General features: G+C 57.1%; 213 protein-coding genes and 4 tRNA genes (1 of these 217 only partly in view). 106 read left to right on the forward strand and 111 right to left on the reverse strand.

Features of this window, described 5'->3' with window-relative positions; translation table 11 throughout:
• The gene (gene dprA, locus HZ995_RS00005) at window positions 1-1,125 is read left to right on the forward strand and encodes a DNA-processing protein DprA (protein WP_209356657.1); all 1,125 of its coding nucleotides are present in this window, start codon (window positions 1-3) and stop codon (window positions 1,123-1,125) included.
• Between the two features lie 136 nt (window positions 1,126-1,261).
• A complete protein-coding gene (gene topA / locus HZ995_RS00010) occupies window positions 1,262-3,904 on the forward strand; it encodes a type I DNA topoisomerase (protein ID WP_209356658.1) in 2,643 nt (880 codons plus the stop codon).
• 34 nt (window positions 3,905-3,938) lie between these two features.
• Here topA and HZ995_RS00015 read toward each other — a convergent pair whose 3' ends face one another.
• Window positions 3,939-4,307: a DUF6768 family protein gene (locus tag HZ995_RS00015; RefSeq protein WP_209356659.1), complete on the reverse strand. Its 369-nt coding sequence runs from the start codon at window positions 4,305-4,307 to the stop codon at window positions 3,939-3,941.
• Window positions 4,300-4,845 (reverse strand): RNA polymerase sigma factor, encoded by a 546-nt coding sequence (locus tag HZ995_RS00020; RefSeq protein WP_209356660.1) that lies wholly within the window; start codon window positions 4,843-4,845, stop codon window positions 4,300-4,302. The genes HZ995_RS00015 and HZ995_RS00020 overlap by 8 nt, the downstream gene beginning before the upstream one ends.
• Window positions 4,846-5,023: 178 nt before the next feature.
• Between HZ995_RS00020 and HZ995_RS00025 the strand changes: the two genes are divergently transcribed.
• The 6 genes from HZ995_RS00025 (at window position 5,024) to aat (ending at window position 9,801) form a co-directional block, all read left to right on the forward strand.
• A complete protein-coding gene (locus tag HZ995_RS00025) occupies window positions 5,024-5,746 on the forward strand; it encodes a CoA transferase subunit A (RefSeq protein WP_209356661.1) in 723 nt (240 codons plus the stop codon).
• Complete coding sequence (locus tag HZ995_RS00030; RefSeq protein ID WP_209356662.1) at window positions 5,746-6,375, forward strand: CoA transferase subunit B; 630 nt, start codon at window positions 5,746-5,748, stop codon at window positions 6,373-6,375. Before HZ995_RS00025 ends, HZ995_RS00030 begins: the two co-directional genes overlap by 1 nt.
• A gap of 202 nt (window positions 6,376-6,577) precedes the next feature.
• Window positions 6,578-7,114: a LuxR family transcriptional regulator gene (locus HZ995_RS00035; RefSeq protein WP_209358101.1), complete on the forward strand. Its 537-nt coding sequence runs from the start codon at window positions 6,578-6,580 to the stop codon at window positions 7,112-7,114.
• 166 nt (window positions 7,115-7,280) lie between these two features.
• Entirely contained in the window at window positions 7,281-7,787 is a 507-nt protein-coding gene (accB, locus tag HZ995_RS00040) for an acetyl-CoA carboxylase biotin carboxyl carrier protein (protein WP_209356663.1), read from the forward strand.
• A gap of 10 nt (window positions 7,788-7,797) precedes the next feature.
• A complete protein-coding gene (gene accC / locus HZ995_RS00045; RefSeq protein WP_209356664.1) occupies window positions 7,798-9,147 on the forward strand; it encodes an acetyl-CoA carboxylase biotin carboxylase subunit in 1,350 nt (449 codons plus the stop codon).
• Between the two features lie 9 nt (window positions 9,148-9,156).
• On the forward strand, window positions 9,157-9,801 hold the full coding sequence (gene aat, locus HZ995_RS00050) for a leucyl/phenylalanyl-tRNA--protein transferase (protein ID WP_209356665.1): 645 nt from the start codon (window positions 9,157-9,159) through the stop codon (window positions 9,799-9,801).
• Here aat and HZ995_RS00055 read toward each other — a convergent pair.
• Genes HZ995_RS00055 through HZ995_RS00065 form a run of 3 tightly spaced genes read right to left on the reverse strand, consistent with a single transcriptional unit; the run spans window position 9,747 to window position 11,125 of the window.
• Window positions 9,747-10,283, reverse strand: coding sequence for a DUF2155 domain-containing protein (locus tag HZ995_RS00055; RefSeq protein ID WP_209356666.1), 537 nt, complete (start codon window positions 10,281-10,283; stop codon window positions 9,747-9,749). The genes aat and HZ995_RS00055 overlap by 55 nt on opposite strands.
• Window positions 10,280-10,732: an outer membrane lipid asymmetry maintenance protein MlaD gene (gene mlaD / locus HZ995_RS00060; protein ID WP_209356667.1), complete on the reverse strand. Its 453-nt coding sequence runs from the start codon at window positions 10,730-10,732 to the stop codon at window positions 10,280-10,282. Before mlaD ends, HZ995_RS00055 begins: the two co-directional genes overlap by 4 nt.
• A 9-nt stretch (window positions 10,733-10,741) precedes the next feature.
• Window positions 10,742-11,125, reverse strand: a complete 384-nt coding sequence (locus HZ995_RS00065) for an NADH:ubiquinone oxidoreductase subunit NDUFA12 (protein ID WP_209356668.1) — start codon at window positions 11,123-11,125, stop codon at window positions 10,742-10,744.
• 216 nt (window positions 11,126-11,341) lie between these two features.
• Here HZ995_RS00065 and nadA point away from each other — a divergent pair, with 216 nt between their 5' ends.
• The 3 genes from nadA to nadC are packed head-to-tail and all read left to right on the forward strand — an operon-like array spanning window position 11,342 to window position 14,842.
• Complete coding sequence (gene nadA, locus HZ995_RS00070) at window positions 11,342-12,418, forward strand: quinolinate synthase NadA (protein WP_209356669.1); 1,077 nt, start codon at window positions 11,342-11,344, stop codon at window positions 12,416-12,418.
• Between the two features lie 7 nt (window positions 12,419-12,425).
• Window positions 12,426-13,997 (forward strand): L-aspartate oxidase, encoded by a 1,572-nt coding sequence (locus tag HZ995_RS00075; RefSeq protein WP_209356670.1) that lies wholly within the window; start codon window positions 12,426-12,428, stop codon window positions 13,995-13,997.
• Window positions 13,994-14,842 carry a carboxylating nicotinate-nucleotide diphosphorylase gene (gene nadC, locus HZ995_RS00080; RefSeq protein ID WP_209356671.1) on the forward strand — a complete coding sequence of 283 codons (849 nt, stop codon included), beginning with the start codon at window positions 13,994-13,996 and terminating at the stop codon, window positions 14,840-14,842. Before HZ995_RS00075 ends, nadC begins: the two co-directional genes overlap by 4 nt.
• A 37-nt stretch (window positions 14,843-14,879) precedes the next feature.
• Here the strand turns inward: nadC and nusB are convergent, their stop codons facing one another.
• The 4 genes from nusB to HZ995_RS00100 form a co-directional block, all read right to left on the reverse strand.
• Entirely contained in the window at window positions 14,880-15,353 is a 474-nt protein-coding gene (gene nusB / locus HZ995_RS00085) for a transcription antitermination factor NusB (protein WP_209356672.1), read from the reverse strand.
• Window positions 15,350-15,901 carry a 6,7-dimethyl-8-ribityllumazine synthase gene (locus HZ995_RS00090; protein ID WP_209356673.1) on the reverse strand — a complete coding sequence of 184 codons (552 nt, stop codon included), beginning with the start codon at window positions 15,899-15,901 and terminating at the stop codon, window positions 15,350-15,352. The genes nusB and HZ995_RS00090 overlap by 4 nt, the downstream gene beginning before the upstream one ends.
• Window positions 15,902-15,904: 3 nt before the next feature.
• Entirely contained in the window at window positions 15,905-17,023 is a 1,119-nt protein-coding gene (ribB, locus tag HZ995_RS00095) for a 3,4-dihydroxy-2-butanone-4-phosphate synthase (protein ID WP_209356674.1), read from the reverse strand.
• Between the two features lie 140 nt (window positions 17,024-17,163).
• Window positions 17,164-17,751, reverse strand: coding sequence for a riboflavin synthase (locus HZ995_RS00100; protein ID WP_209356675.1), 588 nt, complete (start codon window positions 17,749-17,751; stop codon window positions 17,164-17,166).
• A gap of 142 nt (window positions 17,752-17,893) precedes the next feature.
• Here HZ995_RS00100 and HZ995_RS00105 point away from each other — a divergent pair, with 142 nt between their 5' ends.
• From HZ995_RS00105 to HZ995_RS00115, 3 genes are all read left to right on the forward strand, one after another.
• A complete protein-coding gene (locus HZ995_RS00105; protein ID WP_209356676.1) occupies window positions 17,894-19,183 on the forward strand; it encodes a capsule biosynthesis protein in 1,290 nt (429 codons plus the stop codon).
• Window positions 19,184-19,278: 95 nt separating this feature from the next.
• Window positions 19,279-20,412 carry a polysaccharide biosynthesis/export family protein gene (locus HZ995_RS00110; RefSeq protein ID WP_209356677.1) on the forward strand — a complete coding sequence of 378 codons (1,134 nt, stop codon included), beginning with the start codon at window positions 19,279-19,281 and terminating at the stop codon, window positions 20,410-20,412.
• Between the two features lie 17 nt (window positions 20,413-20,429).
• Window positions 20,430-22,409: a capsular polysaccharide biosynthesis protein gene (locus HZ995_RS00115; RefSeq protein ID WP_209356678.1), complete on the forward strand. Its 1,980-nt coding sequence runs from the start codon at window positions 20,430-20,432 to the stop codon at window positions 22,407-22,409.
• Here the strand turns inward: HZ995_RS00115 and ribD are convergent.
• From ribD to HZ995_RS00130, 3 genes are all read right to left on the reverse strand, one after another.
• Window positions 22,406-23,476, reverse strand: a complete 1,071-nt coding sequence (gene ribD / locus HZ995_RS00120; RefSeq protein WP_209356679.1) for a bifunctional diaminohydroxyphosphoribosylaminopyrimidine deaminase/5-amino-6-(5-phosphoribosylamino)uracil reductase RibD — start codon at window positions 23,474-23,476, stop codon at window positions 22,406-22,408. The two genes, HZ995_RS00115 and ribD, sit on opposite strands and share 4 nt — an antisense overlap.
• A 20-nt stretch (window positions 23,477-23,496) precedes the next feature.
• Window positions 23,497-23,964 carry a transcriptional regulator NrdR gene (gene nrdR, locus HZ995_RS00125; protein WP_209356680.1) on the reverse strand — a complete coding sequence of 156 codons (468 nt, stop codon included), beginning with the start codon at window positions 23,962-23,964 and terminating at the stop codon, window positions 23,497-23,499.
• Between the two features lie 124 nt (window positions 23,965-24,088).
• Window positions 24,089-24,502 (reverse strand): secondary thiamine-phosphate synthase enzyme YjbQ, encoded by a 414-nt coding sequence (locus HZ995_RS00130; RefSeq protein WP_209356681.1) that lies wholly within the window; start codon window positions 24,500-24,502, stop codon window positions 24,089-24,091.
• A 127-nt stretch (window positions 24,503-24,629) separates the two neighbouring features.
• Here HZ995_RS00130 and HZ995_RS00135 point away from each other — a divergent pair, with 127 nt between their 5' ends.
• Complete coding sequence (locus tag HZ995_RS00135; RefSeq protein WP_209356682.1) at window positions 24,630-25,343, forward strand: family 16 glycosylhydrolase; 714 nt, start codon at window positions 24,630-24,632, stop codon at window positions 25,341-25,343.
• Here HZ995_RS00135 and HZ995_RS00140 read toward each other — a convergent pair.
• From HZ995_RS00140 to HZ995_RS00165, 6 genes are all read right to left on the reverse strand, one after another.
• Window positions 25,340-25,873, reverse strand: coding sequence for an SRPBCC family protein (locus HZ995_RS00140; protein ID WP_209356683.1), 534 nt, complete (start codon window positions 25,871-25,873; stop codon window positions 25,340-25,342). The two genes, HZ995_RS00135 and HZ995_RS00140, sit on opposite strands and share 4 nt — an antisense overlap.
• Window positions 25,874-25,933: 60 nt before the next feature.
• On the reverse strand, window positions 25,934-26,221 hold the full coding sequence (locus HZ995_RS00145) for a hypothetical protein (protein ID WP_209356684.1): 288 nt from the start codon (window positions 26,219-26,221) through the stop codon (window positions 25,934-25,936).
• On the reverse strand, window positions 26,221-28,200 hold the full coding sequence (gene rpoD, locus HZ995_RS00150; protein ID WP_209356685.1) for an RNA polymerase sigma factor RpoD: 1,980 nt from the start codon (window positions 28,198-28,200) through the stop codon (window positions 26,221-26,223). Before rpoD ends, HZ995_RS00145 begins: the two co-directional genes overlap by 1 nt.
• Window positions 28,201-28,324: 124 nt before the next feature.
• Window positions 28,325-30,271 carry a DNA primase gene (dnaG, locus tag HZ995_RS00155; protein ID WP_209356686.1) on the reverse strand — a complete coding sequence of 649 codons (1,947 nt, stop codon included), beginning with the start codon at window positions 30,269-30,271 and terminating at the stop codon, window positions 28,325-28,327.
• Window positions 30,272-30,320: 49 nt separating this feature from the next.
• A complete protein-coding gene (locus HZ995_RS00160) occupies window positions 30,321-30,638 on the reverse strand; it encodes a hypothetical protein (RefSeq protein ID WP_209356687.1) in 318 nt (105 codons plus the stop codon).
• A 140-nt stretch (window positions 30,639-30,778) separates the two neighbouring features.
• The gene (locus tag HZ995_RS00165; protein ID WP_209356688.1) at window positions 30,779-32,209 is read right to left on the reverse strand and encodes a Glu/Leu/Phe/Val family dehydrogenase; all 1,431 of its coding nucleotides are present in this window, start codon (window positions 32,207-32,209) and stop codon (window positions 30,779-30,781) included.
• Window positions 32,210-32,580: 371 nt separating this feature from the next.
• On the opposite strand from HZ995_RS00165, the gene HZ995_RS00170 reads away from it, so the two are divergent.
• The 3 genes from HZ995_RS00170 to HZ995_RS00180 are packed head-to-tail and all read left to right on the forward strand — an operon-like array spanning window position 32,581 to window position 35,368.
• A complete protein-coding gene (locus HZ995_RS00170; RefSeq protein ID WP_245168693.1) occupies window positions 32,581-34,284 on the forward strand; it encodes a TadE/TadG family type IV pilus assembly protein in 1,704 nt (567 codons plus the stop codon).
• A complete protein-coding gene (locus tag HZ995_RS00175; protein ID WP_209356689.1) occupies window positions 34,281-34,814 on the forward strand; it encodes a TadE/TadG family type IV pilus assembly protein in 534 nt (177 codons plus the stop codon). The genes HZ995_RS00170 and HZ995_RS00175 overlap by 4 nt, the downstream gene beginning before the upstream one ends.
• A complete protein-coding gene (locus HZ995_RS00180; protein WP_209356690.1) occupies window positions 34,814-35,368 on the forward strand; it encodes a TadE/TadG family type IV pilus assembly protein in 555 nt (184 codons plus the stop codon). Before HZ995_RS00175 ends, HZ995_RS00180 begins: the two co-directional genes overlap by 1 nt.
• Here the strand turns inward: HZ995_RS00180 and HZ995_RS00185 are convergent.
• Together HZ995_RS00185 and HZ995_RS00190 are read right to left on the reverse strand one after the other, a co-directional pair.
• Window positions 35,365-35,850 carry a hypothetical protein gene (locus HZ995_RS00185; protein ID WP_209356691.1) on the reverse strand — a complete coding sequence of 162 codons (486 nt, stop codon included), beginning with the start codon at window positions 35,848-35,850 and terminating at the stop codon, window positions 35,365-35,367. The genes HZ995_RS00180 and HZ995_RS00185 overlap by 4 nt on opposite strands.
• Before the next feature lie 24 nt (window positions 35,851-35,874).
• The gene (locus tag HZ995_RS00190) at window positions 35,875-36,918 is read right to left on the reverse strand and encodes an aldo/keto reductase (protein ID WP_209356692.1); all 1,044 of its coding nucleotides are present in this window, start codon (window positions 36,916-36,918) and stop codon (window positions 35,875-35,877) included.
• Between the two features lie 144 nt (window positions 36,919-37,062).
• On the opposite strand from HZ995_RS00190, the gene HZ995_RS00195 reads away from it, so the two are divergent.
• From HZ995_RS00195 to metG, 3 genes are all read left to right on the forward strand, one after another.
• Window positions 37,063-37,713 carry an ImuA family protein gene (locus HZ995_RS00195; protein ID WP_209356693.1) on the forward strand — a complete coding sequence of 217 codons (651 nt, stop codon included), beginning with the start codon at window positions 37,063-37,065 and terminating at the stop codon, window positions 37,711-37,713.
• A gap of 44 nt (window positions 37,714-37,757) precedes the next feature.
• Window positions 37,758-38,990 carry an MFS transporter gene (locus HZ995_RS00200; protein WP_209356694.1) on the forward strand — a complete coding sequence of 411 codons (1,233 nt, stop codon included), beginning with the start codon at window positions 37,758-37,760 and terminating at the stop codon, window positions 38,988-38,990.
• Window positions 38,991-39,119: 129 nt separating this feature from the next.
• Entirely contained in the window at window positions 39,120-40,832 is a 1,713-nt protein-coding gene (gene metG / locus HZ995_RS00205; RefSeq protein ID WP_209356695.1) for a methionine--tRNA ligase, read from the forward strand.
• A 51-nt stretch (window positions 40,833-40,883) separates the two neighbouring features.
• On the opposite strand, the gene HZ995_RS00210 is transcribed toward metG, so the two are convergent.
• From HZ995_RS00210 to HZ995_RS00220, 3 genes are all read right to left on the reverse strand, one after another.
• Window positions 40,884-40,970 (reverse strand) — tRNA-Leu (locus tag HZ995_RS00210).
• Between the two features lie 60 nt (window positions 40,971-41,030).
• Window positions 41,031-41,468, reverse strand: coding sequence for a tetratricopeptide repeat protein (locus tag HZ995_RS00215; RefSeq protein WP_245168694.1), 438 nt, complete (start codon window positions 41,466-41,468; stop codon window positions 41,031-41,033).
• A 141-nt stretch (window positions 41,469-41,609) separates the two neighbouring features.
• Entirely contained in the window at window positions 41,610-42,086 is a 477-nt protein-coding gene (locus HZ995_RS00220; RefSeq protein ID WP_209356697.1) for an Lrp/AsnC family transcriptional regulator, read from the reverse strand.
• 105 nt (window positions 42,087-42,191) lie between these two features.
• On the opposite strand from HZ995_RS00220, the gene putA reads away from it, so the two are divergent.
• Together putA and HZ995_RS00230 are read left to right on the forward strand one after the other, a co-directional pair.
• Window positions 42,192-45,611: a bifunctional proline dehydrogenase/L-glutamate gamma-semialdehyde dehydrogenase PutA gene (gene putA, locus HZ995_RS00225; RefSeq protein WP_209356698.1), complete on the forward strand. Its 3,420-nt coding sequence runs from the start codon at window positions 42,192-42,194 to the stop codon at window positions 45,609-45,611.
• Between the two features lie 42 nt (window positions 45,612-45,653).
• Window positions 45,654-46,424: a rhomboid family intramembrane serine protease gene (locus HZ995_RS00230; RefSeq protein ID WP_209356699.1), complete on the forward strand. Its 771-nt coding sequence runs from the start codon at window positions 45,654-45,656 to the stop codon at window positions 46,422-46,424.
• Between the two features lie 23 nt (window positions 46,425-46,447).
• Here HZ995_RS00230 and HZ995_RS00235 read toward each other — a convergent pair whose 3' ends face one another.
• Window positions 46,448-47,239 carry an inositol monophosphatase family protein gene (locus HZ995_RS00235; RefSeq protein ID WP_209356700.1) on the reverse strand — a complete coding sequence of 264 codons (792 nt, stop codon included), beginning with the start codon at window positions 47,237-47,239 and terminating at the stop codon, window positions 46,448-46,450.
• A gap of 85 nt (window positions 47,240-47,324) precedes the next feature.
• Window positions 47,325-48,230, reverse strand: a complete 906-nt coding sequence (locus tag HZ995_RS00240; protein ID WP_209358103.1) for a LysR family transcriptional regulator — start codon at window positions 48,228-48,230, stop codon at window positions 47,325-47,327.
• Between the two features lie 96 nt (window positions 48,231-48,326).
• Between HZ995_RS00240 and metF the strand changes: the two genes are divergently transcribed.
• Both metF and HZ995_RS00250 read left to right on the forward strand, forming a co-directional pair.
• A complete protein-coding gene (metF, locus tag HZ995_RS00245) occupies window positions 48,327-49,193 on the forward strand; it encodes a methylenetetrahydrofolate reductase [NAD(P)H] (RefSeq protein WP_209356701.1) in 867 nt (288 codons plus the stop codon).
• Between the two features lie 63 nt (window positions 49,194-49,256).
• The gene (locus HZ995_RS00250) at window positions 49,257-49,757 is read left to right on the forward strand and encodes a PaaI family thioesterase (RefSeq protein ID WP_209356702.1); all 501 of its coding nucleotides are present in this window, start codon (window positions 49,257-49,259) and stop codon (window positions 49,755-49,757) included.
• On the opposite strand, the gene HZ995_RS00255 is transcribed toward HZ995_RS00250, so the two are convergent.
• Entirely contained in the window at window positions 49,713-50,804 is a 1,092-nt protein-coding gene (locus HZ995_RS00255) for a DUF2235 domain-containing protein (protein WP_209356703.1), read from the reverse strand. The genes HZ995_RS00250 and HZ995_RS00255 overlap by 45 nt on opposite strands.
• A 693-nt stretch (window positions 50,805-51,497) precedes the next feature.
• Between HZ995_RS00255 and HZ995_RS00260 the strand changes: the two genes are divergently transcribed.
• Window positions 51,498-52,562: an Mrp/NBP35 family ATP-binding protein gene (locus tag HZ995_RS00260; RefSeq protein WP_209356704.1), complete on the forward strand. Its 1,065-nt coding sequence runs from the start codon at window positions 51,498-51,500 to the stop codon at window positions 52,560-52,562.
• 223 nt (window positions 52,563-52,785) lie between these two features.
• Here HZ995_RS00260 and HZ995_RS00265 read toward each other — a convergent pair whose 3' ends face one another.
• Complete coding sequence (locus tag HZ995_RS00265) at window positions 52,786-52,956, reverse strand: hypothetical protein (protein ID WP_209356705.1); 171 nt, start codon at window positions 52,954-52,956, stop codon at window positions 52,786-52,788.
• A gap of 49 nt (window positions 52,957-53,005) precedes the next feature.
• On the opposite strand from HZ995_RS00265, the gene HZ995_RS00270 reads away from it, so the two are divergent.
• On the forward strand, window positions 53,006-53,848 hold the full coding sequence (locus HZ995_RS00270; RefSeq protein ID WP_209356706.1) for a hypothetical protein: 843 nt from the start codon (window positions 53,006-53,008) through the stop codon (window positions 53,846-53,848).
• Window positions 53,849-53,882: 34 nt separating this feature from the next.
• Here the strand turns inward: HZ995_RS00270 and HZ995_RS00275 are convergent, their stop codons facing one another.
• The 3 genes from HZ995_RS00275 to HZ995_RS00285 form a co-directional block, all read right to left on the reverse strand.
• Entirely contained in the window at window positions 53,883-54,374 is a 492-nt protein-coding gene (locus HZ995_RS00275; RefSeq protein ID WP_209356707.1) for a DUF2244 domain-containing protein, read from the reverse strand.
• Entirely contained in the window at window positions 54,375-54,998 is a 624-nt protein-coding gene (locus HZ995_RS00280; protein ID WP_209356708.1) for a class I SAM-dependent methyltransferase, read from the reverse strand.
• A gap of 83 nt (window positions 54,999-55,081) precedes the next feature.
• Window positions 55,082-56,761 (reverse strand): cytochrome c oxidase subunit I, encoded by a 1,680-nt coding sequence (locus HZ995_RS00285; RefSeq protein ID WP_209356709.1) that lies wholly within the window; start codon window positions 56,759-56,761, stop codon window positions 55,082-55,084.
• Window positions 56,762-57,013: 252 nt separating this feature from the next.
• On the opposite strand from HZ995_RS00285, the gene HZ995_RS00290 reads away from it, so the two are divergent.
• Together HZ995_RS00290 and HZ995_RS00295 are read left to right on the forward strand one after the other, a co-directional pair.
• Complete coding sequence (locus tag HZ995_RS00290; protein WP_209356710.1) at window positions 57,014-57,739, forward strand: SDR family NAD(P)-dependent oxidoreductase; 726 nt, start codon at window positions 57,014-57,016, stop codon at window positions 57,737-57,739.
• Window positions 57,736-58,470 (forward strand): SDR family NAD(P)-dependent oxidoreductase, encoded by a 735-nt coding sequence (locus HZ995_RS00295; RefSeq protein WP_209356711.1) that lies wholly within the window; start codon window positions 57,736-57,738, stop codon window positions 58,468-58,470. Before HZ995_RS00290 ends, HZ995_RS00295 begins: the two co-directional genes overlap by 4 nt.
• On the opposite strand, the gene HZ995_RS00300 is transcribed toward HZ995_RS00295, so the two are convergent.
• From HZ995_RS00300 to HZ995_RS00315, 4 genes are all read right to left on the reverse strand, one after another.
• Window positions 58,467-59,678, reverse strand: coding sequence for a CoA transferase (locus tag HZ995_RS00300; protein WP_245168695.1), 1,212 nt, complete (start codon window positions 59,676-59,678; stop codon window positions 58,467-58,469). The genes HZ995_RS00295 and HZ995_RS00300 overlap by 4 nt on opposite strands.
• 222 nt (window positions 59,679-59,900) lie before the next feature.
• Window positions 59,901-60,371, reverse strand: coding sequence for a c-type cytochrome (locus HZ995_RS00305; RefSeq protein WP_209356713.1), 471 nt, complete (start codon window positions 60,369-60,371; stop codon window positions 59,901-59,903).
• 111 nt (window positions 60,372-60,482) lie between these two features.
• A complete protein-coding gene (gene lipB, locus HZ995_RS00310) occupies window positions 60,483-61,127 on the reverse strand; it encodes a lipoyl(octanoyl) transferase LipB (RefSeq protein WP_209356714.1) in 645 nt (214 codons plus the stop codon).
• A 4-nt stretch (window positions 61,128-61,131) separates the two neighbouring features.
• On the reverse strand, window positions 61,132-61,911 hold the full coding sequence (locus HZ995_RS00315; RefSeq protein WP_209356715.1) for a LytTR family DNA-binding domain-containing protein: 780 nt from the start codon (window positions 61,909-61,911) through the stop codon (window positions 61,132-61,134).
• Between the two features lie 105 nt (window positions 61,912-62,016).
• Here HZ995_RS00315 and HZ995_RS00320 point away from each other — a divergent pair, with 105 nt between their 5' ends.
• Together HZ995_RS00320 and HZ995_RS00325 are read left to right on the forward strand one after the other, a co-directional pair.
• A complete protein-coding gene (locus tag HZ995_RS00320) occupies window positions 62,017-62,502 on the forward strand; it encodes a DUF2306 domain-containing protein (protein WP_209356716.1) in 486 nt (161 codons plus the stop codon).
• A 75-nt stretch (window positions 62,503-62,577) separates the two neighbouring features.
• Window positions 62,578-62,664 (forward strand) — tRNA-Leu (locus HZ995_RS00325).
• A gap of 116 nt (window positions 62,665-62,780) precedes the next feature.
• Here HZ995_RS00325 and HZ995_RS00330 read toward each other — a convergent pair.
• Window positions 62,781-64,490, reverse strand: coding sequence for a hypothetical protein (locus HZ995_RS00330; RefSeq protein ID WP_209356717.1), 1,710 nt, complete (start codon window positions 64,488-64,490; stop codon window positions 62,781-62,783).
• A gap of 109 nt (window positions 64,491-64,599) precedes the next feature.
• On the opposite strand from HZ995_RS00330, the gene HZ995_RS00335 reads away from it, so the two are divergent.
• Both HZ995_RS00335 and HZ995_RS00340 read left to right on the forward strand, forming a co-directional pair.
• Window positions 64,600-66,057 (forward strand): UbiA family prenyltransferase, encoded by a 1,458-nt coding sequence (locus HZ995_RS00335; RefSeq protein ID WP_209356718.1) that lies wholly within the window; start codon window positions 64,600-64,602, stop codon window positions 66,055-66,057.
• Window positions 66,054-66,419 carry a hypothetical protein gene (locus HZ995_RS00340; protein WP_209356719.1) on the forward strand — a complete coding sequence of 122 codons (366 nt, stop codon included), beginning with the start codon at window positions 66,054-66,056 and terminating at the stop codon, window positions 66,417-66,419. The genes HZ995_RS00335 and HZ995_RS00340 overlap by 4 nt, the downstream gene beginning before the upstream one ends.
• Window positions 66,420-66,487: 68 nt before the next feature.
• Here HZ995_RS00340 and HZ995_RS00345 read toward each other — a convergent pair whose 3' ends face one another.
• The 5 genes from HZ995_RS00345 to HZ995_RS00365 all read right to left on the reverse strand — a co-directional run bounded on the left by HZ995_RS00345 (window position 66,488) and on the right by HZ995_RS00365 (window position 72,768).
• The gene (locus HZ995_RS00345) at window positions 66,488-67,240 is read right to left on the reverse strand and encodes a CpsD/CapB family tyrosine-protein kinase (RefSeq protein WP_209356720.1); all 753 of its coding nucleotides are present in this window, start codon (window positions 67,238-67,240) and stop codon (window positions 66,488-66,490) included.
• A 90-nt stretch (window positions 67,241-67,330) separates the two neighbouring features.
• Complete coding sequence (locus HZ995_RS00350) at window positions 67,331-69,430, reverse strand: NAD-dependent epimerase/dehydratase family protein (RefSeq protein ID WP_209356721.1); 2,100 nt, start codon at window positions 69,428-69,430, stop codon at window positions 67,331-67,333.
• Window position 69,431: 1 nt separating this feature from the next.
• Window positions 69,432-70,412 (reverse strand): glycosyltransferase, encoded by a 981-nt coding sequence (locus HZ995_RS00355; RefSeq protein WP_209356722.1) that lies wholly within the window; start codon window positions 70,410-70,412, stop codon window positions 69,432-69,434.
• On the reverse strand, window positions 70,409-71,656 hold the full coding sequence (locus HZ995_RS00360) for a glycosyltransferase family 4 protein (protein WP_209356723.1): 1,248 nt from the start codon (window positions 71,654-71,656) through the stop codon (window positions 70,409-70,411). Before HZ995_RS00360 ends, HZ995_RS00355 begins: the two co-directional genes overlap by 4 nt.
• Complete coding sequence (locus HZ995_RS00365) at window positions 71,644-72,768, reverse strand: Gfo/Idh/MocA family protein (protein ID WP_209356724.1); 1,125 nt, start codon at window positions 72,766-72,768, stop codon at window positions 71,644-71,646. Before HZ995_RS00365 ends, HZ995_RS00360 begins: the two co-directional genes overlap by 13 nt.
• Before the next feature lie 153 nt (window positions 72,769-72,921).
• Between HZ995_RS00365 and HZ995_RS00370 the strand changes: the two genes are divergently transcribed.
• Window positions 72,922-73,671 (forward strand): WecB/TagA/CpsF family glycosyltransferase, encoded by a 750-nt coding sequence (locus tag HZ995_RS00370; RefSeq protein ID WP_209356725.1) that lies wholly within the window; start codon window positions 72,922-72,924, stop codon window positions 73,669-73,671.
• Here HZ995_RS00370 and HZ995_RS00375 read toward each other — a convergent pair.
• The 11 genes from HZ995_RS00375 to HZ995_RS00425 all read right to left on the reverse strand — a co-directional run bounded on the left by HZ995_RS00375 (window position 73,668) and on the right by HZ995_RS00425 (window position 97,701).
• Complete coding sequence (locus HZ995_RS00375) at window positions 73,668-75,161, reverse strand: O-antigen ligase family protein (RefSeq protein WP_209356726.1); 1,494 nt, start codon at window positions 75,159-75,161, stop codon at window positions 73,668-73,670. The genes HZ995_RS00370 and HZ995_RS00375 overlap by 4 nt on opposite strands.
• A 94-nt stretch (window positions 75,162-75,255) precedes the next feature.
• Window positions 75,256-75,921, reverse strand: coding sequence for a sugar transferase (locus tag HZ995_RS00380; RefSeq protein ID WP_209356727.1), 666 nt, complete (start codon window positions 75,919-75,921; stop codon window positions 75,256-75,258).
• 539 nt (window positions 75,922-76,460) lie between these two features.
• Entirely contained in the window at window positions 76,461-77,726 is a 1,266-nt protein-coding gene (locus HZ995_RS00385; protein WP_209356728.1) for a Wzz/FepE/Etk N-terminal domain-containing protein, read from the reverse strand.
• A gap of 84 nt (window positions 77,727-77,810) precedes the next feature.
• A complete protein-coding gene (locus HZ995_RS00390; protein ID WP_209356729.1) occupies window positions 77,811-78,536 on the reverse strand; it encodes a 4'-phosphopantetheinyl transferase family protein in 726 nt (241 codons plus the stop codon).
• Window positions 78,533-83,266 (reverse strand): MupA/Atu3671 family FMN-dependent luciferase-like monooxygenase, encoded by a 4,734-nt coding sequence (locus tag HZ995_RS00395; RefSeq protein WP_209356730.1) that lies wholly within the window; start codon window positions 83,264-83,266, stop codon window positions 78,533-78,535. The genes HZ995_RS00390 and HZ995_RS00395 overlap by 4 nt, the downstream gene beginning before the upstream one ends.
• On the reverse strand, window positions 83,263-84,291 hold the full coding sequence (locus tag HZ995_RS00400; RefSeq protein ID WP_209356731.1) for a glycosyltransferase family 2 protein: 1,029 nt from the start codon (window positions 84,289-84,291) through the stop codon (window positions 83,263-83,265). The genes HZ995_RS00395 and HZ995_RS00400 overlap by 4 nt, the downstream gene beginning before the upstream one ends.
• Complete coding sequence (locus HZ995_RS00405) at window positions 84,288-90,674, reverse strand: type I polyketide synthase (RefSeq protein ID WP_209358104.1); 6,387 nt, start codon at window positions 90,672-90,674, stop codon at window positions 84,288-84,290. The genes HZ995_RS00400 and HZ995_RS00405 overlap by 4 nt, the downstream gene beginning before the upstream one ends.
• Window positions 90,675-90,772: 98 nt before the next feature.
• Window positions 90,773-92,176 carry an oligosaccharide flippase family protein gene (locus HZ995_RS00410; RefSeq protein WP_245168696.1) on the reverse strand — a complete coding sequence of 468 codons (1,404 nt, stop codon included), beginning with the start codon at window positions 92,174-92,176 and terminating at the stop codon, window positions 90,773-90,775.
• The gene (locus HZ995_RS00415; RefSeq protein ID WP_209356732.1) at window positions 92,158-92,985 is read right to left on the reverse strand and encodes a glycosyltransferase family 2 protein; all 828 of its coding nucleotides are present in this window, start codon (window positions 92,983-92,985) and stop codon (window positions 92,158-92,160) included. The genes HZ995_RS00410 and HZ995_RS00415 overlap by 19 nt, the downstream gene beginning before the upstream one ends.
• A gap of 96 nt (window positions 92,986-93,081) precedes the next feature.
• Entirely contained in the window at window positions 93,082-95,895 is a 2,814-nt protein-coding gene (locus HZ995_RS00420) for a calcium-binding protein (protein ID WP_209356733.1), read from the reverse strand.
• Window positions 95,896-96,042: 147 nt separating this feature from the next.
• Entirely contained in the window at window positions 96,043-97,701 is a 1,659-nt protein-coding gene (locus HZ995_RS00425) for an ABC transporter permease (RefSeq protein WP_209356734.1), read from the reverse strand.
• Between the two features lie 85 nt (window positions 97,702-97,786).
• Here HZ995_RS00425 and HZ995_RS00430 point away from each other — a divergent pair, with 85 nt between their 5' ends.
• Window positions 97,787-98,662 carry a hypothetical protein gene (locus HZ995_RS00430; protein WP_209356735.1) on the forward strand — a complete coding sequence of 292 codons (876 nt, stop codon included), beginning with the start codon at window positions 97,787-97,789 and terminating at the stop codon, window positions 98,660-98,662.
• Between the two features lie 4 nt (window positions 98,663-98,666).
• Here HZ995_RS00430 and HZ995_RS00435 read toward each other — a convergent pair whose 3' ends face one another.
• A complete protein-coding gene (locus tag HZ995_RS00435; protein ID WP_209356736.1) occupies window positions 98,667-98,927 on the reverse strand; it encodes a DUF2312 domain-containing protein in 261 nt (86 codons plus the stop codon).
• Between the two features lie 144 nt (window positions 98,928-99,071).
• Here HZ995_RS00435 and HZ995_RS00440 point away from each other — a divergent pair, with 144 nt between their 5' ends.
• Complete coding sequence (locus HZ995_RS00440; protein ID WP_209356737.1) at window positions 99,072-99,287, forward strand: hypothetical protein; 216 nt, start codon at window positions 99,072-99,074, stop codon at window positions 99,285-99,287.
• A gap of 3 nt (window positions 99,288-99,290) precedes the next feature.
• On the opposite strand, the gene HZ995_RS00445 is transcribed toward HZ995_RS00440, so the two are convergent.
• A complete protein-coding gene (locus tag HZ995_RS00445) occupies window positions 99,291-101,315 on the reverse strand; it encodes an enoyl-CoA hydratase-related protein (protein WP_209356738.1) in 2,025 nt (674 codons plus the stop codon).
• A 205-nt stretch (window positions 101,316-101,520) separates the two neighbouring features.
• On the opposite strand from HZ995_RS00445, the gene HZ995_RS00450 reads away from it, so the two are divergent.
• From HZ995_RS00450 to HZ995_RS00465, 4 genes are read left to right on the forward strand one after another with little or no spacing between them, the layout of a single operon-like run.
• Window positions 101,521-102,384: an MBL fold metallo-hydrolase gene (locus HZ995_RS00450; RefSeq protein WP_209356739.1), complete on the forward strand. Its 864-nt coding sequence runs from the start codon at window positions 101,521-101,523 to the stop codon at window positions 102,382-102,384.
• 10 nt (window positions 102,385-102,394) lie between these two features.
• Window positions 102,395-102,820, forward strand: coding sequence for a YeeE/YedE family protein (locus HZ995_RS00455; RefSeq protein WP_209356740.1), 426 nt, complete (start codon window positions 102,395-102,397; stop codon window positions 102,818-102,820).
• A 1-nt stretch (window position 102,821) separates the two neighbouring features.
• Window positions 102,822-103,250, forward strand: coding sequence for a DUF6691 family protein (locus tag HZ995_RS00460; protein ID WP_209356741.1), 429 nt, complete (start codon window positions 102,822-102,824; stop codon window positions 103,248-103,250).
• Between the two features lie 15 nt (window positions 103,251-103,265).
• Entirely contained in the window at window positions 103,266-103,697 is a 432-nt protein-coding gene (locus HZ995_RS00465) for a TIGR01244 family sulfur transferase (protein ID WP_209356742.1), read from the forward strand.
• A 3-nt stretch (window positions 103,698-103,700) separates the two neighbouring features.
• On the opposite strand, the gene HZ995_RS00470 is transcribed toward HZ995_RS00465, so the two are convergent.
• From HZ995_RS00470 to HZ995_RS00485, 4 genes are all read right to left on the reverse strand, one after another.
• Window positions 103,701-106,376, reverse strand: coding sequence for an ATP-binding protein (locus HZ995_RS00470; protein WP_209356743.1), 2,676 nt, complete (start codon window positions 106,374-106,376; stop codon window positions 103,701-103,703).
• Complete coding sequence (locus HZ995_RS00475; protein ID WP_209356744.1) at window positions 106,377-106,658, reverse strand: hypothetical protein; 282 nt, start codon at window positions 106,656-106,658, stop codon at window positions 106,377-106,379.
• Window positions 106,651-107,016 (reverse strand): response regulator transcription factor, encoded by a 366-nt coding sequence (locus HZ995_RS00480; RefSeq protein WP_209356745.1) that lies wholly within the window; start codon window positions 107,014-107,016, stop codon window positions 106,651-106,653. Before HZ995_RS00480 ends, HZ995_RS00475 begins: the two co-directional genes overlap by 8 nt.
• Window positions 107,017-107,084: 68 nt before the next feature.
• The gene (locus HZ995_RS00485) at window positions 107,085-108,377 is read right to left on the reverse strand and encodes an XRE family transcriptional regulator (protein WP_209356746.1); all 1,293 of its coding nucleotides are present in this window, start codon (window positions 108,375-108,377) and stop codon (window positions 107,085-107,087) included.
• 225 nt (window positions 108,378-108,602) lie between these two features.
• On the opposite strand from HZ995_RS00485, the gene HZ995_RS00490 reads away from it, so the two are divergent.
• The 7 genes from HZ995_RS00490 (at window position 108,603) to HZ995_RS00520 (ending at window position 116,841) form a co-directional block, all read left to right on the forward strand.
• Entirely contained in the window at window positions 108,603-109,940 is a 1,338-nt protein-coding gene (locus tag HZ995_RS00490) for a substrate-binding protein (RefSeq protein WP_209356747.1), read from the forward strand.
• Between the two features lie 94 nt (window positions 109,941-110,034).
• Window positions 110,035-111,066 (forward strand): branched-chain amino acid ABC transporter permease, encoded by a 1,032-nt coding sequence (locus HZ995_RS00495; protein WP_209356748.1) that lies wholly within the window; start codon window positions 110,035-110,037, stop codon window positions 111,064-111,066.
• Window positions 111,067-111,070: 4 nt separating this feature from the next.
• The gene (locus HZ995_RS00500) at window positions 111,071-112,261 is read left to right on the forward strand and encodes a branched-chain amino acid ABC transporter permease (protein ID WP_209356749.1); all 1,191 of its coding nucleotides are present in this window, start codon (window positions 111,071-111,073) and stop codon (window positions 112,259-112,261) included.
• Window positions 112,262-112,273: 12 nt separating this feature from the next.
• The gene (locus HZ995_RS00505; protein WP_209356750.1) at window positions 112,274-113,029 is read left to right on the forward strand and encodes an ABC transporter ATP-binding protein; all 756 of its coding nucleotides are present in this window, start codon (window positions 112,274-112,276) and stop codon (window positions 113,027-113,029) included.
• A 12-nt stretch (window positions 113,030-113,041) separates the two neighbouring features.
• Complete coding sequence (locus tag HZ995_RS00510) at window positions 113,042-113,797, forward strand: ABC transporter ATP-binding protein (RefSeq protein WP_209356751.1); 756 nt, start codon at window positions 113,042-113,044, stop codon at window positions 113,795-113,797.
• A 60-nt stretch (window positions 113,798-113,857) separates the two neighbouring features.
• A complete protein-coding gene (gene acs, locus HZ995_RS00515) occupies window positions 113,858-115,804 on the forward strand; it encodes an acetate--CoA ligase (RefSeq protein ID WP_209356752.1) in 1,947 nt (648 codons plus the stop codon).
• A gap of 125 nt (window positions 115,805-115,929) precedes the next feature.
• Window positions 115,930-116,841 carry a DMT family transporter gene (locus tag HZ995_RS00520; protein WP_209356753.1) on the forward strand — a complete coding sequence of 304 codons (912 nt, stop codon included), beginning with the start codon at window positions 115,930-115,932 and terminating at the stop codon, window positions 116,839-116,841.
• On the opposite strand, the gene HZ995_RS00525 is transcribed toward HZ995_RS00520, so the two are convergent.
• A complete protein-coding gene (locus tag HZ995_RS00525; RefSeq protein ID WP_209356754.1) occupies window positions 116,789-117,469 on the reverse strand; it encodes a thiamine diphosphokinase in 681 nt (226 codons plus the stop codon). The two genes, HZ995_RS00520 and HZ995_RS00525, sit on opposite strands and share 53 nt — an antisense overlap.
• Before the next feature lie 140 nt (window positions 117,470-117,609).
• Between HZ995_RS00525 and HZ995_RS00530 the strand changes: the two genes are divergently transcribed.
• Complete coding sequence (locus tag HZ995_RS00530) at window positions 117,610-119,433, forward strand: hypothetical protein (protein ID WP_209356755.1); 1,824 nt, start codon at window positions 117,610-117,612, stop codon at window positions 119,431-119,433.
• A gap of 50 nt (window positions 119,434-119,483) precedes the next feature.
• Here the strand turns inward: HZ995_RS00530 and HZ995_RS00535 are convergent, their stop codons facing one another.
• Both HZ995_RS00535 and HZ995_RS00540 read right to left on the reverse strand, forming a co-directional pair.
• The gene (locus tag HZ995_RS00535) at window positions 119,484-119,729 is read right to left on the reverse strand and encodes a DUF2842 domain-containing protein (RefSeq protein WP_209356756.1); all 246 of its coding nucleotides are present in this window, start codon (window positions 119,727-119,729) and stop codon (window positions 119,484-119,486) included.
• Complete coding sequence (locus HZ995_RS00540; RefSeq protein WP_209356757.1) at window positions 119,729-121,024, reverse strand: adenylosuccinate synthase; 1,296 nt, start codon at window positions 121,022-121,024, stop codon at window positions 119,729-119,731. Before HZ995_RS00540 ends, HZ995_RS00535 begins: the two co-directional genes overlap by 1 nt.
• Window positions 121,025-121,244: 220 nt before the next feature.
• On the opposite strand from HZ995_RS00540, the gene HZ995_RS00545 reads away from it, so the two are divergent.
• Window positions 121,245-121,643 (forward strand): DUF6524 family protein, encoded by a 399-nt coding sequence (locus HZ995_RS00545; RefSeq protein WP_209356758.1) that lies wholly within the window; start codon window positions 121,245-121,247, stop codon window positions 121,641-121,643.
• Here HZ995_RS00545 and HZ995_RS00550 read toward each other — a convergent pair.
• Genes HZ995_RS00550 through nthA form a run of 3 tightly spaced genes read right to left on the reverse strand, consistent with a single transcriptional unit; the run spans window position 121,640 to window position 123,233 of the window.
• Window positions 121,640-121,960, reverse strand: a complete 321-nt coding sequence (locus HZ995_RS00550; protein ID WP_209356759.1) for a nitrile hydratase accessory protein — start codon at window positions 121,958-121,960, stop codon at window positions 121,640-121,642. The genes HZ995_RS00545 and HZ995_RS00550 overlap by 4 nt on opposite strands.
• The gene (gene nthB / locus HZ995_RS00555) at window positions 121,957-122,628 is read right to left on the reverse strand and encodes a nitrile hydratase subunit beta (RefSeq protein WP_209356760.1); all 672 of its coding nucleotides are present in this window, start codon (window positions 122,626-122,628) and stop codon (window positions 121,957-121,959) included. The genes HZ995_RS00550 and nthB overlap by 4 nt, the downstream gene beginning before the upstream one ends.
• Complete coding sequence (gene nthA / locus HZ995_RS00560) at window positions 122,625-123,233, reverse strand: nitrile hydratase subunit alpha (RefSeq protein ID WP_209356761.1); 609 nt, start codon at window positions 123,231-123,233, stop codon at window positions 122,625-122,627. The genes nthB and nthA overlap by 4 nt, the downstream gene beginning before the upstream one ends.
• Before the next feature lie 104 nt (window positions 123,234-123,337).
• Between nthA and HZ995_RS00565 the strand changes: the two genes are divergently transcribed.
• The 9 genes from HZ995_RS00565 to HZ995_RS00605 all read left to right on the forward strand — a co-directional run bounded on the left by HZ995_RS00565 (window position 123,338) and on the right by HZ995_RS00605 (window position 131,380).
• Window positions 123,338-124,588 (forward strand): sulfatase-like hydrolase/transferase, encoded by a 1,251-nt coding sequence (locus HZ995_RS00565; RefSeq protein WP_209356762.1) that lies wholly within the window; start codon window positions 123,338-123,340, stop codon window positions 124,586-124,588.
• 168 nt (window positions 124,589-124,756) lie between these two features.
• Window positions 124,757-125,125, forward strand: coding sequence for a preprotein translocase subunit SecG (gene secG, locus HZ995_RS00570; protein ID WP_209356763.1), 369 nt, complete (start codon window positions 124,757-124,759; stop codon window positions 125,123-125,125).
• Between the two features lie 208 nt (window positions 125,126-125,333).
• The gene (locus HZ995_RS00575; RefSeq protein ID WP_209356764.1) at window positions 125,334-126,977 is read left to right on the forward strand and encodes a CTP synthase; all 1,644 of its coding nucleotides are present in this window, start codon (window positions 125,334-125,336) and stop codon (window positions 126,975-126,977) included.
• 109 nt (window positions 126,978-127,086) lie between these two features.
• The gene (locus tag HZ995_RS00580) at window positions 127,087-127,572 is read left to right on the forward strand and encodes a GNAT family N-acetyltransferase (RefSeq protein ID WP_209356765.1); all 486 of its coding nucleotides are present in this window, start codon (window positions 127,087-127,089) and stop codon (window positions 127,570-127,572) included.
• 111 nt (window positions 127,573-127,683) lie between these two features.
• Window positions 127,684-128,103: a TerB family tellurite resistance protein gene (locus HZ995_RS00585; protein ID WP_209356766.1), complete on the forward strand. Its 420-nt coding sequence runs from the start codon at window positions 127,684-127,686 to the stop codon at window positions 128,101-128,103.
• A 45-nt stretch (window positions 128,104-128,148) separates the two neighbouring features.
• Window positions 128,149-128,583, forward strand: a complete 435-nt coding sequence (locus tag HZ995_RS00590; RefSeq protein WP_209356767.1) for a TerB family tellurite resistance protein — start codon at window positions 128,149-128,151, stop codon at window positions 128,581-128,583.
• Entirely contained in the window at window positions 128,580-129,341 is a 762-nt protein-coding gene (locus HZ995_RS00595) for a phosphate/phosphite/phosphonate ABC transporter substrate-binding protein (RefSeq protein ID WP_209356768.1), read from the forward strand. Before HZ995_RS00590 ends, HZ995_RS00595 begins: the two co-directional genes overlap by 4 nt.
• 34 nt (window positions 129,342-129,375) lie before the next feature.
• The gene (locus HZ995_RS00600; protein ID WP_209356769.1) at window positions 129,376-130,056 is read left to right on the forward strand and encodes a type 1 glutamine amidotransferase; all 681 of its coding nucleotides are present in this window, start codon (window positions 129,376-129,378) and stop codon (window positions 130,054-130,056) included.
• 109 nt (window positions 130,057-130,165) lie between these two features.
• On the forward strand, window positions 130,166-131,380 hold the full coding sequence (locus tag HZ995_RS00605) for a DegT/DnrJ/EryC1/StrS family aminotransferase (protein WP_209356770.1): 1,215 nt from the start codon (window positions 130,166-130,168) through the stop codon (window positions 131,378-131,380).
• 39 nt (window positions 131,381-131,419) lie between these two features.
• Here the strand turns inward: HZ995_RS00605 and phaR are convergent, their stop codons facing one another.
• The 3 genes from phaR to phaC form a co-directional block, all read right to left on the reverse strand.
• On the reverse strand, window positions 131,420-131,962 hold the full coding sequence (gene phaR / locus HZ995_RS00610; protein WP_209356771.1) for a polyhydroxyalkanoate synthesis repressor PhaR: 543 nt from the start codon (window positions 131,960-131,962) through the stop codon (window positions 131,420-131,422).
• 123 nt (window positions 131,963-132,085) lie between these two features.
• A complete protein-coding gene (locus HZ995_RS00615) occupies window positions 132,086-132,529 on the reverse strand; it encodes a phasin family protein (RefSeq protein WP_209356772.1) in 444 nt (147 codons plus the stop codon).
• Window positions 132,530-132,658: 129 nt separating this feature from the next.
• Entirely contained in the window at window positions 132,659-134,452 is a 1,794-nt protein-coding gene (phaC, locus tag HZ995_RS00620; protein WP_209356773.1) for a class I poly(R)-hydroxyalkanoic acid synthase, read from the reverse strand.
• A gap of 107 nt (window positions 134,453-134,559) precedes the next feature.
• On the opposite strand from phaC, the gene phaZ reads away from it, so the two are divergent.
• Entirely contained in the window at window positions 134,560-135,834 is a 1,275-nt protein-coding gene (gene phaZ, locus HZ995_RS00625) for a polyhydroxyalkanoate depolymerase (RefSeq protein WP_209356774.1), read from the forward strand.
• Here the strand turns inward: phaZ and HZ995_RS00630 are convergent, their stop codons facing one another.
• Together HZ995_RS00630 and HZ995_RS00635 are read right to left on the reverse strand one after the other, a co-directional pair.
• On the reverse strand, window positions 135,835-137,187 hold the full coding sequence (locus HZ995_RS00630) for an MFS transporter (RefSeq protein ID WP_209356775.1): 1,353 nt from the start codon (window positions 137,185-137,187) through the stop codon (window positions 135,835-135,837).
• 78 nt (window positions 137,188-137,265) lie between these two features.
• Window positions 137,266-138,000 (reverse strand): alpha/beta hydrolase, encoded by a 735-nt coding sequence (locus HZ995_RS00635; protein WP_209356776.1) that lies wholly within the window; start codon window positions 137,998-138,000, stop codon window positions 137,266-137,268.
• A 198-nt stretch (window positions 138,001-138,198) separates the two neighbouring features.
• Between HZ995_RS00635 and thrS the strand changes: the two genes are divergently transcribed.
• The 5 genes from thrS (at window position 138,199) to HZ995_RS00660 (ending at window position 142,934) form a co-directional block, all read left to right on the forward strand.
• The gene (thrS, locus tag HZ995_RS00640) at window positions 138,199-140,151 is read left to right on the forward strand and encodes a threonine--tRNA ligase (RefSeq protein ID WP_209356777.1); all 1,953 of its coding nucleotides are present in this window, start codon (window positions 138,199-138,201) and stop codon (window positions 140,149-140,151) included.
• Between the two features lie 218 nt (window positions 140,152-140,369).
• On the forward strand, window positions 140,370-140,675 hold the full coding sequence (locus HZ995_RS00645) for a BufA1 family periplasmic bufferin-type metallophore (protein WP_209356778.1): 306 nt from the start codon (window positions 140,370-140,372) through the stop codon (window positions 140,673-140,675).
• 68 nt (window positions 140,676-140,743) lie between these two features.
• The gene (gene bufB / locus HZ995_RS00650; protein WP_209356779.1) at window positions 140,744-141,601 is read left to right on the forward strand and encodes an MNIO family bufferin maturase; all 858 of its coding nucleotides are present in this window, start codon (window positions 140,744-140,746) and stop codon (window positions 141,599-141,601) included.
• Complete coding sequence (locus tag HZ995_RS00655; RefSeq protein WP_209356780.1) at window positions 141,598-142,356, forward strand: HvfC/BufC N-terminal domain-containing protein; 759 nt, start codon at window positions 141,598-141,600, stop codon at window positions 142,354-142,356. Before bufB ends, HZ995_RS00655 begins: the two co-directional genes overlap by 4 nt.
• Window positions 142,356-142,934: a DoxX family protein gene (locus HZ995_RS00660; protein WP_348521218.1), complete on the forward strand. Its 579-nt coding sequence runs from the start codon at window positions 142,356-142,358 to the stop codon at window positions 142,932-142,934. Before HZ995_RS00655 ends, HZ995_RS00660 begins: the two co-directional genes overlap by 1 nt.
• On the opposite strand, the gene HZ995_RS00665 is transcribed toward HZ995_RS00660, so the two are convergent.
• Window positions 142,931-143,299, reverse strand: coding sequence for a hypothetical protein (locus HZ995_RS00665; protein WP_209356781.1), 369 nt, complete (start codon window positions 143,297-143,299; stop codon window positions 142,931-142,933). The two genes, HZ995_RS00660 and HZ995_RS00665, sit on opposite strands and share 4 nt — an antisense overlap.
• Window positions 143,300-143,341: 42 nt before the next feature.
• Entirely contained in the window at window positions 143,342-143,656 is a 315-nt protein-coding gene (locus tag HZ995_RS00670) for an arsenate reductase family protein (RefSeq protein WP_209356782.1), read from the reverse strand.
• A 203-nt stretch (window positions 143,657-143,859) separates the two neighbouring features.
• Between HZ995_RS00670 and HZ995_RS00675 the strand changes: the two genes are divergently transcribed.
• Complete coding sequence (locus HZ995_RS00675; RefSeq protein ID WP_209356783.1) at window positions 143,860-144,069, forward strand: cold-shock protein; 210 nt, start codon at window positions 143,860-143,862, stop codon at window positions 144,067-144,069.
• A 57-nt stretch (window positions 144,070-144,126) separates the two neighbouring features.
• Here the strand turns inward: HZ995_RS00675 and HZ995_RS00680 are convergent, their stop codons facing one another.
• The 3 genes from HZ995_RS00680 to HZ995_RS00690 form a co-directional block, all read right to left on the reverse strand.
• Window positions 144,127-144,477 carry a hypothetical protein gene (locus tag HZ995_RS00680; protein WP_209356784.1) on the reverse strand — a complete coding sequence of 117 codons (351 nt, stop codon included), beginning with the start codon at window positions 144,475-144,477 and terminating at the stop codon, window positions 144,127-144,129.
• 113 nt (window positions 144,478-144,590) lie between these two features.
• Entirely contained in the window at window positions 144,591-145,073 is a 483-nt protein-coding gene (locus HZ995_RS00685) for a dihydrofolate reductase (protein ID WP_209356785.1), read from the reverse strand.
• The gene (locus HZ995_RS00690) at window positions 145,070-145,885 is read right to left on the reverse strand and encodes a thymidylate synthase (RefSeq protein WP_280719981.1); all 816 of its coding nucleotides are present in this window, start codon (window positions 145,883-145,885) and stop codon (window positions 145,070-145,072) included. The genes HZ995_RS00685 and HZ995_RS00690 overlap by 4 nt, the downstream gene beginning before the upstream one ends.
• 185 nt (window positions 145,886-146,070) lie before the next feature.
• On the opposite strand from HZ995_RS00690, the gene HZ995_RS00695 reads away from it, so the two are divergent.
• Window positions 146,071-146,499 carry a VOC family protein gene (locus HZ995_RS00695; RefSeq protein WP_209356786.1) on the forward strand — a complete coding sequence of 143 codons (429 nt, stop codon included), beginning with the start codon at window positions 146,071-146,073 and terminating at the stop codon, window positions 146,497-146,499.
• Window position 146,500: 1 nt separating this feature from the next.
• Here the strand turns inward: HZ995_RS00695 and HZ995_RS00700 are convergent, their stop codons facing one another.
• The 3 genes from HZ995_RS00700 to HZ995_RS00710 form a co-directional block, all read right to left on the reverse strand.
• The gene (locus tag HZ995_RS00700) at window positions 146,501-146,998 is read right to left on the reverse strand and encodes a MarR family winged helix-turn-helix transcriptional regulator (protein WP_209356787.1); all 498 of its coding nucleotides are present in this window, start codon (window positions 146,996-146,998) and stop codon (window positions 146,501-146,503) included.
• A gap of 86 nt (window positions 146,999-147,084) precedes the next feature.
• Window positions 147,085-147,348, reverse strand: coding sequence for a succinate dehydrogenase assembly factor 2 (locus HZ995_RS00705; protein ID WP_209356788.1), 264 nt, complete (start codon window positions 147,346-147,348; stop codon window positions 147,085-147,087).
• A gap of 3 nt (window positions 147,349-147,351) precedes the next feature.
• Window positions 147,352-147,756, reverse strand: a complete 405-nt coding sequence (locus tag HZ995_RS00710) for a helix-turn-helix domain-containing protein (RefSeq protein WP_245168697.1) — start codon at window positions 147,754-147,756, stop codon at window positions 147,352-147,354.
• 79 nt (window positions 147,757-147,835) lie between these two features.
• Here HZ995_RS00710 and HZ995_RS00715 point away from each other — a divergent pair, with 79 nt between their 5' ends.
• Together HZ995_RS00715 and HZ995_RS00720 are read left to right on the forward strand one after the other, a co-directional pair.
• On the forward strand, window positions 147,836-149,038 hold the full coding sequence (locus HZ995_RS00715; protein WP_209356789.1) for a pyridoxal phosphate-dependent aminotransferase: 1,203 nt from the start codon (window positions 147,836-147,838) through the stop codon (window positions 149,036-149,038).
• Between the two features lie 9 nt (window positions 149,039-149,047).
• Window positions 149,048-149,467: a hypothetical protein gene (locus HZ995_RS00720; RefSeq protein WP_209356790.1), complete on the forward strand. Its 420-nt coding sequence runs from the start codon at window positions 149,048-149,050 to the stop codon at window positions 149,465-149,467.
• On the opposite strand, the gene HZ995_RS00725 is transcribed toward HZ995_RS00720, so the two are convergent.
• Complete coding sequence (locus HZ995_RS00725; RefSeq protein WP_245168698.1) at window positions 149,464-150,834, reverse strand: MATE family efflux transporter; 1,371 nt, start codon at window positions 150,832-150,834, stop codon at window positions 149,464-149,466. The two genes, HZ995_RS00720 and HZ995_RS00725, sit on opposite strands and share 4 nt — an antisense overlap.
• A 184-nt stretch (window positions 150,835-151,018) precedes the next feature.
• On the opposite strand from HZ995_RS00725, the gene parE reads away from it, so the two are divergent.
• A complete protein-coding gene (gene parE / locus HZ995_RS00730; RefSeq protein WP_209356791.1) occupies window positions 151,019-152,980 on the forward strand; it encodes a DNA topoisomerase IV subunit B in 1,962 nt (653 codons plus the stop codon).
• Between the two features lies 1 nt (window position 152,981).
• On the opposite strand, the gene HZ995_RS00735 is transcribed toward parE, so the two are convergent.
• Window positions 152,982-154,049, reverse strand: coding sequence for a hypothetical protein (locus HZ995_RS00735; protein ID WP_209356792.1), 1,068 nt, complete (start codon window positions 154,047-154,049; stop codon window positions 152,982-152,984).
• Between the two features lie 232 nt (window positions 154,050-154,281).
• Between HZ995_RS00735 and HZ995_RS00740 the strand changes: the two genes are divergently transcribed.
• On the forward strand, window positions 154,282-154,398 hold the full coding sequence (locus tag HZ995_RS00740; protein ID WP_209356793.1) for an entericidin A/B family lipoprotein: 117 nt from the start codon (window positions 154,282-154,284) through the stop codon (window positions 154,396-154,398).
• A gap of 73 nt (window positions 154,399-154,471) precedes the next feature.
• Here HZ995_RS00740 and HZ995_RS00745 read toward each other — a convergent pair whose 3' ends face one another.
• On the reverse strand, window positions 154,472-155,695 hold the full coding sequence (locus HZ995_RS00745; protein WP_209356794.1) for a urate hydroxylase PuuD: 1,224 nt from the start codon (window positions 155,693-155,695) through the stop codon (window positions 154,472-154,474).
• 92 nt (window positions 155,696-155,787) lie between these two features.
• On the opposite strand from HZ995_RS00745, the gene HZ995_RS00750 reads away from it, so the two are divergent.
• Window positions 155,788-156,699, forward strand: a complete 912-nt coding sequence (locus HZ995_RS00750; RefSeq protein WP_209356795.1) for a LysR family transcriptional regulator — start codon at window positions 155,788-155,790, stop codon at window positions 156,697-156,699.
• Here the strand turns inward: HZ995_RS00750 and uraH are convergent.
• Window positions 156,696-157,049, reverse strand: a complete 354-nt coding sequence (gene uraH, locus HZ995_RS00755) for a hydroxyisourate hydrolase (RefSeq protein WP_209356796.1) — start codon at window positions 157,047-157,049, stop codon at window positions 156,696-156,698. The genes HZ995_RS00750 and uraH overlap by 4 nt on opposite strands.
• A gap of 147 nt (window positions 157,050-157,196) precedes the next feature.
• Here uraH and puuE point away from each other — a divergent pair, with 147 nt between their 5' ends.
• From puuE to lpdA, 6 genes are all read left to right on the forward strand, one after another.
• Entirely contained in the window at window positions 157,197-158,612 is a 1,416-nt protein-coding gene (gene puuE, locus HZ995_RS00760) for an allantoinase PuuE (RefSeq protein ID WP_209356797.1), read from the forward strand.
• Window positions 158,609-159,100 carry an ureidoglycolate lyase gene (locus tag HZ995_RS00765; RefSeq protein WP_209356798.1) on the forward strand — a complete coding sequence of 164 codons (492 nt, stop codon included), beginning with the start codon at window positions 158,609-158,611 and terminating at the stop codon, window positions 159,098-159,100. The genes puuE and HZ995_RS00765 overlap by 4 nt, the downstream gene beginning before the upstream one ends.
• A gap of 49 nt (window positions 159,101-159,149) precedes the next feature.
• Window positions 159,150-160,463, forward strand: coding sequence for a uracil-xanthine permease family protein (locus tag HZ995_RS00770; RefSeq protein WP_209356799.1), 1,314 nt, complete (start codon window positions 159,150-159,152; stop codon window positions 160,461-160,463).
• 285 nt (window positions 160,464-160,748) lie between these two features.
• Window positions 160,749-163,403 (forward strand): pyruvate dehydrogenase (acetyl-transferring), homodimeric type, encoded by a 2,655-nt coding sequence (aceE, locus tag HZ995_RS00775; protein ID WP_209356800.1) that lies wholly within the window; start codon window positions 160,749-160,751, stop codon window positions 163,401-163,403.
• Between the two features lie 20 nt (window positions 163,404-163,423).
• Window positions 163,424-164,692, forward strand: coding sequence for a dihydrolipoyllysine-residue acetyltransferase (aceF, locus tag HZ995_RS00780; RefSeq protein WP_209356801.1), 1,269 nt, complete (start codon window positions 163,424-163,426; stop codon window positions 164,690-164,692).
• Window positions 164,693-164,705: 13 nt separating this feature from the next.
• A complete protein-coding gene (lpdA, locus tag HZ995_RS00785) occupies window positions 164,706-166,442 on the forward strand; it encodes a dihydrolipoyl dehydrogenase (RefSeq protein ID WP_209356802.1) in 1,737 nt (578 codons plus the stop codon).
• Window positions 166,443-166,559: 117 nt separating this feature from the next.
• On the opposite strand, the gene HZ995_RS00790 is transcribed toward lpdA, so the two are convergent.
• From HZ995_RS00790 to HZ995_RS00805, 4 genes are all read right to left on the reverse strand, one after another.
• The gene (locus HZ995_RS00790) at window positions 166,560-167,555 is read right to left on the reverse strand and encodes a type I glyceraldehyde-3-phosphate dehydrogenase (protein ID WP_209356803.1); all 996 of its coding nucleotides are present in this window, start codon (window positions 167,553-167,555) and stop codon (window positions 166,560-166,562) included.
• An 82-nt stretch (window positions 167,556-167,637) separates the two neighbouring features.
• The gene (locus HZ995_RS00795; RefSeq protein ID WP_209356804.1) at window positions 167,638-168,453 is read right to left on the reverse strand and encodes a bifunctional allantoicase/(S)-ureidoglycine aminohydrolase; all 816 of its coding nucleotides are present in this window, start codon (window positions 168,451-168,453) and stop codon (window positions 167,638-167,640) included.
• A gap of 97 nt (window positions 168,454-168,550) precedes the next feature.
• On the reverse strand, window positions 168,551-169,207 hold the full coding sequence (locus HZ995_RS00800) for an SOS response-associated peptidase (RefSeq protein WP_209356805.1): 657 nt from the start codon (window positions 169,205-169,207) through the stop codon (window positions 168,551-168,553).
• Window positions 169,208-169,213: 6 nt separating this feature from the next.
• Entirely contained in the window at window positions 169,214-169,519 is a 306-nt protein-coding gene (locus HZ995_RS00805; protein WP_209356806.1) for a DUF1992 domain-containing protein, read from the reverse strand.
• 155 nt (window positions 169,520-169,674) lie between these two features.
• On the opposite strand from HZ995_RS00805, the gene HZ995_RS00810 reads away from it, so the two are divergent.
• A complete protein-coding gene (locus tag HZ995_RS00810; RefSeq protein ID WP_209356807.1) occupies window positions 169,675-169,971 on the forward strand; it encodes a GNAT family N-acetyltransferase in 297 nt (98 codons plus the stop codon).
• A 15-nt stretch (window positions 169,972-169,986) separates the two neighbouring features.
• A complete protein-coding gene (locus tag HZ995_RS00815; protein WP_209356808.1) occupies window positions 169,987-170,931 on the forward strand; it encodes a pirin family protein in 945 nt (314 codons plus the stop codon).
• A 229-nt stretch (window positions 170,932-171,160) separates the two neighbouring features.
• Here HZ995_RS00815 and HZ995_RS00820 read toward each other — a convergent pair whose 3' ends face one another.
• Window positions 171,161-172,738: a bifunctional metallophosphatase/5'-nucleotidase gene (locus HZ995_RS00820; protein WP_209356809.1), complete on the reverse strand. Its 1,578-nt coding sequence runs from the start codon at window positions 172,736-172,738 to the stop codon at window positions 171,161-171,163.
• A 162-nt stretch (window positions 172,739-172,900) separates the two neighbouring features.
• On the opposite strand from HZ995_RS00820, the gene HZ995_RS00825 reads away from it, so the two are divergent.
• Genes HZ995_RS00825 through arsC form a run of 3 tightly spaced genes read left to right on the forward strand, consistent with a single transcriptional unit; the run spans window position 172,901 to window position 174,632 of the window.
• The gene (locus HZ995_RS00825) at window positions 172,901-173,242 is read left to right on the forward strand and encodes a DUF952 domain-containing protein (protein ID WP_209356810.1); all 342 of its coding nucleotides are present in this window, start codon (window positions 172,901-172,903) and stop codon (window positions 173,240-173,242) included.
• Complete coding sequence (locus HZ995_RS00830) at window positions 173,239-174,297, forward strand: quinone-dependent dihydroorotate dehydrogenase (protein ID WP_209356811.1); 1,059 nt, start codon at window positions 173,239-173,241, stop codon at window positions 174,295-174,297. The genes HZ995_RS00825 and HZ995_RS00830 overlap by 4 nt, the downstream gene beginning before the upstream one ends.
• Window positions 174,294-174,632, forward strand: coding sequence for an arsenate reductase (glutaredoxin) (gene arsC, locus HZ995_RS00835; protein ID WP_209356812.1), 339 nt, complete (start codon window positions 174,294-174,296; stop codon window positions 174,630-174,632). Before HZ995_RS00830 ends, arsC begins: the two co-directional genes overlap by 4 nt.
• Here the strand turns inward: arsC and HZ995_RS00840 are convergent.
• The 3 genes from HZ995_RS00840 to HZ995_RS00850 are packed head-to-tail and all read right to left on the reverse strand — an operon-like array spanning window position 174,629 to window position 176,880.
• Window positions 174,629-175,942, reverse strand: a complete 1,314-nt coding sequence (locus HZ995_RS00840; protein WP_209356813.1) for an MATE family efflux transporter — start codon at window positions 175,940-175,942, stop codon at window positions 174,629-174,631. The genes arsC and HZ995_RS00840 overlap by 4 nt on opposite strands.
• Window positions 175,943-175,945: 3 nt before the next feature.
• Window positions 175,946-176,461: a PaaI family thioesterase gene (locus HZ995_RS00845; RefSeq protein WP_209356814.1), complete on the reverse strand. Its 516-nt coding sequence runs from the start codon at window positions 176,459-176,461 to the stop codon at window positions 175,946-175,948.
• Window positions 176,461-176,880 carry a PaaI family thioesterase gene (locus HZ995_RS00850; protein ID WP_209356815.1) on the reverse strand — a complete coding sequence of 140 codons (420 nt, stop codon included), beginning with the start codon at window positions 176,878-176,880 and terminating at the stop codon, window positions 176,461-176,463. The genes HZ995_RS00845 and HZ995_RS00850 overlap by 1 nt, the downstream gene beginning before the upstream one ends.
• A gap of 74 nt (window positions 176,881-176,954) precedes the next feature.
• On the opposite strand from HZ995_RS00850, the gene HZ995_RS00855 reads away from it, so the two are divergent.
• The 7 genes from HZ995_RS00855 to HZ995_RS00885 all read left to right on the forward strand — a co-directional run bounded on the left by HZ995_RS00855 (window position 176,955) and on the right by HZ995_RS00885 (window position 184,282).
• The gene (locus HZ995_RS00855) at window positions 176,955-177,320 is read left to right on the forward strand and encodes a MerR family transcriptional regulator (protein WP_209356816.1); all 366 of its coding nucleotides are present in this window, start codon (window positions 176,955-176,957) and stop codon (window positions 177,318-177,320) included.
• A 177-nt stretch (window positions 177,321-177,497) separates the two neighbouring features.
• Window positions 177,498-177,899: a MerR family transcriptional regulator gene (locus HZ995_RS00860; protein ID WP_209356817.1), complete on the forward strand. Its 402-nt coding sequence runs from the start codon at window positions 177,498-177,500 to the stop codon at window positions 177,897-177,899.
• A gap of 20 nt (window positions 177,900-177,919) precedes the next feature.
• The gene (locus tag HZ995_RS00865) at window positions 177,920-179,695 is read left to right on the forward strand and encodes an acyl-CoA dehydrogenase C-terminal domain-containing protein (RefSeq protein WP_209356818.1); all 1,776 of its coding nucleotides are present in this window, start codon (window positions 177,920-177,922) and stop codon (window positions 179,693-179,695) included.
• A 6-nt stretch (window positions 179,696-179,701) separates the two neighbouring features.
• Window positions 179,702-179,914 carry a hypothetical protein gene (locus HZ995_RS00870; RefSeq protein ID WP_209356819.1) on the forward strand — a complete coding sequence of 71 codons (213 nt, stop codon included), beginning with the start codon at window positions 179,702-179,704 and terminating at the stop codon, window positions 179,912-179,914.
• Window positions 179,915-180,205: 291 nt separating this feature from the next.
• Window positions 180,206-180,847, forward strand: a complete 642-nt coding sequence (locus HZ995_RS00875; protein ID WP_209356820.1) for a glutathione S-transferase family protein — start codon at window positions 180,206-180,208, stop codon at window positions 180,845-180,847.
• Window positions 180,848-180,869: 22 nt separating this feature from the next.
• Window positions 180,870-182,081, forward strand: a complete 1,212-nt coding sequence (locus tag HZ995_RS00880) for an acetyl-CoA C-acetyltransferase (protein ID WP_209356821.1) — start codon at window positions 180,870-180,872, stop codon at window positions 182,079-182,081.
• Window positions 182,082-182,092: 11 nt separating this feature from the next.
• On the forward strand, window positions 182,093-184,282 hold the full coding sequence (locus tag HZ995_RS00885; protein WP_209356822.1) for a 3-hydroxyacyl-CoA dehydrogenase NAD-binding domain-containing protein: 2,190 nt from the start codon (window positions 182,093-182,095) through the stop codon (window positions 184,280-184,282).
• Window positions 184,283-184,334: 52 nt separating this feature from the next.
• On the opposite strand, the gene HZ995_RS00890 is transcribed toward HZ995_RS00885, so the two are convergent.
• Entirely contained in the window at window positions 184,335-184,976 is a 642-nt protein-coding gene (locus HZ995_RS00890; RefSeq protein WP_209356823.1) for a sulfotransferase family 2 domain-containing protein, read from the reverse strand.
• Between the two features lie 173 nt (window positions 184,977-185,149).
• On the opposite strand from HZ995_RS00890, the gene HZ995_RS00895 reads away from it, so the two are divergent.
• Both HZ995_RS00895 and HZ995_RS00900 read left to right on the forward strand, forming a co-directional pair.
• Window positions 185,150-186,778, forward strand: coding sequence for an AMP-binding protein (locus HZ995_RS00895; protein ID WP_209356824.1), 1,629 nt, complete (start codon window positions 185,150-185,152; stop codon window positions 186,776-186,778).
• Window positions 186,779-186,859: 81 nt separating this feature from the next.
• A complete protein-coding gene (locus tag HZ995_RS00900; protein ID WP_209356825.1) occupies window positions 186,860-187,873 on the forward strand; it encodes a hypothetical protein in 1,014 nt (337 codons plus the stop codon).
• A gap of 2 nt (window positions 187,874-187,875) precedes the next feature.
• On the opposite strand, the gene HZ995_RS00905 is transcribed toward HZ995_RS00900, so the two are convergent.
• The 6 genes from HZ995_RS00905 to HZ995_RS00930 form a co-directional block, all read right to left on the reverse strand.
• Window positions 187,876-189,042: an SPOR domain-containing protein gene (locus HZ995_RS00905; RefSeq protein ID WP_209356826.1), complete on the reverse strand. Its 1,167-nt coding sequence runs from the start codon at window positions 189,040-189,042 to the stop codon at window positions 187,876-187,878.
• A 90-nt stretch (window positions 189,043-189,132) separates the two neighbouring features.
• Window positions 189,133-189,765 (reverse strand): uracil phosphoribosyltransferase, encoded by a 633-nt coding sequence (gene upp, locus HZ995_RS00910; RefSeq protein WP_209356827.1) that lies wholly within the window; start codon window positions 189,763-189,765, stop codon window positions 189,133-189,135.
• Window positions 189,762-190,748 (reverse strand): adenosine deaminase, encoded by a 987-nt coding sequence (locus HZ995_RS00915; protein ID WP_209356828.1) that lies wholly within the window; start codon window positions 190,746-190,748, stop codon window positions 189,762-189,764. Before HZ995_RS00915 ends, upp begins: the two co-directional genes overlap by 4 nt.
• Window positions 190,745-191,956 carry a phosphopentomutase gene (locus tag HZ995_RS00920; protein ID WP_209356829.1) on the reverse strand — a complete coding sequence of 404 codons (1,212 nt, stop codon included), beginning with the start codon at window positions 191,954-191,956 and terminating at the stop codon, window positions 190,745-190,747. The genes HZ995_RS00915 and HZ995_RS00920 overlap by 4 nt, the downstream gene beginning before the upstream one ends.
• Entirely contained in the window at window positions 191,953-193,260 is a 1,308-nt protein-coding gene (locus tag HZ995_RS00925) for a thymidine phosphorylase (protein ID WP_209356830.1), read from the reverse strand. Before HZ995_RS00925 ends, HZ995_RS00920 begins: the two co-directional genes overlap by 4 nt.
• Window positions 193,260-193,652, reverse strand: coding sequence for a cytidine deaminase (locus tag HZ995_RS00930; RefSeq protein WP_209356831.1), 393 nt, complete (start codon window positions 193,650-193,652; stop codon window positions 193,260-193,262). Before HZ995_RS00930 ends, HZ995_RS00925 begins: the two co-directional genes overlap by 1 nt.
• 298 nt (window positions 193,653-193,950) lie before the next feature.
• On the opposite strand from HZ995_RS00930, the gene HZ995_RS00935 reads away from it, so the two are divergent.
• A complete protein-coding gene (locus HZ995_RS00935) occupies window positions 193,951-196,230 on the forward strand; it encodes an NADP-dependent malic enzyme (protein ID WP_209356832.1) in 2,280 nt (759 codons plus the stop codon).
• A gap of 187 nt (window positions 196,231-196,417) precedes the next feature.
• On the forward strand, window positions 196,418-198,304 hold the full coding sequence (locus HZ995_RS00940; protein WP_209356833.1) for a propionyl-CoA synthetase: 1,887 nt from the start codon (window positions 196,418-196,420) through the stop codon (window positions 198,302-198,304).
• Between the two features lie 54 nt (window positions 198,305-198,358).
• Here HZ995_RS00940 and HZ995_RS00945 read toward each other — a convergent pair whose 3' ends face one another.
• Window positions 198,359-199,126 (reverse strand): NAD kinase, encoded by a 768-nt coding sequence (locus HZ995_RS00945; RefSeq protein ID WP_209356834.1) that lies wholly within the window; start codon window positions 199,124-199,126, stop codon window positions 198,359-198,361.
• 173 nt (window positions 199,127-199,299) lie between these two features.
• Here HZ995_RS00945 and glyA point away from each other — a divergent pair, with 173 nt between their 5' ends.
• On the forward strand, window positions 199,300-200,592 hold the full coding sequence (gene glyA, locus HZ995_RS00950; protein ID WP_209356835.1) for a serine hydroxymethyltransferase: 1,293 nt from the start codon (window positions 199,300-199,302) through the stop codon (window positions 200,590-200,592).
• A 165-nt stretch (window positions 200,593-200,757) separates the two neighbouring features.
• A complete protein-coding gene (locus HZ995_RS00955; protein WP_432417981.1) occupies window positions 200,758-201,513 on the forward strand; it encodes a DUF817 domain-containing protein in 756 nt (251 codons plus the stop codon).
• Window positions 201,514-201,773: 260 nt separating this feature from the next.
• Here HZ995_RS00955 and HZ995_RS00960 read toward each other — a convergent pair whose 3' ends face one another.
• On the reverse strand, window positions 201,774-202,148 hold the full coding sequence (locus tag HZ995_RS00960) for a hypothetical protein (RefSeq protein ID WP_209356837.1): 375 nt from the start codon (window positions 202,146-202,148) through the stop codon (window positions 201,774-201,776).
• 57 nt (window positions 202,149-202,205) lie between these two features.
• Here HZ995_RS00960 and HZ995_RS00965 point away from each other — a divergent pair, with 57 nt between their 5' ends.
• On the forward strand, window positions 202,206-202,973 hold the full coding sequence (locus HZ995_RS00965; RefSeq protein ID WP_209356838.1) for an alpha/beta fold hydrolase: 768 nt from the start codon (window positions 202,206-202,208) through the stop codon (window positions 202,971-202,973).
• Between the two features lie 1,087 nt (window positions 202,974-204,060).
• On the opposite strand, the gene lepA is transcribed toward HZ995_RS00965, so the two are convergent.
• Window positions 204,061-205,863, reverse strand: coding sequence for a translation elongation factor 4 (gene lepA, locus HZ995_RS00970; protein WP_209356839.1), 1,803 nt, complete (start codon window positions 205,861-205,863; stop codon window positions 204,061-204,063).
• Window positions 205,864-206,065: 202 nt separating this feature from the next.
• On the opposite strand from lepA, the gene HZ995_RS00975 reads away from it, so the two are divergent.
• Window positions 206,066-206,512 carry a BLUF domain-containing protein gene (locus HZ995_RS00975; protein ID WP_209356840.1) on the forward strand — a complete coding sequence of 149 codons (447 nt, stop codon included), beginning with the start codon at window positions 206,066-206,068 and terminating at the stop codon, window positions 206,510-206,512.
• A gap of 5 nt (window positions 206,513-206,517) precedes the next feature.
• On the opposite strand, the gene arsJ is transcribed toward HZ995_RS00975, so the two are convergent.
• The 5 genes from arsJ to HZ995_RS01000 form a co-directional block, all read right to left on the reverse strand.
• Complete coding sequence (arsJ, locus tag HZ995_RS00980; RefSeq protein ID WP_209356841.1) at window positions 206,518-207,747, reverse strand: organoarsenical effux MFS transporter ArsJ; 1,230 nt, start codon at window positions 207,745-207,747, stop codon at window positions 206,518-206,520.
• Window positions 207,748-207,813: 66 nt separating this feature from the next.
• A complete protein-coding gene (locus tag HZ995_RS00985) occupies window positions 207,814-208,812 on the reverse strand; it encodes an ArsJ-associated glyceraldehyde-3-phosphate dehydrogenase (RefSeq protein ID WP_209356842.1) in 999 nt (332 codons plus the stop codon).
• 22 nt (window positions 208,813-208,834) lie between these two features.
• Entirely contained in the window at window positions 208,835-209,893 is a 1,059-nt protein-coding gene (arsB, locus tag HZ995_RS00990; protein ID WP_209356843.1) for an ACR3 family arsenite efflux transporter, read from the reverse strand.
• Complete coding sequence (locus HZ995_RS00995; RefSeq protein WP_209356844.1) at window positions 209,886-210,743, reverse strand: helix-turn-helix domain-containing protein; 858 nt, start codon at window positions 210,741-210,743, stop codon at window positions 209,886-209,888. Before HZ995_RS00995 ends, arsB begins: the two co-directional genes overlap by 8 nt.
• A 70-nt stretch (window positions 210,744-210,813) precedes the next feature.
• The gene (locus tag HZ995_RS01000) at window positions 210,814-211,278 is read right to left on the reverse strand and encodes an Lrp/AsnC family transcriptional regulator (RefSeq protein ID WP_209356845.1); all 465 of its coding nucleotides are present in this window, start codon (window positions 211,276-211,278) and stop codon (window positions 210,814-210,816) included.
• A gap of 119 nt (window positions 211,279-211,397) precedes the next feature.
• Between HZ995_RS01000 and HZ995_RS01005 the strand changes: the two genes are divergently transcribed.
• Together HZ995_RS01005 and HZ995_RS01010 are read left to right on the forward strand one after the other, a co-directional pair.
• Window positions 211,398-212,789, forward strand: coding sequence for an aminotransferase class V-fold PLP-dependent enzyme (locus HZ995_RS01005; protein WP_245168699.1), 1,392 nt, complete (start codon window positions 211,398-211,400; stop codon window positions 212,787-212,789).
• 675 nt (window positions 212,790-213,464) lie between these two features.
• Window positions 213,465-214,376, forward strand: coding sequence for a pirin family protein (locus HZ995_RS01010; RefSeq protein WP_209356846.1), 912 nt, complete (start codon window positions 213,465-213,467; stop codon window positions 214,374-214,376).
• A 33-nt stretch (window positions 214,377-214,409) separates the two neighbouring features.
• On the opposite strand, the gene HZ995_RS01015 is transcribed toward HZ995_RS01010, so the two are convergent.
• Window positions 214,410-215,003 (reverse strand): TetR/AcrR family transcriptional regulator, encoded by a 594-nt coding sequence (locus HZ995_RS01015; protein ID WP_209356847.1) that lies wholly within the window; start codon window positions 215,001-215,003, stop codon window positions 214,410-214,412.
• Window positions 215,004-215,143: 140 nt separating this feature from the next.
• Here HZ995_RS01015 and HZ995_RS01020 point away from each other — a divergent pair, with 140 nt between their 5' ends.
• From HZ995_RS01020 to HZ995_RS01045, 6 genes are all read left to right on the forward strand, one after another.
• On the forward strand, window positions 215,144-216,433 hold the full coding sequence (locus tag HZ995_RS01020; RefSeq protein ID WP_209356848.1) for a homoserine dehydrogenase: 1,290 nt from the start codon (window positions 215,144-215,146) through the stop codon (window positions 216,431-216,433).
• Between the two features lie 71 nt (window positions 216,434-216,504).
• Window positions 216,505-217,470, forward strand: coding sequence for a class II fructose-bisphosphatase (gene glpX / locus HZ995_RS01025; protein WP_209356849.1), 966 nt, complete (start codon window positions 216,505-216,507; stop codon window positions 217,468-217,470).
• 2 nt (window positions 217,471-217,472) lie between these two features.
• Window positions 217,473-218,036, forward strand: a complete 564-nt coding sequence (locus HZ995_RS01030; RefSeq protein ID WP_209356850.1) for a cysteine hydrolase family protein — start codon at window positions 217,473-217,475, stop codon at window positions 218,034-218,036.
• Window positions 218,033-219,781 (forward strand): single-stranded-DNA-specific exonuclease RecJ, encoded by a 1,749-nt coding sequence (recJ, locus tag HZ995_RS01035; protein ID WP_209356851.1) that lies wholly within the window; start codon window positions 218,033-218,035, stop codon window positions 219,779-219,781. The genes HZ995_RS01030 and recJ overlap by 4 nt, the downstream gene beginning before the upstream one ends.
• Before the next feature lie 206 nt (window positions 219,782-219,987).
• Window positions 219,988-220,062: transfer RNA gene (locus HZ995_RS01040), tRNA-Glu, on the forward strand.
• 36 nt (window positions 220,063-220,098) lie between these two features.
• Window positions 220,099-220,173: transfer RNA gene (locus HZ995_RS01045), tRNA-Glu, on the forward strand.
• Between the two features lie 6 nt (window positions 220,174-220,179).
• On the opposite strand, the gene HZ995_RS01050 is transcribed toward HZ995_RS01045, so the two are convergent.
• From HZ995_RS01050 to HZ995_RS01070, 5 genes are all read right to left on the reverse strand, one after another.
• A complete protein-coding gene (locus HZ995_RS01050) occupies window positions 220,180-221,916 on the reverse strand; it encodes a DUF4153 domain-containing protein (protein ID WP_209356852.1) in 1,737 nt (578 codons plus the stop codon).
• Between the two features lie 81 nt (window positions 221,917-221,997).
• The gene (locus tag HZ995_RS01055; protein WP_209356853.1) at window positions 221,998-222,732 is read right to left on the reverse strand and encodes a lysophospholipid acyltransferase family protein; all 735 of its coding nucleotides are present in this window, start codon (window positions 222,730-222,732) and stop codon (window positions 221,998-222,000) included.
• 75 nt (window positions 222,733-222,807) lie between these two features.
• Entirely contained in the window at window positions 222,808-224,370 is a 1,563-nt protein-coding gene (locus tag HZ995_RS01060; RefSeq protein ID WP_209356854.1) for a trimethylamine methyltransferase family protein, read from the reverse strand.
• Between the two features lie 101 nt (window positions 224,371-224,471).
• Window positions 224,472-225,161, reverse strand: a complete 690-nt coding sequence (locus HZ995_RS01065) for an HAD family hydrolase (protein ID WP_209356855.1) — start codon at window positions 225,159-225,161, stop codon at window positions 224,472-224,474.
• 53 nt (window positions 225,162-225,214) lie between these two features.
• Entirely contained in the window at window positions 225,215-225,499 is a 285-nt protein-coding gene (locus HZ995_RS01070) for a DUF3572 domain-containing protein (RefSeq protein ID WP_209356856.1), read from the reverse strand.
• A 75-nt stretch (window positions 225,500-225,574) separates the two neighbouring features.
• Here HZ995_RS01070 and HZ995_RS01075 point away from each other — a divergent pair, with 75 nt between their 5' ends.
• Complete coding sequence (locus tag HZ995_RS01075; protein ID WP_209356857.1) at window positions 225,575-226,945, forward strand: diguanylate cyclase domain-containing protein; 1,371 nt, start codon at window positions 225,575-225,577, stop codon at window positions 226,943-226,945.
• On the opposite strand, the gene HZ995_RS01080 is transcribed toward HZ995_RS01075, so the two are convergent.
• A complete protein-coding gene (locus HZ995_RS01080) occupies window positions 226,946-227,440 on the reverse strand; it encodes a periplasmic heavy metal sensor (RefSeq protein ID WP_209356858.1) in 495 nt (164 codons plus the stop codon).
• Window positions 227,441-227,442: 2 nt separating this feature from the next.
• Window positions 227,443-227,676 carry the 3' portion of a hypothetical protein gene (locus tag HZ995_RS01085; RefSeq protein WP_209356859.1) on the reverse strand. Its footprint extends 138 nt past the window's final position, so the window shows 234 of its 372 coding nt (coding positions 139-372); its start codon lies off the right edge, out of view — the gene reads right to left on this strand; its stop codon occupies window positions 227,443-227,445.

The following is a 227,676-nucleotide window of genomic DNA, read 5'->3' on the forward strand; positions in this document are numbered from 1 at the left end:
ATGACCGACGGTCAGTTTTCTTCCACTCACCCCAAGAACCCACCCACCACGGAAGATGAACGGTTTCTCTGGCTTCGTCTCTTGCGCTCAAGACGGGTTGGACCGGCTACTTTTCACCGGCTGATGGGTGAATATGGGTCGGCACAAGCCGCGCTATCCGTTTTGCCTGAGATCGCGGCCGAAGCCGGGGTGGACGACTATAGTATCTGTCCCGAGGGCGTCATTGAGGCGGAACTTAAGGCTGCGCGCAAAGCGAAGGCGCAGTTGATATGCTTTGGCGATCCCGACTATCCGAAACCGCTTTATGATCTAGGCGACGCGCCCCCTCTATTGTGGGCACGTGGCGATATTGGGCTTTTACATCGCGAGGCGATTGCTCTGGTCGGTGCGCGCAATGCGTCGTCTTTGGGCTGTCGCATGGCGTGCAGCTTGTCGCTGGAACTTGGCCAAAAGGCGCAGGTGATCGTCAGCGGTTTGGCCCGTGGCATCGATGCCGCGGCTCATGAAGCCGCTTTAAAAACCGGAACAATAGCGGTTTTTGGCGGTGGCGTGGACAGGATCTACCCCGCCGAAAACAAGACTTTGGCCGAGGATATCCTGAAACAAGGACTGATCCTGTCCGAGCAGCCTATGGGCTTGCAGCCACAAGCGCGACATTTTCCGGCGCGCAACCGGATCATCTCGGGGCTAACCCGCGCGGTTGTCGTTGTTGAGGCCGCCGCCAAGTCAGGATCTCTGATCACTGCGCGCAATGCGCTTGATCAGGGGCGTGACGTGCTTGCGGTCCCCGGTCACCCCTTTGATGCACGTGCCGCGGGGTGCAATATTCTAATCCGGGACGGCGCGACTTTGGTGCGCAATGCCGAAGACATTATTGAAGAACTCGCAATTCCCGAGCCTGTGCAACCAGATCTACCACTGGCAGACGAAGGCCAGGACAGCCTGAGCGACTCAGCAAAACTGCACGACAAGATCCTCAATCGATTGGGGCCGATCCCCCTGGCCGAGGACCAGTTGATCTTTGATCTAAAGTCCAAGGCGAAATCACTAGCCCCTGCCTTGTCCACACTCGAGTTACACGGGAAAATCCTGCGTCGCGCAGGTGGGCTCTTGTCTCGGCGGTGATGTCAAACTACATGCCGTCAAAGCCTGCGGCGCGGGTCCGGTTTTCCAGTGGTCATTGACAATGCCCCCTTCCACCGCACATCTTCTGCCGCCATAAGGCCAAGAAAAACGAGTCTTGAGGAGTCGAGAATTAAGCATGCCCGTCGTTGTCGTCGAATCCCCGGCAAAAGCCAAAACTATCAATAAATACTTGGGGTCTGACTACACGGTACTCGCCTCTTATGGCCACGTGCGAGACCTGCCTCCGAAGGACGGATCGGTCGACACGGACAATGATTTCGCCATGACATGGGAGGTCGGAAACGACAGCCGCAAACATGTCAAAGCCATCGCGGACGCTCTGAAAGACGACAACAACCTGATCCTCGCGACCGACCCCGATCGCGAAGGAGAGGCGATTTCTTGGCACCTCGAAGAGGCTCTGCGCAAACGTCGCGCCATTAAGAAAGACACCCCTGTGTCGCGCGTCGTGTTCAACGCGATCACTAAGTCGGCTGTGACCGAAGCAATGCAGAACCCGCGTCAGGTCGACGAGCCTCTGGTTGAGGCCTATCTGGCGCGTCGTGCTTTGGATTATCTGGTAGGTTTCAAGCTTTCGCCGGTTCTGTGGCGCAAGCTGCCGGGTGCGCGCTCTGCTGGGCGTGTTCAGTCGGTATGCCTGCGTCTGATCGTTGAGCGCGAAGAAGAAATCGAAGCCTTTAACGCGCAGGAATACTGGTCCGTGCGTGCTTTGCTGCAAACCCCACGCGGCAAGGATTTTGAAGCGCGTCTGACAGTGCTCGGCGGTCAGAAACTTGACCGCATGTCGCTCAAGGACAGCACGGCCGCGGAACTTGCAGTTCAGGCCGTAACCTCCCGCAATCTCTCGGTAAAATCGGTCGAAGCGAAGCCCGCGACGCGCAATCCGTCCGCACCGTTCATGACCTCGACCCTGCAGCAGGAGGCCAGCCGCAAATTCGGCATGGGCGCACGGCAGTGTATGAACACGGCGCAGCGCCTTTATGAGGCAGGTCTGATCACTTACATGCGGACCGACGGCATCGACATGGCTCCTGAGGCCGTTATGGCGACACGCGACACGATCAAAGATCGCTATGGCGAAGAGTACATCCCGAAATCGCCACGGATGTACAAAAACAAAGCCAAGAACGCGCAGGAAGCCCACGAATGTATCCGCCCGACGGATATGAATAAAGACGCGAGCCAGATTAAGGTCAGCGAACCGGATCAGCGCAAACTTTACGATCTGATCTGGAAACGCACCATCGCCTGCCAGATGGAAGCCGCGCGGCTTGAACGTACCACGGTCGATATCGCCTCTGACGACGGGCAAGTCGAGCTGCGCGCCACCGGTCAGGTCGTTATGTTTGACGGCTTTATGAAGGTCTATGAAGAGGGCCGCGACGACGTTCAAGACGACGACGACAAGCGCCTGCCTCAGATCATGCAGGGCGAAGCGGCGGTGTTCTCACCGAAAGGCCTCGCGGATCAATTCAACAAAGCTGCCGGTCGCGAAGGCGATGTGATCGAAGCGACCCGCGCGGACAATGCAATCCTGTCTGACAATGCGGGCGTTCTGGCTCTGCAGCACCACACGCAACCGCCGCCCCGCTACACCGAGGCAACGCTGGTCAAGCGGATGGAAGAGTTGGGCATCGGACGTCCGTCCACCTACGCATCGGTCATCACAACGATCCAAGACCGCGAGTATGTACGCAAGGACAAGAACCGCCTCTTCCCCGAGGAAAAAGGGCGGATCGTCACGATCTTCCTCATGAACTTCTTCCGCAAGTACGTAGGATATGAGTTCACGGCGAACCTTGAAGAGAGCCTGGATGATGTTTCGGCCGGCGATCAGGACTATAAAGAAGTCCTCGCGACCTTCTGGCGAGATTTCTCGGCAGCCATTGCGGAAACCAGCGATCTGCGGGTGTCAGAGGTTCTTGATAAACTCGACGCAGCCCTTGCCCCGCAGCTTTATCCGCCGCGCGAGGACGGGTCAGATCCACGCATTTGCCCGAAATGTGGTACTGGCCAGCTCCATCTCAAAACCTCACGTACTGGCGGTTTTGTCGGCTGCGGCAACTATCCGGAATGCCGATATACACGCCCGCTGAATGGTGACTCTGATGACACGGGCGATGTGATCCTCGGTCAGGACGAGCACGAGAATGATATCCTGCTGCGTAAGGGCCGCTTTGGTCCCTATGTGCAGCGCGGTGAAATCACCGAAGACAACAAGAAACCTGACCGCTCCTCCCTGCCCAAAGGCTGGGACGCGGCGGCGATGGATCTGGAAAAGGCGCTTACGCTTTTGTCCCTGCCCCGCGCAATTGGTCTGCACCCAGAGGGCGGCGAGATCACCTCGAACTTTGGGCGTTTCGGCCCCTATGTGATGCACCAACTGCCGGATGAGGCAAAGCCTGTCTACGCTAACCTCAAAGATCCCAATGACGTCTTTGAAATCGGCATGAACCGTGCGGTTGAACTTTTGGCTGAGAAACGCGCTAACCCCGGGCGGCGCGGGTCGGCAGCAGCCGCGAAACCGTTGCGTGAGATGGGCGAACACCCAGATGGTGGCGCCATGAACATTATGGACGGTCGGTACGGGCCTTATGTGAAATGGGAAAAGGTCAATGCGACCCTGCCCAAGGACGTTGAGCCCAAGGATGTGACTGTCGAAATGGCGATTGAGCTGGTCAATGAAAAGGCGGCCAAGAAGGGTACGCGCAAAAAGACCACCAAAAAGACGACCAAGAAAAAAACCACCGCGAAATAACATAGGCCGGGAGATGTCCCGGCCTTTTCATTTTTCAGTCGTTGCGCGCCATGATAAGTTGCAGCCGCTTCACTTCGCGGATCACTCGGTCGGCCTGAAGCTGCGGCATCAGGCTCAGCTTAAGCTGCGTTGCCATCAGGATCAGGACGCCGCCACTGACGCCCCATTTCACCGCCAAGATCGCCTCGGTCGCGCCAAAAAACTGAACCGCGCAATAAAGCCCGACCGCAAAGAGCGCGATCTGCACAATCATCACAACCCAAGTGACCCAGCCCAGCTTGCCGCCAAACTGCGACAGCCCCAGCTGGAACCAGCCAAGCTCTTGCGTCTCGCGCAGGATCTCACTGTCTTGCCCTTTCAGAGCATCTTCGATCATACGATCAAGGTCATTTTTGCTAGACATCTAAGTCTCCTTTCAATGCGTCTTTCAGCGACATGCGCGCCACAGAAAGGCGCGATTTCACCGTGCCCACCGGCACATCCAGCGAGACGGCCACCTCGGCTAGGCTCATGTCTTCTAGGTAGAACAGCGCAATGGCCGCGCGCTGGGGTGTTGGCAAGGCGTCTATGGCTTGGCGAAGGATCTGTGCCTCTTCGTTCAGATCGACTTCACAGCTGTCCTCAATAAGAGGCGCAATCTCGCGTTTGGCGTCCTGGACCCGAAGGCGTTTTTCTATGATCCTGTAGCAGCATCGAGATACGATCCGAGTAGCCCAAGCCGGAAAGGCCGCCACGTCTTTCAGCTTATGCAGGTCGCGAAAGATCTGCACCCAAGCGTCTTGCACAGCGTCCTGCGCCTCGTCTTTGCCGTTCAGCAACCGCGCCGCATGCACCAAGAGGCGAGGTCCGCGAAGGCGCACCAGATCAGCCATTGCCGCGGGTCGCCCAAGGCGCGCTTCGATCACCAAAAACTCTTCTAAGGCGCGGCGTTTGCCGGTCATGTTTTGCCCTTTCCTGGCCAACTATCCTATAGTGCGCGTGATCGGGCAAAAGGTTCGGTGCGGTGGTGAAAAAAACGCCTCTAGCGGTAAGTCCGTAGTAATACCGGACGCCCCTGTATGCGTTGACTTAAAGCAAGGCAAAATTCAAAAACACGCCAAATGGAATTGGGAGACATCCATGAAAAAAATCTATGCAAATGCGGCGGAGGCGTTGGATGGCCTCTTGCATGACGGCATGTTTATTGCCGCCGGAGGCTTTGGTCTCTGCGGTATTCCGGAACTGCTTTTGGACGCGATCAAAGACGCGGGCACCAAGGATCTGACATTTGCGTCCAACAACGCGGGCGTGGATGACTTTGGCATCGGCATTTTGTTACAGACCAAGCAAGTTAAGAAGATGATCAGCTCTTACGTAGGTGAGAACGCGGAGTTCATGCGCCAGTATCTGTCTGGAGAGCTGGAGCTGGAGTTTAACCCTCAGGGCACTCTGGCCGAGCGTATGCGCGCCGGCGGCGCAGGCATCCCGGGCTTTTTCACCCGCACTGGCGTGGGCACCGTGATCGCCGAAGGCAAGATGGAGAAGCAATTCCCAACGGGCCAAGATGGTGCCATGGAAGACTACATCATGGAAGAAGGCATCTTTGCGGATCTGTCGATCGTAAAGGCTTGGAAAGCGGATGAAACCGGCAACCTGATCTTCCGCAAAACCGCGCGCAACTTTAACGCGCCAGCGGCAACCTGCGGCAAAATCTGTATCGCTGAGGTCGAAGAGATCGTTCCAACCGGTTCGCTTGACCCGGACGCGATCCACCTGCCAGGCATCTACGTGCATCGCATCATACAGGGCGATCACGAGAAGCGCATCGAACAACGTACAACACGCAAGCGGGAGGACGCATAATGCCTTGGGATCGTAACCAAATGGCGGCCCGCGCCGCGCAAGAACTGCAAGACGGTTGGTATGTGAACCTGGGCATCGGTATCCCGACGCTCGTGTCCAACTACATCCCAGAGGGCGTCGAAGTGACGCTTCAGTCTGAAAACGGCATGCTGGGCATGGGCCCTTTCCCTTACGAGGGCGAAGAGGATGCAGACCTGATCAACGCAGGCAAGCAGACCATCACCGAACTGCCTCAGACCGCCTATTTTGACTCTGCGCAATCCTTTGCGATGATCCGCGGTGGCAAGATCGCTATGGCAATCCTGGGCGCGATGGAAGTGGCGGAGAACGGCGACCTGGCGAACTGGATGATCCCAGGCAAACTGGTCAAAGGCATGGGCGGCGCTATGGATCTAGTCGCGGGTGTTGGCCGCGTGGTCGTAGTCATGGATCACGCCAACAAGCACGGCCAGTCCAAAGTTCTGAAAGAATGCACCCTGCCGCTGACTGGCAAAGGCGTTGTGGACCGCATCATCACGAACCTCGGTGTTCTGGATGTTGTCGAAGGCGGTTTGAAGATTGTCGAGTGCGCCGACGGCGTCACCGAAGAAGAGCTGCGCGCGGCAACTGAGGCGACCCTGGTCGACTAAGTCATTTTGACATGAATTTGGAAAAACCCGGCCTTGCGCCGGGTTTTTTTTGTTTTGTTGGCCTGGGAGCGAACAGACGATCAGAAATCTGCTTTGTGACGCTTGGTAGTGACGCGGCAATAAACAGGTGGCCTCTTCTTATCTACGCGCAAACTGTGTCCTTGGCTTGCGGGGCCAACCAGTGCATTCTGCCGCCATGAATATTTCAGAACTTGCCTACCAGCACGCCCCGATCGGGATGTGCATGCTGGACAAACGCCGCATCCATGCCGCCAACAGAGCCTTTGGTGAGATGTTTGGAATCGAGCCCGAAAATTGCTCCGGCAAATCCATCGCCGAGTTTTATGCCAGCCAGGAAGACTTCGAGAGCTTTGGCGAAAAAGTACGCGCCGCCATGGAGGACACAGGGCGCTACAACGACGAACGCATCATGCGCCGCGCCGACGGGAGCCTGTTTTGGTGTCGCGTGCGAGGCAAGTCGCTTTCCCCGGACAACCCGTTTCAAAGCGGGGTTTGGACATTTGCAGACCTGTCAGATGAACGCCCTGTCGTCGAACTCACCCAACGCGAGCGCGAGGTGGCGATCCTGACATGCCGGGGCCAGACCTCAAAAGAAATCGGGCTAGAGCTGAACCTAAGCTACCGCACTGTAGAAGAGTACCGCGCGCGGCTTCTGCGCAAGTTCGGGGCCCGCAAATTGGCCGAATTGGTCGCGAAACTTTCTGGCATGCCGCTGTGATTTTCCGCATGATCTTTAGGGGATGGATCGAAAATCGTTAACCTAGGGTAAGAAATGCGGTGTTTTCCCCGTTCCCCGAGCTTTTCCTTGGCTTTCTGATAGCCTATATACAGCCGTTAGGGAAAACCAAACAGACGCGCAGCTGTCGCGCATCAGAGGATATATTATGAGCAAGAAGACCCACGACGCGGACGTCTCCTTTATTCAGGCGCTGGCCGAATTGCTTGAGAAAAACGATCTGACCGAACTCGAAGTGATGCGCGAATACGGCGACAACGACAGCATGAATGTGCGTGTCAGCCGTCAAAAAGAAGTCGTCGCCATGGCGGCCCCTGCCCCGGTTGCAGCTGCTCCGGTTGCAGCGCCCGCGGCACCGGCAGCTCCTGCAGCTGCGGCACCCGCAGCACCTGCGGCCAGCAACGAGGATCCGGCAAGCCATCCGGGCGCTGTGACCTCTCCGATGGTCGGCACATGCTATCTGCAGCCAGAGCCCGGCGCGCCTGCGTTTATCACCGTGGGGGCTCAGGTGGCCGAAGGTCAGACCATCCTGATCATCGAAGCAATGAAAACCATGAACCAGATCCCTGCGCCAAAAGCAGGCACCATCAAGCGCATTCTTGTTGAGGACGGCGGCACGGTTGAGTTCGGCGCGCCTCTGGTCATCATCGAATAAGGTATTCGCGATGTTTGATAAAATCCTCATCGCCAACCGCGGAGAAATCGCCCTTCGCGTGATCCGCGCGTGCCGCGAGATGGGCATCAAGTCGGTCGCGGTGCATTCCACCGCAGATGCCGACGCAATGCACGTGCGTATGGCAGACGAAGCGATCTGTGTCGGCCCAAATGCGGGTGCTGACAGCTATCTTAATATGGCGTCCATCATCGCAGCCTGCGAAGTCACTGGCGCGCAGGCGATCCACCCAGGCTATGGCTTTCTGTCTGAAAACGCACGGTTCGTGGAAATCGTCGAAGACCACGGTCTGACCTTCATCGGCCCGAGCGCCGCTGACATCAGCACCATGGGCGACAAGATCACCGCCAAAGACACCGCCAAGAAGCTGGGCATCCCAGTGGTTCCGGGGTCCGAAGGTGGCGTTCCAGATCTGGCAGCCGCCAAAACGATCGGCGAAGACTTCGGCTATCCTGTTATCGTCAAAGCCACCGCCGGTGGCGGCGGGCGCGGCATGAAGGTCGCGTTGACCGCAGATGATATGGAAGAGGCCTTTGGCACCGCGCGTTCCGAGGCGAAAGCGGCATTTGGCAACGACGAAGTCTATATCGAGAAATACCTCACCACGCCGCGTCATATCGAGATTCAGGTCTTTGGCGACGGTCAGGGTAACGGCGTCCATTTGGGCGAGCGCGACTGTTCTTTGCAGCGTCGCCACCAAAAAGTCTTTGAAGAGGCCCCCGGCCCCTGCATCACCCCAGAAGAACGCGCCTATATCGGCAAGGTCTGTGCTGATGCGGTTGCCGAAATGGGCTATCGCGGGGCTGGCACTGTCGAATTCCTCTACGAGAACGGCGAGTTCTATTTCATCGAGATGAACACCCGTTTGCAGGTGGAACACCCTGTTACCGAAAGCATTTTCGGTGTGGACCTCGTGCGCGAACAGATACGTGTTGCGGCCGGTATGCCTCTGTCCTTCACGCAGGATGACCTTGAGATCAACGGTCACTCGATTGAGGTACGGATCAACGCGGAAACCTTCCCAGGTTTCGCGCCTCGTCCGGGCAAGATCAGTCATTACCACGCGCCGGGCGGCCTTGGCGTCCGCATGGACAGCGCACTTTATGATGGCTATTCCATCCCGCCCTACTACGACAGCCTCATCGGCAAACTGGTCGTACATGGTCGCGACCGTCCAGAGGCCTTGGCACGTCTGCACCGTGCCCTTGGCGAGCTGATCGTGGATGGGGTTGAGACCACTGTGCCTCTGTTCCACGCCCTTCTGGAAGAAGCTGACATCCATTCTGGTGACTACAATATTCACTGGCTGGAGAAGTGGCTGGACGCCAACTACGGCGCCTAACGCCGCGCCATGAGCCGCCAAGAGATCACCCCCGATCTATTGATGCAGGCCTATGCCATGGGCATCTTTCCCATGTCCGAACATAAAGACGACCCGGAAATTTTCTGGGTCGATCCGAAACAAAGGGGGATCCTGCCACTTGGTCGCTTTCATATCTCGCGCAGCTTGGCCAAAGCGTTGCGGCGTGGGGATTACGAGGTGACGCTTAACCGCGATTTCGAAGGTGTATTGGATGCCTGCGCGGACCGTCCTGATACCTGGATAAACGACAGAATTCGCAGCCTTTACATTGACTTACACCAGAAATCTCAGGCCCATTCGCTCGAAGTCTGGCGCGAGGGCCGCTTGATCGGGGGCGTCTATGGCGTCGCCCTAGGCGCTGCGTTTTTCGGCGAAAGCATGTTTTCGCGCGCAACCAATGGTTCAAAAATCGCGCTCGCCTTTCTGACAACGCATCTACGAAATTGCGGCTACACACTCTTTGACACGCAATTCATCACAGACCATTTGGCCAGCCTTGGGGCGAAGGAAATCCCCCGCGCCGACTATCAATTCCTGTTGAAAGACGCCATTCATCGGCGCGCAGACATCACAGGCGCTCAGTTGCCAGATGTCTCTTCTGTACTGGCGTCCGCGACAGCCGCATCCACCTGACAGCGCAGCACCCAAACGTCAAACCGCGCGTGATCCATCGCGTTCAACGCAGGAGACGACGCAATCATCCAACCTTGGAACACAGGGGCTGAAGTGTTCGCCTCTTCAACAATGGTCAGATAGGCATAGGCTTCGCCCGTTGCATTGTCGTCAGGGTGGCGGCATTCCGTCAGACCAATCCGCAAATACCCAAAGGCTTCGGATTGCCCGTCAGACAGCGTGATATCCCGCACTTCACCGGTGGTTTTGTCCAAAGCCCGCAGATCAACGCCCGAGCCTTTGACCGCGCGAACCTCTTCGGTGATTTCCTCAAACAGAGACGCGCCACGCAGGAAGACATCGCTGTCAGTTTCCGTGATGAACCCGGTTTCACCGTCCACCGGATCATCCAGAGATTCGACAATGATTTCCTGAGCTTGCGCCGACGCCGCCGACAAGATTCCAGCCAAAATGGCCGCTTTTACAGAACGCAAAGCGCTCATTCCTCGCCACCGCTGACAAAGCGCATCAGCAAGGACACAAGGCTAACGGCACCCTGAGTATCGATGATCTCGGAGCCCGGTTCCAGGTTAAAGGGTGAGCCACCCGGCAGAACCTCGACGAAATTCCCGCCGAGCAAGCCTTCTGACGAAATCACAATCGCAGAGTCATCTGGCAGAAGAATACCCTCTTGCACATTCACAGTCGTATTGGCCCGAAACGTCACCGGATCCAATTCGATCCCCGTTACCGTGCCAACCTTAACGCCCGCCAGCCGCACATCGCTGCCAACACTCACGCCCTCAATCGAGCGGAAGGACGCGCTGAGCTCATAGCCAGAGCCGCCTGAGCCAAAGCTCGCAACCTGCCCCATATAGGCAGCAAACCCGATCGCAGCGGCCAGAACCAGCCCGCCAACGGCAATCTCAGTACGTTGCGTAGAGGAGGACATGACCCGATCCTATTCCGGAGACCACGCGTCGTAGTCGCTGCGCTCTACCGGCGCTTTGGACCGGATCGATCCCGCCGGTGCATAGGCCATCATCGTGCCCGTCAGGTTTTCCTGATGCGGCTGCTCCCATGATTTTTTCGGCAGTGGTTTCTCGCTTGGCAGCTCGTCAAAAGTGCGGTGCAACCAACCGTGCCAGTCAGGCCCAATACGGCTTGCCTCGGCCTCGCCGTTGTAGATCACCCAGCGTTTGCTGTCATTCTTGGTACGGTAATAGACATTGCCCTGATCGTCTTCGCCAACCTTCTCACCCTTGCGCCAGGTAAAGATCCGCGTGTTCAGCGTCTGGCCGTTCCACCAGGTCACGGCGCTAAGAAGCGTGTTCACAATGCCCATATGTGCCTCCTAAGTTCGTGATCTCTATGCCCCATTCCCCATCAAAGGTCCAGTCTTTGAACACGGACAGGCAAAGCTACGCCACGCGGGTTTCATCTTGCCAAAAATACTCAAATCGGAACGCTTGTTTCGCAAAAGCGCGGCCTATCGGGAATAACCCCGCGTTTTCCCCGTAAAACCTTTATTTCACTGGCCTAAATTGTAACAGCACTGTAAATGCCACCCAAGCCACAGCCAACCGGAGCCAAGCCGTTGCTAGATATCACGACGAAACTGTCAGACCACTATGATCTTGCACCGAATCCAGACCTCGCCGCGTCCATGGCCGACATCTATGACCGGATGGACCGCGTCGTCAGCCCTGCCGACTGGGCGATCTATGCGCCCTACGTCAAGGCGATCAACGATCTGAAACGCGAGCGCAATGCGGTTGTTTTGGCCCACAACTATATGACGCCGGAAATCTTCCACGGCATTTCCGATGTCTCAGGCGACAGCTTGCAGTTGGCGATTGAGGCCACCAAAGTCGACGCCGACGTGATCGTCCAATGCGGCGTGCATTTCATGGCCGAGACTTCAAAGATCCTAAGCCCAGAGAAAACCGTTCTCATGCCGGATATGAGCGCAGGTTGCTCGCTTGCGGAATCCATCACCGCTGAGGGCGTCGAAGAAATGCGCGCCAAATATCCCGGCGCGCCTGTGGTCAGCTATGTGAACACGACCGCTGAGGTGAAAGCCGCCTCTGACATCTGCTGCACCAGCTCTAATGCGGTGCAAATCGTGGATGCGATGGAGAGCGACACCGTCATCATGACCCCAGACCAGTATCTGGCGCAGAATGTGGCGAACCAGTCCAAGAAGAAAGTCGTCTTCTGGGAAGGCTCCTGCATCGTCCACGAGCTCTATACAGCGGACGATTTGAAGGCCTACCGCGAGTATGACCCCGAGGTGAAAATCATTGCGCACCCGGAATGTACCCCGGCCGTTGTGGCCGAGTCCGACTTCACCGGATCGACCTCTGGCATCATCAAATGGGTGCATGACAACAAGCCCAAAAAGGCGATGCTGATCACCGAATGCTCGATGGCCTCCAACATCGCTGACGAGCTGCCAGAGGTTGACTTCGCCAAGCCCTGCAACATGTGCCCCTACATGAAGAAGATCTCTTTGGAAAAGGTTCTATATGTGCTGCACACGATGGAAAACCAGGTCGAAGTTGACGCGGATGTCGCTGAAAAGGCGCGACTTTCCGTGCAGCGCATGATCGACCTGTCTCAGAAACTGGGCCTCTAAGCACCTTATGCAAGAGATCAAAACAGATCGGGTTGTGATCGTCGGCGCAGGCCTCGGCGCGCTTTATGCGGCGCTGAAACTGGCCCCGACACCGGTCGTGATGATCTCTCCTGAACCTTTGGGCGAAGGCGCAAGTTCTGCATGGGCGCAGGGCGGCGTGGCGGCGGCAATGGCCGATCAGGACAGCCCAGAATCCCACGCAGAAGATACGCTAAGCGCAGGCGCAGGCACAGTTGATGCCGACGTCGCCCGCATGGTTACGCGTGAGGCGCGCGATCATATTCTGGATCTGACGACGCTCGGCACCCCCTTTGATCGCACCGAGGACGGCGGCTATGTGCTCTCGCGCGAGGCTGCCCATTCCTACGCCCGCGTGGTGCGTGTGAAAGGCGATCAGGCAGGCGCTGAAATTATGGCCGCCCTGATCGAAGAAGTCCGCGAAACCCCGTCAATTCAAGTGCTTGAGGGCACTATGGCTGTGTCACTCGACACCGAGGACGGCGCGGTCACAGGCGTTGCGATCACGCAGAGTGACGCGGATCGCTCGGCTTCGATCATGCTGCGTGGGGCGGCTTACCTTTTGGCGGGCGGTGGCTCTGGCGGGCTTTATGCACTGACGACCAATCCGCATCGCATTCGCGGTCAGGTCATCGGCATGGCGGCGCGCGCGGGTGCCGTGATCGCTGATGCCGAATTCGTCCAATTCCACCCAACAGCCATGGATGTTGGAGAAGACCCCGCCCCCTTGGCCACCGAGGCTCTACGCGGCGAAGGTGCGACGCTGATCAACAAGGACGGCGAGCGCTTCATGCTCGCAGTCCACCCCGATGCAGAACTCGCACCCCGCGATATCGTCGCCCGTGCGGTCTTTGCGCAGCATCAGGCAGGCAATCGTCCGATGCTTGATACTCGCGAGGCGATTGGGGCTGAAATCATCGACCTCTTCCCATCCGTGGCGGAATACTGCGCGCGCAATGGCATTGATCCGGTGACGCAGCCGATCCCCGTGGCCCCTGCTGCGCATTATCACATGGGCGGGATTGCGACCGATGCCGAAGGCCGCGCGAGCCTTGGCAACCTGTGGGTTTGCGGTGAGGCGAGCTCGACGGGCCTGCATGGGTCGAACCGCTTGGCCTCTAACGGATTGCTTGAAGCCTTGGTCTATGCGCGCATCTGCGCTGAGGGCATCAAGGCGCGGACGGATGAGACGCAAGCCGCTGAAATTAATATGGATTTCAAAGGCACAGCAAATGCGCCGGAAGCCGACGACGTGACACGACTTCGGTCCACGTTGTCCAACAATGTCGGCGTCATCCGCGACGCAAAAGGCCTCGCCGAGGCGTTGAACACCCTGCAAGACATCGAAGCAAACGCCCAAAGCGAGAGCCTGTTGAACATGTGCGCAACAGCCACCCTGATCGCCGCCTGCGCCTTTGTGCGCGACGAATCCCGCGGGGCTCACGCGCGATCTGATTTCCCCGACCCTATGCCGGGACCCGGAAAGCGTTCTAAAATGACCCTATCTGAGGCGCGCGCCATCCGCGCCCGCGTCACCGCCAAAACCGAGGACCCCTCATGAGTTTCGCCACCGTCCCCGATCTAATCCTGGAACCGATGGTTAAAGCCGCCCTCATGGAAGACCTTGGCAGCTATGGCGATGTCACCACCCGCGCGGTGATACCTGCGGACACGACCTATGCGGCGCGGTTGAACGCCCGCGAGGACTGTGTGGTCTCGGGCATGCAGATCGCAGCATTGGCGTTTCGTCTGGTCGATCCTTCGCTCGAAATCAAAACACGCGTCGGGGATGGGGAAAGTGCCGAAAAAGGCACGACGCTGATGGAAATCAAAGGCTCTGCGGCCTCGATCCTCTCGGCTGAACGTGTGGCTCTGAACTACACCGGCCGTTTGACCGGCATCGCGACCAAAACCGCGAGCTTTGTTGCCGAGGCCAAGGGCACCAACGCTCGCGTCACCTGCACGCGCAAAACCACGCCGAATATGCGCTTGGCGGAAAAGCTCGCTGTGCTGCATGGCGGAGGCCACAACCACCGCTACTCACTGTCGGATGCGATTCTGATCAAAGACAACCACATCGCCGCCGCCGGTGGGGTAAGACAGGTGCTCGAGGCCACCAAACGTCATGCCAGCCACATGATGGCAGTTGAAATCGAAGTCGACCGTCTGGATCAGCTGGAAGAGGTTCTGGCGACGGGTGGCGCCTCGGTTGTACTCTTGGATAATATGGACAATGATCAGCTGCGCGAGGCGGTTGGGATGGTCAATGGCGCGATGAAGACCGAGGCTTCGGGCAATGTGAAACTTGACCGGATCAAGTCGATTGCGGCGACGGGTGTGGATTACATCAGCTCGGGTGCACTGACTCATTCAGCGCGCACGATTGATCTGGGATTGGATTTCTAAAGAGGCCCCTCATCGGTCGAGGCCTCGCCCTCTTCGTTTAAAACGCGTCGGGTTTCGCTTCGCGCGCCATGTGGTCGAGCACAGCGTTTACGAAATTGCTTTCTTTGCCTTCCGGGAAGAAAGCCTGCGCGACCTGCACGAATTCCACGATGACCACTTTCGGAGGCGTCTCTGTCTGGGTCAGCTCTGCCCCCGCTGCGCGGAACAGCGCGCGCAAAGTGCTGTCGATCCGACCCAACGGCCATTTTGCCACCAGCGCGCGATCCGTCATCTGATCCACCAGCGCCTGATGGTTCACCGCCTGCTCCAGCAGCTCGGAAAACAGCGCCACATCGCCCTCAAGCATCTCATAATCTTCGAAGACCTCGCCAAAACGGTGGTCCAGAAATTCAACCCGCACCTGATCAAAAGTCTGACCAGATTGCTCCATCTGATAGAGCGCCTGCACCGCGAAAAGACGGGCGGCGGACTTCATTTTGCGTTTTTGGTTGCCTGAGAGCTCAGAGGTCATGCGGTCGGGGTATCCTTTGTCGCGCCCGCGATTTTCAACTCGTCAGTGGCCGGAATAAATCCAACTCCCTTACGCGGGCCGCCCCATTTGCGCGAAAGCGCGATGAGATGCAAGGCCGCAGCGGCTGCTCCGCCGCCTTTATTTTGCTCTTTCGGATCCGCGCGGACTTCGGCTTGGGGCCGATTTTCCACAGTTAGGATGCCGTTGCCGATAGAAAGCCCTTGCAAACCAAGCAGTTGGATCGCGCGCGAGCTGTCGTTGCAGACCGTATCATAATGGGTGGTTTCGCCACGGATCACACAGCCCAAGGCCACAAATCCATCGAAATTCGCCATGCGACCTGCCATGCCAATGGCGGTTGGGATTTCCAAGGCGCCGGGGACTTCGACGATCTCGTAGGTGCCACCGCAGGCTTCGATTTCGGCCACAGCGCCCGCGACCATATTGTCGGCGATGTCCTTGTAGTAAGGCGACACGACGATCAGGATCTTCACCGGACGGTCAAACTCGGCGCGTGGCATGATGTAATGTTGTTCAGATCCGGCCATGATTTACTCCACTTCGATCGGGCGGGTGTCGGTGATTTCCAGCCCATAGGCCTCAAGGCCCAGATAGACGGCCTGCGGAGAATTTGTCAGCAAGACCAGCTTGTTCAATCCGAGTTTTGACAGGATCTGCGCGCCGATACCAATTTGTTTGACGGTGCGTGGGCCTTCGTCCTCTTCGACAAACAGACGGTTCTTCGGAGAGCGGAAGAGGCAGACAACCCCCCGTCCCTCGCGATCCACCGCTTCCATCGCCGAGCGCATTTCATCCGCGCGCTTTGCGCCAAGGCCGAGCATGTCTTTTTCGACTTTCAAAGCGTGGGTGCGCACCAGCACAGGTTCATCCGTCGTGATATCGCCTTTCACCAAGGCCACATGTTCCACGCCATGGGTTTGGTCGGTGAAAATATGCATGTCCCATTCGCCGCCGAATTCGGAATCTACGGTGCGGCGGTCGGTCAATTCGACGAGGTTGTCATTGCGGGAGCGATAAGAGATCAGGTCAGAAATCGTGCCGATCTTAAGCCCATGTTTACCAGCAAATTCAACAAGATCCGGCAGACGCGCCATCGTGCCGTCTTCGCGCATGATCTCGCAAATCACCGAGGCCGGATAGTGACCGGCAAGACGGCTGATGTCGCAGCCCGCTTCGGTATGCCCTGCCCGCACCAGAACACCACCTTTACGCGCGCGCAGAGGGAACACATGGCCCGGAGTCGCAATATCGGCGGGTCCGCATTGTTCGTTGATCGCGGTTGCGACAGTCAAAGCACGGTCGGCGGCGGAAATGCCTGTCGAGACGCCCTCGCGGGCCTCAATGGACACGGTAAAGGCCGTTTCATGGCGCGACGAGTTGTGCATCGCCATCATTGGCAGGCCCAGCTGGTCAATACGCTCGCTTGGAAGGGTCAGACAGATCAACCCGCGCCCGTGAGTGGCCATGAAATTCACTGCGGCGGCGTCTGCAAACCCCGCTGGGATCACCAGATCGCCTTCGTTCTCGCGGTCCTCATGGTCGACAAGCACGAACATACGCCCCTGACGGGCCTCTTCGATGATCTCTTCGATGGGGCTGATTGCATCGCGCAGAGACTGTTCGATGGGTCCGGGGCTTTCAAACGCCATGGGCTTGCCTTTCCAAAAATCCTGCCTCGGAAATAGCCTGATTAACGCGAAAATACCAGTGTAACAATTTCACCCCGCCCCAAAGCGCAAAAGGGCCGCCCCTTGGCGACCCCTCAAATTCCATTAGCAAAGACAGATGTTTACGACATGTCCTGCAGCCGCGCTACGTAGCGCGCGAGCGTATCAATTTCCAAATTGATTCTGTCGCCAACTGCCACATCGCCCCAGGTTGTCACCTCTTTGGTATGCGGGATAAAGTTGATTCCAAAGTCACAGCCCTCGACTTCGTTCACTGTCAGGGACGTGCCGTTCAAAGCAACAGAGCCCTTGGGCGCGATGTATTTCGCCAGAGCCTCAGGTGCGCGCAAAGTCACGCGCGTGCTGTCACCTTCGTCCTGCATTGCAATCACTTCGGCGACACCATCCACATGACCCGACACGATATGCCCGCCCAGCTCATCACCGACCTTCAACGCGCGCTCAAGGTTCACGCGCTTGCCAACAGTCCAGGCATCCAGATTGGTCTTCGACACAGTTTCTGCCGAGATCTCGACGTCATACCAGTCATCCCCCATCGCGATCACCGTCAAACAACAGCCATCGCTGGCAATCGAAGCGCCCATATCGATGGTCGAAATGTCATAAGACGTGCCAATCCGTGCCCGCAGATCGCCGCGCTTCTCAAGCTCTCGAATTTCGCCGATATCAGTGATGATGCCTGTGAACATGGTGTCTCTCGTGTTGCATTCCGGACTCAGACCTAAACAAGAGCGCGGCTCGGCACAAGATGCCATAGTTTGGCCACGAAAAACCGTTAACCTCTCTGAAAAACAAGTGCTATAGACTTAGGTAACCAACACGAGCGCAGATATGCAGCCGAGCAGCGAAAACCGCAGTTTTCTTTTCTTACAGGGGCCTCATGGGCCGTTTTTTCGTTTGCTTGCGGATATGGTGGCGAAATCGGGCGCGGATGTTTGGCGGGTTGGGTTTAATGCAGGCGATCAGGCGTTTTGGTCTGATATGTCGCGCTATATTCCCTATCGTGGCGATCTGCTCGATTGGCCTGCGGAATTCACCCGGATTGTTGACGAGAAAAACGTCACGGATGTCGCGCTCTATGGCGACACACGCGGCGTCCATGCCGAAGCTATTCGGATCGCCAAAACACGCGGCCTGACGGTCCATATTTTCGAAGAGGGCTATTTGCGCCCCTTCTGGGTCACTTATGAGCGCGATGGCTCGAACGGGCATTCCCGACTGATGGACATCACCATCCCTCAAATGCAAGAGGCCTTGGCCGGTGCGGATATGGAATCCCCCATGCCTCCGGCCCATTGGGGCGACATGCGCGAGCATATCTTTTACGGCGCGCTCTATCATTGGTTTGTGATGTTCGCGAATGGCAAATACCCCGCGTTTCAACCGCATCGCGCCTTGAACGTGCGGCAGGAATTTGCGCTGCATTGCCTGCGGCTGTTGAAAATGCCCCGCCACGCGATTCAACGCCGGATTGCCACCTGGCGGATCCGCCATGGCGGCTTCCCCTATCACCTATGCCTCTTGCAGCTGGAACATGACACCAGCTTTCAGGAACATTCACCGTTTTCCACCATGAGTGAATTTATCGAGCTGGTGGTTGAAAACTTTGCGCTTGGCGCGCCAAAGCACCATCATTTGGTGTTCAAAGCCCATCCGCTTGAGGACGGCCGTGTCAAAGTGCGCAGCCTCGCAATGGAATTTGCCCGCAAATACGGCGTCGCAGATCGGGTGCATTTCGTACGCGGTGGCAAGCTCGCGCAGTTGCTCAATGAAACCCGCAGCGTGGTCACCGTGAACTCCACCGCCGGGCAACAGGCGCTTTGGCGCGGCATTCCGGTCAAGATCTTTGGCAAGGCGGTCTATGACCAGCCCGAATTCATCAGCGATCTGAGCCTGCGGAACTTTTTTGCAGGGGCAACGCGCCCGGACATGGCCGCCTATCGCGACTATCGCCGTTTTTTGCTGGAAACCAGCCAGATCGCCGGCGGATTCTACGCACATCGCGGCCGCCAACAACTCTTGCGGCAGGTCGTGGATATGATGCTCGCAGAGGAAGATCCCTACGCCGCGCTCCAGTCCGGACGCGCCGCGCCGAGGCAACAGTTGCGTGCGATCAGCTAAAAGACACAAGGTCTAGCGCTGGATTTTATCCCAGTAATCTGGTAATTTAGCGTTAATAATTGAGGCAGAAAAACATAGGTCGAGGAGACCGAGCAGTGAAAACCCATTCCTCCCGTTGGGCGAAGTCTATCGCCGTGGTGGCGGCTTTGGCCGTTGTAACGTCATGCGGCTTGCCCCGCTCTGGCCCGAACAAGCGCGAGATTTATTCAGGGTCCGTTCAACAACAGGGCGACGCTTTTGTGGTGTCCGTCAATGACCGCGTGACCCGAGCCACCGCTGTGGATATGGCGCTGGGGTTCTCGAATAAATTCAAAAATGCGGGCATCCTGGGATCTGACATTATCAGCCCCGGCGATACGCTGTCGCTGACCATTTGGGAAAACGTCGACAAGCCTTTGCTTGGCCCAGAGGGTCAGGTAGCCGCCGTTCTTGAGCAAGTACAGGTCGATGGCTCTGGCCATATCTTTGTGCCATACGCAGGCCGCATCCGTGCCGCAGGCAACACGCCAGAGGCCGTGCGCCGCATCATCCGCGGTAAGCTCGAAGATCAAACCCCCGATCCACAGGTCGAAGTGCGCCGCGTGGCAGGTGATGGCTCGACCGTATCTATTGTGGGCGCGATTGCGGGCCAAGGCGTTTATCCAATCCAACGCCCGACACGTACCCTGTCCGCGATGCTCGCGCAGGCTGGCGGTGTCACCGTACGCCCCGAAGTGGCGCAGGTCACTGTGACTCGCGGCAAGGAAACCGGCAAAATCTGGTTCCAGGATCTTTACGACAATCCGCATCTGGACATCGCGCTACGTGGCGGCGACCGCATTCTGGTCGAGGCCGACACCCGCGCCTTTACCGCACTTGGCGCGACTGGCACGCAGACGCGTATGACCTTTGACAACCAAGCCATTTCGGCGATTGAGGCAATTGCCCAAGTCGGAGGCCTGAACACCCGAGCGGCTGACCCAACCGGCGTTTTTGTCTTCCGCAACGAACCTGCAGAGATCGCGAATGTCGTGATGGGCCGCGACGATCTGATCGGCGCACAGCGTCTGGTCTATGTGCTTGATCTGACGCAGCCCAATGGCATGTTCCACGCGCGCGATTTTGTCATTCGCGACGATGACACGCTCTATGTGACCGAAGCGCCGTTCACCCAGTGGGATAAGACGATCTCTGCCCTTACCGGATCTGCAGGCCAGATCAGCGGTCTGACGTCTTTGACAGGCGGCTAAGGGTGATCACGCCCCAGATGAAAGACCCACACGCCGAGGACCAAAATCCTCGGCGTGTTTTTGTCTATAACGGCGGCTTTCTGTGGCAACGGCGTCTGCGTCGGATCATGCAACTGGCGGGCTTTCCCATTGCATTAGGGCGCCCCAACGAAGGGGATCTGGTGGGCGTATGGGGGCAAAGCCCCATTGCGCCACGAGGTGAAGCCATGGCTGCGCGCTATGACGTCCCGCTTTTGCGCGTCGAGGATGCCTTTTTGCGCTCTCTTCACCCGGGCCGCGCCGGAGAGCCTCCGATGGGGCTCCTTATCGATCAATCGGGCGTTCACTTTGACGGGCGCACGCCCAGCGATCTGGAAACGCTTCTGGCCACGCACCCTCTGGATGACGCAGCGCTTTTGACCCGTGCCCGCGCCGCGATCGAGCGCATTCAGGACGCGCATCTTAGCAAATACAACGCCTTTCTGCCCGACGCCCCTGCCCCTTCACCGGGCTATGTCCTTGTCATAGACCAGACTCGCGATGACGCCGCCGTGCGCGCCTCTGGCTCAACGGATGCCGACTTTCAAGAAATGCTGGTGATGGCGCAAGAAGAACATCCCGGTGTACCTGTGCTGATCAAAACCCATACAGAGACACAGCAAGGGTTTCGCGAGGGGTATTTCGGCCAAAAGGATGTGAACGAACGGGTCAAACTCTGGGATCAACCGATTTCGCCCTGGGTGCTGTTTGAAGGCGCGGTCGGCGTTTATACGATGTCCTCGCAAATGGGGTTTGAAGCGATCTACGCAGGCCATAAACCGCGCGTCTTTGGGCAGCCATTTTATGCGGGTTGGGGGCTGACCACGGATCAGAACGCGCCTGCACGACGACAACGGGTTCTGACCAAAGCCCAACTCTTTGCCGCCGCGATGATGCTTTACCCAACATGGTACGATCCATTGCGAGACCAGCTTTGCGAGATCGAAGACGTGATCGGCGCGCTGGAGGCGCAAGCTCGGGCGTGGCGCGAAGACCATCAAGGCTGGACAGGCGACAACATAAGACTCTGGAAACGCGCGCATTTTCAGAAGTTTTTCGGTGACACAAAGCGAATGGGCTTTGGCAAAGCCAAACCAGAGCGCCCCGCGATGGTCTGGGGCGCCAGCGATCAGGACGCCACCCGCGTCGAGGACGGGTTCCTTAGATCGCGAGGTCTAGGCGCCGAGTTGGTGCCGCCGTTATCCCTGATCCTTGACCGCTCGGGGATTTATTTTGACCCCTCTCGCCCGTCGGATCTGGAAAGGCTGATCTCTAAACGCACGCGCCTCTCGCCCGCCCAAACACAGCGCGCCGCGCGTTTGATAGAGACGATCACAGCCCATCACCTGAGCAAATATAATCTGGATGGCCAACTCCCTCCCCTGCCCGCGGGCCACCGGATTCTCGTGCCCGGTCAGGTCGAGGACGATGCGTCGATCCTCTTAGGTGCAGGCGACATCCGCACCAATCTTGACCTGCTGACCGCCGTGCGCCAGGCGAACCCAGACGCGGCGATTGTCTATAAAGAACATCCCGACGTGGTCGCAGGTCTACGCACAGGCAAGGTCGAGAACGCCGGTGACATCGCGGATGTTGTCATCACGGATGCGAATATCTCAGCCCTGCTCGCCGAGGTTCAGGAGGTGCAGACAATGACCTCTCTCACCGGATTTGAAGCGCTGATGCGGGGGCTGCCTGTGACGACATATGGCGTGCCGTTCTATGCGGGCTGGGGGCTCACGCGGGATATGTCCGAGGTGCCCGAGCGCCGTACAGCGAGACCGAGCCTTGAAGGTTTGGTCCATGCCTGCCTCATCGACTACCCGCGCTATTTTGATGCCAAGGCAGTCTTACCCTGTTCCGTTGAACACGCTGTGAACCTGCTGAAATCAGGCGAAATCGCACATCCGGGTCGCCTGAACCGTTTGCTGTCCAAGGCACAGGGGGTCTTTGCCAGTTACCAGCACCTCTGGCGTTAAGGGCGACGCCACATGCTCATGATGTCATCGCCAACACGCTCTTGGGACGCGAGCGTAAGACGTGGGGCCTCGGCCATTTTCTGAACACCCAAAGCGCCAATGCCCGGATGCCCCTCGGCCCCCAACGCAAGACCGGCCGTAAAGACGATCAGTTGATCCACCAACCCCGCCTGCAGCAAAGACGCCGCAAGAGACCCGCCCCCTTCACAGAAGACACGCGTAAGCCCCTGCGCCCCAAGCGCCTTGAGCAAAGCGCCCGGATCAAGCTGGGCTCCGTTTAGGTCAGAAGGCAGCAGGGTCGCGCCGGCCTCAGACCAGCTTGACTTACGCGCCTCCAGAGCATCAGGCCCATGCACCAGCCAAACAGGCACGTCCCGCGCGGTTTTGGCCAAAACACTGTCCATAGCCAGATCCAGACGACGGCTGGCCACCACACGCACAGGTTGCTGCACGATGCCCATGTCACGCACGGTCAAAGACGGATCATCGGCGCGCGCTGTGCCTCCGCCCACAAGCACCGCATCGTGATTGGCCCGCTGTGCATGAACGCGACGCCGCGCCTCGGGACCGGTGATCCATTTGCTTGCGCCAGTCGCTGTGGCGATCCGCCCGTCCAGCGTCATGGCGAGTTTCAAAGTTACAAAGGGCCGCCCCTCGTCGGTTTTCAGGAAAAATCCCCTTAGATCCCAAGCCGCTTCGTCTGCCAAGACGCCTGTGGTGACGTCTATGCCCGCATCCTCTAGCATCTTGAGGCCACGCCCAGACACCCGCGGGTCATTGTCCTTGAGCCCCACAACCACGCGCGCAACGCCCGCCTTGATCAACGCCTCCGCGCAAGGCGGCGTTTTTCCATAATGAGAACAAGGCTCTAAGGTTACATAGGCCGTCGCCCCCAAGGCTGCCGCCCCCGCTTGCGCCAAGGCCTGAGGTTCCGCATGCGGCCGTCCGCCAGGGGCCGTGGAGCCGCGACCGACGATGCGACCGTCTTTGACGATGACACATCCCACAGCCGGATTAGGCCAGCAACGCCCCTGCCCGCGTCGCCCCAACGTAAGGGCGAGCGCCATGTACCTTTTGTCGTCTTGGATCAATCTTCGGGCTTTACGTCTGGCCGCAGCTCAGAGACGAATTTGTCGAAATCATCCGCCGCTTGGAAGTTTTTATAGACCGAGGCAAAGCGCACATAGGCAACCGTGTCGATGCGCGCGAGGGCCTCCATGACGATCTCGCCGATGGTCTTGGACGGGATGTCCGTTTCCCCCATGCTTTCAAGACGGCGCACGATGCCCGAAATCATCTGATCAATGCGCTCTGGCTCCAGCGGGCGTTTTTGCAGAGCGATGCGGATCGAGCGTTCCAGCTTGTCACGGTCAAAATCCTCGCGACGACCGCTGGATTTCACCACCACCAGATCGCGCAGCTGCACGCGTTCATAGGTGGTAAACCGGCCCCCACAGGACGGACAAAACCGACGCCGCCGGATCGAGACATGATCCTCTGCAGGGCGTGAATCCTTCACCTGGGTGTCAACATTTCCGCAAAATGGGCAGCGCATTGTGGTCCCCCAACCTTCAACTCTGTCAATCGTATTGGGGCGTTCCCCCAGTTATCCACAGGCACTATAGGGGCTATACTTCACTTTGGGTAGAGGGGAAATTCACCCCCCAGATAAAGCGTAACTATGCGTTAAAGTAAGAGGCAATCCGGCGGGTATGGGGCGCGTTTCTGTGCTCAAACACATAGATCCCTTGCCATGTGCCCAGCATCATCTGACCATTCTGTACAGGGATCGAAAGGCTGACGGGCATCATCGCGGCCTTGATATGGGCGGGCATATCGTCGGGGCCTTCGTAAGTGTGGGTCAGATAGGACATCGACGGGTCCGTGGTCGGCGGCACCAAACGGTGAAAATAGTTCTGCAGGTCCGTTTGCACTTCGGGATCTGCGTTTTCCTGGATAAGCAGGCTCGCCGAGGTATGCCGGATCATCAGGGTTAACAGCCCATCGCCTGCGCCAACGCAGCTGCGCGCCACCTCGCGTGTGATTTCATAAAGGCCAGCGCCGTGCGTCTGGATTGTCAGCTCTTGGATCATAGAGAGACCCTGATACGGACCACGGTCAAAGGCAAGGCGTTAACCATGATTGCGGAAATTCGTTAACTTTTGTGCGCCAGCCCGAATAGTTAACAAAACCTTAACGTCAATTCCCAACGAGGTCGCGATGCTGAAACGCGCTCTGCTGTGCTCTGCCCTGTGCACTGCCACCCCTGTTTTGTCGCAAGATCAGAGCTTTGACGACACATTCAAACAGCTATCTGATCGTCGCTGGCATGTGGCACATTATGACTTTCGCCACCCCAGCTTTGATACCGATTGGCGGCGCGCCCGTGTGCGCATTCACCACGGCCTGCGCCTGAGCCTTGCACCGCATACAGAAGGGTTAAACCGCTTTGCAGGCGGTTCGATCCGCACCTTGGAAACGCTGCACTACGGGCGCTATTCGGTGCAGATCCAACCCGCCAAGGGCGACGGGCTTGTGACTGGGTTTTTCACCTATACCGGCCCCTATTACGGCACGCGTCATGACGAGATTGACATCGAGTTTCTGGGCAAGGACACGACGAAACTGCATGTCGCGTGGTTTGTGGACGGGCAGCTGCGTGAGCGCGATATCCCGCTGGGTTTTGACGCCGCAACCTGCCTGCACACATATGAATTTGACTGGCATCCGAAGGGGATAGACTGGCATGTGAATGGAAGTAAGGTCTTTGGCATCGACGCGCATATCCCGCGCATCCCGGGGCGGCTCTATGCCAATATCTGGGCTGTGGATCCTTCGATTGCACATTGGGCGGGCCAGGCAGATCCTGCGCTACAGGTCACGTCCGTGATCAAATCGATCAGCTTTCGTCCCTATCAAACTCCGGACTCTTAAGCGCCCTCAACCAGCTTTTTCAGATTGTTAAGGCCCTGCTCATAGTCAGGCCCAACCCAGCCATCCATCATCAGGCCCATCCAGCGAAACATCGGGTTATTGCCATTGTCCGAGGTAAAACCCCAAGTGACCGCCGTGCCGCCCTCAGAGGCGACCAGATTAAAATAGGCCGTGGCCGTGCCCATCTCGCCAAAATCCAAGGCCGTGACCAACCGACGGGGATCTTGCGCTTCGATGATGATCATATTGCCAGAGCCGACCTGCGGATGTTCGGACTGCCAGCTCATCGCCGCGCCGACGCCTTCGGGTACGTCGTTGAACGCAAGCTGGATATCAGTGTCTCGGTCCAGCCACGGCGACCAGGCCTGATTGGCGCGGAGGTTCGCGATATAGGGAAAGATCACTTCGGGCGCTGCATTCATCGTCACCGTGCGCGCAACAGAGGTTTCCTTTGGCAACAGAAACGCCCCACCGACGAAGATCACGGCCAAAACGACGATCAGACGAATGACCCATTTGATGACACCCATAACATGCTCCCCTCTTACTCCTGAGAAGCTTATATCATGAGGTCGCGAAATCGCGAAAAGTCAGGGGGTCGGCTTGCGGATGATCACGCGGGCAAGGATCCAAGACAGGATCAAAACGATCACGAGATAGATCAGGATCGGAATGCCACCCATGAAAGAGGCCACAAGAACAAAGGCATAGAGGCTGTTGGCCATTTCCGCGAGCCAGATCCAATCCGGTGAGCAGGCCGCGACCTGCATGGAGCCTTCGTTCCAGCCGCTACAGCGGGACATGATCCAGATGGGCACAGCAAAGCTGAGAAAAAGAAAGGCGAGGAATACTCCTCGCCGTTTCCATTTATAACTCACTACTGGTCCAGGAAGCTCCGCAGCTTCCTGCTCCGGCTTGGGTGCTTGAGTTTCCGCAGGGCTTTCGCTTCGATCTGACGGATCCTCTCGCGGGTCACGCTGAACTGCTGGCCAACCTCTTCGAGCGTGTGGTCGGTGTTCATGCCGATGCCAAAGCGCATCCGCAGAACCCGTTCCTCACGCGGCGTGAGGGACGCCAGCACGCGGGTTGTGGTTTCCTTGAGGTTCTCCTGAATGGCGCTGTCCAGAGGCAGCACCGCATTCTTGTCCTCGATGAAATCGCCGAGCTGTGAATCCTCTTCGTCGCCAATCGGGGTTTCGAGCGAAATCGGTTCCTTCGCGATCTTCATCACCTTGCGGACCTTTTCCAAAGGCATCTGCAGCTTTTCTGCCAGTTCCTCTGGTGTTGGTTCGCGACCGATCTCGTGCAGCATCTGACGGCCGGTCCGCACCAGCTTGTTGATCGTCTCGATCATATGGACCGGAATACGGATTGTACGCGCCTGATCGGCAATAGACCGAGTGATCGCCTGACGGATCCACCAAGTCGCATAGGTCGAGAATTTATAGCCGCGACGGTATTCGAATTTATCGACCGCCTTCATGAGGCCGATGTTGCCTTCTTGAATAAGATCAAGGAATTGCAGGCCGCGGTTCGTGTATTTCTTGGCGATCGAAATAACCAGACGAAGGTTCGCTTCGACCATTTCTTTCTTGGCCTGACGGGCTTCTTTTTCGCCCTTCTGAACTTGGTTCACGATGCGGCGGAATTCTGGGATATCCAGACCGACATATTGACCGACTTGTGCCATGTCACCGCGCAGCTCTTCGACCTTGCCGACTGAGCGTTCCATGAACATCTGCCAACCACGGCCCGGCTTTTGAGACATTTCATCGAGCCAGTTCGGGTCGAGTTCGCGGCCGCGATAGGCCTCGATGAATTCTTTACGGTTGATACGGGCTTGGTCGGCCAGTTTCACCATCGAGCTGTCAATCGACATGACCCGTCGGTTAATGCCGTAAAGCTGGTCGATCAGCGCTTCGATACGGTTGTTGTGCAGGTGAAGCTCGTTCACCAGTTCCACGATCTCGGACCGCAGTTTCTGATAGGTCGCCTCTTCTTTGTCCGAGAAGCTGTCGTCCTCGTTCAAGGTCGCCGAGATCCGCAGATCCTGCATATCAGAGAGCATCACATAGTCTTCAGCGATGCGATCGAGCATCTCAAGAACGCGAGGCTTCAGAGCGGCTTCCATCGCGGCCAAGGACATGTTGGCCTGATCGTCATCGTCGTCATCATCGTCGTTCTGAATTGGATTGCCGTCGGCATCCAGCTCTTGCTCGACCTCTTTCTTTTCAGGCTTCGCCGCCGAAGAGGTGTCGACGACACTTTCCTCTTCGCCGTCTTCATCCATCTGATTGCCAAAAGTGGCCTCGAGGTCGATGACATCGCGCAGAAGGATGTCTTCCGACAGAAGTTCGTCGCGCCAGATGGTGATCGCCTGGAAGGTCAGCGGGCTTTCACAAAGCCCTGCGATCATCGTATTGCGACCCGCCTCGATGCGTTTCGCAATCGCGATTTCGCCTTCGCGAGACAGCAGTTCAACAGAGCCCATCTCACGCAGATACATGCGGACAGGGTCGTCGGTGCGGTCCAGTTTTTCCTGATTGCCAGAGCCCAGCGCCACTTCGCGGGTATTGGACGAGGTATCGACCAGCGCGGTGGTCTTTTGTTCCTCTTCCTCGACCTCATCGTCCTCGATGATGTTGATGCCCATCTCGGACAGCATCGACATCACGTCTTCGATTTGCTCGGAACTCACCTGATCAGGCGGCAGAACCTGATTGAGCTGATCATAGGTGATGTAGCCACGTTCCCGCGCCTCAGCGATCATTTTCTTGACCGCAGCCTGGCTCATATCCAGGGAAATCTCAGCGTTTTCGTTGTCGGTCTTTTGGTCGTCGTTATCTTTGGCGGCCATGTTCTGCTCCTACACCTGAGTCTCGGGTGATTCGTTGACACGAATCAATAGCGTGATTCTGTGATTCGCACACCCAGATAACCCCGATTTCTTTATCAATTCTTCACCATAAGTGATGATGTGATCATGACTTGCGTTTGGTAAAGCTAATCTTCTCCATCAGCGCGTCCAGTGCGGCACGCTCGTCTTTGTCGATGGCGGCGCCATTGTCGCCCACCAAGTATTCTGCAGAATCTTCCTGAAGGCTGCGCACCGCTTGATCGCGCTCCTTTGCGGCTTGGCTGAGACGCCAAGTGACGGCCTCATCCGCGATCTCTGTCAGGTTTTCCTCTGCTTCGGCAATTTCAGCGCTTAGACCAGCCTCGGAGCTCAGCTTTCGCAGTTCCTCGGAAATGGTCAGACGCGCGCAGTCCACATCCCCTTTGCGGCGCAACGGAGGTGCAAGACGCACATGTGGATTGCCCATCAGGAAATCAAGGGCTTCGGGGCCCATAGAGTCCTCAACAACGGTTTTTAGATCGGTGACGCCGCGATGCACCTGCCGCAGCAAGAGATCCCGCAGGAAGCTGTGGTCCTGATCATCACAGGTGAGGTTTTCCAAACCGGCCTCGAATTCATCCAGAACGGCGGGGGTTGCGATGATGGAAGCAAGAATGACCGCCTCACGCATGTGGCGTTGGCGGGCCTCATCGGCCGAGACCAAAAGCGAGGCTTTGGTCGACGCCTGCGCGCCGCTGGGCGCTCCCCATTTGCCGCGGGGTTTGAAGCCGCCTTTGGCTGGGCCACGTTGCGGGCGGAACAGCTGCCAACGCAGGTCTTTGATCGTCTCGCCATAATGGGCGCGGATGGACGGGTCTTTGATCAGTTTGATCTTGGCGCGCAGGGCCTTATCCAACGCCGCTTTGCGTTCGGGGCTGTCAAAGACCTTGCCTTCGATTTCACGCTGCCAGAGCAGGTCTACCATGGGCCGCGCCTGATCCAGAATGGTCTGCATGGCCTTGGTGCCGCCGGATTTGATCACGTCATCAGGATCTTGGCCCTCGGGCATGATCGCAAAGCGCAGGCTTTGGCCTGCCTCTAGCATCGGCAAGGCCAGGTCGATCAGGCGCATGGCTGCGCGTATGCCAGCTTTGTCGCCATCCAAAGCGACAATCGGCTCAGGCGACATGCGCCACAGAAGCTGCAACTGGTTTTCAGTGATCGCTGTGCCCAAAGGCGCAACAGAGGACGTGAACCCTGCCTCAGCGAGAGCGATGACGTCCATATAGCCCTCGGCCACCACCAAAGGCTGTCCCTTGCCAGCGGCGGCACGGGCGTCTTTGTGGTTATAAAGGCTGCGCCCCTTGTCAAAGATCGCGGTTTCTGGGCCGTTCAGGTATTTAGCGCGGGCATTAGGATCAAGCGCCCTGCCCCCAAGGGAAATACACCGCCCACGCGCATCGCGAATTGGAAAGATGATCCGGCTGCGGAACCGGTCATAGGGCGCACGGCCATCATCCGGCACAGCAGCAAGCCCCGCATCTATCACCAGTTTGGGGTCAATGCCCTTACCTGTGAGATGTTTAAAGACAGCATTGCCTTCGGGCGCATAGCCGATGCCGAACCTGTCTTGCATGTCCTGAGACATGCCGCGCCTCTCTAGATAGGCACGCGCCTCGGCAGCCGCGCCTGTTTTGAGAGCCATGCGATAGAATTGCACCGCCTGCTCCATAACCTCGACAAGCTGGCTGTGGCGGTCGGCCTTTTCCTGTGCGCGCGGATCACGGTCTGGCATCTGCATGCCCGCCTCATCCGCAAGGATTTTTACGGCCTCCATGAAACCGACATTCTCGGTTTCCTGAACGAACTTGAACATGTCGCCTTTGGCGTGGCAGCCAAAGCAATAGTAAAAGCCCTTTTGGTCATCCACATGAAAAGACGCGGTTTTTTCGTGGTGGAAAGGGCAAGGTGCCCACATGTCGCCCTTGCCCGGATTGGACTTGCGGCTCTCCCATTGCACTTTGCGCCCCACCACCTGAACCAGGCTGGTGCGGCTGCGCAATTCATCCATGAATCCGGGAGGCAGGCTCATGCGCTACTATAGGAATGGGCAGGCTTGAATGTCCAGAAGCCTCAGGCGCTTATTCGCTTGCCTCGGCGCCGTCCTGCGGCAAACAGCTGGCTTTAAAGGCCTCACCCGCTGCGCCCGGGACCACAGCCTCTTCGGGCAGCGAATAGAAATAAGTCACCAAAGTCGGCACGCCTGCGTGATAGCGTTCATCCACGGCATTGCGGCCCCGGGTCAACAGGCGCGTTGTGCGGCGTTCGGATTTACCATCCTGACGGTATTCCGCGATCAGATCAGAGATCTCGGCCATCGCAAGGCAATCTTCTTCGGAAATCTTGGCGGCACTCTCGCTGACCACATCTTCCGCCAACAGAGGGCTTGCGGCCATCATCAGAAAAAGCTTAGGGTCTTGCGCATCTCTCGCTCCTATACAGGTGGTGCTTTGTTTGTGCCCAGCGCGTGCGCGTTTCGCAAGGGGGAATAAAAGAGGGGCGCCCTCAGGACGCCCCATCTCGCAAAGCTGATAAAGGCTTAGAGGCCCTTCGCGCGATAGCTCGATGCAACTTTGTCGATGGACACCAGATAAGCCGCCATTCGCAGATCCTGCACATCATCGCGCCCATGCCAGATGTCGCGCATAGACTGGTAGGCAATCCGCATTGTGTCATCCAGACCCGAGCGCACCAACTCCAGCTCGCCCGCGCCTTTCAGGTATTTCTCTTTAAAGGTCGCATCCAAGCTCCAGGAGTCGCCGACGCTGGCCGACAGGTTTTCGAGCTGGTCGACCACCAATTGGTGCCGGCTTTCTTCCTGACGACGCTGCATACGGCCAAAGCGGATGTGGCTGAGGTTCTTGACCCACTCAAAGTAGGACACGGTCACACCGCCGGCGTTGGCATACATATCCGGAATGATCACACAGCCCTTTTCGCGCAGGATCTTGTCTGCACCCGCAGTGACCGGACCGTTCGCAGCCTCGATGATCAGCGGCGCTTTGATGCGATCAGCATTGGAGAGGTTGATGACCCCTTCCATCGCCGCAGGGATCAGGATGTCGCACTCTTCTTCCATGACCGCCGCACCGTTTTCGGTGTAGCTCGCATCCGGGAAGCCTTTGACGCCGTCATGCTTGACGATCCACGCGCGGACATCCTCTACGTTCAGCCCGTCTGGGTTGGTCAAAGCCCCGTCGCGCTCGATAATACCGACGATCTTACAGCCATCCTCTTCGCTGAGGAATTTCGCCGCATGATAGCCCACGTTGCCAAGACCCTGCACGATGACGCGCTTGCCATCCAGTGTGCCTGACATGTTGGCTTTCTGAACGTCACGGACATCTCGGAAGAATTCCTGCAGCGCATATTCGACGCCACGACCGGTGGCCTCAACACGGCCAGCGATACCGCCCGCATTAAGCGGCTTGCCTGTCACACAGGCGCGCGCGTTGATGTCAGTGGTGTTCATCCGCGCATATTGATCGGCCATCCAGGCCATCTCGCGTTCGCCTGTGCCCATGTCCGGCGCTGGGACGTTTTGGGAAGGGTGGATCAAGTCGCGTTTGGCAAGCTCATAGGCAAAACGGCGGGTGATCTGCTCGAGTTCATATTCATCCCATTCGCGCGGATCGATGCACAGGCCACCTTTGGAACCACCAAAGGGCGCCTCAACCAGGGCGCATTTATAGGTCATCAGCGCTGCCAGCGCCTCGACCTCGTCCTGGTTAACAGAGGTGGCATAGCGTATGCCGCCTTTCACAGGCTCCATGTGTTCAGAATGCACAGAGCGATAACCGGTGAAGGTCTTGATCTCTCCGCGCAGCCGCACGCCGAAACGCACAGTGTAGGTGGCATTACATACTCGGATTTTTTCCTCTAATCCCGGCGGAAGATCCAACAGTCCAACCGCCCGGTTGAACATCAAATCTACGCTTTCTCTGAAACTTGGTTCGTTTGCTACGCTCATAATTAACCCCTAACGGCCTGCAACGACTCTCATGCCTAAATGGCTGTGTTAACTATGCCTGAACCACAGAGAGTTGCGAGCGAATTCGTCCGATCCGGCCCAAATTTTGCACAAATTTTAGTCAAAATGAAAACTTTCTTAAGGGCGGTAAATTTGCTGCCGCGCAGCATGCTGAATGTTTGCGCTAGCGTGCCCAACTTCACCCCAGAAGCTTAAAAGCAAAGGCCACAGAATTGGGCGAAGACTGCCTTATTTCAGCCCGATTCCAGCATCAATGAGGTTTGTGAGGGAGTGTATCTGGCGCGATTGCCGGAACAGCGTACCCGTGAAGCAGTGAGGACACGATGCGTGTTTTTGGAAAAGATAAGGACGTGAACAGACTTCGGCGCTTTGCCAAGCAGTTTCAGCGTGACGAAAGCGGAAGCATGATCTTTTTCGGGATCATTGTCTTTCTGGTTATGCTTTTGGTGGGCGGCATTGGCGTCGACTTTATGCATGCTGAAATGCGCCGCACGAAGCTGCAGGATACTCTGGACCGCGCGGTGCTTGCGGCGGCCTCATTGGATCAGGATCTTCCCGCCCGGGATGTCATCCAGGACTATTTTGCCAAAGCCGACATGAGTGATCACCTGGGTGATGTCACCGTGGACGAAGGGCTTGGATATAAATCTGTGACAGCCACCGCCGATACAACGATGGACACGCAGTTCATGAATCTGGCTGGCGTCAGCTCGCTTGCCATGTCCGCCGCCAGCGCCGCTGAAGAGCGTATTGGTGGCGTTGAGATTTCCTTGGTTCTGGACGTCTCAGGCTCTATGGGCTGGAACTCGCGCCTGACCAACCTCAAAGTCGCGGCCAAAGACTTTATCGACACACTCACAACAACAACAGAGCCCGGCAAGCTGTCGATCTCTATCGTTCCCTATGCCACACAGGTCTCTGCCCCCAGCAATCTTATGGCAGAGCTGAATGTCACAAGTGAGCACAGCTACTCGAACTGCGTCAATTTTAGCGCAGACGACTATGAAGAGACGGGATTGGATTTCACCGAGACCCTGCAGCGCACCATGCATTTCAGCCCATGGAGCGATTATGACGGACGTCCCTATGATCCAAAGCGCTTGGTTAGTAGCCCGGTCTGCGAACCCGACACCGATGCAAGCCGCCAAATTCAAGTTCTGCAAAACGATGCAAATGCGCTGAAAACCTTCGTCGACTCGATGTGGGCCGGAGGGAACACCTCCATTGACGTTGGCATGAAATGGGGCACCGTTCTGTTGGATCCATCGATGCAGCCCGCGATCGGCAATCTGATCACAGCAGGTGCCGTCCCCGGTGATTTTGTTGAACGCCCCTATTCCTTTGACGCGGGCCAGACGCTAAAGGTCATCGTTCTGATGACCGACGGTCAGAACACGTCGCAGTACTACATTGAACCGGACTATCGCGAGGGTGAGTCCAACATCTGGTGGAACGACCAAGAAGAGAAATATTCCGTCTATATCGGCCAAGACACCGGCGATGAGGACAACGACGGCAACACCGAAGAACCGATGTATTATTGGCCCCATCTGGATACCTGGCGTGACCACGCTTATGGCGAAGGTACCTATGAGGAAACTCAAGTAACGTGGAAATGCCGGTCTTACCGCCGCAACGGATCCTGCCGCCGCTATCGTAAGATTAAGAAGGTGGTGACCGTGAATGAACCCGGCTCCGCCGAAGTTCTGAGCTATGCTGACCTCTGGGCCTATACCTCGATTGAACACAACGTCGAGCACCACTATGAGCCGTGGATGGACTATTGGGACGCGCAAGCGGACTGGTATGATGGCGTCTTTGACGCGGTCGGCAGCACCGAGAAGAACAACCGCACCAAGGACATCTGTGACGAAGCCAAGGATGAAGGGATCGTGGTCTTTACCATCGGCTTTGAAGCCCCCTCTTCCGGTCAAGCGGTCCTGAAAGACTGCGCTAGCTCGGACAGCCACTACTTTGACGTGCAAGGTCTTGAAATCAGTGATGCATTCTCGGCCATTGCCTCATCCATTCGCCAACTAAGGCTGACCCAATGATCCGCCGTACGACATCATTTCTGCGCCGCTTTAAGCGCGATGAGGACGGCAACGCCGTCGTCGAATTCGCCCTATTGGTGCCGATCTTCATCTTCTTCATGATGGCCGCTGTCGAAGTCGGTATGATGTCGATCCGCAATACAATGCTGGAACGTGGACTGGATCAGACCGTCCGCTGGATCCGCCTGAATACTGGTGCGGCTCCGACTCACAATGAGCTCAAACAGATGATATGTGCCCAAGAGGTTGTGCCGGATTGCATGGAAAATCTGCAGTTGGAAATGGTGCGTCGCGACATCCGCAACTGGCAAGCTCTGCCAACCGAAGTCTCCTGCACGGATCGTGCCCTAGAAGTTCAACCTATGGCGAACCTTAGCTTTGGGATGGACAACGAACTCATGATCCTGCGCGCCTGCGCCAAATACGAACCGATCTTTCCAAGCACATGGTTCACCAATGAACTCACTCTGGATGAGTCAGGGGACGCCCGCCTGATCGCCATGACCGCCTTTGTGCAGGAGCCACGCTAATGTTTGCGCAAAAGATACTGAGATCACTCAAGAATTTCCGCGATGATACAAGAGGTGTTGTCTCGGTCGAGATGGTTCTGATCCTACCGCTGCTGTTCTGGTCTTTCGCGGCCGTCGCGACCTTCTTTGACGCCTATCGCACGCGGTCCTTGGCCGAGAAAGCAGCCTTTACCATCAGTGACATGCTGTCACGCGAAACAAATGCGGTCACGGCGCAATATATCACCAACACACGGGCCCTGTTTGACGAATTGGCAAACTCTCGGTCCGCAAGCTCTCTGCGCGTGAGTGTGATCAGCTGGAATTCAGCCCTCAATGCCTATGAGGTCGACTGGTCCGAAGCCCGTGGGGACGAATTGGTCGCCCTGCAAAACTCGGACATGACGGCGCTTGAGCCTCTGCTTCCTGTGATGTCAGAAAGCGATGATCTGATCCTGGTGGAAACTTTGAACGACTACTCTCCGCGACTGAATGTGGGCATTGGGGACGTCTCTATCGACACCTTCGTCTTTACCCGCCCCCGTTATGCGCCGCAGTTGGTGTTCCAGAGCTAGTCTTCGAGTTGCCCGCGCTCGACCAAAAGCGCTTCGATGATCTGCGCCATGGCTTTGGTCTGATGACCGGGTGCAACGCCCCCAACCCCGACACGACGCCCCAGACGCCACCAAAGGCCTGGCGCCCAGCGCGCGGTTTCGGCCGTTGAGTGGGCGATCAGCATGAAGCCATTGGACGGCTTCAGCGCGAATACTCCGCGTTCCACTTTCTTGATTACATCGAGCGGCATGATCTCTTCACCGGTGCTGGAGGTCAGCCCCTCGCGGGTCAGAATGATCCGGTCCCGCGTGGCACGAAATGTGCGGAACGCCATGCCAAGCGACCCAAACCCTAAAACCACGAGGAATATCTGCCAGCCAAAGCTGGGCGGCGTGTTCATCGCTACATAGACCAGAATAAAGCCCAAGAGGCCCTGCATCGCCACAGCCAACCAGCGGCGCGGCACAGAGGCCCCGACTTCGGCCAAGATTTCGTCGTTCATATATCCCCCCGCTTCGCGCGCGCTTTAATAGGGCATTGGGTGCGCGCGATGTGCGGCGTCAATATCCTTCATCACCTCAGGGCTCAAGACCAGATCCTTGCCGGCTATGATATGCGCAAGCTGTTCGACACTAGTAGCTCCGAAAATCGCCGACATCATAAAGGGCCGCTGCATGCACCAGGCAAGCGACATATGCACCAGATCCAGCCCGTGTTTCTGAGCCACCGCCATATAGGCCTCTACAGCCGCCGGCGCGCGATCTGACACGCGTCCGCCCAGGTTGCCATTGATGTCCATGCGAGAGCCCTTGGGAATCGCGCCGTTGCGGTACTTGCCCGTCAAATAGCCTGTCGCCAGCGGCGAAAAGGCCATCAATCCCACGTCCTCATTCACAGAAAGCTCTGCAAGATCAGTGTCATACATGCGACACATCAAGGAGTATTCGTTCTGAACACTGGCCACACGCGGCAGGCCTTTGTCCTCAGAGATCCGCAGCCATTGCGCCGTGCCCCAGGCGCTTTCGTTCGAGAGCCCAAAGGCGCGGATACGCCCCTTGTCGACCTCTTTCTGCAAGGCTTCGAGCGCGTCTTCCATATGTGCCAGCGTCTCGGCCTTGTTCTGTCCCGAAGGATCATAAGTCCAGTTCTGACGGAACATATAGCTGCCGCGGTTGGGCCAGTGGAATTGATAAAGGTCGATGTGGTCTGTCTTTAGCCGCTTCAGTGAGCCGTCGATGGCTTCGGAGATCGTTTGCGACGAGATCGGCGCGCCGTCGCGCCAGATCTTAAGACCTGCGCCCGAGTGTTTGGTTGCCAGCACCACCTCATTGCGCCGGCCGGTTTTCTCAAACCAATCACCAAGAAATTCCTCAGACCGTCCGGTGTGCTCGGCGGCAATCGGATTGACCGGATACATCTCGGCGGTGTCCCAGAAATCGATCCCCGCCTCCAGCGCCATATCCATCTGCTGGAAGGCGTCATCCTTGGGCGTCTGCGTGCCAAAGGTCATGGTCCCAAGGCTGAGGGCCGAGACCGTGATATCTGTTTGTCCAAGTGGATTGCGTTTCATGTCCCTGCCCCTTTCGGTGTTGCTTGTGACATAGCTATGGTTTTGCGGCCTATGCGCAACCGGTTGGCCGCAAGTTTTCGCGCAAAGCTTGGGGTCGTGCAAAATCACATTGAGAACAAAACAAGAACATTATAGTTTCTAAGCATGTCGACTCATCCCCTCAAACGCGGCCGCGAACGCCCTGTGCCGGAATTAACCCTTGCGCCGGATATCGCCCTCAGGCTGGGGCGGCTGCATGAGGCCTGTGGGTCAGCGCGCCGGTCTCTGGCGCTTTGGGTGGCCAGCCGGATGCAGGGGCCAGTGTTCTGGATATCTCCGCCCTGGACGGTGGAGCAGCTTTATCCGCAGGGGATCAAACATCTGCTGCATCCGGGGCGCGTGACGTTTCTGTCACCCACACGGGCGGAGGATGTGCTCTGGACGCTTGAAGAGGTTCTGCGCAGTGGCGAGGTGCCGCTTGCGATTGGGGATCTGCCGGGCATTCCCGCGCTGACACCCGTGCGGCGCTTGCATCTGGCCGCCGAACAGGGCGGCGCGGCGGCGGGGCGCATGCCTTTGGGGCTGATCCTGACGCCTGGGGATGGAGGTGCTGCGGGCGTCGAAAGCCGCTGGCAAATGGAGCCGCGCCACACGCGGGGTTTGAACAACTGGGATCTGAAACGGCTGCGCGCGCGGACCGCGCCGGTCAAGGACTGGCCTGTGACCATGGGCGCACGTGGCTTTGCGCTGGCGCAGCACAAGAAAATCGCGACGGACACAACAAAGGTGAAAAACGACCTCGAGAAGGTCGAATAAACACAAGCGACGGTTGTTTCAAAGGCGTCTATCCTAAAGATGTTATGCGCCTCTTCATTTCCTTCTCTGCTCTCTTCCTGTCTGTCATCCTGCTGCAACTCTCAAACGGCGGGGTTGGTCCGCTGGATGCGCTCAGCGGCATCGCACTAGGGTTCACCACCGCAGAAATCGGCCTCTTGGGCTCGGCGCACTACCTTGGGTTCTTTATTGGTTGCTGGTGGGCCCCCCGCTTGATGGGAGACGTCGGCCACTCGCGCGCCTTCGCGGTCTTTACGGCCATCGGAGCCATCGGCCTCTTGATGCACTTCCTGATCATCGATCCCATCGCCTGGGCGATCATGCGGATCGCCGCTGGGTTCTGTATCGCAGGCAGCTATACGGTGATTGAGGCCTGGCTCCATGCCAAGCTGACCAATGACATCCGTGGCCGCGCCATGGGCACCTATCGTGTTGTCGATATGGGTGCCTCCCTTGCGGCGCAAATGGTGATTTCTGTTTTAGAACCAGCGTCTTATGTCTCCTACAACATCCTTGCCTTGGTCTGTTGCGCGGCGATCATTCCCCTGACATTGACCAAAGCCAGCCAGCCCTCCATGCCCGAGACTCCTCGTCTGCGGCCGCAACTGGCCCTGATCAGCTCCCCCCTCGCGGTGGCGGGTGTGATCGTTGCTGGCATCACCTCGGCCAGTTTTCGTATGGTCGGACCGGTCTATGGCCAAGAAATCGGACTGACGCAGGCCCAAATCGGTTGGTTCCTTGCGTCCTTTGTCGCGGGCGGCGCGCTCGCGCAATTGCCGATGGGCTGGCTTGCCGACAAATACGACCGGCGTTGGGTTCTGATTTGGATCTCGGCGGGGTCTATCGTGGCCTGCGCTGCGACGGCGACCCTCGGAGGGCCACCGACTATGACTCTGATCCTCGGAGCCTTTGCTGGGTTTGTCACCTTTCCCGTCTTCTCCATCGCCTCGGCACACGCCAATGACTTTGCCAGCGACGATCAACGGGTCGAGCTGGCCGCAAGCCTCATGTTTTTCTTTGCCGTCGGTGCGATTGCCGCACCTTATGTGGCGTCGACGTTGATCGCAGGCTTTGGCCCCTCTGCCCTATTTGTTCTGATCTCGGTCGGTCACGGGTTCCTTGTCGCTTTCGGCCTCTGGCGGATGCGGTCGCGACCCACCGAAGAAGACCGCACGCGTTACATCTGGGCACCACGTACGTCCTTCATCATCGGTCGCCTAACAGGACGGACGCAGCGCTCTGAAGACCGTAAGGGATGAGGGGCGCTGCCCCCTTGGCCTAGCGGCCAATTCACCCGGAGTATTTGTGACAAGATGAAAGCCGCGGACACTCTGGAACTGGCTGCGGCTTTGCGTTAGGGAGTTCGCGAACGAACGAAGGATAGCTTTATGGCGCGCCACCTTATTACCTCTGCCATTCCTTATATCAACGGCATCAAGCATCTGGGCAATCTGGTGGGCAGCCAGCTGCCGGCGGATCTGTTTGCGCGATATCAGCGCGCGCGCGGGCATGAGGTTCTGTTTCTTTGCGCGACGGATGAGCATGGCACGCCTGCGGAATTGGCAGCGGCCAAGGCCGGGAAGCCTGTGGCCGAATATTGTGCCGAGATGCATGAGGTTCAGGCCAAGATCGCCGAAGGCTTCCGTCTGTCTTTTGATCACTTTGGGCGCTCTTCGTCAGAGCAAAACCAGAAGCTGACCCAACATTTCGCTGGACAACTGGCAGATAACGGTTTGATCCGCGAAGTCTCTGAGACGCAGATCTATTCCAATGCGGACGGGCGCTTCCTGCCAGATCGGTATATCGAAGGCACCTGCCCGAATTGTGGCTTTGAATCCGCGCGTGGCGACCAATGTGACAATTGCACCAAGCAGTTGGATCCAACCGATCTGATCAACCCCTATTCCACGATTTCAGGCTCCACTGATCTTGAGGAGCGCGAGACCAAGCATCTCTATCTGCGCCAATCCGAGATGCGCGAAAAGCTCGGCGAGTGGATCGACAGCAAGCATGACTGGCCGGTTCTGACCACTTCGATTGCGAAGAAATGGCTGAACGACGGCGACGGCCTGCAAGATCGCGGCATCACTCGGGATCTGGACTGGGGTGTGCCGGTCAAAAAGGGCGACGAAGACTGGCCGGGCATGGAAGGCAAGGTCTTCTACGTTTGGTTCGATGCGCCGGTGGAATATATCGCCTGTGCCCAAGAATGGGTCGATGCAGGCAAAGGCGAGGACTGGGCGCGCTGGTGGCGCACGGACAAGGGCGCAGAGGATGTGACCTATACCCAGTTCATGGGCAAGGATAACGTGCCGTTCCACACTCTGTCGTTCCCAGTCACGATCTTTGGCTCGGGAGAGCCTTGGAAGCTCGTGGATTACATCAAATCCTTCAACTACTTGAACTATGATGGCGGCCAGTTCAGCACCTCGCGTGGGCGCGGTGTGTTCATGGATCAGGCGCTTGAGATCCTGCCTGCGGATTATTGGCGCTGGTGGCTCTTGAGCCATGCGCCGGAAAGCAGCGACAGTGAGTTCACCTGGGAGAACTTCCAGAGCTCGGTCAACAAAGACCTTGCTGACGTGCTTGGCAACTTTGTCAGCCGCGTCACCAAGTTCTGCCGCTCTAAGTTTAGCGAGGCCGTGCCCGAAGGCGGCGATTATGGCCCCGAGGAACTGGCGCTGATCGAAGACATCTCGGCGCGTGTGACGGCCTATCAAGCGCATATGGATGCGATGGAAGTGCGCAAATCCGCCCAAGAACTGCGCGCAATTTGGGTCGCGGGTAATGAATACCTGCAGACCGTCGCCCCTTGGTCGACGTTCAAAGAAGATCCTGCGAAAGCCGCTGTACAAATCCGTTTGGCGCTAAACCTGATCCCGCTTTACGCGGTTCTGTCTGCGCCGTTTATTCCGGACGCCGCAGCCTCTTTGCTAGAGAGCATGAACGCCGAAGCCACCGAATGGCCAAGCGATGTCGCGGCGGCGCTTTCCGCTCTGAAAGCGGGTCACGCCTTCACCGTTCCCGACGTGACCTTCCGCAAGATCACCGATGATGAACGCGATGAATGGCAAGAAAAGTTCGCGGGCACACGGGACTGATAAGCCTCTCACAAGAAACAAAAAAGCAGGCCCAGCGGCCTGCTTTTTCTTTGGTACCCTCGGCCGGACTCGAACCGGCACGGCCTATACGGCCTAGAGATTTTAAGTCTCCTGTGTCTACCATTCCACCACGAGGGCGCAGATTGGTGAGGCCGGACAATAGCGGCAAGTGACTGGGTGTAAAGGGGGATTTATGCCCTAAAGGTCTTCGCCCGGCTTTGGAGGCGGAGCCCGTAAGAGATGGCGTTCTTGAACCCATGGGTTCAGCTCGACGGCTGCGGCCAAAGCGTCTTGCGCTTCGGCCTCTTGCCCAAGGGCCAGAAAGGTCAGCCCCTGCCCCGTAAGAACTCCGACATGGCGTGGGTTCAGGGACCGCGCTTGGGCCAGATCATCACGCGCGGCTGGGAAATCCTGGCGCAGGAAATGCACGAAGGCGCGCTGGTTCCAGCCCTCGGCATAGGTCGGGCAATAGTCAATCAATTCGCTCAAGGCCTCAATCGCACCAAGAAAATCAAAGCCCGCGCGTTTCTCCATCCCGCGATCCAGCAAGGCCTGCGCCGTCGCGTCCGGAGCCTCCGTCCAAAGCTCCCACATCTGTTGAGAGAATTCCTCGGCCACGCGCTCATTGGGCGCCATGCGCGCGCTTTCAAACAAAGCCTCCAGTTGCCCTGTATGATCCGGCCCATCAGGGCAGGCATTTACAGCAAGCGGGACCGAAAGACATATGGCGGAAAGTACAAAGCGCATGACTTAAGGATGGCGCAATCGGCGCGCCGATCAAGTCACATTCCCGAGACCGATTTCCTTGACTGCCTCCATCGCGACAAAGGTCGAGGTGCTGGCCACATGCGGCAGCGCCGAAATCTTTTCCCCAAGTACGCGCCGATAGGCCTCCATATCGCTGGTGCGCACTTTCAGCAGATAGTCGAAATTGCTCGCAATCATATGGGCTTGCTCGATTTCCTGAACCTTGGAAACCGCCTCATTGAACGCCTGCAGGGCCTTTTCCTTGGTGTCCGAGAGTTTCACCTCGACAAAGGCCACGTGGTTGAACCCCAGTTTGATCGGATCCAACATCGCGCGATAGCCAATGATGGCCCCTTCGCCTTCCAGTCGGCGCACCCGCGCCTGTGTCGGGCTTTTGGACAAGCCGATCTCGCGCGCCAGATCCGTGATCGAGATCCGCCCGTTGCGCGCCAGCACGCGCAGGATTTTGTGGTCAAAACCGTCAAGGTCCAGTTTTTCACTTTGCATAGAAATACTCTAAATTTCGATCCATTTGCATCGCATATCACACTCAATCAGGAAATTCGACCTTAGAATCGCTGTTAATATAGGCCATTCACCAAGGAGGCCCTCATGACAGATTCCCGCCGTTCCATCGATACAGAAACCTACGCCCCAGAGGCTGAGGTTCTTGCCAAGCTTGTCGAGCAAGCCAATCTTAACGATGCCGCGCGCGCTGCAATTGGCGAAAAAGCAGAGCATCTGGTGCGTCAGATCCGTGGGAATTCGAAACCGGGCCTTATGGAAGTCTTCCTTGCAGAATATGGCCTGTCGACCGACGAAGGCGTCGCACTGATGTGTCTGGCCGAAGCGCTGCTGCGTGTTCCGGATGCGGAAACCATCGACGCTTTGATCGAAGACAAGATTGCTCCGTCTGATTGGGGCAAGCACCTTGGGCAATCCACGTCGTCTCTGGTGAACGCCTCGACCTGGGCTTTGATGCTGACCGGTAAGGTTCTGGACGACGGCGACAGCGGCGTCATCAGCGCCTTGCGCGGTGCGATCAAGCGTTTGGGTGAGCCTGTCATCCGGACAGCCGTGGGCCGCGCGATGAAAGAAATGGGCCGTCAGTTCGTTCTGGGCGAAACCATCGAGGCCGCGATGAAACGTGCTCAGGACATGGAAGCGCAAGGCTACTCCTATTCCTACGACATGCTGGGCGAAGCAGCGAAAACTGACGCCGATGCGATGCGCTATCACCTCGCCTATTCCCGCGCGATCTCGGCCATTGCGGCAGGCTGCAACAATGAGGACATCCGCGACAATCCGGGCATCTCTGTAAAACTCTCGGCACTGCACCCCCGCTATGAAGTCGCGCAAAAAGCCCGCGTTATGGACGAGTTGGTGCCACGCCTGCATGGCCTTGCGCTCTTGGCGAAATCTGCGGGCATGGGTCTCAATATCGACGCAGAAGAGGCCGACCGCCTGTCTCTGTCCATGGATGTGATCGAAGCGGTTCTCGCCGATCCGGCGCTCAAGGAGTGGGACGGCTTTGGCGTTGTGGTGCAGGCCTATGGCAAGCGCGCGGCCTATACGCTGGATTACCTCTATGAACTCGCGACCCGTTTGGATCGCAAGATCATGGTGCGTCTGGTGAAAGGCGCCTATTGGGACACAGAAATCAAAAACGCGCAGGTCATGGGTCTCGATGGCTTCCCAGTGTTTACCGCGAAAGCGGCAACCGATGTCAGCTACATCGCCAATGCGCGCAAGCTGCTTGGTATGACCGACCGGATCTATCCGCAGTTCGCGACCCACAACGCCCATACGGTCGCAGCCGTTCTGGGCATGGCCGAAGACTTCGATACATTCGAATTCCAACGCCTCCACGGCATGGGCGACGCCCTGCATGACGTTGTTTTAAAAGAAAATAAAACACGCTGCCGGATCTATGCGCCAGTGGGCGCGCACCGTGACCTCTTGGCGTACCTCGTGCGTCGTCTGCTGGAAAACGGTGCGAACAGCTCCTTCGTGAACCAGATCGTGGACGAAGAGGTCCCGCCATCTGTCGTTGCCCGCGACCCGTTCGAAGCCATAAAGGACGAGCAGGTCAAACTGCCAACCGGTGACGAACTCTTTGAGCCCGAACGCCCGAACTCCAAGGGCATGGATCTGCGCGACATCCCGACAATTGAGCGTCTCGAAGAGACCCGCGCGCCATTCCGCGAGACCACATGGGCAGCAAACCCTCTGATCGCGGGCGAAGCACAGCCGCAAGGCGCGCAGCCCGTGGAAAACCCCTACCTGCCCGCGGATTCAGCAGGCACTGTCGCGCATGCCAGCGACGCCGATATCCAGACCGCGCTGGCCTCTGCAAAACCATGGGACGCGGACGCCGAAACCCGCGGAGCCGTTCTTGCGAAAGCTGCTGACCTCTATGAGGCCAATGTCGGCACCTTCTTTGCCCTTCTGGCGCGTGAGGCAGGTAAAACCCCGCTCGACCAAATCGCAGAACTGCGCGAAGCGGTGGACTTCCTGCGCTACTACGGAGCCAACGCGCCAAGCACGCCACCGGCCGGCACATTCACTTGCATCAGCCCTTGGAACTTCCCACTCGCGATCTTCACAGGCCAGATCGCTGCGGCTTTGGCGGCAGGCAACGCGGTGCTCGCTAAACCTGCGGATCAAACGCCTCTGATCGCCTATGAGGCCGTGAAACTGCTGCATGAGGCAGGTGTCCCACGCGAGGCTCTGCAACTTCTGCCAGGTTCTGGTGCCCATGTCGGCGCGGCTTTGACCTCGGACCCTCGCGTCGATGGGGTTTGCTTCACAGGCTCCACCGCCACCGCAAAACGCATCCGGAAAACCATGGCCGACAACCTCGCACCGGGCGCGCCTCTCATCGCCGAAACCGGTGGTCTAAACGCCATGATCGTGGACTCCACCGCCCTGCCCGAACAGGCCGTCACCGCCATTGTCGAAAGTGCTTTCCAATCTGCGGGCCAACGCTGTTCCGCCCTGCGCTGCCTTTACGTGCAAGAAGACATCGCAAGCGACCTGCTGCATATGCTGAAAGGCGCGGCCAAAGAGCTGAAGATGGGCGATCCTTGGGAATATTCCACCGATGTCGGCCCGCTAATCGATGCGACTGCTCAGGCACGCTTCAGCGACCATATCGCCGCCGCACGCGCCGAAGGCCGTGTGATGTTCGAACTGGACACACCAAACACCGGCAACTTCCTAGCCCCGACCATGATCGGCGTCAGCGGTATCGAAGATCTCAAAGAAGAGATCTTTGGCCCGGTTCTGCATGTGGCGACCTTCAAAGCCAATGAGCTGGACAAGGTCATCGCCGCGATCAACGCCACCGGATATGGCCTGACTTTCGGCCTGCAAACTCGGATCGATGACCGCGTGCAGCATGTCTCGGAAAGCATCCATGCGGGCAACATCTATGTAAACCGCAACCAGATCGGCGCGATCGTGGGCAGCCAGCCTTTTGGCGGCGAAGGCCTGTCCGGTACGGGCCCCAAAGCAGGCGGCCCGCAGTACCTATCGCGCTTTGCAAAACGGGAGACCCCGTCGGTTGACACCACATGGCCCGACGCAGCCGAGGCCACGAAAGTGGCCCAAGCCATCGCCGACTGCCCTGCTGGTGCTGCGCCTGTGACAACCTCCCTGCCCGGCCCAACCGGTGAATCCAACCGTCTGGCGCATTTCGCACGCGACCCGTTCCTGTGCATGGGTCCAGGCCAGTCCACCGCCGAAGCGCAGCGCGACGCCGTCATCGCCGCCGGTGGCCGTGCGGTCCTCGTAGACCGCATGGTAGACCCGCAACAGCTTGCTCATCTTGAGGGCATCGCAGGTGCAATCTGGTGGGGCGACGCAACTCAGGCCCGCGCCTATGATCAGGCGTTGGCGTCTCGCGATGGCGCGATCCTGCCCCTGCTGACCGGCCAACCGGATGCAGGCTATGTGCGCGGCGAGCGTCATGTCTGTGTCGACACCACAGCCGCGGGCGGTAACGCGGCACTTTTGGGTGGGGCCTCCTAAGCCCCACTTGACCTGAGGCACCCAAGTGGTCACCTATCAGACATGTTTCCGATACGTGACCACAACCCCTCGGGGCGCACGCCCTATGTGACCTACGCCCTGATCGCCATTAATATCGTGGTGTTTCTTTACAGCTTTGGCCTTGATGGGCGCGGGCTGAACCAGTTCTATTCCGACTACGCCATGTTCCCCGCAAGGATCAGCCAGGGGCAGGATCTGCAGGGGCTGTTCACCTCGATGTTCCTGCACGGCGGCTTTATGCATTTGGCGGGCAACATGCTGTTCCTCTGGATTTTCGGAGACAATCTCGAGGATGATATGGGCCATGTGCCCTTCACGCTCTTCTATCTTGCAGGCGGCATTGGCGCGGGCCTCGCACAGGTGATTTCAGAGCCCATGGGCACGATCCCCACGGTCGGAGCCTCTGGCGCGATTGCCGCTGTCATGGGCGGATACCTTTTGCTCTACCCACGCGCCAAAGTCGACATCCTATTGATTTTGATCATCTTTTTCAGGATTTTTACGATTCCCGCATGGGTCATGCTGGGCCTGTGGTTTGCACTTCAACTGGTGAATGGCGTCAATGTGGATCCCGAAACCGGAGGCGTCGCCTATTGGGCCCATGCAGGTGGTTTCGTCATCGGCTTCGCCATGGCGCTGCCGCTCTGGCGGCGCAAGGGCGGCACGGAATATTGGAGCAAAACCGAGGGGCACCCGCCCCATCCCGAAGCCAAATACCGCCTGAGCCGCAGCAATGTGCCAACCGTTGGTCGAAACAGGAGCAACGTGCCAAGGATTGGTCGACGCCGTTAGGCTACGACCAAGATTTGCAGGAATTAAGTGTTGCGAATGACCTTCGCGAATTGATCAAAGATCGGCTCATTCGCTGCCAGAACGGTGCCGCTTTCCAGCACAGAATCTTCTTTGTCCATCGCTTCAACGAAACCACCGGCCTCTTTGACGATCAACATGCCAGCCGCCAGATCCCATGCGTTCAAGCCACGCTCCCAATATCCCTCATAGCGGCCCGCCGCCACGTAGGCCAAATCCAGTGCAGCAGAACCCCAGCGGCGCACACCGGCACAAGCCGGCATAATCCGCGCGAGATCCTGCAAAGTGGTTGGCAATTCAGGACGGCCTGCAAAAGGAATTCCGGTGGCAAACACGCTTTCGATCATCCGGTGGCGGCTGGATACACGCAGACGTTTGCTGTCGTTCAGCCACGCGCCTTCGCCGCGTTCGGCATAGAACATCTCGTCCTTGGCCGGGTCATAGACCACACCCGCGACGATCTCGCCCTTATGCTCCAGCGCGATGGAAATCGCCCAATGCGGCATGCCGTGCAAAAAGTTCGTCGTGCCATCCAGAGGATCCACGATCCAGCGACGGGTCGGATCCTTACCGTCCTGGCCACCGCCCTCTTCGCCCAGCCAACCATAGGTCGGACGCGCGCCCAAGAGTTCCTCTTTCAGAACCGCCTCAGCCTGCACATCCGCGCGGCTGACAAAATCGCCTGCCGATTTCGCCGAGACCTGCAGGTTCTCAACCTCGCCAAAGTCCTTAACCAGACCACGGGCCGCCTTACGTGCGGCTTTCATCATGATGTTGAGATTTGCGCTGCCAGCCATGGCTCGGCTCCTTTGATATCAGAGCGCGCGTATACGCCGCCAAAGCGGCTTTGCCAAGGGTGAAACCGGGGGTTTTGGGCGTATTCTATGCCTCTTGCAGACGCCGCGCCTCTTGGCCAGCGAGGCGGATCAAATCGGTCATGAAGGGTTTCTCAAGATCGGGCGCGCGCACGGCGGCATAAAGCCCGCGTGTGACGCCCTGTTCGGTCAGCGGGCGCGTGACATAATCCGAGTTATATTTCACCTCGCGCACCACCCAATCCGGCAGCACCGCAACGCCACGATTAGACGCCACAAGCAAGAGGATCACGGCAGTCAGCTCAGCTTGACGCACGCGATCCGGCTCGACCTTGGCGGGCATCAAGAGCTGGCTGAACACATCCAAACGGCTGCGTTCCACAGGGTATGTGATCAGGGTCTCGCCACGGAAATCCTCGGCGTCCACCCAGTCTTTCTGCGCCAGTGGATGATTGGCTGAAGCCACAAAAACAGGATTGTAATCAAAGAGATGCTTGAACTCGACGCCCGGCAGGTTTTCCGGATCAGAGGACACCACAAGATCCACGTCTTCTTTTTGCAGCGCAGGCATCGCATCAAAAGCCAGCCCTGGGCGGATGTCGACATCCACGTCTGGCCAGCTCTTGCGGAAGGTCTCAAGCACCGGAAAGAGCCACTCAAAACAGGCGTGACATTCAATCGCGATATGCAGGCGGCCGGATTTGCCGTCGCGCAGCCCCATGAACTCTTCTTCCAGGGCCTCAACCTCGGGCAAAACCTGCTGTGCGAGGCGCAACAGGCGCTGCCCCGCGGCCGAAAGCTTCATAGGTTTTGAGCGGCGCACAAAGAGCTCGATCCCCGCCTGCTCCTCTAAGCCTTTGATCTGATGCGACAAAGCAGACTGGGTAATATTCAATTGATCCGCAGCACGGGCCAATCCCCCACATTCGTGGATCGCCTTCACCGTGCGAAGGTGGCGGAATTCAATGTGCATCTTCATGTTGAACTCATGTTCTTGTTGAGAATTATGAAGTTTTCTCACAATGCTGCACATGCAACAAGGGGTCAACGCAAAAATTGGACTAATACGATGACCACGCCTGATATTTCCTTTGAATTCTTCCCGCCCCGCAATTTGGAGGCCTCTTTTCGGCTGTGGGACACGGTTCAGGCACTGGCACCTCTTGCCCCTCGCTTTGTCTCTGTGACTTACGGTGCTGGCGGCACCACCCGTGATCTGACGCGCGAAGCGGTTGAAACCATTCACAAAAATAGCGGCCTCAAAGTCGCCGCCCATCTGACCTGTGTGGACGCCACCCGAGAAGAGACCATCGGGATCGCGCAGGAGTTCGCAAAAGCAGGTGTCAGTGACATCGTCGCCCTGCGCGGCGACCCGCCAAAAGGCAGCGCGGGGTTCACGCCGCATCCCGAAGGCTTTGCCAATAGTGTCGAATTGATCAGCGCTTTGGCCGATACGGGTGATTTCAACATCCGCGTCGGTGCCTACCCCGAGATCCACCCAGAGGCGGCTGATCAGCAAGCCAATATTGACTGGCTCAAGGCCAAGATCGACGCGGGCGCATCCGAGGCTCTGACACAGTTTTTCTTTGAACCTGAAACTTTCCTGCGGTTCCGAGACGCCTGTGCGAAGGCGGGTATCGATGCGCCGATCACGCCGGGCATTCTGCCGATTGAGAACTGGAAGGGCGTGCGCAACTTTGCAACGCGCTGTGGCACAACCATCCCAGCGTGGCTGGATGATGCCTTTGAAAAGGCGATCCGCGACGGGCGCGAGGATCTTTTGGCCACGGCCCTTTGCACTGAAATCTGCTCTGCCCTGATCGACGAAGGCGTCGACAAACTGCATTTCTACACGCTCAACACACCAGAGCTGACCCGCGATATCTGTCACGCGATCGGCGTCACCCCCGAAGTGAAACTTCAGAACGTAGCGTAATTCAAACTGGGCATTGAATTCGCTGCTGTTTGGCCGCCTCCTACTCCCTGTGAGGAGGCGGCCATGTCACAACGCAGAATAGCAAATTCCATCGACGAACTCCCAACCTTCCAAGACATGCTGTCCATGTCGGGGCTGGAATTCATGCAAGGCGTCCGAGACGGAACCCTTGCGGGGCCGCCGATTGGGCGCACGCTCAATTTCGGAGTTGCCGAGGTGGAAGAAGGCCGCGTGGTGTTTGAAGGCCGGCCACAATTTGAGGCGACCAACCCCCTGCGCACCGTGCATGGCGGCTGGTATGGCACCGTGTTGGACAGCTGTATGGCCTGTGCCTTTATGACGACCTTGGACAAGGGCAGCTACTACACCACATTGGAATTCAAGGTGAACATCATCAAACCCATTCCGCTTGATACGCCAGTACGCGCCATCGGAACGGTTCAACATGCAGGTCGCAGCACGGGTGTTGCCATTGGGGAAATCAGGGGCAAAGAGGACGATCGGCTTTACGCGACCGGTTCAACCACCTGTATTGTTATGAAAGCCGAACCGCCTCACCAATAGGCGTGGTACAATCCGCCAGCGCCGCTTCACCTTTTCGGGCACCGTATCATGAATACGTTCTGACGCGTCCTGTCCTACTTTCCTTCTGTGGCGCGCAAGAAACAATTTCCCCCAGCCCCGCCAAGTGCCAATCGAAGGCGCGGTTGCATCCATGGGAAACCGCGCTTTCCAACCCTCGGGCATCTCCAGGCCGCAGCGCTCTGCGTTCTCAAGCATCCAAACCAGCGGAATATTGGCCAAAGGACGTACGTCGCTCATCCCATCGATTTGCCCACCGACATCTCCGTGGGTCCCTCGGAACCATACCTGCTCTACATTCCCCTGCCAGCCATTCTCAGTGGACCACATGACCGGCGCATAGACGGATCTGGTTTCATTGAGCGCCAATGCGTGAAACCCATTGCGCACTGACTGACCGAGCCGGTGGTCGTGAAAGTCGTGCTGACGGTCTGAAAGTTTCCAGACCAGAGGCAGACGTACGCCCAAAGCCTTCACGGTGTCCCATACACCGATCATCTGAATCTCGACGCTCTCATGGCAGAAAGCTTTGGCAAATTCACCCACGACCGGAGCATTTGGGTCCGTTTCATAGTGGCGATAGGCCTGACGTATATTGCGTTCGGTCGCATGCTGGGCATGAAGCAAACCAATCCGGTCTATCACGCCTGCTAAGGAGCGCACTGCAAAAGCCCCGCGCGAATAGCCAAACAGAAAAATCCGGTCTCCGGGTCGATAGCGCGACGCCAAGACCCCATAAGCACGGCGGATCTGACGGTTGATCCCGCGCCCCATCATAATATCCGGCGCATTCTGCCATTTGGTGAATTGCAATCCAGCCTCATAAAACAGGCTGATTCCACCCTTTTCAGACAAGAGTTGATAGGTACGACCCGCGTTGGTCTCCATCCCCTCTTCGAGCGAGGACATGGTGCCATCCAGAATAATCACATGCGTGCGCACCCCGCGTATGGGGGCTGCGTTTTCCTGAGATCTTAGCCCGCCACGGAGCCAGTCCCGGATTTTGGATGTAAAGCGAAAGACCTTCATACCCGCGTGCACTGCTCTTCTTTTGGTCAGATTACACTACCAGAATATGGTTAATTTTTGGCCTGCATAGGGAAATCCCCTCGCGCGGGATCAGCTTCGCGTGACTGCTTTGAAATCCCCCACCCCTCAGAATCAAAAACGGCGGCACTAGGGAGGAGGAGTGTGCCGCCGTTCTTGGTTACCTAGGCCATAGGGAGGAGAAGAGGCCTTCGGTATCTCGGTGGGCGCTTGGCCCGGAATTGGTCCGGCGGCTCCAGGGAGGAGGAGGGAGCCGCCGGTCTTGTTGCAAGCGCCCCTAGGGAGGAGGAACGGAGCCCTTGCAATCTCTTGGGCACGAGGCCCGGAATTTGGGCGGCGACACCAGGGAGGAGGAGGGTGTCGCCGCAATCATCAAAGAGCTAGGGAGGAGGAGAAGCCCTTCGAATTCAATATCTGTGACCGCGCTTCGCGGTGTGAGCGATAACAATCCAGAAGGTTTGTTGTTGCTCTGTTGTGATTGAATATAGATGAATGCTGCGACTGCACAATATCTGCCTGCGCAATGCTGCCATGCAGAAAGTGAATAGCTCGTAAATTTTGTGTTTGTGATCAAAGATTAAGCAGTAAGACGGCCTGTCGCCGGGATTTTGCTGGCAATTGGCCTTGTTCTCCCTAGGTAAGAAGACTTAGAGCAGGGTGAACAAGGAGATTCAGATGGCTGTTTCGCAGGACGACGTAAAAACCGCATTGGAACAATTGAGTTTGCCTGATGGCGGCACTCTGGTCAGCCGGGATATGCTGCGGGCGTTGACAATCGACGGAGACACCGTCCGGTTCGTGATCGAAGCCCCCTCCCCTGAAGTCGCCAAACATATGGAGCCCCTGCGGCAAGCCGCCGAACGCGTGGTTCAGGCTCTGCCTGGTGTCAGCAAAGCCTCGGTCGCGCTGACGGCTCCGACAGTGGAAAAACAGCCACCAAGCCTAAAGGTCGGAGGTCACCCGAAGCCACAGCAAGGTCCGATGACTGTCCCGGGCGTCAAAAGCATCATTGCAATCGGATCTGGCAAAGGCGGCGTCGGAAAATCCACTGTTTCAAGCAATCTGGCGGTGGCCTTGGCAAAGCAGGGTCGCAAAGTTGGCCTGCTGGATGCAGACATCTATGGCCCCAGCCAACCGCGCATGATGGGCATCAACAAACGCCCCGCGTCGCCAGATGGAAAAACCATAATTCCTCTGAAATCACATGGGGTTACCCTGATGTCCATCGGCTTCATGCTCGAAGAGGACAAGGCCGTTGTCTGGCGTGGACCAATGCTGATGGGCGCGCTGCAGCAGATGCTGGGGCAAGTGGAATGGGGCGAGTTGGATGTACTTTTGGTCGACCTGCCGCCCGGCACGGGCGACGTGCAATTGACGCTTTGTCAAAAGACGAAAATCAGTGGGGCGATCCTTGTTTCTACGCCTCAGGACGTCGCTCTTTTGGACGCGCGCAAGGCGATTGATATGTTCCAGACGCTCAAGACACCGGTCTTGGGAATGGTCGAAAACATGTCGACCCACATCTGCAGCAACTGCGGTCACGAGGAACACATCTTTGGGCATGGTGGAGTTGCGGCTGAGGCGGAAAAACTAGGTGTACCTCTGTTGGGGGCGCTGCCAATTGATCTGGAAACCCGACTTGCCGGAGACAGCGGTACGCCAATTGCCGCCAAAGAAGGACCGATGGCGGACGCCTATGCGCGCATTGCACAGGGAATGATCAAAGGTGGAATTGCATAGGGCCGCAATGAGCAATCGCCTGAGTGCGAGAAAGAAGCAGCAAATCTCTAGGTAATATGATTCGCTGCCTCTTTCTGATTTGAAAGTTACTCCACCAATCTTCGCCTCATTATTGGGCGACTGGGTGCAAAACGGTTATGCAAACGCGTAAACTGCGGGCAAAATTCACCTAGGCCATTGATGCAAAAGAAATTTCACGCCCGAGTTGAGGCACGACAGGTGTTTACAGCTTGACCATAAAGGGTCCTGAAGTTGTACAAACGCGCAAAATAATCAACGAGCCTACATCCCACGTAAGATCCGCGCGAAGGACACTGTCGGCCAGCACAATCGAGTAAGCAATCTTGGCCAAAACACTGTTCTGCGCCCGCAATATCTTTGCGCCGATTTTCATTGGCGTGTCCCTCTTTGCAAATTCTGCAAGCGCTCAGTCACGCGCGGCGATGCAATCGATCGATTGCGAAAGAGTGACCGTATATGGATCAGTGTCCGCGCAAAAAGATGACGGAGTTATTGATTGGCTGGCACTTGCCAACCAAGCAGAACTGGGAACCGGAGAAATCGAGAGCCATGACGGCTGCCTCATCGACACAGGCGGCGTTGGCGCAAATGAGATCGTCACATCTGCGCTTGAAGGGGCAGCAATCGCTGACGACGTCGAGGGCGAGGTGAAAATCCACTCACTTGGCACCAAATTTCGAGGGGAACGCGATCACGGAAGCACACTTCAGTCAGAGGAAGCTCACACCGAGAATGTCAGCTTCTTAGAAGCGATTAATAAGCTTCCAACCTTCGTGATCATTCCGTTGACGCTTATTCCTCTGGGCGCAGCCGCAGCCATTCTGCGCTATATCGCGATAACCGTTAAAAGCGCAACAAACACCAGTGGCCGTCGTTTTACCTGCCGCATTCCCGCAGAAATCACCGTTTCAGGCAGAACAATTGACGGGCGTATCATGCGCTTTGGACCAAACACCTGCAATTTCGTCCCAAACTCGGAGTCCGACGCCGACATGATTGCCGGGATTTTGATGAAATCCGCGGTGCCCGACTTTGATTTGAACGTTGGGTCTATGTCGTTGCCAATCATTCCCGACACCCCAGGCAGCCGCTTTACTGTTCTATTCTTCGTTAATCCGCTGCCCCCTGAGCAAATCGAAACCCTGAAAGGGCTCTCTCTGACGGGGGTCAGGATTGAGAAGCAGTCCACGCCGCCTAAACGGTCCGCGCATAGAGAGTCCTTGCGTGCATCACGGTTGCGGCGCATGCAGAGCTCACCGACTTAAGGTATGTGAAATTGACCGAACCGTGCGCAAAAGCTTACTTGCGTGAGGCTGCAGATAAATAAGTCTGTACTTCATTAAACAGATCTTTCCGCTCGTCCTCTGACAGAAATCGCCCAAGTTCTACTTGGCGTCCGTTGCCTGATAATGTCACGTAGTTTGGGACAGGCCCGCCCTCTTTGTGCAACTCGGCACGCACCCAATAGATATTACATTCCCAGGACAAATCATCGCCGCGCGCTGGCCGATGTGTCAGTGTCAGAATATCCCCAGCACGCGTTAAGTCCTCAGAGACCTCACCGTCCTTGTAGGACCGCCTCAGAGCCGCCCAGAGCGCCCATACAGCTGCCCCTAGGAACGGGAGCATCCACCAGAGCACCGCGGTCCCAAGGACGCTGAGCAGAGGCAAGGTCAGAAATGCCACGGTGATCAGTATCACGGCAGCAAAGCCCTTGGGCGGTAAAGACCGATGGGCGGTCAAAGTCAAAACTTCTGGACCCTCTGGCGTGTCGCTCCAGCGATAGGGCATCTAGGCTTTCTCCGAGGCAAACAGAACAGAGCGAATTTTGACCCTCGCATCTTCCAAATGCAACTCGACATGACCAAAACCGCTCGCCTTCAACAAGCGCTCGTATTCCGCTGGATCTAGGCTGCCGTGATAGACGGTCTCTCCGCCGACTGTGCCAAGTGCCGTGCCTTCGGCTGGACCCACTGTCATCATCAGACGCCCATTGGGTTTGACCATGTCAGCCAGCTTCGGAATAAGATCTCGCTGGTCTTCTGGACTCAGATGAAAAAATGCGTCCCAGCTGACGATGGCGTGAAAAATGCCCTCTTGGTCCAAACTGCGCATATCTGCCACTCGGAACCGGGCGGCCGGAACATTCTGCTGTGCCAGCTCGATCATTGGCGCGCTCGCATCAACGCCAGTAACATCAAACCCTATCGCAACGAGGTGCGCCGCAATCGGACGCCCTGCCCCACATCCCAGATCCAGCACAGCGGCGCCGGCCGATAGCCCGTCGGTCAAACGATCCAGCCAAACACGCTCGTAGAGGCTCTGGTCGCGCGTCTGGTCCCAATGGGTGGCCTGACGCTCATAGACGCCAATCGTGCCCCTGCGCAGCTTTTCTATGTCGGTGTCGCCTGTCATCAATCTGAACCTATGGCCCGTCGTGCAAAAGAAAAGGCCCCGGAACTCTCCGGGGCCTCGTATTTCGCTTTACCTAAGAGGGATTAGTGCGCGTGGCCTTTGTCCCAGTCTTCCTGCTTTGGCAGGATTTCGAAGGTATGCTCTGGTGGTGGGCAAGGAAGTGTCCATTCCAGAGTATCCGCGTATTCGTTCCAGTAGTTGTTCTCGGTCACGCGACGGCCAGCAAAGACGCCGTAGAACATGATGCCGAAGAACAAGAGGAAGGACGCGAAGGAAATGAACGCACCGTAAGAGCTGATCTTGTTCCAGTACGCGAAGGCTTCTGGGTAGTCGATGTAACGACGTGGCATACCCTGACGACCCAAGAAGTGCTGTGGGAAGAAGGTCAGGTTTGCACCGATGAAGAAGGTCCAGAAGTGGATCTTCGCCGCGAACTCTGGGTAGTGACGACCGGTCATCTTACCGAAGTAGAAGTAGATACCCGCAAAGATCGCGAAGACCGCACCCAAGGACATCACGTAGTGGAAGTGCGCAACCACATAGTATGTGTCGTGGTATGCACGGTCTACGCCCGCCTGGGACAGAACGATGCCAGTCACGCCGCCTGCGGTGAAGAGGAAGAGGAAGCCGAACGCAAAGAGCATAGGCGCTTTGAATTCGATCGACCCGCCCCACATGGTCGCGATCCAAGAGAAGATCTTAACACCCGTCGGAACCGCGATAACCATCGTGGCCATCATGAAGTAGGACTGCTGTGTCAGGGACATACCCACGGTGTACATATGGTGCGCCCAAACGACGAAGCCCAGAGCACCAATCGCGATGATCGCCCAGACCATTGGCAGGTAACCAAAGACCGGCTTACGCGCAAAGGTCGCGATGACGTGAGAGATGATGCCAAAACCCGGCAGAATAACGATGTAAACTTCTGGGTGACCAAAGAACCAAAGGATGTGCTGATAGAGAACTGGGTCGCCGCCACCTGCTGGGTCAAAGAAGGTCGTGCCAAAGTTACGGTCGGTCAGCAGCATGGTGATCGCGCCCGCCAGAACTGGCAGCGCCAGAAGGATGAGCCATGCGGTCACAAAGATCGACCAAGAGAACAGCGGTACTTTGAACAGGGTCATGCCTGGGGCACGCATGTTCAGGAAGGTGGTGATCATGTTGATCGCACCCAGGATCGAGGACGCACCAGATACGTGCACCGCAAAGATCGCGAGGTCCATGGACATGCCCGCCTCTGTGGTGGAGAGCGGCGGGTAGAGAACCCAGCCCACACCAGAGCCGGCCAGACCGTTACCGCCTGGGGAGAACATGGAGACAACACCCAGAGACGTACCAGCAACATAGAGCCAGAAGCTCAGGTTGTTCATACGTGGGAACGCCATATCCGGCGCACCGATCTGCAGAGGCATGAAGTAGTTACCAAAACCGCCAAACAGCGCTGGGATAACCACGAAGAACATCATCAAAACACCGTGGTAGGTGATGAAAACGTTCCAAAGGTGTCCGTTCGGGGTACAGCCTTCGGTGGTCGCGTTCAGCTGGAAGAAACGGCTGCCCTCAGTACACATGTACTGAACACCCGGTTCCATCAGCTCAAGGCGCATACCGACGGTCAGGGCAACGGCGATAAAGCCTGCCAGCGCGGATACGATGAGGTAAAGAATACCGATATCTTTGTGGTTGGTGGACATGAACCACCGAGTGAAGAAACCTCGGTTGTCTTCGTGTTCGTGGCCGTGAATGGCTGCGTCTGCCATGCCTCGCCTCCTGTTGAGTGCACGTAAGAACAGCAGAGTCGCCTCTACCGTTCGGATTCCAGCTTGTTTTAGTGCGATGGGCAGGGTTCGGCAATGACCGTCTTTGACGCAGCACAAGAAAAAATGTCGCGCCCACGGGGGCAGCAGGGTGTTTTTCAAGAGCCAGGGGCGGAAATTTGTCCGAACGCTTCGGATTTCGCTTGGTATCGAGGTCAAAGCGCTCCTAGCCTTCTTGTTGTGGGAGGCTAAAAAATGCAGGGAATTTCAGGAAAATACGCTCTGGTTACCGGTGCAGCGGGGGGAATTGGGCAAGCCATCGTCGCGCGGTTGCGCAAAGAAGGCGCAATTGTCTGTGGCACCGACCGGGAAACTGCGGAGGCGGATCACTTTATCAGGGGCGACCTGATGGATGCGCGCTTTGCTGATTCACTGCCTCAAGCAGCGCAGGAAAAGATGGGCGGGCTGGATATCGTTGTGAACAACGCGGGCATCATCACGCGCGGTGACATCACGCATGCCAGCGATGACGACTATCAACGCACCATGGCAATCAATGTCGAAGCCCCCTTCCGCATTTGCCGCGCAGCTATTCCTTTGATGGAAGACAAGGGCGGCGCGATTGTGAACCTCGCCTCGTGCTGGGGTGTGCATCCGGGGCCCAACCATCCGCTTTATGTCATGTCCAAAGCAGCAGTCGCCTCTTTGACGCAATGCCTTGGCATGGATCACGCCCATCAAGGTATTCGCGTGAACGCGGTTTGCCCCAATGAGGTCAACACACCGATGTTACGCACTGGTTTCGCAGCCCGCGGGCTGGATCCGGACGCCGCCATCGAAACGCTCAACGCCTCGGTGCCCCTTGGGCGCATCGCTGAGGCCGAAGACATCGCCGACGTCGTGGCCTTTCTGGCCTCAGATGACGCGCGCTATATGTGCGGTGCGCTCTTGGAAGTGAACGGAGGCAAGCCGGTTCAATGACAGATCTCTCAGACAAAGTCGCCCTCGTAACAGGCGGCCGAAGTGGAATTGGTGCTGCGAGCGCGGAGGCACTCGCCGAGGCTGGCGCGAGGGTTTTCACGGCCCAACGCGGCGCTGATGACAGGTTCGAATATTTCGAAACCGACTTTATGGATAAACACGCCCCTGCCCGTCTGATCGATCAAATCATCGAGACGGCCGGTCGATTGGATATTTTGGTGAACAACGCGGGTTTGATGCGCGAAGGCACCGTTCTGGAAAGCAGCATTGAGGACTGGAACGCAACTCTGCAAGTAAACCTGACGGCCCCTTTCCTTCTGATCAAAGCCGCGATTCCTCATCTCATTGAAACCAAAGGATCAATCGTCAACATAGGCTCAATCGAGGGCCTTGGATCCAATCCGCGCCACCCAGCCTATTGCGCCTCAAAGGCTGGGCTTCACGGCCTGACCCGCGCCGTCGCTGTTGATCATGGCCCTGATGGCGTGCGCTGCAACGCGGTGGCTCCGGGCTGGATCGACACCGATCTCAACGTCGCCTTCATCGAAAGCCTCGGAGACCCCGAAGCCTTTCGCGCAAAAATCGGCGACATCCACCCGCTTAGACGAACTGGCGCCCCAAAAGACGTAGGTGCCTTGGTGGCTTGGCTCGCCTCAGATGCAGCCGACTTCGTAACCGGACAGGTCTGGACTGTCGACGGCGGACGTATGACACAGCTAAGCCTGCCCTAACACGCCCATTCCGCTGCATGACGCCGCAATGCCCCCGCAGCGATAGGCCACTTCGGGGACTCTCCGTCAATGGTATAGGGAGGTGACACACGCTGAATTGGGCCCCATGTGGTTTCTTCCAGAATTGGTGCGAAATCCTGATCGCTTGGCGCGAGCCCGCCGCCCATTGCACCATGTGAGCCTGTCGACATTAATAGATGGGCCGATCGGGCCAAGGACAGCCGAGCCTGTGACACCCGCCCGTCCAATTGCTGCAATCGCAATGCGCGCAAGGCCGCTGCCGCCACCAAATACCCTGTGGCAAAATCCAGAGCCTGCACTGGCAAGGGCACAGGTTTGTCGGCACCTGCACGAACCATTCCCTCATGTGCGATCCCACAGCTCATTTGCACAAGGGAATCAAAGCCCCGGCGTTCGGCCCAAGGCCCGCTCCAGCCATAGGCGCATAGGCTGACGTCACATAGAGTCGGATTAAGCTCTGCGATCTCGTCCGGCCCAAAGCCAATGCCCGCCAAAGCGCCCGGTCGATAGCCATGGATCATCAGATCGGCCTCCGAGATCAATCGTTTCAGCACATCCCGATCTTCGCTCTTATTCAGGTCCAACCCGGCGCAGCGTTTGCCAAGCGTTACATCGACCTCGACCGCTGGCTCGTTCCAATGCGGCGGATCGATCCGCAGAACATCCGCGCCAAAGCCTGCCAAGAACCGCGTGGCGACGGGCCCCGCCAACACCCGCGTCAAATCCAGAACCTTAAGCCCCTTCAAGCCTTGGCGCTTGGGCTTGTCACCCGGACGAGACGTCCAACCAATCAAGGGCGACTCTTTGACGGCTTTTCCCTGCGGGTGTTCCGACCACTCCTCCATCGACATCATCGCGGCCGCGCAGCCATTGTTGTCGACGACCGCCTGCTCGACCTCATGTTTCGACTTATTGCCCAAAACAGCAGCCACGCTGTCGCGGTCAGGACGGCAGCCCAATACCTCTAACGCCGCCTTTTGGTGGTGCGGAGCATTCGTGTGCAACCGAATCCAACCATCGGCACACTTATAATCCCCTGCGATAGCGTCCCAAACCGAGCCCACTTCCCAGCCTACGGGTCGCGTGGTGAGGTGAAACCACAAAAGCGCCAAACGCCGGTTGATGTCGACGAACTGCGCATCCACGAGCCCGCCATATTCGCCAAGGGCCGCATTGGTCGTCGCCATCGCGAAATCATTGACGTCAAAATGGGACCGATAAGAGTCGTCCCCAGAATGTGGGATTTCAAACTTTGGCTGAAAATCAGGCCCTAACGCCTGATTGATGATCGACTGAAAGAAAGTATATCGAGAACTCATAAGTCAATTTACGAAGCGCTTTGCTGCACTGCAACAAAAACAAAAGGCCACGCGATCTGCGTGGCCTTCGCAATCAACAGTTAAGAGCAGTTATTCGCTCGCTGCTGCGCCTTCTGTGCTCTCAGTTTCCGCTGGCTCAGCCTCTTCTTCGGCAACCACTGCGCCGAAGGTTGCCAGATAAGCGGCAACATCCTCGCCGCCCTTACGCAGCTTGAAGGTCATTTTGGTTTTATTGTCGCCACCGAGATCTTTCAGGAAACCACGTGGATCCAGAACAAAACCTGCAATTTGAGCTTCATCCCATATCAGACCGTTTTCCCCTGCTCCAACCAGAGCCTTGGAGAACCGGAAATCAGCCGTACCCGCCGTACGACCCACAACGCCATAAAGATTAGGACCGGTGCGACCGCCTTTGACAAAAACTTCGCCATCGGGCGCAGCAATCGTATGGCAGGACTTACACTTGCCAAAAACCGACTTACCTTTGTCCGCGTCTCCTGCAGCCAAAGCCGGGCTGGCCAGAGCAAGACAGGTGAGCGTGGCTGTAACTAGGTGTTTCATATGTGCCTCCACAGTCTAAACAGGCTTATTACATGCAGGACTTAGGCCTGTTCGCCGCGGGTTTCAAAGGACAAAAGCGCGCAGGCCACATGGCAAATAGGTGACCAAAGGTCAGCCGAAATTGCGCTCAAAGGCGGCTTTTAGCGCGACGTCCAGATCTTCCATCGTGACAGGTAGACCAAGGTCGACCAAGGACGTCACCCCATGTTCAGTGATACCGCAGGGTACGATGCCCGTGAAATGCTCGAGGTCGGGTTCCACATTGATAGAAATGCCATGAAAGCTAACCCATTTGCGGAGCCGAATGCCAATGGCGGCGATTTTGTCTTCAGCTACCTCTCCTGTGATCGACAAAGGCTTTTCAGGCCGCGTGACCCAAACTCCGACACGGCCTTCGCGAATTTCGCCTTTCACATTGAAACTGTCGAGTGTGTCGATCACCCATGCCTCAAGCTTGTGAACAAACTGTCGCACATCTTTGCCGCGCTTGTTCAGGTCGAGCATCACATAGGCCACACGCTGACCGGGGCCATGATAGGTGTATTGGCCCCCGCGCTTGGCCTCATAAACCGGGAAACGTTCGGGATCGACAAGATCCTCAAGCTGCGCCGAGGTGCCGGCGGTATAAAGCGGCGGATGTTCCAGCAGCCAGATGCACTCGTCAGCCTCACCGCGCGAAATCGCGTCCACGCGGGCCTCCATAAAAGCCAGCGCGTCCTCATAGGACGTCAATCCGTCTGAGATCTTCCATTCCATCAGGTCACCGAGGCAAAAGCCCCGCCTCCCGGATCTTGGGCAGGTTAGCGCGGCTCACGGGAACTTCGCTTCCGTCTTTCATGGTCAAAATCGCTCTGTCTCCTTCGCGACGCGCCGACGCCACATGGGAATAAGAGACCCAATGACTACGATGAACCTGATCTCCGATCGCGTCTCCGGTTTCGCGGATCGCATCAGACAGGCGCATCAAAATCATCTCTACTCCGGCCGTCGTCTTGATACGCACATAGTGATCTTCGACCGAAAGTGCCACCAGATCACCGCGCTTATCCAGCGGAAGCCGCTCAAGCAGAGGCACAACGGAAGGTTGCGTCGCGGATGGCTCGGGCGAGACGGCCTTTTGCCGACTATACACAATCGACGCGATCGTCGCCCCGGCAGCCGTAACAAAAAACCCGATCAGAAAGACGCGCGTGACAAACGTATATGGCCCATTGGGCATAGACGTTGGCCCAAAGATCAGTTGATTGAGCGACACGATATAAAGAGAGATTGTGGCGCCGTTTATCACGCCGGCCAGAATGCTTTGCAGCAAAACTGGACGCGTGCTGAGCAGGTTCTGTGTCAGCGTTAAGCCGAACAGACCGATCCCATATGTCGAGTAAACCACCCAAATCCAATACAAAATACGGGGCAGGATCAGCACCGTGTCCTGAGTCCCGAAGGGACCAGAGATTCCTAAGACTGCGCCCACGCAGGCCTGAACGACCAGACCAATCGGATTGAAGAAATGCTCCCGCCATTCACGAAGCGTGAGCTGCATAGCACCGTCACCCACGAACAGAACCCTTTATTCCACGCATTCAAATTCGCAAATCGATATGCGAAAGTCTAGACAGGAATTGTGCAATTTCCCTCTAGGGGTCCAATGTCCATCAATCCCATCCTTGATGCATCCAGCGCAATTAAAGTCCACACTCTTGCGGCGAGTTTCGCGTTGACACTGGGTCCCTTCATATTCACCCCGAAAGCAAGGGGGAAATTGCACAAATTCCTCGGCTACATCTGGATCCTGGCTATGGCGACGACGGCGATTTCGTCGTTTTTCATTCACGGATTCAAACTCATCTGGGTCTTTAGCCCGATTCACTTTTTGTCGATCTTTATTCTCTTCGGCCTGTGCCGCGCCTTTTGGTACATTCGAAATGGCAATGTCATTGGTCATGCCCGCACGATGCTTGGCATGTATTGGTACGGCGTACTGGCCGCGGGTATCTTCACCCTCTTGCCCGGACGCATGCTGAACCGCGCCCTCTTCCCCGAGGCCCCCTGGCTTGGCTACCTGTTCATCGCCTGCGGCGCCCTTCTGATCATTTGCCACATTCGCCGCGAAGCCGCCGGACTTGTCGGATAAATTCACCCGAGTGCATTTTCCTCTTGAGCCTGCCCGTGGCTTGGTCTAGTGACCCGCTACCAAGTCTATGACAGTGCGGTCGTGGCGGAATTGGTAGACGCGCAGCGTTGAGGTCGCTGTTCCTTAACCGGAGTGGAAGTTCGAGTCTTCTCGACCGCACCAATAGACTAGGTTCCCAAGACATCTCGTGCAGAAACGATAGGCTTTGGCTGAACCCGAACACTCGCGCGTCCGGTGCGTAGCACACGTCTTCGCAAGAGGTAGAAAATCTCGACATTCTATGAGTCGAGACGGCAATCCAGCACGCTCACATCACGTTCAAGGAAGAGTGGCTTGCGTGCCGAAAAGACCTGAACGCTTTTGCATTCTGTTTCCACTTGCTGAAAGAATGCCTGCATAATCGGTGCATTGTCTTTGCCGAGCCATCCCTCCAAATCGCTAATCACAAAAAGATCGACTCCATCCGCGCGCCAGTTTGCGAGGTTCCAGTCATCCGGTTGGGGTGGCCAAGCGAATGGGGCGACGCTGCCCTCAAGATCAGCATCCGTGGAGCCCTCAAGGCCGAACATGACCTCGGGCATTGGCACGACAAAATAGGCGTCAGGAAGGCCCTCGGGGATGCGGCGCTCTGCAGCAATTTCTGGCATGGTCAGATCGTATTTTTCGGCCGTGCGCGTCACCCGCGCCCATTCAAAATCCTGCGCCGCGCGGGTTTGTTGGATTGGCAGATCCAGCGACGTCATCACCTTGCGATCTGGGTGCACCGTCTCGATGTAAGAGGCCACATCCACATTCACCGGACGCACGATGGCCTGCTTCCAAATCATGATGTCTCCGACCACGCAAAAGCCTAAAGCGGCTGCCGCGGACAGAGTTCCAAGAGCGCGCGAGACGCGGAACAGGCAGGCGATGCTGATCGCTCCGAAAAGTTGGACCACCATAAAATGCGCGATCCAAAGTTGTTCGGGTTGGCGCAGGCCAACCAGATAGGCCAGCCCCAGAGTCGACAAGATCGTCGCGCCCCAAACGCCCAGCAACATGCCGGGCTTTTCCATGCCCAGCGCAAAGATCGGAAACAGCAAAAACGCATAGGGCATCAAAAGACCGATCCCAAATTCCAAATCCATCGCCGCCCGAAGCATTTTGCCAACAGAGTCAACGAAGCTCACGTTTTCGGCGATCGACATTACGGACTGAATTTCCTGAAATTTCAGGAAGTTAACGAAGTCCAGGATGATGCCAATATTCAACGGAGGCCAGAGGATCACTGCCGTTAAAAAGATCCTTAGGATCGACGCCATGGTGGTTTTGAACCCGATCTGCGCACTCATCACGCCGACATAGGCCAAGGCAAATGGCACCATCAAAAGCACGAAGGAATGCTTAAAGCTCAACCCCAGAACAACGGCGATCCCCAAGAAGATATCGATGCGTTTGAGGCTAGGGCTTTGCACCTTGCGGATCATCAAAAGCACGATCCATATCGAGGCTGCAGCGATCCCGACGTCGCCTTTAAAGATGTAGGAGAGGAAGACGGACAAAGGCGCGAAAACTGCAAAGAGCGCGATTACGAAACTCTCGCCTTTCGTGAACCCAAGCAGCCGTCCGATACGGTAAAACAAGGGGGCCATCAAAGCCGAGATCGCGCCGGTCATGGCCCGTGCTGTCAGATAGAAAATGGTCGGGTCATTGAAGTACTGCGCGCGAAACTCCTGCGTGCCGGACCACATATCCAGCCCTCGACCAACGACATAGAGGACGCCATAAAGTACCGCCGCCATATAGTGCATCAAAGGGGGATAGAAATGCTGGTCCGGGATCAGCTCTCCGGCCAGAACTTTGGCGGCTTGGTTCACACGCTCGTCGCCATGCAGGTAGCCCCAATCAAGGCCAATGACCCTGAGGCCCCAAGCAACAAAAAACAAAAGAAACAGGATGCCCCAATCCATCTTGGGGACAGCTTTGATCGGTAAATTGGATGTCTGCACGGCTAATCCTTACGCGCCCCTCGTGAATACCGCAGGAAAACCACATTTGTGTCAATATTTCATATTAACAAATCTGTGTTGGTATTGGTTATCCGTACAGTGAGACCGCATGTATAATAGGCAAATAAAAGAGCAGCTTCCCCTCTATGTTGATTTAGACGGGACACTTATTAAGTCAGATGTTGCGCAGGAATTGATCGTGCAACTGATCGCCCGCCCGGATTTGTGGCGCGCGGGACGTCGCGCGATGGCACAAGGTCGCGCTGCGCTGAAACGCTTCCTGTCGGAAAACCTGTCCTTTGATGCCGCCGCCCTGCCCTATACCGAGGCGGTTCTGGACTACATCAAAGCCGAAAAAGAAAAAGGCCGTCGCGTGGTGTTGGCGACCGCTGCAGACCAGCTTGTCGCCGATCAAGTGGCCGAACATCTTGGCTGTTTTGACGGGATTATCGCCTCAAGTGCGGATCACAACCTGAAAGGGGGCGCGAAACTCGACGCCATTCGCGCCGACGCCGATGGAGACTTTGAATATCTCGGCAATGACACCCCTGATCTGGTCATCTGGAAAGACGCAGCCCGCGTCGGGATCGTCAATGCCCCAAGCCGCGTCAAGGCGCGCGCTTTGAAAGACGCCGAGGCCTCGCTGGTGGTTGAAGATCGCCCCTCTGTGGCGCGAGGCATCATCAAGGCGATGCGCCCTCATCAATGGGCCAAGAACGTGCTGGTGCTATTGCCGCTGTTCTTTTCGCACAGCTACCTGAACCCAGGCATGCTGGGCGCCGCGCTTTTGGCAATGGCGGTGTTTTCCATGTGTGCTTCGGCGATCTACATCATCAATGACCTTCTGGACATCGAAGCCGACCGAAAGCACGAACGCAAACGCAACCGGCCGTTTGCAGCGGGCATTTTGTCGCCTAAACACGGGCTTCTTGCGTCGGGCGGGCTTTTGGCCACAGCCTTTGCCGTCAGTCTTTGGCAGTTCAACCCCATGGTGACCGCGCTTTTTGCGCTCTATATCCTGACGACGACGCTCTATTCGACCTGGTTCAAACATAAAGCGGCGATCGATATCGTTGTTCTGACCTGCCTCTATGCCCTGCGCATCTTTGTAGGCGGCGTCGTGATCGGCGTCATAGTCTCCCCCAGCCTTCTGAACTTCTCGCTGTTTTTCTTTGCAAGCCTCGCGTTGATGAAACGCTTCACCGAGATCCAAAAGCTTGAGAAGAACAAAACCAAGGACAAGGTGCGCGGCTATTACCTCTTGGACAATCAAACCATCCTGCCAATGGGCATCACCGCAGGCGGTCTCTCTGTCCTGACGCTGACGCAGTATTTCGGCACAGAGTTTGTGGCCACGACCTACGGAGCGCCAGAGCTTCTGTGGCTGACGGCTCCGCTGGTCCTGTTCTGGATCTTCCGCGCCTGGCTCTTGGCGATGCGCGCGCAGATTGATGACGATCCTGTGGTCTTTGCCCTGCGCGACAAAGTCAGCCGCATCGCGATCCTGATGTCTGTGGGCCTTGTGATTGCGGCGAAGTTCCTCACGATTGAAGGGCTTTTGGTATGACGCTGAACAGTTTTATTCTGGTCGTGATCTCGGTCACCCTTTCGGCCTTTGGCCAGACGGCCTTTAAGATCGGTGTCGAGCGAGTGCATTTCGCGCCGGACGCCGCTGTCATGGGTAAAGTCATGGGCTTTGCTGCCTCGCCACATATTATTGGCGGCTTGCTTTTTTATGGTATTGGCACGCTGTTCTGGCTCTTTGCCCTACGCACTCTGGATCTGTCGCTGGCCTATCCCTTTGTGGCAATCAGCTTTATCGTAGTGTTCCTGATTGGGATCTTTGGCCTGGGCGAGCCGTTCAATGCCACGCGTCTTGCGGGGCTTTTGATCATCACCCTTGGACTGGTGGTTATGGCCCGCGCCTGACCCTCGAAACAGGGCAACAAAAAAGGGTCGGCGGGATGCCGACCCTTTTTGTTTTTGATCTCGGTGCGTTAGACCAGAATGCCTTCGGATTTATTCAGCACGACGCCCAGCAATTGGGTGCGATCCCCTAGGGCTTGCTCAGCCCTCAGAACGTCTTGCGGCTGTGTTTGACCGCCGCCAACGACCAGCAAAACGCCGTCAACATTTGGCAAAAAGCTCAAGAGTTCATCGCTCTCAAGAACCGGCGGCAAATCATAGATCACGATGTCAGGGGCCAAAACATCTTGCAGCTCTGCAAGGACATCCACCATCATCGCCTCCTGGAAAAGCTCCGCAGAGTTCAGATCACGGGTTTCATTCAGCCCCAGCGCAAGTCCACGTCCAGCACGCAGGAAATAGTCCTCAGGAGGGATGTGCCCGCGCAAATAGTCCGCGATATCCGTCGGGTCAGAGACCCCTAGAATACGCGACAGGCTCGGTGCAGACAGGTTCATGTCCAACAGAACCGTCCGCAGGCTCTCCATCCGCGCGAAGGAAATCGCCAGGTTGGACGCCACAAAGCTTGACCCACAACCTTCGGTCGGCGCAGTCACCGCAACACGGCTCCAGCCGTTTTCACGCATCGCCAGCAAAAGCCGTGTGCGCAGCATGTCGAACTGTTTATGCAGCGGATCGCTTTTATTCGCGGTCACGATCCGGTTGCGCCGCAGATGTCCCGGGTCCAGCCCGATTTGCTCCATGGAATCCCATAGAACCTGCGCCTCATCAACATTGGGCGCATAGACGTCGCGGTTCTTGCTTGGAACCAATTGTCTGTTCATGCTCGTATCCTCTCTCGGATCCGTTTTGGACGGTTTTTCGGCCCTTTCCGCGCAGAATAGCCCCCAAATGCGGGCAAATTATGGCAGGGGTTAAAAGCCAAGCAGATCGGCCTCTTTGATGGCGCGACGAATGAAATCGGCGCGACTGGGTTCTGGGAGCCAGCCCAAAAGCTCTTTGGTCTGGCGGTTATCAAAGGGCGAGAAATGCGCGCGGGATTTCCAATCGGCCAGCGACGGGCGGATCGCGCCCTTGCGACCCAGAGCATAGCGTTTCAGCAGGTATTTCACCGCATCAGAGGCCCAAAAGACGTTCAGGTTGCCAGTCGACACCGAGATTTTCGCACCCAACTGTTTGTGGATCGCGGCGAAATAGTCCCGCCCCGACAGCATCGGATCGCCAATGAGGTTAAAGCTCTGCCCGACCGCTTTGTCGTGATCCATCATCGTGACGAGCGCATCAGCCACATCGTCAATCAGCACGAACGGCAGAATATTCGTCCCCGGCCCCCAAATGCGAACCGCCCCTGCCCCATGCCAGCGCCCAATGCCCCAATGTTGCAGCGGACCACCTTTGCCAACGACAATACCCGGGCGCGCAATCACGAGTGGCAGGCCCTCGGCATCGTGCAGCTTCAACAATTCTTCTTCGCACTTCGCTTTCGAGCGCGCATAGAGGTTGCGGTCGCTCATGTCCTCGCCAAAACCAGTGCTTTCGGTGATCACGGTCGCGGGATCGCTCATGTCATAAGAGGCAATCGTGCCGGTATAGACAAAGCGGTTCACATCAGCCGCCATCGCCGCGCGGGCAAGGTTCAGCGTCACGCCTACGTCATTCTTAAGGCACTCTTCCCAAGTGCCATCCAGCGATTTGCCAAGGTGATAGACCGCCTCAATACCCTCCATCGCGCCCGCAAGCGCCTCGGGATCATGCAGCGAGGCCGAGTAGAGCTCGACATGTTTGGCGATATCCGCAAAGGGACCGGATTTACCGCGGCTCAGGACACGTACGTCTTTACCTTCGGCGACCAATTTTCGGGTTAAGGCGCGACCGATAAAGCCCGTACCACCAACCACAAGCACCGTCGGTTTGGGTTTGCGTTGGCGTTTGGGTTTCGGCGCGTGCTCGACCTCTGGCATCAGCGCCAAAGTGTCATCAATCGCCTGCATAACAGTCACCGCAGACGCGCCGTCAAACCGCGCATCCATCGGCGTTCCGTCTCTAAGGCTCTGATAAAAGGCCTTAAATGTGCCCTGAAAGCTTAGCCCATAGGCCGATTTCCGATTGAGCGATGAGACCTGGCGAAGAGCGTTCACCCCGCCCTCACGCAGATGCTGCCAAGCAAGCCCCATCTGTTTGCGGAACGGGTTCATAACGATGTCGCTGGCGTTTTCGCCCTCAATCACCAAAGTGTCCTCGGCATAGTTCAGCCGCGCCCGTGCGGTCGAGCCCAGCACAGTCACCGAACGATCATCAGCCGTTTCCACCAGTGACAGGTTCAGCGTCACATCCACATCCCCGGCCCGCGCCAGAATGCGCCAGCTTTGAGGACGTGTGCCCGCGGAAGGGATTTCGATCTCTTTGCCAAGACTGAGGTGCTCAATCTGCAACGGCCCAAAGAGGTCCACCGCAAAGCCAAACAAATGCGGCCCCAGTTCCAGCAAGAGGTTCTTGGGCTCCCGCAACAGCCAAATCCCAAAGGGTCCAGAGCGCAGCGGAGCCAGCGGGAAATGCCAGTTAATCTCAGCGGAGCCAACGCGCCCCAACGCACCAGCCGCCATCTCAGATTTCAGGCGTTCATAGCTGGGCAGACCCATGAAGTTATGCCCGGCAACAAAGGATTTCCCCGCCTTTTCAGCGGCATCCTGAATGTCTTGCGTCTCAGCTGCACTTAGCGCGACAGGTTTTTCAACCAGACAATGCACACCCGCCTCAAGGCATTTCTTCGCTAAAAATGCATGGCTGTCAGGCGGCGTCAGAATGTGAACAGCGTCGCAGACGCCTGCCGCCAGCATCTCATCCAAATCACCAAAAGCCTGCGCCCCATGCGCGCCCGCAAGCGCCTCGGCCGCGCCTTTTGACAGGTCGCACACGGCCGTCAGCTCGACTCCCGGTGTCATTTTCAGGCCCTCGGCATGCCAGTCAGCAATATAACCTGCGCCAATCAGAGCGGTGCGGATAGATGTCGTCATGTCACTTGTACTCGATAATTTGCATCCGCCGTCCCTTAAGACGCCGGTAGTGGAACATCCCCATGCCGAGGATGTTTGGGAATTTGGAAAGGGTCAGCAAAACGCCATGGCGGCGCGCGCGGGCAGAGGCCATGCCTGCCCCGGTCAAACCTTTGACGGAGCGGAGATAGTTCATCAGGTAAATACCTAGAATAAGGATCAATGCAATCGGCAGAACCATCCACAAAAACAATGCGATAAGCGGGATCACCCCGCCGTAGATCAGAACGCGCTTCTGTTCGGTCGCAAAATACGGCGGGTGCATATAGCCCACCTGCGCGAAACCATGGCCGGATCGGATCGCTCGTTGCCACCACTGCGAAAACCGTGTCATGGCCGCGTCGTGAAACGTCATCTCAAAGGGGATACGTTTCAAAACCCAACCCGCCTTGCGAAGACGCACACAGAACTCGTCGTCCTCGGCCGCAATCACGGTCTCATCAAACCCGCCAGCTTCCTCATAGGCAGCCGGGCGCACCATCATATCTCCGCCACACGTCAGGATTTCACCTTCGGGACGATCCCATTCATCCTGACATAAGTCATTGTAAACACTGGCATCGGGAAACCGCTCACGCCGCCAGCCGGTGACGAGCCCCAATTCCATATCCTGTTCCATCGCGGAGACTGCGCGCGCGATCCAGTCGGGATCGACAGAACAATCCCCATCGATGAACTGCACATAGTCAGGCATCTCGCCCGTCTTCAGATGTTCATACCCCGCAGCCCGTCCCCGCGCTGCTGTGAAGGGGCGATCTGAGGACAGCTCTACCACCTCAGCCCCGGCATCCCGCGCGTTTTGCACAGACATATCGAGCGAGCCGCTGTCCACATAGACCACGCGATCCACCTTGCCTTTCAGCGATGCCAGGCAATCGACCAACCGCTGACCTTCATTGCGGCCAATGGCGACGACGGCGACTGTTGGGATATCGGACGTCATGCCAGAGCCTCCGTCGGACGCAGATCCAACGCAGCGCATTTTTCCGGGCGTTGATAGGATTCAATCAAATCCGACAACCATTTCGCTTCATCAACGGCGCGGTAGTCAAGTTCGACCTTGGCGCGGCCAGCTCGCCCCATTTTCTGTTGTAATTCAACATCCTGCGAGACAGAGCTAATGGCGCCCGACAAAGCATCCACATCACCGGGCGGCACTAAAACACCCGAGACACCGTCCTCGACCAGTTCCGGCACACCCGCGATACGCGTGGTGATGACAGGGCGCGCGGCGGCCATGGCCTCCATCAGAACGACGGGCACGCCTTCGGCAAAGCTTGGCAGGACAAAGACATCATGCGATTTCAGGGCCTCGGCCACCTCGGTTTGGGATTGATACCCCAAGAAACGCACGCGCTCGCGGAACGGCGCAGCCTGCTCTTCTAAAGCCGTCCGATCAGGGCCGTCGCCGATGACCGTCAATGTGACATCCTTTGGCAGACGTTTCATCGCGTCCAAAAGTACAGGCATGCCTTTGACAGCGGCTAAGCGCCCGACGAACAATAGCTTTTTGCCGCCCGCGGGCGCTCCGGCATAGCGTTCGGGTTCGACGCCGCAATGCACGATATGCAGCTTGCGCCAGTCCTCCATCGGCGAAAAAGACATCGCCTGAGAGCGGCAGAAATGGCTGATACAGGCGACAAAACGCGCCTTCTCGATCTTTTTGTCCAAGCGCCAGTGATCTGGGGCGAAAAAGATGTCTGGGCCATGCAACGTAAAGCTAAAAGGAATGCCCGAGATTTCGCTGGCGAGCATGGCAACTGTGCAACTGGACTTGGCGATATGGTTGTGAAGATGGGTGACACCCTGCCGGCGCATCTCATCGGCCAGCACACCGGCCTCTGCGAAATAGAACATTTGGTAGGCCAAGGCTTTGAGGCCGCCCGGCGACGTCTGAAAGGCCAGTTTCAGCCCTTTCCAATAGGAAGACGACCGGCGGCCAAGCCACCCGATATGGCTTTTGACAAGCCGCCCCAGGGATTTCGCGTGGCGCAGAACATAAAAGGTGCGGGCCGCCTCTTGGCGTTGCTCATCGCCAACCAGATGCTCGACACCGGTCTCGCGTATGGAATAGGTCATGACCTCATGGCCATGCGTGCGCAGAGCCGCGACTTCGCGTTGGATAAAAGTATCCGTCGCGCGGGGATATTCCCCCGTCAGATAGGCGATTTTGCTTAGGTGGCCCATGGCATCGGCTCCATTGGATCGCAGCGGGTTGTCATGTCTTGAGGGCCAGTCGAGTCCCCAGCATTCTGGATCGCCAGTGTGACCTCATTGAGGTGCAGGGCGAAGTCATTGCTTAGACGGCAGGAGCGGTTTTCCTTAAGGCTTTCCAGCATTTCCACAGGACCCAGCGCGAAGTTCATATTCGCAGCGCCCCATTTGCCCGCAAAAGGATGGGTTTGACCGGACAGACGAATGCGACGTCCGAACGGCAGTTCCAACAAACGACGACGCACCCGCATACGGCGGTAAAATTTTACAGGAGCTCGATTGTCCCAAGCGCGTTTTAGCCCCAACACACCATTATCGCCGATCACTCGGATCTGATGATCATGTGGCGCGACAATCGAACAGGTCAGTCGCGTCACCGGACCGTTTTCAAAATAGAGCGTCGCCGAGGAGTAATCCGGCGTCCCTGCCCCGCTTGGATCCTTGTCAGGGATCACTTCAGCCGAAGCCGCAACCACGCGGCGCACGCTGCCGAAGTAAGAAATCAACCAAGCCAGATAATAGCCTGCGTGTTCCAAAGTGCAGCCCACGCGGAACTCGTCCTCTGCAGGCCAAGCCGCACCGCTTTCGCTCTTCCAGTCCTCGACAGGAGCTTGGGGAATAAACCCGTCATCCAGTTCTGCGTAAATCAAGCGGGGCGCCCCAGCGACACCGTCGCGCAGGGCTTTGCCGAGCGTCTGCGCCGCTTCGCCCAAAACACTGCAAGGGGCCGAGGCCAGCATCAGACCCTTGGCTGCCGCAAGGTCATAAAGCGCACGCGCCTCATCCATACCCACCGCCAAAGGTTTTTCGGAATAGACATGATGCCCGGCCTCAAGACAGGCTTTGTTGATTTCAAAATGGCTTTTGGGGTTTGTGAGATTCAGCACCAGCGAGCCTGATGGCAGCCCCTGAAAGAAGGCATCCAACGTGTCGCGAGTGGGCACCGACCAGTGATCGGCAAAGGCCTTCAATCGATCCACGTCGCGGTCATACACACGATCTACCGAGACATGCGGAAAACACGCCAATGACCTCATATAAAGGTCGGCGACAAAGCCACATCCGATGATGGATACGCGCGTCATAGTCGGTTCTGCTCGTTCTTTTATGGGGGACACATTGGTCCTTTAGCGCCAATTAAACCGAGAAATGGGACAAGAATAAGTCGGTGCTCGGGCAAAGCTGGCACCAGCGGGCAAAAAATCGTATGGCTTGAACAGGCAAAGACCGAGGGACGCGTGCAGTATCAAACAAAGAACGGCGACATCCGTGTGAATATTGGATCCAAAGCGGATCTGGAAGCACGTGTACGCGACAAGTTCAAACAAAAACAGGGCTTTAGCCTTGCGACCATCAATCTGGATCACTTGGTCAAAATGGACCGGGACTCAGGGTTCTATGAGGCCTATCGCAAACAGGACTTTGTTGTTGCCGATGGGAATCCAATCGTTTGGACCTCGAAATTGGCGCATAAACCGGTGGATTTGCTGCCTGGATCAGATCTGGTTCTGCCATTGTGTGAATGGGCGGCCTCTGAGGGACGCTCGATTGCCTTGTTGGGCAGCACAGAGGCGGCTTTGAACGAGGCGGGAAATGCTTTGGCAACCAAGGTGTCTGGCTTGCATGTTGCCTGTATGATCGCCCCCCCGTTTGGGTTTGACCCGAACTCTGACGACGCGGCAGACATTTTGAAAACTGTCGAAGCCTCGGGCGCATCGCTCTGTTTTCTAGCCCTCGGCGCGCCCAAGCAAGAGCTGTTGGCAGCCAGAGGTGCAGACTTTGCGCCATCCGTTGGCTTTGCCAGCATTGGCGCGGGGCTCGATTTTCTGGCTGGCACGCAAACCCGCGCGCCGCGCTGGGTACGGGCGATGGCGATCGAATGGGTCTGGCGTTTGATGCTGAATCCAAAACGTCTTTGGAAACGCTACTTCGACAGCGGATTGATTATGCCACGACTGGTTTTCCAAGCAATCAGAGACCGCGACTAGAGAACCGTGCGTGGTCGCGCCGTTGCTTGCGGCACCGGCGGGTCTACCTCGGGTTTAGGTGCATTTTTTGGCACCAAATAAGCCTCTGCATAGCCCAAGAGCGCGCCTGCGATGAGCCAGGTCATCGTGGTCAGCGTTGCGTTAGGTAGCAAGTCTACTGTATTGATTGCCAACAACAAACTCAGACCGCCGACGATGGGTGTAATTTCACGGCGATGCACTGATTTGCTTAAGCCGCCTTCCGTTGGAAACAAGTTCATTTCGCGCTGATGTTTGCGCCAGCTTTCCTCAGATGGCATGCGGACTGACATCCGGTAAACAAGGAAGATCGGCAGGATCAAAAGCCCGAACTCTCCGACAAACCCCAACCATCCGAGCATGCCCAATGTCAGAACCCAACGCCCATCGGCCACCGAGGTCATGCGGCCTGTGACCGGATCATGAATCTGGTTGCGTCCCCAAATCCCCCATCCGAAATATGGCTTCTCTTGCGCGCGATTTAGAAGCGCTCCCTCATGTTCAAAGCGGAATTCCAGCGATTGCGCGCGGTCGTCACTGACACGAGAGGCCATCTCGAGCAGGCGCTCTTCGGGCACCAAATGCGCACCCTTGGCGATCGGGTAAGCCAGGGCCAAACAAGCCAAGACCATCGCAACTTTGGCCTGCGTACGCCAATTGGTGAACAGCACCATGCCGATGATAAACGTCGCATAAATCAGTGCGCTCAGTGTCTTGGCCAGAACCAGAACCCCCACCAGAAACAACGCGGTCCAGATCAGCTTTGTGCGCAAACGCCCTTCCGTGTTTGCGATCAGGATCACGGCAGCGCTTAGGCTCATCATCGTCAGCATAGCGGCCCAAATACCATGTGACAGGAAGACAATCGGGCGGAACCCATCGCCTCGGATCATTTGATCAAACATATGCTGGAAGAACCCATAGACCCAGATATTGATCTGAGGGCTCAGGCGCACTTCGACCAGCATCGGGAAGGCATAGGCCGTACCTGCGATCACCATAGCCAATAGCAGATCACGCAGGTCTTTCTCGGATGTCAGCAGGTTTCGCGCCAAGGCGAAATTCGCAAGCAGGATGCACTGCATCACCATCATGGCGAAGATATCCTGCGCATAGAGGCCGCGCAGCATGTCCATCACAAAGACGATGGGTTCAGGATTGGTTAGAACTGTCGGAATTGGCGCAAAGACAAAGATCGCTACCAAGATCTTTCCCAACAAAGTATCCGGCAGCCATTTGATCTTTTCCTTTGCATAGAACACCGTCAACAAGATCGCCATCACGTTGGGGATGGTTGTCTTATCCAGCGCCGGGAACAGCGGGAAATCGAACTCTGTCGGATAAGGCGGCAGTAACAGATAGCTTGCCAGAACAGACCAAATCAAAGCACGCCCGGGCGGCAGGGCACGGTAAATGCCCAGCATGACCAACGGCCATAGCGCCAGTACCAGATGAGCGAATAGATTTGGCATGCTCGATAAGGTGTCCTTAGTTACCCGCGCAGCCTAGGATCACAAATGGCCGATTTTGAGGCGGCTTTCGGATTATTTCATATCCAAAAAGGCTTTAGTGCCCCGTCGCATTCACGACCACGCCCACAGTTTTGAACATGATGCGCACGTCAGAGGCAAAGCTGAGGTCGTTCAGATAGTCGCCGTCGAAATCCGCGCGCTCGACAAAAGAGCTCTCGTTACGACTGGAAATCTGCCAAGGGCCGGTGATGCCTGGACGCAAATCATAATAAGCATCGCTCGGGTAGATCTTCTTTTGATCGACCATGATCGGGCGCGGGCCCACCAGAGACATGTCACCGATCAGAACATTCCAAAGCTGAGGCAGTTCGTCCAAAGAGGTCTTGCGGATCAGGTGGCCAACTTTCGTGATGCGTGGATCATTCATCAGCTTTTGCTTCTCGTTCCACTCACGTGCCTCAGCTGGGTTTGCCGCCAGATAATCCGCAAGGATTGCGTCCGCATTGGCAACCATGCTGCGCAGTTTCACCATCTTAAAGCTGCGACCTTGGCGACCCAGACGTTTTTGAAAATAAAAAGGGTTTTTCCCATCCAGCGCCACAAAAGCCGCGAGAACCAGAACAACGATAGTTACCGGGACTGCCAGCACTGCTACGGCGGTAATATCCAGAGCGCGTTTGAACAGACCGCGATAGAGGCCCAAAGGCTCTTGGCTGCGGTCTTGTACAAATTCAAAGCTTCCGTGGTCTTGAAACGCCATGTTTTCAACTCCAAAACAAGAACAGACAAAGCTCCGCCATCGCACCCGAAGGGCACGCTTGAAAAGAACTTGCTGAAGGGGGCCGTTGCCAGTTTCGGATCCCTTCGGATCCTGGAACTTTTGGTCCGCTATTTCAGCGCCTGTGGAATGTGTTCAACTTGTGTCTATTTTTACCAAAAATGGCGCAATTCGTCCATGAATGCGGAAACAAGGGTAATTTATAAGTTATTGATTTTATTTGATTTTACGAAAATTGACGCAAATTTCATGACAAAATCGTCAAATTCCCTGATTTTTTGTCCCAAACCGCGAACCAATCCACAGTTTTAGTGAAATTTGTTCACCCAAGCGAACCAAAACTGTTTCGCGAGAAAGATCAATTTTCGAACAATTTGAACTTTGTTTGCCGAAATTTCCGGTCAAATTTCGCCCTTCAATCCAGCGTTGAATTTGATTCGCGAATTACGCGCAAGCGGGCCAATAAAAAACCCCGCGAATGCGGGGTTTTGAAAGGCTCGAAGGCTTGTCATCAATTGACGTCAAGAGCTTGAAATCACGACAACTATTGCCATTGCTAGCAAAATAGCCACAAAAGCACCGGTCACCCAGATCATCCGTTTTAGCACACGCTCACGTTTGACCTGAACATTGGGAATAACTGCGACCGCACGCAGTCCCAAGAGGCGTTCCAGCTGCGCTTCCGTGCGGATCACTGGATTGCGTAATTCCATCAAGTAGACCAAGCCAACGCCAACCATCATCGCCAAAATACAGCCCGCCAAGGCAATCTTTTTGCGATTGGGCGACACAGGCTCATCCGGAGCAACCGCGCGTTCCAGAATAAAGAAGCTTTCAGACCGCTCGGTTTCCTGCAGCATCAGCCGCATTTCGGCCTCTGCCCTGCCCCGCGTGATGGCTTGATATTGTTCCGTCAATTGACGCAACTCGCGCTCAAATCCGGTCAACTGGCGTTCCAGCTCGGGGGCTGCTGCAATAACCACTTCGACCTGATCGATACGGGCGCGCAGCAGATTGCGCTGCTCTTCCAGGCGGGACACACGGTTGGCAAAAACCGTACTGTTGGCGCGCTGGCCAGAGTTCAGTTCCAGGATTTCGCGCGACACGACAAGTTCTGCATCCCGCAGCGTCCGCAACTCTTCGCGTTGTGCCGTGATGCCGGTCCCCAGTGAGGCCGAGTTCTTTTGTCGGAAGTCCGCGATCTGGCTTTCATATTCACGGATAGCCGCGCCGATACGCTCTTCTTCACCCTCAAAAAACGCCATAGTTTCGCGCGCACGCATTTCGCGGCGGGCGCGGTTCTGATCAACCACGTTGTCGACAAGCTCATTGGCGACCGCTGCCGCCAAGTCGGGATTGCCGAGGGCAACGGTAATACTCAGCGCCGTTGGAATGACATCCGGACGCCAGGCCAATGCCGGATCCGAGATCTGCGACACAGAGGCCGCCTCGCGCAGTGCCGTAATTTTCTTATTCGGCGTCATCGAAGGGAGATCGTCAAAAAGATCAAACTCATCGATGATGCCTTGCAGGTTTTCCCGCGCCATCACGCGTTGCTCGATGATCTGCAATTGCTGCAGGATCTGCCCGTTGGCCGTCGCCGTCGAAGACGCCGTTTCGATGTCAGGCTGCTCGATCTGGATAACTGCCATGGTTTCATAGGTGCGTGGCAGGCTCAGGGCAAAAACCAAAGAGGCAATCACGCCGACAAACACCACGAACACCAATAGCGTCACGTGGCGCAGAAACGCACGAAGGATCTCGTCTAGGATGGCAAGCCTGATCATATCTCGTTACCTAATCTGCTCTTCCCAATGTGTTCGGGCACATCTTTTGCGGGTGTTGAAGCGCAAGATGCACCCGTAATGTGTTTATCCTGTGACCGAATCTTGGAAATCCGCGTCACTGTGATGGCCCTCGCCAATCCAGCAGAGGCTGAGGATCTGATCGCCCACGAGCGCTGTCATGCCTTTGAAAATCGTGCCGGCTTCAAACGGGCCCGCATCCTTCATCAGACGTGCATCAAAACGACCCTGGCGGTCAAAGACGACGCTGAGATTGTCAAAACCAAAGATCTTGCGGCTGATGGTGTACTGGCATTTATAGACCGCCTCTTTGGCGGCAAAGAAACGACGGGCCACCATGCCACGGCTTTCAAACGGCAGCTGGCGCAGCCAGGCCAGTTCTTCGGGGCGGCAGATTTCCTGAAATAGTTCGGCTTCGACTGGGATGGATGGTTCAATGTCCACGCCCAGCGCTTTAAAGCGGTCACGTTCTGCGGTCACGGCGATACAAGCAGTGTCGTCATGCGCAATGCTGCCAACAATGGCGCGTGGCCAAATCGGTGCGCGGTCATCCCCGACGGGAATAGCAGAAGGCGCACGGCCCAAGGCCAAAAGCGCACGGCGCGCAGCCATACGGCCCGCCGCGAACTCGCGCTGACGCGCGGGCACAGCTTTGGAAATGGCTTGTTCTTCGACCGGCCAAAGCGGATCTGGCTCGGCTGTCGGAGAGGTTACAGAAACTGCGACACCTGTGGGCAGCACCGCACGTGCGGCCAGTTCCAGGCGTGAATTATGTCGCATCATCATCGTCATAGCTGGTTCTCCTTACGAGTGGCACGTAATGCGCGCCGTTTGGACATGGCAGCGTGACGAGCGAGAGACCGCTCGTTCGTTGTTTCCAACACGCGGGTCTCAGGCGCCTGAGCAGAAGGTGGCATTGCCTGAGGATGTGTCGGAGTCTTGGTGGTTGTGCGCCCGGATTCCCTCGAGCCGGTCAGGCTCTCCAGGCGCGCAACGAGGTCTCCCAGGACCGGGAAACGGAAGATGTCGGTGATGGACAGCGCTTTGAAGCCCAGCGCATCGCGGAGTTCACGATGGGTTTGCACGGCCAAGAGGCTATGCCCGCCAAGGTCAAAGAAGTTGTCCTTAAGGCTGACCGCATCCGTCCCAAGGACACGGCACCACACCGAAGAGATCGCCGCGCCAATGTCTGTGTCCGAGGAGGGTACGGCGTCAGACACTGGCGCAGGATCTGGTGTCGAGGCCTGAGCCGCCTGTGGCGCTGGGGCGTGGGCCTCGGGTTTTGCGGACCGTTTTGCAGGCTTTGGCAAAGCCTTACGGTCCACTTTTTTATTCGGCGTCAGGGGAAATTCCGTCACCTGAACAAAATGGCTTGGCACCATATAGTCGGGCACCTCGGCGTCGAGATGCTGGCGCATGGTGGTTTCATTAGCGTCACCGCGGACATAGGCGACAAGACGGACATCGCCGGGCGTGTCTTCGCGGGCGATGACGACGGCTTGTGCGACATCGGCAAGCGCTTCTAGGCGGGTTTCGATCTCGCCCAGCTCTATGCGATGGCCGCGGATTTTCACTTGGTGATCGGCACGACCGATAAAGTCGAGGCCTCCGTCCAGACGCGCGCGCACCAGATCGCCGGTGCGATACATGCGCCCTTCTCCGCAGAACGGATCGGCGCGATAACGATCTTCGGTCAGATCCTCGCGCTCCCAATAACCGCGCGTGACCCCTGCCCCGCCGATCCACAATTCGCCAGCCGCGCCCAACGCGACAGGGTTTTGCGCATCGTCCAGAACATAAAGCTGCGTGTTCGCGATAGGTTTGCCAATGCCGACGATGCCCTCATCGGTCTTGGCCTCTTCGGTCGAGGACCAGATCGTGGTCTCGGTCGGCCCGTACATATTGGTGATCCGCGCATCCGTGAGCGCTTTTAGATCTCGCACAAGCTGACCCGGCAGAGCTTCGCCGCCAACCATCATATGCTTGATCTGCACCAGCGCCGTGCTGGCCTCATCGTTCATGGTGAACATGCGGGCCATGGATGGGGTGCATTGCAGATGCGTCACCTCATGGCGGATGATCTGCCCTGCGATCGACACATCGCTGTCAGCAACCCCCTGCATGTTGGCCGAGGCCGCAACGACTTGTGCCAAAGGACGCAGGCCCTCCAGAACCACATCGGTGGCAATGCCATAGTCGATCAGGCAGGCAATTTCTGTCACGCCGATGGCTTTGACCTGCTCAACCCGCGCCAGACAGTCTTCGACGGTGCCAAAGAGGCCGGATTCCTCGAAATAGCGGTGGAAGGCATAGTCCAGAATGCCCTCAAGCTCGTCTTCGGTCAGAGAGCCAAGGTCGATCTCGAATGCGTTGCTGGCCCCTTCAGGCTTTTTGAACGCAGGGAAGGCCCAGGCGTATTGCTTGATCAGCCCCGCGGCTGAACGCAGATAGTCTTTCATCGGGCCGCGTGCGATTTCCCGCGCTGTTTCGCGATCCTCAGCCACAAAGCTGTGCAACATCAGCGTGACCTTATAGTCCGCCGGATCAAAGCCCGCCTCACGCAGCGCCTCATGGTAAATCTTGATCTTGCCCGCGACCTCATCAACCGACTGGCCCAACAAATGGGTCAGAACGTGACAGCCATTCCGGCCGGCCTCGCGCCAGGTTTCAGGGTTACCAGCAGTCGTGACCCAGAGGTCGATGTCCTTGGACACCGGGCGCGGTTGGGTCAGAACCGCGTGCATTTCGCCATCTTTCCGCGGGAAAGACACCTCTTCGCCGCGCCATAGCTTGCGCAGCTCTTGCATCTGTTCAAACATCGCCGGTTTGTTGGCAGGCGGCGTGTTTTCCGGGCGCAGGACAAAGTCATCCGGCTGCCAGCCGCTGGCAATCGCAAGGCCTGCTTTGCCGTTGGTCAGATTGTCGATGACGGACCACTCTTCGGCGATGCGCGCCGTATGGTGAAGGGGCGCAACACAGCTCCCTGCTCTGACACCTATGTTCTTGGTGACAGCCGCAACCGCCGCACCCGTCACCGAAGGGTTCGGGTAAGGACCGCCAAAGGCGTGAAAATGACGTTCCGGCGTCCAGACTGCGCAAAACCCATTGTTGTCGGCAAACTTCGCACCTTCCAGCAGCAATTCATATTTGCCGCGCCCAATGCCATCGTCATTGCCCCAGTAAAACAGGCTAAAGTCCATGCCGCCCGCACCAGACCCAATCGGCCCGTCAGAAATCTGAGCCGCCCCTTCATCGCCCGCAATCACAACCTTGAAGCCGCGCGAGAGGGTGTAGAAGAGCTCCAGCACCGAGATATCAAAGCTGAGGCTGGTGACCGCGAGCCAAGTGCCCGGGTCTTTGTGGTCGATCTGGGCATCCATGCCCGCAAAGAAATTCACCACATTGCGATGCTCGACCATGACGCCTTTGGGGCGACCGGTGGAGCCTGACGTGAAGATCAGATAGGCGAGGTCTTCGCCTGTGGCTTGGGTCTCAACAGGCTCTTTGGAGGCCGCCGTGAAGGCCGGGTCGCTGTCGATTTTAAGAACTTTTGCGTCACTTGCAGGCAAGCTTTCGGCAATCGCGTCTTGGGACAGGATGAACTTGGCCCGGCTGTCCTCAACATAGATCGCGATGCGGTCCGCCGGGAATGCGGGATCAAGCGGCAAATAGGTGCCGCCCGCTTTCAGAATGCCAAGACAGGCCACGACCAGATCATGACCCCGACGGCAATGCACGCCTACGACGTCCCCTCGGGACATGCCATTGGACAGCAAGACATGCGCGCATTGGTTGGCGCGGGCCTCAAGGTCAGCGTAGCTCAGAGTGTCATGCTCAAAGACCAGAGCCGTTGCATCCGGCGTCTTGGCGGCTTGGTCGGCAATCAGTGCATGGATAGTCGCGGACAGGTCTACGTCGCAGTCCGTTGCGTTCCACTCGGTCAATAGATGCGCCTTTTCCGCAGGCGGCAAGAGATCCAGATCGGCGACGTCCGCTTCGGTGCTAGAAAGCTGCTCGGCCATCCATTCCAAACGCGCAACAAGCCGTCCCGCATGGGTTTCGTCCACGCGGTTGGCGTCATAGCGCAGCCGCATGCGCGACCCAGAAATCATCAAATTCAGAGCAACACCGTCGATGGCTCCCGCATCAGGATCAGTGATCACGGCCAGATCAGGCACTTCCAGCGCCGCGAGGTCTGGCGCGCGGGCGATCAAGTCCAGTGGATAGGTGTCGCGACGCGTCACGGCATCCATGTCTGTGGCAGTGGCTTTCACTGCGGCGCCAGCGGGTTGATCTTTGGCAACCTCGACGGAAAACGGAACCCAAGAGGGCAGATAGCCCGCGGACCGCGTCATGCCCTCATGGACAATGGCGATTTGCGCGCCCTCTTCACAGCCGCTCATCGACGCAAACAGGCGTGCGATGGTCAGTTGTTCGGCGGCATCAAGCTCTGAAGAGACAGACAAGCTGGCCCAATCCGCAGGCTCTGACATAGGTTTGATCAGTGGCAGGCGTGCGGGTGCATAGTTGCGCAGAGTGTCTCGCCAGTATGCCTCGTGTTTTGCAACCTTAGACAAGGCGCGTTCCAGTCGGTCGCCGTTCTTGGGTGCAGATAGGACAGACCCGACACTAAGCGCCTGAACATCAGTCACCGCATGCCCATTGAGATCGCAGAAATCAGAGAGCACGACACCCCCCTTGGCACAGGCAACGGTCAGCTTGCCATCTGCACTGGCAAGAACCTCACCAGGACGGCCTTGCGCATCTGTCAATTCAGCGGCCCGCACGGCCAGAATATCGCCTGCAACTGAGATTTTCGGCAAAGTCAGCGGGTTCCAGTAATCCCCGTGATCGAGCGCTTTGATTAGGGAAACGACCTCAGCGGCTGGGCGATCAAAATCGATCCGCCCCCCGGCACCCGGCCGATCCGCCGCGCCAAAGTAACGGCGCGCAGAAAGATCCTGTTTGCGGCGCGGCTTTCCGCCCGCCTCAAGCGCTTGGATCACCTCGGGAAAGCTGTCCATCGCAGCTTCAAAACATTTTGTGTTAAGCGCCAAAGCGGTGTCTTCGCGCGCGATGTCAAAGCCGCGCTGCACAAGGATGTCTCCCTCGTCGACGCCGTTTTCAATCAAATGCCAGGTGATCCCGTGTTTGGTTTCTCCGTTCAACCGCGCCCAAACCGGCGCGTTCAATCCGGCGTAATCCGGCAGAGGCCCGTCGTGGAAATTCACCACACCCTCGGCCTTTGCCAAAAGCACTTCCGGAACGATCTGCAAATTCGCAATGCTCAAGAGCCAGTCAAACTCGCCCTCAACAGCCACATCCTTCAGCGCACCATCATGCAAAACCACGGCATAACCTTGCGCCTTAGCCCAATCGGCAATCACTTTAGAGCGCGTCACGACCTGCGCCACTTCGTGCCCAGCGGATTGCCAGGCCTCGGCACATTGGATCAAAAGCGTTTCATTTCCGATGAAAAGACCGGACAATGGGGCTGCGACGGATTTGCTCTGAAAATTCATGACTGCTCTCCATTCAGGATCGGCACGCCTTTCGGGTCCGTGATCTGCCTCTGTTTGCGACCGGCACTCGAACACGCGGCCTTTAAGCCATGGAGTGCCATGTCAATGAGGAAGAATTTGGGCGTGGATGCGGGTTTTCTTTGGAGGATCTCTCGACATCTCGCAAAGCTGCCTCCTGCCAAATGCAGGAGCGTGGCCGCCACCGTATAGGCGCGACCGTGGTTTCTGAGGAAGTAGTAGAGGCGGCTGTCAAACCAATAGCTCGGCATGCGTTTGTGGGTCTTCATGCCTGTGGACACAGACCCAATATGGGTCACAACGCTCTCGCGGACATAGGTCATTTTATGGCCCGCAAGGACTGCACGCAGACAGAGGTCGGTTTCTTCGAAATAAAGGAAGAAGCTCTCGTCAAAGAGGCCGATGTCGTCCAGAACTTCGCGGCGGATCATAAGGGATGCGCCGGCCAGCCAACCCACATGGCAGGTCGCGTCGGGAATAGGCAGCGCGACGATTTTGTTGCGCAAAAGACGACTGACCGGGCCGAATTTGATCGCACCCTCAAATTCGCTGGATATCGTGGGGAAGCGAAACGCGGTTTGATGCGGCACCCCATCGTCTCCGATAGTCAGACTGCCAGCAAACCCGGTTTCCGCGTTTTCTTCCATATGCTTAAGCAGATAAGAGATCGCATGGGGTTCGGGGAAAGCGTCGGAATTCAAGATGTAGATGTAGTCGGGGCGTTCGTCCGGCATGGTCTGAAAGCCAGCCCGAATGCCAAAATTATTGCCCGCGCCATAGCCGCCATTACGGCCCGATTGCAGCACGCTGACCATGGGCCAGTCCTGCCGCGCCACAGCATTGCGCATCATCTCAAACGAGCCATCCTGACTATCATTGTCCACGATCAGGATCTCACCACGAATGCCATCCATCGCGGCCACAGCGGCCTCAGCGGCATCCAGCGTCATCTGCGGCGTGCGCCAGTTCAGGATGACGGTCAGAACTGTTGGATCTGTCTTGCTCATCCTGCGGCCCTCCGGAATGGAACAATGACCTGATCGGCCTCTTCGGCGTCCTCGATGGCTTTGCGGATATGGGCGGCAAGCACCCGCACGTTGGGTTCCAGAACCATGCTGTCATGGTCGCCTGGCACCTCCAGCACCGAAAGATCAGACACAAATTGGCCCCAATCGTTATCCGCCAGCACATAAGCGCGGTCCTTGTCGACCAGACGGTCCTCGGCCACCTGCCATTTGCCAACCATTGGCGGGCGATACAGCGCGACGCGGCCGGACCATGGGCGCACCTGATAACTGGCGACCGCCTTCAAGAAGGCCGCTTCGATCTCGGCATTGTGGAAATGCGCCTCGCCATCATCCGCTTGCGTTTCAGCCTGTGGGCGACGTTTCTCGATCTCCCAGGCGATGCGGTTCTTGGCCCAGCGCGTGACATAACCGATGCCACCGGATTTCAGCTCTTGCAGCTGGATCTTCACGCGATCCTCGCGGCTGAGCGGGCGGCGTTGCGGCAAGGGCGTGTCCAGCATCACAACAAGCGAGACCTCTTCGCCCATGGCCTCAAGCTGATGGGCGATCTCATAGGCCGTGATGCCTCCGCCAGAGAAACCACCGAACATATAAGGCCCATGCGGCTGCACCTGCTGCATTTCGGCAATGTAATCCCGCGCGGCTTTTACGATGGAGTCATGCGGAGCAACGTCGCCAAACAATCCCCGCGCCTGCAGCCCATAGAAGGGCCGATCCGAGCCGATCAGATGCCCCAGATGGCGCAGGTTCAGGACGTTGCCATACATGCCCGCGACCAAGAAGAATGGCGTTTTGTCGGAATGCAAAGCGCCATGCATCGGCACCAGATGCGTGTAACGACGTTCCGGCGCGCTTGGGCCGGGGATGATCTCGGCGCTCTCGGCCTCTTGGGGGCCGATACGCTCCTCGATCAGGGCGGCGCAGCTCTCGATGGTCGGCGCTTCAAACAGGACTGAGATCGGGAATGACACGCGATAGGCTTTCTTGACCATCGCAAAGAGGCGCACGGCGATCAGGCTGTGACCACCAAGGTCAAAGAAACTGTCGTGAATGCCGATTTGCTCGATGCCCAGAAGCTCGGACCAGAAGCCCGCCAGAGTGCGTTGAACATCGGTTTCCGGTGCCACGAAATCAGCATCAAGATCCGGGCGCTCAAAGCCCGCGGTGTCTTCAGGCTCGTCTCCTTCCGCCGCCGCCTGATCCATCAATCCATGCAGATCCAACGAAGACACCACAACGCGCGGCAAGCCCGTTGCCAGAGCACGCCTCAGCGCTTCGCCCCCCAGTTCGGCCGGAATGCCCTCGGCGATATTGTCAGCCAACCGTTGCTCGCCTGGCGAGAGCGTTTGTGGCGCGTCTTCCTGATCGCGACGAATGTCTTTCGCGGACACAGGTGGAGTTGACCCCAGCGAGCCACCAACTGGTAGCTGTTTGATCGTCAACCCGTCGACTTCGACGCAAACACGGCCATCCAGATCCGCTAGGATTACGTCAAACGACGCGGTCCCCTCAGTTACCGAGCCGCTGGTCAAGGTCACATGGCTGATGATGTCTGCTGGCAGCGTCGCGAAATGGCGCAGTGCCCCGTAGCTCATGGGCACCCAGAGGGAATCCGCCTGATAGCCCTCAATCAGATCCATCGCCCAGCCGGTCCCGATATCCAGCAAGCCCGGATGCAAGGACATGTTCTTTGCCTCGCTGGAAAGCGCGTTTTGCAGGCTGAGGCACGCAAGACCTTCGCTTCCGCTAAAGCTCTGAGACACAAGTGTTTTCCAATGCGGCCCAAAGTTCAAATGAGCCTCCTGACGGGTCACCAAGGTCTGACCAACCGGTGCGTCTTCGACAGAGGTAAACCGCGTGCTCAGGGATTTGACGTCCAAATCCTTGGGCATCGACAGAGCGACCATGGAAATGCGCCCTTCGGCATGCAGAACAAACCCGTCCTGATGGTTGCCAAGGATCTCAAACTCGTATCCGGCATCGGTTTCTTTCAGGCTGATCCGCAGCTTGCGAGACTGGCCGTCCTCGACATGGAACGGGCGCAGGAACAACAGATCACGCACCTCATAGGCGCGGGTTTCGTCCAGCGCCTGCATCGCTTCGGAAATCAGCTCCAGATACCCCGTGCCCGGCAGGATCGCCGCCCCATCCCAAGTGCGGTGCTGATCCAACATCCAGCAATTTTCCGCGCTGAGCTCGGCGGAAAACACGATTTCATTGCCCGGCAACACCCGCAGGCGCTTTAAAACAGGGGCGGAAATGATCCGATCCTGCGGTTTCTGAACCACCTCTTGGCCAAGGCTATCCACAGCCATACCCACATCGGCCCAGACGCCCCAATTCACAGACATCACCTGCGTCTTGTCGCCCTTACGCGCGGCGGCATAGGCATTCAGGAATTCATTGGCGGCGACATAATCCACCTGCCCCGCCGGCGTCGTTACCGTCGAGGTCGAGGAGAAGAGAACCAGCCAATTCAGCTCTCCATCCGCGAAAAGCTGATCCAGAACCAGCGTGCCATGCAGCTTTGGCGCCATGACATCCGCCACATCCACCGAGGATTTCGCCAGCATCGGCCCATCGTTGATCACACCAGCCGCATGCACGACGCCGTTGATCTTGCCAAACCGCGCATCAACTTCGCGCACAGCGCGTTGCATATCGTCCAGATTGCAGACATCAGCGGCCACGATCATCAACTGACCCGGCAGTTTTTCCAGATCCTCGACCAGACGTACACGGCGCGCCAGCGGATCACTTGCCGCGCGGAAGGCTTTGATTTTATACCAATTTTCACGATCCGGCAGCGCCGAGCGGCTTTGCAACACGACATTCGCGCCCTCAGCCAGCATCTCGCGCGCAACGGTTGCGCCAATGCCACCAAGACCGCCGGTGATCAAATAAGTCTCGCCCATGCGCCATTTGACCGGCTCTTGCGTCAGGGCATGCGGCTTGGCCACTTGGGTGAACCGTTTTACGCCGCGATAGGCGATTGTGCCCTCGCTGGGATCGGCCAAAAGCTCTTCGAATAGGCGATCTGTGAGACCCTCTGTGAGTTCGACATCAATAGAGGCCCCGCTCACACCGGGCACCTCGCGAGGCAGCACACCCAGAGGTCCTTTGATCACCGATTTCTCGGGATATGGCAGCGCCTCACCCGCGACTTTCGCCGCGCCATTGGTGACGCTCATCACATGGACGGGACGCGGCAGGTTTTCTTCAACTATCGCTTGGGCGAGATAGAGCAGCGTGTGAAAGCCCATCTCGAGGTTGCGGTGAAAGAAACTACTGCCTGGACGGAAGGTCTCGGCCTCGGTCACAAGCCACAGATGCAGGATGCGATCTGGTGCTCGACCATTGGCGATCAAATCGGCAATCAGTTGATCATAGCCCTCACGACCACGTTCCGGTGCCAGCACATAGCGATCTGCAGCCAGTTTTCCAAAAGCATCGCCGGTAGACACTTCGGTCACAGAATGCCCTGCAGCGCGCAGCTTATCAGACAGATCGCGTCCCAAACCGGTGTCATCCATAAAGATCAGCCAACTGTGTGGCGCGCTCAGGCTTGGATCGGTCAAAAGATCTGGATCGCAATCGGCAAGCTCTGGTTTCCAGGCCATGCGATAGCCCCAATCGACAATATTTTCCTGATGCATCAAGGCCTGAGGCGCAGTCGCCGCGGACTCACTTGGCGCAATGAAATACGGCGCCTTTTGGAAAGCATATGTCGGCATCACAACGCGATTGCGCCGCGCCTCGCCCCAGATCTGAGACCAGTCGAACTCGACGCCACAGGCCCAAAGGCGGCCAAGGACCTCCATAAAGAACTTGTCGTCTTCGATCTCTTCTTTCGGATGGCGCAGGCTCGACAGAACCTTGCCACCCGCGATGTCGGAATGCATGCGTGCGAGAGAACTCAGCGCTTTGCCGGGACCGACTTCGAGATACACGCGACCGGGGATTTGTGCCGCCGTCGCAAGGCAATCAGCGAACATCACCGTGCCACGCAGGTGGCCAACCCAATAGTCTGGATCTTGCGCGTCCTCAGCGCTCAGCACCTGACCCGAGCGGTTCGAGATGATCGGCATCTGCGGTGCGTTCAATGTGATGCCGGCGAGATAGGCGCGGAAGTCGTCCAGAATGGGTTCCAACATCCGGCTATGGGCCGCGATATCGATCTGGATGCGTTGGGCTTCGATCTCGTCCTTGGCAAGGCGCGAGTGCAAGGCATCAAGCGCCTGTTGAGGGCCGGAGACGACAGTAAGGTCACTCGCGTTCTTCGCTGCAATATCAAGGGTTTGATCTATGTAAGGCGCAAGCGCCTCAATAGACAGAGGTACGCTTAACATGCCGCCCGCAGGCACTGTGTCAAAAAGCTGGCCGCGTAGCAGGACGAGCCCGATACAGTCCTCAAAGCTCATTACACCTGCGAGGCAAGCCGCGGTGTTTTCGCCCATTGAATGGCCAACCAGAGCCGCAGGTTTCACCCCCCAGCTCATCCAAAGCTGCGCCAGCGCGTATTCCGTGATCATAATCAGCGGCAATTGCACCGAAGGTTGCGTCAGCTTGGCATCAGCCTCTTCGCGCAACATATCCTCGGCCAGCCAGATCGCGCGGGGATCATAATCAACCTTGGTCCGCAGAATATCGAGGCCCTTGTCCATCCATTCCTGAAACACCGGTTCGGTTTCATAGAGATCCTGCGCCATGCCCGCGAATTGCGCGCCGCCGCCGGGGAACATGAAGACCACTTCGGGCGCATCAGACTCTGCGGCGTGATCAAAGACCCGCGCTTTGTCGCCGCTTTCCACCAGGGCAATGGCTTGTTCATGGCTTTCGGCCACGACGACACGGCGTTTCTCAAAGGCGCGGCGACCTTCTTGCAGGGTGTAGGCCACATCCGCCAAAGGCACATCAGGGTTATCGCGCAAATAACTGGCAAGGCGTGCAGAATTACCGTCCAGAGCTTTGGATGTCCGCCCCGAAATCGTCAGCAAATGAAACGGCCACTCGGCCTCTTCCGACGGGGTTTGCGCGGGAGCCTCTTCGATCACCACATGCGCGTTGGTCCCGCCAACACCCAACGAATTCACACCTGCACGGCGCGGGCCTTTGTGGCTGACCCAATTCGTCAGACGGTCGTTCACTTTGAACGGCGAGGTTTCAAAATCAATCGCAGGGTTTGGCGCCTCGTAGCCCAAGGACGGCGGCAGTTGTTTATTATGCAAGCTCAGCGCGGTCTTGATCAGGCTCGCGGCCCCTGCGGCAGTGTCCAGATGGCCGATATTGGTTTTGACCGATCCGATCCGGCAATAGCCCGCATCGTTAGTGGTTGCGCGAAAGGCTTCAGTCAAAGCCGCGACCTCAATCGGGTCGCCCAGATAGGTGCCGGTGCCGTGGCATTCTACGTAGTCGATGGTGTCAGCCGAGATATCCGCGATGCCATGCGCCTCGGCAATCGCGCCAGCCTGCCCGTCCACGGAGGGCGCGAGGTAGCCTGCCTTGTCCGACCCATCGTTGTTCACCGCCGTCGCGCGGATCACGCCCCAAATGTGATCATTGTCTGCCAATGCATCGGACATGCGGCGCAACACCACGACGCCCGCGCCAGAACCAAAAACAGTCCCCTGCGCGCGATGGTCAAAGGCGTGGCAATGGCCGTCTGGGGACAGGATCTCTCCGTCCTCAAAGATATAGCCGCGACCATGCGGCATCTCGATGGTCACGCCGCCCGCAAGCGCCATGTCACATTCGCCGTTCAACAGCGACTGCACCGCATAGTGCGTTGCCACCAATGATGTGGAACAGGCGGTCTGTACCGAGAGGCTAGGGCCTTTCAGATCCAGAAAGTGGCTCAGGCGCGTGGACAGGAAATCCTTATCATTGCCCGTGTGGCGCAGCAGGAACATGCCCGTGTTGTCGACCAGATCACGATTGCTGCAGACGTTGAAATAGAAATAGCTGCCCATGCCGCAGCCTGCGAAGACCCCAATCGGTCCGCCGAATTTCTCGGGCATGTGGCCTGCGGTTTCCAAGGCCTCCCAGCTGACTTCAAGGAATTTGCGATGCTGAGGGTCCATGATCGCGGCCTCTTTGGGGCTGAGGCCAAAGAACTCTGCGTCGAATTTTTCGTAGTCTTTCAGGATCGCGGCGGATGGCACGTAGTTCTTGTGGCGCATGCGCGCTGCGGACTCGCCTGCCTCGGCGAGGTCGGCCTCGCTGAGTTGCGTGATGCTTTCAACGCCGTCGCGCAGGTTGGCCCAATAATCGTCCAGCGTATCAGACCCCGGCAAATGGGCTGCCATACCAACGATGGCAATATCATTTTCCGACCATGTATCTTGCGCGTTTTCTTTGACCATTTGACCACTCGTCTGCACTGCTTCCTCCCCCGAAATCCAGACAGACTCGGGGCGTTGGTTAACGGATAGACCGCAAACCAAGCGTTAAATGGGAGAGATCAAGGCGAATTTAGGGCGACCAAAGCGGTGACAGCGGGCCAGTTCACCCAAAAGGCGAGTAGCACCAATATCACCCCGAGCGCCCCAAAGACCCCATCGTGCAGAGGATCCCAGGTGCCCTGATGGCGTGCCAGCCACACCACGACAGGGTAAATCAGAATGCCTGCAAGGGTCGCACCGATGAGGGCACCGAAGAGGCCCCCGAGCACTACACCCGCCCAAAGCCCCGCGATCATCAGGACCGCCCGGGCGGCATTCAAAACAAAGAAACGACGGCTGTCGCCTGCCGCCAAAGCCGCCTGATCATAGGTCAGCAGGATCAGATGCGTGATTTGAGAAACGGCGACAAAGACAAGAACGCCTCCGGACAGCATATATCTGGAATCATAGAGAAAACCGATGATCCAATTGCCGGAAAGTGCAAGGATCCCCGACATTCCCAGCAAGGCCGCCGACACCAAAAACCGCATCTTGCGCAGTTTGGCGAAGTTCTCAGGTGACTCTTTGGGTGGGCGTTCTCGATAGATCGGAATGAGCACCTTCTGGATCGCAAGATTGCCCAATAGGAACGGGAAACTCGCGAGGAAAAACCCGATATTATAGATCCCCAGCATCTCGATGCTGAGGAATTTCCCAAGGATGATCTTGTCGCCCTGATAGAGGAAGAACCCCGCGATCGTAGAGAGGAATATCCAGCGACCGAAGTTTATCAACTCTGAGACCGCCGACTTGTCCCAACCAAACCGATTATGATCACCCGGCAAAAACAGCGTATAGAGCACCAGATGCGCGACCGATGTCGCCAGCCCACTAATCACCAGCGCCCAGATAGAGCCCGTCAGCCACGCCAATACCACGCCGACGACAATCCCAAAACTCTGCCCCGCCAGTTCCAAGAGCGTCACGCGCCCCATCATCAGGTGGCGATTGGCCGTATCCTTGCGCGTTGGGAACAGGCCGGACAGCACCAGAGTGATCCCCAACACTGGCAGGATCTGCGCCAGTTGAGGGGCCTCATAGAACGCCGCCAAAGGCCAAGACAAGGCAATCGCGCAGAGCCAAAGGATCACACCGCGCCCGACCTGCAGCGTCCACGCTGTATTGAGGAACTTGGGATCATCGCCCCGTTTGCTCTGCATGATAGCGGGGGTGACGCCTGCGTCAGAAAACATGTTGAGGCCCTGGATGACCATATAGACCAAGGCCATCATGCCGAAGGCTTCAGGGAACAAAAGCCGCGTCAGGATCAGGTTGGACGCCAGTCGCAGGGCTTGTTGCGTGCCATAGCTGCCGACCGTGAGCGCCGAACTCCGCATCGCCCGCGCGCCAAGGCCAGAGCCTGTAAACAGCCCCCTCACCCGTCCGCGCAAGCCGCCCGCGTTATTCATCGTCCACGTTTCCATTCATCGCCAGACTGATCCTGCGTGAGCCGCACGATCAAGCTCACGCCCGCATAGGCGATGAACCCAAACGGATCGCCCAGCGCGTATCCAAGGATGCGCAATTTGGAAAAATCGCCCTTGTCTTCGTTCTTCATGAGCTCGGGATACAGTTCTTCAAGCTGGGCGACGCCCCTATTCTGGCGTCGGCGGACTTTAATTAGATTTTCCCAGCCTTCGGCCACGGGCCAGACATAGGAGCTGGGCACGGCAATGCGCTCGCGCCCCGTGAAATGCAGGCGCACATACATGTCGTCCGAGATGATCTCGGGGAATTTACCCCAACGGGCGCGCCCAGCGCGGTTGACGGCAAAGAGGCCGGATCCGGGCACAGAATTCGACATAAAAGGCGTTTTCATCCAAAACCGTGCATAGGCCTTGCTCACACTACTCGCCGCGGCCATTTGCAACTGGCCACTGGCCCAGGCAGGCTCTTCTTTGTCCAGAACCCGTGTGATTTGGAAAATGACCCTCTCGGACACACGCACATCGGCGTCCAGATAGATCAGAACATTGCCCTCAGCTGCACGTTCGCCGACGTTCAACGCATGCAGCTTGTCGCCGCGTTCAAGGTCGATGATTTTAAGACCCCACCCGAGTTCAGCCGCCAGAACCTGGTACTTGCTGGCAACCTCAACGGTGCGATCCTCGCAGCCATTGGCGACGACAATCACCTCGGCTTCCTCAACGCGCTTGGATTTGAACAGCGCGTCCAGACAATAGCCCATCCAGGCTTCTTCATTATTTGCGGGGATGATGATGCTTGTCTTCATCCTATGTCCTGCTCGTGTCGCTCTGTTTCAGTGGCGAGTTTCAAACAGTATTACCGCATTTTGAAGCGGAAACCCAGAGCCGGATTGCCTGCAGGCCTAGAAGAAATCCGCGAAGCCCACATTCACACCGGGCATTTTGGAAAATGACATGGTCTCAACCGAGCTGATCTGGACGGTGCCATATTGGGATTCCGCCCGCAGGGTCTGACCATCGCGGAAGAACCGGTATTCCTCCATAAAGCCTTGCAGTTCGACATGGTCGACGCCTTCTCCGCCATCGACAATGTCGCTGCCGCCGTGACTGACCAGAGTGTCATCCCCCGCGCCGCCCAAGAGGATATCGGCATAGACCGAGCCATCAAGCATCTCGCCCTCAGGGGCTGCCGAGAGCTGCACACCGTTGGCAAAGACCTCGCGTCCGCGCCCATCGGGTTGACCCACGCCAGAGGTATTATAGGCCAGCAAGGCCTCAAACCGCGCGTTGCTGTCGTTCAGGCTACGCAACGCACCCCAGCTGCCCCATTTGCTGGTCGGGGCCACGTCGACAAAAGCGTTGAAAAGCTTGCCGCCGGCTTTGGTCCACTCCGCGATGACCTCTTGATATAGCGCGCCCATTTCTGGCGAGTAATTCAGAACTTCAAAGAAGGCTGTCAGTTTCTTGTCATTCACCCAATCTCCGTGGCCGACAACATGGGTGCCGCCCTCATACATGATCAGATCCAGCCCGTAAGACTGAGACACCCGCGCATGATGCGGCCAAGCTTCTTTCGTCAGGAACGCCACAGAGGTCTTGCGGATCTCTTCCACAGATTTCTCGATCGCAACCTGCTCACCTTGCTTGAGCCAACGGCGGACTTGTGCGGGGCCGTCTTCGTCGCCCAGCTCATGACCGAAATAGCCGGTGATCGCATAGGCGTCGAAATGATCGGCGGGGCGCATTGGGTCCAGGTCTGCCTCAAGGAAAGGTTCCTCCAATCCAACCCATCCGGTGTGAACGGCTGCCACACGCACGATGCGATCCTCTTGGCCTGCGAAAACGCGGCTCCAGCCCTGCATCACCTTAGCCGCATTCAGCCCAGCCAGTTGGAACCACGCATTGTCCGGTGCGCGTGATCCCCATTTGGCTTTGGCTTCATCGACCGCCCATTGGGTTTGCGGAAAGATGAAATTCCAAAGCTCATTGGAATATTCCACATAGGCCTTCAAACTTGGACGCATCTGATCGCGCACAAGGGTCGCGAAGCCTTCGATGTAACTGTCATCCGCCATATGAGGCATGTTGAACCACGCGTCGGTGCCGATCTGGTTCACAAGCTCGATCATCACTTCGGCGGGAGCGCCGCGGCGCATGTAGGTATAATCGGAAACCAATGGGCGTTCTGACCAAGAGCCGATTTCGGTTTCGTTGGTCTCCATCCAATCCATGAAGCGCACGAGGCGCATGTCTTGGATCAGCTTCAGCCACTTGGGATTGAAGGTCACGCCCATGTCGTAAAGCGGGATATGGTTTTCATGCACGACCGCGATATTGCGAATGTAGTCGCCGGTCTTGTCAGGGTCCGTCTTAGTGATCTTGATCCCAACCGAGCCTTCGCCCGGCGCATATCGGAACCAAATCTCTCCGGCATTATAGCGCACAGGCCGCGCGAGGCCGGTAAAATCGATGCGCCCCTGCCCCTCGTAGGTCAGGCGATACAGCCCGCCGAGTTCGGTGAGCTCTTCCGGCATATCGGTCAAGATGAACGTCTCAACCCCATCCATGCGGAAGGGGAACTCTTTGGGCCAGCCATTGGCGTCCAGAATGCCGTCGGCCTCGAGTTCGTCAGCTTCAAAGCCACCCCATTGGCCGCGTCGGTGCCCAACCCAAGGGCGGGCAGATTTCATCAGGTCCAGAAATGGGAGTTGCGTCGACCAATCCGAAATCGCGTTCAGACCAATCCCAAGGCTTGGCGCGTCGGTGGCGACGACCGTTACGACCTTTGCCGCGTCCTTTGCCACAGATGTCTTCACCCGCTTGATCATCGCCTGTGCTTGCGTATCTGCAATGTTCATTTCCTCGGCAATGATCCCTTTGAGGGCGTTGAAATAAGGTTCCACCATCGGGTCAACTTCAGGAGGCAGCCCGCCGAAGGTCGGCATTTCATTAAATAGACCCGCATAGGTCACCGCGGCGGCCAGATAATAGAGCGTCGCACTGCCGTGGGTCATGTCATCGGCGTAGATGTCCAGCGTGCCAATCTTGGACAGACCCGTCTCGCGGAAAGCGCGCGACAGAACGCGGGCGACGGGGATCAGTTCGACCTGCATGTCTGGGCGTTCGCGCTGAATGCGCTCGGCAAACTCAAGATACCACTCGTGGTATTCGCCAATATTATATTCGTGATACTTCCGCAGCTTGCGGCGAGACGGCGGATAGCCATAGGGCTCCATATCCGCCCAGCCTTCATAGATAACAACGCGTTTGCCGTCTGCGGTGCGATCCAGCAGATCCAGCGCAGCCGTCACTGGAGACCAGTTGTCCGGATTGTCCCAACGATAGGGAATGCTTGGGCCGCGATGTTGCACGAAGTTCGTCGGGTTAAAAACGATCGTGTCATAGCCGATACCGTCAAATGTCTGGTTCTCTCCCCATGCAGATTTCACATCCGCGAATTTCCACTGCGGCTCTGGAGGCAACTTGGCGGGGAACTCCTTGAGAAAGCCAAAATGACCATCCAGCTCGAACTCCCGCCCCGACTGTTCGGCAAAATGCGCAAGCCAATGGGGCACGGTCGTGGTGTCCGTGTCGGTCAAATGGTGGATCAGGCTATTGCCAAAAAAGAACAGCTTCTTGGACTCGGCACGCGCGAAACCCGCGGCCAAAGCCACCAAAATAAAACTCAGCCAAACGCGGCGAAGTAGTTTTCTCATCTCGAACTCTCAATAACTGCTGGCCCTAAGCTCTGTGCCAAACCCGCCATTTTTCAAGCGTGACTGTGGTATTACTGGGGAAAGCGGTGCGAGATTGGAAACAAACTCGAGGTCTGTCGCGATTGTTTAATGCACGCGAACAATGACCTAGCGGTTCGCGCGCGCCAGCAAAAGCACCGCAACAAGGCCGACAAGCACGATCATCAGTGCTCCGGGGCTTGCGTCGCCGATGTTCTCAAGGCTCGCTTGGTCGTGCACCCGTGTGGCCAAGGTCTCGTAGTTAAAGGGCCGCAAGAGCATCGTCGCCGGCAGTTCTTTGACGCAATCAACAAAGACCAACAGAAGCGCGGAGCCAATAGAGCCACGGATCAGAGGGAAATAGACCTCGGCCAAAACCCGCGCTTTGCTGCGCCCCAAGGAGCGCGCGGCCAAGGCCAGATTGGGCGGCACGCGCCCCATCGCGGCGTCAGCTGCGCCCTGAGCAATCGCAAAGAAGCGCACGCAATAGGCCAGGACCAAAGCAAAGGCCGATCCGGTCAGTATAAGCGGGAATCGCCCGCCAAAGATGCTTTCCAACAGCTCGGCCAAACGGTGGTCCAAGAACGCGAGGGGAATAAGGATACCAACCCCCAAAACCGCCCCCGGTGCGGCATAGCCAATGGTGGTCAAAGGCAAGAGCAGCTTGGGCAGGCTCTGCCCTGACAGGCGGACGCCATAGACCAAAAACACGCCCGCGAGCACGGTGATGACGGCGGCAATTGCTCCGACCGTGACCGTGTTGCTCAGCGCGCGGATCAGCCCTTCGTCCGTCCAACTTTCCATATTCGCCAGCGCGTGATCGCCCATAACACCAACGGGCAGAACAAATCCGATCAGGAAGGGCAGCAAACAGACCAAAGTCGCAAGGATCGCATTGCCACCTTTCAACGTCACGCGCGTTACAGGACGCGTGGATTTTCCAAGGTTAAAGAACTTGATCCGTCGGCGGCTGATCTTTTCCGAGGTGACCAGAAAGATCACCAAAATCAAAATCACGCAGGAAATCTGCGCCGCCCCACCGGCGTTGTTGCTTTCCAGCCAGACGCTGAAAATGCCTGTCGTCAGAGTTTGCACTGCGAAATAGTCAACTGTGCCGAAATCATTGACGGTCTCCATCATCACAATGGCCATACCTGCCGCAATCGCGGGGCGCGCCAAAGGCAAAGCGACGCGCATAAAGCGCCCCCAAGCCCCTGCGCCCAAAGATCGCGCGACCTCGTCGCTGGTGGCGGATTGCTCGCGAAACGTGGCGCGGGCGAGGATGTAGATGTAGGGATAAAGCGCTGCGGACAAAACGATGATTGCTGCCCCCAAAGAGCGCACCTCTGGGAACCAGTAATCGCGCGAGGTTTGCCAGCCAAATATGCCCCGCAACCACGTCTGCACCGGCCCCGCATATTCCAGAAAATCCACCAGCGCATAGGCCCCAACATAGGCCGGAATCGCCAAGGGCAGCAGAAGCGCCCACTCCAGCAATCGCCTCAGGGGAAATTGATACCGGCTAACCAGCCATGCGGTACTTGTTCCGATGACTGCGGACAGCACCCCGACCGAGACCATCAAAATCAACGTCGTACGCAGATATCGCGGCAAAGTGGTCGACAACAGATGCGGCCAGATGTTCTCGGTTGGAAAAAACGCGAGCGCCGCCACGGCACAAATCGGCGCAAGGACGATCGCCGCAATGGCAATAGCGCCCAGAGACCAAGGGCTAAATGCGCCCTTCAGGCCTTGGCCCTTGGCTGTGACTGTCTCTGCGCTGCTCATGAGGCTGACTTGCCCGAAATAGGTTTCACTGTCCAGAAAGGAAGTTATACTAAGGTCTAAGAAGACAAAGAACCACAGGCAAACAATGCAGGTCGCACTCCATTTCGGCGCGCCATATACGGATGAGAACAGGCTGCAAATGTGCCTGGGCAAAAACCGTGAGCTTTTGGCTGGCATGGACACCGTCGTGCCCCGCCCTGGCCAGTTTCGCAAACAGCTGCGCCCTTTGATGTCCGAGGTTCTGAATTCGTCTAACCCGATCCCTCTGCAACAGGATTTCCTGCATGGGATCACCGGAGGCGACCGCCCCAACCGTATCATCTTTTCGGCCGACAATTTTCTGGGTTTCCCGCGCACCTCAATCAGCGAGAATGAGTTTTTTCCCGGCCCTTTCAATCGCTTGGTCAGTTTTCTTCGCCTGTTTGAAGACGCCGAGGTCGAGCTGTTCTATGCGATCCGCAACCCGGCCACCTTTATGCAAGCGCTTATGGTGGCGCATAAGGGCGATGACTTTAGCGCCCTTACGGGACACAGCGATCCGATGGCGCTGCGGTGGTCCAGCTATTTCGAACGGGTGATAGAGGATTGCCCGAACACTCAGATCACGGCTTGGTGCAACGAAGACACGCCTCTGATCTGGGAGGAAATCCTGCGCGAAATCGCAGGCGTAGACCCAACGATCCCATTGAAGGCTCAATATGATCTATTGCAGGACATCTTGACCAAAGAAGGGTTTGAAAGGTTTGAGGAATACCTCAAGGCACGACCAGATCTGACCCAAGTGCAAAAACGCCGCGTGATTGCGGCGTTCTTGGAAAAATTTGCGGACGAAGATGCTTTAGAAGAAGAGCTCGAAGTGCCCGGCTGGACAGATGATCTAGTTGAGGCGATGACGGATATCTATGACGATGACGTCTATCTGATCCAAGCCATGCCAGAGATCAATTTTATCGAGCCCTAAGCACTTAGTGCATACCAAGCGCTTCTTTGTACATTTCCAGCACCGCTTCTTCTTCGGCGATGTCGTTCTGGTCGCGTTTGCGCAGCGCGATGATCTTGCGCATCACCTTGACGTCATAGCCCCGGCCTTTCGCCTCAGCCATCACCTCTTTCTGGTGATCCATGATGTCTTTTTTCTCTTGTTCCAGACGCTCGAAACGTTCGATGAACTGGCGCAACTCGTCTGCGGTGACGCGGTAGCTTGAGTCGGTGACTTGCTCGGACATAGGGCCTCCTATTGGTGTTGGCGCGCACCCTATCGCCCGTTTTCGCGGGCCACAAGCGGCCAATGTTGCCCCGCGTGGATTTCACCTTGCGACAGGCGACGCGATGGTCTAGTACCGAGGCGGTTTTGACGTAAGGAGACGGCCATGGACTGGCTCATCTGGGTAGGCGCTGCGATTTCACTGGTTGGTTTGGTTGGGCTTGTTGCCTCGATCCTGCGTGTGAACCGTGCGCGCAAAGCCGGTCTCAGCGACGAAGAGCTGCGCGCCGCCGTTCAAGCCGCGATGCCGCTTAATCTGGGGTCGTTGTTTCTGTCCGTCATTGGCTTGATGGTGGTTATGCTGGGGCTGGCGTTCGCCTAGGGTTTAAACCCAATCGCCAAACGTCTGACCATTCTTGATCAGGTCATCAAAGACCGGTGATGGTGTCCAGAAGTCATCGACTTCAGCCAGAGCCCGCATTTTCTTGCGCAATGTCAGCAATCCATAGAGGTCAGCCGCTTTCATTGGCCCACCGCGATGGCGCGGGAAGCCGTGCCCTAGGGTCATCACCAGATCAATGTCACTGCCCGATTGCGCTACCCCTTCTGACAGGAGGCGCGCGCCTTCGTTGGCCATCGCTGCGACGCAATAAAACTGAATGTCCTCGGCGCTTAGATATACGTCGGGGCCCTCTTTGCCCTCTCGAAGAGCATGCACAATGCGGACCGCTTGTTTGTTTGGTGCGCGGCGCGTTTGCCCTGCTTCGTAGGTATAAAACCCGGCCCCGTTCGCCCGTCCGGTCAGCCCCTGCTCGGCCATAGCTTGCGCCAGCCGTCCCGACCTCGGCCCGCGCCCCAAATCCCAGAGCCGAAACGGGCCAAGATTGAACCCATAGGCGCGCATGGCGTCGTCGATTTCTTCGAATTCGACGCCGAGATACAGCAAGTGTTCCGACGCCCTGAATAGAGCAGTCTGCACAGCTTTGCCAATCAACCCCGGCGCATCGGCGGCAAACACGCAGTATTTTTCAAGCCTTGACACAAAGCGCGCCATGGCTGCCACCACGACTTGTGACGTCATAGGCGATTGCGCCACTTCGATCAGCGGAAGCACCTCGACAGGCGCATAAGCGTAGAGGCCCACGACTTGCCGCGACCGCTGCGCTTGGCGTCCCAATTCCGCCAAACCACCCTGAGCCGTACCCGTGGCCAGAACCGAATGGCCTGGCATGAATTCTCCGAGCTGACGGAACCGGTCAAGTTGGTCCTCTTTGCTGCCCCCGGCCAGATCAAGCACCATATCGCTGTTGACGCAATCTTCGATGCGGGGGGCAAGTTCAAAGCCCTCGATCACCTGATCCAAGGTCTGGGAGGTACTGCCAGCACGTTGCAATATCCGGTCGACCTGTTTGCGCACCCCTGCCCGCACGCGCACCATATCTTCGCCCGGGGCGATGACGATGACGCCCATGCTGGCGCAGAGGCAAACAGCAGCCAATCCGATTGCATTGGCTGAGGTCCCAATGATTGCGAGCTTGTGCACATCCCAAGCGCCTTCATCCATCGTTGCGACCTGCGCGCGCACTCGTGCCTCCGCGCGCAATAGATGCCGGTAGGATTGCGATACATGCGAGTTCAGGGATTCCTCAAAAGCATCCGCTTCCAGCGCCATGCCCGCCTCAAACGGCAAGAGCCCCGCAGCCTCTACACAACGGATCATATCCAAAGTTGCGCGCCCTGCTCCTTTCGCGGAAGCTCTCGCATCGGCGATAGATGCCTGAAACGCCATCGGATCCTGTAGGCCCAAGGTCAGCTCGCTGGTTTGACGTTTTGGTTTGCCTTCAGAGATGATCGCTTCGGCAAAGGCCTGAAATTGCGCCTCAAACTGCCCCAGAACGATTGCGTCAAACACCAATCCCAGCGATTTCACCGGCAGGCGTCGCCCGCCCAACAACACCTTGAGGCTGTTTTCAGCCCCGATCAGGCGCGGCAGCCGTTGCGTCGCGCCGCCACAAGGCGTGAGGCCGAGGTTGATGCCTTCAAAGCCAACTTTTGCCGTGCCCGACGCAATCCGGTAGTGCGCAGCCAGAGCCAGCTCAAAGCCCGCGTCATAGGCCGGTCCTTGAAGGGCTGCGATGACCGGCAACTCAAACTCTTCGATGGTGCGGGCTACATCTGCCACAGTTGGCGAGATCTGCGCATCTTCGAGTTCTTCAAGTTCAAGTCCGGATGAAAAATACGCGCCCCTCGCGGTCAGAACCACAGCACGTATGCCCCCCAGACGTCGCACCTGGCGGAATGCATTAATCAGATCAGACCGAAGTGTCAGCGTGAGCGGATTACGGCCGCCGGAGGACATCCGCAGCACAGCAACTTCGCCGTTGGTTTCGACGTCAACCGTTCCTTGCATCCCCGACTGCCCGATGGTCTTTTTGCGTCTCGTCGCCCCATACTACGCTCAGTTCTTGGTGAGGCAAGAGGCAGCAGCTGTGACACGCGTTCCGAATTTGCGACGTTACGTCGATTGGTGATTTATTGTACGCTGACTGCGTTGAAATGTTTGACACACATCACACATTCATTAAGCTGAATGTGTAATAGTAGGGATACGATAGATGACTCCTGACGTTAAAGCCTTTTTCGATACCGCCACCAATACAGTCTCTTATGTCGTTCAAGACCCAGCAGGCAGTTCCTGCGCGATTATCGATAGTGTTTTGGACTTCGACTACGCCGCCGGTGCAACCAACACCAAATCCGCAGATGAGGTCATTGCCTACATCAAAGCCAATGACCTGCGCGTGGATTGGATCCTAGAGACCCATGTGCACGCGGATCACCTATCGGCTGCCCCCTATCTGCAAGAGCAGATCGGAGGCAAGATCGGGATCGGCAATCAAATCACAGTGGTGCAAGACACATTCGGCAAGGTCTTTAACGAAGGCACAGAGTTCCAACGGGACGGCAGCCAGTTTGATCAACTGTTCAGCGACGGAGATACGCTAATGATCGGCCAAATGCGCTGTGACGTTATGCACACGCCGGGCCATACGCCGGCGTGCCTTACCTATGTGATTGGCGATGCGGCCTTTGTGGGTGACACTCTGTTCATGCCCGACTTTGGGACCGCGCGCTGTGATTTCCCCGGTGGGTCCTCAGAAAAACTATATGAGTCCATTCAGCGCATTCTGTCCCTGCCCGATGAAACACGCATTTTTGTGGGCCACGACTACAAAGCGCCCGGCCGTGACGAATTCGCGTGGGAAACCACTGTGGCCGAAGAAAAATCGCGCAATGTGCATATTGGCGGTGACGCCTCGAAAGAGGCCTTTATGGAGATGCGGGACGCGCGGGACGCAACTTTGAAAAAACCGGCGCTGATCATTCCGTCGCTTCAAGTGAATATGCGCGCGGGTAAAATGCCTGAACCTGACGATCAGGGCGATGTCGTCCTCAAAGTCCCTCTGAACAAACTCTAGGAGATCGAGCATGCCAATGGATTGGATAATGGGCCTTGTCGGAGGCCTGATGATCGGCGTCGGTGGCGCCGTGTATTTGTTGATCAACGGACGCATCATGGGGGCCAGCGGCATTTTGGGCGGCCTCATTGATGGCAGTGGCAAAGCCACAGCGGGCGAACGCCTTTGGTTTGTTGCAGGCGTTTTTGGCGTACCAACAGTGATTTATCTGCTAAGCGGCCCCATCAACACGCATGCGACCACAAATGTCGCGGTTTTGATCGCCGCGGGCCTTTTGGTCGGCGTTGGAACGCGGCTGGCGAACGGCTGCACTTCGGGTCACGGCGTCTGCGGGATCTCGCGGTTTAACCTGCGCGGGATCGTGGCGACTGTTTTCTATATTTTGGCGGGTGGTCTGACTGTTGTGCTGTTCCGCCATATGCTTGGAGCAATCTGATATGTCTCGGAACCTATATGCATTTATCGCTGGCGGTATTTTCGGTGCAGGCCTTTTGGTGTCCGGCATGACGGACACGTCCAAAGTGCAGGGATGGCTGGATATCTTTGGCGCATGGGACCCAACCCTCGCCTTTGTTATGGGCGGCGCGATCATCCCGATGGCCATTGCCTGGAGGCTCACAGAAGGGCGTGCACCTGTCTTGGGCGGCACCTTTCCGGCCAAACCAGATGCACGATTTGACCGAAACCTCGTTTTGGGCTCTGTGCTCTTTGGTATGGGCTGGGGGCTTGCGGGCCTATGTCCCGGCCCTGCGATTGCGTCTCTGGCCTTCGGCGGATGGCCGCACATTTTGTTCTTTGTGGCGATGCTTGCGGGCATGTTAGCGACACCAAGGATCAGGACTCGTCTGGACAGCCTCGCAACCTAGAGGTAATCACCTCCTATGGATATTCGTGAGATCACACCCCGCTATTACGTTGCGCCTCAGATTGATGCAAAAGACCTGAGCGAACTGAAAGCCCAGGGCTTTACCTGCGTCATTTGCAACCGCCCGGATGAAGAGGTTCCTCCTTCGCACCATGCGGTCGCGATGGAGAAAGCCGCAAAGGACGCGGGGCTTGATTTTGTGATCAATCCTTTGACCCACGACACAATGACCGACGACCGGCTGGCGCTGCAACGCGCCACGCTTGAAGGCGCAAAGGGCAAGGTTCTGGCCTATTGTGCCTCTGGGACTCGATCGACCGTGGCCTGGGTTCTCGGACATGCGGATAGCGAACCAGCAGATGCGCTTTTGGGCGCTGCGGCACAGGGGGGATACCACCTTGACGCGCTGCGTGGACGTATCGACTTCATCGCGTCCCAGAAACGTTAAGCCTTATTGAACGGGCGGCGTCGCCGACTCTGGCAGTATCACGCGAAACGCAGCACCGCCCTGACCTGGCAGATAAGTAATCTCGCCGCCAAGGCTGGTCATGACTTCCCGACAAATCGAAAGGCCAAGACCGGCCCCGCCCGCCTTTGACGCATTCACGCGCACGAACTTGTCAAAGATCCCTTCCTGGGATTTGCGCGCGATGCCGGATCCATTGTCGATGAAATCGATGGTCAGCCGCGCGTCCGATTGCGCGACTTTGATGCGCAATTCGGGTTTTTCCGCATCGCAATATTTCTGCGCATTGCGGATTACATTGATAAAGACCTGACGCAGGCGTTCCACGTCCGAATAGATCTCGATGTTTTCAGAGGCACGGTTGCGGCGGACCCTGAGGTCGACCTCCTCTCCGGACAAAGCCACCGTCGCGGAATCATCCAAAAGGTCCGAGAGTGTCGCACGCTCATAGTTCAGCTTTACACGCCGGTTTTCCAGCATGCTCAGGTCAAGCAAGTCATCCAACAGACGCGTCAGGCGCATGGCTTCGCTGTGGATGATGTCGCTGTATTTCAGTTTGTCCTTGGTGCTCAGCTTTTCAGAGTCGCGCAGGATCTCGGAGAAGGCCCGAATAGAGGTCATCGGCGTGCGCAGCTCGTGACTGATCTGGGACAGGAAGTCGTCTTTCTGTTCAGACACTTGCGTGATTTTTTCATTCGCCCGACGTAACTGGCGGGCCGTGCGTTGAAGTGCTTCGGATTTTGCCTCAAGCTGGCTGGAGTATTCCATGATCTGGGCGGTTTCATTGGCCACGGCCAAAAGATCCTGAACAGAAACAGACGCCCGCCCAACAAGTTGCGACACCATCGCATGGGCGGTTGCCGCGCCGACAACACCCGAAAATTGTCGCTCCAAAACTTGCAGGAATTCGGGATCAGGGTCGGGCAAGTATCCGTTTACGCCCTGCCTGCGCGCTTCTCGTTCAAACAGATCTTGCGTCTCACGCGCGCCGAGGATCCTCTGGGCCATGACCATCAAATCTTCGCTCTGCGCGACCCCGCCGGACCAGCTTGGCGCCTGCGTCGAATGGTCAAACACATTGACAAATTGCGCGCCCTGCAGCCGTTCGATTGGAGTTGGGAAAGACCCCAGCGACACCACAACGAAGGTCAGGGTATTCAGGGAAATCGACCAAAGCACCGCATGCAGCAACGGATCCATACCGTTGATGCCGAACATGGCCTGAGGACGCAGCCATAGGATGCCAAAGAGGCCTTCGTTCATAATGAAAGGCGACCAGGCTCCGAAACTGGGCAACAAGAGCGTATACATCCAGATCGCAAAGCCCACGGTCATGCCGGCAAAGGCTCCGATCCGCGTAGCACCGCGCCAGAACACCCCGCCGATCAACACCGGCAGAACCTGAGCCACGCCAGCAAAGGCGATGAGGCCAATCGCAGCCAGTGCCGAGCCGCCACCGCTGAGTTGGAAATAGAGGTACCCCAGAAGCGTAATCCCAACGATGGAAAACCGGCGTGACAAGAGCATCACATGGCGCACGTCGCCCGAGAGGGTCACTTGCTCCATCCGGTTCGCCCACAGCCAGATCGGGAGAACGATGTGGTTAGACACCATGGTCGACACAGCGATCACAGCCACAATCACCATCGAGGAGGCGGATGAAAACCCGCCGATGAAGGACAACATCGCAAGGGCTTCGTTGCCGGTGGCAAGGGGCACGGTCAAAACGAAGAGGTCAGGGTTGGATCCCTCAGGCAAGAGCTCAAGACCCACGACCGCGATAGGTACAACAAAGAGGCTCATCACCATCAGATAGGTCGGAAAGGCCCAACTCGCGGTGCGTAAATGGTCTTCGTTGTCGTTTTCCACGACCATGACCTGAAACATCCGCGGCAAGCAAAGGAAGGCCGCCGCTGACAGGAAAATAAGCCCTGCCCAGCGCCCGCCGGAAATATGCCAGCCGGAAATCGGAGAGGCCTCGATGCGTTCCAGAATATCGGCCGGACCGTCTGCCACGAACCAGACCACAAAGACCCCAACGGCCAATAGCGCGAAAAGTTTCACCACCGCTTCAACCGCAATGGCCATGACCACGCCATAGTGGCGTTCGTTCACGTCCAGATTTCGCGTGCCAAAGAGGATGGTAAAGATCGCAAGGCCAATGGCGACATATAAAGCAACAGAGGTCAGCTCGACATCTTGCCCGCCAGAGGCCCCGACAAAGACTGAAGAACTCAGCGCAACCGATTGAAGTTGCAGCGCAATATAGGGCGTCGTTCCAATCACAGCGAGGATCGTCACACCTGCCGCAACCACATTGGACTTGCCATAGCGAGAGGAAATCATATCGGCAATCGAGGTGATCCGCTGCGTGCGCCCAATACGCACCATCCGCCGCAAAAGCCACCACCACCCGATCATGACAAGTGAGGGCCCGATATAGATGGTCAGATACTCAAGACCGGATCGCGCGGCATAGCCTACCGCGCCGTAAAACGTCCAGGCTGTACAATAGATCGAGAGGGACAGTGTATAGACGACAGGCATCCGCAAAAAGCCGCCCTGCCCGCGCTTGTTGGCGCGTTCGGCCAGAAATGCCACGCCAAAAAGAAAGATCACATAGGCAATACTCACCGCGATCAGGACGTTTAACGCGCCCATTTAGTGCTCCTCCGGCCTTTGACCGTCTTCGGAGATCTCCCTGTCTCCGCCTTTTCCCAAAACAGTGGCCGCAATCGCGGACAAAAGGATCAACACAAACCAGACCAGAAAGATATAAACCGTCGCGCTAGATGTACTGATCGTCGAGGGGCCTTCGCGTTCCCACGTCAAAGGCAGCATCCAAAGGATCAGGCCCAGAAACGGTAGAATACGGATAGCGTCGACCAACCGGTGACGCCGGTACATCTGGCGTTCAAGAAAGACGATTCGCCGCTCAGACATTGGCCGTCAATGAACGCACCGCGTCCAAGACCTCGGAATTGGCGAAAGGCTTGGTCATGAACATGCTAACACCCAGCTTTTCCGCCAACTCGCGATCGCGCGTTTGGCCACGCGCGGTCAGCATTAGAACAGGCGTTTCAGCATAAGCCGCGTCCGCGCGCAGATCTTCGAGAATCTCGAAACCGCTTCGACCCGGCAGCATCACATCCAGAATGATCATATCGGGCGAACGCTCTCGTACAGCGTCCATCGCGTCATGCCCGTTTGCATGGGTGACGACGTCATATCCTTCGCGAGACAGGATAAAATTGATGGCCTCAATGATATTTGGCTCATCTTCAATCAGCAATACACGCATGCGTCACTTCCTCCCGTCGTAAGCAACCGCGTTCGGCTATTTGTAGCGACACCTACGCAAAATCCAAGCTAAATGCCATCGACAAGGATCGAGGGTTCTCGGCGGGCGTTGCATTTTTCCACGGAGCAGATGCGGCAAGCGGCCCCAACTTGCCCTTCTGGCGGCAGTCTTTCGCGGTTTGGCGTTATCAACATGGTGGCTGTGAACGTCGTGTTTTGACCAAACTGTGGACGCCCCTGCGGCTCTGAAACTGCGAAGCATTTGAACTGCTCCATTTCGCGCGCCGCAAATTCCACGACTTGCATCAAAGGTTGTCCCGGTTGCTGTAATGCGCGGAACAAAGGCCAGCGCGGACAGGCGGAACTGTAGCGCGGCAAGCTAAAGCCCTTGATCTCTTTGCGATAGATCATCGTGCCCGCCATGTCGCATTTCACCAGACCATAGTCCTGATCCAAAACGCCTTTGGGCAGAAACGCAATGCGACGCATGGTGGCCCCGAGCGAGACTTTAAACCGTTCGGCCAAAGCTGCGACGTCGCCGTCACACTCGCGATGTGCGGCCTCAAATTCATCGAGAGGCATGGCGCGGGCGTTTGCCGCATAGTCTTCGAGCAATTCCTGCGCGAGGAATTTTGCGCCCTTGCTTCTCAGAAGCTCAGACTTTTCGATGACCGCCTCTACCTCCGCGCCGTCTTCTATCTCGGGAAAGAAGTACGCGGCCTGCCCCAAAAAGCTGTGCAACTCATCTCTTGGCGAAGCCAGTCGGGTCTCGGCTTCTTTGGCGCCATCCAGATAATTTACAAGAAGCTGCGAACTTTCGGCCAATCGTTGACTGTCCTCAGAGAGGTTGCGGTGAAACCGCGCGCGCCACTCCGGTTCGAGTTCGCGGTTTTCGTGCAGAATGCCAGCGGTCGCATGAACCGCTGTGACCATCGAGAGCACCTCGTGCATGGCCGCAGCAAGTTCGGGGTCATGCGCCAGCCGATCACTCAGCGTTTCAACTGTGCGTTCCAGCTTGAGACCCAGCTGATGTTGAGACCGGATGATATTGGCCCAACCGGGGAAGCGCGCGGCGAATTCATCAATCCGTTCCAGCTCTGGATCCGCCTCTGTCGTGACGTTTGCGGCTTCTCGAAGGGCTGAAATAAGGGTGGCTTCTGCACCTTCGCTCAGCAACGTTGCCTCGACCCCAAGAACATTGGCGATATCGACTACGAGTTTGCCGCCGATTCTGCGCTTGTCATGTTCGATCAAATTCAAATAAGACGCAGAAATTCCGACGCGGGAAGCAAGGTCAGCCTGCCGCATTTTCATAGCCATACGTCGTTCGCGAACACGGCTTCCGATAGAGCGATCTTTCATCTCGGCATATCCTTGCTTTTTCAACGACTTGCTCAGCCGTGAAAATTTTCTTTACAAAACCTGCTAGCACACCGTGATTTTCTTTACAAAATTTTTATTACGACAAAGGCGCTTGTTGCGAAATTTTCAACTTCCCACTGATACTCGAAGGGCACGTAAAGTGTAATGTGTGTGCCGCGGAGGAGGCGGTCATGCACAATAATCTGTTTAAACGGGAGGAATATAATGTCCAAATCGACATTGACTCGTCGCGGCGTCCTGAAATCCGGTGCAGTTGCCGGTGCAGGTCTCGCGCTGCCAACATATCTGGCCGCTGGTAGCCATGCTGGTTACACCAACGCGCCAACTGGCAGCACTGTGACGCTTGGTTTCAACGTACCACAGACTGGTCCTTACGCGGACGAGGGTGCGGACGAACTGCGCGCGTTCCAGCTTGCGGTCGAGCACCTGAATGGCGGCGGCGACGGCGGCATGATCAACACCTTTAGCTCTAAGACGCTGGACGGTACCGGCATCCTGGGCAAAAAGGTTGAGTTCGTCACCGGCGACACCCAAACCAAATCTGACGCGGCACGCGCATCTGCACGTTCCATGATCGAAAAAGACGGCGCAGTTATGATCTCCGGTGGTTCGTCCTCTGGTGTGGCTGTTGCGGTTCAAGCGCTCTGCCAAGAAGCAGGCGTTATCTTCATGGCGGGTCTGACCCACTCCAACGACACCACCGGTAAGGACAAGAAGGCCAACGGTTTCCGTCACTTCTTTAACTCCTACATGTCCGGTGCGGCGCTGGCGCCAATCTTGGCCAACAACTACGGCACCGACCGTAAGGCGTATCACCTGACCGCGGACTACAACTGGGGCTACACCACTGAAGAAGCGGTTCGTACCTCGACTGAAGCAATGGGTTGGGAAACAGTTGCAGCGGTGAAAACACCACTGACACAGACTGACTTCTCTTCCTACATCGCGCCTGTTCTCCAGTCCGGTGCTGACGTTCTGGTTCTGAACCACTACGGCGGCAACATGGTGAACTCGCTGACCAACGCGGTTCAATTCGGCCTGCGCGACAAGCTGGTGAACAACAAGAACTTTGAAATCGTTGTTCCACTGTACTCTCGCCTGATGGCGAAGGGTGCGGGTGCCAACGTTAAAGGCATCTACGGTTCCACTAACTGGCACTGGTCCCTGCAGGACGAAGGTTCCAAAGCGTTCGTTCGTTCCTTCGGTGAGAAGTATGGCTTCCCACCATCCCAGGCGGCACACACCTGCTACGTACAGACCCTTCTGTATGCAGACGCGTGTAACCGCGCAGGCACCTTTAACCCATGTGGCGTTGCAGAAGCTCTTGAAGGCTTTGAGTTCGACGGCATGGGCAACGGTAAAACTCTGTACCGTGCCGAAGACCACCAGTGCTTCAAAGACGTTCTGGTTGTGCGTGGTAAAGAGAACCCAACTTCCGAATTCGACCTTCTCGAAATCGTTGAAGTTACTCCTGTCGATCAGGTTACCTACGACGCTTCCATCTTTGGTGGCGAACTGGGTTCCTGTAACCCAGGCGCGTAAGCGAACCTCCCAGAATGGGGCGCTGATCGCCCCATTCCCTTTAAAGTATCACGCAGCCCTCCCGAGGGTTGCGTGACCTAATACGGTGGGACCAATGGAAGCAATTATCCTACAAATTCTCAATGGCTTAGATAAGGGATCCGCCTATGCGTTGATCGCTCTGGGCCTTACGCTGATCTTCGGCACACTTGGGGTTGTGAACTTTGCACACGGCGCGCTCTTTATGATCGGCGCATTCTGTGCGGTGACCCTCAGCCGGATCTTGACCCTGTCACATACAGTCATCGATGAAACCCGCACTGACTTTCTCGGCAATCCGCTGAAGGTCGAAGTCCCCTATGTGCATGACATATTCGGGGTCTCGACGGGGGATGCAATCATCGATTGGGCGGTCCCTCTGTCCATCCTTTTCGCGATCCCAGTGATGATCGGTATCGGCATCATCATGGAACGCGGCCTTATCAAGCACTTCTACAAGCGCCCGCATGCGGACCAGATCCTCGTGACCTTTGGTCTCGCGATCGTTTTGCAGGAGATTATCAAATACTATTTTGGTGCAAACCCGATCCCAACCCCTGCGCCTGATGCCTTCAAAGGCTCTTTCGACTTTGGCCAAGCGCTAGGATTTGATCCGAACCTGATCATCTACCCCTACTGGCGGATCGTCTACTTTGCCTTTGCGATCGTGATCATCGGTGCCGTCTTTGCCTTCTTGCAGTTCACCACCTTCGGGATGGTTGTACGGGCCGGCATGGCGGATCGTGAAACCGTGCAGCTTTTGGGCATCAACATCGACCGTCGCTTCACACTGATGTTCGGCATGGCCGCCGCCGTCGCGGGGCTTGCAGGTGTCATGTACACGCCGATCAACTCTCCAAACTATCACATGGGTATGGACTTCCTTGTCCTTAGCTTTGTTGTGGTTGTTGTGGGCGGCATGGGCTCTTTGCCAGGCGCGGTTCTTGCAGGCTTCCTCTTGGGAGTTCTTGAGAGCTTTGCATCTATGCGCGAAGTCCTCGCAGTCCTGCCCGGCCTAAACCAAATTATCATCTACCTCGTCGCCATCGTGATCCTTCTGACCCGTCCACGCGGTCTGATGGGACGCAAAGGCGTGATGGAGGAGTAAGACTATGTTCGGACTTGAAAAGAAAGACTGGAACCTCCTGCTGTTCGTCGCAGCACTCGTGGCCCTCGCGCCGTTTATCCTAAACCCCTTCCCGGAAAACTCTGCGATGGCTCAGTTCAACGCAGGTTACCCGGACCTGATGCAGCGCTTTGTGATCTTTGGCATCTTTGCCATTGGCTTTAACATCCTCTTTGGCCTCACCGGCTACCTCTCCTTCGGCCACGCGGCTTTCCTCGGAGTGGGGTCTTACGCGGCGATCTGGATGATGAAGCTTCTGACAATGAACGTGATCCCTGCGATCATCCTTTCGGTCATCGTTGCGGGTATCTTCAGTGTGCTTGTGGGCTATGTGACCCTGCGCCGCTCGGGCATCTACTTCTCGATCCTGACGTTGGCTTTCGCGCAGATGTCTTACTCCCTAGCCTACTCGGTTTTGACGCCCATCACTGGCGGTGAAACTGGTCTGCAGCCAAAAGTCAGCGATCCACGCATTCTGGACGGAGCCATCGCGGATGGGACAATCCCAAAAGCCAACCTCTTTGGTCTGGAGATGGGCGCCAGCTTTGATCTGAGCATCGCGGGCTGGGTCTTTACCTTCAACGCAGGCTATTACATCGCAGCCATCGTTATGCTGGCGAGCTTCTATCTGGCGATCCGCATCTTCCGCAGCCCCTTCGGTCTGATGATGCGCGCCGTGAAGTCCAACCAACAGCGGATGAACTATACCGGTCTGAACACCAAGCCTTACACCCTCGCAGCCTTTGTGATCTCTGGAATGTATGCGGGTCTGGCCGGTGGTCTGATGGTGGCCATGGACACCCAAGCGGGTCCCGAGCGGATGTTCTGGACAGCCTCTGGCGAGGTGGTTCTGATGACTATCCTTGGCGGTGCCGGCACGCTGATCGGTCCGGTTCTGGGCGCAGGTGTGATCAAGTACATGGAAAACATCCTGTCCAAGATCAACTCTGACATCCTGCACGGCTGGTTCGCCTTTATGCCAGACGGCATGGAAGACTTCACAGTCGCGATCCTTTACCCCTTCATCGGTAAAGGCTGGCACCTGACCCTGGGCATTCTGTTCATGCTCGTGGTGATCTTCCTTCCGGGTGGTCTTGTTGAAGGTGGCCAACGTATCCGAGCCTTGTTCGGACGTGGCAAAGCCGAAGACAAACCCTCTACCGAACCTGCAGAATAAGGAGACTGACCTATGGGAATTCTCGAAGTCAAAGACGTCGGCAAACGGTTCGGTGGCCTGCAGGCCCTCGGCGATGTGAACCTCAGCGTCAAAGAAAACTCTGTTCACGCCATCATCGGCCCGAACGGAGCTGGCAAATCCACCCTGCTGAACTGCTTTGTGGGAAAACTGATCCCGGACACAGGCTCGGTCACTTTTGACGGCCAGTCCGTGCTGGGACGCACGCCATACGAAATCAACCAGATGGGCATCAGCCGCGTGTTCCAGACCCCCGAGATCTTTGGCGATCTCTCGGTGATGGAAAACATGATGATCCCGATCTTTGCCAAGCGTGATGGTGCTTTCCGTCTGCAGGCCATCCCACACATGATGGAAGAAAAAGACATCGTGGAAGCCGCGGAAAAGCAGCTGGTTGATATGAATATGGCTGACAAACGTAACATGCACGCCGCAGCCATGTCCCGCGGGGACAAGCGGCGTCTCGAGATCGGCATGTGCCTCGCTCAGGAACCTCGTCTCTTGCTTCTTGACGAACCCACCGCTGGCATGGCGCGTGCCGATACCAACAACACGATCGACCTTTTGAAACAGATCAAGGAAGAGCGTGACATCACCATCGCCATCATTGAGCACGACATGCATGTGGTGTTCTCGCTGGCAGAGCGCATCACGGTTCTGGCCCAGGGCACGCCTCTTGTTGAGGACACGCCTGACAATATCAAAGGCCATCCAAAAGTGCGCGAAGCCTACCTCGGCGAAGCGGCGTAAGGAGAAATCACAATGAACGATAAACCCGATTTTTCCAAAGGCGTGAACCGCGCGGAAACGGCCCCCGCCTATCTCTCGGTGTGGAACCTCGAGAGTTATTATGGCGAGAGCTACATCGTGCAGAACATCAGCTTCAACGTGCACGAAGGCGAAATTTTGGCTCTGCTCGGCCGGAACGGCGCTGGCAAAACCTCGACCCTGCGTTCGATCGCGCGGATGGATGAGCCACAGGTGCAAGGGGGCGAGATCTGGCTGGATCACAAACCGCTGCACTCTTGTGCAAGCCATGAAGCCAGCCAGATGGGCATCGGCCTTGTGCCAGAAGACCGCTCAATCATCCCCGGCCTGACCGTGGAAGAAAACCTGAAGCTGGCGCAGATCGCGCCGCCAATTGGTTGGTCGCTGGAACGTCTCTACTCGCTTTTCCCGCGTTTGGGCGAGCGTCGCACCCAAGAAGGCGTCACGCTTTCGGGCGGTGAGCAGCAGATGTTGGCGATTGCACGCGCCTTGGCGCGGGACATCAAAGTCCTTTTGCTGGACGAGCCTTACGAAGGTCTGGCCCCTGTGATCGTGGACGAGATCGAAAAGACTCTGCGCATCATTAAGGAACAGGGCATCACCACGATCATCGTGGAACAAAACGCGGTGCGGGCGCTGGAATTGGCGGATCGCGCGGTGATCTTGGATACCGGTGGAATCGTCTTTGACGGCACCGCGCAGGAAGTGCTTGAAAACGAGCAGCTCCGTGCTGAATATCTGGCTATCTAAGTCGCAACTGGCGCGCCCTACCCTTCGGTGGGGCGCTGCCTTGCAAAATAGGATTACAACATGACTTCACCTACATATGCGCCGTCTGCGGAACTGGCGTCCAAAGCACACGTGGACGCAGCCAAATATGAGGAAATGTATGCCGCCTCGATCAAAGACCCCGACGGGTTCTGGCGCGAGCAAGGCGCGCGGATCGATTGGATCAAGCCTTTTACCCAAGTCAAAGACGTCAGCTATGATTTCGGCAATGTGAATATCAACTGGTATGCGGATGGCACGCTGAATGTCTCGGCCAACTGCATCGACCGTCATCTGGCGACGCGCGGTGATCAAACCGCGATCATCTGGGAACCTGACAGCCCAGAAGAGGCCGCGCAGCACATCACCTATCAAGAGCTGCATGACAACACCTGCCGCATGGCCAATGTGCTCAAAGACATGGGTGTGGGCAAAGGCGACCGTGTCGTCCTTTATATCCCGATGATCCCAGAGGCCGCCTATGCGATGCTGGCCTGTACCCGCATCGGTGCGATCCATTCGATTGTTTTCGCTGGCTTCTCGCCTGACGCTTTGGCGGCCCGGGTGAATGGCTCTGAGGCGAAAGTCGTGATCACTGCGGATGAGGCCCCTCGTGGCGGCCGCAATACCCCGCTGAAAACAAATGCCGACAAGGCGTTGGAGTCCTGTTCAGACAGCGTGAAATCCTTGGTAGTCCGCCGCACCGGCAGCGATGTGCCTTGGAATGATGCGCAGGATTATGATTACAACGCTCTGGCGGCTGAGGCCGCGACCACCTGCGCTCCGGAAGAGATGGGTGCGGAAGATCCGCTGTTCATTCTCTATACCTCGGGCTCTACGGGTCAGCCGAAGGGCGTTGTCCACACCACCGGCGGCTATATCGTTTACGCGAGCCTCACCCACCAGATGACCTTTGACTACCACGACGGGGATATCTTCTGGTGTACGGCGGATGTGGGCTGGGTCACGGGCCACAGCTATATCGTCTATGGTCCGCTCGCGAATGGTGCGACGACCGTCATGTTTGAAGGCACTCCGACCTATCCAGACGCTTCCCGTTTCTGGCAAGTCTGTGAAAAGCACAAGGTCAATCAGTTCTATACCGCACCAACCGCGATCCGCGCGCTGATGGGGCAAGGTGATGAGTTCGTGAAGAAAGCCGACCTGTCCTCGCTGCGCATCCTTGGCACCGTGGGCGAGCCGATCAACCCAGAGGCCTGGAACTGGTACAACGACGTTGTCGGCGGCGGCAATTGCCCGATCGTGGACACGTGGTGGCAGACGGAAACCGGCGGTCACCTGATGACTCCCCTGCCCGGCGCCCATGCGACCAAACCGGGCTCTGCGATGAAACCGTTCTTCGGCATTGAACCTGTGGTTTTGGAACCTGCGTCCGGTGAGATCATCGAAGGCAATGGCGTCGAAGGCGTGCTTTGCATCCGTGACAGCTGGCCCGGTCAGATGCGCACCGTCTGGGGCGATCATGAGCGGTTCGAGAAAACCTATTTCAGCGACTACAAAGGCTATTACTTCACCGGTGACGGCTGTCGCCGCGATGAAGACGGCGACTACTGGATCACAGGCCGCGTTGACGACGTAATCAACGTCTCCGGTCACCGTATGGGCACCGCCGAAGTCGAAAGCGCGCTTGTGGCCCATGAAAAGGTCGCTGAGGCCGCCGTGGTGGGCTATCCGCACGATATCAAAGGTCAGGGCATTTATTGCTATGTCACTCTGATGTCGGGCGAAGAACCAACGGAAGAACTGCGTAAAGAGCTGCGCACTTGGGTGCGCACCGAAATCGGCCCCATCGCCAGCCCGGATCTGATCCAATGGGCGCCTGGCCTGCCGAAAACCCGCTCTGGTAAGATCATGCGCCGTATCCTGCGCAAGATCGCGGAAAACGACTATGGGTCTCTTGGAGACACCTCCACACTCGCGGAACCTGCAGTCGTTGATGACCTCATCGAAAATCGTATGAATCGATGAGGTTAGACTGAGGGGCTCTGCCTTTTGGTTGAAATGCAAAGGCTGGGAGGGTCCCAACTCCCGGCCTTTGTTCTGTCTGGCGATGATTGATTGACGCGTGGGGCCATCGCGCCTAGCGTCGCGGCATGACAGGTGATCGTCCGTTTCTTGGTATTCTTTTGATGTTGGGCTTTTGCCTGATCGTCCCTTTGGGCGATTCATTGGCGAAACTGATTGGCCCTGTGTCGACCCTGGCCACGCTCATCGTCGCGCGGTTTGTGTTTCAGCTCGTGATCCTAACGCCAATGGCGCTTGCCATGAAACAGAAGATCTTTCTGTCAGGCCGCCTCTTTTGGCTCGCCTATGCGCGCACGCTTTTGCAGATCGCGGGGCTTGGATGCATGTTCACCGCCCTGCTTTATTTGCCGCTGGCTGACGCGGTGGCGATTGCCTTTGTGATGCCCTTCATCATGCTCCTGCTGGGGTGGTTCTTTTTGAACGAGACCGTCGGCACGCGGCGGATCATTGCCTGCTCTGTTGGCTTTGTCGGGACGTTGATGGTGATCCAGCCGAACTTCCTAGACGTCGGCTGGCCGGTGCTCTACCCACTGGCGGTGGCGGTAATCTTTGCCTTTTACATGCTGGTCACACGCCAGATCGCCAAGGACACAGAGGCCATTGCCCTGCAAGCACAGAACGGAATAACGGGCTGTCTGACCCTGATCCCGATCCTGGCTGTGTCGCATTGGCTAGAGTTCCGCCCATTTACATTTGAATGGCCAAGCTCGGACCTCTACTTCGCATTCATCATCATGGGGGTTGGCGGCACGGTCGCGCATCTCTTGATGACGCTGTCTCTCAGGTTCGCCCCTTCAGCCACGCTTGCGCCGATGCAATACCTCGAGATCCCCGTGGCGACACTCTACGGCTATCTGATGTTTAATGAGCTGCCCAACGGGCTCGCCGCGGCAGGAATTGTCGTCACCATCGCCGCGGGGCTCTATATTATCTATCGAGAGCAGGCCAGCGCGAGGAGCACGCAAGCAGCGCCTCAGTAGCGGCTTCAAGCTCGGCCTCGGGCATGATCATCAAAAGCTTGGGCGCAGTTACCGAGATCTCTATGTCGCCTTCCGCCTCATTGGAGGTTCCGACCATCCCGTCAGGCGCGAAACTTAGGCCGGATATGGGCCACTTCAGACCGTCTGATGTGCCTTCGACCAAACCCATGGGAAACAATGACACGCGTGTCCGCGCCGCAAGCTCCATTTGGAAGTGTGGTGGAAGCAAAAAGGCAATGTCGGTATCACCCAACAGGATGCAGCGCCGATCAGGCCGTCGCACCAATGTGTTCAGACAGGCAAGGTAGTGATCCACCCGCAATCCGGTGAAACCAGCGCCCAAAACCAATGGCGCGTCGATAGACCGAAGGGCTTTGTCAAAGTCGGTGGACTCTTGTTCTTCGATCCGGTGAACAACCTCTGCAGGCAACGAGGAAATACTTGCAAGACTGTCCAAATCGCCAAACACCGCCTCGGGCATGACACCCGCGTCCAGACAGTGCTGCGCACCGCCATCGGCGGCAATCAACTTAGGTGCGATTTTCAAACAACGCAGGATTGCGTCGGGCGTCGCCAATCCAGCGCCCACAAGCGTCACTGTTTCGCTGCTGTGAACAATGGCTGTCATACGCCTATATCACCTATCCTTATTAACCAATTGCCCCATTTTAGCCTCAAAATGATACGCTGAAAGGCACAGAATCGATAACGTTTGGCCACCCTCCGTGTGGTAAACAAGTTTCTGAGTAGTGCAAAGGAACCGGAAACATGGTTACCAATAATAAAGTACTGACAGTATCGTATGGGACATTCTCCTGCACGCTAGAGGGTTTCGAAGACAACTTCGAGACCATGAAAGCGATTGCGGAATACTTCCGGGACTTGGCCGCGGACGACCGTTATTTCGGAGCAGAGCCCCCAACCCCAGATGCTGAAATGCTGGCGCGGATCGCAGAACGCGAGATCGAACGCCGGGTGCAAGCACGCACCGATCAAGGGACATTGGTTCTGACCGCTGGCGACGCAATTGCAGAGCCTCAGGAAGACATCGAAGAAGAGATCACAGAGGCCCCCAAGGCCGAGCTTGAAGATCACACCCCTGAGGGCGAAGAAACCGTCGCAATCGACGAGGACCAGCTGGCGCAAGAACGTGAAGCCTTCTTCGCGGAAGTTGACACGGTCGCTGAGGAACACGCAGCTGAGGTTGCAGATGATGTCGCGGCGCATGAAGCCGAGGCTAAAGACGCGGCAGAGATCGAAGAGGCACCTGTTGAGGAAACTCCAGAGGTCGCCCAAGAAACTGTCGAAGACGAAATGATCGAAACCGCAGAGGCCGAAGAGAGCATCGAAGAGATCGATGAGGCTCCTGAAGCTGAAATGCTTACCGACGCTCACGAAGAAGAGTCGTTTGATGACGAAGCAGAAGATGTCGACGATGCCGACAACTTCTTTGCTGACAGCAAGGCACAAAAGGACGCGGGCGTCAGCAGCATCGCTGCCAAACTGAGCCGCATTCGTGCCGTAGTTTCCAAAGCGGAACAGGACGAGGACAGCTCGCCTTACACCGAAGACGAACACGCAGAAAACCCAGCCGCGGATTTCCTGCGTAAATCTGCAAGCGACATCGAAGGGTCTTTGGAAGACGAAGACGATATCGAAGCCGCACCCGCTCCGGCAAAAGGCCGCGTGATCCGCATGCGTCGCTCCGAAAAGCAGGTCGAAGCAGAAGCGGAGCCAGTGGCGGAAGCCCCAATTCAAGAGCCAACTCCGCAACCCGCACCAGAACCCGAAGTATTCGCCGAGGAAGAGGTCGCCGAGTTTGAAAATGGCTATGCCCACACCGAGCTCGACGAAGAGGAATACGACGAGGAGATCCTTGAAGAGACCCCTCCTGCCCCGCGTCAGCGCGCCAATCTGACCGAAGACGCACCACAACAGGATTCTGTTGATCGTCTGCTGGACGAGGCAAACACCAAACTGGAAGACCCTGACACCAGCCGCCGCCGCACTACTCTCGCGCATCTGCGCGCTGCTGTCGCTGCGACCCGTGCCGAGAAGAGCGCTGGCACATATGAGGGTAACAAGGATCAATCCGGTGCCTACCGTGAAGACCTCGCAGACGTCATGCGCCCGCGTCGCCGCGCAAGCTCTGCCGTCGCGGCCGAGGCTCCGATCGAAGATACCGATAGCGCAGCGCCATTGCGTCTGGTTGCGTCACAGCGCGTCGATGCCGTACCCGCCCGCGAAGAGGCCGTACGCCCGCGTCGCGTGTCTCCGGCGGATATCCAGTCCTTTGAACCTAAAGAAGAAGGCGACTTCGTAGCCTATGCAGAAGAAGTTGGTGCAACTGAGCTGCCAGACATTCTAGAGGCCGCCGCATCCTACCTGACCTATGTCGAAGGCCGCCGTCGCTTCTCACGTCCGATGCTGATGCGTCTGGCTTATCAACTTGGCCCAGACCGGTTCCAACGCGAAGCAGGCTTGCGGTCTTTCGGCCAATTGCTGCGTGACAAAAAGATCGAAAAGATCGCAGGTGGCCGGTTCACCGCCGCAGAGACCATCGGGTTCAAACCGGCAACCGCTGTAGGCTAACACCGACATCAACAAAAAAAGAGCCGCCCCACGGGGCGGCTCTTTTGTTTTCAGTCCTTGGGATCTGCATCCGGATCCGCTTGTCCTATCCCAAGAAATATGGATTTGAACGGCAGTATCCAAGCAACCCCTAGCCCGATATAGACAACGAGTTGCAGAATAAATGTCAAAGCGCTGTCGCCAAAAAAGCCTACCAGAGTCGTCGCAAGCACGGTGGCCAGGATGATATAGATCGGCAGGCCTACCACCAGAATGAGGATAGACCAGCGCCGACGGGCTTTGTAGCTGAGCGCCATTAGTCCGCGAACGGGTCGGTCACCAGAATGGTGTCGTCCCGCTCCGGGCTGGTGGACAAGAGTGCGACCGGGCAGTCGATCAGCTCTTCGACGCGTTTGACGTATTTGATTGCATTGGCCGGCAGGTCGTTCCAGCTGCGCGCGCCTTCGGTGCTCTCGGACCAACCGGGCATCTCTTCATAGATCGGGGTGCAGCGCGCCTGTTGATCGGCGGCAGTTGGCAGATAGTCCAGCGTTTCGCCGTCCAGCTCATAGCCGACGCAGATCTTCAGGGTCTCAAACCCGTCCAAAACGTCGAGTTTGGTCAGAGAAATCCCGGTCACGCCCGAGGTCGCGCAGGTCTGGCGCACCAGAGCCGCATCAAACCAGCCACAGCGGCGTTTACGACCTGTCGTGGTGCCAAACTCATGACCACGCTCGCCAAGGCGTTGGCCGTCTGCGTCTTCAAGCTCGGTTGGGAACGGGCCTTCGCCGACGCGGGTGGTATAGGCTTTGACGATGCCCAGAACATATTCGATAGAGCCCGGGCCGACGCCGACGCCAGTCGCGGCCTGCCCTGCGATCACGTTTGACGAAGTCACAAATGGGTATGTGCCGAAATCGATGTCCAAAAGAGCGCCTTGCGCCCCTTCAAACAGGATCCGCTTACCGGCTTTGCGCTTTTCGTTCAGCACCTTCCAGACGGGGGCTGCGAAGGGCAGAATTTCAGCCGCAATCTCTTTGAGCTCAGCGATCAGCGCGTCGCGGTCGACAGGCTCGATGCCCAGACCTTTGCGCAGCGGATCGTGGTGCTGCAATGCACGGTCGACACGCGCTTCAAGGGTAGCTTCGTCCGCAAGGTCAGCGACGCGCACAGACCGGCGGCCCACCTTGTCTTCATAGGCCGGGCCAATGCCGCGACCTGTGGTGCCGATCTTTGTGCCTTTAGAGGCGGCTTCCTCACGGGCACGGTCCAACTCGCCATGGATCGGCAGGATCAGTGGCGTGTTTTCCGCGATCATCAGCGTCTCTGGCGTGATTTCGACGCCTTGCTCACGCACGGTCGCGATCTCTTTGACCAGATGCCATGGGTCCAGCACCACACCATTGCCGATGACAGACAGCTTGCCACCGCGCACAACACCAGACGGCAGCGCGTGCAGCTTGTAGACCTTGCCGTCAATCACGAGGGTATGGCCCGCGTTATGGCCCCCTTGGAATCGCGCGATGACGTCAGCACGCTCGCTGAGCCAATCGACGATCTTGCCTTTTCCCTCATCGCCCCATTGGGCGCCGACGACGACGACGTTTGCCATATCTGGTCCTTTTCAGAGATCAAACCCGCGCCCTTTTAGCGATAGTCTTTGCCCAGTGAAACCGGAAAGTGCGTGAATTTGGGGGATGCGTCGAAAAACCCACTTTTGCTGTTTGCTCGCCTCGCAAACCAAGAATTTGAATAAATTTGGTCAGCGATACTGGACAGCCCGCACCATTTTGCGCATTTTTTACGGCAAACAAGCCCGAATGGGACGTGATATGGGTTTTTTCCTCCGCTGGCTCTTTGCCTTTTTGCTGCTTACGGCAACCTACAATCCCACTGGATTTAACTATCTGGAATGGGCCGCGGTGAACTATGTCGAAGAGCTGCCGATGACGGTCTTTCTGGGACTGCTTCTGGCGATTGGCTATCTGATCTATCTACGCGCCACCCTACGCTCGATTGGAGCGGGTGGGATGTTCTTGATCCTTATCGTTCTCAGCGCCTTGATGTGGGTGCTTTACGATTGGGGCCTGCTCGCGCCGACTGGTGAGGTTGCTTACACGTGGCTCGGGATTTTCGCACTGTCGATTGTGCTGGGCATTGGCCTGAGCTGGAGCATCGTGCGCCGGAACCTCTCTGGCCAAGTCGATATGGACGACGTCGAAGAGGACTAAGCCGTGGCTTTGATCCGGACGGGCTGGCCATGCGGCGTGGCAAGATAGGCCTCGGTCCATGCCTGTTTGAGATCAGCAAGCAAAGCAGCCTCGGCGATCCCCACCCCGGTCAACAACGTTTCCAATGCGGTCAGCCAAGCGTTGAAGTAATCGTCCCCACCATTCAATTCCCGGCTCAACCCGTCGTGCTTGAGCTGCGCGGAAAACACCTCGACCCACTCAGCCCAGGCAAAATGCCCGGCTTCATTCATCGCAACCGTCAGAGCAAAAAGCTCCGCATGCCAAGGGGCCTCAAAGACGGGCTTTGGGCGGTTCATGCTGGCTCCAGATAGCTTTGCCAGAGATCGAGGATCACTTCGTCATTGGGGTTCTCAGGATGTTCCCAAAGCTCTGTGGCCTTGACCGCCACCGCATACAAAGGCTCTGGCGCTTCACCTAACCCATGCGCACTGGAGTCTGGCAAGATATGGGTGCCGTGGTAGATCACGACTTCCCCAACAGCACCCGCCGCATAAGCTGGCAAGCGCGTATGGCCTCCGTTCACCAAAGTATTGCCCGCCCGTGCGCGCAGCCTGACCTTATCGCCACGCTTGAAAGCGGGCGCGATATCGCTCGGCCGATCCGCTGGGCCTCCGGCGGCCAAGGCGGCGACGACCTTTTCGGCCAGCAACTTGCGATCCGCCAAGGGCGAGATCCCGTCGGCCTTGCCCGACTGCAGCTCTTCGCGGGTCACGATTCCTGCCTCGACCAGCAGTTCGGCCAAGCCTCCCATCCATTTCTCGTAATAGGAAAACCGCGTGTAGTCCTTCGGCGACAACCGCTCTCGAGCATGGCGCGAGATATCAATATTCCACTGCCCCAAGGCGCCCGCCGCCAGCGTCAGCGCAAGGGCGCGCGCGTGCCAGTCTTGCGCGAATGTGGCGTCGTCAGAGGCATTGACCGCACCGTCGCCAAAACGCCCGCCCATGTCATGCACGCGGCTCATGACTTTGGCTCCAAAGCCAGCCCCGTGCCGATCATCGCATCGCGCGTAACCAGAGCCGCAAGCTCCTCTTCGCTCATGTCCTCAGATCCTGCGGGGCGTTCAGGCACCACCAGATATCTTGTCTCGGCGGTCGAATCCCAAACCCGCACAGCTTTCCCTTCTGGCAGGGTCACGCCAAAGTCGGCCAAGACAGCACGTGGCTCCCGCACCACCCGCGCGCGATAGGCGTCGGACTTGTACCACCCCGGCGGAATGCCCAGCAATGGCCAAGGATAACAAGAGCATAGGGTGCAAACGACGACGTTATGTACCTCGGGCGTATTCTCGACAAAAATCATATGCTCGCCCTGCCGCCCATATAGATCCATCTCGCGCAACAAAGGCATAGGATCGCTCCGCATCGCCGCACGAAACGCGGGATCTACCCACATCTTTGCAACCACCTTCGCGCCGTTCTGCGGACCAACCTTATGAGCATAGGTCTCGATGATTTCATCAAGCGCGGCGGGATCGACAAGACCTTTGTCGACCAAAAGCGTCTCAAGTGCTTTGACGCGCAGGGCGGGATCGGACGGCAGGTCCGTGTGAGGATGATCATGTGGCATGGCCCCAAGCCAACACCAAAGACCCCACTTGTCCAGAAAATCTTAGTTTTTCGCGACGGAAAATTGCGCGCGCCCCGTTACACTCTCACCAACCGGAGGACATCATGCGCAAAACCCTACTCGCCGCCGCCTTAAGCCTGACCCCACTGGCCGCAACTGCCAGCCCCAATGTGCTCTTGGTGATCGCAGATGACATGGGCGTAGACGCAAGCCCCTGTCACGCACAAGGATCAAACATGGTACGCATGCCAACACTTGAAGCGCTCTGTGACACAGGCCGCGTCTATGACAACGCCCATGCCTACCCGACCTGCTCGCCAACCCGCGCCTCAATCCTCACCGGCCTCTACGCCAGCCGCACCGGCGTCGGCAGTGCGGGCGCAGGGCTTGCGACCAACACCCCCAGCCTCTTTGATCGCCTCAACCAACAGGGCACTTATGCCTCCGCTGTCGTCGGCAAATGGCACCTGTCTGAATCACGCCGAGACCTCACCCACCCCGAGAAACTTGGCGTCCCAACCTACTACGGCATCCCATCCGGTGGCGTGCAGGATTACGAAGACTGGCGCGTCGTGGAAAATGGCCGCACCTCAACCTCCTCGACCTATGTGACCACAGCCATCACAGACTACGCCATCGACTGGATCGAAGACCAAACCAAACCCTGGTTCCTTTGGCTTGCGTACACGGCACCACATACGCCATTCCATGCGCCGCCCAGCGATCTACACAGCTTTGGCACCCTCTCAGAGAACGCATCGGCAATCCGCAAAGACCCCCGCAAACACTACTTTGCCGCCCTAGAGGCGCTGGACATAGAACTCGGTCGCCTCCTGGACAGCCTCTCCCCTGCCGAGCGGCGCGACACCGTCGTCATATTCACCGGAGACAATGGCACCACCCGCCAAGTCACCCGCCGCCTGAATTCGCAACGCGACGCCAAAGGCACGATCTACAACGGCGGCACCCATGTGCCGATGGTGATCACAGGCCCCGGTGTCTCAAAGGGCCGTACCGAAGGCCCAGTCCAAGTCACCGACCTCTTTGACACGATCCTCGCTTTGACCGGTGCGCGCGGCCAAACTGCCGACAGCCACGACCTGACGCCGACCTTCACAGGCCGGTCCACAACCCGAGACGCCGCCTACATCGAGCATTTCTCCTCGCGCTCAGGCCGCGGCAAACCGGTCTATGGCTGGTCCATCATCAGCAAAGACTACAGCCTCATCGCCCCAGAAGACGCGCCGATGGAACTTTATGCAAGCACGGACCAAAAACAGCGCAAGAACCTTATCAGCAAAGCCCAATCAGAGGCCGAGCAGCTGGTCGCGCTCCGCAAAGACTACCTGAACTGATCCGCCTTCATCTTGCTATAAATACTCCGGGGGTTTGGGGGCTGGCCCCCAATTCCCTCACATTTTCGCGCAAAGGCCTTTGCCTGCCGCCCAAGCCCCTTGCCTCGCCCCCAAAAACTGCATAGATAGCCCGCTGTAATCGCACACTACAGCCACGCAAAGGCCACCATGGAAAACGTTGTCCTCATCATCCACCTTCTTCTGGCGCTTGGCCTGATCGGCATCGTTCTGATGCAACGTTCCGAAGGCGGAGGCTTGGGCATCGGTGGCGGTGGCGGCGGTGGCGCCGTTGCGGGCCGCTCAGCGGCGACTGCTCTGGGTAAAATCACCTGGGTTCTTGCGATTGCCTTCATCTGCACATCCATCACACTGACCATTCTGGCCGCGCGCAACGCAGCCGGCACATCGGTCATCGATCAATTGGGCGTCGAAGTTCCTGCAGGCGAAGCCACCGTGCCGACCGCACCAACAGCCGAAGGCAGCCTGCTGCCACCTGCTGAAGGCGACGACGCACCACTGGTTCCAATCGCAGAGTAACCACTCGGGTCGATTTCGGCTCCACCACCAGTACTTGAGTATCCAACGGATGCCGCAACTGTATCTTGCGGTCATCTTGCCAAGCTATTGCGAATCCTTTATATGTGAACCCCCGTGATACATCGGCAGAATCGCTGCCGAGGGTGTTCATTTTGAATGCAAGTCGCGCCCGAATTGCGCGCATCAACTCACGGGGGTCGCCAACTCTATGGCACGATTTATCTTCATTACCGGCGGCGTGGTTTCTTCCCTTGGCAAAGGTCTGGCCTCTGCGGCTTTGGGCTCTTTGTTGCAGGCCCGCGGCTATTCGGTGCGCCTTCGGAAGCTCGACCCTTACCTAAACGTCGACCCCGGCACGATGAGCCCCTTTGAGCACGGCGAAGTCTTTGTCACCGACGATGGCGCAGAGACCGACCTCGACCTCGGCCATTACGAACGCTTCACCGGCGTGCCTGCGCGGATGACCGATTCCGTCTCCTCTGGACGCATCTATTCCAACGTTCTGGAAAAAGAGCGTCGCGGCGACTACCTCGGCAAAACCATTCAGGTCGTTCCCCATGTGACCAACGCTATCAAAGCGTTCATCTCAATCGGTGAAGACGAAGTGGATTTCATGCTTTGTGAAATCGGCGGTACCGTGGGCGACATCGAAGGCCTGCCGTTTTTCGAAGCCATCCGTCAGTTCAGCCACGACAAACCCCGCGGCGAATGTATCTTCATGCACCTGACCCTGCTGCCTTATCTGGCGGCCTCAGGAGAGCTGAAGACCAAGCCGACGCAGCACTCTGTGAAAGAACTGCAATCCATCGGCATCGCGCCTGATGTTCTGGTCTGTCGTTCCGAACAGCCGATCCCCGAAAAAGAACGCGAGAAAATCGCGCTGTTCTGCAACGTGCGCAAAGAAGCCGTTGTCGCCGCCTACGACCTCAAGTCCATCTACGAAGCCCCGCTGGCTTACCATCGCGAAGGCCTTGATCAGGCAGTTCTGGACGCCTTCCAGATCGCCCCTGCCCCGAAACCGAACCTCGATCGCTGGAACGACGTCTACGATCGGATCCACAACACGGACGGCGAAGTTTCCGTGGCCATCGTTGGCAAATACACCCAGCTTGAGGACGCCTATAAGTCCATCAAAGAGGCCCTGATCCACGGCGGCATGCACAACCGCTGCAAGGTCAATGTGAACTGGGTCGACGCCGAAGTCTTTGACAAGGGCGATGCCGCCCCGCATCTGGAAGGCTATGATGCAATCCTCGTGCCCGGCGGCTTTGGCGAGCGCGGCACCGAAGGCAAAATCAAAGCAGCCCAATTCGCGCGTGAACACAAAGTCCCCTACCTTGGCATCTGTCTGGGCATGCAAATGGCCGTTATCGAAGCCGCGCGCAACACCGCTGGCGTCGAAGGCGCGGGATCTGAAGAATTTGACCACGAAGCAGGCAAAAAGCGTTTCGAACCCGTGGTTTACCACCTGAAAGAATGGGTTCAGGGCAACGCCAAAGTCACCCGCAAAGCCGATGACGACAAAGGCGGCACCATGCGGCTGGGCGCCTATAACGCTACACTGGCCGAAGGGTCCAAAGTCGCCGAAGTCTATGGCACCACCGCCATCGACGAACGCCACCGTCACCGCTATGAGGTCGACATCAAATACCGCGAACAGCTGGAAAAAGCTGGCCTCAAATTCACTGGCATGAGCCCGGATGGCCGCCTGCCAGAGATCGTCGAATGGCAAGATCACCCTTGGTTCATCGGTGTGCAGTTCCACCCGGAACTCAAGTCCAAACCGTTTGATCCCCACCCGCTCTTCCGCGATTTCGTGAAAGCCGCGCTGGAAAATTCGCGCCTGGTCTAACGGGCCAAATTAACCATCTGGCACGTTTTCGCGCAGATCGTTTCGCGAAATCCCAAACCTCGTGTTAGCCTCCTTTTGCGCGGTCCCCGACTGACGCAAGGGAGGCTATATGTCATTGTTAACTATTCGCCGGGCGCGCGCGTCCGACGCCAAGTCGCTTGCAAAGATCGGTCATCAGGCCTGGCAACGTGGCATTGCGGCCCATCTGCCCGCGAACGCCCGCGACAAGATCGGCCCGCAAGTCTTTGAAGACTTTGCAAATTCCTTTCCAGACGAAATCCTGATTGCCGAAGACGAGGACGGCATTCTTGGCTTTGCCGCCACGGAAAACGGCGACAATCACGTGACAGATCTTTGGGTCGCGCCCGCCAATCAAGGTAAAGGCATCGGTTCGCAACTCATGAAACGCATGGAAGATCGCGCCCGCAGACGCGGCTTTGATTCCGTCGAGCTTGAGGTGCTTACATCCAACACCCGCGCCCTCAGCCTCTATAAATACCTCGGCTACCGCGTCACCAAACGCGGCATGAAAATGGACCGCGTGCTGGAACTCCCGCTGCATAAAACCAAACTCAAGAAATCCCTATTCTTCTAAGTTTCATCTTGCCTGAAATACTCTGGGGTGAGGCCGCAAGGCCGAGGGGCAAAGCCCCTATTGCGCCATGACCTCCTGCGTCCCATAGTGACGAAAAACAGGGACATTTTCATGTGGGACGACTTTCTCGCGCGCCTGCGCGGCACACCAAAAGCACAAGAGCTTCCAGAGCCTGACGAAAAGCTAGCCCTCGGCGCACTTCTCGTCCGCGTCGCGAAATCGGACACCTTTTACCACGTCAACGAGATCGTCGAGATCGACCACATCCTCGCAAATAGCTTCGGTCTGAACGCGGTCGAAGCCGCTAAGCTCCGCGCCACCTCGGAAAAGCTGGAATCCCATGCACCAGACACCACAGACTTTGCCGCACTGATCCGCGAAACCGTCGACTATGCCCATCGGTTGGAAATCACAGAGCAACTCTGGAAGGTCATCCTGGCCGACGGGCGCGACCTGCCCGAAGAACACAGCGCATTGCACGAGATCGAAAGCCACCTTGGGATCAATCCTGCCGACAGCCCCGCGCGATAGCTCTCAAGCCTTGACGCCCGAACAAAAAATACCAATCTAGCGCTCATGTTTGCTGATTTTCTAAAGCGCCTCACTGCCCCCGATCCCGAACCCCTCAACGATGGCGACGCACGCCTTGCCCTGACCGCCCTTCTGGTGCGCATCGCGCGCGCCGATGGCGACTATGCGCAGGCCGAAATTGATCGGATCGACCGGATCACAGCTGCGCGCTATGGGCTTTCTGCTTTCGAGGCCAGTGCCCTGCGCAAAGAGGCCGAGACCTTGGAAACCGAGGCCCCCGACACCGTCCGTTTCACCCGCGCCATCAAGGACGCCGTGCCTTTTGAAGGACGCATCGCTGTGATTGAAAGCCTGTGGCAAGTGGTTTTGGCCGATGGGGAACGCGACGCCGAAGAAGACTCTCTGGTGCGACTGGCGGCCAACCTCTTGGGGATCAACGACCGCGATAGCGCCTTGGCGCGTCAAAGGGTTTCTAAATGATTGCGGCTCTGGGCATGTATGACCGGCCGGAAACAGCGGCTGCGAATGATGCTCTTTGGACGGCGATACAACAGAATTTGGGATATGGCCCAGATGGCCTGACACGGGATCAGGATTTTTGGGATATCTGGCAGTCTCCGGACCTGCTCCTAGCCCAGACCTGTGGCTTGCCTTATCGCGCGAAGCTGCATGACAAGGTTACCTTGGTCGGCACGCCGATCTACGACATTCCAGATTGTGATGACGGGCACTATTATTCAGTGCTCGTGGCGCATGCCGATGCCGCAGACGAACTCTCTGATTTCGACGGCTGCGCCTTTGCCTATAACGAAGCGCTCAGCCAATCCGGTTGGGCCGCGCCGACGAAGGCTCTGGTTGAGGGCGGCATAAAACCCGGCAACCTCTTGGAAACAGGCGCACATCGCGCCTCAGCCATTGCCGTCGCAGAAGGTCGAGCGGATCTTGCGGGCCTCGATGTTGTGACATGGCAGCTCATCCAGCGTCACGACGCCTTTGCGAATGATCTCAAAGTAATCGCAAAGACCGAACCAACCCCGGTCCTGCCCTTGATCTCGGCGCAAGACCGCGACCCTGACCCTCTGTTTGACGCAATTGATGCCGCGATTTCAGCGCTTCCTGATGCCACGCGCGACGCGCTTTTCCTGCGTGGTTTAACCCATGTGCCCAAAGCCGACTATTTGGCGCAACCCATTCCGATCCCACCGGAAAGCTTTGACCTCCGCCAGCCTGCGCGTTAACCACTTCCGGCCCCTAGCCTAAGGATCTTCACAGATGAAAATCGGTTTTCTTCTTTGCGGAACCATGCCGCAACCTGCCATCGATGCCCATGGAGATTATACCGAGCTTTATGCAGAGCTATTGGGCGGTCAGGGGTTCACTTTTGACTCTTGGAATGTACATGCTGGCGACTTCCCTGAGTCTCCTCAGGACGCTGATGGCTGGCTGATCAGCGGGTCAAAGCACGGTGCCTATGAGGACCATGATTGGATCCCACCGCTTGAGGATTTCATCCGAGCAAGCGTCGAAGCTGCCCGCCCCATCGTTGGCATTTGCTTTGGTCATCAGATCATTGCACAAGCCCTTGGTGGCAAAGTAGAAAAATACGAGGGCGGATGGACATTGGGCCGCCAGACCTATGACTTTGCAGGGCTGGATTTGCCGCTTATGGCCTGGCATCAGGATCAGGTCACCGAGATCCCCGAGGGCGTGCAGATCATCGCCAGCACCGACAGATGCAAACATGCGGCCCTCTTGTACGGGGACCGTGCTTTCACGATGCAGCCCCATCCGGAATTCGACGCCGAAACCGTTGAAATCTTGGCTGAGGTGAACAAAGCAAACGTGCCTGACGAGCTTCTGAAAGCCATCCCAAACGGCCTCTACGAACCGATCGCAGACGAGATTCTCGCCGATCAGATTTCAGATTTTTTCAGGCTGTCCCGCAACCCGTGACCCGCTTGCAATAGCGGTACGATTTCACACTCTCCTCAGAGTTTAGCCTCGTTTTCTCACCGCCACTGTTTTATTATTTCCAAAGCATAACTTAAGAAAAGTGAAAACTATGGCCCTGCCAGACGTCTATTCCTCCGAGCCGATCCCAGAGTCTGTCCGCCCGGAAATCGAACGCCTTCTGCAAACTGCTGACCTCTTCCGCTACACCGCGCCTCAGGATGCGCCGGTGGCACTGCTAGAGCAGGAATTTGCAGAGATGCTGGGCACGAAATATGCGCTGGCGGTGTCGTCTTGCTCGGCCGCTTTGTTCCTTTCACTAAAGGCGCTCGGCTTGCCCAAAAACGCTCGGGTGCTGATTCCTGGCTTCACCTTCGCTGCTGTGCCCTCCTCAGTCGTCCATGCGGATTATCAGCCGGTGCTCTGCGAAGTCGGCGAGAATTATCGCATCGATCTCGCCGATTTTGAGGCCAAGCTGGGCGATGTGGATGCGGTGATCATCAGCCATATGCGAGGCCATACGTCTGATATGGACGCGATCATGACGCTCTGTGACGCACGGGACATTCCCGTGATCGAGGACGCCGCCCATTCACTGGGCACCACCTGGAATGGCCAAAACATCGGCACGATTGGCAAGGTCGGCTGTTTCTCTTTCCAGTCCTACAAGCTGATAAACGCAGGCGAAGGCGGCATTCTAATCACCGATGACGCGGATCTGGTCGCGCGAGCGGTGATTATGTCGGGTGCCTATGAGCACAACTGGCAGAAACATAAATCCCGCGCAGGCGACAACAGCGCCGAGCTCGAAGAGGCCTTTGCCCTCTGGCAAAACAAACTGCCGCTCTACAATCTGCGCCTTGGCAATATGTCGGCCGCTTTGGTGCGCCCTCAGTTGGCCGAAGTGCCGCGTCGCGTGCGTGACGGTCGGGCGAACCACGACTATGTGGCTGCGAAACTGAACGAAAACGCATGGATGCAGGTGCCTAACAAACTTGCTCCAGAAGAGCGCGCGCCAGACAGCATTCAGTTTAACCTTGAAGGTATGAATGACGCTCAGATCGCGGCGTTTCAAACTGCGGCGCAGGACCGTGGCATCAAGGTTCAGGTGTTTGGAGCCTCGCAAGACAACGCCCGTGCCTTCTGGAACTGGCAGTTCATCGAAGACCTTCCAGAGCTGCCGCAAACCCGCGCTATGTTGATGCGGGCCTGTGACGTCCGCCTGCCCGCGCGCCTTAGAAAAGACGAACTAGACGTGATCGCAGATATTCTGATCGCAGCGGTCAATGACGTGATGGAACCCACCCAGCTTGCCACAGCGAGCTAAGGGCGAAGAAAAACGCGGCCTCCGGGGCCGCGTTTTCGTTTAAGACAGTTTGGACAGTTTGGCCTGAAGATCGGCGAGCTGTTTCTTTATGTCGGCGAGATCCTCGCCCTCTTCTTCTTTCGCGGGCTCAGGTTCCGGCGCAGAGGTGCCGCCGGTCCAGCCGGAAAACCCGCCACTCATCGCCTTCATAAAGGCCTCTTGCTGCGCCATAAGCGCCTGCATTGGGCTGTTCTCGGGCATTTGCTCCATCATCTTGTTCTGACCTTCCCGCAGCATTTCAAAGCTGGTGGCCAGGAACTGCGGCACCATCGAGGTCGCCTGAGATGTATAGGAGCGCACGAGGTCGTTCAAAACATTCACCGGCAGCATGTTTTCGCCGCGGCTTTCGTGTTCTGCGATGATTTGCAAAAGATACTGACGGGTCAGGTCATCGCCAGATTTCAGGTCTACGATCTGAACCTCTCGGCCAGAGCGGATCACAGCAGCAATATCGTCCAGGGTCACATAGTCGCTGGTTTCGGTATTATAGAGCCGGCGGCTCGCGTAACGCTTGATCAGAAGCGGGTTGTCACTCTCTGCCAAAATTGTCTCCCCAGATTTTCAGCACTGCAGCAGACTTTTGCGCGTGCAGCAAAAAAAAGCAAGGGCGCGCCGCATTGGCGCGCCCTTTAACCATCCGATGGGGGGAGGTAAATCGGTAGGTAATTACTTAGCAGTCGCTTTTTTAGCCGCTGCAGTTACGTCTGCAGTTGCTTTTTTAACAGCAGCTTGCGCGCCGTCAGTTGCTTCTTTGGAAGCAGACATGAACAGTTCGAAAGAGTCTGCTTGAACTTTTTTCGCAACTTCTGCGAAAGCCGCCAGGTTTTCAGCAGCAACTTCGGCTTGAGCGGACGCGAAGTCGGTCATTGCTTTTGCGTAGTCCGCTGGCTCTGCTTTGGCCTTAGACATGTCGGACAGTTTTGCCAGAGTGTCTTTGGTCCATTTGTTGGAGATCTCAGAGGATTTCTCTGCTGCGGTCAGAGCAACGCCTGCCAGCTTTTCGTTCAGGGACGCGGTGTTTTTGAAAGCATCTTCGAACGCGGCGGTGTCTACCGGAAACGCGCCCATCATGTCCTTCAGAACGGCGGTCATGTCTTGTGTCTTAGCCATAGTCCTAATTCCTTGTGTGATGTCGCGGGACAACCCCGCTGTTTTCTGCATCTGCATTGTAAGTACATTCTGCAGCGCAGCATTACAAGGGTTTTTTGCTGCAGTGCAGCAAAAAAATTATAAGACCCTTTATTTAAAGGCTTTTTTCTTCACATATTCGCCCGGAGCAGCGCAAAGCACGGGGTGATCCGAGTCGCCAGGCGCTCTTGCAGGCACCTTTTTACCGGATTTCGGGGACAACCACGCATCCCAAGTCGGCCACCAGGACCCTTCATTATAGGTCGCACCGTCCATCCATTCCTCGGCACTGCCCTTCATGTCCGCATTGGTATAGTGACCGTATTTCTTTTTGCTGGGCGGGTTCACGATACCAGCGATATGGCCTGACTCAGACACAACAAAGTTTTTGGAGCGGCTGCCTGACTGCTGGTAGCCGCGATAACAATCTTTCCACGCTGCAATGTGATCGGTCTCGCAGGTGATCGACATGGTCGGGATCGTCACATCTTTGATCGAGAGTTTCTCTCCAAAGAGGTCAAAGCCCTCGCCGACGAATTCATTGCGTTGACACAGACCCCGCAAATATTCGACCGCCATCTTGCCCGGCAGACCAGAGCCGTCGCCATTCCAGAACAAAAGGTCGAAGGTGGCAGGTGCCTCGCCCATCATATAGCTCTTGATGGCGGGACCGTAGATCAGGTCGTTTGAGCGCAAGAAGCTGAACGTCCGCTGCATGATCAAAGACCGCAGTACGCCCTGCTGCTCACACTCGCGTTCGATCCCGTCGATGAAGTCGTTCTGCAGGAAGGGCGTGAACTCGCCTTGATCCGAGAAATCGGTGAGCGTGGTAAAGAAGGTCGCCGATTTTACCGATTTATCGCCCCGCTTCTTCATCAGCGACAGGGTCAGGTTCAACGTGGTGCCTGCGATGCAATAGCCAACCGCATTAACTTGCTTTTGATCCGTAATGGACTTCACCTCTTCGATCGCACGCAAGTAGCCATCCTGGATATAATCCTCCATACCGATCTCGGCATGGCTTGGGTCCGGGTTCAGCCAGCTAACGATAAAGACGGTATAGCCCTGATCCACGATCCATTTGATCAGGCTGTTTTTCTCTTTCAGATCGAGAATGTAGTATTTGTTGATCCACGGCGGGAAAATCACCAACGGGATTTCATGCACCTCATCGGTGCTGGGCGCGAATTGGATGAGCTCCATCATCTCATTGCGATAGACAACAGCCCCTTCGGTCGTAGCAACATTGCCGCCCAACTCGAAAGCTTTTTCATCCGCCAGCTTCACAATCAGCTCGCCATTGTTCTCTTCAAGATCGCGGATCAGGTTTTCCAGCCCGTCGACAAGCGACTGACCTTCTGTTTCCACGGCCTTTTCCAAAGCATCCGGGTTGGTGGACAGGAAATTCGTCGGACACATCATTTCGACGATTTGGTCCGCGAAATAGTTGATCCGGCGCTTTTGGGTTTCGTCCAGATCTTCCATTGCGGCCACAGAATCGCGTACTGCTTGGGAGTTCAGCATGTACTGCTGTTTTACGAAATTGAAGTACGGGTTGGATTGCCACAACGGATTTGCAAAGCGACGATCCTGCGGCGTGTTGTCCGCCGGAGGCTCGAATTTACCCTGTGCGAACATGTGCTGCGCTTCGATAAAATGCTTCACAGATTTGCCCCAAAAGGCCATCTGCTGTTCAAAAATCGCACCCGGGTTTTCCATCGCTTTTGCCCAATATGCCGTTGCAGCATTGGAAAAAACGTCCTCATTGGGACCGGTCAAAGATTTGCGCATGGGTTGGTGATGCGCCATGACTTCTATCAATCTTTGAGACAATTCCTCTACACGCTTAAGATTGTCGGACATTTTGTCCAATTTCGCGACTGCAGCATCTTCGCTAGTTGTCATATTAAGATCCAACCCCTATGGTCGCTGCTACGCAGCAAAAATACGCGCTCGGTAATACGTTAAACGCCTTTAATTGGTATCATAGCCGTGCAAACGAGGAGAAGCCAATGCGTTATATGGCCACCTATGATTTGATGGAAACGATCCGCAATACCAATGAATGGTACGGTGCGACCGCGCGGGCGATGGCGTCCTACCCGATGTTTGCGCTCTTCCCTTCCCCTGCTCTTAAGTGGATGGAAGCCTGGGGCGAAGTCACCGAACGCACTTTCCAGCGTATGGTTGTGAAGCCTGACTGGGACATCCAGTCCTTCACCTGCGAAGATGGCAAAGACCACGTGGTTCAGGTGAAATCCGTGGTCGAAAAACCGTTTGGCGATCTCATCCACTTCTCTGTCGCAGGGCGCAAACGTCGCAAACGTCAGGTGCTGTTGGTAGCGCCGATGTCTGGCCACTATGCGACACTGCTGCGCTCGACCGTGAAATCTCTGCTGCCTGACTGCGAAGTCTATATCACCGATTGGCACAACGCCCGCGACATTCCTGTCAGCGAAGGCAAGTTTGATGTCGAGGATTACACGCTTTATCTGGTCGACTTCATGAAAGAACTCGGCCCGGACACCCATGTTATTGCTGTCTGCCAACCCGCGCCTTTGACTTTGGCGGCAACCGCCTATCTGGCCGAAGAAGACCCCAAAGCGCAGCCCCGCTCGCTCACGCTGATCGGCGGTCCGATCGATCCAAACGCAGCCCCAACGGACGTGACCGACTTTGGCCATTCCGTCACCATGGGCCAGCTAGAGGAAATGATGATCCAACGCGTCGGCTTTAAATACGACGGCGTTGGCCGCAAAGTTTACCCCGGCCTGCTGCAGCTCGCGTCCTTCATGTCGATGAACGCGGATACGCATGGCAAGGCCTTTATGGATCAGATCACCCGCGTCATGAAGGGCGAGGCCTCTGATCACGACAAGCACAACCGCTTCTATGATGAATATCTCGCGGTGATGGATATGCCTGCCGAATTCTACTTGTCCACCGTAGATCGCATCTTCAAAAAGGGTGAGATCGCGGCAAATGAATTCACCGTTGCAGGCCGCAAAGTCGACATCGGCGCGATTACGACCGTGGCGGTTAAGACCGTCGAGGGCTCCAAGGACGATATCTCAGCGCCAGGCCAATGTGTGGCGGCGCTGGATCTTCTGACCGGCCTGCCAGGCGAGAAGAAGGCCCACCACCTTGAAGAAGGCGCGGGCCATTACGGGATCTTTGCTGGCAAAAGCTGGCGGAACAACATTCGACCGCTGGTTCTGGATTTCATCAACGCCAATAGTGGCGACGCGAAAAAGCCAAAAGCAGCAAACAAAAACGCGGCGGCCTAGTCAGGCCGCACGCGCATCGTGAACCCCTTTGGCGCGTGGCCGATAGGCTAGTGCCAAAAGGGCGATCCCTCCCCACATAATGATTGCAGGCAACAGCGTGACTGCCCAGCGCAAGGCTTCTAGCGCGCTGTCGCTTTGGGCCACAACACCCTCAGAGCTTTCCTGAAAACCATAAATGCTCAGGACAAGGCCAAGCACCAAGGGCGCAAAGGCATTCGCCACTTTCTGACCAAAGAGCCAAAGCGCCGCGAATGCTCCCTCTACGGCCTCGCCGCTTTCGTCTCGTGTCACATCCATCAGGTCCGGATACATCGCCCAGGGCAGCTGCTGATACGCGCCATTACAAAAGCCCGCAAAGATGAACAGGATCGCCATGAGGCTGATGCTCTCTGCCGGCAGCTGCATGTAAATCGCGGCGAGAACAACAGTATAGATCACCATGCCAAATATCAGCGCAGAGAGCTTGCCCATACGCGCCGCCGCAAACACCCAAAAGGCCTGCGACAATACCGAGCCGACGATGAACATCGCAAAAAGCGCCGCGAAGACACCCAAAGCGGCCGCAAGCCCTGCCAGTGGGCCGCCCGTTGCGACCATCAAATAAAGCGCCGAAATCTGCAGGCCAGCAGCTATCAAGGCAACACCCAGCGTCAAGACGCCATAGATCACCACCAAAAGCGTAAACCGACGATTGGACAACACCAGGCGCAACATGTCGCCCAGACCCAACCCCGTCGGCGTCGCAATCCGCGGCGCACGCCGCGTGGCGGCAATCGACATCCAGATCGCAAGCACCATGATGGGCGACACATAAAGTACCGCCATGCCAAACCCGGCTTTCGTGTCTCCGGCCAAAGCAGGCACCACCGCCCCCGCCATCAACAACCCCAAAGAGGCAAACCCCATGCGCCAGGCCATCATCACCGAGCGCTCTTGAGGGTCCTGCGTCATCTCTCCGGCCATCGCGCCATAGGGAATGGTTACCGCCGTAAAGCCCAACGTCGCCAGAGCAAAGAAGGCCATGACCCAGGCGGCATTGGCCTGCCAACTCATACCATCGGGCACCATAAAGATCCCAACGATCCCAACGGCCTGCACAATGGCCCCGATAAACATCCAAGGATACCGCCGCCCAAAGCGGCTGTGGGTCTTGTCTGACAGATAGCCGATCAAGGGATCCGTGATGACATCAAAGGCCAGAACCGAAAAAGTCAGCACCCCGGCAACTGCAGGCGGCACCCCCAAATAAGTGGTCATAAAGGCAAAGACCAAAAGCTGCTTTACCACCACGAAAACATTGATACCCAGATCGGCCAGCCCCCAGCCCGCCTTCTGCCCTACTGATAACGCCATGAATCCCTCCCTTTCGGTCGGATCACGCTAAGCGGTTTCGCCGCTGTGACAAAGATTCACCTAACGTCAGCCGAAGGCTTAAAGAACCTCGGTGATCGCCTGCGTAATCAGATCAAGGCTGCGCGGATCAGACAGGCTGTGATCGCCCCCCTTCACCAAGGTCAGTCGCATGTTCTCGCAATCGGCATGATCCAACAAGCGCAAAGCCGTTTCCCGTGTCACCGCCGTGTCTTCTGTGCCCTGCAAAAACCGTACCGGGAATGGCAGTGGCAAGGCTTCACGCAACACCAGATGATCCCGTCCATCCTCGATCATGCGTTTGGTGATGATGTAAGGCTCCATATAGTCCGACGGCAATTCAACATGCCCGACGGTCTCTAACGTCTCTTTCTGCGCATCCGAAAAGTTGGCCCAATAGCCATCCTCTGTAAAATCCGGAGCCGCTGCGATCGTGACCATGCCCTTGATCCGATCCGCTCGCACTTTGGCCAGCAGCAACGCCTGCCAACCGCCCATCGAAGAGCCAACCACCACAAGTGCCCCCTCCGTCAGCGTATCAACCGCTGCGAGAGTATCTTCGTGCCAGTCGCCAATGCAGCCATCTTCAAACCGTTCAGAACTCTGACCATGGCCGGAATAGTCAAACCGCAAGAAAGCCTGCCCACGCGCTTTACACCAGTCTTCCAAGTGGATCGCTTTGGTGCCTTCCATGTCGGACTTTAGCCCGCCCAGAAACACCACAGTCGGCCCTGCGCCTTCGGTCTTGTGATAGGCAAGCCGCCGCCCCTGCGCCGTTTCTAAAAATTCAGCCATGACATCCTCCGTTTGCTATTGCTTAGCCTGCCAACCGAGAAACCAAAACCCATTTCATCTTGCCCCAAATACTCAAATCCCACCGCGCTGAAAAAGCTGTGGTTGACAGGGCGCGCAACGGGCCTCAAAAGGACGTCGAACCATATAACCCGCAACCGGGCGTTCCGTGGGCGCCAAACTGACGAGGAGAGCCAAGCTATGGCCCAGATTTCCCTCACTTTTCCCGATGGCAATGCACGTGACTATGACGCAGGCGTAACCCCTGCTGACGTCGCTAAGTCGATCTCAACTTCTTTGGCCAAAAAGGCAATCTCTGCGACCGTAGACGGCGCGCATTGGGATATGCAGTGGCCGATCGAGGCTGATGCACAGATTGCCATCAACACCCTCAAAGACAACGACGCCGAAGCGCTCGAACTGATCCGCCACGACTGCGCCCATATCATGGCGCGCGCAGTCCAAGAGATCTGGCCAGACGTCAAAGTCACCATCGGCCCTGTCATCGAGAATGGCTGGTACTATGACTTTGACCGTGCCGAGCCCTTTACCCCAGAAGACCTCGGCGCGATCGAGAAGAAGATGAAAGAGATCATCAACCTCCGTGACCCGGTGAAAACCGAAGTCTGGGCGCGCGATGTCGCTGTGCAATATTACAAAGACCGCGGTGAGCCTTACAAAGTCGAGCTGATCGACTCGATCCCTGGCGACGAGCCACTGCGCATGTATTGGCATGGCGACTGGCAGGACCTATGCCGGGGCCCACACCTGCAGCACACCGGCCAGGTTCCCGCCGACTCGTTCAAACTGATGTCCGTGGCTGGCGCCTATTGGCGCGGCGACAGCAATCGTCCGATGCTGCAACGGATCTATGGCGTGGCCTTTAAAAACAAAGAAGATCTGCGCAAACACCTGAACTTCCTCGAAGAGGCCGAAAAACGCGATCACCGCAAGTTGGGCCGCGAAATGGACCTCTATCACATGCAAGAGGAAGCGCCCGGTCAGGTTTTCTGGCACCCGAACGGCTGGACTGTTTACACCGAGCTGCAGGACTATATGCGCCGTCAGCAACGCGCAGGCGGCTATGTCGAGGTCAACACACCTCAGGTTGTGGATCGCAAGCTTTGGGAAGCCTCGGGCCACTGGGACAAATACCAAGAGAATATGTTCATCGTTGAGGTCGACGAGGATCACGCGCGCGAAAAGGCCGTGAATGCTCTGAAACCGATGAACTGCCCGTGCCACGTTCAGATCTTTAACCAAGGGCTGAAGTCCTATCGTGACCTGCCCTTGCGGATGGCCGAGTTCGGCTCTTGCGCTCGGTATGAACCCTCTGGCGCGCTGCATGGTATCATGCGCGTGCGCGGGTTCACCCAAGACGATGGTCACATCTTCTGTACAGACGACCAGATCGAATCCGAAACCAAACGGTTCATCGATTTCCTTTCGATGATCTATGCCGACCTCGGTTTCCACGACTGGACCATCAAACTCTCGACGCGCCCTGAAAAGCGTATTGGGTCTGATGAAGTTTGGGACCGCATGGAAGAAGCCCTGGGCGAAGCTTGTAAGGCTGCGGGCCACGACTTCGAAATTCTAGAGGGTGAAGGTGCCTTCTATGGCCCGAAACTAGAGTTCACTCTGACCGACGCGATTGGTCGGAACTGGCAATGTGGCACGCTTCAGGTTGACAGCAACCTGCCAGAACGCCTTGAAGCATCCTTCATTGGGGCAGATGGCGAAAAACACCGCCCCGTCATGCTGCACCGCGCAACGCTTGGCTCGTTTGAACGCTTCATCGGTATTCTGATCGAAGAACACGCAGGCAAATTGCCCTTCTGGCTGGCTCCGCGTCAGGTGGTTGTGGCCGCAATTGTGTCTGATGCAGATGATTATTGCCTTGAGGTCGTCGAAAAACTCAAAGCCGCTGGTGTGCGCGCCGAGGCGGATCTGCGCAACGAGAAGATCAACTACAAGGTCCGCGAGCATTCCGTCGGCAAAGTTCCGGTCATTCTCGCCTGCGGCATGAAAGAGGTCGAAGAGAAAACCGTCTCGACCCGCCGCCTTGGTGAGAAGCAAACCAAGGTCCAGAGCCTGGAAGAGATTGTTACAATCCTCGCAGCCGAGGCAACGCCACCGGATCTGGCACGGTAAGCCTGTAACATTTGGCGTAACATTTTACGAAAAGCCGGTCACATTGGGCCGGCTTTTTCTTTTTTACTGGGGAAATTGCTGCATTCTCTCTCACAGCAGATAACACAGCCGTGACACACGTTTCCGTTATTGGAATTTGGGCGGTGGCCCCGACTAATGTTCACTCAAGCCGTCGAGCGCGGCTGGAATTAACCTTTTATCCATGAGGACTTAACCAAATGTCTACTCCACTGAAATCCCTGGCCGTGGCCGCATCCGTCGCAGCAGCAGTCACCGCAGCAACCGCACCAGCAGCTTCTGCAATGGGCAAAGAAAAATGCTACGGCGTTTCCCTCGCAGGCGAAAACGATTGTGCAGCCGGTGCAGGCACCACATGCAAAGGCACCTCCACCGTTGACTATCAAGGCAACGCATGGACTCTGGTAGACGCAGGCACTTGCGCAGAGATCGAACTGCCAGCAATGGCAGACGGCACCGCGCGCATGGGTTCCCTGGAAGAGCTGGACCGCGACCTGCCAGCATAAGCTTTCCCGAGCTGGGCCTGACCGTAGGGCCCAGCTCACCCCAACTGCACTTGGTAAAGAGGTTCGCCATGTTTGACCAAAGTTTTGAACACCTCCCACAGGGGTGCGGCGTCGGATACAAACCTCAGCATTTCGCAGACATCATGGAAAACGCCGGCTCGGTCAGCTGGTTTGAGATCCATGCAGAGAATTACATGGGCGACGGCGGCCGCCCCTTGGCGCAACTTCGGCATCTGGCCGAGCGCTATGCAATGTCCGTCCACGGCGTGGGACTTTCGATCGGTGGCGAAGGCGACCTTGATCAAGACCACCTCAACCGTCTGAAGCATCTAGTCGGCTGGCTGAACCCTGCCAGCTTTTCCGAGCATCTCGCTTGGTCCACCCACGAAACACACTTTTTGAACGACTTACTGCCCCTGCCCTATAACGCAAAGACCGTTCAGCGCGTCAGCAGCCATATCTCGCAGGTTCAAGAGACTGTCGGGCGTCAGATGCTGCTTGAGAACCCCTCGAACTATCTGGCCTTTTCCGACAGCGACATGAGCGAGATCGACTTCCTGAAAGAGGTCGCGAACCGTTCGGGCTGTGGGCTGTTGTTGGACGTGAACAACGTCTTTGTCTCGGCAACTAACCAGAAAATGAATGCTGTTGAATATATCGACGCCTTCCCGCTGGATCTGGTCGGAGAAATCCACCTTGGCGGCCATGACGAGGACGTGGACGACCACGGCGACCCTCTGTTGATCGACAGCCATGACCAGCCTGTGGTCAATCAGGTCTGGTCGCTCTTTGCCCATACGATCCTGCGCGGCGGCAAAAAGCCCGTGCTGATCGAACGCGACGGCAATATCCCCCCTTGGGACGAACTTGAAAGCGAAGCCGCCCAAGCCCTTGATATCATGACAAACGTCAAGGCCGCGGCATGACACCGGATCAAACAGATTTCACCGAGGCGCTGCTGCGCCCTGATTTACCGCACCCGGAAAACCTGATCGACCATGCGGGGCGTCCGGCGGGCAAACGCTTTGACGTCTACCGCAACAACGTTGTGCTCAGCCTTAGCGAAGCTTTGGAAACCAGCTTTCCGGTGCTGCAGAAACTGCTCGGCGAGCAATTCTTTGGCGCGATGGCGGGTCTGTTCGTGCGGCAGCATCCGCCAACAACGCCGATGATGATGTACTACGGCGATGAGATGCCGGCGTTTTTGACGGGCTTCGAGCCGGTTCAGAAATACCCCTATCTGCCCGATGTCGCCCGTCTGGAACTGGCCATGCGCCAAAGCTATCACGCGGCGGATGCCACGCCGATTGATCCGCAAATCATCGCCACCCTGCCCGCGGATCAGTTGATGGCCGCGCGTCTGGAGATAGCGCCGTCGCTGAAACTCTTGCGCTCCCGCTGGCCGATCTTTTCGATCTGGTCTGCCCAAACCCACGGCACGCCAATGCCCGAGGCCCCCAGCGGAGAAGCCCTGATCATCACCCGCGCCGAATTTGACCCCGCGCCCCAGCTTTTGCCCGCAGGCGGAGCGACCTTTGTCATGGCCCTGCAAGCGGGCGAAGCCTTTGGTCAGGCGCTCGATAAAGCCACCACCGCCATTCCCGATTTCGATCTGCAAACAACCTTGGGACTGTTGATTGCCGGGAATGCCATAACCGCCATAAAAACCGGAGATGCGTAATGATTAACCAACTGATGTCACTCTATAAAAGCATCTTTGCGGGCGTAGAACGCCTGGCGGAACCTTGGCTCTTGCCAACCCTCTCGCGCTTCGTTTTCGCAGCCGTGCTGTTTTACTATTTCTATCAGTCGGGCGTTTCTAAAGTCGATTTTGGCAACGGTATCTTTGGGTTCCTGAAGCCTACAGACGGCGGCTTTGTCCAGATCTTCCCGAAAGCGGCTGAGGCCGTGTTTTACGACATCACCCAGGCGTCCTTCTTTCAGAAGCTGGTGATCGTCGGCGGCGGCTGGGCCGAAATCCTTTTGCCCATCATGGTCGTCATCGGCCTTCTGACGCGCTTGGCTGGCGTTGGCATGATCGGCTTTGTCGTGGTCCAAAGCCTCACCGACCTCTACGGTCACGGCGGCATTGCCCACAAAGAGACACTCGGCGTCTGGTTTGATCAGTTCTCAAACTCGGCGATCCTAGATCAGCGCGCCTTCTGGATGCTGCTCTTTGTGGTGCTGATCGTGCGTGGCGCCGGCCCTATTTCGGTCGACGCCCTGCTTGGCCTGAACAAAAAACCAGTCGCCGCTTAGAAATGCGCCTTCTCCTCGTCGGGTTTGCCCGCCGCAACGGCCAGCACCCCGGCGAGACCCGCAAAGGCAATCGGGAACATCGTAAAGACGTTGAACCCAAAGCCCGCATACATCCAAGCCGCTGAGATCAAAAGCAAAACGCCACCCCACAGCGCCCGCGCTCGCGCCATTGCGCCGCCCGCAATGGCCAACAGCGGAGCCATGAGGGCGGTGGAGCGCACCAAACCGACGTTCTCGACCTGTGTCGCCCAGTCTCCGACCTCGCCATAGCGGTCAATGACTTCGGTGTAGCCCCAGCCAAAAAAGCCTACGATCATGCCGAAAAGTCCGGCGATGATCCCTAAAACCAGTGCTGCATTCCGCATCTGTCTCTCCTTAAGCCGCCCACTTTACATGGGCACGCCCCCTTATAATCCAAGTGCAGCCTGTACTTTAGGGGTCCATCCCAAAAGAAATTCCCCGTCGCGTTCAATCAAGGGCCGTTTCATCACAGTCGGCTCCTGCGCAAGCAGATCGAGCACCGGCATCGCACGTGTCGCCTCGTCCATTCCGCGCCATGTGGTAGACCGTGTATTAACCAAAGCCTCCCCCAAAACCTCATAGGCCTGCGTCAGTACCTCTGGCGAAATCCCATCCGCGCGTACGTCTACGAACTCTGCCTCAGGCAGAGCCTTTATCGCCTTACGACAGGTATCACAGTTCTTTAGGCCATATATTTTCATCGCTTTTCCTGTATTTTTTTCCCGCTGGACGCTTCGTGAAGGAAATACGTCCTGTTTCGCTTGCTTTTTACAATAGGCGTGCAATCATCCCAACCGTAGCATTCGTTTTATGTGACCGGCTCTGTACTTTATGAAAAGGGATCCTAGATCAGATGTTGCACCCTGCGAAAACAGGGTGACTGACTAATGGAAGGAGACACGGTATGCCAAGTGGCACCGTTAAATGGTTCAACACCACAAAAGGCTACGGCTTTATTGCACCTGACGAAGGCGGCAAAGACGTTTTTGTCCATATTTCGGCGGTAGAACGCTCTGGTCTGACAGGTTTGGCGGACAATCAGAAAGTCGAATATGAGCTGTCCGAAGGCCGTGATGGCCGTCAAATGGCAGGCGACTTGAAACTGGTCCAATAATCCTAGGGATACGGGAGCACCCCCAGGACATGATCTAAGACAATCACATCACCAACTTCAGTTGGTGGTGTAACATCCCTTTACGCCTTCTGGGCAGACCATACGTTTGTGAACCTTCGGCTTCACGCGCGGCGGCTCGTGACAGACTTCGCCCGCGACCGGCACACCACAGCTGACCATTCCCCCAACTTGAACAGGCTGCAGACCCGCTGGGCAAATGCCACCGGCATTGGCGTTGGCCGCGGCGGCCATGCGATAGGCGCAGCCCATTGGCACTTGGGGCGGCGTTTTTGGTGTGAAAGTGATTTCGGGATCCGGCTTGATCTTGCACGGAAAGATAATGCAGGTCGCATGCGCAGGCACCGCGATGACGGCAAGACAACTTGCGAACAGGATATTCTTAAACATCTAGGCCCCTTTTCTTTGCTTCTGCTCAATTATCAGGTGGGTCACTGGCCCATAGACTACTATATTTTGTGGGTCAGTCAATTTCTGATAGCGGGGAACCGCTGGAAAAACGGTTAACGGACGCGGCGAATATATTCGTCCACGCGGCAGGCTGGTGTTGCGCCCTCCAAAGGCACTTCTGAGATGCGGTGGAAATCATCGGTCGAGAAATCTGGGAAGTAGACATCTGCATCCGGGATCTCTGTGTCGACCTCGGTGACCAGAAGCCGATCCGCAATCGGCAGCATGGCCTTATAGATCCCTGCGCCGCCGATCCCATAGATCCGCATATAGCCCTCGGCGCGCGCCAGAGCTATGGCCTCGTCAATCGAGCTCGCCACATGTTCAGCCAGATCTTTTTGCGAGGACACGACGATATTAAACCGGTTCTTTAGTGGCTTAAATGGCAGGCTATCCCAGGTGTTGCGCCCCATGATGATCGCGCCGCCCAGCGTTTCGCGTTTGAACATCGCGAGATCCTCGGGGACGTGCCACGGGATATCATTGTCTTTGCCAATCGCGCCATTTCGCGCGCGCGCCACGATGAGGGAAATCATACGGCCACCGGCGCTTTGATATTTGGGTCGGCTTCGTAGTTCAGGATTTCAAAATCCTCGAATTTGAAGTCGAAGATGGACTTTACGTCGCGCTTGATCCGGATCTGCGGCAAAGGTTTGGGTGTGCGCTCCAATTGCGTGGCGACCTGCTCCATGTGGTTGGAATAGATATGCGCGTCGCCAATCGTATGTACGAAATCGCCCGGCTCGTACCCTGTCACATGTGCCAGCATCACCAGCAAAAGCGCATAGGAGGCGATGTTGAACGGCACGCCAAGGAACATATCGGCCGAGCGTTGATAGAGCTGCAAATGCAGCTTGCCTCCAATGATCCGCACTTGCCAAAGCGTATGGCACGGCGGCAGCGCCATGTCGGGGACATCAGCGGGGTTCCAGGCAGACACAATCATACGGCGACTGTCGGGCGAGGTCTTGATCAGCTTGATCAGCTCGTCGACCTGATCCACACTTCCGCGACTGAGGATGCCGTCGTCGTTTTGAAGCGCCGGAAAATTGCGCCACTGATAGCCATAGACCGGGCCCAGATCCCCGTTTTCATCCGCCCATTCGTCCCAGATCGAGACGCCATTGTCCTTGAGGTATTTGATATTCGTGTCGCCACTCAGAAACCAAAGCAGTTCATGGATGATCGAGCGCAGATGTAGTTTCTTGGTCGTGACCAAGGGAAATCCGTCACTGAGCGGATAGCGTGCTTGCATCCCGAAATAGGACGTCGTGCCAGTTCCCGTACGATCACTTGAGGGCGTCCCTTGATCCAAAATCAAGCGCAGTTGGTCGTGATATTGCTGCATTTTGCCCTCCATCGTCGCCAATTCACCCCGCGACTCATGAGCAAGCATACCCCCCAGATCTAGACGCCACCACCCAAAAGGCCGCTAAATGCTGTTAATTTCCGCGCAATCCGCCAGAAGCCTCTCGACAGGCGACATGAAACATCTAGCTTTAGCGCAACCATGATCTTTACCGGAGCTGACACATGAAGATTCGCTACCTGCACACGATGGTTCGTGTGGCTGACCTAGACGCCTCTATCGCCTTTTATGAGCTGCTCGGGCTGGAAGAAACCCGCCGCTATGAGAACGAAGGCGGTCGGTTCACATTGGTTTTCATGACGCCTCCGGGCCAAGAAGATGCGCACGTCGAGCTGACTTACAATTGGGACGGAGACGACGGACTGCCCAGCGACAGCCGCCACTTTGGCCACCTCGCCTATAGTGTCGAAAACATCTACGACATGTGCCAGCATCTGATGGACAATGGTGTCACTATCAATCGACCGCCACGTGATGGGCGCATGGCCTTTGTGCGCAGCCCGGACAATGTCTCGATTGAACTATTGCAGGATGGAGATGCACTGCCATCGGCGGAACCCTGGGCCTCGATGGAAAACACCGGTCACTGGTAAATCAGTAGATATAGCGGATTTGGTCCGTCCAATACCGCTCCACTCGTTTGAGGGCCTGTGTGATATCCAGCAGGCCTTCAATCCCCAAAACGCCTTTGGATTGCAGCCCGTCGGCGTGACGTTCAAACAAAGTCGCGACAAGATCGCGGATCTCACGCCCTTTTGGCGTCAATCGCACCCGCACCGAGCGGCGATCAATCTCGCAGCGCTGATGGTGCATATAGCCCATTTCCACCAGTTTTTTAAGGTTATAGCTGACGTTGCTGCCCTGATAGTAGCCACGCGATTTCAGCTCGCCCGCCGTGACCTCATTGTCGCCGATATTGAACAACAAAAGCGCCTGCACCGCGTTGATTTCCAACACGCCCACCCGCTCAAACTCGTCCTTAATGACATCCAAAAGCAAGCGATGCAGACGTTCCACCAGCGCAAGCGCGTCCAGATAATTCGATATATATCCCGCGTCTGTGGGAAGACGCGTGGGTGAATGAATGCTCATCCCTGCCTCCGAGGTTTGTCAGAGGTTAGGTTGAGTCAAAATTGCCAAAATTCCGTTAAATCCGGAGCAGTCGATTAAAATTCAATTTAATCAGCGCCTTGGACATGAGCTGAAATCTCAGAAATCAATGCCGCAAGCTCTTGTGGAGCCTCGGCCTGTCCGCTCACCCATTGATAGAGGTCCTGATCGTTCTCGTTCAACAGGGCCTCATAAAGGTCCAATGCAGGTTCATCCATGCCCGCAAGATACGCATCGGCATAGCGGCTGAGAATGATGTCCATTTCCTTAATACCGCGGCGCATGGATCGCATTTGCAGTCGCTTTAGGCGGTTTTCATGGGTCTCAGACACAGATCAGGCCCCTTTGCGAAGACGCTTTTCAAGCACGGCCAAGCGCTTGGTCGCATTCTGCAACTGCGTGTGAATTTCGCGAATTTCGGACAAGATCGCCTGATCAGCCGAGGCCGTGGACTCTTCGACGTCCACATCGTCGCCTTCGCCTGTCAGCAGCCACTTCAGCGACACGCCCAACAGGCCAGACACCATCTGCAACCGGTTGGCACGCGGCTCGTTCAGATCGTCTTCCCAACTGACCAAGGTGACTTTCTTGACCCCCAGTTTTCGCGCCAGATCCGTCTGGGACAGGCCCGCCTGTTCACGTGCCGCCGTCAGACGATCTCCGAAGGTTGCGACCTCGGGCACATACCAATCTTCGGTATCCATGACCTCTTCGCCGGTCCATTCGTCCTGATCGCTCATCGCCGTCGCCCTTAACTTTGCTTGCCCATCAATGGGGCGCACATTATGACAAGCATGACCGGATTACAAACGAGGCATTATGTCCATTCTTGCAGATTCCCTGAGCCGCGTGAAACCTTCTCCGACTATGGCGATGACCGGCAAAGCCGCAGAGCTGAAGGCGGCTGGACGCGATATCATTGGCCTCTCTGCCGGAGAGCCTGATTTCGACACGCCCGAAAACATTCGCAAGGCGGGTCAAGAGGCCATCGAGACGGGCAAGACCCGCTATACGGCTGTTGACGGCATCCCAGAGCTGAAACAGGCGATCTGCGAAAAGCTGAAGCGTGACAATGGGTTGAGCTACACACCTCAACAGATCTCGGTTGGCACTGGCGGCAAGCAGACGCTTTACAATGCGCTGATGGCGACGATCAATCCGGGCGACGAGGTCGTGATACCCGCGCCTTATTGGGTCAGCTACCCAGATATGGTTTTGCTGGCAGGCGGCACGCCGGTGATTGCCGAGGCCACGCTAGAGAATAACTTCAAGCTGACCCCAGAGCAGCTCGACGCAGCAATCACGCCGAAAACGAAATGGTTCATCTTTAACAGCCCGTCCAATCCAACCGGTGCTGGCTATAGCCACGATGAGCTCAAAGCGTTAACGGATGTTTTGCTGCGCCACCCGCATGTCTGGGTGATGTCTGATGATATGTATGAACATCTGGCCTATGGCGATTTCAAATTCTGCACGCCTGCAGAGGTCGAACCCGCGCTCTATGACCGTACGCTCACCTGCAACGGCGTCTCCAAGGCCTATGCCATGACAGGCTGGCGCCTTGGCTATGCGGCTGGTCCGGTCGAATTGATCGGCGGGATGCGCAAGATTCAGAGCCAATCGACATCAAACCCCTGCTCCATCAGCCAATATGCAGCGATTGAGGCTTTGAATGGCCCACAGGACTATCTGGCCAAGCACAACGAGATGTTCGTGCGCCGCCGCGATCTCGTGGTCTCGATGCTCAACGAGATTGACGGCGTGGTGTGCCCCACGCCTGAAGGTGCCTTTTATGTTTATCCCTCCATCGCGGGGCTAATTGGCAAGACCACGCCCAATGGGACCGTCATAGAAAATGACGAGGCCTTTGCCACTGCCTTGCTTGAGGAAAAAGATGTGGCCATCGTTTTTGGTGCAGCCTTTGGCCTCTCGCCGAATTTCCGCGTAAGCTATGCGACCTCGGATGAGGCTTTGAAAGAGGCCTGTACCCGTATTCAGGATTTCTGTGCCGCCCTGACTTAAGGAGCCCCCATGATCAGCGCCCTACCCGAGCTTTACTTTCGCCTGCGCGACAATGGCGCGACGGTTTTTCGTATGGCGGATGATGCGCGCAACGGGCGGTTGGACATGACGCAGATCGCGACGGTGAACCTGCGCAGTGGCGAGTATAAAGCGACGGGTGACAAGGCCTTGTCTGAAGCAGATCAGGAGGCCATCAAAGCCTGGATCGCCGACCGTCAAGAAAGCCTTCCTTGGCGACGTCTGGATCGCGCCATGCAAGTGATTGAGGACATCAATCAAACGGCGCATTGGGCGCAAACTGAAGCCAGCGACAAGGACCTCGAGGGTGTCGCGGATGCCTTGTTTCTGGCCATGCACGATCTGCGTCAGGTTCTAGTACGCAAGACGGCAGATCGGGTGCGCAAAGAGACTAAAGCCGCCAAAGACTAGCTTTGGCCCGAGGCTCTCAGGTTCACCATTATCTGTCGCCAGAAGCGCCACATTAGCAAAACGGCTGCGCAGGCCAGCCCCGCAACCAACCCAAACCAGACGCCAACCCCTTCAAGCTCGAGCGGGAAACCCAACGTGTAGCCGATGCTGACGCCCACCAGCCAATAGCTGACGGCAGCGAGGATCATCGGCCATTTCGTGTCCAGCACCCCGCGCAAAAGCCCCAAAGCCATGGCCTGCGCGCCGTCCACAAATTGGAACAGTGCGGCCAGCAACATGAGCTTGGCGCCCAAAATAACAACGGCTTCATAGTTTGGATCATCCGAAGTCAGGAACAACCCAATCAGAGTCTGAGGGATGGTCACCATGACTGTCACTGCGACAACCGAAAACCCAAGGCTCATCCAAATCGCCATCCGCGCGCCCCGCGCAAGGTGGTCATAGTCTTTGCGTCCCAAGGCATTGCCCGCCCGCACCGTTGCTGCGCTCGACAGGCCAAGGTGCATCATAAAGGCAAGCCCTGCGATATTGATGGCAATGCCATGGGCCACCAATGGGACAGTCCCAAGCCAGCCCATCATGGTCGTGCTAAACGCAAAGAGCGTCACTTCGGACAAAGCCGTCAACCCAATCGGAAGCCCGACACGGAACACCTTGGCCAGGACTTCGCCGTCAGCTTTCCAGATCCGCTGGAACATCGCATGCTCTGGCAGCACTTTCAGCGCATAGATCACAACGCCCGCAATCGACACCACCTGCACCACTAAAGACGCTATTGCCGCGCCGACGATCCCAAGCTCTGGCGCTCCGAATTTGCCGAAGATCAGCACGTAGTTCACGGCCGCATTTACCAAAGCGGCCAGAACGGTGATCCAAAACACTACACGCGTGCGTTCCAGTGCGGCGAGGTAGCTTTTCAGAACATTGGTCAAAAGCGCGGGCAGCAAACCAAAGACAACGATCCGCAAATAAAGCTGCGCCTGATCCGCAAGATCCGGTTGTTGCCCAATGGCTTTAAGCACCGGAGCGGACCACCAGAACAGAGGAAAAATCAGCAACGCATAGCCAACAGACAGCCACATCCCCATCCGCGTGATCCGTCGGATTTGAATATCGTCATCCGTCGCATCTGCCTCAGCCACCATCGGCATCACGGCAATGGCAAACCCCGATCCCAAGATGAATGTCACGAAAAACAAGGTGCTTCCCAGAACAGCCGCCGCCAAAGCCTCTGCCGAATAGCGGCCCAACATCGCCGTATCCGTCATGCCAATCGCAAACTGCGCCAGATGGCCGCCGATCAACGGCAGTCCCAGCACCAAAAGGGCCCGAAAATGGCCCCGATAACTCATAACCTTGTGTTCCATGCCACAACCCTTAGGAGTCACACGCAATCTTGGCAAGTACAGGAACGACGAAGACACTGTCGTGTTTTGACAGCAGATCGCGGGCGGCGAAACTTATCCACAGACCGCCGCGCCGCCCTTGCTCAAAGCGGGCTTGGGTGAAATAGTAGAGCCAATCAAAGACAGATCAGAGCAGCAGATCCATATGGCCAACGACCTTCTTGCGGAAACCGAAACTGAGTCCACCTATGACGCGTCCTCCATTGACGTGCTTGACGGCCTTGAAGCGGTCCGCAAACGCCCCGGCATGTATATCGGCGGCACCGACGAGCGCGCGTTGCACCATATGGCCGCCGAGATCATCGACAACTCGATGGACGAAGCCGTGGCTGGGTTTGCGACGCGGATCGAGGTCACTCTGCTGGCGGATCACTCACTGAAAGTCGTGGACAACGGGCGCGGCATTCCAATTGATCCGCATCCCAAGTTCCCCGACAAATCAGCACTCGAGGTGATCTTCACCGAGCTCCACGCGGGCGGCAAATTTTCGGGCAAAGCCTATGAGACCTCGGGTGGTCTGCATGGCGTCGGCTCCACCGTGGTGAATGCGCTGTCTGACAGCCTGATCGTCGAGGTCGCTAAGAACAAAGAAGTCTATCAACAAAGCTTCGTGCGCGGCGTGCCACAGGGCAAACTGGAGAAAATCGGCACCACGCCAAATCGGCGCGGCACGACGGTGACCTTCCACGCAGACGATCAGATCTTTGGCAGCCACCGGTTCAAACCCAAGCGGCTGTTTACGTTGGTGCGCTCTAAGGCTTACCTCTTCTCTGGCGTCGAGATCCGCTGGAAAAGCGAAATCGACGACGGCGAAACACCGGTCGAAGCCACCTTCCACTTCCCCGGAGGCCTCTCGGACTATCTGACCGAGACGCTGGGCACTGCGACCTCTTATGCCGACGCGCCTTTCGCAGGCAAAGTACAGTTCAAAGAGAAGTTCAACGAAGCCGGCTATGTAGAATGGGCGATCAACTGGACGCCTTCACGTGACGGCTTCATCCAGTCCTATTGCAACACCGTCCCCACGCCCGAAGGCGGCACCCATGTTACTGGTTTCTGGGCCGCGATCCTGAAGGGCATCAAGGCCTACGGAGAACTCGTCGGCAACAAAAAGGCCGCACAGATCACGCGGGACGATCTGTTGACGGGCGGCTGCGCCTTGGTCAGCTGTTTCATCGCGGATCCGGCCTTTGTGGGCCAGACCAAAGATCGCCTTAGCACCGAGTCCGCCAATAAAATGGTGGAAAACTCGGTTCGCGACCACTTCGACAACTGGCTAGCGGCGGATACGAAATCCGCAGGTGCGATCCTCGATTTCCTCGTCCTGCGCGCCGAGGAACGCCTGCGCCGCCGTCAGGAAAAAGAAACCCAACGGAAGTCCGCAACCAAGAAACTCCGCCTGCCCGGCAAGCTGGTGGATTGTTCGGCAAGCAACCGCGACGGCACCGAGCTGTTTATTGTCGAGGGTGACTCCGCGGGCGGCTCGGCCAAAATGGCGCGCAACCGTAAGACACAGGCGCTCTTGCCCCTGCGGGGTAAGATCCTGAACGTGCTCGGCGCGGCGAGCTCGAAACTCGGGTCCAATGCCGAAATCAACGACCTCTCCCAAGCGCTCGGCGTCGGGCTGGGCAGCCGTTTCAACGTCGATGATCTGCGCTATGACAAGATCATCATCATGACCGACGCGGATGTGGACGGCGCGCATATCGCCTCGCTGCTCATGACGTTCTTCTTCACCCAGATGCGCCCGATGATTGACCAAGGACATCTGTATCTGGCCTGCCCGCCCCTCTTCCGCCTGACCCAAGGCGCCAAGCGCGTCTATTGCATCGACGAGGCCGAACGCGACGCCTATTTGGAAAAAGGCCTTGGCGGTAAAGGCAAAATTGATGTGTCCCGCTTTAAAGGTCTGGGCGAGATGGACGCGAAGGATTTGAAAGAGACCACCATGGACCCCGCGTCACGCAAATTGATCCGCGTGACGATTGACGAGGACAACCCGGGCGAAACCGGAGACCTTGTCGAGCGATTGATGGGCAAGAAACCGGAGAAGCGGTTTGAGTACATCCAAGAAAACGCGCGGTTTGTGGAGGAGTTGGATGTTTGATTTACAGTCGATCAAACAAACCTCTAGGTGAGTTTTTAAGATAGTCGCTGTCTTGAATATACTCACCCAAGATCGATGCCAGAGCGTTTTCATCTAGTGCTCTACCGATTGATTGATCGTTGAATTTCAGCACCCGAACCGCCTTGTGTTCCCTTTGACGTCCATCCACATACTTTGTCGCGAGCTGAACGGTTATTTTGTCATCCTGACCAAACGATAGATCATGTCTGTCAACTTTGTTCCAAAAGTCTTGGTCCTCGACGGCAAAAAGAACGGATTTTTGGTCGCCGATCCGCCCTTTCCACTTACGAGTTTCTTGATCTCGTTTTTCCAATACGGGCGACGTGACAGTCAGTTCAACAATCGAAACATCCCAATGCTCATTAGGGCTTTCATCTTTTTCAGGTTTTTGGGGTCGAATGGCGCGCTCAGGAAAACCACTGCGCGGAATGGGTGGCGATCCTGTATTTTCAAATTCAATAGCAGAGACATCCATCTCTGAAATGCATTTCTCAAAAAGTTCGGCTTGAGCGCTGGTAAGTTCGTAGCGAGCCTTTAATGAAATGCCCAAGCTGTCCAACTGATCTCTCGGCGCCTCCAATACGGAGGCGGCGGAGTCTACGAATATTTCTTCAACTTTCTCGCACAGTTTTTCAATAGCTTCTGCCTCAAGCTCTTCGATTTCTTTTTTGCTTTTTTGAAGTTCCGCTTTGTCATGATATTCACGCACAACGTCTGCAGCGATCGCAGCAGGCTCCTGGCCAGTCAATTCTTTGATTACTGACTTAGCTATGTCTGTTTCAAGCATTTGAACAATTGACCAAAAAACGGCCCAACTACCTCCAACACCAATCGCTGAGATCTTTGCTCCTTTGACCACAACCTTGAGTATTTGGCGTATGCTTCCAGATTCTGGTGCCGCGACTACTAGAACGACGACTATGTCGCCTCCAAACAACTCATCGTTCAGAGTATCAATAATCCTTTGCGTGGACAGTGCAGACGCTACAAATGTATCTACACTTACGTGATGTTCGGGAACGTGAAAACGTACGCTAATTTGTTTCAAGAAATGCAACCTTAAATATTTTTTTCATTATTGGGTGGGTTTTGTAGAACGTCAATCTTCAAGGTTTTCAATTGTGTTGGCTCTAAAGGGCAACGCCCGCTCATGGGGGCGGTCGGGCGCTGCCCGAGCCGCAAGCGGCACTGGCAATTCATAACAACGCACCCAAAACTTGAGCTTCCCCTCCATTCGCACTAAATCTATGTTGCACCTACGAAATCAACTGGACCAACCCATGACGCGCATTCTGATCATCACCGCTCTCTTTGCTCTGACCGCCTGCGAGACCATCGAAGGTGCTGGCCGCGACATCTCTGCTGCGGGCAATGCTATTTCCAACGCGGCGAAGTAGGGTGGGTTTCTAACCCACCACTCGGGCGTTTGCCTTGACCACCAACGCAGCATTGGTGGGGTGAAACCCCACCCTACGAGCCGGCGTTGAACCAAGCCACGACCTTCGCGCGTTCGGCCTCTTCCATCCAGCTCACATTTGCGGGCGGCATGGCGTGGGTCGCCCCTGACTGCACATAAATCGCCTGCGCATGGGCGGCGATTTCTCCGGGGGTTTCCAAAATCACCCCTTTAGGCGCGCGGTGGATGCCGTCAAAAAACGGCTCGCGCGCGTGGCACATGGAACAGCGGCCCAGCACGATATCGGTGACCTCGTCAAACCCCTCGGCCTGCGCGAACCGCTGGCCCTCCGGTGGGATCGCGGCCTCGGTCTCTTCTAACGTGCGTCCCGACATCCCCGCCGTGCTCAGCCACATGATCAGAATGAACAGGATCGCGGTCACGCACCACGTCCACCATTTCATCCCGCCCCGCGCATGCATGGTGTTAAAGAAATGCCGGATCGTGACGCCCATCAGGAAGACCAAAGCGGCAATCACCCAGTTGTATTCCGTTGCAAAGGCCAGCGGGTAGTGGTTTGACAACATGAGGAAAATCACCGGCAGCGTCAGGTAGTTGTTATGCGTGCTGCGCAGTTTCGCGATCTTGCCGTATTTGGGATCAGGCTTCCGTCCTGCCTTCAAATCCGCCACTACGATCCGCTGGTTCGGCATGATGATGAAGAACACATTGGCCGTCATGATCGTCGCCGTGAACGCCCCCAGATGCAGCATCATGGCGCGGCCCGTAAAGACTTGGTTGAGGCCCCAGCCCATGACCACCAAGAGGCAGAACAAGAGGAACATCAGAAGCGTCGGATATTCCTTCATGCCTGAGCGACAGAGGAAGTTATAGATCAACCAACCGATCGACAGAGACCCTGCCGAGATCAGGATGCCTTGGAACAGGGTGATATCGCTTTTGTGGCTATCGACCAGATAAAGCTCGCCGCCGACCCAATAGATGACCATGAGAAGCGCAAAGCCCGAGAGCCAGGTCGAATAGCTCTCCCATTTGAACCATGTGAGGTGGTCGGGCATCTCGCTGGGCGCCACGAGGTATTTGCGGACGTGGTAAAAGCCGCCGCCGTGCACCTGCCATTCTTCTCCATCCGCGCCGCCGAGGTCTCCGTCCCGGCGCAGACCGAGGTCCAACGCAATGAAATAAAACGAAGATCCGATCCAGGCGATGGCGGTGATCACATGCACCCAGCGCACGGCAAAGCCGATCCATTCCCAGATGATTGGCAGTTCAAACATGGCGCGACTCCTTCATGCGCACTCTACCGAGCTTGCGGATTATCTTCCATTGCCATAGAAAGGCGAGAAGTTTCAAAAATAGCAAGTAAATCATGTCCTATATCGACAATATCCGTACCTTTGTCCGTGTCTACGAGCTTGGCAATATGTCCGCAGCCGCGCGGGATCAGCGGATCTCGGCGGCGGTGGCCTCCTCGCGGATTTCGCAATTGGAGGATTACCTGAATGTGCGCCTGTTCCAGCGCACGACGCGGCAGTTGAATGCGACCGAACAGGGGCATATTTTCTATAGCGGGGCCGTGAAGGTTTTGGAGGCGATTGATGAGGCTGAGGCTGCGGTCAATTCCGTCACGGATAACCCGCGTGGGTCTTTGTTTGTTGCGGCGCCATTGGGGATTGGGCGACGGTTGATTGCGCCGCAAATCCCTGCCTTTAAAGAAGAATATCCGCTGATCAACGTGCGCTTGCGCCTGTCTGATCGCAAGCTTGATCTGACCGCAGAGGGTCTGGATATCGCCTTTTACCTCGGCCTGCCCGAAGACAGCGCTCTTAGGGTGCGCAAGATCGCGGATTGCCCGCGTTTGCTTTGTGCCGCGCCGGATTATCTGAAACGCAAAGGGCAGCCGAAATCACCGGACGAGCTGACCGATGGCACCCATGACTGTCTGAATTTGCGCTATCCGGGGGCTCCGGAATTTCAGTGGCCTTTGCAGGTCGATGGTGAGACCCAGCGCTTTGCCGTCGCGGGCCCGTTTGAGACGGATGACGGTGATGTGCTCACGCAATGGGCGCTTGAGGGCCATGGGATCATTATGAAACCGACCTTTGAAGTCGCCGACCACTTGGCGTCGGGCGCTTTGGTACCGGTGCTGACGGAAACCCCACCCGTGCCGATCCAACTTGGCTGCCTGTACACACACCGTCGCCACCAAGATCCCAAGACGCGGCTTTTCATCGACCACATGGCGCAGCATGTGGCGCAGAGCCTGCCGAAAGCAGATTAACTGCCGCGATAGGTGGAATAGCCGTAAGGCGACAACAGAAGCGGTACGTGATAATGCGCAGCGTCGCTCATACCAAAGCGGATGGGCACGGCATCCAGAAACAGAACATCCTCAGAGGCTTGTCCGCTGTTCCTGAGGTAATCTCCAGCCTCAAAAACCAACTCATAGCTACCCGTCGCGAATTCGCTTTCAGGCAGGATCGGTGAATCTGTGCGGCCATCGTCATTGGTCACCGCCTGCGCGATCTCTTCTCGGCCTACGCCGGTCAAACGATAGAGCGTGATCCGAATGCCTTCGGCCGGGCAACCTTTGGCCGTGTCCAAGACATGTGTCGTAAGATATCCGCTCATATTTTCATCCTTTTCACCCTACTCGGGTCTATCCTGATCCGATCCGACAAACCTACTGTACAGACGCGAATGTCTCTTTCAAAATACTCCTGAAAATAAATCCTTTCGACCTGCGCTAGAAGGGAAGAAACAAGAGGGACATTGGGCGTGACACGATATCCACGAGATATGCGCGGCTATGGGGCGACGCCTCCGGATGCGGCTTGGCCGAATGGCGCACGCGTGGCGGTTCAGTTTGTGCTGAACTACGAGGAAGGCGGCGAGAACTGTGTTCTGCATGGGGATGCGGCCTCGGAAGCGTTTTTGTCCGATATCCCTGGGGCGGCTCAGTGGCCTGGGCAACGCCATTGGAACATGGAGTCGATCTATGAGTATGGCGCGCGGGCGGGGTTCTGGCGTCTGCATAAGCTCTTCACCAGCGTAAAGATCCCGGTCACGATTTATGGCGTTGCAACGGCCTTGGCGCGCGCGCCGGAACAGGTCCGCGCTATGCAAGAGGCTGGTTGGGAAATCGCTTCGCATGGTTTGAAATGGGTTGAGCACAAGGATATGCCTGAGGCCGAAGAGCGTGCGGCGATAGCCGAAGCAATGAGGCTCCACGAAGAGGTCACAGGTGAAGCCCCGCGCGGTTGGTACACGGGACGTTGCTCGGAAAACACCGTACGACTGGTCGCGGAAACAGGCGGTTTTGACTATGTTTCAGACACCTATGATGACGACCTGCCCTATTGGCGCGAATATGGCGACCTCGATCAGCTGATCATCCCCTATACGCTTGAAGCTAACGACATGCGCTTCGCGACCGCGCCGGGCTGGGTGACGGGGCAGGATTTCTTCACATATCTGAAAGACGCCTTTGATGTGCTCTATGAAGAAGGCCGCGCTGGCGCGCCCAAGATGATGAGCATCGGCCTGCACTGTCGCCTCATCGGACGGCCCGGCAAGATCAAAGGCCTCATGCAGTTCATCGACTATATCCAAGGCTTTGAAGGCGTCTGGACCCCACGCCGGATCGACATTGCGAAACACTGGGCGGAACACCACCCGCATCAACGCTATGCGCGTCCATCCCAAATGGATCGAGAGACGTTTGTAGGCACCTATGGAGGCATCTTTGAGCATTCCGCTTGGATCGCAGAACGTGCTTTTGACCGAGAACTCGGCCCCGCCCATGACACAGCTATCGGCCTGCATTCCGCCCTCGCCCGTGTGTTTCGGATCGCGTCCGAGGACGAACGTCGTGGCGTTCTGCTTGCCCACCCGGATCTGGCGGGCAAGCTCGCTGCCGCAGGACGCTTGACAGAGGAGTCAACCTCTGAACAGGCCTCAGCTGGCCTTGATATGCTGACGGACGCGGAACGCGCGCGCTTTACCCAGCTGAACACCGACTATGTCGCCAAACACGGCTTCCCCTTCATCATCGCCGTACGAGATCACAACAAACAGGGCATCCTGAATGCCTTTGAACGCCGTATTAACAATGACAGCGCGACCGAATTCGCCGGGGCCTGCACACAGGTCGAACGCATCGCCGAGCTGCGCCTCGCAGATCTTTTGCCATGATCGAGATCATCGCCCAGCCCCTGACCAAAGAGACCTTCGCCCCTTTCGGAGACGCCTTGGAGCTGCGCGACACGCCTGACAAGATGATCAATCAGGACATGTGCGGCCGTCACCACGACCTCGCAAACCTCGATTTCACAGACGGGCGCGCGGGAATCAGCCTCTTTGACGCGATCCCACGCGCGCTGCCCTATCACTTCAATCTGGTAGAGCGGCACCCCTTAGGGTCACAAGCCTTTATACCAATGAGCATATCGCCTTTCTTGGTCATCGTCGCCGAAGACCTGGACGGCACGCCCGGCACACCGCGTGCCTTTATCACTCGCGCGGGCCAAGGCATTAATTTTCATCGAAATACTTGGCACGGCGTTCTGACACCGCTGCATACCCCCGGATTGTTCGCCGTCATCGACCGCATTGGCGATGGCGCAAACCTAGAAGAATTCACCTATGAAACTGGTTTCATGGTAACCAAACAACAAGAATAGGCGCTGAGACAACAGTGCCACTCATTGCCAACAGAAAGAGGGACATTTCATGGCAGACGCACAGACTTACTCAGATCCAAATGCAACACCGCCGTTAAACCAAGCGATCCCGCTTGGGTTTCAGCACGTGCTGGCGATGTTTGCATCCAACGTAACGCCGTCCATCATCGTGGCTGGCGCTGCCGGGCTGGCCTTTGGGGGACCAGAGCAGATCTATCTGATCCAGATGGCGATGCTCTTCGCCGGGATCGCGACGCTGTTTCAAACCGTTGGGATTGGCCCCGTCGGCGCGCGGCTTCCGATTATGCAGGGTACTAGCTTTGCCTTTGTAGGCGTGCTTGCGGGGATTGCCGCGACCCAAGGGCTCGGCGTGGCGCTGACCGCCTGTATCATTGGCGGTATCGTGCACTTCTTATTGGGGTCGGTGATCGGCAACCTACGCTGGCTCTTCCCGCCGCTTGTGACCGGGCTCGTGATCTTGGCGATTGGTCTTTACCTGATCCCCGTTGCGATCAAATACGCAGCAGGCGGGGCTGCTCAGTTCCAAATGGAAGCCGAAAGCTTTGGCTCGCTGATGCATTGGTCTGTCGCCCTGACAGTGGTGATCGTCGCCTTGGTGCTTAAGTTCTTTACCAAAGGCATCCTCTCCAGCGCAGCTATTCTCGTGGGCTTGCTCGCGGGCTATGCTCTGGCCTTTGCTCTTGGCATGGTGAACTTTGGCGCGGTTGCCAAAGCCTCCTGGATCACCGGCATTCAGCCACTGCCTTACGGGTTTGAATTCAGCCTCGGTGCCGTGATTGCCGTGACATTGGTGTCGATCGTTTCGGCGATTGAGACCGTGGGCGATGCTTCAGCCACCGCCAAAGCGGGCGCGGGTCGCGATGCAACCGATGCCGAGATCCAGGGCGCGACCTATGCGGACGGTCTGGGCACTGCAGTTGCGGGTGTCTTTGGCGGCCTGCCAAACACTTCCTTCAGCCAAAACGTCGGCATCGTCGGCATGACCGGTATCATGAGCCGCCATGTTGTGACCATCGCTGGTCTTGTTATGGTGATTTGTGGCCTTCTGCCAAAGATCGGCGCGGTCATCGCCTCTATGCCTCTGCCTGTGCTTGGTGGCGGTGTGATCGTGATGTTCGGCATGGTGGCTGCGGCTGGCCTGAACGTGCTTTCTGAGGTCAAGATGAACCGCCGCAATATGGTGATCATCGCGATCTCACTGGCAGTTGGCCTTGGCCTCAACCTTGTGCCAACAGCCGTGCAGTACCTGCCAGGCGTGGTGAAAACGTTGATGACATCGGCGGTCGCACCGACAGCGCTCTGCGCGATTGTGCTGAACCTGGTTTTGCCACAAGAAGACTAAGACGTCTCGGCGGACCTCGTCCGTTGAAATTATAGTTCAATACTGGACGCACCCTTTTAGAGTGCGTCTTTTTTAACGCTAAAAAGAATTAAAATATATTAATTACAAACACTTAATCAAAACCGCCCACAAGAAACAACGCCTCCACATTCGCTTATACTTATGGAGGTCGGCTTTGAATTGAGTTGCCCGACTTATGCATGGCTGCTATGCGCGTAGCCAGCTACCAAAGTAGTTCAGCATTAAACTATACTGCTGCTATAGCATTTTGGAGGAGGTCTCTACATGGCGACACCATTGGACGATATTGATCCGGTCGAATCCCGAGAATGGCAAGATGCCGTTGAGGATGTGATCGCGCGCGATGGCGCGGACCGGGCGCATTACCTATTAGACAAAGCGGTGCAACAAGCGCGCGCCGCCGGGGCGAACCTGCCGTTTTCGGCGACAACCCCATATCAGAACACGATACCAGTGGATCAGCAGGAAGCCTTCCCCGGCGATCTGGATATGGAATGGCGCATCCGCACGATCAACCGCTGGAACGCGATGGCAACGGTTGTCCGCCGCAACAAGGTCAGCAGCGAATACGGCGGCCACATCGCTTCCTTCGCCTCCTCTGCTGTCATGTATGACATCGGCCTGAACCACTTCTGGCGCTCTAAGTCGGCGATCCACGGCGGCGATCTGGTATTCTTCCAGGGTCACGTGATCCCAGGCATCTATGCACGCTCCTTCATGGAAGGCCGTCTAACAGAAGAGCAAATGGAGAATTTCCGCTCTGAAGTAGATGGCAATGGCCTGTCTTCTTATCCGCACCCATGGCTGATGCCGGACTACTGGCAGTTCCCAACCGTTTCCATGGGTCTTGGCCCGTTGATGGCGATCTACCAAGCACGGTTCATGAAATACATGCACAACCGCGGCCACATTGATATGGCGGACCGTAAGGTCTGGTGTTTCCTGGGCGACGGCGAGATGGACGAGCCGGAAAGCCGTGGCGCGATCGACCTCGCCGCGCGCGAGGGCCTCGATAACCTGATCTTTGTTGTGAACTGCAACCTGCAGCGTCTTGATGGCCCTGTGCGCGGCAACCACAAGATCGTTCAGGAACTTGAGGGCGACTTCCGTGGCGCAGGCTGGAACGTCATCAAACTGCTTTGGGGCAAGGGCTGGGACGAACTGCTAGAGAAAGACACCTCTGGCAAACTGCGTCAGCTGATGGATGAAACAGTCGACGGTGACTACCAGACCTTCAAATCCAAAGACGGCGCCTATATCCGCGAGCATTTCTTTGGCAAATACCCAGAGACCGCGAAGCTGGTCGAAGACTGGAGCGACGAGCAGATCTTTGCTCTGCGTCGTGGCGGCCATGATCCGCAAAAAGTCTATACAGCCTTCAAACGCGCGACAGATACCAAAGGCACCCCAACCTGCCTCTTGATCAAAACGGTTAAGGGTTACGGCATGGGTTCTGCGGGTGAAGGTCAGAACACGACCCACCAGCAAAAGAAAATGGCCGAGGATCAACTGCGCGCGTTCCGGGATCGCTTTGAGATCCCTGTGAGCGACGAAGATCTGCCAAAAGCACCGTTTGTAAAGCTGAACAACGCTCAGAAAGCCTATCTTGCAGATCGCCGTAAAGCTTTGGGTGGCGAGTTCCCGAAACGGGAAACCAAATCCGACAAGCTCGAAATCCCGCCGCTGTCGAAGTTTGACGCACAGCTCAAAGGCACAGGCGAGCGTGAGATTTCAACCACTATGGCCTTTGTCCGTATCCTGACCACGCTGTTGCGTGACAAGCAGATCGGCAAAAACGTGGTACCGATTGTGCCGGATGAAAGCCGCACCTTTGGTATGGAAGGGCTGTTCCGATCTGTGGGGATCTACAACCCACTGGGCCAGAACTATACGCCCGAAGATGCAGACCAGATGATGTACTACAAAGAGTCCATCAACGGTCAAGTTCTGCAAGAAGGCATCAACGAAGCCGGCGCGATGGCCGACTGGATTGCGGCGGCGACGTCCTATTCCAACCACGGCGTGCCAATGATCCCCTTCTTCATCTACTACTCGATGTTTGGCTTCCAGCGGATCGGCGATCTGGCCTGGGCCGCAGGCGACAGCCGTGCCCGTGGCTTTATGCTGGGCGGCACCGCGGGTCGGACCACACTGAACGGTGAAGGTCTGCAACACGAGGACGGCCACAGCCATATCCTTGCAGGCACTATCCCGAACTGCATCAGCTATGACCCGACCTTCCAGTTTGAGGTTGCCACCATCGTGCAACATGGTCTCAAGCGGATGTATGAGGACCAAGAAGACGTGTTCTTCTATCTCACGCTGATGAACGAGAACTACAGCCATCCGGATATGCCAGCAGGTGTTGAGGATGACATCATCAAGGGTCTCTATCGTTTCAAAGACGTGAAACGTCCGGGCAAGAAACATGTCACGCTGATGGGCTCTGGCACCATTCTGGTGCAGGCGATGAAGGCGGCTGAGATGCTGGAAGAGGACTTTGGTGTGTCTTCCGAGATCTGGTCTGCCCCAAGCTTCAACGAGCTGGCCCGCGATGTTCAGGATGTGGATCGTCACAACCGTCTGAACCCGCTGGCGGATCCGAAAGTGCCATTTGTCACCGAGCAACTGAGCAAAGCCAAAGGCCCGATCATCGTCGCGACCGACTATATGAAGAACTATGCCGAGCAGATCCGCTCTGCGGTTCCGGGTCGCTACACGGTTCTGGGCACGGATGGCTTCGGGCGCTCTGACAGCCGCGTGAACCTGCGCCGCTTCTTTGAGGTGGATGCAAACCACATCGCGGCGGCGGCCATGGTTGACCTCTATCGTGAGGGCAACGTGACCAAGGCGCAGCTCGAAAAAGCACTTAAAAAATATGACATCGACGGCAACAAGCCGAACCCCCGTCTGGTGTGATCGGGAGAGGAGACAAGATTATGACTATTGACGTAAAAGTACCCGATATCGGCGATTTTTCCGACGTACCGGTTGTGACCATTCTGGTCAGCGTGGGGGATGTGGTCAGCGAAGAAGACCCGCTGATCGAAGTGGAAAGCGACAAGGCGACGATGGAAGTGCCCTCGCCTGCGGCAGGCACGGTCAAGGAGATCAAAGTGTCCGAAGGCGATCCCGTTTCTGAGGGCACCCTGATCGTGGTTTTGGACGGCGAAGCAGCCGCCTCAACCGAGGCCCCTGCAGCAGCGCCAGCTCCTGCGGCTGCACCAGCGGCAGCGACCGCGGCGGCCACTGCTCCGGCGGCACCGGCAGCGGCCTCTGTCACGGACAGTGGCTTCTCTAAGGCGCACGCCAGCCCATCGGTGCGTGCCTTTGCACGCCAGCTGGACATCGACATTTCCAAAGTGAACGGCTCTGGCCGCAAAGGTCGGATCCTGCGCGAAGACGTCACGGCCTTCCTGAAATCCACCACAGCCCCTGCGGCCTCTGGTGGCGCAGCAGCGCAAGGCGGCATGGGGATCCCTCCGATCCCAGCGGTCGACTTCAGCAAATTCGGCAAAGTCGAAGACGTGGAAATGCCACGGATCAAAAAGATCTCTGGCCCTGCGCTGCATCGCTCTTGGCTCAATATCCCGCATGTTACCCATAATGATGAGGCTGACATCACGGATCTGGACAAATACCGCAAGGAAATGGACACGATGGCCAAAGAGAACGGCTATCGCGTGACCCTCCTGAGCTTTGTCATCAAAGCATCGGTGTCCGCCCTGAAAGAGCATTGGGAAGTCAACAGCTCGATCCATCCGGATGGCGACAAGCTGATCAAGAAGGACTACTACAACATCGGCTTTGCGGCAGACACGCCAAACGGTCTGGTGGTACCTGTGATCAAAGACGCGGACCGCAAGGGCATCGTTGAGATCTCTAAGGATCTGATGGAACTCTCCGGCAAGGCCCGCGCGGGCGAGCTGAAGGGCCCTGACATGTCTGGCGCGACCTTCACGATTTCGTCCCTAGGCGGCATCGGCGGCACATCTTTCACCCCGATTGTGAACGCACCAGAAGTTGCGATCCTTGGTCTGACACGGTCCAAAATGGCCCCAGTCTGGAACGGCGAAGAATTCGTGCCGCGCCTGATGCAGCCTCTGTCGCTGTCTTACGACCACCGCGCCATCGACGGAGCCTTGGCCGCACGGTTTACCGTGACGCTCAAGACCCTCTTGGGCGATATGCGCAAGTTGATGTGGTAAGGGGGATAATCTGATGGAAGTTAAAGTACCTGATATCGGTGATTTTTCCGAAGTTCCTGTGATCTCGATCCTGGTCGCCGTGGGCGACACGGTTGCGGAAGAAGACCCGCTGATTGAGCTGGAATCTGACAAAGCGACTATGGAAGTGCCCTCCCCTGCGGCGGGCACTGTGAAAGAGATCAAAGTTTCTGAGGGCGACAATGTATCAGAAGGCTCTGTGATCTTGGTTCTCGAAGGCGCTGCGGCGGCGGATGCCCCTGCAGCGGCCCCAGCCGCAGAGGCACCAGCGGCGCCGACCGCTGTGGCGCCGACCGGCACCGCAACTGGTGCAGGCGATGTACATGCCGAAGTCGTGGTTTTGGGGTCTGGCCCGGGCGGCTACACCGCAGCGTTCCGCGCGGCGGACCTTGGCAAAAAGGTCGTGCTGATCGAGAAAGACAACAACCTTGGCGGCGTCTGTCTGAACGTCGGCTGTATCCCGTCCAAGGCACTGTTGCATGCGGCCAAAGTGATCACCGAGTCCGAGGAAATGGGCGATCACGGTATCACTTTTGACACGCCGAATGTCGATCTGGACAAGCTGCGCGGCTGGAAGGACTCTGTGGTCAAACAGCTGACCGGCGGTCTGGGAGGCCTCGCGAAGGGCCGTAAGGTTCAGGTTGTGACCGGTTTCGGTACCTTTACCGGACCGAACATGATCGAAGTGAACGACAACGGCAAACGCTCGACCGTTAGCTTTGATCAATGTATCATCGCAGCAGGGTCCGAGCCGGTCACCTTGCCCTTCATCCCACATGATGATGAGCGTGTGATTGACTCGACTGGTGCTTTGGAACTGAAAGACATCCCAAAGCGGATGTTGGTTCTGGGCGGCGGCATCATCGGTCTGGAAATGGCGACGGTCTATGACGCGCTTGGCGCCGATGTGACCATCGTAGAACTGATGGATCAGATCATTCCAGGCGCTGACAAAGACATCGTGAAGCCTCTGCATAACCGCATCAAATCGCGCTATGAGGACATCAAACTTAAGACCAAAGTCACCGCTGTCGAAGCGCGTGAGGACGGTCTGAAAGTGACCTTTGAGGATGACAAGGGCGAGGTCACAACCGATGTCTTTGACAAGCTTTTGGTTTCTGTCGGTCGTCGCCCGAATGGCGCCAAGATCAATGCAGCTGCTGCAGGGGTTGCGGTGGATGAGCGCGGCTTTATCGCGGTCGACAGCCAGCAACGCACGGGTCAAGCGCATATCTTTGCGATTGGCGATGTGGTTGGTCAGCCGATGCTCGCGCACAAAGCCGTCCACGAAGGCAAGGTCGCAGCTGAAGTCGCAGCAGGCCACAAGCGCCACTTTGATGCGCGCGTGATCCCGTCGGTGGCCTATACCGATCCAGAAGTGGCTTGGGTTGGCGTGACCGAGAACCAAGCGAAAGCGGAAGGTATCAAGGTCGGCAAGGGCTCGTTCCCTTGGGCGGCGTCGGGCCGGTCGCTGTCGCTGGGGCGCTCTGAAGGCATCACGAAGCTGATCTTTGATCACGAGACTGATCGTGTGATTGGCGCTGGCATCGTGGGTCCAAACGCCGGCGATCTGATTGCTGAGGTGGCGCTGGCCATCGAGATGGGATCCGATGCGACCGATCTGGGCCACACGATCCACCCGCACCCGACCCTGTCGGAAACGGTGAACTTTGCAGCCGAAATGTTTGAAGGCACGATCACCGATCTTATGCCTCCGAAAAAGCGCAAGTAAGGGCGCACAGAAGCAAGAGACGAGAAAGCCCCGCCAATTGGCGGGGCTTTTCTTTTAGGGCTCTGCCCTCTTGGCCTGCGGCCAATTCATCCGGGATATTTTGGGCAAGAGAAAGACCTAGCGAGCCATCAGGCGGACCATGTCGAGAAGGCGGCAGGAGAAGCCGAACTCGTTGTCATACCAGCCAAAGACGCGCAACAAGCCCCCGACGCTGACAGAGGTTTCGCGTTCGCAGATAACGAGGCTCTCGGGGCGCATGCGCAGGTCGGTTGAGACGAGTGGTTTTTGCGTCCAGCCCAGAATGCCGTCGGCGGTCTTGGACTTGAGCAAGGCGTTCACCGTCTCTGCAGAGACTGGGGACTCTGTCTGGATCGTCAGGTCGATGGCGCTGACGCTGGCGGTGGGCACTCGGATCGCGCGGGCTTCGACGCGGCCTTCCAGGTGAGGCAGCACGCGATCAATCAGCTTTTGGGCGCTGGTGGTCGTGGGCACCATCGAGAGCGCCGCCGCGCGGCTGCGTTCGAGATTGGCGCGGGGTTTGTCGACGGTAGGCTGCGAGCCGGTGTAGCAGTGCACAGTCGTCATGTGGCCACTGATCAGGCCGTATTCGGCGTCCAGAACTTTCATCAAAGGTGCGAGTGCGTTGGTGGTACAAGACGCGTTGGACACCACGCGATGGGAGCCGATTTGATCTTCATTCGCGCCCAGCACAATGGTGATGTCCGCCTCATCCGAGGGACCAGAGATCAGAACACGCTTCGCCCCCGCCTCTAGTCCATGTTCGGCAAAGGCGCGTTTGCCGGCCATGCCGGTGCATTCCAGAACCACGTCGACGGTGCTGAGATCCAATGTCGAGATGTCTTTTTCGCTGTGGAACGGAATGACCTGACCGTCCACAGTCAAGGATTGATCGCCCGCCTCAACCTCACCCGGATAGGGCCCAAAGATCGAGTCATATTCGAACAAATAGGCGCAGGTTTCGAGCGGCTCGATATCGTTCAGGCCAACAATTTCGATATCGCGATAGGCCGCGTTCTGTTTCAGAATACGCAGGACCGCTCGGCCGATCCGGCCAAAGCCATTAATAAAGATACGCGTTGTTTGATCAGACATTGCACAGCCCTCATGGCGAGTCGCTTAGGCGCGCAGTTTCACTCTCTTTGCCGCGCAATGGCCAGAGCGAAATTGTACCAATCTAGAGCGGCATATGCCGGTTCACGTCCTTATAGAGCAGATAGCGGAAGCGGCCCGGTCCTGAGGCATAACAGGCCTGCGGGCAGAAGGCGCGCAGCCACATGAAGTCGCCGGCCTCCACCTCGATCCATTGTTGATTGAGCAGGTAGACCGCCTTGCCTTCGAGCACAAAAAGACCGTGCTCCATGACATGGGTTTCCGGGAATGGGATCACGCCGCCCGGCTCAAAAGTCACGATATTGACGTGCATGTCGTGGCGCATGTCGTCGGGCTCCACAAAGCGTGTCGTGGCCCAGCGCCCTTCGGTGTCGGGCATAGCAATGGGCGCATGGTCTGCATCCGACGTCACAAAAGCCTCTGGCGCATCGATGCCGTCAACCGCGTCATAGGCTTTGCGGACCCAATGAAATTGTGCGGGTTGATCGCTGGTATTCAGAAGAGTCCATTCGCTGCCCGCGGGAATATAGGCATAGCCCCCCGCGGCCAATTCGTGTGTCGCGCCACCAAGCGTCAATTGCACTTCACCGCCGACAACAAACAGAACGCCCTGTGCTTCTGGATCAAGCTCTGGCTTATGACTGCCGCCACCCGCGCCGACCTCCATAAGGTAATGCGAGAATGTTTCGGCAAACCCGCTGAGCGGGCGCGCTAGAACCCAGGCGCGTGTCTTTTCCCAGAATGGCAGGTTTGAGGTCACGATATCAGTCATCACGCCCTTCGGGATCACCGCGAAAGCCTCGGTGAAAATCGCGCGGGTTGTGGTGATCTGGGTTTGCGGAGGCAGGCCGCCTTCGGGGATATGATAAGACGTGGTCATGGCAGTCTTTCGCTGTTCTCTTGCGCTACAGAACCTGATTTTGACACATCCGCCAAGGCGTTACGGCGCCAAAACACTCGTAGCCTGTGTTTGAAAATCATGGCTGGAATGGCTCGATAAGCTCTGGCCCCTGCGCGCGATTGGAGTTCACTTTGGGATCGACCTGGTAAAAGGACAAGAGGTCCTCATCTGCTGCTTTCATCAACGGTGCGGCCCCAAACCCCTCTTCGCCCAACCACAGCCCCCAGTCTTTTTGGCCAATCACAACGGGCATTCGGTGATGCACCTGAGACATGGTCTCATTGGCTTTGATCGTCACAACCGCACAGGTGCGCTGGCGGGCATCCTCAAGCCCCCAGTCTTGCCAGACACCGGCCAAGGCCAAGGTCTCTGGCCCCTGTATGTACCAAGGCCAGCGTTTGCCGGCCTCGTCCTTGGTCCATTCATAAAAGCCGCTGATCGGGATCAGGCAACGGCGCGCGCGGCAGGCCTCGCGGAAGGCGGGTTTCTCTGCAATGGTTTCGGCACGCGCGTTGATCAGCAAAGGCCCGTCCGTCGGGCTCTTGTACCAATGCGGCAGGAACCCCCAGCGCATGGTGACAAGCTTTCGACTGTCCTCAGACATGACCACATGCACGCCGGTTGTCGGGCAGACGTTGTAGTTGGGCACATCGGGCATGTCGTTCGCTGGCGCTGCGTCAAACAATTGCGCCATGGCATCTGTCGGCAGAGTTATCGCGAAACGCCCGCACATCGCTGACTATCGCGCCTGTTTGCGGGCGAGCTCTATTTTGGCCTCCATCATCGACATCTCTTTCATGATGTCCTGACGTCTGGTGCGATCGCCGGTCTCGCGTAGCTCCTCACGCAGTTTGGCCAGTTCCCGCGAGAGCGATACGAATTCGGGCACCCCGCCGCTTTCCTTGATCAGGCGATTGATCAGAGCGTTCTCGGGATCGTCCTCGCGCGGCAACGGCTTGCCTGCGCCTTCAAGGTCGTCAAAGGCGCCTTCCGCCTCTGCGGCCGCGATTTTTTGGTTGATGAGGTCAATGAGCGGGTGATCCATATCCCCTTTCTAAGCCCCTCGCCCCTGCCTGTCAGCCCATTTGCGCAGAGCGCCAAACATCTGTGCTAAAATGCGCAAGTCTCCTGCACAGGCGTGGAATAGGCAGACCGCCAAAAGACGCTACATTTGTCAAAGCCAATCATTCGGAGGCCGCAATGACGATAACGATCACACGCGAAGACACAGGATCTAAAGCCAGCTATCTGGCAAAGGTAGACGGGTTTGAGGGCGAAGGCATCCTAACTATCTCGGTCGCCTCAGGTGCCTTGGTGATTGCCGACCATACCTCGGTTTCTGACGATTTGCGGGGGCAAGGGATCGCAAAAGCACTGGCAGAACGGCTTGTCGCAGATGCCCGAGCCGCGGGGCAAAAGATCCTGCCGCTCTGCCCGTATATGAAGGGCTATATGGACCGCCACCCCGATGAAACGCGCGATGTGCGCGCCTCTTAAGCGAAAGGACAGATCATGAGCTGGAACCCAAGCCAACACCCCGAAGCCACGCTTGAGAATATTGAGACGATGATTGTACCGCGGGCGCGAGACCTTGGTGGTTTCGAAGTGCGCCGTGCTTTGCCTTCGGTCGAGCGCAAGATGGTCGGGCCGTTTGTATTTTTCGACCAGATGGGCCCGGCCGAGTTCATCACCGAGGGCGGCATCGACGTGCGCCCGCATCCTCATATTGGCTTGGGTACGGTGACCTACCTGTATCAGGGCGAATTTGAGCATCGCGACTCTTTGGGCACCCACCAGATGATCTATCCCGGCGAGGTGAACTGGATGTTGGCAGGCCGAGGCGTGACCCATTCCGAACGCACCTCGGACGAGACCCGCGCGACGCGACACTCGCTGTTTGGGATCCAGACCTGGGTCGCGCTGCCTGAGGACAAAGAGGACATGGCGCCTGACTTTGAGCATCACAAAGAAGCCGCGCTGCCCTATCTACAGGACGGCGGCGCGTCGGTGCGTTTGATCCTTGGGGACGCTTGGGGGGCCGCATCGCCTGTGACCATGCAATCCGAGATCTTCTATGCCGATGTCGTGCTAGAGGCCCACGCGCAGTTCCCCCTGCCCGACAATCACGAAGACCGTGGGATCTATGTCACGCAAGGGTCGATTGAGGTCAGCGGGCAAGTGTTTGAGGTCGGCCAGATGATGGTGTTCCGACCGGGGGACAAGATCTCGATCCGAGCGGGCGCGCAGGGTGCGCGACTGATGGCTCTGGGCGGAGCGACGCTGAACGGGCCGCGCTATATCTGGTGGAACTTTGTGAGCTCTGACAAGGCCAAGATCGAGGCCGCGAAGGAGGCTTGGAAAACCGAGGATTGGGCAAACGGGCCGTTTCACCTGCCGCCCGGTGACACGAAAGAGTTCATTCCGATTTCGGACAAGCAGGATCGTATCAAGATCTAGCGCAAAGCCGCTCTTGCGCCGATCCGAGGGGCGGCATCTGGCCAGTTCTATTTGCCACTTTATGTTTCAGCCCACGTTCTAGTTCGGTGTTGGAGCGAAACCTCACAAATGCGCCGCCCCTGCGGGTCGGGTCGGCGCAAGAGCGGCGGCTTTCGGCCTTGATTCCACTCTAAAAGGAAAAAGCCCGGCCATGGCGGGCCGGGCTTCTCAGTTTCTGGGTTAAACTAGTCTACTTCTGAGCAATCCGCCCATCAGTATAAGGCGTATAAGGACCAACTTTCGCCAGATACTCTGCGGTCACATCCGCGAGGTCCGGGCCGTAGTCATAAGCATTGTCCGCATCGCGGAACATCTTATAGCCGTCACCACCGCCACGCACATAGTTGTTGGACACCAGACCATAGGTCTTGGCTGGATCAATCGCGACGAACTCGCCACCTTCCATGACCATCACCTCTTGGATACGGCCTTCGCCAGCCGCCACAGAGGCATCCCAGGTGAACTTCAGACCCGCGACCTGTGGGAAGCGACCTTTCACTTCTTCGACCTGGCTCACGCCGTTTTCAAGCGCGTCGATCACGGTTTGACCGGACACATAGAAGGTCGACAGCGTGTTCTGGAATGGCAGAACGGTCAGAACTTCACCCATGGTGACCTCGCCTGCGTCAATCGACGCGCGCAGACCACCACCGTTTTGGATAGCGATGGAAATACCCTGGTCCTTCACACGATCCAGCATCGCGTCGGCCACAAGGTTGCCCATGGCGCATTCACCAGTCCGGCAGAACTCACGCGCGCCTTCGACCGCTTCGGCGGTTTCCGCCACAACGCGCTGCTTCATTTCCTCAATCGGTGCGCCCATTTCGGCGATCCGCGCAGCCATTGCTGCATCAGGGGTCACAGAAGCATCCAGCAAGATCGGCTCACCCATTGCAGAGGTCACATTGCCCGCGTCATCAAAGGTGACGGTCAGCTCGCCCAGATACTTGGAATAAGCATAGGCCTGCACCACTGGAACTGCACCAACCATGGTTGGATAGGCGCCCGCCGCGCGGTCAGAGGTGTTGGACAGAAGCGTGTGGGAGTGACCACCCACGACCACATCAATACCAGGCACAGCAGCCGCAATCTCTAGGTCTTTGGCCAGACCAACGTGGTTCAGCGCGATGATTTTGTTGACACCTTCCGCTTCCAGCGCGGCAACATCGGCCTTCAGGCTCTCGATCTCGTCTTGGAAAACCACGTTTTCACCCGGAGAGGAGGTTTCCACGGTATCGACCGCAAGGGCCGAGATAATACCGATCTTTTGGCCACCAACGTTCAGTACAACGTGGTTCGACACTTTGCCGTTCAGCGCTGGTTCCGAGGTCAAATCAAGGTTGCCAGAGATCACAGGGAAAGACACGGTGTCCACGAATGCCTCAAGGCCTTCGGGGCCGTCATCAAACTCGTGGTTGCCCACGGCCATGACGTCATAGCCGATCGCTTCCATAAACTCGGCCTCAGCCGCACCCTTGTAGGTGGTGTAGAACAAAGAGCCCTGGAACGGATCGCCTGCGTCCAGAACAACATAGTTGCTGCCTGCAAGTTCCGAGCGTTTCGCATCAACCGCCGTCTTGATCCGCGCCATACCGCCAAAGCATTTGCCCTCTGCTTCGCCGTCCGCATTACAGGTCGAGTCAAACCGGTTGATCGACTCAACCCGGCTGTGAATGTCGTTGGTATGCAAAATAGTCAGCGTATAATCCGCCGACGCCATACCCGCAGTGAGCGCCAAACCCGCTGCAGTAAAGAGTAGTTTAGACATCTTTTTTTCTCCCATATTATCGTTAACGTCTAATAAAGAGCCACGCTTTCAAAGCTCTTTGAAAAAGACAAACACCCAAGCCGAAATAGACTTTCAACTTTAACAGTATAATGACATCTCGCGCGACTTGACCATTCTTGACGTTACGGGCATGTCAGCGCCATGCAGATTTATAAAATCCTCCGCTCTGATGAATGGAGCGACCTGAAAACTAACGGAGAATCCCAAGGGGCTCCGATTGATATCGCTGATGGCTTTGTGCATTTCTCGACCGCTGCGCAGGCCGAAGAGACCGCTAAGCGGCATTTTGCTGGTGTGGACGGGCTGTTGTTACTGGCGCTGGATGGTGAAAAATTGGGCGAAGCCCTAAAATGGGAACCTTCACGGGGCGGCGATTTGTTTCCGCATCTTTATGGGACTCTGCGACTCGCCGATGTGCTCTGGGCACAGCCCTTGCCCTTGGTTGACGGCGCGCATCAGTTTCCGGCCGGAGGCATGGAATGAATTTCCTCGAACGGCTGGGTATGCCCCTGCTCTATCGCTTTGATCCAGAGACTGCGCATGGGCTTGCGATCAAATCATTGCAGTTGGGTCTGGCCGCCTCTCCGGGGCTGGTGACGTCGCCTCGGATGCGCACGACTGTAGCAGGCCTGGATCTGACAAACCCGTTGGGATTGGCGGCTGGGTTTGACAAGAACGCGGAGGCTTTGCTCGGGTTGTCGCGGGCTGGCTTTGGGTTCTTTGAGGTTGGCGCAGCGACCCCGCGCGCGCAGCCGGGCAATCCGAAACCGCGCCTGTTTCGCCTGACCGAAGATCAAGCCGCCATCAACCGATTTGGCTTTAATAATCAGGGTATGGAAGCGATTGCCGCGCGGCTGGCAAAACGCCCACGCGATGCGGTTCTGGGCTTGAACCTTGGGGCCAACAAAGACAGCGACGACCGCGCGGCGGATTTCGCCAAAGTCCTCGCCCATTGCGGCAATCACCTCGACTTCGCGACGGTGAATGTCAGCTCTCCGAACACCGAGAAACTGCGCGATCTGCAGGGCAAAGAGGCCCTCTCCGCGCTCCTTTCCGGAGTGCTCGAGGTGCGCGATACGCTCAATCGCAAGATCCCGATTTTCCTGAAGATCGCGCCTGATCTGACCGAGGCAGAGATCGAAGCGATCGCCGAGGTTGCGCTTGAGCTAAAGATCGACGCCGTGATCGCCACGAATACCACTCTGGATCGCGCGGGCCTGCAGTCGCAGCATCGCGACGAAATGGGCGGGCTGTCCGGCGCGCCGCTGTTTGAAAAATCCACGCGCGTGTTGGCGCGGCTGTCCTATGTGACCGAAGGCAAATTGCCGTTGATCGGGGTCGGGGGCGTTTCTAACGCAGAACAAGCCTACGCCAAGATCTGCGCGGGCGCATCTGCCGTGCAACTTTACACAGCCTTGGTCTACGGCGGCCTGTCGATGGTGCAGGATATCCTCGTGGGCCTGGACCGGCTGATCGAACAAGACGGCTTTGCCAATGTGTCTGAGGCCGTTGGCACCAAACGGAGTGACTGGCTATGACCACCATCTGGCACAACCCGCGCTGCTCAAAATCCCGCGCGACTTTGGCAATTGTCGAGGAACACGGGCCGGTGGAGATCCGCAAATACCTTGAGGACGCGCCAAACGAGGCGGACATTCGGGACGTGCTGGCTCAGCTCGGCATTCCAGCGATCCAACTGATGCGCACAGGGGAAGCCGAATTTAAAGAGCTCGGCCTCTCCAAGACGGACAGCGACGAGGTGCTGATTGCTGCCATGGCCAAGGCTCCGAAATTGATCGAACGCCCTGTGGTCATCACCGACAAGGGCGCGCGCATCGGTCGCCCTCCTGAAAGCGTGAAAGAGATCCTCTAGGCGACAGATCTCTCAAGCCCCGGATACTTCAGCCCCAAAGTGATCCCCCGTGCGATAAAGGAAATGATCAGCGCGGACCAAAGCCCGTCGTTGCCGTAAACGGGCACCAAGGCCAAGACCGCAGCGATATAGATCACAAAAGACACCGCCATCATGTTGCGCATGTCCCGCCCGCGCGTTGCGCCTATGAAGATGCCATCAAACATCCAGGCGACAAAGCCCGTGACCGGAGCCAAGACCATCCACCACAAATACTGGCGCGCCACGTCTTGCACATCGGCTGACTTGGCCATGACATCGATCAAATACCCGCCGCCCAGCGCAAAGCCGAGCGCCAGAAAGACACAAGTCACCCCGCCCCAGAACATGCAATAGCGCGCTGCCTTGCGCACACGGGCGCGGTTGGATTGCCCAATCGCGCGCGCAATAAGGGCCTCGGCTGCAAAGGCAAACCCATCCATCGCGTAAGCCGTGATATGCAGGAACTGGGTCAGGACTTCGTTTGCCGCCAAAGTCACATCGCCGAAACGCGCGCCGATGAAGACAAAGCTTGTGAAGATCGCCATTAGCATGGCTGAACGGATCAGGATATCGAGGTTCAGAACCATCATCCGCGTGACCTTCTCGCGGTCAAACACCCGCAGCCAATTGCGCCATTCCACGTTGTCAAAGGCATCGCGACAATACCAAAGCGCGAAGACCGCACCGGTGAACTCCGCGATCACGGTTGCAAAGGCAACGCCCTGCACGCCCCAGCCCAGCCCGAGGACAAACCAAAGGTCCAAGACGATATTGATCCCGTTCATCACGAGTTGAATCCAAAAGACCCCCGAGGTGCGCTCCATCGCGACAAGCCATCCAGTCAGCGCATAAACCGCAATTGCGAAAGGAGCCGTCCAGATGCGAATGCGTAGATATGAGGCCGCGAGAGTCTCCACCTCCTCAGAGGCAGGCGACAAGGCAAATGCGCCGCGGAAGAGCAAGGCCTGCAACACAATCAACCCGACGCCCGCGGTGCCTGCGATCATCAGAGAGCGGGTCAGAATGGCCGAGACTTCGGCGCTATCCCCTGCCCCATTGGCCTGACCGACCAAACCGGCCGTGCCCATGCGCAAAAAGCCAAAGAACCAATAGAGCGTCGTCAGAATGATCGCGCCCATGCCGACAGCCCCAATCGGAGCCGCTTCGCCCATCTGCCCCACAACGCCAACGTCAACCGCCCCAAGAATGGGCACCGTGGCGTTGGACAGCACAATGGGTACGGCGATCTTCAGCACGCGGCGGTGGGTGATCTCCGCTTGCTGGGTCATGGCTTAAACGTTGTCCTGCCGCTGAGGCATCAGGAAGTGACCTGTGGCTTGCACATAAGGCCTGCTGCGTTGATCCTGCCAGGCTTCGACAAACACAGACGCATAACGGCGGCCCGAACGGTTCAGAGTTGCGCGCGCATAGGAATCCCGAGGCAGACCGGTGCGCAGATAATCGACCGAGAAATCAATCGTCTTGGGCAGACGCGGCAACTTGCCCTCCTCCAGTTCTTCCAATGACAAGGCGCCTGACTCCATGTCTTCCCACAGGGTGCTCCAGCTCAGAACAATCAGAGCTGTGGCCTCTAGAAAGGCAGCAGAGGCCCCGCCATGCAAGGCGGGCAGCATCGGATTGCCAATCAAGCTGTCATTATATGGCATGATGGCCGTGACTTCATCGCCCCGACGGTCGAACTGAAACCCCATGAAACTGTAGTACGGAATATTGGACACCAGCGCTTTCAGCACGGCATCGCGACGTTGCTTGACGACTTGGACGGGTTCTGGGCGAGGTCTGCTCATCACTTGTGCTCCATCGTAAAGGCGCCAGTGGCGGTGGCCACAGGGTTTTCCATATCGTCATCAAAGGCGCGCGCGCGCACGAAGGCCACCGAACGGGTCATGTGATAGACCTCAGCAAAGGCCGATATCCTTTGCCCTGGCTCTGCCCCGCGCATGTAATCAATCCGCAAATCCATCGTTGCCGTACGTGCTGGTGCTTTCGGGTGAGTCAGAACCGCAGCACCACAACAGGTGTCCAAAAGGGCTGACACAGCGCCACCGGAAATCACTTTGGATTCAGGGTCTCCGATAAAGCGTTCGTCGTAGTCCATCGCAATTCCCGCGGTTCCATCCTCAAGCGAAATGAACTCCATCCCCAAGGCGGCCGAATGCGGCAGAGCTTTGATAAATTGTTGTGCGATCTTAGTTTTATCGACCATAGCTACTTTCCCAACGTCACAACTGTTGCCCTTAGTGAACACTGGGCCTAAATTCCCCGCAAGGGAGAATACTCATGACCGAACGTCTAACTTTCAAAGAGATGTGTGCGAAATTCGACGTAACGCCTCGGACTTTGCGGTACTATGAGTATATCGAACTCCTGCAGCCAGAGCGCGAAGGGCGCAGCCGGTTCTACGGCCCCAAGGAAAGCGCGCGCATGACGTTGATTCTGCGCGGGCGTAAGTTTGGCATCAAACTTGAAGAGATGCGTCAGTGGCTGCTGATCTATGAAAAAGAAGGCACCCAAGCACAGATGCGTGCCTTTCTGGATATGGCCGACAACCAGCTTGCGAATCTCCATGAGCAACGCGCTCAGCTGGATGAAGCCATCGAAGAGCTCTCTGCGCTGCGCGCCGAAACAGCGTCAAACCTCGACTAATTCCCTCCCCTACGATTGCCAAAACGGTTGAACTGCGTCCAGCTTTCAAGTTGACGTAAGTCGACGCTACGTCAACTTCACTTGTGACGTAGCGTATCGCTTACGTAAACGTAAACTAATTCCTAGATATTGTTCAGACCCACGTAACCGACCGTTTTGTTAGCGCGAGGAAATGACATGACCGAAGACACTTTGACCATCCGTCAGATGTGCGATGCATTCGACGTGACCCCGCGGACGCTGCGTTTTTACGAAGCGAAGGAACTATTGTTCCCGATCCGCGACGGCCAGAAACGCCTGTTCACGCGCCGCGATCGCGCGCGGCTTAAGCTGATCCTGCGCGGCAAGCGTTTTGGCTTTTCGCTCGAGGAAATCCGCCAGTTGCTGAACCTCTATGACGTAGGTGACCAGCAACAGACCCAATACGAACGCACCTATGAGATCGCCAAAGGCCATCTTGAGGGCATGGAACGTCAGCGCGAAGAGCTGGACGAAGCCATCGCCGATCTCAAGGCCCAGCTCAAATGGGGAGAACGCATGTTGTCCTCGTTTAACAACCAGAAAAAAGCAGCAGAGTAAAAAGCTCCGGAGGAGAAGAGATGCCAAGCTATGTAGCCCCAGTAAAGGACGCACAGTACATTTTGCACGATGTCCTGAAGGTTTCTGAAAGCAAAACCCCTGGGTATGACGAGTTAGACGCGGATTTCACAAATGCCATCCTCGAAGAGGCCGGCAAACTGACCAGCGAAGTCCTCGCCCCCCTGAATGTTGTGGGCGACAAGGAGGGCTGCCGTCTGGAAAACGGTGTGGTCTATACGCCCAAAGGCTTCAAAGACGCCTTCGAAATGGTGAAAGAAGGCGGCTGGACTGGTCTGGACATGCCCGAGGAATTCGGCGGGCAGAATATGCCAGCGGTCATCGGCAGCGCAGTTGGCGAATTCTTCTCCGGTGCCAACCAAGCCTTCACCATGTATCAGGGCCTGACCCACGGCGCGGCCTCTGCGATCCTTGCGCATGGCACCGACGAGCAGAAAGCCACCTATCTGCCAAACATGGTCAGCTGTGAATGGACCGGCACCATGAACCTGACCGAGCCACATTGCGGCACCGATCTGGGCTTGATGCGCACCAAAGCAGAGCCTCAGGACGATGGGTCCTACAAGGTATCCGGCCAGAAGATCTTTATCTCGGCGGGCGAGCACGACATGGCGGATAACATCATCCACCTCGTACTTGCGAAAATTCCGGGCGGCCCTGAAGGCATCAAGGGCGTGTCCCTCTTCATCGTTCCGAAGTTCATGGTCAACGAAGATGGCTCTCTGGGCGCGCGCAATGGCGTGTCCGTCGGCAATATCGAAGAGAAGATGGGCATCCACGGCAACTCGACTTGTGTGATGAACTATGACGAGGCGACCGGCTATCTGCTGGGGGACATGCACAAAGGCATGCGCGCTATGTTCACCATGATGAACGAAGCCCGTCTGGGCGTTGCGATGCAGGGTCTGGCACAATCCGAGGTCGCCTATCAGAACGCTCTGATCTACGCGAAAGACCGTCTGCAAGGTCGTGACGTCACTGGTGTGAAGAACCCCGATGGCCCAGCCGATCCGCTGATCGTCCATCCAGATATCCGCCGTTCCTTGATGGATCAAAAGTCCTTTAACGAAGGCGCCCGCGCCTTCACGCTCTGGGGCGCAACCCTGCTGGACGACGCGCATCGCAATGGCGACAAAGACGCAGATGGTCTGATTTCTCTGCTGACGCCTGTTCTGAAAGGTTTTCTGACTGACGAAGGCTACGACATGACCGTGCTGGCACAGCAGGTCTACGGTGGTCACGGCTATATCGAAGAATGGGGCATGAGCCAGTTCACGCGCGACGCCCGCATTGCAATGATCTACGAAGGTGCAAACGGCGTTCAGGCGCTGGACCTTGTGGGCCGCAAACTGGCGGCAGATGGCGGCAAACACGTCATGGCTTTCTTTGAGCTGGTGAAAAACTTCTGCAAAGAACAAGGCGCGGATGAGACCATGGCTGATTTCGTCGAGCCGCTGAAGACCGCGTCCAAACACCTTCAGTCTGCGGGCATGTTCTTCATGCAAAACGGTATGAAAAACCCGAATGCAGCACTCTCTGGGTCCTATGACTTCATGCACCTCTTTGGGCATGTATGCTTGGGTCTGATGTGGGGTAAAATGGCGCGTGCGTCGCTGGATGCGCTGGCAAATGGCACGTCCGACACCACGTTCCATGAAACCAAACTGGCCACCGCGCGCTACTATATGGCCCGCCGCCTGCCCGCCACTGCGATGCACCTTGCGCGCATCGAAAGCGGCGCGGATCCGGTGATGGCTCTGGACGCGGAGGCATTCTAAGCCACGATGCCCAAACGTTTTCGCCTGACCCGCCGAGTACCGATTGCCATGACCGAGGACGCCTATCGTCGTCTCAAGTCCTTTGCAGCAGAGGCGGGTCTGGACGAAGGAGAAGCCATTTCCTTTGTCTTTGAGAACTTTGACGGCATCACAGATGAAGAAGGCCTTTTGCATCGGCTGCGCCGGTTCAATCTGGAATTGGACGGGCGCAAGAAATGAGTGTCAGCGTTACAGGAGTTCTGGGGATTTGAGTATTTGGAGCAAGATGAAATCCGGGATCCCCCCACTTCGCACCGCGCGGAGAGATGGGTGCGAAATGGGGTTTCACCTTGCACGGCCATCGGCTCTCCAGCCTGTACCGCGACGTCAGGGAAACCGATCTTGGTTAAGCAACTCTAAAGACCCACATTCATCTTGCGAAAAATACTCCGCGGGGGCGGGTTAAAATCGCAGATTTTGACCCCGGGGGTGCGAAACCCCCGCCGCGACATTTAAGACTGGGAGGCACATATGACGATTAAACTCTACTGCTTTGGCGAAAGCGGTAACGCCTATAAGGCGGCGCTGGCTTTGGAGCTGTCGGGGCTCGAGTGGGAGCCGGTCTATGTGGATTTCTTCGGCGGCGAAGCGCGCAGCGAAGACTATTTGTCCAACGTCAATGAAATGGGCGAAGTGCCTGTACTTGTGGACGGCGACGTCAAGCTCACGCAGTCCGGCGTCATTCAACAGTACATCACGGACAAAACCGGCAAGTTTGGTGGCAGCTCAGATGCCGAGCGCTATGAAATCCTGCGCTGGGTGCTGTTTGATAACCACAAACTTTCCAGCCAGAACGGTGTGACACGCTTTCTGATGAACTTCCTGCCCGAGGACAAACGTCCGGCGCAGGCCATTGGCTTTCTGCAAGGACGTCTGCAAGCCGCCTATAAGGTCCTGAACACCCATCTTGAGGGCCGCGATTGGATCGTTGGCGATGGCCTGACCAACGCCGATATCTCTTGCTGCGGCTATCTCTTCTACCCTGAGCCCTACGGATTTGTCCGCGCCGATTGGCCGAACATCGATCGCTGGCTCAGCAACATCGAAAACACACCGGGATGGAAACACCCCTACGATCTTATGCCCGGTCACCCAAGTGACCGTGGCCTGTAACTTTAAAAATTAGGAGGCAAGTATGACCGAAGCCTATATCTATGACGCCGCGCGCACCCCGCGGGGCAAGGGGCGCAAGGATGGATCCTTGCACGAGGTGACCTCGCTCGCCCTGTCTGCGCAAATGCTGAACGCGGTGAAATCCCGCAATGATCTGCCGGGCGACGCCATTGAAGACGTGATCTGGGGCAATGTGACCCAAGTCATGGAAAACGGCGGCTGTCTGGCACGCGCCTCGGTTCTGCTGTCTGATTTTGATCAGTCGGTGCCGGGTCTGGCGATCAACCGTTTCTGTGCTTCCGGTATGGAAGCTGTGAACCTCGCAGCCAACCAAGTCAAAGGCGGCGCAGGCGATGCTTATATCGCGGGCGGCTGTGAGGTCATGAGCCGGGTGGCGATGGGCTCGGATGGCGCGGCGATGGCCGTGGATCCACGCATCGCGATGGGCGAGAACTTTATGCCTCAGGGTGTTTCTGCCGACCTGATCGCAACCGAATATGGCTTTACTCGAGAAGATTGCGACGCATTTGCTGCGCAATCTCAGGCACGCGCAGCCGCCGCTTGGGAAGACCGCCGTTTTGACAAATCCATCGTGCCAGTGACCGACATCAACGGCCTGACCATTCTGGATCATGATGAATACATGCGTCCGGGCACCACTGCCGAAGACCTTGGCAAACTCAAGGCCTCTTTCCAGGAAATGGGCGAAGTCATGCCGGGTTTCGACAAGGTCGCTCTGATGAAATACCCGCATCTGGAGCGCGTGAACCACGTGCACCACGCGGGCAACAGCTCTGGCATCGTGGATGGCGCGACGGCGATCCTGATCGGCAACAAAGAGTTCGGTGAAAAGCACGGTCTCACACCGCGCGCGCGCATCAAAGCGAACGCCAAGATCGGCTCGGAACCAACCATCAACCTTACTGGCCCTGTTCCCGTCACCGAGAAAATCCTCGCCGAGAACGGCATGTCCATCAACGACATCGACCTCTTTGAAGTGAACGAAGCCTTTGCGGCCGTGGTTCTACGTTTCTTGCAGGCCTTCCAGGTGGATGACGCCAAAGTCAACGTGAACGGCGGAGCCATCGCCATGGGTCACCCGCTGGGCGCAACAGGCGCGATGATCATCGGCACGCTTCTGGACGAGCTTGAGCGTCAGGACAAAGAAGTCGGTCTGGCAACCCTTTGTGTGGCTGCGGGCATGGGCTCTGCCACCATCATCGAACGCGTCTAAGGAGAGAGATCATGAGCGATTTTAGCTACGCATTGGACGCAGACGGCGTTGGCGTCATCACGTGGGACACCGTTGGCAAGTCCATGAATGTCATGAACCAGCAAGGGTTCATGGATCTGGACACTATGGTGGATGCAGCCCTCGCGGATGAGGCCTGTAAGGGCATCATCATCACCTCAGGCAAGCCCGGCTCTTTTGCCGGCGGCATGGACCTGAACATCATCGCGAAGATGAAAGAAATGGCCGGCGGCTCGCCTGAGCAAGGCCTGATGGATGGTCTGATGCAGACCCACGGCATCCTGCGCAAAATCGAGCGCGCGGGGATGGATCCGAAAACCAACAAGGGCGGCAAGCCGATTGCATGTGTGCTGCCGGGCACGGCTCTGGGCATTGGGTTTGAGATCCCTCTGGCCTGCCACCGTATCTTTGCAGCCGACAATCCAAAGGCCAAGATCGGCCTGCCGGAAATCATGGTTGGTATCTTCCCGGGTATGGGCGGCACCACGCGTTTGACTCGCAAGCTGGGCGCGATGGCGGCTTCTCCGTTCCTGCTGCAGGGTAAGCTCTCTGATCCGAAGAAAGCCAAATCCGCAGGATTGATTGATGAGGTCTCCGAGGATCCGATGGCCGATGCAAAGGCGTGGGTTCTGTCGGAACCAAAGATCGTCAAACCTTGGGACGAAAAAGGCTATAAAATGCCAGGCGGCGCGCCTTATCACCCTGCAGGTTTCATGACCTTTGTCGGTGCAAACGCCATGGTCAATGGCAACACGCAAGGTGTTTACCCGGCGGCCAAAGCGATGTTGTCTGCGGTCTACGAAGGCGCTCTGGTGCCCTTTGACACTGCAATCAAGATCGAGGCACGCTGGTTCACCCATGTTCTGATGAACCCAAGCAGCTCTGCCATGATCCGCAGCCTCTTCATCAACAAAGAGGCCTTGGAGAAAGGCGCGAACCGTCCAGCTGTTGCCGATCAGACCGTCAAGAAGGTTGGTGTTCTGGGCGCAGGTATGATGGGCGCAGGAATCGCATTGGTTTCCGCCAAAGCGGGCATCGAGGTCGTTCTGATCGACCGCGACCAGGAGGCCGCCGACAAGGGAAAAGCCTATATCGAAGCCTTTGCCGACAAGGGCATCGCGCGTAAGAAATCCACGCCCGAGCAGAAAGAAAAGATGCTGGGTCTGGTCAACGCGACCGCGGATCTTGAGACTCTGAAAGGTTGTGATCTGATCGTTGAGGCTGTCTTTGAGGATGTGGGCGTCAAGGCCGAGATGACCAAGAAGGTTGAGGCCATCGTGGGCGAAGATTGCGTCTTTGCCACAAACACCTCGACCCTTCCGATCACCGAACTGGCGAAAGCATCACAGCGGGCGGATAAGTTCATCGGCATCCACTTCTTCTCGCCTGTAGAGAAAATGATGCTGGTTGAGATCATCAAAGGCCGCGAGACCGGCGATGTGGCCGTGGCCAAAGCGCTCGACTTTGTGCGTCAGATCAAGAAGACACCAATCGTCGTCAATGACGCGCGCTTCTTCTACGCCAACCGCTGCATCATCCCATACATCAACGAAGGCATCCGCATGGTCACCGAAGGCGTCGCGCCTGCGCTGATCGAGAATGCGGCCAAAATGCTGGGCATGCCTCTGGGTCCGCTGCAGCTGACCGATGAGACTTCGATTGATCTGGGCGTCAAAATCGCCAAGGCCACGAAAGATGCCATGGGGGCTGATTATGACGATGCCTGCGACGAGATCCTGTTCTGGATGTTTGACGAAGGCCGTCTGGGTCGCAAAGCCAACGCGGGCTTTTATTCCTACAGCGAGAAAGGCAAACGCGAAGGGCTCTGGACCGGACTGGGCGAGAAATACGCACTCTCGTCCGAGCAGCCTTCGCTGATCGAAGTCCAGAACCGCTTGATGTTCGCACAGGTGCTGGAAGCGGTCCGCGCGCTGGAAGAAGGCGTGCTGGAAGACATCCGCGAAGGCGATGTCGGCGCGATCCTGGGCTGGGGCTTTGCGCCTTGGTCGGGTGGTCCCTTCTCTTGGCTCGATATCGTGGGCGCGGAATGGGCGGCAGAGACCTGCGATGCCCTTACTGAGGCCCATGGCGCACGTTTTGCCACCCCTGCCCTGTTGCGGGATATGGCGGCGAAAGGTCAGGACTTCTATGGCCGCTTTGGGCCACAGGCTGCGGCGGCGTAATCGCTGTCACATCTTGGAAAAGCCCCGGTCCCTCGGCCGGGGCTTTTTCGTCTTAGAAACTGTATTTGAATCGTGCGATGTCTTCGGCGCAGACGTCGGCAACCGCTGCGCTGGTTTTCTCGTCATAATAGGCGCGATAGTCGGCTTTGCGGTCAGAGGCATTGACCCGCGACAGCGACAAGGAAAACCCGAGGTGGTCAAACAGCGGTTGCGCGTCCTCTTCGAAATTTTCGATCCGAATGAAACAGGACGCGCGCTCGTGGCCTCGAAGCGTCAGATAGCTGGCGTAGGGACTAGACCTGAAGCTCTTCATCGTCTGCGGATGTTGCGCAAAGCCCTGAAACTCTAGCTCTTGCGCCAATGTCACGGCCGGATGCGCGAAGCTCTGATCCTTTAGCCAGTGGTAGTAACTTACCATGCGATCCCACGGGTTCCGCACCAGGGTGAAGGTAAAATAAGAGCCAATCTCTTCAGCGCTCACCAACCCCTCAATGTCGCTTAAAGTCGAATGTTTCCACAAGCGCCCCGCTGCCTGAACGTCCTTCAACCGCCGCCGCCGTTTTAGCGCTTTGGGCGTGTCTCCAAGCATCAGATCATCCTTCATCGCCCGCCCCTCAAGCGCCAGCGCCATCGCTGTGCCCGCTGTCTTGGGAATATGCACAAAGATATATCTGCGTCCGTGCGAAATGATCATGGACGGCACGTTACATCTGCGCCTGCACCGATGAAAGAGCGAAGCGCTTGACAGAGGCCAGCCCCCTCGCTCATGTAAACCACCGCAGTTCTACGGACCGGATTTCTACCAGCTATCAACAGCGGGTAAGGCCCTGATAGAACGCAGGCAAATGGACATGAGGGAGGCGTTCCATGGGCTGGATGAAAGATGAAACCGGACTTGGCAAAACCGAGGCCAATTTTGTACCGCTGACCCCGCTCAGCCATTTGCGCCGCGCGGTTCAGGTGTTTCCGGATCGTCTGGCCAATGTCTACGGCGACCACCGCAAGACCTATGTGGAATATTATGAACGCTGCACGCGCTTTGCCTCGGCTCTGGTGAAAATGGGCGTTCAGCCCGGTGACGTTGTGGCAACGCTTTTGCCCAACATACCCGCGCAATGTGAAGCGAGCTTTGGTGTGCCAGCCTCAGGTGCGGTCCTGAACACGACTAACACGCGTCTGGATGCCTCGACCGTTGGCTATATTTTTGACCACGGAGAAGCCAAAGTCGTGCTGGTAGACACTAGCCTTTTGCCCCTCGTTCAGGCCTCGATTGAGAAAATGGAAGGCCCGGCCCCAACCATCATCGAAGTCGCAGACCCCCAAGCAGGCTTTCCGCCAAGCGGCGATCACGTCGAGTACGAAGACTTCGTCGCAGGCGGTGACGCGGATTTCGACTGGATCATGCCTGAGGATGAGTGGGAAAGCCTTGCGCTGAACTACACCTCGGGCACCACGGGTCGTCCCAAGGGCGTGGTCTATCACCACCGCGGCGCCTATCTTATGACCATGGGCACCGTCGTGTCCTGGCGTCTGACCCTGCATCCTGTCTATCTGACGATCGTGCCGCTGTTTCATTGCAACGGCTGGAACCACACCTGGATGATGCCGGTTCTGGGCGGCACCGTGGTCTGCTGCCGCGACATCACGGCCAAGAACGTCTTTGACGCCATCGCCGATGAAGGCGTGACTCACATGGGCGGGGCTCCGATTGTTCTGAACGCCTTGGTCAATTCGCCGGCCGAAGACCGTCGAGACTTTGACCACATTGTCGAGACCTACACCGCGGGCGCACCCCCTGCCCCAGCAACCCTCGCGAAAATCGAAGAGCTCGGGTTTAATATCACCCATGTTTACGGTCTGACCGAAACCTATGGGCACGTGACTGAATGCTATTGGAAAGGCGGCGATTGGGACGACATGAGCACCGCCGAAGTCGCAGCGCGTAAGAGTCAGCAAGGCGTGGCCTTCCCGATGATGGAACCTGTGATTGTGCGCGACAGCGAGCATAATCCGGTTCCTATGGACGGTACAACGCAGGGCGAAATCGCCATTCGCGGCAACTCGGTCATGAAGGGGTATTTGAAGAACCCCGAGGCCACCGAAGAGGCCTTCAAAGGCGGGTATTTCAACTCTGGCGACATCGCTGTGCAGCACCCAGACAGCTATATCCAGATCGCCGACCGCGCCAAGGACATCATCATTTCCGGTGGCGAAAACATCAGTTCAGTCGAAGTCGAGGGCGTTCTCATGGAGCACCCGGACGTTCTGCTCGCGGCTGTGGTTGCAAAGAACGACGAGAAATGGGGCGAAGTGCCTTGCGCCTTCGTCGAACTCAAACCCGGCGCGACTGCCACGGACAAAGATCTGATTGCCTTCAGCCGCGAGACGCTGGCGGGCTTCAAAGCCCCCAAACATGTGCTGTTCCAAGAGCTGCCGAAAACTTCGACCGGCAAAATCCAAAAGTTCGAGCTGCGCAAAATCGCAAACGGCGACTAAATCTACCGCGTGGGCGTGATTGCCCACGCTATCCTTTCGCGCTAAACTGGCATCAACAAAGATGGCAGAGCAGCCACGCACATGAGCACCGCATTTGAAAAATATCAGAGGCTAGAGGCCTCAGCCCTTTGGCGTGAAACGCCCGAGGCGCAGCGTCGTGAGGTCATTATCTCGATCGGGGACGCGAGCCTTTTGATCTCTGACATGCAGGATCGCCCGCTGTCCCATTGGTCTCTGACGGCTGTGGAACGCGCGAACCCGGGCAAGACCCCTGCGATTTTCATTCCCGGCGGCGACGATTCAGAAAGCCTTGAGCTGGCAGAAAACGAGGTCGAGATGGTCGAGGCCATCGATACGCTCCGTAAAGCCCTGCATCGCGGAAAACCCCGCCCCGGACGCCTTAGGTGGGCGATCCTTTTGGGCAGCGTCGCTGCTTTGGCTGCTGGCCTGACCCTCTGGCTTCCGAACGCATTGCGCAGCCATGTTGTTGGGCTTGTACCGGATCTGAACCGCGTGGTGATCGGCAATGATGTGATCGGACATCTGGAACGTACGACAGGATCTGTCTGTCACTCGGGCCTTGGCGATCAAGCCCTGAAGAAACTCGCGCAAACCATTGGCGTGTCTGAAATTCTCGTCGTTCCGGGGGGCGTGAAATCCACAGCCTCTTTGCCGGGTACGGCCTTGGTCGTTGGGCGCAGTATCGTCGAAGACTTTGACGACCCGGCCGCCGCCATTGGGTTCATGCTGGCCGAAGCCAAATTCGCAGAGGAAAACGATCCACTGGAACGCATCCTCGAATTTGGCGGCGTGACCGAGAGTTTCCGTCTGCTCACCTCGGGTCAATTGGCCCCCGAGACCCTGTCAGCCTACGCCGAACATCTGGCGATCTCGCCCGCCGGCAAAGCCTCGGATACAGCGCTGATCGAAGGATTTTCGGAGCTTGGCCTATCGGCCAGCCCCTACGCCTATGCGCTTGATATATCTGGGGAAACCACGCTCAATCTGATCGAAGCCGATGCGGTCATCACCCAAGGCGCGCCAATCCTCACAGATGGTGAATGGGTCGCATTGCAGGATATCTGCGCGACTTAGACTTACCTGATGTAGGCGTTGTGAAAACCTGCCGAGCGGGCTTTGCTCAATGCCGACTGCGCGGCCGCATGCGAATGAAACGGTCCCGCCAGAACCATGCGCACCTCTTGATAGCCCTGACGCTGTTTCCCGATCCGCACTGGCAGCCCCATGCTACGCACGCGTTTGGCCACTCGCTGGGCGTCCTCTGAGGAGCCATAGGCCGCCACCTGCACATAGGTGTTCGGCGTGATCACCATTGTGTTGCCGCCGCCATAGCTGCGCGTGCTCATCGTCGTTTTAGTCGAGACCGCACCCGGTTTATGCGCGACCATCGGGATTTTGCTGGTGTCCCACACCCCGGCCATCGCCTGCTGGCCGTTGATGGTCTGAACACCGCGGTTCGGGTTCAGGCGATCATCCTTCCAAACCGTGCGGTATCCGGCAGGAGGCTCAACGACCTGCTTGGCTTCTTGATGAGATTGATAGAGATGTTGCGGGATCACATGCGTATTGCCCGCGACGTGACCCGATTTCACGGTTTGGCCGGGGTACACGCCTGCGGTCACTACCATCTGACCATTGTGATCCTGATAGCTTGGCATCTTGTATCCACTGCTTGGGGCGGTGAGGCCTCCATTCAGGGCCTGGGTCTGGGATCCACAGCGCACATTCGCGGTCGGGTGGCTCAGGTATTGGCGGCTTTGAGCGGACAGATGCGCGCAGCCGTCTCCGGCATGTGCGACTTGCGGCGCTGGCGCGATGGCTGCGGGCTGATGCACGACAACGGGTCGTGCAGGAGCAACGCGCGGCGAGGGTATGCGCACTACTGGCTTTGGTTTCGGCGCAGCAGCAACGGTCACAGGCTTCGGTGCAGGTGCCGTCGGGGTGATTTCGATAATCTCAGGTTCGTCTGCAACGGCAACGGTTGTCGTTCCGCCTACACCGGTCGGCTGCATACCACAGACCAGCTTGCGGTCGCGGGTCACGCGCGGCACCCAGCTGGTCGACCCATCCACGCCTGCGCGGATGAACACACAGCCACGGCTGTCCACATATTGGTTGCCCTTGAACGACGCCGGAGGCACTTCGGCGGGCACGCCGTCATCGCGCAAAGAACGCGCCTCAACAGCTGTGGCCAACGTCATCGCGGCCAAAAGCGTGTAGGAGAGTGTTTTTTTGAACTGCATCGTGCCCCCACAAGATATGGGGACACTTTAGACGCAAAACCCTAAATGAGTAAAGCTCTACTAGAAGGCTTCACGAAAAACTTGAACGGGTTATTTGGTGCCAAACATGCGGTCTCCCGCATCGCCAAGACCGGGCACGATATAGCCTTTTTCATTGAGGCAATCGTCCAATGCGGCGGTGACAATCGGCACATCCGGATGCGCTTCTTTCATGCGCGCAACACCTTCGGGCGCGGCCAAAAGGCAGAGGAAACGGATATTGGTCGCGCCGGCCTTCTTGAGCATATCAATCGCAGCGACCGAAGAATTGCCCGTTGCGAGCATCGGGTCCACCGCGATCACCAAGCGTTTATCCATCTCAGACGGTACTTTGAAATAGTATTCAACCGGCTCCAAAGTCTCCTCGTCGCGGTAAAGACCCACAAAGCCAACCCGCGCAGAGGGGATCAGATCCAGCATGCCATCCAGCAAGCCATTGCCCGCCCGCAAAATCGACACCAATGCCAGCTTTCGACCCGCCAAAACGGGCGCGTCCATCTCTTGCATAGGGGTTTCGATCTTGCGCATCTCAATCGGCAAGGGGCGTGTGACCTCATAGGCCAAAAGCTGGCTGATCTCGCGCAACAGCTGGCGGAACTCAGAGGTCGAGGTCTCTTTCCTGCGCATCAGAGTGAGTTTGTGCTGAACCAGCGGGTGATCGACGACGGTCAGATGATCGTTCATGCGGCCTCCAGGCGTTTGAGGATTGTGGCGCGGGTGTCTTCATCGCAGAAGGCCGCGCGCGCGGCGGTTTGGTTGATTTCGGCGAAGACGTCGGCGTCCCAGCCATGGGCTGCGGCGAGCATGTCGTATTCGCGGCGCATGGTGGTGCCAAAGAAGGGCGGATCGTCGGTCGAGACGGTCACTTTGACACCGGCGGCGCGCAGTCTCTGGATCGGGTGGGCCGCGAAATCCTTGTAGAGGCCAAGGACGACGTTAGAGCCGGGGCAGACCTCAAGCGTGATGTCTCGGGCAACAATTTCCTCCACCAGTTTGGGGTCTTCGATCGCGCGCACACCATGGCCGATGCGCTCGACGTTCAGGTCGCGAATGGCTTCCCAGACGCTTTCGGGGCCGCCGAATTCCCCGGCGTGGGTGGTCAGTTTGAGGCCAGCTTCGCGTGCCATATCAAAGGAATAGGCGAAATCGCCCTGATGGCCTTTGCCCTCGTCTCCGCCCATGCCAAAGCCGACGATCCAATCACCTGCGGTTTCCGCAGCACAAAGGGCTGTGCGCTTTGCGGTTTCAGGGCCTTCGTGGCGGATGCAGGTGACAACACCGCGCAGAGTAATGCCATGGGTGGTTTCGGCACGGTCGGCGGCCTCTTGGATAGCGTGTAGATACTCACGCCACGCCGCCAGATCGCCGCCGCCGCAGAACTCTGGCGAGAGGAAACTTTCCACGTAAACCACACCATTTGCCGCGCATTCTTCGAGCACGGCGGTGGTCAATCGGCCAAAATCCTCGGGTGTTTGCAGCACAGCCGTCGCCGCCTCATAGGTGCGCAGGAAATTCACGAAATCCGTGAATTTGTAGTTGCCGTGATCGTCAAACACGCCGGTCAAATCGACCTTCTTTTCATGCGCTAACTGACGCACAAAAGCAGGCGGGGCAGCCCCTTCATGGTGCAAATGCAATTCGACTTTTGGCAGGTCAGCGACGCTCATAGAAAACTCCGTCCGGGCCCTTGGGAAGGGATATTTAGGTGATGCGCGACAGTGGCGGCCACATCAGCAAAGGCAATATGCCCCGCCGAGCCCTGCCCAACGCCATAACACAGAACAGGCACGCATTCACGGGTGTGGTCAGTGCCGCTCCAGCTGGGGTCATTGCCGTGGTCCGCGGTTAGGATCAAGAGATCCCCCTCGCGCAGTTTGGGAAGCAGCTTGGCGATTTCACCGTCAAACCACTCCAGCGCGCGGGCATAGCCTGAGATATCGCGACGATGGCCATAGAGGCTGTCGAATTCGACAAAATTCGCGAAGGTCAGGCTGCCGTCCACGGCCTCATCCGCAAGCCGATGCAAATTGCTCATCAACGCCTTGTCATCGCCCTTGTGGACCTCATCAATGCCCTGCATCGAAAAGATATCTCCTATCTTTCCAATGGCATAGACGTGGCGACCCGCATCCTGAACCCAATTGGTCAGAATTGGACTGGGGGGCGTGATCGCATAGTCCTTGCGGTTGGTGGTACGGGTGAAACCGACCTTGGCGTCGCCTTTGAAGGGACGGGCGATGACGCGGCCGACCTTCATCTCATGCAGCATCGGCGCGATGGCGTCACAGAAGGCATAGAGGCGGCTTAGGCCGAAAGTATCCTCATGGGCCGCGACTTGAAACACACTGTCGGCCGAGGTGTAGCAGATTGGAAAACCCGTTTGCATATGCAGGGCGCCAAGCTCTTGGATGATCTGTGTGCCTGAGGCGTGGCAATTGCCAAGGATACCGTCCACACCGCCGATTTTGGTGATCTGATCCACCATAGATTTGTCAAATGCGGGCCGCGCATCGGGAAAGTAATGCCAATCCCAAGGCACAGGCAAACCGGCGAGTTCCCAATGGCCCGAGGGTGTGTCCTTACCCATTGACGCCTCGTGCGCCACGGCCCAGAACCCGTTCACCTGTGCCTTAAACCCAGGGAGCACGTCTTCTGAGGACGCGCGCACCGCCGCCCCTAGACCCAGCCCCTCAAGAGTGGGCAGCCGCATCGGTCCGTCCCGTCCCTCATTGGCGCGCCCCTCAGCGCAGGCCTGCGCGATATGGGCGACGGTATTGGAACCCGTGTCGGGACGGTCCTGGTTGAAAAAGCGATCTGCGTCCTTTGCGCCCCCAATCCCAACGCTATCCATCACCACAAGAAACACTCGGCTCATGCGCCGATCCTTTCGTGGATGAGCGGCGGGATGTCGGGAGACGTATCGCTGATTTCAATCGCCGCGAGCACCTGCCGTGCCGCACGGTCCGCCGCATCCTCGCGCGCCGCGTGGATGCGCAGCAATGGTTGGCCTTTGCTGACCTTTGCGCCCAATTCAACCACGTCAGACAGGCCAACGGCGGGGTTCACCAAATCGCTTTCCACCTGACGCCCGCCCCCAAGGTCGATCACCGCGAGGCCCAATGCTTCGCCATCAAAGCTTGCGATAAATCCTGCTTTGGGTGCCGGAAATTCGCGGATTACAGAGGCCTCGGGCAGGAACCGCCGCCAGTTTTCGGTGAAGGCCACAGGGCCACCCTGCGCATAGATCATCTTGCCAAAGGCCTCAGCCGCGCGTCCGGTTGAGACAGCTTCAACGATCATCGCAACACCTGTTTCCACGCCTTTGGCCAAGCCAGCATTGTCCAGCAGAACGCCACCAAGCGCGGCGGACAACTCCAGCAATCGCCCGCCCTGCCCGTCGCAAAGCACCTTCATAACTTCGGCGATTTCCAGGGCATTCCCAAGAGACGGCGCAAGCGGCGCGCTCATGTCAGAAATCACGGCCGTCGTCGGGCATCCCGCCAAATCCGCAGTCTGGACAAGCGAGCTTGCAAGCGCGCGTGCCTCATCGGGGGATTTCATCAAAGCGCCCGATCCGAGCTTTACGTCGAGCACAAGATGCTCTAGCCCCGCCGCAAGTTTCTTGGACAGGATCGACGCGGTGATCAGATCGAGGCTCTCCACCGTCGCCGTCACATCCCGCACCGCATAAAGGCGTTTATCCGCGGGCGCAATATTTGCCGATGCGCTGACAATTGCTGCCCCAGCTTCGTCGACAACTCGGCGGAAAGCGGGTTCATCCAGATCGACCCGCAAGCCCGGGATCGCTTCCAACTTGTCGAGCGTGCCGCCAGTATGTCCCAGGCCTCGCCCCGAGATCATTGGAATATAAGCCCCGCAAGCCGCCAAAGCAGGTGCAAGGACCAAGGACACACAATCACCGATCCCGCCCGTAGAGTGTTTATCCACCACCGGCCCCGGCAAATCCCAGCTTAAACAATCGCCACTGTCGCGCATCGCTACGGTCAAATCGGACCGTGCCTGAGCCCCAAGCCCATTGAGGCAGACCGCCATTGCAAAAGCACCCGCCTGCGCATCACTCACAGACTGATCAGACAGCCCGACCGCGAACCATGCAAGTTCTTCGGCCGTTGGCACCTCGCCCATGCGTAGTTTCGCAATGATTGCGCGGGCGTCCATTAGGTTTTCTCGAGGTATTCGTCGGAAAACACGCCTGGGATCAATTCCGCAATCGTGGACGATTGCTCTATCCCGCCAAGCGTCGCCATCGTCACCACCACATCACCCGCGCCAAATTCGGACAGTTTCTGGCGGCAGCCGCCGCAAGGTGACACCGGCAAAGGCGCATCCGCGACCACATAGACTTCGGTCAGCTTGGTTTGCCCCGCGGCCACCATCGCGGCGATCGCTCCGGCCTCGGCGCAGGTGCCTTCTGGATAGGCCGCATTTTCCACGTTACAGCCGACATAGACCTCTCCGTCAGCGCCCCGAATGGCGGCCCCAACTTTGAAGTTAGAATATGGCGCATAGGCCATTTCGCGCACAGCCAATGCCTGATCTTTCATGCTCATTCCCTGTCTCCTGTGAGGCCCGCCCAAATTTGACGATTCGACGCAATTCTTAGGTTATTGATCTGCCACTTTGCCAAAAGCCGCGAGCCAGGCCAAGCTCTGGCAAGACTACACGCTGAAAATTTTGACCGACAGATAAAATTTACGTTTGATTTGTTTGGAAATACAGAAGCACTTCAACCCGCGACTTGGCACAATGAATGGATAAGCTTGCGGAAAAATCGCGCGCGACCACGAGCCGCTATTCACATGTCCAAAATTATAGTTTAACGCTAAACAAAATTCTCAAGAGGCCCAGATGTCAGACAACTCTTCAGATTCCCAACGCCAAGCCGCGCTCGACTATCACGAGTTTCCAAAGCCCGGAAAACTGGAGATCCGTGCGACAAAGCCGCTGTCCACCGGTCGCGACTTGTCGCGAGCCTACTCCCCAGGCGTGGCCGAGGCCTGCATTGAAATCAAAGACGACCCCGCCAACGCCGCCCGCTACACGGCGCGCAGTAACCTTGTGGCAGTGGTATCTAATGGCTCTGCGGTTCTAGGTTTGGGCAATATCGGCGCGCTGGCCAGCAAGCCGGTGATGGAAGGCAAAGCGGTTCTGTTCAAGAAATTTGCGGATATCGATTGTTTTGACATCGAGGTCGATGAAACCGACCCAGAGAAACTTGCTGATATCGTCTGTGCGCTCGAACCCAGCTTTGGCGCGGTGAACCTCGAAGACATCAAGGCACCCGATTGTTTTATTGTGGAAAAGCTCTGCCGCGAGCGGATGAATATTCCGGTGTTTCACGACGATCAGCACGGGACCGCGATCGTTGTTGGCGCTGCCGCCACAAATGCATTGCGGGTCGCGGAGAAGGCTTTCGCAGACATCAAGATCGTGTCCACGGGCGGCGGCGCGGCGGGCATTGCCTGCCTGAACATGCTGGTGAAACTGGGCGTCAAACGCGAGAACATCTGGCTCTGCGACATCCACGGGCTGGTCTATGAAGGCCGGACCGAGGATATGAACCCTCAGAAGGCGGCTTTTGCACAGAAAAGCGACCTGCGTACACTGGACGACGTGATCGAGGGCGCGGATCTGTTCCTTGGATTGTCCGGACCAAACGTCCTGAAACCTGCGATGGTTGAGAAAATGGCCGAGCGCCCGATCATTTTCGCTTTGGCCAACCCGACACCGGAAATCATGCCTGACGCAGCCCGCAAGGTTGCACCGGACGCGATCATCGCCACAGGGCGCAGCGATTTCCCCAATCAGGTCAACAACGTCCTCTGCTTCCCCTTCATCTTCCGAGGAGCGCTGGACGTCGGGGCCACCGAGATCAACGACGCGATGAAAATCGCGTGCGTCGAAGGCATCGCCGAACTGGCGCGGGAGACCACTTCGGCCGAGGCCGCGGCCGCCTATAAAGGGGAACAGCTGACATTTGGGGCGGACTATTTGATCCCCAAACCGTTTGATCCCCGTTTGGTTGCGATTGTCTCGGGTGCCGTGGCGCAAGCTGCAATGGAGAGCGGAGTTGCGACACGACCTTTGCACGACCTAGAGGCCTATAAGCAAAAGCTTAATCAATCCGTGTTTAAGTCTGCCCTCTTAATGCGACCGGTCTATGAAGCGGCCCGCGTCGCCTCGCGCCGCATCGTTTTTGCCGAGGGTGAAGACGAGCGGGTCTTGCGGGCAGCGCAGGCCATGCTCGAGGAAACCACGGAACAACCAATCCTGATCGGCCGTCCTGACGTGGTGACCGCGCGCGCAGAACGCGCCGGACTGAAAATTCGCCCCGGTGTGGATTTTGACCTGGTGAACCCGGAAAACGACCCGCGGTATCGTGATTACTGGCAATCCTATCATAAACTGATGGAGCGTCGCGGCATCACGCCAGATCTGGCGCGCGCGATCATGCGCACCAACACCACCGCCATCGGCGCGATCATGGTGCATCGCGTCGAGGCCGACAGCCTGATATGTGGCACCTTTGGCGAATACCGCTGGCATTTAAACTATGTCGAGCAAGTCCTCGGTGGTGGTACCTATCGGTCCGATGGCGCCCTCTCGTTGATGATCCTCGAAGACGGCCCCCTGTTCATCGCAGACACACACATCCGCTACGCGCCAACACCCGAAGAAATCGCGCGCTCCGTCGTTGGCGCGGCGCGCCATGTCCGTCGCTTTGGGCTGGATCCGCAGATCGCATTGTGTGGTCAAAGCCAGTTTGGCAATTCCGATTGCGACAGCGGCATCCGCTTGCGTGCAGCCATGGAGATCCTCGGCCGTGAGTACCGCGATTTCACCTATGACGGCGAAATGAACATCGAGACCGCACTGGATCCAGAATTGCGCCAGCGGGTGTTCCCAAGCTCGAAACTCAACGGCCCTGCCAATGCATTGATCTTTGCCAATGCGGACGCGGCCAGCGGTGTGCGCAATATCCTGAAAATGCGCGCCAGTGGCCTTGAAGTCGGGCCAATCCTAATGGGCATGGGCAACCGCGCCCATATCGTCAGCCCGTCCATCACAGCGCGTGGTCTTTTGAATATGGCCGCCATCGCCGGCACGCCGGTCGCGCATTACAGCTAGGCCTGTAAATTTGCCCAGACTTTGCAAACTCGCCTCAAAACCCTGAATCAGAGACGAGTTTGCAGGGGTTTGCCTGCAAACCCTATTCAAAATTGCAAATTTCTTAACTCAATTTACCCAAGCTGACGTCACGAGACTTTACGGCTTTTGATCCCCCTGTCTATGGTGCGCCCAAGGAGGATTTGTCATGAGTTATGCAGAGGTTTACGCGCAGTGGGAGAAAGACCCGGAAGGCTTTTGGCTGAAAGCAGCTGAAGCAATCGATTGGGTCGAGGCGCCACAGACCGGTGTCACAGATAAGGGCGATGGCTTTTACGAATGGTTCGCTGACGCGAAGGTCAACACCTGCTGGAACGCGCTGGACCGTCATGTCGAGGCCGGACGCGGCGATCAGGCAGCGATCATCTATGACTCTCCGATGACCGGGACCAAGCGGTCGATATCCTATGCTGACTTACGCGATGAGGTGGCGACATTCGCAGGTGCCTTGGCCGCGCAAGGCATCGAAAAAGGTGACCGTGTCATCATCTATATGCCGATGGTGCCCGAGGCTCTAACAGCGATGCTCGCCTGCGCGCGTATTGGCGCGATCCACTCGGTCGTTTTTGGCGGATTTGCCTCCAACGAGCTGGCCGTGCGGATCGATGATGCGACGCCCAAAGCCATTATCGCAGCCTCCTGTGGGCTCGAGCCCGGCCGCGTTGTCGCCTATAAACCCTTGCTGGACGGCGCAATCGACATGGCGACGCATAAGCCCGACGTCTGCGTGATTTTGCAGCGCGATCAAGAACTTGCGCCCATGGGCAACCGCGATGTCGACTGGCGCGAGATCGCGGCGGCTGCGGACCCGATCGACTGTGTTCCCGTCGAAGGCACCCACCCGGCCTATATCCTCTATACCTCGGGCACTACGGGTCAGCCCAAAGGTGTGATGCGTCCGACTGCGGGCCATCTGGTGGCGCTCAACTGGACTATGAAGAACATTTATGACGTGGACCCCGGCGAAGTCTTTTGGGCCGCGTCTGACGTTGGCTGGGTCGTGGGTCACAGCTACATCTGCTATGCGCCTCTGATCCATGGCAACACGACGATTGTTTTTGAGGGCAAACCGGTCGGCACACCTGACGCGGGCACCTTCTGGCGCGTGATCTCCGAGCATAAGGTCGCGAGCTTCTTCACCGCTCCGACGGCCTTCCGTGCTGTGAAACGCGAAGACCCAACGGGCGCGATGATCAAAGACTATGATCTCTCGGGCCTGCGCAGCGTCTTCCTTGCGGGCGAACGCGCGGACCCAGACACAATCACCTGGGCTGAAAACAATCTGAACGTGCCAGTGATTGACCACTGGTGGCAGACGGAAACAGGCTACGCTATTGCCGCGAACCCCTTGGGGATCGAGCAGCTGCCTGTGAAACTCGGTTCTCCGGCGGTGCCAATGCCCGGCTATCAGGTGGATATTCTGGACGACGGCGGCCATCCGGTTGCGGCGGGTGAGCTTGGCGCGATTGCGGTGAAACTGCCCCTGCCCCCAGGCACGCTGCCCACCCTTTGGAACGCGGACGCGCGCTATCAGTCGAGCTATCTGAACACCTTTCCCGGCTACTATGAAACCGGTGATGCGGGCATGAAAGACGAGGACGGCTACCTCTATATCATGGCGCGCACCGATGACGTGATCAACGTCGCGGGTCACCGCCTGTCGACCGGCGGCATGGAAGAAGTCCTTGCCGAGCACCCAGACGTCGCAGAATGCGCTGTGATCGGCGTCGCGGACCAGTTGAAAGGACAGTTGCCGCTTGGTTTTCTCTGCCTGAACGCGGGCACAGATCGGCCGCACGAGGAGGTCGTCTCTGAGGTCGTGAAACTGGTGCGCGAAAAGATCGGCCCGGTGGCGGCGTTCAAGATGGCCACAGTTGTGGATCGCCTGCCGAAAACCCGCTCGGGCAAGATCCTACGCGGCACGATGGTGTCGATTGCGGATAGCAAAGAATGGAAGATGCCCGCGACCATCGATGATCCCGTTATTCTCGATGAGATCACCGAAGCCCTGCAATCCCTCGGCTACGCCAAATAGACACGGAACCGCGCGCGGCGCGACTTTGCCAACGGCAAACCGCGGCGCGCGCTTTTAGACGAATTGTTCTCGGATCAGACGCTCTTCCAGCCCATGGCCCGGATCAAACAGGATGCGGTGTCCCACCGCTGGCTCTGACTTGATCTCGACCGTGGCCACATTGCGCACAGAACGGCTGTCTGCATCAGCCATCACTGGACGTTTTTCAGGGTTGGTGACTTCAAAGGTCACGGTCGAGGACTTACGCACCAAGGCCCCCCGCCACCGACGCGGACGAAACGGCGCGATAGCTGTCAACGCCAAGACATCCGAGCCGATTGGCAAGATCGGGCCGTGTGCTGAATAGTTATAGGCCGTCGATCCCGCCGGTGTCGCCAGTAGCGCGCCGTCGCAGACCAGCTCCTCCATCCGCATGCGTCCATCAATCCAGATCCGCAACTTCGCCGCTTGCGGCCCTTGGCGCAGCAAGGACACCTCGTTGATCGCAAGGGCCGTATGCACCGTGCCATCCACCTGCGTTGCGGTCATGGTCAAAGGGTTAATGATCTCTTCCTCGGCGTCTGCAAGCCGTGCCATCAGGTCCTCTGAGGCATATTCATTCATCAGAAACCCGACGGTGCCCCGGTTCATTCCATAGACGGGAACGTCCAGCTCCTGCGTGCCGTGCAAGGTCTGCAGCATAAACCCGTCGCCACCAAGCGCCACAATCAGATCGGCCTCTTCAGGCGCGCAATTGCCGTGCATAGCGACCAATTCCGCCTGCCCCGCCTGCGCGGACTCAGCCTCTGAGGCCAGAAATGCGATTCTTTTGCGGTCCGCCACAGCGTGATTCCTGTTTCCAAAGCCCGAAATCTGGTTCCGAAAGAAACATAAGTTCACAGCAAGCGCCAGCCATGGCGCGATGAAATCGCACAGGGTCGCTTTTTGGTCTTTTAGCCAAGGGGTGTTTCCGATAGGAAACCTGCAAATTTAAACCTCATTTCGGAGCCTCATAAATGACCGCATCCACCGACACTGGTTTCTTCACGGAAAGCCTCGCCACACGTGACCCAGAGCTGTTTGGCTCGATCACCGACGAGCTGGGCCGTCAGCGCGATGAAATCGAGCTGATCGCGTCCGAGAACATCGTTTCCGCCGCCGTGATGGAAGCGCAGGGTTCCGTCATGACCAACAAATACGCCGAGGGATATCCGGGCCGTCGTTATTATGGCGGCTGCCAGTATGTCGACGTGGCCGAGAACCTCGCGATTGACCGTGCGAAACAGCTTTTCAGCTGTGAGTTCGCCAATGTGCAGCCGAACTCTGGTTCCCAGGCGAACCAAGGCGTGTTTCAGGCGCTGATCAAGCCAGGCGATACGATTTTGGGCATGAACCTCGCGTCGGGCGGCCACCTGACCCATGGGGCTGCTCCAAACCAGTCTGGTAAGTGGTTCAAAGCGGTCCAATACGGCGTGCGTCAGCAGGACAACCTGATCGACTATGATGAGGTCGAGGCGCTGGCCCTAGAGCACAAGCCTCAGCTGATCATCGCAGGCGGTTCCGCGATCCCACGCGTCATCGATTTCGCCAAGTTCCGCGAGATTGCCGACAAGGTTGGTGCCTATCTGCACGTCGATATGGCGCACTTTGCAGGCCTCGTTGCCGCAGGCGAGCACCCATCGCCATTCCCCTACGCCGATGTTGCGACCACAACGACCCACAAGACCCTGCGCGGTCCTCGTGGCGGTATGATCCTGACGAATGACGAAGCCATCGCTAAGAAAGTGAACTCTGCGATCTTCCCAGGCATTCAGGGCGGTCCGCTGATGCACGTGATTGCCGCCAAAGCCGTCGCGTTTGGCGAAGCGCTGCGTCCTGAATTCAAGACCTACCAGCAAAACGTCCGCGCCAATGCGGTGGCTCTGGCAGATCAGTTGATGAAGGGTGGTCTGGACATCGTCACCGGCGGCACCGACACGCACGTCATGCTCGTGGATCTGCGCCCCAAAGGCGTGAAGGGCAATGCGACCGAAAAGGCCCTGGGCCGCGCGCATATCACCTGCAACAAGAACGGCATCCCGTTTGACCCTGAAAAGCCAATGGTGACCTCGGGCATCCGTCTGGGCACGCCCGCCGGCACCACCCGCGGTTTTGGCGAGGCCGAGTTCCGCAAGATCGCGGATCTGATCATCGAGGTCGTCGATGGGCTTGCGGCAAACGGCGAGGACGGCAACCAGGCGGTTGAAGAGAAAGTCAAAGCAGAGGTCACAGAACTCTGCGCACGTTTCCCGCTGTATGAAGGTCGCTGATTGCGAAGACGCAATTGCTTGTGACACAAAGGGCGCGCAGAGTTCTGCGCGCCTTTTCTTTTGCTTAACCTGATGACTTCAAAGCTCAGCCGCACCCAACAGATTGAACGACAACTCGGCGACTGGACCCGCGCGCGATTGCCGTATGGAGTCGCGGAACTGGTTATGTTCACACTGAAACAAGGCTGGGCTGCGCTCTTTGGGGCATTGATGCTTCTGGGGATCATCCTGTCGTCTCAGATTTGGCAGGAGCAGTGGTCAATCGCCCGCTATGACGCTTTGCTGATCTATGCGATATCCCTTCAGATTTTGTTTCTGATGACGGGTCTCGAGACCTGGGAAGAGGCTCGCGTCATTTTGCTGTTTCACCTGACCGGGACCGCGATGGAGATCTTTAAAGTCAATGCTGGCAGCTGGGCTTACCCAGAAGCGAGCCTCTTGAAGCTTTGGGGCGTCCCGATGTTCTCGGGGTTTATGTATGCGTCGGTAGGCTCATATATGGCGCGGGTGATCCGGCTTTTTGATATGCGGTTTTCCCCTTACCCGCCGCTATGGATGAGTTTTGCCCTCGCGGGTGCAATTTATATCAACTTCTTTGCTCATCACTTTGTAACCGACATTAGGCTGGTTCTATTTGTGGCCACCGTCGTAGTTTTCGCCCGAACCCGCGTATGGTTTCGAATTGCCGAGCGCCACTACTGGATGCCCCTGCCTCTTGCTGCTTTCTTTTCCAGTTTCGCGCTTTGGATTGCCGAGAACGTCGGAACGCGTACCAAAACCTGGCTCTACAACGGGCAAACCGCCCAAGAGCTCGTAAGCTTTTCAAAACTCGGTTCTTGGTACCTGTTGCTGTATGTCAGCTTCGTCACTGTCACCCTCGTGGCACGGGATGCCATTCGGAGCAGCAAGCAACAACCTTAGATTGAGTTTCATTCGATTTTTTGAAGCTATCACTAGGCCGTAGCAAGCGCGCTGCGACGTACTGAAAACTGCACCGGATTGCATGTCACCTCGGCTTTCGGCGACGGGAAAGTTTTTTGGCTCGCAAGATTCTTGCGTTTCCGCTTCCGTAACAATCTGAATTTCAATTATATTTCTGTTCTTGAATGTGAAACGGCACCTCGAATCAACTCGAGGTGGCCGCCGTTCCAGTTTTCAGGATTTTGGGGTGGTCGCGCCGCTTAGACGAAGCCCTGCCATTGCAGGAAAAACACCAGCAACGCGCTCGCAATACCAAGATGCACCATGGCTTCCCAACGGCCACCAGTCATCTTGCGAAGGCGTACTTCCTCTGGGTCGTAGTAGACAAGATCGTCCACAAGACCGCTCATCAAACCCTCAAATTCTTCAATTTCTTCAGGGTTTGTTGTGCCTTCAGGACCTATGCGCTGATGCAAATTGACCAGCCGATCCGCCGTCTTATGTGTCCGTTTCGGCAGCTTGCGCTTCATTTGGCGCATAGCTTGATCCAGACTTTCCCCTTCCACACCAAACTTTCTCCGGATAATCAGCCGAAGAATAAAGATATTGTGTTCCACATCCTCTAGTTCAATCATATCGTCCCCACGACTTTGCGATCCCCACCGCATCGTTAACCTTTCGGTAACACTTCAATGCTGCAGAAAATCGACTATCCAAATCAATCCTCTCGTAACCCTTTGCTGGTGGTGCACGGGCTTTATGGCTCCGCGCGCAACTGGGGGGTGGTGTGTCGAAAGCTCTCTGCGGAGCGGCCCGTTCACGCGGTCGACAACCGCAACCATGGGGAGAGTAGCTGGCGTGACACCCACAGTTATCTGGATCTGGCAAATGACCTCGCTGAGGTGATTGAGGCCGAGTTCGGCAAGGTTGACCTTCTGGGTCACTCTATGGGCGGCAAAGCGGCCATGACGCTGGCTCTAACCCGCCCTGACCTAGTGAACCGCCTGATCGTGGCCGACATCGCCCCTGTGACCTATTCCCACAGCCAGCTGCAGTTCATCCACGCCATGCGCAAAGTAGACCTTACGACGGTCGAGAAACGCTCTGACGCTCTGGCGCAGCTTGAGGCGGCGGGGGTTGAGGACCCGACGCTCAGGTCCTTCTTCACGCAATCACTGGACCTCAAGGCTAGAAAATGGCGCCTGAACCTCGACACGCTTGAAGCCGAGATGCCAAAGATCATGAGTTTCCCAGACATCTCCGGAGAGTTCACAGGCAAGACGCTCTTCCTGTCGGGCGCAGACTCGGACTACGTGCTGCCCGAACACCGCCCTCTGATCAAATCCCTCTTTCCAAAGGCCGCCTTTGTGAAAATCTCTGGCGCAGGGCATTGGTTACACGCCGAAAAACCCGCGGAATTCATCGCCACAGTCGACGCCTGGTTAAAGCGTGGTGAATAAACCACACCATCCAGTGTAAAAATACCGCACCTGCCACAAGATGCTGTTGATTTCACGGGGATCGACGGCTAACAGAGAGCCATTAGGTACATAGACGCGGTATGTAGTTCTGACGCAAGGGGTCGCTGCCAATGGCAACGACCCCTTTTGCGTTTCAGCATGGAAGAAGACGTCAGGTACTCAGACGCGGTCCTCGTAGTATGCTCCGTGAGGTAGCCCTCTCGGCCGCACAATCCTGACGCCTTCCATGAATGTCCTGACTTCGCCCTCAACCCACGAGGATCTCTGAACAAAGCCCGTTCATCCGTTTCGCCCTAACCTTTGCAGGTCAGCGCTGCGGGAAAACCCAGCGATACCGATCTGACGATCCGCACGCGATACACACCTTGCGGCACATACCAAGGGCTCATCCCCCCAGCCGATCTTTGGCCGAAGCCTCCAACCAGCCCGCGACTGCCATTCCACCGCCTTCCCATCCTTGGCACCCTAAGATCCCATCTCTGTTTCGGCCAGCGTCCCAAGCGTTCCGTGGTTTAAGGTCGTTGCCTCCCTCGCCCCGCGTCCCCCTTAAGAGACTTTCGCGTCCCGCTCCGGATCTTGCGATCCCTTGCGTTGGATTAACGTTGGCATTTGGATCGGCGATCCGGCAAGGGAAATGTTTTGTTTTATGCTAATTTCTTGGGGGTAAGTCTTTGAGTTCGCTTGTGGATTTCCTGTGGATAACTCGGATTTCCTGAGCGTCTCGGCTGGCTTGGGGGATTGAAGGTGAAAATCGCGCGAAGGGGTGGTTTCGCGGGTGATTTTCGTAAAGTCCGGCGTGGTTCTGGTGGGTCACGCGGGGTTTGCCGGAGAATCACGGGGAATCAGAGCGGCGGATTTGGCGGTGTTTGAACATGGTTTGAGGGCTAAGGAAAGGCGGATTTTGCGACCGCAGCATAGTTTTCATGGCCTGTGGCACAGCTGCGTTTTCAATCTGCTCCAGCACCCGGCCCGAGGGGTGGGTGCAAAGCGCCCGCCCGTTTTGCCGGAGGCAAACCTTTGGTTTGACGGGGGGCGGGTCGGGCGCTGCCCATGCAGAGCATGGGCTCTAGCTGTCCATCTTCAACGCAGAAATAAACGCTTCCTGCGGGATATCCACTTTCCCGAACTGACGCATCTTCTTCTTACCGGCTTTCTGCTTTTCGAGCAGTTTCTTCTTCCGGGTCGCATCGCCGCCGTAACACTTCGCAGTCACGTCTTTACGCAGCGCAGACAGCGTCTCACGCGCGATGACCTTGCCCCCGATGGCCGCCTGGATCGGGATCTTGAACATGTGGCGTGGGATCAGGTCCTTGAGCTTTTCACACATCGCCCTGCCCCGCGTCTCGGCGCGGTCGCGGTGGACCATGGTCGAGAGCGCATCCACAGGCTCGTCATTCACTAGAACCGACATCTTCACGAGGTTGTCCTCGCGGTAGCCGGTCATTTGATAGTCAAAGGACGCATAGCCCTTGGTCACCGATTTCAGACGGTCATAAAAGTCAAAGACCACCTCATTCAATGGCAGGTCATAGACCACCATGGCGCGGGAGCCCGCGTAGGTGAGGTCTTCTTGAATGCCACGGCGGTCCTGACAAAGTTTCAGCACGTCGCCGAGGTAGTCATCAGGCACAAGGATGGTTGCCTTGATGCGCGGTTCTTCAAGGTGGTCGACCTTGGACATGTCGGGCATGTCGGCGGGGTTGTGCATCTCGATCATTTCGCCGTCCTTCATATAGACGTGATAGATCACCGAGGGCGCGGTCGTGATGAGTTCGATGTTATATTCCCGCTCGATCCGGTCGCGGATGACTTCGAGGTGCAGAAGACCGAGGAAGCCGCAGCGGAAGCCAAAGCCTAGCGCCGCAGAGGTTTCCATTTCGTATGAGAAAGACGCATCGTTCAGCGCGAGCTTGTCGATCGCGTCGCGCAGATCTTCGAACTCAGCAGAGTCCACAGGGAAGAGACCACAGAACACAACAGGCTGTGCGGGTTTAAAGCCTTCCAGCGGGGTTTCTACGCCGTTCCGGTCATTGGTGATCGTGTCACCCACACGCGTGTCGCGGACCTGCTTGATCGATGCGGTCAAAAAGCCGAGTTCGCCCGGGCCTAGCTGATCAACTTGCTCCATCTCGGGGCGGAAGACGCCGACGCGGTCCACGTGGTGCAGCGTGTTGTTAGACATGAATTTGACGCGCTGACCCTTTTTCAGGGTGCCGTCGATGATGCGCACAAGGACGATCACGCCGAGGTAGGCGTCATACCAGCTGTCCACCAGCATGGCTTTCAGAGGCGCATTCTCGTCGCCCTCCAGAGGCGCTGGCAGGCGGGTGACAATGGCTTCGAGGACATCCTCGATACCCAGACCGGTTTTCGCGGAAATCAGGCAGGCGTCGGTTGCGTCGATGCCAATGACGTCTTCGATCTGCTCGGCCACGCGCTCAGGTTCTGCGGCTGGAAGGTCGACTTTGTTCAGAACCGGCACGATCTCGTGGTCGGCCTCAATCGCGGTATAGACGTTCGCGAGCGTCTGTGCCTCGACCCCTTGGGAGGCGTCCACAACCAGCAAAGAGCCCTCAACTGCGCGCATGGAACGGCTGACTTCATAAGCAAAATCGACGTGGCCGGGGGTGTCGATCAGGTTGAGGACATAATCCTCTCCGTCATTGGCTTTATAGTCGATCCGCACCGTGTTGGCTTTGATCGTAATGCCGCGTTCGCGCTCGATATCCATCGAGTCCAACAACTGTTCCTTCATATCCCGATCCGCCACCGTATTGGTGGATTGGATCAGCCGGTCAGCGAGCGTGGATTTCCCGTGGTCGATATGGGCAACGATCGAGAAATTGCGGATTTTCGAGAGCTTTGTCATGGCAAGCCATATGGAGCGGAATTTCGGCTTGGTCAATGGGCGAAGAGATACGGCAGAGGTGTCGTAGATTTCTTTGTCGTTAGATCGCTGACCAAATGGTTAAAATCAATTTAAAGTTGAAAAAATTATATTGACGCACGCAAAAAGGGCGGATTGAATACTTCGTACGATATAGCAATCGATTTTATTGAGGTCATTGTGCATGGAAAAGCAAGGCATCAGACGCATTGTATTTTTTTCAACCGCCGCAAACGACTTGGAGCGCGAAGATCTGCTCGAATTGTTTGATATGGCATCCCGAAATTCGACGGCCAATTCGCTGACCGGACTATCAATGTACCACAGACGCAGCTTCTGCCACATTCGAGAGGGTGATCCAAATGAGATCACGAAATCCCTCGTGCGAATGGAGCAGTCGCACTGGCACTATAACCTTTCGATCGTCTCAGACACGATCGTCGAAAGGCGTAGGTTCCGGAAATGGTTTTTTGCCTTTGAGGGTGGTGGGAAATTTGGGGATCGCGGGCCGAACCAGATCCTGGAGATTCACAAAATCTTCGAAACTCCAGAACTCGATTACGCCTTTGAGGATTTGGCGTGTCGCAGTTTCGCACAAGCTTTCACGGACGATATTAAAACGCCGACTTAACCAGATCATTTGAGCCGCATGGCGGCCAGTGTGGACGCCAATGCCATAAGTGCCGCTGTGAATAGGCATAGTGGCAGGCCACCGATTTGGTAGCTAACCCCCGATAGAAGTGTCCCGATCAAGCGACCTGCCGCGTTCGACATGTAGTAAAACCCAACATCCATAGTAACGCGCTCTTCGCTGGTGAAGGCGAGGATCAAATAGCTGTGGACCGAGCTATTGACCGCAAAGACAAAGCCAAACAGCAAAAGGCCTGTGACCACAAAATACACCAACCCCGAGAAGTCCACCCAGACTGCTACAGATATTGCCAGCGGGATCAGCGTCAGCAAGCCAACCCAGGTGATCGCCGCAGTCACGATTTCAGGCGTTGTTTTGTGCTTGGCCTTCAAGATCGCCGGCGCCAAGCCTTGCACCAAACCATAGAGGATGATCCAGACCGCCATAAATGTGCCGATGGTAAAGAAGGCGGTGCGATTTCCGGCAACGGTTCCGTCCGACAGCACAGAATAGAAGTAAATTGGGATGCCCACCACGAACCACACGTCGCGCGCTCCAAACAGAAACATACGCGCCAGGCTTAGGCGGTTGATGTTGGGATCACTGGAAAAGACCTGACTGAACTTTGCCGATTTTTTGCCCTGCGGCAGGCCTGTTGGCATGAAAAGAAATGTCCCAACGAGAATAACGGCCAAGACAGCAGCCATGGCCCAAACAGCCGTCTGAAACCCAGCAACGGCCAAAAGACCCGCGCCCAAAAGGAACCCAAAGCCTTTCACTGCATTCTTAGATCCCGTCAGCACAGCGACCCATCGAAAGAGGCCTCCGCCTTCTTTGGGGGCAAGGACTTTGACCGCTGATTTCGCGGACATTTTAGACAGGTCTTTCGCCACGCCCGACAGCCCTTGAACACACATCACAAAAACAACCGAGAGCGCGATGCTCCAGGCGGGATCAAGTTGTGACAGCGCCACAAGCGCCATGACTTGAATACCAAGCCCTAAGTAGAGCGTCAGCGTCAGCCCAAATCTGGCGGCAATCCATCCGGCCGATAAATTGGTGACCATGCCCATGAATTCATAAAGAAGAAAAAGATAGGCCAATTGCACCGGAGAGAACCCCAGCGTGTGGAAGTGCAAGAGCACCAACATCCGCAAAGCACCGTCCGTGAGCATGAAGGCCCAATAGGCGGCGGTCACAGTGATATAGGCAGCGAGACCCGTATTCTGACTCATTTTACCCTCTCGCGACACGCATTCTTGCAAAGAATGCGACGTCGGAAATTTTCAAATTTCCGGCCCCTAGAGGCTTTCGGCGACCATTTTAGCGATGTCAGCCAGGCGGCAGACGTAACCCCATTCATTGTCATACCACGCATAGATCTTCACTTGGCGCTTGTTCACCACCATGGTCGACGGCGCATCCACGATGGTCGAACGGTCGTCATCGGTGAAATCACAGCTCACCAGCGGGCGGTGCTCAAACCCTAGAATACCTTGCAGAGCGCCTTTGCTCGCGGTCTCCATGGCCTCGTTAATCTCTTGGGCAGTGACATCTCTGGACACGTCAAACACGATATCTGTCAGCGATGCGTTCAGCAGAGGCACCCGGACCGCGTGGCCGTTGATGCGCCCGTCCAGCTCTGGATAGATCTGAATAATGGCTTTAGCTGAACCTGTGGTCGTCGGGATCAGCGAGTTCAGCGCAGACCGCGCACGACGCGGATCTTTGTGGGGCTTATCGACAATCGTCTGCGTATTCGTGACATCGTGGATCGTGGTGAATGACGCTTGCTCGATGCCGAAGTTTTCCAGCATCACCTTCACAACCGGCGCGATACAGTTTGTCGTGCAGCTTGCTGCGGTGACGATGCGCTGATCGTCATAGATCTCGTGATTGACGCCATAGACGATGTTCGCAGCCTCTTCGATTTTGACCGGTGCCGAGATGACTGTCTTTTTCACGCCGGCGTCGAAATAGGGCTGCAAGGCCTCTGACGTCTTGAATTTTCCAGAACATTCAACGACCAGATCAACGCCCTCAAGCGGCAGGTCGGCCGGGTCCTTTTCCCGGCAAAACGGGATCTTATGCCCTCGGATCGTGATGCTGCTGTCGTCGAAAGAAACATCACCCTGCCAGCGCCCGTGCACGGTGTCGAACTCAATCAGCAACGCATGGGTCGAGATGTCGCCAAAGGGATCATTGATAAAGGCGATCTGCGCACCGAGGCCCATGTCAAACAGCCGACGCAGCACCAGCTTGCCCATGCGCCCCAGACCATTGATTGCGATTTTTGTCATGACTTCAGACCTTTAGAAGAGATCAATTCGGAAACCAACCGCGCGTACGATTGGCAAAAGCAACAAGCGACAGCATGACGGGCACTTCGACCAGCACTCCGACGACCGTGGCCAAGGCCGCGCCGGAGCCAAGGCCAAAGAGGCTGATGGCGACGGCCACAGCAAGCTCAAAGAAGTTAGAGGTTCCGATCAACGCGCAGGGAGCGGCCACATTAAACGGCACCTTCCAAAGGCGCGCCGCGCCATAGGCCACGAAAAAGATCCCATAACTCTGGATCAGCAAAGGCACCGCGATCAACACGATCACCAGAGGGCGGTCCAGAATGACTTGCCCTTGAAAACCAAAGAGCAAAACAACCGTCATCAAAAGCCCAATGATCGACAGAGGTCGGCATTTGTCCTTGAAGACCGCGACAGCACCCTCTCCGCCCTGCCTCATCAAGCGGTTGCGTGTGATCAACCCCACGACCAAAGGCAATGCCACATAGAGCACAACCGAAAGAATAAGCGTCTCCCACGGCACCGTAATGTCACTTACCCCCAACAGGAACGCGACAATCGGTGCGAAAGCAAAGACCATGACAACGTCATTCACGCTGACTTGCACCAGCGTATAGGTCTCATCCCCGCGGGTGAGGTTTGACCAGACAAAGACCATCGCCGTGCAAGGCGCTGCACCCAAAATGATAACGCCAGCAATATATTGCTGCGCATCCTGCGGATCGATGAGCCCTGCGAAAACCACTTCAAAGAACAGCACGCCCAAAGCCGCCATGGTGAACGGCTTGATGAGCCAGTTGACCACCAGAGTGATGACCAATCCTTTCGGCCGCTCTCCAATCTGGCGCAGCGCTCCGAAATCCACGCCCACCATCATAGGATAGACCATCGCCCAGATCAAAATCGCGACCGGCAGGTTCACCGAGGCCACTTCAAGCCCGGCCAGGACTTCGAACAAACCGGGAAAGAGGCTGCCCATCGCCAAGCCCGCAACAATGGCCAAAGCCACCCAAAGGGACAAAAGCCGTTCAAAGGTCCCAAGACCCGCAGCTGCTTGATCTGAAACAGTCGTATTAGTCATCTAGATCCGCCGTTATTCCACCAATTGCATCCATCTGCCGTTTCAGAGCCAATTGGTCTAAAGAGTCAATCGGCAGATTGGCAAAGCCCGAAATACGGCTGCGCAATTGCGCATAGGTTTTATTGAAGATCACCGCCGTATGAGCCTCGTTGCCTTCAAAGGCTGCCGGATCGTGAACACCCCAATGGGCGGTCACGGGCTGGCCGGGCCAAGTCGGACAGGGCTCGCCCGCTGCTTTGTCACAGACGGTGATGACGAAATCCATCTTGGGCGCGTCCTTGGTCGAAAAGACATCCCAGCTTTTGGGCTTGAAAGCGCCCACGTCAAAATTGTTTCTTGCAAGCAACGCCAATGTATTGGGATTAGCATGAGGCGCCGGAGAAGAGCCCGCTGAAAAGGCCCGAAATCGCCCCTTCCCTTCACGCTGCAGGATCGCCTCGGCCATCAATGAGCGGGCGGAATTGGCGTGGCACAGGAACAGGACATTATAGGTCTTTTGGGCACTCGCTCTTTGCGCATCGCACCCATTCGTCAGGCTGTCGATCACCGGCGCACATTGCTCGACTTGCCCGCCGCAACAATCCTGCAACAGAAAACCCAAGAGACCCTTTAAACCTTCCATATCAGCGACATAGCGCACCGTTCGGCCTTGACGGTGATTGGCAATCAAACCCGCGCGCAAGAGAACAGACAGGTTCGTAGACATCGTGTTTTGACGCACATCTACCGCCCTTGCGATGTCCCCAGCCAACATTCCCTCGTCTCCCGCCTGCACAAGCAGGCGAAACGCATCCAGACGGGCGGACTGGCTTAGGGCCGCGAATGCAGCAATCGCTTCGGTCTTATCCATACATCAGGAATTATTGATATGACCCGAGTCGATCTGCACAGTTCGATGAAAGTTTTGTAAAAGTTTTACGTCACCCAAAGACGTTCAGAGGCCGATCCTCGAGCATCGCCTCCATGGAAAACAACCCAGTGACCGTATCCAGCTCGATCCCCGTGGTGATCCGCCGATAGACCGCATCATAGCCCGACATGCCGCGTGTCACGACCTTGAGCATATAATCCCAGTCTCCACCGATACGATGCAATTCCTGAACCTCGGGGATCCGCGCCACATGTTTGCGGAATCCCTCTGCCCACTCGACCGAATGGTTTCTCGTACGGACCATGACAAAGACCGTCAGATCCAGCCCCAGCTGCGATGCGTTCAAGCGCGTCCGGGCGCCCTGTATGAAACCTGCCTCATCCAGACGTTTTAACCGTCGCCATAGCGCATTCTGAGACAACCCAACCCGGTCAGCGATATCGCGCTGCGACAAAGCAGCGTCCACCTGGATCACATTCAGTATGCGGCGATCAATTTCGTCTGTTTTTTCCATTTTCTCTATCAAGTGACACAAGATCATCGTCATGTCTAGTTATTTTGATAACTTTTATTGATCTTTTTTCAATTAACTTTTGCTCAGACACGAAAACCTTCGATCACATGAGCGACAAAATGAAAATTCTTGAAAGATTTGAACACGAGCTCCGGTCCGGACAGGACCCCATCAAAGCCATCGCAGCAGGCGAGATCGGCAAAGGCCTCGAAATCGACACACCCATGGGGCGCAAACCGCTGATCTATGCGGATTACGTCGCCTCAGGTCGCGCCCTGCGGCAGGTTGAAGAGTTTGTGATGGCCGAGGTCCTGCCCTTCTACGCCAACTCTCACACAGAACAGAGCCACTGCGGCGCGACCATGACCCGCATGCGCGAAGAGGCCCGCGCCATGGTCGCCACGAAATGCCACGCGAACCCGACCGATCATGCTGTGATCTTTGGCGGCTCCGGCGCGACAACGGGCCTGAACCAGCTCGTGCACCTATTCGATGTAAAAAACACGCCTTCCGTCATCTTGGTCGGCCCCTACGAGCACCACTCTAACCTCCTGCCATGGCGCGAGAGCAGTGCGCCTGTCATCGAGATCAAAGAATCCCACGGAGGCGGCGTAGACATCTCCCACCTTAGGGCCACGCTGCGGAGCATTCCCAAGGAGTCGCAAATCATCGGGGCCTTTTCCGCCGCCTCCAATGTCACTGGCGTTTGCACCAACCCAGCGCCCGTCAGCCGCGCCATCAAGGAATTTGGCGGCAAAGTGGTCTGGGATTATGCGGGCGGAGGCCCCTATCTGCCGATCTCGATGTCGCCTGGTGGCGTTGACATCGACGCGATTGTCTGTAGCCCCCACAAGTTCATCGGCGGACCGGGGGCTTCTGGCGTTCTGATCATTCGGCGCGACGCTGTGATGACCCAAGCGCCCTCTCGTCCAGGCGGTGGCACCGTCGTTTTTGTGAACGAAACCACGCATGACTATGTCGCGCGCCTTGAGCAGCGCGAAGAAGGGGGCACGCCGAATGTCATTGGCGACATCCGTGCAGCCCTCGCGATGATTGTGAAGGACGTGATCGGAGAGGGCAATATTGCCAAACGCAACCTGGAATTGAGCTCGCGGGCTTTCGACGCATGGTCAAACCACCCAAATCTGCGCCTTTTGGCACCGGACCACACATCACGACTGCCGATCTTTTCCTTCGTCCCGCTGGACAACGATGGGCAGCGGATCGACTACAAAGACTTCACCCGCGCGCTGTCCGATCACTACGGGATTCAGGCGCGAGGTGGGTGTTCTTGCGCAGGACCCTACGTCCATCAATTGCTCGATATCGACGATGAAACCTCTGCCAACTTGCGCGCAGATCTTCTGGCCGGAGATTACACCGGCAAACCTGGCTTTGTGCGGTTGAACCTAAGCTATCTGATGGATGAGGCGACGGTGCTCTACATTTTGGCGGCAATTCCCGCGCTGATTTCCGCCTACAACGCCAAAACGCCTGTTGCGGCTGCGTAAAACTCTGTTAATAACTTGGGATAAAGCGGGACATGTGGTTCCGCTTTACCCCTTATCACCCTGAATTATATACAAGAATAGAGTTATCCACTTGTGGATTAATTCTTGACTATTCTTGCGAAACTATACGACCGTTTAATTTCCCTATCATACCCTACAGTCACACCAGAGTCCGTGCTCCCCCCTGTATAAGTCTGTGGAGAAATTTAAATCCGCCGACAACACGAGCCTCAGATACCGGACATAAGCTATTGTTAAATAACCAGAAAACTAATTTGACTTAGGCCGAATACTCTGTGAACAAACTCCACTCCCTCACGCTAAACCCACACCCAAAATTCGTTTGATAGTTTCACTCGGAACCCTAAAATGTTCGATATTTGATATTCCCTAAGGATAAAATTCGAGTACACCGCCAAAATATTTGCGCTTTTCTATATTTTTACACTGTAAAGGTGACGCCAAAACTCGCCCTTAGGCGTTCGAAAACCCGTCCATTCGCCCACGGGGACACCGAAAATAACCGCCAAAACCTGTCTAGGACCCCAACGATTTCTGGGCACGCCAAGCCTTGCCCTCGAAGGTTTTGCACAAGTCTCGTTCACCCAAGCACATATCCCCCCATTGGCAGCCCTGACGCCCCGCCCTACCTTTTGGCGGGAAAGGAGAGTGCTCATGTCACTTAGACCTACTTTAGAAACCCGTCAGGCCGTCCCCACGATGGAAGGCGCTGGTGTGCATTTGCATCGCGCCTTCGGCTTTCAGGATCCATCCGAACTGGACCCTTTCCTGCTGTTTGACGATTTCCGCAACGACCGTCCCCAAGATTTCATGCGCGGCTTCCCCTGGCACCCGCATAGGGGGATTGAGACAATCACCTACGTCCTATCTGGCACCGTCGATCACGCGGACAGTTTGGGCAATACGGGCAGCCTCGGCGCGGGCGACATCCAATGGATGACCGCGGGCTCTGGCATCCTCCATCAGGAAATGCCGCAGGGCAACGCGCAGGGTCAGATGCATGGCTTTCAGCTTTGGGCCAACCTGCCCTCTGACCTGAAAATGACCGCGCCGCGCTATCAGGACGTCGAAGCCAAAGAGATCCCCGAGATCTTTGAGGACGACGGCACACGGGTGAAAGTTGTTGTCGGCTCTTTCTGGGGCAAAACCGGTCCCGTTGATGGCATTGCCGCTGATCCGCAGTATCTGGACATTTACGTCCCACCCGGCGCGAAGAAAACCTTCCCCGTCGACACCTATCGCCGTGCCTTTGCCTATGTCTTTGAGGGCGCTGGCGTGTTTTCCGATGCAAGTGCGCCCACGGGCGTGCTGCTTGAAAAGGAAGTCGCAGGCGAAGAGGTCAATATTCGCGATATGTCGGGCAACCGTACGTTGATCCGTTTTGGTACAGGCGATGAAGTCACGGTTCAGGCCGGCGAAGAAGGCATCCGCTTTCTGCTGATTTCCGGCGCACCGATCCAAGAACCCGTCGCATGGCACGGTCCTATTGTGATGAACACGCAGGAAGAGCTGCAAAAGGCCTTCTCAGAACTGCGCAATGGGACGTTCATCAAGCCTGCGCACTAGACAAAGCGGCTCGGGGATCTTCCTCGGGCCACCCTACCCCGCCAAGCCGACCGAATTGCGCACCATGCCCCAATACAGGTCCTGAACCTCGGTGAAACTCAGGCGTCCGTCTTCGCGGAACCACGTATTAAGGCCTGTCAGCATGGCGATGATGCCCATGGCCGCGACTTTTGTGTCAGCGATGGCAAAATCGCCCTCGGCCACGCCCGCCTGCAGGATCTCTTGCAAAGCGCCTTCATACCGTCGACGCAAAACCTCGACCGTCTCGAAATTCTCAGGCGTGAGGTTGCGTAGCTCCATATAGGCAATAAAGACCGCATCGGGCCGCTCTTTGTGAAACCGGATGTGAAAGCGGGTGAATTGCTCAAGCCGCGCAGCAGCCGCTCCGCGCGCGCCCTCTTGCCCCCAAGCGGCCAGCAACTCTTCCAAATGCGAGGTCATCAGCCCCACCAGCAAAGTCTGCTTATCCGGCGTATAATTATAGAGCGCCCCCACCTGTACCCCGACCTCCGTCGCGATCTGGCGCATGGAGACCGCCGCATAGCCGTGACGCGCAAACAGCCTTTGTGCGGCCTCTTGGATTTTAGGCCCTGTGATCTTGGCATGAGAACCAGAAGTACGCGCCAAAAGAGGCTCCTATCAGGAATTGAACAATCGTTCTTATTTCTACCGAGCCACAGCCGGGCTGTCAAAAGCCTCTAGCTGATTGCAGCGGCCAAAGGAACAGGGTACAGGGGGCACGAATTAAACGTCGACAGGAGCCAATCATGACCACCCCTTTGCGCCTTGGAATTGCAGGGCTTGGCACGGTTGGCGTCGGTGTCGTCAAGATCATCCGTCAAAAGGCGAACTTGTTGGCGCAGCGCACGGGGCGTCCGGTGGTGATCACGGCGGTCTCTGCACGATCCAAAGACAAAGATCGCGGCGTGAATCTAGAGCAATATGCTTGGGAAACAGATCCCGTGGCTTTGGCGCAGCGGGATGACGTGGATGTTTTTGTCGAACTGATGGGCGGCGACAACGGCCCTGCGAAAGCCTCGATCGAGGCTGCGATTGCGGCGGGCAAAGACGTTGTAACGGCAAACAAAGCGCTGCTCGCACATCACGGTCAGGCCATTGCGGCAGCAGCTGAGGAAAAAGGCTGCGTCGTCCGCTATGAGGCGGCGGTTGCGGGCGGCATTCCTGTGATCAAAGCCCTCACCGAGGGGCTTGCAGGCAATGATATCACCCGCGTCATGGGCGTGATGAACGGCACCTGCAACTATATCCTGACACGGATGCAGGACGCGGGCCTGCCCTATGACGAGGTCTTCGCCGAGGCCGACGCACTTGGATATCTGGAAGCCGATCCAAATCTGGACGTGGGCGGCATTGATGCCGGTCACAAGCTGGCTTTGCTGGCCTCTATCGCCTTCGGCACTCAGGTCAGCTTTGACAAGATGGAGCTTGAGGGCATCCAGCGCATTTCCATCGAAGACATCAAGCTCGCCGCCGATATGGGCTTTAAAATCAAACTCCTAGGCGTCGCGCAACTGACGGGCCGTGGCCTAGAGCAACGCATGACCCCCTGCCTTGTTCCCGAAGAAAGCCCCTTGGGGCAGCTCAAAGGTGGCACCAATATGGTGGTCATCGAAGGCGATGCGGTTGAGCAAGTCGTGCTCCGCGGGCCCGGCGCAGGCGAAGGCCCGACTGCTAGTGCCGTTGTCGGCGACATCTGCGATGTGGCTCGCGGGTTCCGTTATCCGACCTTTGGCATCCCAGCAAACGAACTGGCCGAGCCAACTCCGGCGACCTCTAATTCCCCGGCGCCCTACTATCTGCGCATGGACATCCTGGATCGCCCGGGCGCTCTGGCCAAGATCGCAAGCGCTCTGGGCGAATGCGGCGTTTCCATTGATCGCGTGCGTCAGCGTCAACACGAAGGCAGCGACCGCGCACCGGTTTTGATCGTGACCCACAAGACCCAAGGTTCTGCAGTCCACGATGCCATTGCCCTCATGCGGCAAACCAATGTGCTCGAAAGCGAGCCGGTTGCCCTGCGTATTGAGACCGTTTGATTTAAACCCTTCCTTGTCTCGCGATTGATACACCCTTAAACCAGAGCCAAGACCCTAAACGAGGACGCCTTATGAGCACCCAGCCTGAATTCCACGATCGTATGCTTTCCCTGGGCCTGGCCCGTGTCGCAGAACAAGCCGCTCTGGCCTCAGCATCCCTTATCGGACGCGGCGACGAAAAAGCCGCTGACCAAGCTGCTGTGAACGCGATGCGCGAACAGCTGAACCTTCTGGACATCGCAGGCGTCGTTGTGATCGGCGAAGGCGAGCGTGACGAAGCCCCAATGCTGTATATTGGCGAAGAAGTGGGCACCGGCAACGGCCCGGGCGTTGACATCGCACTGGACCCACTTGAAGGCACCACGCTGACCGCCAAAGACATGCCCAACGCGCTGACTGTGATCGCGATGGGTCCGCGCGGCTCTATGCTGCACGCGCCTGACGTTTACATGGATAAGCTGGCCATCGGCCCGGGCTATCCTGAAGGCATCGTCACGCTGGACATGTCGCCGGCGACCCGCGTGTCTGCGCTGGCCACTGCGAAAGGCTGCCTGCCCAAAGACATCACTGTCTGTATCCTCGAGCGTCCACGCCATGAGGCGATGATCGAAGAAGTTCGCGCAACCGGTGCTTCAATCCGCCTGATCACTGATGGCGACGTGGCTGGTGTTATGCACTGCGCCGAATCTGAAACCACCGGCATCGACATGTATATGGGCGAAGGCGGCGCGCCAGAGGGCGTTCTGGCCGCGGCGGCTCTGAAATGCATGGGCGGTCAAATCTATGGTCGCCTCTTGTTCCGCAACGACGACGAGCGCGGCCGCGCGCACAAAGCGGGCATTGCGGATCTGGACCGCGTCTATGCACGTGACGATATGGTCACTGCAGACGTGATCTTTGCCGCAACCGGCGTGACCGGTGGTTCCCTCCTGCCTGCGATCAAACGCACACCGGGCTGGCTGGAGACCACAACACTTCTGATGCGTTCCAAATCTGGTTCTGTGCGTCGCATGACATACCGCTCGCCGACCGAGTAAGCATGACGACGGCGCTGGTTCTGATCGACATTCAGATGGGGTTCAAATCCCCCATCTGGGGCGCGCGCAACAATCCTGAGGCCGAAGACAACGCGGCCAAGCTACTAGAGGCTTGGCGCTCGAAAGCTATGGCCGTCTGTCACGTGCGCCATGTCAGTGTCGAGCCCGGCAGCCCTCTGGGTCCAGAAACGGGCGGAACCGAGTTTATTCCGCAGGTGACGCCCAAAGGCAGAGAGCCTGTCTTTGAGAAATCTGTGAACTCGGCCTTCATTGGCACCGACCTTGAAGCGCATCTGCGCGCAGAAGGCGTGACGGATCTTGTGATCTGTGGCCTAACAACACCGCATTGTGTTTCGACAACTTCGCGTATGGCCGCGAACCTTGGTTTCAACGTCACCCTCGCCCATGACGCCTGCGCCGCTTTTGAGGCGAACGCAAACGCGAACTGGTCTGATGACGCGTCTGAGCCGACACCCCAACAAATCCACGACTCCGCAGTATCCCACCTGCACGGAGAATTCGTCACTGCGCGATCCACATCAGACATTCTGGCGGATCCCACATGACTGCTTTCCTGGGCGTCGAAAGTTCGCTAACAGGCCGCCGCTGGGTTGGCCCTAGCATCGACATCGACCGCGCGGCAGAAGCCTTGGAGCAATCCACCACCCTCCCACGCGCCGTCTGCCAGTTGCTCGCGCGCCGGGGGATCGGGGCGCAAGAGGCCGAGAGCTTCCTTGCCCCAGCGCTCAGAGACCTGCTCCCAGATCCACGCGGCCTTAAAGATATGGAAAAGGCCGCCACGCGGTTCCTGAAAGCGGCCAAGTCCGGCGAAAAGATCGCGATCTTTGCCGACTACGACGTGGACGGCGGCAGCTCGGCGGCGCTTTTGCTGACATGGCTGCGCGCCATGAACCGCGACGCGACGCTTTATGTGCCCGACCGTATCGACGAAGGCTATGGCCCCAACGAAGAGGCCATGGCACAACTTGCCAGCCAGCACGATCTGATCGTCTGCGTGGACTGCGGCACGCTCAGCCACGACCCAATCGCCGCCGCCACAGCCGCCGATGTCGTGGTTCTGGATCACCACTTGGGCGGCGAGACCCTGCCCGACTGCCACGCCGTCGTGAACCCAAACCGCCAAGACGAAACCGGAGACCTCGCCCACCTTTGCGCCGCAGCCGTCGTGTTCCTGATGCTGGTCGAAGTGAACCGCCAGTTGCGCGAAGACGGCACGCAAGGTCCAGACCTCATGGCCATGCTCGACCTCGTCGCTCTGGCCACGGTCGCCGACGTCGCGCCTCTGATTGGTGTGAACCGGGCCCTCGTGCGCCAAGGTCTCAAAGTCATGGCCCGACGAGACCGCCCCGGCATCGTCGCGCTCTCAGATATCAGCCGCATGGACACAGCCCCAAATAGCTACCACCTCGGCTTCCTGCTTGGCCCGCGCGTCAATGCTGGCGGGCGTATTGGCAAGGCGGACCTTGGCGCACGACTTTTATCCACGCCTGACATGCACGAAGCCAAAGCCATGGCAGAACGGCTCGATCAGCTGAATACCGAACGGCGTGACATCGAAGCCTCTGTCCGCGCCGCAGCCATGGCGCAAGCCGAAGAGCGTGGCCTCGACGCCCCGCTTGTCTGGGCAGCGGGTGAAAACTGGCACCCCGGCGTGGTCGGCATCGTCGCAAGTCGCCTGAAAGAAGCCACCAACCGCCCCGCCATCGTCATTGGGTTCGATGAAGACGGCATCGGCAAAGGCTCTGGCAGATCCGTCAGCGGCATCGACCTTGGGGCATCTATTCAGCGGCTTGCTTCCGAAGGGCTCTTGGTCAAAGGCGGTGGCCACAAGATGGCAGCAGGCCTTACGGTCGAGCGTGACAAACTCGAACCCGCCATGGAACGCCTGTCAGAATTGCTCGCCCAGCAGGGTGCCGACCGCATTGGCCCCTCAGACCTCAAACTCGACGGCATGCTCATGCCAGGAGCCGCCTCCATCGATCTGGTGAATCAGCTCGAAACCGCAGGCCCGTTTGGCGCCTCTGCTCCCGCCCCGCGCTTTGCCTTTCCCGATGTGGAAATCCGGTTTGCCAAACGCATCGGCGACAGCCACCTCAAGGTGACCTTCGGCGACGGGCTCAATGCCCGCCTCGAAGCCATCTGTTTCGGAGCCTTCGACACCGACCTAGGCCCTGCGCTTGAAAACCACAAAGGGGCGCGGTTCCACCTTGCAGGACGCTTGGACATCAACACCTGGGGCGGCCGCCAAACCGTGCAGCTCCGCCTCGAAGACGCAGCGCCTGCGGGCTAGGTCAGAGCCTCCGGCGGGGATATTTAACGCAAGAGAAAAGGCCACTTTCGCTTGCCGCAAATATCCCGGGGTGAGGTCGCTGGGCGCAGCTCAGGGACCGAGGGGCAGCGCCCCTTTCCGCGCGAGATGATTTTTCCGACATTCGCCGCAACTTTCCGCTTGCGCGACCCAATGCCTTTGCATAAATACCGCCTACGCTTCGGCACGGCCCGTTCGTCTATCGGTTAGGACGCCAGGTTTTCAACCTGGAAAGAGGGGTTCGATTCCCCTACGGGCTGCCAGTCGAAGCAAAGTCGCATCGTTTCAACCTTGCGCATGGCCCGTTCGTCTATCGGTTAGGACGCCAGGTTTTCAACCTGGAAAGAGGGGTTCGATTCCCCTACGGGCTGCCATTTCACCTACTTCAGCGGTTGCACAATGAACTGGCGTCCCAGCCGTCCTGCGCCAATTTCCATCTCGCCTATCCAAATCGACTTCAGACTCGACGGTGCGATCCGAAATTCGCCCGCGGCCACTTTCTCCAGTGTGGCTTGATCCACCTGCGTGAGATACTGATCATAGAAATACACCCCGTCATTCTCGCCATAGAGCGCCACATCTGCGCCGCCCTCAAATTGGGGAATAAAACTGACGATCTGGCGCCCCTCACCCATCTCGCCAAGGATCAGCACACAGGGTCCTACCCCACAGCTCTCGACCAAACGCTCCAGCGGTATCCGACGCAGACCGGCCAGCGCGCTAGGTGTCAGCGATGCGCCTTCTGGATAGAGGATCGCTTTCTCTAAAGCCTCAGTAGCCATAGACAGGCGCGTTGGACCGGATTCAGACCGGTTGAATTCCCATTTGCTGTCATTCTCTGCGCGCAGCAGAACATCCCCAAGACCCGGATACGCCGTCTCATCCAAAGCCTTCAAACGTTCCAAAGCGCGCTGCCCTGCCCGGCCCCATTCGTTGACGATTTCCCATGCGGGAAGGTTCTCGACCGTCGAAACACCTGTCACCAAACGTTTTACCTGAGAATTTGCCGAAATCCGGCTCGCATCAAGCACAGGGGACAACCAAAGGGCCGCCACAAGCAGAACCGCCAAGGCATGATAGACATTCGCCTGCCTGATCCGCGCCATCCAGTCGCTGCGCAACAGAGCGAACCCATAGAGCACCCCATAAGCCAGCACAAAAACCGCCGCGATAAAGGCCGCGAGTCGCACAGGGGTCCAGCCATAGTCCGCAACCCGGATCACCACAGCCCAAACCGCCAAAACGCCCAATATCGGCAACATCCCCGCGAAGGCCTTGGTCGCCAAACGCATGATCCGAGAGCCCACGGCCTCTTCGTCTGTGCTATCTACCGCGGCGGCGATCAGGGACGCCCCGGCAATGGCGACGGCCATCAGGGTACCGGCCGCCGAGAACTCTCCAAACAGGCCCGACAATCCGCGGAACGGCAACGCAAGAATGAACACTCCGACCACCAGAACCAAGGGTGGCATCAAAAGCCGCAACAGGCGCAGCAAAAGATAGGGCGAGACATAGGCACGCAGTTCATTTGCAACTGCCAATGCAAGGCCAAGAACCAAGCCTGTAAGGGCAAAGGGCACGACGTCTTCTTCGACCAGATCCCAGATAAGTGTTATGCCAACGATCTCAAGCAACGCATGGGACAAAAAAAGTGCGGCCCAGAACAAGCCGACAAAGACCCAGGCCGCCAAATAGCGCACAACGATGCCCCAAGCCGTATCAAACAGATAGGCATAGTCAAACACGCGACCCCGCATCACCGCCGCGCCAAAGGGTGCCCCTATAAAGATCAAGACACAGAACGCAGCGGGGTCAAAACCGATCTCAAAGACATCGTCGACCTCCGTCACCCGCAAGCTGGCCCAATAAAACAAGGCCGCCGCACTCAGGCCCAACACAGCCGCCACACTCAGCGCTTCGCGGGGTTTTAACGGCCCAACGAGGCCCAGAAGCGGTGTAAAAAAGCCAAAAATGACGCTGCCCATCCAGAGCAAAAGCCACTGATTTTCAATGCTTTTGGGCAAGACATCCATCAGCACCCAAATCGAGAGCCCCGCCAAGGCACCGACACAGGCCATGCCGATCCGCGTCAGGTTTTCGTTCGAGATCTCAGACATAACAACGCCCTTTTCACACAGCACTAGTGTGAAACCTGCCTTAAGGCCGCGTGCCGTGCAAGCAGGGCAAACCAGAGGGGGTCAGGCGTCGCCGGCCTCGTGGCGCATCTCTTCGTAGGTCTGGGACACAATTGCCTGCACCTTGTCGGCCAGATCACGTGCGTCGTCCTCTGTCAGACCAACGGTCGAAATCGGCGTCCCGAAACGTACATGGATCGTGCCCGGACGCGCCCGCACTGTGGGAAAGGGCATCGCCTTGTGGCCACCATAATATGTCACTGGCACGATGGGCACCTGCGCGCGTATGGCGACAATGCAGGCGCCGCGTTTGAAATGGCCAACACCGTCAATACCCACCAGATGACCTTCTCCGCCCCAGGCCATGCGCTCGCCACCTTGAACCTTGCCAACAATGCGCTCGATCAACTCATCTGTGCCATTGCGGTTCCCGCGCGGCACCATCTCGATCTGGGCCTTGCGTGCAAGCCTGCGTCCAAAGGGCAAGAATGCATAAAGATCGGCGGCGGCGACCCTGTCGACGTAGTCCCACATAATCATCCCAAAAGCGGCCACATCCGCAAAGGAGCTCTCGTTGTAACAGACAATAGCCCCGGTGCCTTCGGGCGGAGGTGTTCCGTCGATCTTCACTTCGATCCGGCAACGCCGCAGGAAACGGCGAAAATGGGCGCCGACCAGAGCGCAAGCGCTGTCGCGTGTTTGCGTCGTAAACGCGGCCCAAGTGGTGATGAACGGCGCGCCCATCAGCCATAAAGCTGACGCGATGCCACCACGGATCGTTTGCACAATCGCTTTCATCTAGATCCCCCTGAGTTCCGGCACAGCGCGCCGCAGTGCCCCAGCGTAAACCAGAGCGCTAGCGAGGGGGTATATTCAGAAGTCGGTCGGTGCGCCACCCTCTTCTTTGCGTTTGGCCACAAAGGCCGCGAGCTCTTCGCGGATGGCCTCCTCCATCGGAGGCGCTTCGAACTCGTTAATGATTTGCTTGTAAAGCGTATGGGCGCGTTCCGCCGTCCAGATGCCGCCCTTGGCCTCCCAGCCTTCAAAATTGGTCCAGTCTGACACGAAGGGCTGGTAGAAGGCAGTCGTATAACGGTCTTGAGTGTGCTGCACGCCAAAGAAATGCCCGTCCCCACCCACTTCGCGGATCGCGTCCAGCGCGATGTCATCCGGGGTCGTCGCCGTCACGGCGGGTTCCATATAGCGCTGGATCATCTGCAGGATTTCGCAATCCATAATGAATTTCTCGGGGCTTGCAATCAGGCCGCCCTCAAGCCAGCCCGCCGCGTGATAGACCATATTGGTGCCCGACTGGACTGCGGCCCACAGAGAGTTCGAGGTCTCCCACATGGCCTGCCCATCCGGCACATTGGCCGCGCAAACGCCAGAAGACCGCATTGGCAGCTTGTAATACCGCGCCATCTGCCCTGTCATCTGGGTAGAGCGCATGTATTCCGGTGTGCCAAAGGCCGGTGCACCGGTTTTCATGTCCACGTTGCTGGTGAAAGTGCCAATCGCGCAGGGCACGCCCGGGTTGATGTATTGCGCCAAGGCGATCGCACAGAGGCCCTCTGCTAGGGATTGCGCCACAGCGCCCGCCATAGTCACCGGGGCCATCGCGCCTGCCAAAGTGAACGGCGTCACAACCAGCGCCTGCCCGCGTTTCGCCAGCCTGATCCAGCCATCCATCATCGGCTCGTCATGCTTCAGCGGCGAGGTCGAATTGATGTTGGTGTAGATATGCGCCTTTTTCTCAAAGTCCTCGTGGCTGAGCCCGCCAGCGATGCGCACCATCTCCATACAATCCTCGACCCGTTCTTTGCCGAGGCTATAGGTATGCGCGACTTTGTCCGTGAGTGTCAGCTTGTCATAAAGCGCGTCCAGATGGCGAATGCTGGCATGCACGTCCTGAGGCTCAACCGGATAGCCTCCAGCAAAGTGGATACAGTTAAAGTACTGTGTCAGCTTGAAAAAATTCGCGCACATCTCGCGTGTGCCGGGGATTTTGCGCCCCAATTCCAAATCCCAATAGTTCGGCGGAGAGCTTACGTTCCCAAAGAGAATATGCTTGCCACCGATGGTGATTTCACGTTCGGGATTGCGTGGCGTGATGGTGAATTGCTCAGGCGCTTTGCCGATCATCTCCATGACAAACTCGCGGTCCATCCGCACGTTGTCACCTTCGACGATACAGCCCGCTTCCTTGAAGATCTCTTTTGCGCCCGCGTGGTAGAATTCGATCCCGATGTCCTCAAGGATCGTCATCGCGCCTTCGTGGATGGCTTGAACGCCGTCTTCATCCAATGGCTCGGTCGGGCGATCCGTGTTGACCGGAATGCGCCATGGCATCTGGTCAATGACGCCGATTTTCTCGCGTTGCGCTGCTTTTCCCGCCGCGCCGCCGCCACGGCGAGTTCTGCGTCCTTGTCGAGCCATTCTGCGATCCTCCTGTGATGCTCTCAAGCAAACACGCTCTGAAATCGCAAAGAACGCCAAATTGCGACCTATTCTGTCGCAAAAATTTCTGTGGTGCGGGTTTAGTGACCCAGCCAGCCGGGAATATCGCCGATATTGTCCAAGACAACATTGGCATAGGGCGCGAGGGTTTCAGTCCCTGCCATGCCCGTCAAAACGCCGATTGTCGGCATACCCGCCGCGCGTCCGGCGATCAGATCGTGGGTACTGTCGCCGACCATCGCCACCCGCTCGGGCGCAATATCGACGTGGCGTGCAAAGGCTAACAGAGGGTCTGGGTCGGGCTTGGCTCCGTGGCCGCTGTCCGAGCCCAAAACAAGATCGAAAAGCTCGTAGACACCCGTGTGGGTTAAATGCGAACGCGCGCCCATCTCGGTGTCATTCGTCATGACGCCCAGCTTCAAGCCCTTGGCGCGAAGAGCTTTCAGAAACGGCGCAAGATCAACGGCCTGTGCCAAAGGCGCGGTGGCCGCCGCATGCGCGATATAGTGATCAACGGCATCCACATCTGATCCCGGTACTTGCGCAGAAATTAGTTCTGCAATCTCGCGATTGGTGCCTGCAATCGCCGGGCTCGTTGGCAGAAACGTCTGGGTTCTCAGATCAAACTCAATCGCATTGGCGATCGCATCCGCGCGCGCGGCATCTCCGTCGGCAAAGTGTTGAACGATCCCCGCACACCACACATTCCAGGTTTTTGAGAAATCAAAGAGCGTGCCGTCCTTGTCAAACAGCAAAGCGTCAATCTGCATCGGATCTGCCCCAATCAATCGCATTCGTGAGGGTTTTTAGAGCGAAATTTCCCTTAAGTCCAATGCACTTGCTCGCTGCCCGGCATGGCGTGGCGCGCTAGCATCGGATCCTCGTATTTAGCGCCGATCTCATCGCAAAACGCCATAACCCAAGCGTCATCCATCATGATGAAATCCAAGACCGACGCCAGAAAAGCGGGGTCTGACGCCTGCGCCTTTAGATCGTCTACGGCGGCTCCGGATGATCCCAAAAACACCGGCATAAGCTCTTCATTTGACGCCAACCAGCCAAGCGCTTTCAGGCCGAATGTTTCCGCAGCTTCAGGAGAAAAGGACATTTTGATTAACTTTCGCAACGCTTTCTTAACCACTGCGATACACAGTTGGGCCACTGGTTGGCAAGGAATGTGTCTATGTCAGGAAAATTGCTGGTTGTGGACCATGTGGCCGCAAATCGGGCGACGATGAAAGTGCGTCTTGCCGGTGCCTTTTACGACGTCCTTCAGGCGCGCGATCTTGATGAGGCGCGACAGCATCTGCACGGGGATCGCCCCGATATGGTGCTGATCGATTCCAAAATGCCCGACGAAGATCCTTTGCGCTTTTGTCGTGCCCTGCGGGCCTCGCCCAAGACGGCGCATTTGCCGGTGCTCTTGCTGAGTGGCAAGGATGATCGCGGCTACCGTATTCGAGCGTTGAAGGCCGGGGCGGATGACGTGCTGGTGCGTCCAGTGGAAAACGGCATTTTGTTGCCGCGCCTGCGCAGTTTGATGCGCCGCAATGAATTCAACGACGATGCGATTTTGCCCAAGGATGCTGTACAGGCATTGGGTCTTGCGGATGCTCAGACCGAGTTTCAGGCGCGTGCCTCGGTGTTGATTGCGACGCAGGACAGTCAAACCGCCCAAACCTGGCAACGCATGCTCAGCGCGAAAGCGCCCTATGAATTCTCGGCCCAGATCCTGGACGACGCCCTGCGCAGCGTGACCCAAGCACCCGCGCCAGATGTCTTTGTGATCATGCCAGACGCAGCGCAACCAGATGTGTCTCTGCGCCTGATTGCAGAAATTCGAGCGCGGTCAGCCACCCGGCACTCGGCTGTTCTGGTGGTGCTCAATGGAGCGACGCGTGATCTGCATGGGGACGCGCTAGATCTTGGTGCGCAGGACGTCATGAAAAACGGCTTTGATGGCGAAGAGATGGCGCTCAGGATCAGCAAACTCATTCAGCACAAACGCCTGTCCGACCGGCTACGCGACAATCTCAAACACGGGCTACAGGCGGCTGTTACCGATTCTCTGACAGGCCTGTTTAACCGCCGCTATGCGATGACCCATCTGGCGCGGATTGCGGAACAGGCGGCCGTCAAGGGCGGGCGATTTGCCCTGATGATGGCGGATTTGGATAGGTTCAAACGTGTGAACGACCAATTTGGCCATACCGCAGGGGACGCAGTTCTGGTCGGCACCGCTCGGCGTCTAAGGGCAGCCTTGCGTCCCGTGGATCTGCTCGCACGCATTGGCGGCGAAGAATTCCTGATCGCCATGCCCGATGTAGGCAGCAAAACCGCCCAAGGTTTCGCAGAACAGATGTGTGAGATCATGCGTGACGCGCCGGTTGACGTGCCAGGCATGAATCTTGGTATCCCGATCACGATGTCCGTCGGCGTGGCCATGGGCGGCAATCACAATCTGGATCGCAGCATTGACGCCTTGATGCAATCGGCTGACCGCGCGCTTTATATGGCGAAATCCAACGGTCGAGACCAAGTCGCAATGGGCTGATCAAGGACGTTTTGGCGGGCCTTTGCGTTTAGACAAAACCTCTTGGATCCGCGCCGCATAGGCCGCGCGTTCTTCGGCGGTCATGTCACTGACATACTCAAGCCAAAGCCCCTGAGCGATTTTGCGACGTTCAAAAGCCGTCTCACTTTGCTGGTCAATCAACGCCTTTACCGCCTCAGGATCAAAAGGCTCGGCCTGAAGCGCTTCCAACATCTGTTGTAGAACCTCACGCGGACGCATTGGTTTTTCACCCAGAGCGCGATGGTGGTCGCGAATATTTTTGCCGATCTCGCGGCGTTCCTGCGAACTAAGCGCCTGCGTGTAGGCACCAAGAATATCCCCTTCACGCGGAGGCCGGTCGCCAGAACGTTTATTGCCGACAGTGGCCCCCACCATCAGCCCCGCAATGATGAAATTCACCGCCAGCGAGCCGATCAGCAGATAGCGCAACCCCGGCCGCATGCCGCTTGGTTTCTTGTCTTGGGTGTCAGGCATGATCACTCTGCCTCCGTGGAAAAGGTAAAGCCTCCGGAGAGGTCCGAGATATAGCTTTCTGTGTCGCCGGTGATGACGGTTTGCAGACCATCAAGCGTCAGGGCTTCGGCCCCGGAAAACCCTATAAAGACACTGGCCATTGTCGCAGCAATCAATCCGCCCGTGCCTTGCCAGCCGCCCAAAGTTTCAAACAGGCTCGCCAGAAACCCGCGCTCAGCCACGGGCGCGGCCATGGC

The organism is Cognatishimia activa, assembly GCF_017798205.1.
Taxonomy (GTDB): Bacteria; Pseudomonadota; Alphaproteobacteria; order Rhodobacterales; family Rhodobacteraceae; genus Cognatishimia; species Cognatishimia activa_A.

Bases quoted from the DNA above. Each gene is read 5' to 3' on its own strand.
- dprA (WP_209356657.1), top strand. From the start codon at position 1: ATGACCGACGGTCAGTTTTCTTCCACTCACCCCAAGAACCCACCCACC.
- topA (WP_209356658.1), top strand. From the start codon at position 1,262: ATGCCCGTCGTTGTCGTCGAATCCCCGGCAAAAGCCAAAACTATCAAT.
- HZ995_RS00015 (WP_209356659.1), bottom strand. From the start codon at position 4,307: ATGTCTAGCAAAAATGACCTTGATCGTATGATCGAAGATGCTCTGAAA.
- HZ995_RS00020 (WP_209356660.1), bottom strand. From the start codon at position 4,845: ATGACCGGCAAACGCCGCGCCTTAGAAGAGTTTTTGGTGATCGAAGCG.
- HZ995_RS00025 (WP_209356661.1), top strand. From the start codon at position 5,024: ATGAAAAAAATCTATGCAAATGCGGCGGAGGCGTTGGATGGCCTCTTG.
- HZ995_RS00030 (WP_209356662.1), top strand. From the start codon at position 5,746: ATGCCTTGGGATCGTAACCAAATGGCGGCCCGCGCCGCGCAAGAACTG.
- accB (WP_209356663.1), top strand. From the start codon at position 7,281: ATGAGCAAGAAGACCCACGACGCGGACGTCTCCTTTATTCAGGCGCTG.
- accC (WP_209356664.1), top strand. From the start codon at position 7,798: ATGTTTGATAAAATCCTCATCGCCAACCGCGGAGAAATCGCCCTTCGC.
- aat (WP_209356665.1), top strand. From the start codon at position 9,157: ATGAGCCGCCAAGAGATCACCCCCGATCTATTGATGCAGGCCTATGCC.
- HZ995_RS00055 (WP_209356666.1), bottom strand. From the start codon at position 10,283: ATGAGCGCTTTGCGTTCTGTAAAAGCGGCCATTTTGGCTGGAATCTTG.
- mlaD (WP_209356667.1), bottom strand. From the start codon at position 10,732: ATGTCCTCCTCTACGCAACGTACTGAGATTGCCGTTGGCGGGCTGGTT.
- HZ995_RS00065 (WP_209356668.1), bottom strand. From the start codon at position 11,125: ATGGGCATTGTGAACACGCTTCTTAGCGCCGTGACCTGGTGGAACGGC.
- nadA (WP_209356669.1), top strand. From the start codon at position 11,342: ATGCCACCCAAGCCACAGCCAACCGGAGCCAAGCCGTTGCTAGATATC.
- HZ995_RS00075 (WP_209356670.1), top strand. From the start codon at position 12,426: ATGCAAGAGATCAAAACAGATCGGGTTGTGATCGTCGGCGCAGGCCTC.
- nadC (WP_209356671.1), top strand. From the start codon at position 13,994: ATGAGTTTCGCCACCGTCCCCGATCTAATCCTGGAACCGATGGTTAAA.
- nusB (WP_209356672.1), bottom strand. From the start codon at position 15,353: ATGACCTCTGAGCTCTCAGGCAACCAAAAACGCAAAATGAAGTCCGCC.
- HZ995_RS00090 (WP_209356673.1), bottom strand. From the start codon at position 15,901: ATGGCCGGATCTGAACAACATTACATCATGCCACGCGCCGAGTTTGAC.
- ribB (WP_209356674.1), bottom strand. From the start codon at position 17,023: ATGGCGTTTGAAAGCCCCGGACCCATCGAACAGTCTCTGCGCGATGCA.
- HZ995_RS00100 (WP_209356675.1), bottom strand. From the start codon at position 17,751: ATGTTCACAGGCATCATCACTGATATCGGCGAAATTCGAGAGCTTGAG.
- HZ995_RS00105 (WP_209356676.1), top strand. From the start codon at position 17,894: ATGCAGCCGAGCAGCGAAAACCGCAGTTTTCTTTTCTTACAGGGGCCT.
- HZ995_RS00115 (WP_209356678.1), top strand. From the start codon at position 20,430: ATGAAAGACCCACACGCCGAGGACCAAAATCCTCGGCGTGTTTTTGTC.
- ribD (WP_209356679.1), bottom strand. From the start codon at position 23,476: ATGGCGCTCGCCCTTACGTTGGGGCGACGCGGGCAGGGGCGTTGCTGG.
- nrdR (WP_209356680.1), bottom strand. From the start codon at position 23,964: ATGCGCTGCCCATTTTGCGGAAATGTTGACACCCAGGTGAAGGATTCA.
- HZ995_RS00130 (WP_209356681.1), bottom strand. From the start codon at position 24,502: ATGATCCAAGAGCTGACAATCCAGACGCACGGCGCTGGCCTTTATGAA.
- HZ995_RS00135 (WP_209356682.1), top strand. From the start codon at position 24,630: ATGCTGAAACGCGCTCTGCTGTGCTCTGCCCTGTGCACTGCCACCCCT.
- HZ995_RS00140 (WP_209356683.1), bottom strand. From the start codon at position 25,873: ATGGGTGTCATCAAATGGGTCATTCGTCTGATCGTCGTTTTGGCCGTG.
- rpoD (WP_209356685.1), bottom strand. From the start codon at position 28,200: ATGGCCGCCAAAGATAACGACGACCAAAAGACCGACAACGAAAACGCT.
- dnaG (WP_209356686.1), bottom strand. From the start codon at position 30,271: ATGAGCCTGCCTCCCGGATTCATGGATGAATTGCGCAGCCGCACCAGC.
- HZ995_RS00160 (WP_209356687.1), bottom strand. From the start codon at position 30,638: ATGATGGCCGCAAGCCCTCTGTTGGCGGAAGATGTGGTCAGCGAGAGT.
- HZ995_RS00165 (WP_209356688.1), bottom strand. From the start codon at position 32,209: ATGAGCGTAGCAAACGAACCAAGTTTCAGAGAAAGCGTAGATTTGATG.
- HZ995_RS00175 (WP_209356689.1), top strand. From the start codon at position 34,281: ATGATCCGCCGTACGACATCATTTCTGCGCCGCTTTAAGCGCGATGAG.
- HZ995_RS00180 (WP_209356690.1), top strand. From the start codon at position 34,814: ATGTTTGCGCAAAAGATACTGAGATCACTCAAGAATTTCCGCGATGAT.
- HZ995_RS00185 (WP_209356691.1), bottom strand. From the start codon at position 35,850: ATGAACGACGAAATCTTGGCCGAAGTCGGGGCCTCTGTGCCGCGCCGC.
- HZ995_RS00190 (WP_209356692.1), bottom strand. From the start codon at position 36,918: ATGAAACGCAATCCACTTGGACAAACAGATATCACGGTCTCGGCCCTC.
- HZ995_RS00195 (WP_209356693.1), top strand. From the start codon at position 37,063: ATGTCGACTCATCCCCTCAAACGCGGCCGCGAACGCCCTGTGCCGGAA.
- HZ995_RS00200 (WP_209356694.1), top strand. From the start codon at position 37,758: ATGCGCCTCTTCATTTCCTTCTCTGCTCTCTTCCTGTCTGTCATCCTG.
- metG (WP_209356695.1), top strand. From the start codon at position 39,120: ATGGCGCGCCACCTTATTACCTCTGCCATTCCTTATATCAACGGCATC.
- HZ995_RS00215 (WP_245168694.1), bottom strand. From the start codon at position 41,468: ATGGCGCCCAATGAGCGCGTGGCCGAGGAATTCTCTCAACAGATGTGG.
- HZ995_RS00220 (WP_209356697.1), bottom strand. From the start codon at position 42,086: ATGCAAAGTGAAAAACTGGACCTTGACGGTTTTGACCACAAAATCCTG.
- putA (WP_209356698.1), top strand. From the start codon at position 42,192: ATGACAGATTCCCGCCGTTCCATCGATACAGAAACCTACGCCCCAGAG.
- HZ995_RS00230 (WP_209356699.1), top strand. From the start codon at position 45,654: ATGTTTCCGATACGTGACCACAACCCCTCGGGGCGCACGCCCTATGTG.
- HZ995_RS00235 (WP_209356700.1), bottom strand. From the start codon at position 47,239: ATGGCTGGCAGCGCAAATCTCAACATCATGATGAAAGCCGCACGTAAG.
- HZ995_RS00240 (WP_209358103.1), bottom strand. From the start codon at position 48,230: ATGCACATTGAATTCCGCCACCTTCGCACGGTGAAGGCGATCCACGAA.
- metF (WP_209356701.1), top strand. From the start codon at position 48,327: ATGACCACGCCTGATATTTCCTTTGAATTCTTCCCGCCCCGCAATTTG.
- HZ995_RS00250 (WP_209356702.1), top strand. From the start codon at position 49,257: ATGTCACAACGCAGAATAGCAAATTCCATCGACGAACTCCCAACCTTC.
- HZ995_RS00255 (WP_209356703.1), bottom strand. From the start codon at position 50,804: ATGAAGGTCTTTCGCTTTACATCCAAAATCCGGGACTGGCTCCGTGGC.
- HZ995_RS00260 (WP_209356704.1), top strand. From the start codon at position 51,498: ATGGCTGTTTCGCAGGACGACGTAAAAACCGCATTGGAACAATTGAGT.
- HZ995_RS00265 (WP_209356705.1), bottom strand. From the start codon at position 52,956: ATGAAAATCGGCGCAAAGATATTGCGGGCGCAGAACAGTGTTTTGGCC.
- HZ995_RS00270 (WP_209356706.1), top strand. From the start codon at position 53,006: ATGCAATCGATCGATTGCGAAAGAGTGACCGTATATGGATCAGTGTCC.
- HZ995_RS00275 (WP_209356707.1), bottom strand. From the start codon at position 54,374: ATGCCCTATCGCTGGAGCGACACGCCAGAGGGTCCAGAAGTTTTGACT.
- HZ995_RS00280 (WP_209356708.1), bottom strand. From the start codon at position 54,998: ATGACAGGCGACACCGACATAGAAAAGCTGCGCAGGGGCACGATTGGC.
- HZ995_RS00285 (WP_209356709.1), bottom strand. From the start codon at position 56,761: ATGGCAGACGCAGCCATTCACGGCCACGAACACGAAGACAACCGAGGT.
- HZ995_RS00290 (WP_209356710.1), top strand. From the start codon at position 57,014: ATGCAGGGAATTTCAGGAAAATACGCTCTGGTTACCGGTGCAGCGGGG.
- HZ995_RS00295 (WP_209356711.1), top strand. From the start codon at position 57,736: ATGACAGATCTCTCAGACAAAGTCGCCCTCGTAACAGGCGGCCGAAGT.
- HZ995_RS00300 (WP_245168695.1), bottom strand. From the start codon at position 59,678: ATGGCGACGACCAATGCGGCCCTTGGCGAATATGGCGGGCTCGTGGAT.
- HZ995_RS00305 (WP_209356713.1), bottom strand. From the start codon at position 60,371: ATGAAACACCTAGTTACAGCCACGCTCACCTGTCTTGCTCTGGCCAGC.
- lipB (WP_209356714.1), bottom strand. From the start codon at position 61,127: ATGGAATGGAAGATCTCAGACGGATTGACGTCCTATGAGGACGCGCTG.
- HZ995_RS00315 (WP_209356715.1), bottom strand. From the start codon at position 61,911: ATGCAGCTCACGCTTCGTGAATGGCGGGAGCATTTCTTCAATCCGATT.
- HZ995_RS00320 (WP_209356716.1), top strand. From the start codon at position 62,017: ATGTCCATCAATCCCATCCTTGATGCATCCAGCGCAATTAAAGTCCAC.
- HZ995_RS00335 (WP_209356718.1), top strand. From the start codon at position 64,600: ATGTATAATAGGCAAATAAAAGAGCAGCTTCCCCTCTATGTTGATTTA.
- HZ995_RS00340 (WP_209356719.1), top strand. From the start codon at position 66,054: ATGACGCTGAACAGTTTTATTCTGGTCGTGATCTCGGTCACCCTTTCG.
- HZ995_RS00345 (WP_209356720.1), bottom strand. From the start codon at position 67,240: ATGAACAGACAATTGGTTCCAAGCAAGAACCGCGACGTCTATGCGCCC.
- HZ995_RS00350 (WP_209356721.1), bottom strand. From the start codon at position 69,430: ATGACGACATCTATCCGCACCGCTCTGATTGGCGCAGGTTATATTGCT.
- HZ995_RS00355 (WP_209356722.1), bottom strand. From the start codon at position 70,412: ATGACGTCCGATATCCCAACAGTCGCCGTCGTCGCCATTGGCCGCAAT.
- HZ995_RS00360 (WP_209356723.1), bottom strand. From the start codon at position 71,656: ATGGGCCACCTAAGCAAAATCGCCTATCTGACGGGGGAATATCCCCGC.
- HZ995_RS00365 (WP_209356724.1), bottom strand. From the start codon at position 72,768: ATGACGCGCGTATCCATCATCGGATGTGGCTTTGTCGCCGACCTTTAT.
- HZ995_RS00375 (WP_209356726.1), bottom strand. From the start codon at position 75,161: ATGCCAAATCTATTCGCTCATCTGGTACTGGCGCTATGGCCGTTGGTC.
- HZ995_RS00380 (WP_209356727.1), bottom strand. From the start codon at position 75,921: ATGGCGTTTCAAGACCACGGAAGCTTTGAATTTGTACAAGACCGCAGC.
- HZ995_RS00385 (WP_209356728.1), bottom strand. From the start codon at position 77,726: ATGATCAGGCTTGCCATCCTAGACGAGATCCTTCGTGCGTTTCTGCGC.
- HZ995_RS00390 (WP_209356729.1), bottom strand. From the start codon at position 78,536: ATGACGATGATGATGCGACATAATTCACGCCTGGAACTGGCCGCACGT.
- HZ995_RS00395 (WP_209356730.1), bottom strand. From the start codon at position 83,266: ATGAATTTTCAGAGCAAATCCGTCGCAGCCCCATTGTCCGGTCTTTTC.
- HZ995_RS00400 (WP_209356731.1), bottom strand. From the start codon at position 84,291: ATGAGCAAGACAGATCCAACAGTTCTGACCGTCATCCTGAACTGGCGC.
- HZ995_RS00405 (WP_209358104.1), bottom strand. From the start codon at position 90,674: ATGGTCAAAGAAAACGCGCAAGATACATGGTCGGAAAATGATATTGCC.
- HZ995_RS00410 (WP_245168696.1), bottom strand. From the start codon at position 92,176: ATGGAAACGTGGACGATGAATAACGCGGGCGGCTTGCGCGGACGGGTG.
- HZ995_RS00415 (WP_209356732.1), bottom strand. From the start codon at position 92,985: ATGAAGACAAGCATCATCATCCCCGCAAATAATGAAGAAGCCTGGATG.
- HZ995_RS00420 (WP_209356733.1), bottom strand. From the start codon at position 95,895: ATGAGAAAACTACTTCGCCGCGTTTGGCTGAGTTTTATTTTGGTGGCT.
- HZ995_RS00425 (WP_209356734.1), bottom strand. From the start codon at position 97,701: ATGAGCAGCGCAGAGACAGTCACAGCCAAGGGCCAAGGCCTGAAGGGC.
- HZ995_RS00430 (WP_209356735.1), top strand. From the start codon at position 97,787: ATGCAGGTCGCACTCCATTTCGGCGCGCCATATACGGATGAGAACAGG.
- HZ995_RS00435 (WP_209356736.1), bottom strand. From the start codon at position 98,927: ATGTCCGAGCAAGTCACCGACTCAAGCTACCGCGTCACCGCAGACGAG.
- HZ995_RS00440 (WP_209356737.1), top strand. From the start codon at position 99,072: ATGGACTGGCTCATCTGGGTAGGCGCTGCGATTTCACTGGTTGGTTTG.
- HZ995_RS00445 (WP_209356738.1), bottom strand. From the start codon at position 101,315: ATGCAAGGAACGGTTGACGTCGAAACCAACGGCGAAGTTGCTGTGCTG.
- HZ995_RS00450 (WP_209356739.1), top strand. From the start codon at position 101,521: ATGACTCCTGACGTTAAAGCCTTTTTCGATACCGCCACCAATACAGTC.
- HZ995_RS00455 (WP_209356740.1), top strand. From the start codon at position 102,395: ATGCCAATGGATTGGATAATGGGCCTTGTCGGAGGCCTGATGATCGGC.
- HZ995_RS00460 (WP_209356741.1), top strand. From the start codon at position 102,822: ATGTCTCGGAACCTATATGCATTTATCGCTGGCGGTATTTTCGGTGCA.
- HZ995_RS00465 (WP_209356742.1), top strand. From the start codon at position 103,266: ATGGATATTCGTGAGATCACACCCCGCTATTACGTTGCGCCTCAGATT.
- HZ995_RS00470 (WP_209356743.1), bottom strand. From the start codon at position 106,376: ATGGGCGCGTTAAACGTCCTGATCGCGGTGAGTATTGCCTATGTGATC.
- HZ995_RS00475 (WP_209356744.1), bottom strand. From the start codon at position 106,658: ATGTCTGAGCGGCGAATCGTCTTTCTTGAACGCCAGATGTACCGGCGT.
- HZ995_RS00480 (WP_209356745.1), bottom strand. From the start codon at position 107,016: ATGCGTGTATTGCTGATTGAAGATGAGCCAAATATCATTGAGGCCATC.
- HZ995_RS00485 (WP_209356746.1), bottom strand. From the start codon at position 108,377: ATGAAAGATCGCTCTATCGGAAGCCGTGTTCGCGAACGACGTATGGCT.
- HZ995_RS00490 (WP_209356747.1), top strand. From the start codon at position 108,603: ATGTCCAAATCGACATTGACTCGTCGCGGCGTCCTGAAATCCGGTGCA.
- HZ995_RS00495 (WP_209356748.1), top strand. From the start codon at position 110,035: ATGGAAGCAATTATCCTACAAATTCTCAATGGCTTAGATAAGGGATCC.
- HZ995_RS00500 (WP_209356749.1), top strand. From the start codon at position 111,071: ATGTTCGGACTTGAAAAGAAAGACTGGAACCTCCTGCTGTTCGTCGCA.
- HZ995_RS00505 (WP_209356750.1), top strand. From the start codon at position 112,274: ATGGGAATTCTCGAAGTCAAAGACGTCGGCAAACGGTTCGGTGGCCTG.
- HZ995_RS00510 (WP_209356751.1), top strand. From the start codon at position 113,042: ATGAACGATAAACCCGATTTTTCCAAAGGCGTGAACCGCGCGGAAACG.
- acs (WP_209356752.1), top strand. From the start codon at position 113,858: ATGACTTCACCTACATATGCGCCGTCTGCGGAACTGGCGTCCAAAGCA.
- HZ995_RS00520 (WP_209356753.1), top strand. From the start codon at position 115,930: ATGACAGGTGATCGTCCGTTTCTTGGTATTCTTTTGATGTTGGGCTTT.
- HZ995_RS00525 (WP_209356754.1), bottom strand. From the start codon at position 117,469: ATGACAGCCATTGTTCACAGCAGCGAAACAGTGACGCTTGTGGGCGCT.
- HZ995_RS00530 (WP_209356755.1), top strand. From the start codon at position 117,610: ATGGTTACCAATAATAAAGTACTGACAGTATCGTATGGGACATTCTCC.
- HZ995_RS00535 (WP_209356756.1), bottom strand. From the start codon at position 119,729: ATGGCGCTCAGCTACAAAGCCCGTCGGCGCTGGTCTATCCTCATTCTG.
- HZ995_RS00540 (WP_209356757.1), bottom strand. From the start codon at position 121,024: ATGGCAAACGTCGTCGTCGTCGGCGCCCAATGGGGCGATGAGGGAAAA.
- HZ995_RS00545 (WP_209356758.1), top strand. From the start codon at position 121,245: ATGGGTTTTTTCCTCCGCTGGCTCTTTGCCTTTTTGCTGCTTACGGCA.
- HZ995_RS00550 (WP_209356759.1), bottom strand. From the start codon at position 121,960: ATGAACCGCCCAAAGCCCGTCTTTGAGGCCCCTTGGCATGCGGAGCTT.
- nthB (WP_209356760.1), bottom strand. From the start codon at position 122,628: ATGAGCCGCGTGCATGACATGGGCGGGCGTTTTGGCGACGGTGCGGTC.
- nthA (WP_209356761.1), bottom strand. From the start codon at position 123,233: ATGCCACATGATCATCCTCACACGGACCTGCCGTCCGATCCCGCCCTG.
- HZ995_RS00565 (WP_209356762.1), top strand. From the start codon at position 123,338: ATGCGCAAAACCCTACTCGCCGCCGCCTTAAGCCTGACCCCACTGGCC.
- secG (WP_209356763.1), top strand. From the start codon at position 124,757: ATGGAAAACGTTGTCCTCATCATCCACCTTCTTCTGGCGCTTGGCCTG.
- HZ995_RS00575 (WP_209356764.1), top strand. From the start codon at position 125,334: ATGGCACGATTTATCTTCATTACCGGCGGCGTGGTTTCTTCCCTTGGC.
- HZ995_RS00580 (WP_209356765.1), top strand. From the start codon at position 127,087: ATGTCATTGTTAACTATTCGCCGGGCGCGCGCGTCCGACGCCAAGTCG.
- HZ995_RS00585 (WP_209356766.1), top strand. From the start codon at position 127,684: ATGTGGGACGACTTTCTCGCGCGCCTGCGCGGCACACCAAAAGCACAA.
- HZ995_RS00590 (WP_209356767.1), top strand. From the start codon at position 128,149: ATGTTTGCTGATTTTCTAAAGCGCCTCACTGCCCCCGATCCCGAACCC.
- HZ995_RS00595 (WP_209356768.1), top strand. From the start codon at position 128,580: ATGATTGCGGCTCTGGGCATGTATGACCGGCCGGAAACAGCGGCTGCG.
- HZ995_RS00600 (WP_209356769.1), top strand. From the start codon at position 129,376: ATGAAAATCGGTTTTCTTCTTTGCGGAACCATGCCGCAACCTGCCATC.
- HZ995_RS00605 (WP_209356770.1), top strand. From the start codon at position 130,166: ATGGCCCTGCCAGACGTCTATTCCTCCGAGCCGATCCCAGAGTCTGTC.
- HZ995_RS00615 (WP_209356772.1), bottom strand. From the start codon at position 132,529: ATGGCTAAGACACAAGACATGACCGCCGTTCTGAAGGACATGATGGGC.
- phaC (WP_209356773.1), bottom strand. From the start codon at position 134,452: ATGACAACTAGCGAAGATGCTGCAGTCGCGAAATTGGACAAAATGTCC.
- phaZ (WP_209356774.1), top strand. From the start codon at position 134,560: ATGCGTTATATGGCCACCTATGATTTGATGGAAACGATCCGCAATACC.
- HZ995_RS00630 (WP_209356775.1), bottom strand. From the start codon at position 137,187: ATGGCGTTATCAGTAGGGCAGAAGGCGGGCTGGGGGCTGGCCGATCTG.
- HZ995_RS00635 (WP_209356776.1), bottom strand. From the start codon at position 138,000: ATGGCTGAATTTTTAGAAACGGCGCAGGGGCGGCGGCTTGCCTATCAC.
- thrS (WP_209356777.1), top strand. From the start codon at position 138,199: ATGGCCCAGATTTCCCTCACTTTTCCCGATGGCAATGCACGTGACTAT.
- HZ995_RS00645 (WP_209356778.1), top strand. From the start codon at position 140,370: ATGTCTACTCCACTGAAATCCCTGGCCGTGGCCGCATCCGTCGCAGCA.
- bufB (WP_209356779.1), top strand. From the start codon at position 140,744: ATGTTTGACCAAAGTTTTGAACACCTCCCACAGGGGTGCGGCGTCGGA.
- HZ995_RS00655 (WP_209356780.1), top strand. From the start codon at position 141,598: ATGACACCGGATCAAACAGATTTCACCGAGGCGCTGCTGCGCCCTGAT.
- HZ995_RS00660 (WP_348521218.1), top strand. From the start codon at position 142,356: ATGATTAACCAACTGATGTCACTCTATAAAAGCATCTTTGCGGGCGTA.
- HZ995_RS00665 (WP_209356781.1), bottom strand. From the start codon at position 143,299: ATGCGGAATGCAGCACTGGTTTTAGGGATCATCGCCGGACTTTTCGGC.
- HZ995_RS00670 (WP_209356782.1), bottom strand. From the start codon at position 143,656: ATGAAAATATATGGCCTAAAGAACTGTGATACCTGTCGTAAGGCGATA.
- HZ995_RS00675 (WP_209356783.1), top strand. From the start codon at position 143,860: ATGCCAAGTGGCACCGTTAAATGGTTCAACACCACAAAAGGCTACGGC.
- HZ995_RS00680 (WP_209356784.1), bottom strand. From the start codon at position 144,477: ATGTTTAAGAATATCCTGTTCGCAAGTTGTCTTGCCGTCATCGCGGTG.
- HZ995_RS00685 (WP_209356785.1), bottom strand. From the start codon at position 145,073: ATGATTTCCCTCATCGTGGCGCGCGCGCGAAATGGCGCGATTGGCAAA.
- HZ995_RS00690 (WP_280719981.1), bottom strand. From the start codon at position 145,885: ATGCAGCAATATCACGACCAACTGCGCTTGATTTTGGATCAAGGGACG.
- HZ995_RS00695 (WP_209356786.1), top strand. From the start codon at position 146,071: ATGAAGATTCGCTACCTGCACACGATGGTTCGTGTGGCTGACCTAGAC.
- HZ995_RS00700 (WP_209356787.1), bottom strand. From the start codon at position 146,998: ATGAGCATTCATTCACCCACGCGTCTTCCCACAGACGCGGGATATATA.
- HZ995_RS00710 (WP_245168697.1), bottom strand. From the start codon at position 147,756: ATGAGCGATCAGGACGAATGGACCGGCGAAGAGGTCATGGATACCGAA.
- HZ995_RS00715 (WP_209356789.1), top strand. From the start codon at position 147,836: ATGTCCATTCTTGCAGATTCCCTGAGCCGCGTGAAACCTTCTCCGACT.
- HZ995_RS00720 (WP_209356790.1), top strand. From the start codon at position 149,048: ATGATCAGCGCCCTACCCGAGCTTTACTTTCGCCTGCGCGACAATGGC.
- HZ995_RS00725 (WP_245168698.1), bottom strand. From the start codon at position 150,834: ATGGAACACAAGGTTATGAGTTATCGGGGCCATTTTCGGGCCCTTTTG.
- parE (WP_209356791.1), top strand. From the start codon at position 151,019: ATGGCCAACGACCTTCTTGCGGAAACCGAAACTGAGTCCACCTATGAC.
- HZ995_RS00740 (WP_209356793.1), top strand. From the start codon at position 154,282: ATGACGCGCATTCTGATCATCACCGCTCTCTTTGCTCTGACCGCCTGC.
- HZ995_RS00745 (WP_209356794.1), bottom strand. From the start codon at position 155,695: ATGTTTGAACTGCCAATCATCTGGGAATGGATCGGCTTTGCCGTGCGC.
- HZ995_RS00750 (WP_209356795.1), top strand. From the start codon at position 155,788: ATGTCCTATATCGACAATATCCGTACCTTTGTCCGTGTCTACGAGCTT.
- uraH (WP_209356796.1), bottom strand. From the start codon at position 157,049: ATGAGCGGATATCTTACGACACATGTCTTGGACACGGCCAAAGGTTGC.
- HZ995_RS00765 (WP_209356798.1), top strand. From the start codon at position 158,609: ATGATCGAGATCATCGCCCAGCCCCTGACCAAAGAGACCTTCGCCCCT.
- HZ995_RS00770 (WP_209356799.1), top strand. From the start codon at position 159,150: ATGGCAGACGCACAGACTTACTCAGATCCAAATGCAACACCGCCGTTA.
- aceE (WP_209356800.1), top strand. From the start codon at position 160,749: ATGGCGACACCATTGGACGATATTGATCCGGTCGAATCCCGAGAATGG.
- aceF (WP_209356801.1), top strand. From the start codon at position 163,424: ATGACTATTGACGTAAAAGTACCCGATATCGGCGATTTTTCCGACGTA.
- lpdA (WP_209356802.1), top strand. From the start codon at position 164,706: ATGGAAGTTAAAGTACCTGATATCGGTGATTTTTCCGAAGTTCCTGTG.
- HZ995_RS00790 (WP_209356803.1), bottom strand. From the start codon at position 167,555: ATGTCTGATCAAACAACGCGTATCTTTATTAATGGCTTTGGCCGGATC.
- HZ995_RS00795 (WP_209356804.1), bottom strand. From the start codon at position 168,453: ATGACCACGTCTTATCATATCCCCGAAGGCGGCCTGCCTCCGCAAACC.
- HZ995_RS00800 (WP_209356805.1), bottom strand. From the start codon at position 169,207: ATGTGCGGGCGTTTCGCGATAACTCTGCCGACAGATGCCATGGCGCAA.
- HZ995_RS00805 (WP_209356806.1), bottom strand. From the start codon at position 169,519: ATGGATCACCCGCTCATTGACCTCATCAACCAAAAAATCGCGGCCGCA.
- HZ995_RS00810 (WP_209356807.1), top strand. From the start codon at position 169,675: ATGACGATAACGATCACACGCGAAGACACAGGATCTAAAGCCAGCTAT.
- HZ995_RS00815 (WP_209356808.1), top strand. From the start codon at position 169,987: ATGAGCTGGAACCCAAGCCAACACCCCGAAGCCACGCTTGAGAATATT.
- HZ995_RS00820 (WP_209356809.1), bottom strand. From the start codon at position 172,738: ATGTCTAAACTACTCTTTACTGCAGCGGGTTTGGCGCTCACTGCGGGT.
- HZ995_RS00825 (WP_209356810.1), top strand. From the start codon at position 172,901: ATGCAGATTTATAAAATCCTCCGCTCTGATGAATGGAGCGACCTGAAA.
- HZ995_RS00830 (WP_209356811.1), top strand. From the start codon at position 173,239: ATGAATTTCCTCGAACGGCTGGGTATGCCCCTGCTCTATCGCTTTGAT.
- arsC (WP_209356812.1), top strand. From the start codon at position 174,294: ATGACCACCATCTGGCACAACCCGCGCTGCTCAAAATCCCGCGCGACT.
- HZ995_RS00840 (WP_209356813.1), bottom strand. From the start codon at position 175,942: ATGACCCAGCAAGCGGAGATCACCCACCGCCGCGTGCTGAAGATCGCC.
- HZ995_RS00845 (WP_209356814.1), bottom strand. From the start codon at position 176,461: ATGAGCAGACCTCGCCCAGAACCCGTCCAAGTCGTCAAGCAACGTCGC.
- HZ995_RS00850 (WP_209356815.1), bottom strand. From the start codon at position 176,880: ATGGTCGATAAAACTAAGATCGCACAACAATTTATCAAAGCTCTGCCG.
- HZ995_RS00855 (WP_209356816.1), top strand. From the start codon at position 176,955: ATGACCGAACGTCTAACTTTCAAAGAGATGTGTGCGAAATTCGACGTA.
- HZ995_RS00860 (WP_209356817.1), top strand. From the start codon at position 177,498: ATGACCGAAGACACTTTGACCATCCGTCAGATGTGCGATGCATTCGAC.
- HZ995_RS00865 (WP_209356818.1), top strand. From the start codon at position 177,920: ATGCCAAGCTATGTAGCCCCAGTAAAGGACGCACAGTACATTTTGCAC.
- HZ995_RS00870 (WP_209356819.1), top strand. From the start codon at position 179,702: ATGCCCAAACGTTTTCGCCTGACCCGCCGAGTACCGATTGCCATGACC.
- HZ995_RS00875 (WP_209356820.1), top strand. From the start codon at position 180,206: ATGACGATTAAACTCTACTGCTTTGGCGAAAGCGGTAACGCCTATAAG.
- HZ995_RS00880 (WP_209356821.1), top strand. From the start codon at position 180,870: ATGACCGAAGCCTATATCTATGACGCCGCGCGCACCCCGCGGGGCAAG.
- HZ995_RS00885 (WP_209356822.1), top strand. From the start codon at position 182,093: ATGAGCGATTTTAGCTACGCATTGGACGCAGACGGCGTTGGCGTCATC.
- HZ995_RS00890 (WP_209356823.1), bottom strand. From the start codon at position 184,976: ATGATCATTTCGCACGGACGCAGATATATCTTTGTGCATATTCCCAAG.
- HZ995_RS00895 (WP_209356824.1), top strand. From the start codon at position 185,150: ATGGGCTGGATGAAAGATGAAACCGGACTTGGCAAAACCGAGGCCAAT.
- HZ995_RS00900 (WP_209356825.1), top strand. From the start codon at position 186,860: ATGAGCACCGCATTTGAAAAATATCAGAGGCTAGAGGCCTCAGCCCTT.
- HZ995_RS00905 (WP_209356826.1), bottom strand. From the start codon at position 189,042: ATGCAGTTCAAAAAAACACTCTCCTACACGCTTTTGGCCGCGATGACG.
- upp (WP_209356827.1), bottom strand. From the start codon at position 189,765: ATGAACGATCATCTGACCGTCGTCGATCACCCGCTGGTTCAGCACAAA.
- HZ995_RS00915 (WP_209356828.1), bottom strand. From the start codon at position 190,748: ATGAGCGTCGCTGACCTGCCAAAAGTCGAATTGCATTTGCACCATGAA.
- HZ995_RS00920 (WP_209356829.1), bottom strand. From the start codon at position 191,956: ATGAGCCGAGTGTTTCTTGTGGTGATGGATAGCGTTGGGATTGGGGGC.
- HZ995_RS00925 (WP_209356830.1), bottom strand. From the start codon at position 193,260: ATGGACGCCCGCGCAATCATTGCGAAACTACGCATGGGCGAGGTGCCA.
- HZ995_RS00930 (WP_209356831.1), bottom strand. From the start codon at position 193,652: ATGAGCATGAAAGATCAGGCATTGGCTGTGCGCGAAATGGCCTATGCG.
- HZ995_RS00935 (WP_209356832.1), top strand. From the start codon at position 193,951: ATGTCAGACAACTCTTCAGATTCCCAACGCCAAGCCGCGCTCGACTAT.
- HZ995_RS00940 (WP_209356833.1), top strand. From the start codon at position 196,418: ATGAGTTATGCAGAGGTTTACGCGCAGTGGGAGAAAGACCCGGAAGGC.
- glyA (WP_209356835.1), top strand. From the start codon at position 199,300: ATGACCGCATCCACCGACACTGGTTTCTTCACGGAAAGCCTCGCCACA.
- HZ995_RS00955 (WP_432417981.1), top strand. From the start codon at position 200,758: ATGTTCACACTGAAACAAGGCTGGGCTGCGCTCTTTGGGGCATTGATG.
- HZ995_RS00960 (WP_209356837.1), bottom strand. From the start codon at position 202,148: ATGATTGAACTAGAGGATGTGGAACACAATATCTTTATTCTTCGGCTG.
- HZ995_RS00965 (WP_209356838.1), top strand. From the start codon at position 202,206: ATGCTGCAGAAAATCGACTATCCAAATCAATCCTCTCGTAACCCTTTG.
- lepA (WP_209356839.1), bottom strand. From the start codon at position 205,863: ATGACAAAGCTCTCGAAAATCCGCAATTTCTCGATCGTTGCCCATATC.
- HZ995_RS00975 (WP_209356840.1), top strand. From the start codon at position 206,066: ATGGAAAAGCAAGGCATCAGACGCATTGTATTTTTTTCAACCGCCGCA.
- arsJ (WP_209356841.1), bottom strand. From the start codon at position 207,747: ATGAGTCAGAATACGGGTCTCGCTGCCTATATCACTGTGACCGCCGCC.
- HZ995_RS00985 (WP_209356842.1), bottom strand. From the start codon at position 208,812: ATGACAAAAATCGCAATCAATGGTCTGGGGCGCATGGGCAAGCTGGTG.
- arsB (WP_209356843.1), bottom strand. From the start codon at position 209,893: ATGACTAATACGACTGTTTCAGATCAAGCAGCTGCGGGTCTTGGGACC.
- HZ995_RS00995 (WP_209356844.1), bottom strand. From the start codon at position 210,743: ATGGATAAGACCGAAGCGATTGCTGCATTCGCGGCCCTAAGCCAGTCC.
- HZ995_RS01000 (WP_209356845.1), bottom strand. From the start codon at position 211,278: ATGGAAAAAACAGACGAAATTGATCGCCGCATACTGAATGTGATCCAG.
- HZ995_RS01005 (WP_245168699.1), top strand. From the start codon at position 211,398: ATGAAAATTCTTGAAAGATTTGAACACGAGCTCCGGTCCGGACAGGAC.
- HZ995_RS01010 (WP_209356846.1), top strand. From the start codon at position 213,465: ATGTCACTTAGACCTACTTTAGAAACCCGTCAGGCCGTCCCCACGATG.
- HZ995_RS01020 (WP_209356848.1), top strand. From the start codon at position 215,144: ATGACCACCCCTTTGCGCCTTGGAATTGCAGGGCTTGGCACGGTTGGC.
- glpX (WP_209356849.1), top strand. From the start codon at position 216,505: ATGAGCACCCAGCCTGAATTCCACGATCGTATGCTTTCCCTGGGCCTG.
- HZ995_RS01030 (WP_209356850.1), top strand. From the start codon at position 217,473: ATGACGACGGCGCTGGTTCTGATCGACATTCAGATGGGGTTCAAATCC.
- recJ (WP_209356851.1), top strand. From the start codon at position 218,033: ATGACTGCTTTCCTGGGCGTCGAAAGTTCGCTAACAGGCCGCCGCTGG.
- HZ995_RS01050 (WP_209356852.1), bottom strand. From the start codon at position 221,916: ATGTCTGAGATCTCGAACGAAAACCTGACGCGGATCGGCATGGCCTGT.
- HZ995_RS01055 (WP_209356853.1), bottom strand. From the start codon at position 222,732: ATGAAAGCGATTGTGCAAACGATCCGTGGTGGCATCGCGTCAGCTTTA.
- HZ995_RS01060 (WP_209356854.1), bottom strand. From the start codon at position 224,370: ATGGCTCGACAAGGACGCAGAACTCGCCGTGGCGGCGGCGCGGCGGGA.
- HZ995_RS01065 (WP_209356855.1), bottom strand. From the start codon at position 225,161: ATGCAGATTGACGCTTTGCTGTTTGACAAGGACGGCACGCTCTTTGAT.
- HZ995_RS01070 (WP_209356856.1), bottom strand. From the start codon at position 225,499: ATGTCCTTTTCTCCTGAAGCTGCGGAAACATTCGGCCTGAAAGCGCTT.
- HZ995_RS01075 (WP_209356857.1), top strand. From the start codon at position 225,575: ATGTCAGGAAAATTGCTGGTTGTGGACCATGTGGCCGCAAATCGGGCG.
- HZ995_RS01080 (WP_209356858.1), bottom strand. From the start codon at position 227,440: ATGCCTGACACCCAAGACAAGAAACCAAGCGGCATGCGGCCGGGGTTG.